The 173233-nt window shown below is 62.4% G+C and carries 156 protein-coding genes and 1 riboswitch (1 of these 157 cut by a window edge); of the genes, 76 read left to right on the top strand and 80 right to left on the bottom strand.

The genetic code is table 11. From position 1 onward, the window contains the following. Positions 1-36: 36 nt before the first annotated feature. Positions 37-873 (bottom strand): IS3 family transposase, encoded by an 837-nt coding sequence (locus BT179_RS06785; protein ID WP_072430581.1) that lies wholly within the window; start codon positions 871-873, stop codon positions 37-39. Continuing rightward, on the bottom strand, positions 870-1172 hold the full coding sequence (locus BT179_RS26955) for an IS3 family transposase (RefSeq protein ID WP_072430580.1): 303 nt from the start codon (positions 1170-1172) through the stop codon (positions 870-872). The genes BT179_RS06785 and BT179_RS26955 overlap by 4 nt, the downstream gene beginning before the upstream one ends. Positions 1173-1418: 246 nt before the next feature. Here BT179_RS26955 and rarD point away from each other — a divergent pair, with 246 nt between their 5' ends. Further along, the gene (gene rarD, locus BT179_RS06775) at positions 1419-2306 is read left to right on the top strand and encodes an EamA family transporter RarD (protein ID WP_072430856.1); all 888 of its coding nucleotides are present in this window, start codon (positions 1419-1421) and stop codon (positions 2304-2306) included. Positions 2307-2523: 217 nt separating this feature from the next. Here rarD and BT179_RS06770 read toward each other — a convergent pair whose 3' ends face one another. After that, a complete protein-coding gene (locus BT179_RS06770) occupies positions 2524-3042 on the bottom strand; it encodes a glycine cleavage system transcriptional repressor (RefSeq protein WP_072389836.1) in 519 nt (172 codons plus the stop codon). A 435-nt stretch (positions 3043-3477) separates the two neighbouring features. On the opposite strand from BT179_RS06770, the gene BT179_RS06765 reads away from it, so the two are divergent. Continuing rightward, the gene (locus tag BT179_RS06765) at positions 3478-5655 is read left to right on the top strand and encodes a malate synthase G (RefSeq protein ID WP_072430857.1); all 2178 of its coding nucleotides are present in this window, start codon (positions 3478-3480) and stop codon (positions 5653-5655) included. 250 nt (positions 5656-5905) lie between these two features. On the opposite strand, the gene BT179_RS06760 is transcribed toward BT179_RS06765, so the two are convergent. Continuing rightward, positions 5906-6352 (bottom strand): response regulator, encoded by a 447-nt coding sequence (locus tag BT179_RS06760; RefSeq protein WP_072389842.1) that lies wholly within the window; start codon positions 6350-6352, stop codon positions 5906-5908. Positions 6353-6609: 257 nt separating this feature from the next. Between BT179_RS06760 and BT179_RS06755 the strand changes: the two genes are divergently transcribed. The 8 genes from BT179_RS06755 to BT179_RS06720 all read left to right on the top strand — a co-directional run bounded on the left by BT179_RS06755 (position 6610) and on the right by BT179_RS06720 (position 15710). Next, positions 6610-8544 carry a putative nucleotidyltransferase substrate binding domain-containing protein gene (locus BT179_RS06755; protein WP_305367269.1) on the top strand — a complete coding sequence of 645 codons (1935 nt, stop codon included), beginning with the start codon at positions 6610-6612 and terminating at the stop codon, positions 8542-8544. Continuing rightward, positions 8541-9248, top strand: coding sequence for a 3'-5' exonuclease (locus BT179_RS06750; protein WP_072389848.1), 708 nt, complete (start codon positions 8541-8543; stop codon positions 9246-9248). The genes BT179_RS06755 and BT179_RS06750 overlap by 4 nt, the downstream gene beginning before the upstream one ends. 147 nt (positions 9249-9395) lie before the next feature. After that, positions 9396-9914 carry an RNA polymerase sigma factor gene (locus tag BT179_RS06745; RefSeq protein WP_072389851.1) on the top strand — a complete coding sequence of 173 codons (519 nt, stop codon included), beginning with the start codon at positions 9396-9398 and terminating at the stop codon, positions 9912-9914. Further along, entirely contained in the window at positions 9911-10891 is a 981-nt protein-coding gene (locus BT179_RS06740; protein WP_072430858.1) for a FecR domain-containing protein, read from the top strand. Before BT179_RS06745 ends, BT179_RS06740 begins: the two co-directional genes overlap by 4 nt. A gap of 255 nt (positions 10892-11146) precedes the next feature. Beyond that, positions 11147-13585: a TonB-dependent siderophore receptor gene (locus BT179_RS06735; protein WP_072430859.1), complete on the top strand. Its 2439-nt coding sequence runs from the start codon at positions 11147-11149 to the stop codon at positions 13583-13585. 93 nt (positions 13586-13678) lie between these two features. Beyond that, the gene (locus BT179_RS06730; RefSeq protein ID WP_072389860.1) at positions 13679-14809 is read left to right on the top strand and encodes a PepSY-associated TM helix domain-containing protein; all 1131 of its coding nucleotides are present in this window, start codon (positions 13679-13681) and stop codon (positions 14807-14809) included. Beyond that, entirely contained in the window at positions 14806-14988 is a 183-nt protein-coding gene (locus BT179_RS06725; protein ID WP_072430860.1) for a hypothetical protein, read from the top strand. The genes BT179_RS06730 and BT179_RS06725 overlap by 4 nt, the downstream gene beginning before the upstream one ends. Positions 14989-15080: 92 nt before the next feature. Further along, the gene (locus tag BT179_RS06720; RefSeq protein ID WP_072430861.1) at positions 15081-15710 is read left to right on the top strand and encodes a glutathione S-transferase family protein; all 630 of its coding nucleotides are present in this window, start codon (positions 15081-15083) and stop codon (positions 15708-15710) included. A gap of 22 nt (positions 15711-15732) precedes the next feature. Here BT179_RS06720 and BT179_RS26715 read toward each other — a convergent pair whose 3' ends face one another. From BT179_RS26715 to BT179_RS06700, 5 genes are all read right to left on the bottom strand, one after another. Continuing rightward, positions 15733-15897: a hypothetical protein gene (locus tag BT179_RS26715; protein WP_156682190.1), complete on the bottom strand. Its 165-nt coding sequence runs from the start codon at positions 15895-15897 to the stop codon at positions 15733-15735. Further along, complete coding sequence (creD, locus tag BT179_RS06715) at positions 15894-17267, bottom strand: cell envelope integrity protein CreD (protein ID WP_072389869.1); 1374 nt, start codon at positions 17265-17267, stop codon at positions 15894-15896. The genes BT179_RS26715 and creD overlap by 4 nt, the downstream gene beginning before the upstream one ends. 161 nt (positions 17268-17428) lie before the next feature. Further along, positions 17429-18847: a two-component system sensor histidine kinase CreC gene (gene creC / locus BT179_RS06710; RefSeq protein WP_072389872.1), complete on the bottom strand. Its 1419-nt coding sequence runs from the start codon at positions 18845-18847 to the stop codon at positions 17429-17431. Further along, on the bottom strand, positions 18847-19527 hold the full coding sequence (gene creB / locus BT179_RS06705) for a two-component system response regulator CreB (RefSeq protein ID WP_072389877.1): 681 nt from the start codon (positions 19525-19527) through the stop codon (positions 18847-18849). Before creB ends, creC begins: the two co-directional genes overlap by 1 nt. 69 nt (positions 19528-19596) lie before the next feature. Then, complete coding sequence (locus tag BT179_RS06700; RefSeq protein ID WP_072390859.1) at positions 19597-20103, bottom strand: retropepsin-like aspartic peptidase RloA2; 507 nt, start codon at positions 20101-20103, stop codon at positions 19597-19599. 174 nt (positions 20104-20277) lie between these two features. Between BT179_RS06700 and BT179_RS06695 the strand changes: the two genes are divergently transcribed. Then, positions 20278-21165, top strand: a complete 888-nt coding sequence (locus tag BT179_RS06695) for an acyltransferase (RefSeq protein ID WP_072389880.1) — start codon at positions 20278-20280, stop codon at positions 21163-21165. On the opposite strand, the gene BT179_RS06690 is transcribed toward BT179_RS06695, so the two are convergent. Beyond that, entirely contained in the window at positions 21166-21744 is a 579-nt protein-coding gene (locus tag BT179_RS06690) for a DUF2780 domain-containing protein (protein ID WP_072430862.1), read from the bottom strand. A gap of 302 nt (positions 21745-22046) precedes the next feature. On the opposite strand from BT179_RS06690, the gene BT179_RS06685 reads away from it, so the two are divergent. Next, the gene (locus BT179_RS06685; protein ID WP_072389886.1) at positions 22047-22469 is read left to right on the top strand and encodes an aldose epimerase family protein; all 423 of its coding nucleotides are present in this window, start codon (positions 22047-22049) and stop codon (positions 22467-22469) included. 467 nt (positions 22470-22936) lie between these two features. Further along, positions 22937-23149 (top strand): cold-shock protein, encoded by a 213-nt coding sequence (locus BT179_RS06680; RefSeq protein WP_072389889.1) that lies wholly within the window; start codon positions 22937-22939, stop codon positions 23147-23149. A gap of 96 nt (positions 23150-23245) precedes the next feature. Here BT179_RS06680 and fdhA read toward each other — a convergent pair whose 3' ends face one another. From fdhA to BT179_RS06640, 8 genes are all read right to left on the bottom strand, one after another. After that, the gene (gene fdhA, locus BT179_RS06675; protein ID WP_072389892.1) at positions 23246-24445 is read right to left on the bottom strand and encodes a formaldehyde dehydrogenase, glutathione-independent; all 1200 of its coding nucleotides are present in this window, start codon (positions 24443-24445) and stop codon (positions 23246-23248) included. A 175-nt stretch (positions 24446-24620) separates the two neighbouring features. Continuing rightward, positions 24621-25478: a formyltetrahydrofolate deformylase gene (gene purU / locus BT179_RS06670; RefSeq protein ID WP_072389895.1), complete on the bottom strand. Its 858-nt coding sequence runs from the start codon at positions 25476-25478 to the stop codon at positions 24621-24623. 78 nt (positions 25479-25556) lie between these two features. Beyond that, on the bottom strand, positions 25557-26189 hold the full coding sequence (locus BT179_RS06665; RefSeq protein WP_072389898.1) for a sarcosine oxidase subunit gamma: 633 nt from the start codon (positions 26187-26189) through the stop codon (positions 25557-25559). A 173-nt stretch (positions 26190-26362) separates the two neighbouring features. Then, on the bottom strand, positions 26363-29380 hold the full coding sequence (locus tag BT179_RS06660) for a sarcosine oxidase subunit alpha (protein ID WP_072389901.1): 3018 nt from the start codon (positions 29378-29380) through the stop codon (positions 26363-26365). Next, a complete protein-coding gene (locus BT179_RS06655; protein ID WP_024779445.1) occupies positions 29377-29706 on the bottom strand; it encodes a sarcosine oxidase subunit delta in 330 nt (109 codons plus the stop codon). The genes BT179_RS06660 and BT179_RS06655 overlap by 4 nt, the downstream gene beginning before the upstream one ends. 15 nt (positions 29707-29721) lie before the next feature. Then, a complete protein-coding gene (locus BT179_RS06650; RefSeq protein WP_072389904.1) occupies positions 29722-30972 on the bottom strand; it encodes a sarcosine oxidase subunit beta family protein in 1251 nt (416 codons plus the stop codon). Between the two features lie 21 nt (positions 30973-30993). Next, a complete protein-coding gene (glyA, locus tag BT179_RS06645; RefSeq protein ID WP_072389907.1) occupies positions 30994-32247 on the bottom strand; it encodes a serine hydroxymethyltransferase in 1254 nt (417 codons plus the stop codon). A 241-nt stretch (positions 32248-32488) separates the two neighbouring features. Next, the gene (locus BT179_RS06640) at positions 32489-33193 is read right to left on the bottom strand and encodes a TraX family protein (RefSeq protein WP_072430863.1); all 705 of its coding nucleotides are present in this window, start codon (positions 33191-33193) and stop codon (positions 32489-32491) included. A gap of 196 nt (positions 33194-33389) precedes the next feature. Here BT179_RS06640 and BT179_RS06635 point away from each other — a divergent pair, with 196 nt between their 5' ends. Further along, a complete protein-coding gene (locus tag BT179_RS06635) occupies positions 33390-34430 on the top strand; it encodes a threonine aldolase family protein (protein WP_072430864.1) in 1041 nt (346 codons plus the stop codon). A 101-nt stretch (positions 34431-34531) separates the two neighbouring features. Here the strand turns inward: BT179_RS06635 and gbcB are convergent, their stop codons facing one another. Further along, on the bottom strand, positions 34532-35632 hold the full coding sequence (gbcB, locus tag BT179_RS06630) for a glycine-betaine demethylase subunit GbcB (protein WP_072430865.1): 1101 nt from the start codon (positions 35630-35632) through the stop codon (positions 34532-34534). Positions 35633-35915: 283 nt separating this feature from the next. On the opposite strand from gbcB, the gene gbcA reads away from it, so the two are divergent. Beyond that, the gene (gene gbcA / locus BT179_RS06620; protein ID WP_072389928.1) at positions 35916-37211 is read left to right on the top strand and encodes a glycine-betaine demethylase subunit GbcA; all 1296 of its coding nucleotides are present in this window, start codon (positions 35916-35918) and stop codon (positions 37209-37211) included. 103 nt (positions 37212-37314) lie between these two features. On the opposite strand, the gene BT179_RS06615 is transcribed toward gbcA, so the two are convergent. The 9 genes from BT179_RS06615 to BT179_RS06575 all read right to left on the bottom strand — a co-directional run bounded on the left by BT179_RS06615 (position 37315) and on the right by BT179_RS06575 (position 52964). After that, on the bottom strand, positions 37315-38559 hold the full coding sequence (locus tag BT179_RS06615; RefSeq protein ID WP_072430866.1) for a metallophosphoesterase: 1245 nt from the start codon (positions 38557-38559) through the stop codon (positions 37315-37317). Positions 38560-38586: 27 nt separating this feature from the next. Further along, positions 38587-40455: a c-type cytochrome gene (locus tag BT179_RS06610; protein ID WP_072430980.1), complete on the bottom strand. Its 1869-nt coding sequence runs from the start codon at positions 40453-40455 to the stop codon at positions 38587-38589. Between the two features lie 163 nt (positions 40456-40618). Continuing rightward, on the bottom strand, positions 40619-44071 hold the full coding sequence (locus BT179_RS06605; RefSeq protein ID WP_072430867.1) for a GMC oxidoreductase: 3453 nt from the start codon (positions 44069-44071) through the stop codon (positions 40619-40621). A 1102-nt stretch (positions 44072-45173) separates the two neighbouring features. Next, a complete protein-coding gene (locus tag BT179_RS06600) occupies positions 45174-45944 on the bottom strand; it encodes an electron transfer flavoprotein subunit beta (RefSeq protein WP_072430868.1) in 771 nt (256 codons plus the stop codon). 15 nt (positions 45945-45959) lie between these two features. Then, entirely contained in the window at positions 45960-47180 is a 1221-nt protein-coding gene (locus BT179_RS06595) for an electron transfer flavoprotein subunit alpha (protein ID WP_072389941.1), read from the bottom strand. Next, the gene (gene dgcB / locus BT179_RS06590; RefSeq protein WP_072389945.1) at positions 47180-49129 is read right to left on the bottom strand and encodes a dimethylglycine demethylation protein DgcB; all 1950 of its coding nucleotides are present in this window, start codon (positions 49127-49129) and stop codon (positions 47180-47182) included. Before dgcB ends, BT179_RS06595 begins: the two co-directional genes overlap by 1 nt. A 170-nt stretch (positions 49130-49299) precedes the next feature. Then, entirely contained in the window at positions 49300-51360 is a 2061-nt protein-coding gene (gene dgcA, locus BT179_RS06585; RefSeq protein WP_053156152.1) for a dimethylglycine demethylation protein DgcA, read from the bottom strand. Positions 51361-51375: 15 nt separating this feature from the next. Beyond that, entirely contained in the window at positions 51376-51906 is a 531-nt protein-coding gene (locus BT179_RS06580) for a DUF5943 domain-containing protein (RefSeq protein WP_030139308.1), read from the bottom strand. A gap of 80 nt (positions 51907-51986) precedes the next feature. Continuing rightward, positions 51987-52964: a dipeptidase gene (locus BT179_RS06575; protein WP_072389948.1), complete on the bottom strand. Its 978-nt coding sequence runs from the start codon at positions 52962-52964 to the stop codon at positions 51987-51989. Between the two features lie 234 nt (positions 52965-53198). Here BT179_RS06575 and BT179_RS06570 point away from each other — a divergent pair, with 234 nt between their 5' ends. From BT179_RS06570 to BT179_RS06560, 3 genes are all read left to right on the top strand, one after another. Then, positions 53199-53600 carry a lysozyme inhibitor LprI family protein gene (locus BT179_RS06570; protein WP_072389951.1) on the top strand — a complete coding sequence of 134 codons (402 nt, stop codon included), beginning with the start codon at positions 53199-53201 and terminating at the stop codon, positions 53598-53600. 164 nt (positions 53601-53764) lie between these two features. Then, a complete protein-coding gene (locus BT179_RS06565; protein ID WP_072389953.1) occupies positions 53765-54541 on the top strand; it encodes a bestrophin-like domain in 777 nt (258 codons plus the stop codon). A 76-nt stretch (positions 54542-54617) separates the two neighbouring features. Further along, a complete protein-coding gene (locus tag BT179_RS06560; RefSeq protein WP_072389956.1) occupies positions 54618-55034 on the top strand; it encodes a DUF3010 family protein in 417 nt (138 codons plus the stop codon). 66 nt (positions 55035-55100) lie between these two features. On the opposite strand, the gene BT179_RS06555 is transcribed toward BT179_RS06560, so the two are convergent. Beyond that, entirely contained in the window at positions 55101-56042 is a 942-nt protein-coding gene (locus BT179_RS06555; RefSeq protein ID WP_072389959.1) for a GlxA family transcriptional regulator, read from the bottom strand. A 186-nt stretch (positions 56043-56228) separates the two neighbouring features. Between BT179_RS06555 and BT179_RS06550 the strand changes: the two genes are divergently transcribed. The 6 genes from BT179_RS06550 to BT179_RS06525 all read left to right on the top strand — a co-directional run bounded on the left by BT179_RS06550 (position 56229) and on the right by BT179_RS06525 (position 61742). Next, on the top strand, positions 56229-57173 hold the full coding sequence (locus tag BT179_RS06550; RefSeq protein WP_072389963.1) for a choline ABC transporter substrate-binding protein: 945 nt from the start codon (positions 56229-56231) through the stop codon (positions 57171-57173). Between the two features lie 71 nt (positions 57174-57244). Further along, complete coding sequence (locus BT179_RS06545) at positions 57245-58132, top strand: 3-dehydrocarnitine:acetyl-CoA trimethylamine transferase CdhC (protein ID WP_072430869.1); 888 nt, start codon at positions 57245-57247, stop codon at positions 58130-58132. A gap of 183 nt (positions 58133-58315) precedes the next feature. Then, on the top strand, positions 58316-59281 hold the full coding sequence (locus BT179_RS06540; RefSeq protein ID WP_072389969.1) for an L-carnitine dehydrogenase: 966 nt from the start codon (positions 58316-58318) through the stop codon (positions 59279-59281). Positions 59282-59449: 168 nt separating this feature from the next. Then, entirely contained in the window at positions 59450-59926 is a 477-nt protein-coding gene (locus tag BT179_RS06535) for a thioesterase family protein (RefSeq protein WP_072389971.1), read from the top strand. Positions 59927-59946: 20 nt separating this feature from the next. Then, positions 59947-61110: a gamma-butyrobetaine dioxygenase gene (locus tag BT179_RS06530; RefSeq protein WP_072430870.1), complete on the top strand. Its 1164-nt coding sequence runs from the start codon at positions 59947-59949 to the stop codon at positions 61108-61110. Between the two features lie 368 nt (positions 61111-61478). Next, entirely contained in the window at positions 61479-61742 is a 264-nt protein-coding gene (locus BT179_RS06525; RefSeq protein WP_072389975.1) for a hypothetical protein, read from the top strand. A gap of 80 nt (positions 61743-61822) precedes the next feature. On the opposite strand, the gene BT179_RS06520 is transcribed toward BT179_RS06525, so the two are convergent. Then, positions 61823-62926: a choline metabolism transcriptional regulator GbdR gene (locus BT179_RS06520; protein ID WP_072389977.1), complete on the bottom strand. Its 1104-nt coding sequence runs from the start codon at positions 62924-62926 to the stop codon at positions 61823-61825. A 576-nt stretch (positions 62927-63502) separates the two neighbouring features. Next, positions 63503-64879 carry an L-serine ammonia-lyase gene (locus tag BT179_RS06515; protein ID WP_072389980.1) on the bottom strand — a complete coding sequence of 459 codons (1377 nt, stop codon included), beginning with the start codon at positions 64877-64879 and terminating at the stop codon, positions 63503-63505. A gap of 428 nt (positions 64880-65307) precedes the next feature. On the opposite strand from BT179_RS06515, the gene BT179_RS06510 reads away from it, so the two are divergent. From BT179_RS06510 to yccS, 12 genes are all read left to right on the top strand, one after another. Further along, positions 65308-66255, top strand: a complete 948-nt coding sequence (locus tag BT179_RS06510; protein WP_072389983.1) for a choline ABC transporter substrate-binding protein — start codon at positions 65308-65310, stop codon at positions 66253-66255. Between the two features lie 63 nt (positions 66256-66318). Beyond that, positions 66319-67164 (top strand): choline ABC transporter permease subunit, encoded by an 846-nt coding sequence (gene choW, locus BT179_RS06505; RefSeq protein ID WP_072389986.1) that lies wholly within the window; start codon positions 66319-66321, stop codon positions 67162-67164. Continuing rightward, complete coding sequence (gene choV / locus BT179_RS06500; RefSeq protein ID WP_072389989.1) at positions 67161-68339, top strand: choline ABC transporter ATP-binding protein; 1179 nt, start codon at positions 67161-67163, stop codon at positions 68337-68339. The genes choW and choV overlap by 4 nt, the downstream gene beginning before the upstream one ends. A 348-nt stretch (positions 68340-68687) precedes the next feature. Further along, positions 68688-69308: a transcriptional regulator BetI gene (gene betI / locus BT179_RS06495; RefSeq protein WP_072389992.1), complete on the top strand. Its 621-nt coding sequence runs from the start codon at positions 68688-68690 to the stop codon at positions 69306-69308. An 80-nt stretch (positions 69309-69388) separates the two neighbouring features. Beyond that, positions 69389-70861 carry a betaine-aldehyde dehydrogenase gene (betB, locus tag BT179_RS06490; RefSeq protein ID WP_072389995.1) on the top strand — a complete coding sequence of 491 codons (1473 nt, stop codon included), beginning with the start codon at positions 69389-69391 and terminating at the stop codon, positions 70859-70861. Positions 70862-70942: 81 nt separating this feature from the next. Continuing rightward, positions 70943-72646: a choline dehydrogenase gene (gene betA, locus BT179_RS06485; protein WP_072389998.1), complete on the top strand. Its 1704-nt coding sequence runs from the start codon at positions 70943-70945 to the stop codon at positions 72644-72646. A gap of 234 nt (positions 72647-72880) precedes the next feature. Continuing rightward, a complete protein-coding gene (locus BT179_RS06480; RefSeq protein ID WP_072430871.1) occupies positions 72881-74323 on the top strand; it encodes a TldD/PmbA family protein in 1443 nt (480 codons plus the stop codon). Next, positions 74323-75660 (top strand): TldD/PmbA family protein, encoded by a 1338-nt coding sequence (locus BT179_RS06475; RefSeq protein WP_072390006.1) that lies wholly within the window; start codon positions 74323-74325, stop codon positions 75658-75660. The genes BT179_RS06480 and BT179_RS06475 overlap by 1 nt, the downstream gene beginning before the upstream one ends. Before the next feature lie 114 nt (positions 75661-75774). Continuing rightward, the gene (gene mdtD, locus BT179_RS06470) at positions 75775-77202 is read left to right on the top strand and encodes a multidrug transporter subunit MdtD (RefSeq protein WP_072390010.1); all 1428 of its coding nucleotides are present in this window, start codon (positions 75775-75777) and stop codon (positions 77200-77202) included. A 243-nt stretch (positions 77203-77445) separates the two neighbouring features. After that, positions 77446-78783 carry an ATP-dependent RNA helicase DbpA gene (gene dbpA, locus BT179_RS06465; RefSeq protein WP_231991124.1) on the top strand — a complete coding sequence of 446 codons (1338 nt, stop codon included), beginning with the start codon at positions 77446-77448 and terminating at the stop codon, positions 78781-78783. 151 nt (positions 78784-78934) lie between these two features. After that, positions 78935-80113: a BaiN/RdsA family NAD(P)/FAD-dependent oxidoreductase gene (locus BT179_RS06460; RefSeq protein ID WP_072390013.1), complete on the top strand. Its 1179-nt coding sequence runs from the start codon at positions 78935-78937 to the stop codon at positions 80111-80113. Positions 80114-80342: 229 nt separating this feature from the next. Continuing rightward, positions 80343-82526: a YccS family putative transporter gene (yccS, locus tag BT179_RS06455; RefSeq protein ID WP_072390016.1), complete on the top strand. Its 2184-nt coding sequence runs from the start codon at positions 80343-80345 to the stop codon at positions 82524-82526. A gap of 110 nt (positions 82527-82636) precedes the next feature. Here the strand turns inward: yccS and BT179_RS06450 are convergent, their stop codons facing one another. Continuing rightward, the gene (locus BT179_RS06450; protein WP_072390021.1) at positions 82637-83374 is read right to left on the bottom strand and encodes a substrate-binding periplasmic protein; all 738 of its coding nucleotides are present in this window, start codon (positions 83372-83374) and stop codon (positions 82637-82639) included. 256 nt (positions 83375-83630) lie between these two features. Between BT179_RS06450 and BT179_RS06445 the strand changes: the two genes are divergently transcribed. Continuing rightward, on the top strand, positions 83631-84086 hold the full coding sequence (locus BT179_RS06445) for a GNAT family N-acetyltransferase (protein WP_072390024.1): 456 nt from the start codon (positions 83631-83633) through the stop codon (positions 84084-84086). 112 nt (positions 84087-84198) lie between these two features. Here the strand turns inward: BT179_RS06445 and BT179_RS06440 are convergent, their stop codons facing one another. From BT179_RS06440 to BT179_RS06430, 3 genes are read right to left on the bottom strand one after another with little or no spacing between them, the layout of a single operon-like run. Continuing rightward, complete coding sequence (locus tag BT179_RS06440) at positions 84199-84495, bottom strand: winged helix-turn-helix domain-containing protein (RefSeq protein WP_072390027.1); 297 nt, start codon at positions 84493-84495, stop codon at positions 84199-84201. A gap of 4 nt (positions 84496-84499) precedes the next feature. Further along, entirely contained in the window at positions 84500-85003 is a 504-nt protein-coding gene (locus tag BT179_RS06435; RefSeq protein WP_072430872.1) for a M48 metallopeptidase family protein, read from the bottom strand. 41 nt (positions 85004-85044) lie between these two features. Then, positions 85045-87168 carry a putative bifunctional diguanylate cyclase/phosphodiesterase gene (locus BT179_RS06430; RefSeq protein ID WP_072390033.1) on the bottom strand — a complete coding sequence of 708 codons (2124 nt, stop codon included), beginning with the start codon at positions 87166-87168 and terminating at the stop codon, positions 85045-85047. Positions 87169-87486: 318 nt separating this feature from the next. Here BT179_RS06430 and BT179_RS06425 point away from each other — a divergent pair, with 318 nt between their 5' ends. From BT179_RS06425 to BT179_RS06410, 3 genes are all read left to right on the top strand, one after another. Continuing rightward, positions 87487-88155, top strand: coding sequence for a polysaccharide lyase family 7 protein (locus BT179_RS06425; protein WP_072390036.1), 669 nt, complete (start codon positions 87487-87489; stop codon positions 88153-88155). A 250-nt stretch (positions 88156-88405) separates the two neighbouring features. Then, positions 88406-89074, top strand: a complete 669-nt coding sequence (locus BT179_RS06420; protein WP_072430873.1) for a polysaccharide lyase family 7 protein — start codon at positions 88406-88408, stop codon at positions 89072-89074. A gap of 650 nt (positions 89075-89724) precedes the next feature. After that, positions 89725-89994 carry an I78 family peptidase inhibitor gene (locus BT179_RS06410; protein ID WP_072390042.1) on the top strand — a complete coding sequence of 90 codons (270 nt, stop codon included), beginning with the start codon at positions 89725-89727 and terminating at the stop codon, positions 89992-89994. Positions 89995-90048: 54 nt separating this feature from the next. Here BT179_RS06410 and fba read toward each other — a convergent pair whose 3' ends face one another. From fba to tkt, 6 genes are all read right to left on the bottom strand, one after another. Further along, positions 90049-91113, bottom strand: a complete 1065-nt coding sequence (gene fba / locus BT179_RS06405; RefSeq protein ID WP_053156043.1) for a class II fructose-bisphosphate aldolase — start codon at positions 91111-91113, stop codon at positions 90049-90051. A gap of 272 nt (positions 91114-91385) precedes the next feature. Further along, entirely contained in the window at positions 91386-91718 is a 333-nt protein-coding gene (locus BT179_RS06400; protein ID WP_072390045.1) for an MliC family protein, read from the bottom strand. A gap of 57 nt (positions 91719-91775) precedes the next feature. Then, positions 91776-91997 carry a hypothetical protein gene (locus BT179_RS06395; protein WP_072390048.1) on the bottom strand — a complete coding sequence of 74 codons (222 nt, stop codon included), beginning with the start codon at positions 91995-91997 and terminating at the stop codon, positions 91776-91778. A 31-nt stretch (positions 91998-92028) separates the two neighbouring features. Then, positions 92029-93192, bottom strand: a complete 1164-nt coding sequence (locus BT179_RS06390) for a phosphoglycerate kinase (RefSeq protein ID WP_072390051.1) — start codon at positions 93190-93192, stop codon at positions 92029-92031. 24 nt (positions 93193-93216) lie between these two features. Continuing rightward, positions 93217-94302, bottom strand: coding sequence for an erythrose-4-phosphate dehydrogenase (gene epd, locus BT179_RS06385; protein ID WP_072390054.1), 1086 nt, complete (start codon positions 94300-94302; stop codon positions 93217-93219). 148 nt (positions 94303-94450) lie between these two features. Continuing rightward, positions 94451-96448, bottom strand: a complete 1998-nt coding sequence (tkt, locus tag BT179_RS06380) for a transketolase (protein ID WP_072430875.1) — start codon at positions 96446-96448, stop codon at positions 94451-94453. Between the two features lie 258 nt (positions 96449-96706). Here tkt and BT179_RS06375 point away from each other — a divergent pair, with 258 nt between their 5' ends. Continuing rightward, a complete protein-coding gene (locus BT179_RS06375; protein WP_072390060.1) occupies positions 96707-97702 on the top strand; it encodes an ArsR/SmtB family transcription factor in 996 nt (331 codons plus the stop codon). A 19-nt stretch (positions 97703-97721) separates the two neighbouring features. Next, positions 97722-98912, top strand: a complete 1191-nt coding sequence (metK, locus tag BT179_RS06370) for a methionine adenosyltransferase (protein WP_072390063.1) — start codon at positions 97722-97724, stop codon at positions 98910-98912. 128 nt (positions 98913-99040) lie between these two features. Here metK and BT179_RS06365 read toward each other — a convergent pair whose 3' ends face one another. Next, positions 99041-99661, bottom strand: coding sequence for a LysE family translocator (locus BT179_RS06365; protein ID WP_072430876.1), 621 nt, complete (start codon positions 99659-99661; stop codon positions 99041-99043). Positions 99662-99850: 189 nt separating this feature from the next. Between BT179_RS06365 and ligB the strand changes: the two genes are divergently transcribed. Both ligB and BT179_RS06355 read left to right on the top strand, forming a co-directional pair. After that, positions 99851-101524 (top strand): NAD-dependent DNA ligase LigB, encoded by a 1674-nt coding sequence (gene ligB, locus BT179_RS06360; RefSeq protein ID WP_072430877.1) that lies wholly within the window; start codon positions 99851-99853, stop codon positions 101522-101524. A gap of 103 nt (positions 101525-101627) precedes the next feature. Continuing rightward, the gene (locus BT179_RS06355; RefSeq protein ID WP_072390072.1) at positions 101628-102020 is read left to right on the top strand and encodes a DUF1090 domain-containing protein; all 393 of its coding nucleotides are present in this window, start codon (positions 101628-101630) and stop codon (positions 102018-102020) included. Between the two features lie 10 nt (positions 102021-102030). Here the strand turns inward: BT179_RS06355 and BT179_RS06350 are convergent, their stop codons facing one another. Then, positions 102031-102480, bottom strand: a complete 450-nt coding sequence (locus tag BT179_RS06350) for a c-type cytochrome (protein WP_072390075.1) — start codon at positions 102478-102480, stop codon at positions 102031-102033. 123 nt (positions 102481-102603) lie between these two features. Here BT179_RS06350 and BT179_RS06345 point away from each other — a divergent pair, with 123 nt between their 5' ends. Next, positions 102604-103788, top strand: coding sequence for a murein transglycosylase A (locus tag BT179_RS06345; RefSeq protein WP_072390078.1), 1185 nt, complete (start codon positions 102604-102606; stop codon positions 103786-103788). Between the two features lie 123 nt (positions 103789-103911). On the opposite strand, the gene BT179_RS06340 is transcribed toward BT179_RS06345, so the two are convergent. Continuing rightward, positions 103912-104295, bottom strand: a complete 384-nt coding sequence (locus BT179_RS06340) for an MAPEG family protein (RefSeq protein ID WP_072390081.1) — start codon at positions 104293-104295, stop codon at positions 103912-103914. Between the two features lie 51 nt (positions 104296-104346). Next, positions 104347-105180 carry an EamA family transporter gene (locus BT179_RS06335; RefSeq protein ID WP_072430878.1) on the bottom strand — a complete coding sequence of 278 codons (834 nt, stop codon included), beginning with the start codon at positions 105178-105180 and terminating at the stop codon, positions 104347-104349. A gap of 237 nt (positions 105181-105417) precedes the next feature. Here BT179_RS06335 and BT179_RS06330 point away from each other — a divergent pair, with 237 nt between their 5' ends. Continuing rightward, on the top strand, positions 105418-106587 hold the full coding sequence (locus BT179_RS06330; protein WP_072390087.1) for an MFS transporter: 1170 nt from the start codon (positions 105418-105420) through the stop codon (positions 106585-106587). Here BT179_RS06330 and BT179_RS06325 read toward each other — a convergent pair. Together BT179_RS06325 and BT179_RS06320 are read right to left on the bottom strand one after the other, a co-directional pair. Further along, on the bottom strand, positions 106538-107419 hold the full coding sequence (locus BT179_RS06325; RefSeq protein WP_072390090.1) for a formate/nitrite transporter family protein: 882 nt from the start codon (positions 107417-107419) through the stop codon (positions 106538-106540). The two genes, BT179_RS06330 and BT179_RS06325, sit on opposite strands and share 50 nt — an antisense overlap. Positions 107420-107518: 99 nt before the next feature. Beyond that, the gene (locus BT179_RS06320) at positions 107519-107920 is read right to left on the bottom strand and encodes an acyl-CoA thioesterase (RefSeq protein ID WP_003206420.1); all 402 of its coding nucleotides are present in this window, start codon (positions 107918-107920) and stop codon (positions 107519-107521) included. 191 nt (positions 107921-108111) lie between these two features. Next, positions 108112-108219: riboswitch (S-adenosyl-L-homocysteine riboswitch) on the top strand. 23 nt (positions 108220-108242) lie between these two features. Between BT179_RS06320 and ahcY the strand changes: the two genes are divergently transcribed. From ahcY to BT179_RS06300, 4 genes are all read left to right on the top strand, one after another. Continuing rightward, positions 108243-109652 carry an adenosylhomocysteinase gene (gene ahcY / locus BT179_RS06315; protein ID WP_072390093.1) on the top strand — a complete coding sequence of 470 codons (1410 nt, stop codon included), beginning with the start codon at positions 108243-108245 and terminating at the stop codon, positions 109650-109652. A 185-nt stretch (positions 109653-109837) separates the two neighbouring features. Beyond that, a complete protein-coding gene (metF, locus tag BT179_RS06310; protein WP_072390096.1) occupies positions 109838-110683 on the top strand; it encodes a methylenetetrahydrofolate reductase [NAD(P)H] in 846 nt (281 codons plus the stop codon). A gap of 153 nt (positions 110684-110836) precedes the next feature. Beyond that, positions 110837-111613, top strand: coding sequence for a substrate-binding periplasmic protein (locus BT179_RS06305; RefSeq protein ID WP_072390099.1), 777 nt, complete (start codon positions 110837-110839; stop codon positions 111611-111613). Between the two features lie 264 nt (positions 111614-111877). Continuing rightward, on the top strand, positions 111878-113731 hold the full coding sequence (locus BT179_RS06300; protein ID WP_072390102.1) for an RNA helicase RhlE2: 1854 nt from the start codon (positions 111878-111880) through the stop codon (positions 113729-113731). Positions 113732-113796: 65 nt separating this feature from the next. Here the strand turns inward: BT179_RS06300 and BT179_RS06295 are convergent, their stop codons facing one another. The 3 genes from BT179_RS06295 to BT179_RS06280 all read right to left on the bottom strand — a co-directional run bounded on the left by BT179_RS06295 (position 113797) and on the right by BT179_RS06280 (position 117994). Continuing rightward, a complete protein-coding gene (locus BT179_RS06295; protein ID WP_072390105.1) occupies positions 113797-114393 on the bottom strand; it encodes a YceI family protein in 597 nt (198 codons plus the stop codon). A gap of 32 nt (positions 114394-114425) precedes the next feature. Continuing rightward, on the bottom strand, positions 114426-114977 hold the full coding sequence (locus BT179_RS06290) for a cytochrome b (protein ID WP_072390108.1): 552 nt from the start codon (positions 114975-114977) through the stop codon (positions 114426-114428). 1241 nt (positions 114978-116218) lie between these two features. Continuing rightward, positions 116219-117994 (bottom strand): flavin monoamine oxidase family protein, encoded by a 1776-nt coding sequence (locus BT179_RS06280; RefSeq protein ID WP_072430879.1) that lies wholly within the window; start codon positions 117992-117994, stop codon positions 116219-116221. Positions 117995-118219: 225 nt separating this feature from the next. Here BT179_RS06280 and BT179_RS06275 point away from each other — a divergent pair, with 225 nt between their 5' ends. After that, the gene (locus BT179_RS06275) at positions 118220-119626 is read left to right on the top strand and encodes an adenosylmethionine--8-amino-7-oxononanoate transaminase (RefSeq protein ID WP_072390117.1); all 1407 of its coding nucleotides are present in this window, start codon (positions 118220-118222) and stop codon (positions 119624-119626) included. Between the two features lie 102 nt (positions 119627-119728). Next, a complete protein-coding gene (locus tag BT179_RS06270; protein WP_072390120.1) occupies positions 119729-120448 on the top strand; it encodes a 16S rRNA (uracil(1498)-N(3))-methyltransferase in 720 nt (239 codons plus the stop codon). A 156-nt stretch (positions 120449-120604) separates the two neighbouring features. Here BT179_RS06270 and BT179_RS06265 read toward each other — a convergent pair whose 3' ends face one another. Together BT179_RS06265 and BT179_RS06260 are read right to left on the bottom strand one after the other, a co-directional pair. Continuing rightward, a complete protein-coding gene (locus BT179_RS06265) occupies positions 120605-121504 on the bottom strand; it encodes a transporter substrate-binding domain-containing protein (protein ID WP_072430880.1) in 900 nt (299 codons plus the stop codon). Between the two features lie 23 nt (positions 121505-121527). Then, the gene (locus tag BT179_RS06260) at positions 121528-122769 is read right to left on the bottom strand and encodes a D-amino acid dehydrogenase (protein WP_072390126.1); all 1242 of its coding nucleotides are present in this window, start codon (positions 122767-122769) and stop codon (positions 121528-121530) included. A 105-nt stretch (positions 122770-122874) separates the two neighbouring features. On the opposite strand from BT179_RS06260, the gene BT179_RS06255 reads away from it, so the two are divergent. After that, entirely contained in the window at positions 122875-123780 is a 906-nt protein-coding gene (locus BT179_RS06255; RefSeq protein ID WP_072430881.1) for a LysR substrate-binding domain-containing protein, read from the top strand. Positions 123781-123836: 56 nt separating this feature from the next. On the opposite strand, the gene BT179_RS06250 is transcribed toward BT179_RS06255, so the two are convergent. Further along, positions 123837-124454 carry a PAQR family membrane homeostasis protein TrhA gene (locus BT179_RS06250; protein ID WP_072390132.1) on the bottom strand — a complete coding sequence of 206 codons (618 nt, stop codon included), beginning with the start codon at positions 124452-124454 and terminating at the stop codon, positions 123837-123839. 207 nt (positions 124455-124661) lie between these two features. Here BT179_RS06250 and BT179_RS06245 point away from each other — a divergent pair, with 207 nt between their 5' ends. Further along, the gene (locus BT179_RS06245; RefSeq protein WP_072430882.1) at positions 124662-125576 is read left to right on the top strand and encodes a LysR family transcriptional regulator; all 915 of its coding nucleotides are present in this window, start codon (positions 124662-124664) and stop codon (positions 125574-125576) included. A gap of 120 nt (positions 125577-125696) precedes the next feature. On the opposite strand, the gene madM is transcribed toward BT179_RS06245, so the two are convergent. From madM to BT179_RS06165, 15 genes are all read right to left on the bottom strand, one after another. Beyond that, positions 125697-126461 carry a malonate transporter subunit MadM gene (gene madM, locus BT179_RS06240; protein WP_072430981.1) on the bottom strand — a complete coding sequence of 255 codons (765 nt, stop codon included), beginning with the start codon at positions 126459-126461 and terminating at the stop codon, positions 125697-125699. Positions 126462-126466: 5 nt separating this feature from the next. Further along, positions 126467-126859 (bottom strand): malonate transporter subunit MadL, encoded by a 393-nt coding sequence (gene madL / locus BT179_RS06235; protein ID WP_072430883.1) that lies wholly within the window; start codon positions 126857-126859, stop codon positions 126467-126469. Positions 126860-126925: 66 nt separating this feature from the next. Then, positions 126926-127846, bottom strand: coding sequence for a malonate decarboxylase subunit epsilon (gene mdcH, locus BT179_RS06230; protein ID WP_072430884.1), 921 nt, complete (start codon positions 127844-127846; stop codon positions 126926-126928). Further along, the gene (locus BT179_RS06225) at positions 127843-128466 is read right to left on the bottom strand and encodes a malonate decarboxylase holo-ACP synthase (RefSeq protein WP_072390145.1); all 624 of its coding nucleotides are present in this window, start codon (positions 128464-128466) and stop codon (positions 127843-127845) included. The genes mdcH and BT179_RS06225 overlap by 4 nt, the downstream gene beginning before the upstream one ends. After that, complete coding sequence (mdcE, locus tag BT179_RS06220) at positions 128460-129263, bottom strand: biotin-independent malonate decarboxylase subunit gamma (protein WP_072430885.1); 804 nt, start codon at positions 129261-129263, stop codon at positions 128460-128462. Before mdcE ends, BT179_RS06225 begins: the two co-directional genes overlap by 7 nt. Next, a complete protein-coding gene (locus BT179_RS06215) occupies positions 129260-130111 on the bottom strand; it encodes a biotin-independent malonate decarboxylase subunit beta (protein ID WP_072430886.1) in 852 nt (283 codons plus the stop codon). Before BT179_RS06215 ends, mdcE begins: the two co-directional genes overlap by 4 nt. Then, positions 130104-130403 carry a malonate decarboxylase subunit delta gene (locus BT179_RS06210; RefSeq protein ID WP_072390154.1) on the bottom strand — a complete coding sequence of 100 codons (300 nt, stop codon included), beginning with the start codon at positions 130401-130403 and terminating at the stop codon, positions 130104-130106. The genes BT179_RS06215 and BT179_RS06210 overlap by 8 nt, the downstream gene beginning before the upstream one ends. Then, on the bottom strand, positions 130403-131278 hold the full coding sequence (locus BT179_RS06205) for a triphosphoribosyl-dephospho-CoA synthase (protein ID WP_072430887.1): 876 nt from the start codon (positions 131276-131278) through the stop codon (positions 130403-130405). Before BT179_RS06205 ends, BT179_RS06210 begins: the two co-directional genes overlap by 1 nt. Further along, positions 131279-132949: a malonate decarboxylase subunit alpha gene (mdcA, locus tag BT179_RS06200; protein ID WP_072390160.1), complete on the bottom strand. Its 1671-nt coding sequence runs from the start codon at positions 132947-132949 to the stop codon at positions 131279-131281. Positions 132950-134083: 1134 nt separating this feature from the next. Continuing rightward, positions 134084-134545 (bottom strand): chemotaxis protein CheW, encoded by a 462-nt coding sequence (locus BT179_RS06190; protein WP_072390167.1) that lies wholly within the window; start codon positions 134543-134545, stop codon positions 134084-134086. Further along, positions 134538-140441, bottom strand: coding sequence for an Hpt domain-containing protein (locus tag BT179_RS06185; RefSeq protein ID WP_072430889.1), 5904 nt, complete (start codon positions 140439-140441; stop codon positions 134538-134540). Before BT179_RS06185 ends, BT179_RS06190 begins: the two co-directional genes overlap by 8 nt. A gap of 208 nt (positions 140442-140649) precedes the next feature. After that, positions 140650-142710, bottom strand: coding sequence for a methyl-accepting chemotaxis protein (locus BT179_RS06180; protein WP_072390173.1), 2061 nt, complete (start codon positions 142708-142710; stop codon positions 140650-140652). Positions 142711-142861: 151 nt separating this feature from the next. Continuing rightward, positions 142862-143401: a chemotaxis protein CheW gene (locus BT179_RS06175; RefSeq protein WP_072390176.1), complete on the bottom strand. Its 540-nt coding sequence runs from the start codon at positions 143399-143401 to the stop codon at positions 142862-142864. A gap of 10 nt (positions 143402-143411) precedes the next feature. Further along, complete coding sequence (gene pilH / locus BT179_RS06170) at positions 143412-143777, bottom strand: twitching motility response regulator PilH (RefSeq protein WP_072390179.1); 366 nt, start codon at positions 143775-143777, stop codon at positions 143412-143414. A 48-nt stretch (positions 143778-143825) separates the two neighbouring features. Further along, entirely contained in the window at positions 143826-144254 is a 429-nt protein-coding gene (locus tag BT179_RS06165; RefSeq protein WP_003206467.1) for a response regulator, read from the bottom strand. A 225-nt stretch (positions 144255-144479) separates the two neighbouring features. Between BT179_RS06165 and gshB the strand changes: the two genes are divergently transcribed. The 7 genes from gshB to BT179_RS06130 all read left to right on the top strand — a co-directional run bounded on the left by gshB (position 144480) and on the right by BT179_RS06130 (position 150412). Then, complete coding sequence (gene gshB, locus BT179_RS06160; RefSeq protein WP_072430890.1) at positions 144480-145433, top strand: glutathione synthase; 954 nt, start codon at positions 144480-144482, stop codon at positions 145431-145433. Between the two features lie 76 nt (positions 145434-145509). Next, positions 145510-146406 (top strand): energy transducer TonB, encoded by an 897-nt coding sequence (locus BT179_RS06155; RefSeq protein WP_072430891.1) that lies wholly within the window; start codon positions 145510-145512, stop codon positions 146404-146406. 111 nt (positions 146407-146517) lie between these two features. Beyond that, on the top strand, positions 146518-147087 hold the full coding sequence (locus tag BT179_RS06150; RefSeq protein ID WP_072390189.1) for a YqgE/AlgH family protein: 570 nt from the start codon (positions 146518-146520) through the stop codon (positions 147085-147087). Then, positions 147087-147524, top strand: coding sequence for a Holliday junction resolvase RuvX (gene ruvX, locus BT179_RS06145; RefSeq protein ID WP_072390193.1), 438 nt, complete (start codon positions 147087-147089; stop codon positions 147522-147524). The genes BT179_RS06150 and ruvX overlap by 1 nt, the downstream gene beginning before the upstream one ends. Positions 147525-147607: 83 nt before the next feature. Continuing rightward, positions 147608-148114, top strand: a complete 507-nt coding sequence (gene pyrR, locus BT179_RS06140) for a bifunctional pyr operon transcriptional regulator/uracil phosphoribosyltransferase PyrR (protein WP_072390196.1) — start codon at positions 147608-147610, stop codon at positions 148112-148114. 25 nt (positions 148115-148139) lie between these two features. Beyond that, entirely contained in the window at positions 148140-149144 is a 1005-nt protein-coding gene (locus BT179_RS06135; protein WP_072390200.1) for an aspartate carbamoyltransferase catalytic subunit, read from the top strand. Further along, entirely contained in the window at positions 149141-150412 is a 1272-nt protein-coding gene (locus tag BT179_RS06130) for a dihydroorotase (protein WP_072430892.1), read from the top strand. Before BT179_RS06135 ends, BT179_RS06130 begins: the two co-directional genes overlap by 4 nt. 124 nt (positions 150413-150536) lie before the next feature. Here the strand turns inward: BT179_RS06130 and BT179_RS06125 are convergent, their stop codons facing one another. Continuing rightward, positions 150537-150965 (bottom strand): NINE protein, encoded by a 429-nt coding sequence (locus BT179_RS06125; protein WP_072430893.1) that lies wholly within the window; start codon positions 150963-150965, stop codon positions 150537-150539. Positions 150966-151213: 248 nt separating this feature from the next. On the opposite strand from BT179_RS06125, the gene BT179_RS06120 reads away from it, so the two are divergent. Beyond that, positions 151214-151825: a C40 family peptidase gene (locus tag BT179_RS06120; RefSeq protein ID WP_072430894.1), complete on the top strand. Its 612-nt coding sequence runs from the start codon at positions 151214-151216 to the stop codon at positions 151823-151825. Between the two features lie 142 nt (positions 151826-151967). Here the strand turns inward: BT179_RS06120 and BT179_RS06115 are convergent, their stop codons facing one another. Then, the gene (locus BT179_RS06115) at positions 151968-153002 is read right to left on the bottom strand and encodes a type IV pilus twitching motility protein PilT (protein WP_072390212.1); all 1035 of its coding nucleotides are present in this window, start codon (positions 153000-153002) and stop codon (positions 151968-151970) included. 56 nt (positions 153003-153058) lie between these two features. Between BT179_RS06115 and BT179_RS06110 the strand changes: the two genes are divergently transcribed. From BT179_RS06110 to BT179_RS06070, 9 genes are all read left to right on the top strand, one after another. After that, complete coding sequence (locus tag BT179_RS06110) at positions 153059-153745, top strand: YggS family pyridoxal phosphate-dependent enzyme (protein ID WP_072430895.1); 687 nt, start codon at positions 153059-153061, stop codon at positions 153743-153745. Between the two features lie 43 nt (positions 153746-153788). Continuing rightward, positions 153789-154607, top strand: a complete 819-nt coding sequence (gene proC, locus BT179_RS06105) for a pyrroline-5-carboxylate reductase (RefSeq protein WP_072430896.1) — start codon at positions 153789-153791, stop codon at positions 154605-154607. Positions 154608-154617: 10 nt separating this feature from the next. Continuing rightward, positions 154618-155208, top strand: coding sequence for a YggT family protein (locus BT179_RS06100; protein WP_072390222.1), 591 nt, complete (start codon positions 154618-154620; stop codon positions 155206-155208). Positions 155209-155351: 143 nt separating this feature from the next. After that, positions 155352-156491: a homoserine O-succinyltransferase MetX gene (locus BT179_RS06095; RefSeq protein ID WP_072430897.1), complete on the top strand. Its 1140-nt coding sequence runs from the start codon at positions 155352-155354 to the stop codon at positions 156489-156491. A gap of 7 nt (positions 156492-156498) precedes the next feature. After that, positions 156499-157119, top strand: a complete 621-nt coding sequence (gene metW, locus BT179_RS06090; RefSeq protein WP_072390228.1) for a methionine biosynthesis protein MetW — start codon at positions 156499-156501, stop codon at positions 157117-157119. A gap of 25 nt (positions 157120-157144) precedes the next feature. Continuing rightward, the gene (locus tag BT179_RS06085; protein ID WP_072390231.1) at positions 157145-157579 is read left to right on the top strand and encodes a DUF4426 domain-containing protein; all 435 of its coding nucleotides are present in this window, start codon (positions 157145-157147) and stop codon (positions 157577-157579) included. Then, complete coding sequence (gene rdgB, locus BT179_RS06080; RefSeq protein ID WP_072390234.1) at positions 157576-158172, top strand: RdgB/HAM1 family non-canonical purine NTP pyrophosphatase; 597 nt, start codon at positions 157576-157578, stop codon at positions 158170-158172. Before BT179_RS06085 ends, rdgB begins: the two co-directional genes overlap by 4 nt. Next, positions 158169-159368 carry a radical SAM family heme chaperone HemW gene (hemW, locus tag BT179_RS06075; RefSeq protein WP_072430898.1) on the top strand — a complete coding sequence of 400 codons (1200 nt, stop codon included), beginning with the start codon at positions 158169-158171 and terminating at the stop codon, positions 159366-159368. Before rdgB ends, hemW begins: the two co-directional genes overlap by 4 nt. Before the next feature lie 18 nt (positions 159369-159386). Continuing rightward, the gene (locus BT179_RS06070; protein WP_072390240.1) at positions 159387-159710 is read left to right on the top strand and encodes a DUF3392 domain-containing protein; all 324 of its coding nucleotides are present in this window, start codon (positions 159387-159389) and stop codon (positions 159708-159710) included. A 139-nt stretch (positions 159711-159849) separates the two neighbouring features. Here the strand turns inward: BT179_RS06070 and trmB are convergent, their stop codons facing one another. The 4 genes from trmB to BT179_RS06050 all read right to left on the bottom strand — a co-directional run bounded on the left by trmB (position 159850) and on the right by BT179_RS06050 (position 162132). Next, the gene (gene trmB, locus BT179_RS06065; protein ID WP_072390243.1) at positions 159850-160575 is read right to left on the bottom strand and encodes a tRNA (guanosine(46)-N7)-methyltransferase TrmB; all 726 of its coding nucleotides are present in this window, start codon (positions 160573-160575) and stop codon (positions 159850-159852) included. Positions 160576-160584: 9 nt separating this feature from the next. Then, positions 160585-161379: a thiazole synthase gene (locus tag BT179_RS06060; protein WP_053148263.1), complete on the bottom strand. Its 795-nt coding sequence runs from the start codon at positions 161377-161379 to the stop codon at positions 160585-160587. A gap of 90 nt (positions 161380-161469) precedes the next feature. Continuing rightward, positions 161470-161670, bottom strand: coding sequence for a sulfur carrier protein ThiS (gene thiS, locus BT179_RS06055; RefSeq protein ID WP_072390871.1), 201 nt, complete (start codon positions 161668-161670; stop codon positions 161470-161472). A gap of 90 nt (positions 161671-161760) precedes the next feature. Then, positions 161761-162132: a DUF423 domain-containing protein gene (locus BT179_RS06050; RefSeq protein ID WP_072390248.1), complete on the bottom strand. Its 372-nt coding sequence runs from the start codon at positions 162130-162132 to the stop codon at positions 161761-161763. Positions 162133-162205: 73 nt separating this feature from the next. Here BT179_RS06050 and mtgA point away from each other — a divergent pair, with 73 nt between their 5' ends. Then, on the top strand, positions 162206-162928 hold the full coding sequence (gene mtgA / locus BT179_RS06045) for a monofunctional biosynthetic peptidoglycan transglycosylase (RefSeq protein ID WP_072390251.1): 723 nt from the start codon (positions 162206-162208) through the stop codon (positions 162926-162928). A 194-nt stretch (positions 162929-163122) separates the two neighbouring features. On the opposite strand, the gene rpoH is transcribed toward mtgA, so the two are convergent. The 4 genes from rpoH to ftsY all read right to left on the bottom strand — a co-directional run bounded on the left by rpoH (position 163123) and on the right by ftsY (position 167207). Further along, on the bottom strand, positions 163123-163977 hold the full coding sequence (gene rpoH, locus BT179_RS06040; protein ID WP_072390254.1) for an RNA polymerase sigma factor RpoH: 855 nt from the start codon (positions 163975-163977) through the stop codon (positions 163123-163125). A 112-nt stretch (positions 163978-164089) separates the two neighbouring features. Continuing rightward, complete coding sequence (gene ftsX / locus BT179_RS06035) at positions 164090-165109, bottom strand: permease-like cell division protein FtsX (RefSeq protein WP_072390257.1); 1020 nt, start codon at positions 165107-165109, stop codon at positions 164090-164092. Next, a complete protein-coding gene (gene ftsE / locus BT179_RS06030) occupies positions 165106-165777 on the bottom strand; it encodes a cell division ATP-binding protein FtsE (RefSeq protein ID WP_053148274.1) in 672 nt (223 codons plus the stop codon). Before ftsE ends, ftsX begins: the two co-directional genes overlap by 4 nt. Continuing rightward, the gene (ftsY, locus tag BT179_RS06025) at positions 165774-167207 is read right to left on the bottom strand and encodes a signal recognition particle-docking protein FtsY (RefSeq protein WP_072430899.1); all 1434 of its coding nucleotides are present in this window, start codon (positions 167205-167207) and stop codon (positions 165774-165776) included. The genes ftsE and ftsY overlap by 4 nt, the downstream gene beginning before the upstream one ends. A gap of 333 nt (positions 167208-167540) precedes the next feature. On the opposite strand from ftsY, the gene BT179_RS06020 reads away from it, so the two are divergent. From BT179_RS06020 to BT179_RS06005, 4 genes are read left to right on the top strand one after another with little or no spacing between them, the layout of a single operon-like run. Beyond that, on the top strand, positions 167541-168896 hold the full coding sequence (locus BT179_RS06020) for a M16 family metallopeptidase (protein WP_072430900.1): 1356 nt from the start codon (positions 167541-167543) through the stop codon (positions 168894-168896). Beyond that, positions 168889-170379 carry a M16 family metallopeptidase gene (locus BT179_RS06015; protein ID WP_072430901.1) on the top strand — a complete coding sequence of 497 codons (1491 nt, stop codon included), beginning with the start codon at positions 168889-168891 and terminating at the stop codon, positions 170377-170379. Before BT179_RS06020 ends, BT179_RS06015 begins: the two co-directional genes overlap by 8 nt. Further along, positions 170379-170990 carry a 16S rRNA (guanine(966)-N(2))-methyltransferase RsmD gene (rsmD, locus tag BT179_RS06010; RefSeq protein ID WP_072390280.1) on the top strand — a complete coding sequence of 204 codons (612 nt, stop codon included), beginning with the start codon at positions 170379-170381 and terminating at the stop codon, positions 170988-170990. The genes BT179_RS06015 and rsmD overlap by 1 nt, the downstream gene beginning before the upstream one ends. Before the next feature lie 22 nt (positions 170991-171012). Then, entirely contained in the window at positions 171013-172017 is a 1005-nt protein-coding gene (locus BT179_RS06005; protein ID WP_371128580.1) for a hydrolase, read from the top strand. A gap of 54 nt (positions 172018-172071) precedes the next feature. Here the strand turns inward: BT179_RS06005 and BT179_RS06000 are convergent, their stop codons facing one another. Together BT179_RS06000 and BT179_RS05995 are read right to left on the bottom strand one after the other, a co-directional pair. Next, positions 172072-172926, bottom strand: a complete 855-nt coding sequence (locus tag BT179_RS06000; protein ID WP_072430902.1) for a sulfurtransferase — start codon at positions 172924-172926, stop codon at positions 172072-172074. 35 nt (positions 172927-172961) lie between these two features. Next, positions 172962-173233: the end of a TetR/AcrR family transcriptional regulator gene (locus BT179_RS05995; RefSeq protein ID WP_072390284.1), read on the bottom strand. Its footprint extends 400 nt past the window's final position; only the last 272 of its 672 coding nucleotides appear in the window; its start codon lies off the right edge, out of view; its stop codon occupies positions 172962-172964.

The following is a 173233-nucleotide window of genomic DNA, read 5'->3' as shown; positions in this document are numbered from 1 at the left end:
TGAACTGGTCAAGTAATCTTGGACACCAGTTAAGGCTTACGCCGCCAGCCGTTCTTTGGCGACTGGTGACCGATAGTCGTTGTAGCTATGAGGCCTGACGGTGTTGTAGCGCGATACATAGCGCTGCACATCCGCTCGGGCTTCATGCTCGGATTCGTAGCCTGTTTCGGGTACCCACTCTGATTTCAGACTTCCAAAGAAACGCTCCATTGGGGCGTTGTCCCAGCATTCGCCTTTACGACTCATGCTCTGCTGTAGCCCGTGTTCCATCAGTACATTCCTGAATTTATGGCTGGTGTACTGGCAACCCTGGTCGGAGTGAAACAGCACGTTTGCAGGGCGACGGCGCACTTCAACCGCCATTCGTAGAGCTTCGCAGGTCAACGTGGCATCGGAGATCATCGAAAACGCCCAACCCACCACCCGGCGAGCATACAAATCCAGAACCGCCGCGAAGTACAGCCATCGCTTGCCCACCTTGATGTACGTCACGTCTCCACACCACACCTGATTAACCGCCGTCACATCAAACTTGCGCTTGAGTATGTGTGGCGCCACCAGCGCTTCCACCCCTGGTGACTTGTACTTATGACGCCTGCGCTGACGACTGACAATGCCTGCCTCTCGCATCAAACTGCGAGCCATAAACCGCCCGACACTGTGTCCGCTGGCTTGCAACTGCTTGGCCAAGGTGCGGGCCCCCGCCGACTCTCTCGACGCCTTGTGATGCTTGACCAGCACGGCCTTGAGCTTTTCTCGCCGAGGATTCACTTTGTCTTGGCGCTGACGCCAGGCGTAAAAGCTGCTGCGGTTGATGCCAAGCACCCGACAGCACTCATTGACGCCGTATTGCTCGCCCAGCTCACAGATCAACGAGAGTGATCTTTGGCGTCCAAAAGCAGGAGAGCACTGGCCTTTTTTAGGATTTCGATATCCCGATCCTTTTGCCGCAGCAACGCTTTGAGCTCCTGGATCTCACGTTGATCGGCGGTAATCGCTTTGGCCCCTGCCGGCGTTGAACCTTGGCGTTCCTGACGAACCTGATCGACCCAACGGCGCAAGGCTGTAGGGCCAATATCCAAACCGACACAGACCTCAGGTACCGATTGCCCCTCGTCCAGCACCATGCTGGCGGCCTTGAGTTTGAACTCTCTCGAATAGGATTTACGCATAGCCAAACACCTCAGATTTGGGCGCTATCATAGCGCCCGATTGAGGTATCCAAAATCATTAGGCCAGTTCAGCTTGCTCGCGATTACGCTCGAACATTCGACGCCCTTGTCGAATGACCCACCGCTATCGCAAGCAAGCTCGCTCCCACAGGGGATTGCAGTGAAACGCTCACAAAGGTTCACAGCACAACCCGAAAAATCTCCTTACAATCACGCCTTTGTTAGCTGCCTAAGCAAGGATTCTGCATGCAAGCCGCCAACCCGCGCCGCGGGTATATCCTGGGCCTGAGTGCCTACATCATCTGGGGTCTGTTCCCGATCTACTTCAAGGCCATCGCCAGCGTGCCGTCGGTGGAGATCATCATCCATCGGGTGCTGTGGTCGGCCCTGTTCGGCGCGGCGTTGCTGCTGGTCTGGAAACACCCGGGCTGGTGGCGCGAACTGCGGGACAACCCACAGCGCCTGGCGATCCTCGCCCTGAGCGGGACACTGATCGCGGCCAACTGGCTGACCTACGTCTGGGCGGTGAACAACGAGCGCATGCTCGAAGCCAGCCTGGGTTACTACATCAACCCGCTGGTGAACGTATTGCTGGGCATGTTGATCCTCGGCGAGCGCCTGCGCCGCATGCAATGGCTGGCGGTGGGTTTGGCGGCGGTCGGCGTGGCGCAGCAGGTCTGGCAAGTGGGCAGCCTGCCCTGGGTGTCACTGGTGCTGGCGCTAACCTTCGGCTTCTACGGATTGATCCGCAAGCAGGCACCGGTCAAGGCCCTGCCAGGGCTGGTGGTGGAAACCTGGATGCTGGTGCCGATCGCCATCGCCTGGTTGTTGTTCAATCCCACGGCCACCAGTGCCCAGGCGGCGTTCTGGACCACCTCCGAAGCCTGGTGGCTGGTGGCGGCAGGCCCCGTGACGCTGGTGCCGTTGGTGTGCTTCAACGCCGCAACACGGCATTTGCCCTACACTACCATCGGTTTTCTCCAGTACATCGCGCCGACGCTGGTGCTGCTGCTCGCCGTAATGCTGTTTGGTGAGCACCTGTCGCCCAGCACACTGGTGGCGTTCCTGTTTATCTGGGCCGGGCTGGCGGTGTACAGCGTCGATGCGGTGATCAGCATGCGTCGACGCAGCTGATCAAAAAACGCACAACCATCTACAGGCCACGTCTGGCGTGGCCTGCGCTCATCCTTCCCAAGGTTATCCACAGCGTGATCCCCGCCGTTTGTGCACAAGCCCTTGAAAACTGATGATTTTTTGAGCATTCCTCGCTGAGGCCCGGCGGGCTTGGGCTGGAGCCGGGTCTCTACAGGTTATCCACAGGCAGGCGCAGTTTTTCCTTGGATAACCTTCGTCACGCTTCGTCGCTGAGCTTGAGCTCCACCATCAACTCATCGGCCAGGGTTTCCAGGCGTTCCTGCAAGGTGTCCAGCGACAGGGTCAACGGCACGCCCAGGATCGCTTCGGCGTGAAACAACAACTCGCTGCTCATCGGCGCCGGCCCGACATGGGTCACCAGGCGCTCGACGTTGACACCCTGCTCGCTCAGCAATCGAGTGATGTCCCGCACGATACCGGGACGGTCGTTACCCACCAGTTCCATGGCAATGGGTTTCCAGTCGCAGGATTGCTCCACCGTGCTTTCTGCGATCAGGACGCGAATGCCATTCACCGACAGCCCCTGCAAGGCTTCGATCAACGCTTCCTGGGATTCGGCCGGGGCGCTGATGCGCAAGATCCCGGCGAACTGCCCGGCCAGGCGCGACATGCGGCTTTCCAGCCAGTTACCCCCATGCGCGGCGATGCAGTCGGCAATGCGCTCGACCTGCCCGGGCCGGTCCGGGGCAAAAACTGTGATGACCAAGTGGTCCATGGCGCAGCCCTCTTGTTGTGAGAAGCGAAAGTATAGGCAGAGCACACACTCCTGCGACACATGCGTCCAGATGGACATCTGGCAAATCGTGTACAGTTTTTTATTTTTATCTGGAACAATTCATCTGTTTTTTGAGAACATCTCATGCCTCGCCGTGACTGTACTGCTTTAGTCGGTCGCGGAACGACGCAATTAGTCTAATTTTCACAACCGCAACTGATCATGTAGTATTCCGCAGCGCGCACTACATAATGTTGGACCGATGTCGGCTCAAGGCGCAGTCGCATCCCTGAAAAGCCCTATCCGCAAGGCTTGATACCCAGCCGCCAGTGATGGCATGTACTGGTTCCGGGGTTTGTGCTTTAAATGTCCCGAGGCTTCATTGTCAAATTCGAGAGCTGAAAAGCGAAATAGCTGAGCAGAGTGAGGCAAGCAATGACTGAACACGTTCAAGTCGGTGGCCTTAAGGTCGCCAAAGTCCTGTTCGACTTCGTGAATAACGAAGCCATTCCCGGAACCGGCCTCACCGCCGACGCGTTCTGGGCCGGTGCCGACAAGGTCATCCACGACCTGGCGCCGAAGAACAAAGCCCTACTCGCCAAACGCGACGATTTCCAGGCACGTATCGATGCCTGGCACCAGGCACGTGCCGACCAGGTCCTTGATGCCGTGGCTTACAAAGCCTTCCTGCAAGACATCGGTTATCTGCTGCCAGAAGCAGCGGATTTCCAGGCCACGACGCAAAACGTCGATGACGAGATTGCCCGCATGGCCGGCCCGCAACTGGTGGTGCCGGTCATGAACGCCCGCTTCGCCCTGAACGCCTCGAACGCCCGCTGGGGCTCTCTGTACGACGCCCTGTACGGCACCGACGCCATCAGCGAAGCCGATGGCGCGGAGAAAGGCAAAGGCTACAACAAGGTACGCGGCGACAAGGTCATCGCCTTCGCACGCGCCTTCCTCGACGAAGCCGCTCCCCTGGCGGCAGGCTCTCATGTCGATTCCACCGCTTATAAAATCGTCGACGGCAAGCTAGTCGTCACCCTCAAGGGTGGCAGCAACAGCGGCCTGCGTGACGATGCCCAACTGATCGGTTTCCAGGGCGACGCCTCGGCTCCGGCGGCCGTGCTGCTCAAGCACAACGGTCTGCATTTCGAAATCCAGATCGACGCCAGCACCCCGGTTGGCCAGACCGACGCCGCCGGCGTCAAGGACATCCTGATGGAGGCCGCACTGACCACCATCATGGACTGCGAAGACTCCGTCGCGGCGGTGGACGCCGACGACAAGGTGGTGATCTACCGCAACTGGCTCGGCCTGATGAAGGGCGACCTGTCGGAGCAGGTGTCCAAGGGTGGCCAGACCTTCACCCGCACCATGAACGCCGATCGGGCGTACACCGCCGTCGACGGTTCGAGCCTGACGCTGCACGGCCGTTCGTTGCTGTTCGTGCGCAACGTCGGCCACCTGATGACCATCGACGCAATCCTCGACAAGCACGGCAACGAAGTGCCGGAAGGCATCCTCGATGGCCTGGTTACCAGCCTGGCGGCGATCCACAACCTCAACGGCAATACCTCGCGGCGCAACAGCCGTACCGGCTCTATCTACATCGTCAAGCCGAAGATGCACGGCCCGGAGGAAGCGGCTTTCACCAACGAGCTGTTCGGTCGCATCGAAGATGTGCTGAACCTGCCGCGCAATACCCTCAAGGTCGGCATCATGGATGAGGAGCGCCGTACCACGGTCAACCTCAAGGCCTGCATCAAGGCCGCCAGCGAGCGTGTAGTGTTCATCAACACCGGCTTCCTGGACCGCACTGGCGATGAAATCCACACCTCCATGGAAGCCGGGCCGATGGTGCGCAAGGCGGATATGAAGGCCGAGAAGTGGATTGCCGCCTACGAGAACTGGAACGTCGACATTGGCCTGAGCACCGGCCTGCAAGGTCGCGCCCAGATCGGCAAGGGCATGTGGGCCATGCCGGACCTGATGGCCGCGATGCTCGAACAGAAGATCGCCCATCCGATGGCCGGGGCCAACACCGCCTGGGTACCGTCGCCGACTGCCGCGGCCTTGCACGCATTGCACTACCACAAGGTCGACGTGTTCGCCCGCCAGGCCGAACTGGCCAAGCGCGCCCGCGCCTCGGTGGATGACATCCTGACCATCCCGCTGGCCGCGAACCCGAACTGGACGCCGGAGCAGATCAAGAACGAACTGGACAACAATGCCCAGGGCATTCTTGGTTATGTCGTGCGGTGGATCGACCAGGGCGTGGGGTGCTCGAAGGTGCCGGACATCAACGATGTCGGCCTGATGGAAGACCGCGCGACCCTGCGTATTTCCAGCCAGCACATCGCCAACTGGCTACGCCATGGCATCGTTACGCAAGACCAGGTGATGGAAAGCCTCAAGCGCATGGCCCCGGTGGTGGATCGCCAGAACGCCAGCGACCCGCTGTACCGCCCGCTGGCGCCGGACTTCGACAGCAACATCGCCTTCCAGGCGGCGGTCGAGCTGGTGATCGAAGGCACGAAGCAGCCCAACGGCTACACCGAGCCGGTGCTGCACCGCCGTCGTCGCGAGTTCAAGGCAGCCAATGGGTTGTGATTGAGCGGTAGAGACGCAACGCAAAAAGCCCTGATCGAAAGATCAGGGCTTTTTCATTGGAAGTAACAACAATGCCAACACCGGTAATAACGCCAAGCGCTGCTTTTGTGGCGAGGGATACCGCTGGGTTGCCAGGCAACCCTGAAGCCTGTCGGCTCGGCGTGTCAGGTTAATTGAATCAGCTTGCTGGGCTGCTGCGCAGCCAGCGGGGATGAATTTTCTCACCACCGTTCAGGTTCCACTGGCGACCTCAAAGATCCATCCCCAACTCATGCTTGACCAGCCCCAGCAACTTCTCGGTGTCGATGGGCTTGAGCAGGAAGTCCACCACGCTCAGGTGCATGGCCTCAATGGCATCTTTCACGTCGGCATCGCCGGACACGATGATGATCGGCAACGCGGCCCGCTCGGACTCGCGCACCAGGCGCACCAGCTCCAGTCCATCGACATTACCCATGCGAAGATCCGTGATCAGCAGGCCGATCGACGGCTTGGTCTCCAACATCTTGAGCGCGGTTTCCCCGCTGGCCGCGGTCATGCAGCGGATGCCGTCCAATGCCAGGATTTCCGACAGCAATTCGCGGGCATCCTTGTCGTCGTCGACGATCAGGACGCGCTGCGGTGGCAGGTCAGGTTCCAGCATGACGGCATTCAGCGCCTCGCGCTCGGCGTCACTCAAAATATCGTGGTCGGACATGATGCTCTCTACGTTCTTGAAATCGATCCCCTGGCTCAGTGGTCAGACATCGTTCGGCAGCGCTTCAATGTGCACTTCGTCGGATTTTTTTCCAAGAAGATTCAATGAAGTTTTTTTCAGGGCGCCGCGCGGGCTTCTCCCGTCATGGCAGTCCTTTGCCGAGACCTAGACTTACGTCCAATGGGCACCCCACCCGCAGAGGTTGACCATGGGGAACAGATCCGACCACAACAATTCAAAAAAGACTCGCAATGGTTATGAAAAAAGCGGACGCCTTCATCCAGGCAGGGAAAACCGCGGTGTTGCAGAACATCCAGGGCACATTGCAGTTTCTCCAGCGCTTCCCCCCGTTCAACCAGATGGAGAACGCTCACCTGGCTTATCTGGTGGAGCAATGCCTGCTGCGGTTCTACGCTCCGGGCGAAACCATCATCAAGCCGGCCGATGGACCGGTGGAGCATTTCTACATCGTCAAGCAGGGCCGGGTAGTGGGAGAGCGTCCACATTCGGCCAAGGGTGGCACCGAGACCACGTTCGAAATCACCACGGGCGAGTGCTTTCCCCTCGCCGCGCTGCTGGGCGAGCGCGCGACACGCACCGAGCACCGGGCTGGCGAGGACACCTTCTGCCTGCAATTGAACAAGCAGGCTTTCATCAAGCTGTTCGCCCTTTCCAGCCCCTTTCGCGATTTCGCCCTGCGTGGGGTCAGCAGCCTGCTCGACCAGGTCAACCAGCAAGTCCAGCAGAAGTCCGCGCAGGCCCTCGGCACCCAGTACTCGCTCAATACGCGCTTGGGTGAGCTGGCGATGCGTCATCCGGTCAGTTGCAGCCCTGACACGCCGCTGCGGGAAGCCGTGAAGCTGATGCACGAGCAGCAGGTCGGCAGCATCGTGGTGGTGGATGAACAGAAAGCGCCGGTGGGGATCTTCACCCTGCGCGACCTGCGCCATGTGGTGGCCGACGGTTCCGGGGATTTTTCCCAGGCCATCGCGGTGCACATGACCCAGACCCCGTTCTACCTGACGCCGGACCACAGTGCCTTCGATGCGGCCATCGCCATGACCGAACGCCACATCGCCCATGTCTGCCTGGTCAAGGAGCATCGGCTGTGCGGGGTGGTCTCGGAGCGGGACCTGTTTTCGCTGCAACGAGTCGACCTGGTGCATCTGGCACGGACCATTCGCAACGCTCCGCGCGTGGAGAACCTGGTAGGCCTGCGCGGCGAGATCGGCCAACTGGTGGAGCGCATGCTGGCCCACGGCGCATCGTCGACCCAGATCACCCATATCATCACTTTGCTCAACGACCATACAGTGTGCCGGGTCATCGAGCTGACCCTGGCCGACAAGGGCGACCCAGGCGTACCGTTCAGCTGGTTATGCTTCGGCAGTGAAGGTCGACGGGAGCAGACCCTGCACACCGACCAGGACAACGGCATACTCTTCGAGGCCCGGGACGCGGCCCATGCGGCGCAGATTCGCGGCCTCCTGTTGCCCATCGCCCAACAGATCAACCAGAGCCTGGCGCTCTGCGGCTTCGCCCTGTGCAAGGGCAACATCATGGCCGGCAACCCCGAGCTATGCCTGTCCCGCGCCGAATGGGCCCGGCGCTTCGCGGCGTTCATTCGCGAGGCGACGCCGGAAAACCTGCTGGGATCGAGCATCTATTTCGACCTGCGAGTGGTCTGGGGCGATGAACAGGGCTGTGAACAGTTACGCCGGCAGATTCTCGACCAGGTGGCCGATAACCGCCTGTTCCAACGCATGATGGCCGATAACGCCCTGCGCCATCGGCCACCGGTGGGGCGTTTCAGGGATTTCGTGCTGAGCCGCAAAAACGGCGAAAAAGCCACCCTCGACCTGAAAGTCCAGGGCCTCACCCCCTTCGTCGATGGGGCCCGCCTGCTGGCGCTGGCCAATGGCATCGAGGCCAACAACACCCTGGAGCGCCTGCGGCAGCTGGTGGCCAAGGGTGTGATCGAAGCGCTGGATGGCGCGGCCTATGAAGAGGCGTACCACTTCATCCAACAGACCCGCATGCAACAACACCAATTGCAGACCCGCGAAAACCTGCCTTATTCCAACCGGGTCGATCCCGACAGCCTCAATCACCTGGACCGTCGCATCCTGCGCGAATCCCTGCGCCAGGCCCAACGCCTGCAAAGCAGCCTGACGCTGAGGTACCAGCTGTGAACCTGTTTTCCTGGCTGCGTCCGGCCCCGCCAATGCTTGCGGACTCGTTGCAGCGACGCCTGGCAGAACTGCCGACGCCCACGCCCCTGGGCGAGTGCAGCTTGCGGGAGCAGCGCTGGGTGGTGGTGGACCTGGAAACCACCGGCCTGAACCTGAACAAGGACCAGGTGTTGTCCATTGGCGCGGTAGTGATCGAAGACGGCGCCATCGACTTCAGCCAGCAGTTCGAACGCACCCTGCAATGCGAAAAGGAAAAACTGGGCCCCAGTGTGCTGATCCATGGCCTGGCGCCCAGTGCCATCGCCGCCGGGAGCGACCCGGCCGAGGCGCTGCTGGCCTTCATGGAGTTCGTCGGCGACAGTCCGCTGCTGGCTTTTCACGCACCGTTCGATGCTCACATGCTCGGACGCGCACTGAAGGACTACCTGGGCTACCGCTTGCAGCACCCGTTCCTGGACGTGGCGGACCTGGCGCCGATGCTCACCCCCCAAGCCCACCTGCGCAAGGCCGGCCTGGATGAATGGGTCGACTGGTTCAAGCTGCAGGTTTTCGATCGCCACAACGCCAGTGCCGACGCGCTCGCCACCGCCGAGCTGGCGCTGATCCTGTTCAGCCGCGCTCGCCAGCAACAGATCCAGAGTCCGCTGGACCTGCAGCAGCGCCTGGGCCAATGGAAACGGCGACAACAGGCCCCTTCGCTTTGACCTGAGCTGGCGAACACGCTGCGCTTGTGGGAGCCAGCCCTCATGCAGGATGTGCAACACCACCCGACCGGCGCCAATTGCTTTCCCGCCCCCGCCTCTGCCACAATCGCGAACAATTCTCGTTACTTAAAACATCGGTGATACTCCGTGTCGTCAATTCCTGGCCCTCACAGTGATCTGGTTGGTGCGCTGTACCGTGACCATCGTGGCTGGCTATTGGCCTGGTTGCGGCGCAACGTCGCCTGCCCGCAACGGGCCGAGGACTTGAGCCAGGATACGTTCGTGCGCCTGTTGGGCCGCGAGCAATTGAAGGCACCCCGCGAACCCCGGGCCTTCCTGGTGGCGATCGCCAAGGGGTTGCTGTTCGACTATTTCCGTCGGGCGGCACTGGAGCAGGCCTATCTCACCGAACTGATGCTGATTCCAGAAGGCGAGCAGCCATCGCCGGAAGAACAGCACTTGATCCTCGAGGACCTCAAGAATATCGATAGGCTGCTCGGCAAACTGTCGAGCAAGGCTCGCGCCGCGTTCCTCTACAACCGCCTCGACGGCCTCGGCCACGCCGAGATCGCCGAGCGCCTGGGCGTTTCGGTTCCCAGGGTGCGCCAGTACCTGGCCCAAGGCATGCGTCAGTGCTACATCGCACTTTACGGAGAACCGACATGAACCCGGTCCATTCCAAACCGGTTTCGTCCAGCGTCCTGGACATGGCCATCGCCTGGCAACTATCCCTGGACTCGGGCAGCGGCACTCCCCAGGACCGCGAGGCCTTCGCCCAATGGCATGCCGCCGACGAAGAACACGCCCGGGCCTGGCGGCAACTGGGCATGCTCGACCAGCGTTTCAGCGTGGCCAGCGGGCCGGCGCGGGCCGCGTTGCTGCAGTCGCGGGTCAGCATCCGGCGTCGGTTGCGCAAGGTAGGCAGCGGCCTGGCCAGTATTGTCGCGGTGATCGGCCTGGCGCTGTTTGCCGGGGAGCGTTACCTGCCGCTGGACTACTGGCTGGCCGACCAGCGCACCGCCACGGGCGAACAACGCACCCTGCGCCTGGCTGACGGAACGCTGATCAACCTCAACACCCACAGCGCCCTCGATGTGCGTTTCGACGATAAGCAACGGCGCATCATCCTCCAGGAAGGCGAGATCCTGGTGGAAACCGGCCACAACGATCCGCGTCCGTTTATCGTGCAGACTCGCGAAGGCAGCCTGCGCGCCCTGGGTACGCGGTTCCTGGTCAAGCGCGAGGAGGACGCCACGCGCCTGAGCGTCCTGCAGTCCGCCGTGGCGGCCCATCCCGAGGCAACACAGCAGGAACAGATTCTTCGCGAAGGCCAGCAGGTGCTGATGCGCCGCAACGGCTTCGGGCCGACGGTGGCCTTGAGTCCCGGTGCCGATGCATGGACCCGTGGCATGCTGGTGGTGGACAACGCCCGTCTGGAAGAGCTGGTCCATGAACTGGGGCGCTACCGTCGCGGCTACCTGGGCGTCGAACCACAAGTGGCGGATTTGCGCATCACCGGCAGCTTCCCGTTGCACGACACCGACCTGGCCTTGACCGCGCTGCTGCCAACCTTGCCGGTACAGATAGAGCATCACACCCGCTGGTGGGTCATGGTGCAACCGAAGACCGAAGCCAAGCCGTGAGAGGACGGGTTTTCGGCGGATAGCTCAATATGAGCAGGCTCGCTCCACAGTGACCCGGGTGACCCCACCATTGCGGGCCACGCAGCCTCTTGTGGGAATGAGCCTGCTCGCAATGAGACCACCTGAGCGCCGCCTGATCCGACAGGTGGCATCCATCCAATCTGAATCTAAATTATTTTCATCCAGCCCTATCACTTTTCGACTTTCATCCGGCATCCAGGCAATTGAGAAATATTTCCATTCAGGAGCCGCCGTATGTCCCGTCCGCTAGACACCCTGTTGCGCCCCAGCCTGTTGGCCGTCGCCATTGCCTTTGCCGTCCCGTTGGCCAGCGGCCCGTTGCTGGCAGCCGAACAGGCTTCCAGCGTGCGCGCCTACAACCTGCCTTCCGCGCCATTGGCCAGCACCCTTAACCAGATTGCCAGCCAGGCCGGCCTCGCCTTGAGCCTGAGCCCTTCCCTGGTCTCAGGTAAGCAGTCGGCTCCGGTCCAGGGCCAGTTCGATGCCATCGGCGCATTGCGTGAAGCCTTGCGCGGCACCGGCCTGCAACTGGAACAAAGCAGCGCCGGCACCTACAGCCTGGCCGCCGTGCCCGAGGGCGTCATGGCCCTGCCGGAAACCAGCGTGATCGGCGCGGGCATCAGCGAAACCGCGTGGGGCCCGACCGAAGGTTATGCGGTCACCCACACCGCCGCCGGCACCAAGACCGATACTCCGATTGTCGAACTGCCACGCTCGGTTTCCGTGGTCACGCGCCAGCAAATGGAAGACCGCTCCGTCCTCAACCTCAACGATGCCCTGCGCTACACCGCCGGCGTACAGAGCAGCGGCTACGGTTCGGACTCGCGTAACGACTGGCTGCTGGTGCGCGGTTTCGTACCGACCCAGTTCCTCGATGGCCTGCCGCTGCCCAAGGGCAACTACGTCACGCCGAAAATCGAGACTTGGAACCTGGAGCGCATCGCCGTGTTGCGCGGCCCCGCATCTTCGGTCTACGGCCAGACGCCGCCGGGCGGCCTGCTGGACATGGTCAGCCGTCGCCCACAGGCCGAGAGCAGTCATGAAGTGGAAGTACAGGCCGGCAGCTACGAGCACAAGCAGATCAATTTCGACAGCACCGGCAAGGTCGATGACGAAGGCCAGTTCCTTTATCGGGTCAGCGGCACCGTGCGCGACAGCAATTCCCAGGTCGATCACATTCCGGACAAGCGCTACAACCTCGCGCCGAGCCTGACCTGGAATATCAACGATGACACTCGCCTGACCTTCCTGACCCAGTTCACCCGCGACGACACCGGTATTACCGGGCAATTCCTGCCATTACAGGGCACCAAGCTGTCTTCGCCGGCGGGCAAGATTTCCCATCACAAGAACCTGGGGGATCCAGAGTGGGAATTCTATGACCGCACCTATTACGCACTCGGCTACGCGTTCGAACATCGCCTGAACGATACCTGGCAGTTCCGCCAGAACCTGCGCTATACCAAGAGCGACCTGGAGACCCAGGGCATCTCCGCTGGCGGACAATTCTGGCCAGCGGGGCCTGACGAGGCGGTAAGCGCCGATGGCACCATCAAGCGCAGCGCCAGTGTCATCGATGAAGACATCAGCCAGTTCGCTGTGGATAACAACTTCCAGGCCGACTTCCAAACCGGCGTTCTCAGCCACACCCTGCTGCTGGGCCTGGATCACCAGCGCTCGAACAGCAATGCGCGCTGGGACTGGGGTTCGAACGGTGTGCCGACCAGCAATATCCACAACCCGATCTACGGACAGGATTTCTCCAACGTCCAGTACTTCACCATGTATGACTACAACCAGAAGACCAACCAGACCGGCCTCTACATCCAGGACCAGATGGCCCTGGACAACTGGCGCCTGACCCTTGGCGGACGCGAGGACTGGGTCCACACCGGCACTGAGTTCCACAACCTCAACAACGTCACCAACACTCAGCGGGACAAGAAATTCAGCGGCAACGCCGCCCTGAGCTACGTCTTCGATAACGGCGTGACACCTTACATTTCCTTCGCCCAGTCGTTCCAGGCCGCGGCAGGCTCAACGGTCAACAGCACCGATGCGTTCAAACCGACCGAGGGCGAACAGTACGAGGCCGGGATCAAGTACCAGCCCCCCGGCACCAGGACCTTGCTGACCGCCGCGGTGTTCGACCTGACCCAGAAGAACAACTCCGTGACCGAAAACAACGTCACTCGCCAGGTGGGCGAAGTCCAGGTCCGGGGCCTGGAGCTGGAGGCTTCGGGCAACGTGACCGACAACCTGAAACTCGTCGGCTCCTATACCTACAACGACAGCGAAATCACCAAGGGCACCGCGGCCGAAAAAGGCAAGCGCATGGCCCAGGTCCCGCGTAACCAGGCCACGGCGTGGGCCGACTACACCTGGCACAACGGCCTGCTGGACGGCTTCGGCGTGGGCGCAGGCGTGCGTTATGTCGGCGACACCTACGGCAACACCACCAACACCGACTGGGGCCATGTCGGCTCCTACACCGTGTACGACGCATCGGCCCATTACGACCTGGGCCGCCTGAACAAGACCCTCAAGGGGGTTACGGTGGCGGTGGACGCGAAGAACATCTTCAACAAGGACTACCTGTCCACTTGCGATGGTTTCTATTGCTACTACGGCGACCAACGCAACGTCGTTGCCAGCGTGAATTACAAATGGTAATCGGTTAGCCTTTGCGGCAAACCTTTCGAGGGTCAGCCGTGGCGAGTAATTTTCCTCTCGCCACGGCCGGTCTCTTTTGCATCCGGATCCTTCATGAAAAGCAAAACCATCCGCCGCTGGTCGTTCATCCACACCTGGACCAGCCTGATCTGCACGGTGTTCCTGCTGATGCTGGCGATCACCGGGCTGCCGTTGATTTTCCATCATGAAATCGAGCACCTGCTGGGCGACGCCCCCGAGTTCCGGGAAATGCCCGCCGACACGCCACACCTGGACCTGCAACAGTTGGTGGAGAAGGCCAAGGCCCATCGTCCGGGTGAAGTGGTCCAGTATTTCGGCTGGGACGAAGACGACCCCAACGGTGTCATCACCATCATGGCGCCGACACCGGACACCGAGCCCAATTCCTCACACACCTTCATGCTCGATGCACGCACCGGCGAGGCCCTGGAAATGCCCTCGGCCAACGGTGGTTTCATGATGGTCATGCTGCGCCTGCACGTGGACATGTTCGCCGGGTTGCCCGGCAAGCTGCTGCTGGCGTTCATGGGGCTGTTGTTCGTGATCGCCATTGTCTCCGGCGTGGTCCTGTATTTGCCGTTCATGCGGCGTCTGAAGTTCGCCACGGTGCGCCAGGACAAATCCACGCGCCTGCGCTGGCTCGACCTGCATAACCTGATCGGCGTGGTCACGCTGGTCTGGGCGCTGACCGTCGGCGTCACAGGTGTCATCGCCGCGTGCGCCGACCTGATCATCGCCGCCTGGCGCAACGACAGCCTCGGCGCCATGGTCGAACCCTACCGCAACGCCCCGCCCCTGACCCAGCTGGCGCCGGCCACCCGCCTGCTCGACATTGCCAGGCAAGCCACGCCAGGCATGGAGCCCAGTTTCATTGCATTCCCCGGCACGCTGTTTTCCAGCCAGCACCACTACGGTGTGTTCATGAAGGGCAATACCCACCTGACCTCTCACCTGCTGACCCCGGTGTTGATCGACGCCAGCACCCTGGACGTCACCGCCGTGGCCGAGCGACCCTGGTACATGGATGTCATGAGCCTGTCCTTGCCGCTGCACTTCGGTGACTACGGCGGCAGGCCGATGCAGATCTTCTGGGCGACCCTCGATGTGTTGACCATCATCGTCCTCGGCAGCGGGGTCTACCTGTGGCTGGTGCGGCGCAAGGCAGCCAAACGTGCGAGCGTCGGCGCGCAGGTGGTGTCGTGAGGCCCCGGCAGTCGAACTTCTGGAAAGTCTTTGGCGCTCCCGTGCTGATCGGTGTCCTTTGCGCCGGCGGACTGTTCTCGGCACTGCTGGGTGACGGTGCGTGGGACGCGGTGAGTTGGGTGGGCCTGGGACTGCCGACCCTGCTGGGCACCTGGGGGTTGTTCAAGCGCCATGGATAAGCTGCGCAGGGGGGCTCGCCAGTCGCGTCTGAACTGTCTAGGCTGTGCGAATCCCGGGTCTGAACCCTGTCACCCCCCTCGAGACCGACTCCATGGCCACCCCCAGCATGACGCTGTTTCAAAATCCCGCTTCGCCCTTCGTCCGCAAGGTGCTGGTGCTGCTGCACGAAACCGGCCAGCAGGACCGCGTGGCGTTGCAGCTCAGCCAGCTCACCCCGGTCAGGCCGGACCAGAAGCTCATCGATGAAAACCCGTTGAGCAAGATCCCTGCCCTGCGCCTGTCCAACGGAACGGTGATCCATGACAGCCGCGTCATCCTCGATTACCTGGACCACCAGCACGTCGGTAATCCGCTGATTCCCCGTGAAGGCGCAGCCCGCTGGCGACGCCTGACCCTCGCGTCCCTGGCCGACGGGATCATGGACGCGGCAGTACTGATCCGCTACGAAACCGCCTTGCGTCCCGTGGAAAAACACTGGGACGAGTGGCTCGACGCGCAACGGGACAAGATTCGCCGCGCCCTGACCGTGCTCGACACCGAGGCGGTCGCCGAACTGGCCAGCCACTTCGACGTGGCGTCCATCAGCGTGGCCTGCGCCCTGGGTTACCTGGACCTGCGCCACCCGGACCTGGAATGGCGCGAGACCAACCCGCAGCTGGCGCAGTGGTTCGCCGAGGTGAGCCTGCGGCCTTCAATGATTGAAACAGTGCCCCGGGTCTGACGCTGCGCCAGCTGTCCCGGCCTCATCGCGAGCAGGCTCGCTCCCACATCGAATCGTGTCGCACCTTGGGGGAGCGAGCCTGCTCGCGATGGCAGCGCACCGGATCCAGCGGGAACAACCCGGCAATGCGCATTACCAACAGTTCGCGTACCCGCTGATCCTCGCGCAACCCCAACGAGCGACTCATTTCACTTCCCCCAGATCGAACGTCATGGTCGCCGCCGGTTTCGATCCGACCCCGTACCAGTCCAGCTTGCGGGTCAACACCATGAACACGCCCAGTAGACCGAACAGCAACAGCGAGCCCATCAACAACGCATAGTCCTCGGCGCTCAGCAAGCCGTAGAGCAATGCATACAGCGCCGCCAGCCCTGCCGAAAAACCCAGGCCATGGCTTACGCTGCGCAACACATGACAGACGTAGAACCCCACCAGCGACACACAGGCACTGGCCGACAACAGGTACGCCAGGGCAAAGCCGATGTGTTCCGACAGCGATAGCAAAAGCAGGTAAAAGAATGCCAGCGCCACGCCCACCAGGGCGTACTGGACGGGGTGCACGGCCAGGCTCTTGAGCACCTCGAAAAGGAAGAAACCGGCGAATGTCAGGGCAATGAACAGCAAGGCATATTTGATCGCCCGATCGCTCTTGAGGTACTGGTCCACCGGATCGATGAAGCTCACGCCGAAGGCACGGCTGCGGAACGTTTCACAGCTGTCGCTCGCCACGCAGTTCTGCAACGCTTCTTCAAGGTTGGTGGAGAAGAACGAGGTCTGCCAGTCGGCACTGAAACCCTGTTCATTGATGTCGCGATTGACGGGCAGGTAGTTGCCGATGAAGCTCGGGTGCGGCCAGTCGGCGGCCAGGTGCACCTTGCTGGTCTTGCCCACCGGCAGGATCTGCAGTTCACCGGTGCCCTGCAGGCGCAGATCGAAACCGAAGGTCAGCTCGGCGCCATTCTGGCCGTTGACCATGGGCAATGGCACATGCACCCCCTGCCCCAGCCAACCGACCCGCGAACCGGGCAGGAAGTCGACGGTCTGCTCATTGAGTTTCAGCACCAGCGCACTCTCGATGCCACGGATGTCGCTGATGCCTACGCTCAGGTAAGGCTCGTCGAAGCGATAATCGGCCGCCTCCTTGACGGTCAAGCCATAGCGCTCGGGCAACTTGAAGCGACCATCGATCCGGCTGTCGGCGTGGAACAACCGAGCCTCGTAGATGCCCCGGGCACGGGTTTCGGTGCGGACCTGGCCATCGAGTTCGAACTGATCCGGCAGAAAATACAATTCACCGCTTTGCTCGACGGTTTCCAGGAAACGGACACCGGTCTTCTCATTGGTATTCCAGACACGCACATCCTTGCGAAACGGCACCACGATCATCGGCCCGATGAGCTGCTGGCTGTGGCTGGAACTGCTGGCGATCTCCTGCAAGACGCCGTCGCGCAGCGCCTGGCGTTCATCGATAAGGCCGTTGATCATCAGCAACGGAATCATCAGCAAGAGGATCAGTAAGGCAATCATGCCCAGTTTCACGGCGAGGCTGCGGTTCATGTGGAAGCTCCCTGTTTGAATGAGGGAGATTCTGGAGCGGCTGTGTGGGCTGTTTATGAGGCGAATGTGGAGTTTGTGTGGAAAACGGGCGAGCCCTTGTTGAGCAGCCCGCCTTCATGTGGACCGTGGCGAACCCGTGCGAGTGGGCCGTGCCATGGATCTCAGGGCAAGCGCAACACCACTTCCACGCCGCCCTCGACATTGCCGATCGCGAATTCCCCGGCATGCAGCTGCACCACTTCTTCCACAAAGTTGAGTCCCAACCCGGTGCTCTTACGTCCGCTGTCCGGGCGCGGCAGTGAATAGAAACGCTCGCTCAGGCGCGGCAGGGCGTAGTCGGGAATCGGCTCGGCCTGATTGAACAACCGGATCTCGACAAGGTTGCCGATGCGCTCGGCGCTGATTCGCAGCAATCCGTGGGCAGGGGTGAAGTCCAGGGCGTTTTCCAGCAGGTTGCCCAATGCCTGGCGCAACAGAAATGCCTCCCCGGTGAGGATCAGGTCGGCGCCAACCTGCCGTTCGATCCGCAACTGTCGCTGTTCAATCCAGCCACCTCGGGCCTCAAGCAATTCGTCCAGCAAGGGCGCCAGGGGAACCGCCACCTGCTCCTCCAGCCCCTGGCGCTGTTCGACCTGGGCCAGGTTGAGCAAACGCTCGATCAGTTGCTGCATGCGTACGCTTTCATTGTCGATGTTGCTGACGAACCGCTGGTGCTGGGCCGCGGGCATATCGCTCTGCAGCAACTCGGCGGCACCGCGAATCGCCGCCAGCGGGCTCTTGAGCTCGTGGGTCAGGGTGTGCACATAGCGCTCGACATATGCCTTGCCTTCGAGCTGGGTGCGCATGTGCTCCAGGGCATGCGCCAGTTGCTCGAACTCGCCGCCGCGATAATGCGGCACCTCCACCCGTTGTCCCTGGCTGACGGCCTGGGCATACCGGGTCAGGCGTCGCAGCGCCGAGCTGAGCCACCACGACAGCAAGGCCCCGAGCAGCAGGCCCAGGCCAATCAGCCCGGCGCCGTAAAGCAGCAGGCGCCGCTCCGTGCGGTCGATGTAAGGCTGCAGCGAGCTGTTGGGCTTGGCCACGGTCACCACGCCGATGATCCGGCCGTTATCGCGGATCGGTGCCCCGACATGCATCACCGAGGAGGTCGGGTCATCGGCGACGCTGCGGGTCGAGCGTGCCCCGTACTGGCCACGCAGGGTCAGGTAGACGTCGTTCCAGCGCGAGTAATCCTGCCCCACCGCCACACCGCTGGAATCGAGCACCACGATGCCGTCGGCATCCGTGACGTAGATGCGATGGCTGACCTGGTTCTTCGGCAAACCCCAGATCGTGGCCCCCGGCTGGCGTTCGCCATAAGCCTTGAGCAACTGCGGCCAGCGATTCTGGCTGAGGGTGCCGGCCTTGAAGTCGTCGCGCAGGATCTCGGCCATCAGGTTCGCCGTGTCCACCAGGGTTTCCTCAGTGGACTGGCGAACACCGGGCCGGATCTGTTCGATCACCGTGCCGAGCACAAAATACCCGGTCAGGCCGATGAACAGCACATAGACCAGGAAAATGCGCAGCCCCAGCGGCATCAGCTGTTCCCCGGGCTGTAGCTGTAGCCGAGGCCGCGATGGGTCTGGATCGGCTCCGCCTCGGCCCTGACCAGCCTCAGCTTGGCGCGCACGCTCTTGATATGGCTGTCGATGCTGCGTTCGTAACCGGCATCGCTGGCCACGCCCAAGGCATCGAGCAATTGTTCGCGGCTGAACACTCGCTCGGGCTGTTCCAGCAGACAGTTCAGCAGGCGAAACTCGTGACGTGTCAGGTTCAGTGGCTTGCCGCGATAGCTGATCTGCACGCGGTCGCCGTCCACCTGGAACAGCGCCGTACCCAGCTCCGTGGCGGGTCGCGGCGCCACCCGCTTGAGGATCGCCCGGACCCTGGCGGCGACCTCCCGCGGGCTGAAAGGCTTGACCACGTAGTCGTCGGCGCCGATTTCCAACCCCACCACCCGATCAATCTCGCCATCCCGAGCCGTCAGAAAGATGACCGGCACCTCGCTGAAACGTCTGAGATTCTTGCAGGTCTCAAAACCGCTGATATCCGGCAGGCCTACATCGAGGATGATCAGGTCCGCCGGTGTGTTTTTCTGGTGTTCGAGCGCCGCGGCGCCAAGGCTCAGCCAAGTGGTGTCGAAACCTTCGCCTTGCAGGGCAAATACCAGCGTATCGGCAATGGCGGCTTCGTCTTCGACAATCAGAATATGAGGCATGGCTTGAGAGCCCGACAATAAAGTTGCCGGAACGGTGCCCCAACCCTGGAGGCGCGTCAATCGGGTAAATCAGCAGTCCGGCTTGTCCGCCGTGAAACGTCGGGCCGGGTTCACCGCGGCATCGAATTCGCGCAGAGCCTTGGCGCCAATCAACAGCGGATAATTGAAACCGCTGCGGTCGGTCAGGTTGACCTCCACGGTGCGCTTGACGTTGCCCAGGCACATCTCCAGTTCCACCACCGGACGCTTGCTGGGTGCGGCCGACTCGCCTTCGTCTTCATCTTCTTCGGAGCGGGTCTTGATCTTGCTGATGCGCGCCACCTTGTGTTCATAGATCTTGTTGCTCGCATCCTTGGTGGCCAGGCGGAACCGCACCCAGTCGTCTCCGTCGCGGGTGAAGGTTTCGATGTCCTTGGCCGACAACGAGGCCGTGAGGGCGCCGGTGTCCATCTTGGCCTTGAGGACTTCACCGCCGATTTCCGGCAGCGCGATGTATTCGTACCGTCCGTACAGGGTCGGCTCGGCGGCCAGCGCCGGAAGGGCCAGCAGGGAAAGCAGGGCAAGGGTTGATTTCATGGTCATGAGGCTTCCTGTGTGAAGTGGTTTTTTAGACCGTGGCCTGGCCATTGGTTTCATTGCGCAGCGATGGCAGCCTACCCGAAGCGATGTGAAACAATCGTCCACGGCGGATTTGGCCTACCGCCCGAAGCTGCTTATCATGGCCCGCCTAACTGCTTGCAAGAGTCTTCTATGCGCCGACTGCTCACCGGCTGTTTCGTCACCCTGCTGCTGTTGCTCAACACCCTGGTGCTGTTCGGGCCGCTGATGGTGTTCGCACTGCTCAAACTGGTCCTGCCCGGGCGCTTTCGCGACTATGCCTCCTGGGCGGTGATGTGGATCGCCGAAACCTGGGCCGAAATCGACAAACTGATCTTCGCCCTGTGCATCCCCACCCGCTGGGACATTCGCGGCGGCGAGGACTTGCGTGGCGATACCTCCTACCTGGTCATCAGCAACCACCAATCCTGGGTAGACATTCCCGCCCTGGTCCAGGCACTCAATCGGCGGACACCTTTCTTCAAGTTCTTTCTCAAGAAAGAGCTGATCTGGGTGCCGTTCCTGGGCCTGGCCTGGTGGGCGCTGGATTATCCGTTCATGAAGCGCTACACCAAGGCCTTCCTGGCGAAGAACCCGGAGCTGGCGGGCAAGGACCTGGAAATCACCCGGGCGGCCTGCGAGCTGTTCAAGCGCCAGCCGGTCACCGTGGTGAACTACCTCGAAGGCACCCGGTATACCGCCGCCAAGAGCCAGCAGCAGCAATCGCCCTTCACCCATCTGCTCAAGCCCAAGGCCGGTGGCGTGGCGTTCGTCCTGGCAGCCATGGGCGAACAGCTGGATGCGGTACTGGACGTAACGGTGGTGTACCCCCAGGAACGGATTCCCGGTTTCTGGGACCTGATCAGCGGCGCGGTGCCCAGGGTCATCGTCGACATCCAGACCCGAGCGCTGGATCCGGCGCTATGGCAAGGCGACTACGAAAACGACCCGGTTTTCCGGCAGCACGTCCAGGAGTGGGTCAACCAGCTCTGGACCGAAAAGGACCGGCGCATCGCCGCCTTGCGCAACGAACGCGACTGATCAGATCCCCGCGCCCGGGCTCCAGATGCCGCTCAGGCTCTGGAGCAATGAACCGGCCACGCCCTGTTGGCCGAGGTACTCAAGGATCACCGGGGCAAACTGACCGATCATGCCGCTGTCCATGCCCAGTGCGCTGAAGGTGTTGTTCAGGTCCTGGGTGTCCTTGACATTACCCAGCAGGCCGTCGAGCAATGCGTTCCTTTCCGATCCGCCCCCCAGCAGGCCGCCCAGGCCATTGAGTCCGCCAATGGCGCTGTTGCCAGCAATCTGGTCCAGGCCCGGCACACTTGCGCTCAATTCGGAAAACTGCGGTTCGCTGAGCCGGTTCTTCGCCAGCCCCAGCATCGCACCGGCACCGCCGATGGCCTGCTCCGGCGTGATGTTCAACTGCGATCCCAACGTATTGAGCAACCCGGCGGCTTTAGGCGCAGCCGCGATGGCGCCCTCTTGCTGCCCAGGCTGATTGCCTTGCATTGCCGCCACTGCATCGACTGCATCACTGAGGCTGAACTGCGCGAAGGCTGGACTGGCGGCCAGTGACAGCAGGCAAGACAGTGCAAAACCGCGTGGAACCTTCATCCCAACATCCTCTGAAACCCTGACAAGCCACCCGGTAAGGAAGTAGCGCAAACCGTGGGTTGGACGAAGGTTGACGGCGATTGTTCCGGGCCGGATTAAAAATCAGATAACACTAATGGAAAATTCCTTCAGAACAATCAGAAACAACTGGCTTTTAAAAAACCAGAACTGAATTAGCCCAAAAACTCTAAAACACCTGCTCATAATTCAGAATTGACATAATCAACTGTCAACCTTGACAGTAGCCCGCCCCGCCGTAGTTGCGACCATAGGCTTGATCGAGTTATTTGGAGCCCTGAAAGATGCAAAGGATACTGGCTGGGTGCGCGGGGTTATTCCTGTCATTGAACGGATACCTGCATGCAGGTGAAATAATCTGCCCTGCTGTTACCGATATTCATAGAAACATGGAGACCGCAGACGACACCTACTCGGTGGAAGTACGGGATGATCGCGAATGGGCGAGCCAGCAATTGGTAGAGGAAGTCAATCCGGCGTTGCTGGAATTCAGCGGCGCCGAATATGTACTTCATGAACCCGATGGTGACGAACAGACTCCGACGAGGGCCACCATTATCTGCCGGTATGGCCAGCTGAATCTGACATTGGAGTATCTGCAAGTACAGGAGCCCTTCTTTTCAGAGTGGGCGGACAATCGTTGTGAAAGTTTGGATCCGTCGGTGTGCAGACTGATAAACGCGGACTATTTCAATGTGACCTTCTAATATGACGATTTGTAACTTGACCGACACTTAGTCAGGACTCCAGCCGCTCACTCCAGATATCCCGAAACTCCGTCGGCAACTTCCCGCCCCTCTCTGCAGCCGTGGGTGACCTGGCTTCCTCTGTGCCAGAGCCTTGCAGCGCCGCATTGAACAGCGACGCCCCGGCATGGACCCCACAGCGAATGTCGAAGCATGAATGCCCAGGCGTTCTACCGCGGTTTCTGCGAGCGGCTTCACAGTCACGGTGATCCGGCACTGAATACAGCCTCACCTTTGATAGCAATCCTGCTGAAGAGGCGATCTCTCTGGAACCTTACCCAGGCGCATTCTTATTCCCTCTCGGTATTATCCGCTGTCAACTCTGACAGTAGGCAACGACCGGCCCCGATCCTAAGCTCCCAATGCGTCAACAAAACAAGACTATGGGCCCCCAGTCTTTATCCACTCGGGCAGGCAGGACGAAAGACATGAGCGATCGACTCAAAGGAACCGTCAAATGGTTTAACGATGCAAAGGGCTACGGCTTCATTACCTGTGGCGACAGCGGCAAGGAACTGTTCGTGCACTTTTCAGCCATCGATGGGGAGGGCTACAAGACCTTGAAGGAACGACAGACCGTCTCTTTTGAAGTTGAACAGGGAAGCAAGGGCGTCCAGGCCGCGAGAGTGACACTGGAATAAACTTCGCGACGCAGCAACAGCCCATCCACTCAATGGGTATCAGTGACCGCAGAGTCCAAAGAAAAGGGCGACATCTCTGTCGCCCTTTTTTTCGCCTTATGCGGCGCTGAACAGCTTGTGCGGATCGATCACGAATTTCTTCGGCACACCGGCATCGAACTCGCCGTAGCCTTTTGGCGCGTCGTCCAGGCTGATGACCTGTACGCCGACGATTTCCGCGATGTTGATGCGATCCCACATGATGGCTTGCATCAGTTGACGGTTGTACTTCATGACCGGGGTCTGGCCGGTGTGGAAGCTGTGGGACTTGGCCCAACCCAGGCCGAAGCGGATGCTCAGGGCACCGATCTTGGCGGCGGCATCGACCGCGCCCGGATCTTCGGTCACGTACAGGCCTGGAATACCGATCTTGCCGGCAACGCGGGTCACCTGCATCAGGGAGTTGAGCACGGTGGCCGGGGCCTCGTGCTTGACGCCTTCATGGCCATGACCACGGGCTTCGAAGCCCACGGCATCGACGGCACAGTCGACTTCCGGCTCGCCCAGCAGGTCGGCGATCTGCTCGTGCAGTGGCGTGTCCTTGGACAGGTCGGCGATTTCGAAGCCCTGCGCCTTGGCATGCGCCAGGCGAACCGGGTTGACGTCACCGACGATGACGACCGCCGCACCCAGCAGGCGCGCAGAAGCCGCTGCCGCCAGGCCCACCGGACCGGCGCCCGCGATGTACACAGTGCTCCCTGGGCCGACACCGGCGGTGACAGCGCCGTGGTAGCCGGTCGGCAGGATGTCGGACAGGCAGGTCAGGTCACGGATCTTCTCCATGGCCTTGTCGCGGTTCGGCAGCTTCAACAGGTTGAAGTCGGCGTAGGGCACCAACACGTACTCAGCCTGGCCACCGGTCCAGTCGCCCATGTCGACGTAACCGTAGGCACCGCCGGCACGGGCCGGGTTGACGGTCAGGCAGACGCCGGTGTGTTGCTCCTTGCAGGAACGGCAGCGCCCGCAAGCCACGTTGAATGGCACCGAAACCAGATCGCCGATCTTCAGGTTCTCGACGTCGCTGCCCTTCTCGATCACTTCACCGGTGATTTCATGCCCCAGGACCAGGCCGGTCTGGGCAGTGGTGCGGCCGCGAACCATGTGCTGGTCGGAGCCGCAGATGTTGGTGGATACCACGCGCAGGATGACGCCGTGCTCGATCTTCCTGCCACGCGGGTCCTGCATTTTTGGATAGTCGATTTTCTGTACTTCGACCTTGCCTTGGCCGAGATACACGACACCACGATTACCGGACATGCTTTCACCTCGCTGTTGTTTTTATGAAACTGCGTCGCCCAGGCAGGCAGCGCGTTGATTGCTCGGGTTAATGCTTGTGTCTTGTTTCTGTCTTCTTTGGGAGGGCCTCATCGTGATCAGGCTCGCTCCCCTATTGGATCTCTTTGTTGTCGTCGAGCCTGCTCGACCAGAGGCGCTACAGGACGACCGTACGATTGGCGTTCAGAAATACTCGCCTTTCAATGTGATACCCCACTGCCCGGGCCAGGGTGAGCCCTTCGATGTCCCGGCCCTTGGCGATCAGGTCCTCGGGATAGTGGCTGTGGTCCACCACTTCCACGCCCTGGGCGATGATCGGGCCTTCGTCCAGGTCGTTGTTGATGTAGTGCGCCGTGGCGCCCACCAGTTTCACGCCTTTGTTGTAGGCCTGGTGGTACGGCTTGGCACCCTTGAAGCCCGGCAGCAGGGAGTGGTGGATGTTGATCGCCTTGCCATCGAGCTTGCGGCACAACTCCGGAGACAGCACCTGCATGTAGCGGGCGAGAATCACCAGCTCGGCACCGGTGTCTTCGATCACCTGCCATACCTGGCGCTCCTGGGCCGGCTTGTCGTTCGGGTCCAGGGGGAAATGGTAGTAGGGAATCTGGTGCCAGTCGGCCAGCGGCTTGAGGTCCGGATGATTGGACACCACGGCTACCACATCCATGGATAACTGGCCGATGCGCTGGCGATAGAGCAAGTCGTTGAGGCAGTGATCGGCCTTGGAGACCATGATCACCACTTTGGGTCGGTAATTGGGTGGCGTCAGCTCGAAGACCATGCCGAAGGCTTGCGCCCGCTCGGCCAGTCCGGCACGGAAGCTCTGTTCGTCGAACCCGTCAGGCTGGCGGAACTCCACGCGAATGAAGAAACGCGCCGAGAGCCGGTCGTCGAAGGAGTGGTGCTCGGTGACGTAGCAGCCCTGCTCGAACAGAAAGCGGGTCACCGCGTCCACCGTGCCGAGCACGCTGGGGCAGTCGGCGGTGAGAATCCATGTATCCGGGGCACGGCTCATTGCGGTGACTCCTGTTGTTGTGGGTAGGCCCCCGCCCAGTGCAGAACCCTGCGGCGAGGGGCTTTAGCCTGTGATGTCTCAGGCCTGCACACTCAACCCATATTCGGCCGATGCATCCTGCAGCCACAGCCACCAGTAATCGGAGAAGCTGCGACGAATCACCAGTTCCCAGGTGTCTTCGGCGGTGTGGCGGATCACCAGTTGCGACTTGGCGAACACGGTGCCTACGGCCTTGCCCACCGGGAAGTTGCTCGGATGCACGTCATAGCTGGTGGATTTCATCAGCACGTCGCGCACGTTCGGGCCGGACAGCTCGAGGATCTGCTGGCCGCCGCTGACATTGACGATCTGGATGTGCAGGTCGCCCAGGGCTTCACGCAGTTTCTGCTCGGCGGCGAACTCTTCGCCAGTGGGCACGACCAGTAGCCATTCGTCAGGGCCGAGCCATTGCAGGCTGGTTTCACCCTTGACGATGACGGTCAGCGCCCCGGGCAGTTCCAGGCCCAGGGCCTTGTGCACGCCCGCGGCGAACGCCGGATCGTGGCCATCGCCACGGATGGTCAGGTGACCCAGGAGTTTTTTCTCGCGCACGGTCACACCGGCGTTCTTGCGACCCTTGCCCACCAGGCTGGCGAGGTCGGCATGGTGCAGCGACGACTCGGCCTTGGCCCCGGTGGTGGGGCGTTGTTGGTACACGTTGACTGCGGTCATATGGAGCACCTGTCTGAATGCTGTTGGGTCAGACCCTTATGGTTATGGTGGCTGTCAGGCCGTCATCGCGAGCAAGCTCGCTCCCAAAAGGGTTACGCGATCAACTGTGGGAGCGAGCTTGCTCACGATGATGCCGATGCGGCATCGCCGGTCTCCCACAGGACCTCAAGCCACTAGATATTCTGCCGATCCCCCTTCGGATCGAAGAACACCGAAGAAACGATCTCTGCCTCGATCACGCGGCCATCGGCCAGCGGTGCGAACACCCGCTCGCCCATGCGCTTGAGACCGCCCTTGACCACACCCATGGCAAACGAATAACCCAGGGAGTTATGCGCATAGCTGGAGGTCACGTGGCCGACCATCGACATCGGGATCGCCTGCTTGGGGTTGAACACCAGCTGCGCGCCTTCCGGCAGCCAGACATTCGGATCGATCGGCTTGAGGCCCACCAGTTGCTTGCGGTCCTCGCGCACGCAGTCCTCCCGGTTCATGCCCCGCCAGCCGATCCACGAGAACGGTTTGGTGCGGCCCACGCACCAGCCCATGTTCAGGTCGTCCGGAGTCATCGAGCCATCGGTGTCCTGGCCAACGATAATGAAGCCCTTCTCGGCCCGCAGCACGTGCATCGTCTCGGTGCCGTACGGGGTCAGGTTGTACTTCTTGCCCGCTTCGACGATCTGCTCGAGCACGCCCATGGCGTAGTCGGCCTGCACGTTGATCTCATAGGACAGTTCACCGGTGAACGAGATACGGAACACCCGCGCCGGCACGCCACCCACCAGGCCTTCTTTCCAGGTCATGAACGGGAAGCCGTCCTTGTCCAGGTCGATGTCGGTGACTTCGCTCAGCAGCTTGCGGCTGTTGGGTCCCGACAGGGTCATGGTCGCCCAGTGGTCGGTGACGGAAGTGAAATACACCTTGAGGTCCGGCCATTCGGTCTGCTGATAGATCTCCAGCCATTGCAGCACGCGCGCAGCGCCGCCAGTGGTGGTGGTCATCAGGAAGTGGTTGTCCGCCAGACAGGCTGTCACGCCGTCGTCGAACACCATGCCGTCTTCCTTGCACATCAGGCCATAACGAGCCTTGCCCACGTCCAGCTTGGTCCAGGCGTTGGTATAGATGCGGTTGAGAAACTCGCGTGCATCCGGGCCCTGGATGTCGATCTTGCCCAGGGTCGAGGCGTCCAGCAGGCCCACGCTGTCACGCACGGCCTTGCATTCGCGCTTGACCGCGGCATGCATGTCCTCGCCGTTCTTCGGGAAATACCAAGGGCGTTTCCACTGGCCGACGTCTTCGAACTCGGCGCCGTTCTTCACGTGCCAGGCATGCAGCGCAGTGAAACGCACCGGCTCGAAGATGTGCCCGCAATGCCGGCCGGCCACTGCGCCGAATGTCACCGGCGTGTAGTTCGGACGGAACATCGTAGTGCCCATCTGCGGGATGCTCACGTTCAGCGAACGGGCCGCGATGGCCAGGCCGTTGACGTTGCCCAGCTTGCCCTGGTCGGTGCCGAAGCCCAGTGCGGTGTAGCGCTTGACGTGTTCCACCGACTCGAAGCCTTCGCGGGTGGCGAGCTCGATGGCGGCGGCGGTGACGTCGTTCTGCAGGTCGACGAACTGCTTCGGCGCCCGTGCGGTGGATTTTTCATGAGGCACCTGGAACAACGCCAGGGTCGGCTCTTCATGGCGGCTCAGGGCTTTGGGCAGAACGCCCTCCACCGCTTGGAAGCCGGCCTCGCTGGCCGCGCGCACGCCACCTTCGAAGCCATCGGCCAGGGCATCGCCAAGGCTGTAGACACCATTCACGCCGCCCACGCAGACGCGCTTCTGTGGTGCTTCGCCCGGTACGAAACCGAGGATGTCTTCACGCCAGATCGGCTTGCCGCCCAGGTGCGATGCCAGGTGGACCACCGGGCTGTAGCCGCCGGAGCTGGCCACCAGGTCGCAGTCCAGCCATTCGCCGGGGCTGGTGACCTTGTGGGCGCGGACATCGATCGCGGCGATACGCGCCGCGGTCACGCGCTTGCTGCCGCGGACCTCGATCACGGCACTGCCGGTGAGAATGCGAATGCCTTTGGCGCGCGCCTCTTCCACCAGCGCACCACGAGGATTGCTGCGGGCATCGGCGATGGCCACCACTTGCAGGCTGGCGTCGAACCAGTCCAGGGCGACTCGATAGGCATGGTCGTTGTTGGTGGTCAGCACCAGCTTCTTGCCTGGCGCCACGCCATAGCGACGTACATAGGTGGAGACCGCACCGGCCAGCATGTTGCCCGGCACGTCGTTGTTGCCGTAGACCAACGGACGCTCGCAGGTACCGGTCGCCAGCACGACGCGCTTGGCGCGGACCCGGTTGATGCGTTGGCGCACCTGGCCGATCGGTGCGCGGTCACCGAGGTGATCGGTGAGGCGCTCATGGATGGTCAGGAAGTTGTGGTCGTGATAGCCGTTGACGGTGGCACGAGGCAGCAGCACCACCTCCGGCATCGAGCGCAGTTCAGCCACGGCTGCTGCGACCCACTCGGCCGCCGGCTTGCCGTCCAGACTTTCACGGGAGTCGAGCAGGCTGCCGCCGAACTCTTCCTGCTCATCGGCCAGGATCACCCGCGCGCCGCTGCGGCCGGCGGCCAATGCGGCAGCCAGGCCAGCGGGGCCGGCACCGACCACCAGCACGTCACAATGACGGTTCATGTAGTCGTATGTGTCCGGGTCGTTCTCGGTCGGCGAGCGACCCAGGCCCGCGGCCTTGCGGATGTACTTCTCGTAGGTCATCCAGAACGACTGTGGATACATGAAGGTCTTGTAGTAGAAGCCCGGCGGCATCAGCTTGCCGCCGACCTTGCCGAGAATCCCCATCATGTCGTTGTTCACGCTCGGCCAGCCATTGGTGCTGGTGGCGACCAGGCCCTGGTACAGCGCCTGTTGCGTGGCGCGCACGTTGGGGATCTGCGTGGCTTCGGTGGCACCGATCTGCAGCACCGCGTTCGGCTCTTCGGCACCGGCGGCGAAGATGCCGCGCGGGCGGGAGTACTTGAAGCTGCGGCCGATGATGTCGACGCCATTGGCCAGCAGCGCGGCCGCCAGGGTGTCGCCTTCGAAGCCCTTGTAGGTCTGGCCGTTGAAGGTGAAGCTCAGCACTTTGTTGCGGTCGATCCGTCCGCCGTTGGACAGGCGATTGATCTGGCTCATACCTTCTCTCCCAGAGCCTGTGCGGCCGCTTTCGGACTGTCAGCCTTATCGGTGAATTGCGGCTTTTGGCCGATCTTGTAGGTTTCGAGAATCTCGTAGGTCACGGTGTCGCGGGTCGCGTTGAAGTACTGGCGGCAACCGGCGGCATGGATCCACAACTCGTGATGCAGGCCGCGAGGGTTGTCGCGGAAGAACATGTAGTCGCCCCACTCCTCGTCGGTGCAGCTGTTCGGGTCCAGGGGACGCGGGATGTGCGCCTGGCCGGACGAGTGGAATTCCTCTTCGGAGCGCAGTTCGCCGCAGTGAGGACAGAAGATGTGCAACATGTGGGATTTCTCCTGTTAGTGGGCGACGGCAGCAGCGCCGTGTTCGTCGATCAATGCACCGTTGTGGAAACGGTCGATGGAAAACGGCGCGGCCAGCGGGTGCATCTCACCCTTGGCCAGGCTGGCAGCGAATACGTTGCCCGAGCCCGGGGTGGCCTTGAAGCCGCCGGTGCCCCAACCGCAGTTGAAGAACATGTTCGGCACTGGCGTCTTGGAGATGATCGGGCACGCGTCCGGCGTGGTATCGACGATGCCGCCCCACTGACGGTTCATGCGCACCCGCGAGAGCACCGGGAACATCTCGACGATGGCCTGGATGGTGTGCTCGATCACCGGGTACGAGCCGCGCTGGCCGTAGCCGACCCAGCCGTCGATACCGGCACCGATCACCAGGTCGCCCTTGTCGGACTGGCTGATGTAGCCGTGTACGGCGTTGGACATGATCACGCTGTCGATGATCGGCTTGATCGGTTCTGACACCAGTGCTTGCAGCGGATGGGACTCGACCGGCAGGCGGAAGCCGGCCAGCTTGGCCATGTGCCCCGAGTTACCTGCGGTCACCACGCCGACGCGCTTGGCGCCGATGAAGCCCTTGTTGGTTTCCACACCGATGCACACACCGTTTTCCTTGCGGAAGCCGATCACTTCGGTCTGCTGGATCAGGTCCACGCCCAAGGCATCGGCGGCCCGGGCAAAGCCCCAGGCCACGGCATCGTGACGGGCCACGCCGCCGCGACGCTGGACAGTCGCGCCCATAACCGGGTAGCGGGTGTTCTTCGAGCAGTCCAGGTACGGGATCTCCTCGGCCACCTGCTTGGCATTGAGCAATTCGCCGTCCACGCCGTTAAGGCGGTTGGCGCTGACACGGCGCTCGGAATCGCGGATGTCCTGCAAGGTGTGGCACAGGTTGTACACGCCACGCTGGGAGAACATCACGTTGTAGTTCAGGTCCTGGGACAGGCCTTCCCAGAGCTTCATGGCATGCTCGTACAGGTGGGCCGACTCGTCCCACAGGTAATTGGAACGCACGATGGTGGTGTTGCGCGCGGTGTTACCGCCGCCCAGCCAGCCCTTCTCGACCACGGCCACGTTGGTGATGCCGTGCTCCTTGGCCAGGTAGTAAGCCGTCGCCAGACCATGCCCGCCACCGCCGACGATGACCACGTCGTAGACCTTTTTCGGCGTCGGCGTGCGCCACATCCGCTGCCAGTTCTCGTGATGGCTGAGAGAGTGTTTGAAGAGGCCGAAGCCCGAATAGCGTTGCATAGTCATTACTCCAAAACCGACTCAGCGATAAACCGGGAAGTCCGCGCACAGCGCCGCCACTTGCTGGGCCACGTTGGCCTCGACATCGGCATCGCCGAGGTTATCGAGGATGTCGCAGATCCAGCCGGCCAGCGTCACGCATTGGGAGACCTTGAAGCCGCGCGTGGTCACCGCCGGGGTGCCGATGCGCAGGCCCGAGGTCACGAAGGGCGACTGCGGGTCGTTCGGCACGGCATTCTTGTTGACGGTGATATGGGCACGGCCCAGGGCGGCATCGGCGTCCTTGCCGGTCAGGCCCTGGCGGATCAGGCTGACCAGGAACAGGTGGTTATCGGTACCACCGGACACTACATCGTAGCCGCGCTTGATGAACACGCCAGCCATGGCCTGGGCGTTCTCGATCACTTGCTGCTGGTAAGCCTTGAAGCCTGGCTCCAGCGCTTCCTTGAAGCACACCGCCTTGCCGGCGATCACATGCATCAGCGGGCCGCCCTGGGCGCCCGGGAACACCGCGGCGTTGAGCTTCTTCTCGATCTCTTCGTTGGCCTTGGCCAGGATCAGGCCGCCACGCGGACCACGCAGGGTCTTGTGGGTGGTGGTCGTGACCACGTCGGCATAAGGCAGCGGATTGGGGTACAGACCGGCGGCCACCAGGCCGGCGACGTGGGCCATGTCGACGAACAACAGGGCACCGACCTTGTCGGCGATCTGACGGAAACGCGGGAAGTCCAGGGTCTTGGAGTAGGCCGAGAAACCGGCGACGATCATTTTCGGCTTGTGCTCGACCGCCAGGCGCTCGACTTCGTCGTAGTCGATCAGGCCGGTGGTGGTGTCGATGCCGTACTGCACTGCGTTGTAGAGCTTGCCCGAGGACGACACCTTGGCGCCGTGGGTCAGGTGACCGCCATGGGCCAGGCTCATGCCCAGGATAGTGTCGCCGGCCTGCAGCAGGGCCAGGTAGACGGCGCTGTTGGCCGACGAGCCGGAGTGCGGCTGGACGTTGGCGTAATCGGCGCCGAACAGTTGCTTGGCGCGTTCGATGGCCAGGGCCTCGACCTTGTCGACGTGCTCGCAGCCACCGTAGTAGCGCTTGCCCGGATAGCCTTCGGCGTACTTGTTGGTCAGGCCACTGCCCTGGGCCTGCATCACACGCTTGCTGGTGTAGTTCTCCGACGCGATCAGTTCGATGTGATCTTCCTGGCGTTGCTCCTCGGCGTTCATCGCCGCCAGCAGTGCATCGTCGTAACCCTGGATCTGGTCTTGCTTGCTGAACATCGCGTCTCTCCCAGCGGCGGTGGTGCGCCTTGTTGTCTTGGTGAGGCACCGTCCGTTCGACAGTGCCCTTTGGATGCGATGGTATGGCTGGCGCAGGCAGGTCAAATGCCTATGGACGCCACGCAAAGGTGCGTTTACGACATAGGAACAGACACGGTCCTGTTTGGACTGGAGACAGGATCCTTGTGGCGAGGGGATATATCCCCTCGCCACAGATAAATCCCTGGCCGCAGGGTTCTGTTCAGGCCGACAGGTGGCGAACCGCGAGCAAAACCAGGAAATGCGCGGGATACAGACCATAGGCCCAACGCCGCGTCGCCGGCGGATGAAAACGACCGGCATGTCGCAAAAGTACCTGTCCAAGCCATGGCGCGATCAGGCAAGCCACCAGCCCCCAGATGGCCACCGCATCCCCCAGCCACGCCGCGCCATACAGCACCCGCCATTGGTTGGCCGCCAGACATACCAGCCCCGGCAACAACGCCATGTACAAGGGACGCTTGAATACCAGCAACATTGCCAGCGGCAGCAGCACACCAAAGAAACCGAACATCAACTGCGACGAAAACAGCGCCGCCAACAGCAGCGCCATCACTGCCAGGCCTCGCGCCTCCAGGCTCGGCGTTTGCCAACAGCGCGCCACCAACAATCCCAGCACCAGGGTTGGCATCACATTCAGGGTGGCGGGATCAGGAATGAACAAGCGGTAGGGGATTTCGCTGACGGCACTGAATAGCAGCAGCCAGCCCAGGTACCGCCATGGAGCAGCGCTGGCACCCCTGCGCGCCAGGTTCGCCGCCATCGCCAGGCAGAACCAGGGAAAAGCCAGGCGCCCGGGCACGTAGAGCCAATCGGCGGAGTAACCGACATATCGCAGATGATCGAGCACCATCGCCAACAGTGCCAGCCACTTGAGCAGATCCAGCGCCGTATCACGCCGACTCATCCGTGCCACGCCACGGCCGCATTGTGATTTCCAGACCGAAACATCCGGTGTGTTCCCCCATCATTCTTGGGTAAAGTGCGCACCATGATCGACCACGGCGCTGCGCACCAAAGCACGCCGAACCACCGGACCCCCTCACCCGGGAGTCCTGCCAGGGATCTCTTTATCCAGGACTCTCTATTTCAGGAGCAAGGCCATGACCGACAAGAGTCAACAGTTCGCCAGCGACAACTATTCCGGCATTTGCCCCGAAGCCTGGGCCGCCATGGAAGAAGCCAACCAGGGTCACCAGCGCGCCTACGGCGACGATGAGTGGACCCATCGCGCGGCGGATGATTTCCGCTCTCTGTTCGAAACCGACTGCGAAGTGTTCTTCGCATTCAACGGTACCGCGGCCAATTCCCTGGCACTGTCCTCGCTGTGCCAGAGTTACCACAGCGTGATCTGTTCGGAAACCGCCCACGTCGAAACCGACGAATGCGGTGCGCCGGAGTTCTTTTCCAACGGATCCAAGCTGCTGCTGGCGCGCACCGAAAACGGCAAGCTGACCCCCGACTCGATTCGCGAGATCGCCCTCAAGCGCCAGGACATCCACTACCCCAAGCCGCGGGTCGTGACCCTGACCCAGGCTACGGAAGTCGGCAGCGTCTATACACCGGAGGAAATCCGCGCCATCAGCATCACCTGCAAGGAGCTGGGGCTGAACCTGCACATGGACGGCGCTCGCTTTTCCAATGCCTGCGCCTTCCTCGGCTGCTCGCCAGCGGACCTGACCTGGAAAGCGGGCGTGGACGTGTTGTGCTTCGGCGGCACGAAAAACGGTATGGCGGTGGGCGAAGCGATCCTGTTTTTCAATCACGACCTGGCCGAAGACTTCGATTACCGCTGCAAACAGGCCGGGCAACTGGCCTCGAAGATGCGCTTCCTGTCCGCCCCCTGGGTCGGCCTGCTGCAGGACGACGCCTGGCTCAAGCACGCTCGCCACGCCAACCGCTGCGCGCAATTGCTGGCACAGCTGGTGAGCGACATTCCCGGCGTGGAACTGATGTTCCCGGTCCAGGCCAACGGCGTCTTCCTGCAACTCTCGGAACCTGCCATCGCCGCCCTCACCGCCCGCGGCTGGCGCTTCTACACCTTCATCGGCAAGGGCGGCGCACGCTTCATGTGCTCCTGGGATACCGAAGAGGCGCGAGTGCGGGAATTGGCGGCGGATATTCGGGAAGTGATGGCCGGCTAAGGAAAGACACACTCAAGGCCGTTCCCGACCACTGCTCGGCCGGGGACATGGTGAACTGTGGCGAGGGGATTTATCCCTTCGCCACGGGATCTTCGTGCCCGTCAGAACTCGATCCGCACATCCCCCTTCGGCACGCTGCAGCACGACAGGATGTAACCTTCGGCCTCGTCGTCCTCGGTGATGCCGCCGTTGTGGTCCATCTCCACTTCGCCGCCCAGCTTCAACACCTTACAGGTGCCGCAGATACCCATGCCACAGGCCTTGGGAATCATCATGCCAAGTTTCGCGGCGGCGGCATGGACAGTTTCGCCCGGTGCCACGCGAATGCTCTTGCCCGAGGAAGTGAACTCCACCAGGTGCAGGTCCGCCGCATCGACCTCCGGCGCCTCAGCAGCCTGCTCGGCCTGCTCCACTGCGTCGGCACGGGCTTCCGGTGGCGTGGCGCCGAAGGACTCCTCGTGGTAGCGCTTCATATCGAAACCAGCGGCTTCCAGCAGACGCTTGACCGCGTTCATGTACGGCGTCGGGCCGCAGCAGAACACTTCGCGCTCAAGGAAGTCAGGCGCCATCAGTTCCAGCATCTTGTGGTTCAGGTAACCGCGATAACCCGCCCACGGCTCGCCCAGACCGTGTTTCTCGCAGATCAGGTGCAGGCTGAAGTTGTCGATCCGCGACGCCATGTGCTCCAGCTCGCGGTGATAGATGATGTCCTTGGGCGAACGGGCGCTGTGGATGAACACCATGTCGACGTTGCCGTTGGTGTCGTAGTACCAGCGCGCCATGGACATCACTGGCGTAATGCCGACGCCGCCGCTGAGGTAGAGCACCTTCGGGGCAGAGAAATCGATGGCATTGAACAGTCCCACCGGCCCGTGTACCGCCAGCTCCTGGCCTTCGTGCAAGGTGTCGTGCAGCCAGTTGGAAACCTTGCCTCCCGGCACACGCTTGATGGTCACCGAAAAGCTGTAGGGCACCGACGGCGAGCTGGAGATGGTGTAGGAACGCATGACCTGCTGGCCTTCGATCTCCAGCTCCAGGGTCACGAACTGTCCCGGCTTGAAGAAGAACATGATCGGCTGGTCGGCCATGAAGCAGAAGGTGCGTACATCCCAGGTTTCCTGGATGACTTTGACGCAACGCACGATATGTCGGCCATTGGCCCAGGTCTGGGTGGTGACCGGGTTCAGGAAATTATTGGACATACTGATCTCCACGGCCGACTGCCGGCCTTCATGGTGGCGATTGTGCGCAGGCGCCGAAAGCGTCGTTTACCTATTCGCGACATCCACGTACTTATCGCGACCAGCCCCCAACCACCGGGGCTTGCGCGTCGGGAACAGATTGGGCCATGTCGCCCATGGATAAGGTTCCGGCCCTGCGCGGCCCCACACTCGCCCCAACAGACAAACAACGTTTTCTGCCTTGCGTAGCACAACCGATTAGCCATATTTCGCCGGCCACACAGATGGCCATGAGGATAAAACGATGGACGTGACCACAACCCTGAGCCTGGGCGATCCGCTGGAACCCGCACGCAAGGCTACCGCGAAGATGCTGCAGGAACGCGAGCGCACGTTCTCGCTGCCGCAGCCGTTCTATTGCGACGAGCGCCTGTTCGACATCGACATGCAGGAGATCTTCCAGAAGGAATGGTTGATCGCCGGCATGACCTGCGAGATCCCGACCAAGGGCAACTACCTGACCCTGCAGGTAGGCAAGAACCCGATCATCGTGATTCGTGGCGCCGACGGTGTAGTCCACGCCTTCCATAACGTCTGCCGCCACCGTGGCTCACGCCTGTGCACCAGCGACAAGGGCAAGGTCGCCAAACTGGTCTGCCATTACCACCAGTGGACCTATGAGCTCGACGGCCGCCTGCTGTTCGCCGGCACCGAAATGGGCGCCGACTTCGACATGAAGCAGTACGGCCTCAAGCCAGTGAACGTGAAGACCGCCGGCGGCTATATCTTTATCAGCCTGGCGGAGAACCCACCGGCCATCGATGACTTCCTGTCGACCCTGAACCACTACATGGAACCCTACGACATGGAAAACACCAAGGTGGCGGTGCAAACCACCTTGATGGAAAAAGCCAACTGGAAACTGGTACTGGAAAACAACCGCGAGTGCTACCACTGCGGCGGTTCGCATCCTGAACTACTCAAGACCCTGCTGGAATGGGACGACGTCACCGACCCACGGGCCGACCAGGCGTTCAAGGACCATGTGGCCGATTCCGCCGCGGCCTGGGAAGCCGAGAAGATTCCTTACGCTCACAAGAGCTTCGGCCTGCGCAACCGTATCGTGCGCATGCCGCTGCTCAAGGGCACCGTGTCGATGACCATGGACGGCAAGCAAGGCTGCGCCAAGCTGATGGGTCGCATCAAGAACCCGGACCTGGGCTCGATGCGCATCCTGCACCTGCCGCACTCCTGGAACCACTGCATGGGCGACCACATGATCGTGTTCACCGTGTGGCCCATCAGCGCCCAGGAAACCATGGTCACCACCAAGTGGCTGGTGCACAAGGACGCGGTCGAAGGCGTGGATTACGACGTGGAGCGCATGCGCCAGGTCTGGGACGCCACCAACGACCAGGACCGTCGCCTGGCCGAAGAGAACCAGCGCGGCATCAACTCCACCGCCTACCAGCCAGGCCCGTACTCCAAGACCTATGAGTTCGGCGTGGTGAACTTCGTGGACTGGTACAGCGAGCGTATGCTCAACAATCTGGGGGCCGAGCCTGCGCCGTACCTCAAGGGCGTTCCGGTCCAGGGTTGAGCCAGGAGCATCGCGAGCAAGTTCGCTCCCACAGGGGTTCTGTGTTGTTCACACAACCTGTGGGAGCGAGCTTGCTCGCGATAGCGGCCCGACATTCACCTGATTACTTCGAAGACCACCGCACCGACCCATCCTCCCCATAAAACGTCTCTTCGATCTCCTCCCCCACCAGCCGCACCTTCACGTACCCGTTCAACACCCGCTCCGGATACGCCGGATCGCCCGCAAGCTCCGTCTCCGACCACAGCACCCGGGCATGCCCGTTCAGTTCGCTGGTAGTGCCGTAGGGAATCGCTCCGTGCCCGGCACAGCGCGCATGCAATCCGCCCTGGGGCGCGTAGCAGATGCCGTTGTGCAGATGCCCCCAATACCAATAGTCGGGCTCGCGCCCAAGGGCGTCGCAGACCGGTTGGTAAAGCGCGGTCTGATGATGCCCGCTGATATCGAAACCCTGATGATGGCTGAGCACCATCAGTTTCTTGCGCTTGGGCAGGCTTTTCATCCAGTCGATCTGCTGGGTGTTGAGGGTGCCATTCATGTACAGGTTCATGGCGTCGGAAGCGTAGGCGGTGTCCAGGCCGACCACCAGCCAGTCGTCGTTGTACAAGGCAAAGTAGCTGGTGCCCTGTTGCACCGGGAACCGCTTGGCCAGTTCCTTGAAATAACCGTGGGCGCCGCTGTACATCTCGTGGTTGGAATTGAGGGTGAAGGCGCCATGCTTGCCCTGGGGCCAGCCGGCCATGTCGACGTCTTCCTGGGAATGGGTGCCGGCGTAATAGACATCCCCAAGATGGATGGTGAAATCGGCCTGGGCCAGCTGCATCTGGTTGGCGACGGCCACCGCCGGCGCATGGCTGTCGAAGGGACCGGTCCCCCAGTCGCCGGCGATGGCCAGCACCACGTCGCGGTCCATTTTCACCAGCGCCGGGTTGGTGGCGAAGGTCGCATGGTGGCGCAGGTTTTCGATCCACTTGAGCAACGCCTCGCTCCACAGCAGATCCAGCAGCTCCCATTTACGGCAGCCCAGCAACGTGCCGTCCTTGAGGACCCGGGTCGGCAATTCATCCTCGCTTTGCGGCAACGGCGTGGCATTGCCAAGCTTCAGGATCGACAGGCCGTGGGCCAGCTCCCACGGCACGGCAGGCTCGTCATCCGGCAGATCACCATGCTCGATGACATGCCGTGCCTGGTCGTGGCCGCGTTGCAAGAGCTTGACGATGGCCTGGAACTCCTCGGGCTCCAGGTCGTTGACGAGTTTTTTCCAGGACATTTCCAGTCGCGTGACCAACCCGTGCAGGCGGACCTTGACCTTGTCGAACTCATGTTCCCAATGATGCAGTAATGACATGTGAACGCTCCTTCGCAGTGCCCTGGATCACAGGGTTTTCATGAATTCGATCAAGGCCCGCTTGTCGGCGTCCGACAGTTGCGTGCCATACAAGTGGCCTCCGTTGTGGTTGCCCTCCAGGCGGGTGTCGTACTTGAAGTCCGCCGTTGCCTTCATCTGCTCGCCGCTGGTGATGAAGCCCACTTTCTCCTGGTCGTAGAGGTCGGAGCCGGTGTAGAACACTTGCGGACGCTGTTCCGGCGGCTGCAGCAAGTCCCATAGGGTCGGCACCGAACCGTTGTGCAGGTATGGCGCACGCAGCCAGACGCCATCGGTGGGTGTGTTGCTGTAGCTCTGGGTCTTGCGGTAGGCGCCGAAGTCGAACGGCGGCTTCTTGAAGCCGTGGAACGCCGCCACCAGGCCGGTGGTGAAGGAGTTCAGGCGATGAGGATCGGTGCCCAACTGGTCGATGTTGGTGGTGACCTGGCCCGTGTCGGTGCGGCCGAAGTCGTGGCAACCGGCGCAGTTCTGCTCCCATATCGGCTTGCCTTGGGCGACTTTCGCCTGGTCCAGGGCGAACGGCCAGGCGGGCGCCTTGTGCCCCAGCAGCCAATTGGTCACCCGGTTGAAGCTCGGCGGCAGTACCGATTGCGGCGTCGCGCCCACGGCCATGGCCGCGGCGTAATTGCGCTCATGGATATTGTTGTTATTGCCGTCCCAGTGCAGGTAAAGCGACTCGCGAGGCTTCTGGTTCCAGACCTGCGGCAGGTCCACGGTGCCAATGGTTGAGTCATCCGGGAAGCCGAACACCACCATTTTGGTCGGGTTGAAAGTGTCGGTCCGGCCCGGCCCCTGGGCCGGGCGCAGTTTCTGCCAGGCGTAGGCCTGCTTCTGTTTGAGCAGCGCACTCTTGGCCATCGGAATGATCAGGTAGCGGTTGTACAGCTTTTCGAAAAAACCCAGTTGGAACTTGCCATTGATCGCCGCCATCACCGCATCCGCGGTGAATTTCGGATCGCTGGCGCAATCGTAGGCGAACCATTGGAAGGCTTGCAGTTGCAGGGTATTGGCCGGCGCAGTGGCGACCGGAACCGCGACATCCGTGGCATTGGCCCGGTAAGAGCCGGTGTGGCACAGGGCGCAGTTCGGTTCCACGGTGGGATACCCCAACTGCCGCTTGGCCATGCCGATGGGCAGGTCGTTGCCGTTTTCATAGAGAAAGCCGAACACCTCGTAGCCACCGGGCCTGGGCATTTTCTCCGGACACATCTGAGGCAGCACGGCAAACAGATAGTAGGGAATCCGCGCCTCGATCCCCAGGCCGATGGCGGCATATTTGTAGTGGTCTTCGTCGGAGGCGAAGTCCGGCTGCGGCACCTCCCGGATCATCTGGTACCAGGTCTGGTAACCGACGAAACCCAGCACCAGCACCACCACCAGCGCACCGACCTTGAAGCCATGGCTTTGCCAGCGCCGCGCCCAGCCCGCGCGCCAGTCTCGCCAGCCGGCGCAGAGCAGGGCCATGGGCCGATTGGCGACCGGGCTGCCCAGGTACAGCAGGATGCCCAGCACGAGGAACATGCTCAGGTCGCCCATCAGCATGGGGACGAACAATGGCCCCTGGTCATTGGTGTTGATCAGGTAGATCCAGAACACCACCGCCACCAACCGCGACAGCACGCACAGCCACGAATGAACCACGAAACGCGGCGCATTGAGCCCCGAGGGCATATAGAACAGGCTGATCCCCACCAGCAGCATGCCGGTGTTCTCCAGCCATGGATCGGACAGCACGGGCGGCAAGCCAAGCATGGACGTCAGCAACGCCGGCGCGAACAGCGCCGGAATCGCGAACACCATGTTCATGACGATCCCCACCCAGATGATGCGTTGGAACCAGCGGATGTAACTGTTCATGGCATCCATTTCCTTATTCTTGACTCACGATATGCAGCGCTCTAGCGATCGCTATCGCGAGCAAGCTCGCTCCCACACTGAATGTGTGGCGCGCACAAAATCAGCGGCACATGGCCCCCTGTGGGAGCGAGCTTGCTGGCGATGCAGACGACTGGGCCTTGCGTCAGCCGAGGGCGGTCTTCTCCAGGTGCTCAAGAATGATCGGATACACATCCACCACCGCGTCCTTGCCGAAGATGCAGTCGATATGACCGTAGCCCGGCACCTCATGACGGCTGAACAGCTGCGGATCGTGCATCTCGCACAACCGCTGGTAGGTCTTGAGGGTGCTCTGTGGCAGGTAGCACTGGTTGTCGGCACCGCTGATGAAGCAGATCGGCAGCTTCAGCCGGTCTAAATGCGGCATGTAGACGTCGTTGCCCTTGAAGTCCACCAGGTGCCCCTTGCGCACGATCAGGGCAAGGTGCTCGAAGGTGTGCATGTTCGACTCGCCGAACAATTCATGCAGGTTGTCGTGCAGGGTTTCGTTGAGGGTGTCGTGGCGATACAGCGACGCATACATGAACGTGATGCGGTGGCAGACCGGGTTGGTGCAGTAGCCCTGGGCCTCGATCCGGGCATAGCCGTTGAGCGCCTTGTCGTAGAGCCTGTTGAACCAGTTCTCCTTGGTATCGGCGTAGGCGGTGAGAGACTTGATGCCGATGGCGTCGAGCATGCCCGGCAGATGCAGGCCAGCCTTCAGGCCGGTGGCCGTGGCGACCACCGTATCGGCGGCGATCTGTGAACAGACCACCGAGCGCACCCCCTGCAAGCCGGCCAGCATCGACATGAAGAAGGTCGTCGCGCCGTAGCAATGCACCACGCATTGCACGTCCCGAGCCAGGGTCGCTTGCTGGATCTGCTCGATGGCGGCCTTGAAGTCGTACCGGGCCACCTGGTCGCCGTTCCACTCACGCTTGCTGGCGGGCAGCAGGATGCTTACCCGCAGGTCCAGCAGCCAGACGTCGTACCCGTGCTTGCACAGGTACTCCAGCAAATTGGTGTGGATGGTGTCGGTGGAGAAGATATTCGAGCCCACGCCCAGGCCATGAACCAGCATCACCGGGCCCTTGCTGCCGGCCTGGTAGCGGGTCAGGCGCAGCTCGACGCTGTCTTCGGTCTGGAAGAAATGCACCGTCGGCGCCGGCGCGTCCAGCGGGCGCTTGGTGCGCGGCGGCGCGTCCGGGTTGAAGTAGATGTCGCCGGCGAACACCCCGCCATAGCTTTCCCACAGGATACCGGCGAAGAACTTGCCGAACCGCGCAAGAGCCTCGACACGTTCGCGCTCGTTGCGGGCATTGAGCACCTTCATGGTGGTCATCTGCTTGGCGAAATCGGCCGGCTGGATGTGCATCACTCCCGAGCCGATCACCGCGCCGGTCTTGTCCGGCCCGCGGTAGAGCGTGACGTAGAGCGTGCTGGTGTCATGCCAGATGTTCAACACCCCGTTGTCCTCGGGTACGGTCTTGAAGGCGCTGAAGTAATAATCGCTGCCGTCCTCGGCGGTCAGCTTCATGTCGTAGTTCATGTGGCGCACGCCCACCTGTTCCTGGTATTGCTCGAACAGGTTGAACACCCCGTTGCTGGCTACCAGCGGCTGGGGCGAAAGCAGCGGCGCGTCCAGGGTGCCCACCAATGTCGCGGCGTGCTCCGGCTCCTTGATCAGACGGTTTAAATCGTCGGCGGTGATGGTCAGGGTGAACTCGATGGGCGAGTTGTCCGCCTTGCCGCGCTTGGCCGCCGCTTCGTAGAGCGTCAGGTCCGTGCCCTGGGGCTGGGTGAACGCCGTGGAAAAGTAGCCCTTCATGGTTTCGGTGAACTGTACCCCGAGGGTCGGTGCCGCCACCGGTTTGCGCGGAGCCGAAGGCAGGGTGTAATCGATCTGCCAGCCATGATCGGCCGCCAGCAACCCCATGTTGCGCTCGCTCACCGCCGAGATGGTCAGCAACGGGTTGACCGCCAGGGACGTCGGGATCACCGCGCCATCGGCCACATACAGGCCCGGGTGGACATCCGTGCCGCTGGTGCCACTGAACACCTGGCCCTTGTGGTTGACCACGCCCTGGGTGGCATCTTCGCCCATGACGCAACCGCCCAAGGGGTGGACCGAGACAATGCTGTGCTTGAGCAGCTTGGTCCAGATCGGGTTTTCGACCCAGATCCCGCCCAGTGCCTTGGTGCACTGGTGCAGGCGCTCGTTGCCCAGGGTGACGTTTTCCTGCTCGCCGACACCGGGCCAGTCGATGCGCAACTGATCCTTGCTGTCGAGCAGCATGCGGCCCTTGCCATTGTCGTGACTCATGATCAGGTAGGTCTGCATGTTATGCAGCGCGCCGTAATAGGGACCGCGCAGGAAGCTCTCGGCTTCACGCCCCTTGTATTTGAGATCGGCCCCCAAGCCGGTGTCGGTAGGCACGCCGATCATCCCGGCAAACGCTGCCATGCTCGGCACCATGGGCCGGCCGAGGGCGCCAGGGATCGAGCCTTCCTCGATGACCATGCGGCTGCGCCAGTCGCCCTCGGTGCGCATGTCGATGATCGAGGTGATGCACGGCCCCACCGGATCCAACTCCTTGGCCGAGTGGGCGCCGAAGCCGATGCCGTTGATGACCTGGTCACAGTTGTGGCCGAACCCGAGGATGTCGCCGTTGCCGCTCATGTTCTCGCCCAACTGATTGGACATCGACAAGCCCTTGTCCCGGGAACGCAGCATGATCTCGGTGGTGCCCAGGGTGCCGGCGGACACCACCACGATGTCGGCGCGCACGAACAGAGTCGGTGCGCTAAACAATTCGCGGCCACTGTCCAGGTACTGGAAATGCACGATCCAGCCGTTGCCGTCGCGCTCCAGGTGTCGCACCTCGGCCTGGCAGAAAATCTCCGCGCCATGGTTCCAGGCGTCCGGCAGGTAATTCATCAGGGTGGTGTTCTTGGCCTTGTTGTTACAACCGGAAACGCAATCGCCACAGCCGTTGCATGGAAGCTGTTCGACGCCCACGTGGTTGAGGTTGTTGGGCAGCTTGTCGAATGTCACGTTGATCGGAGGCTTGTAGAAATGGGCCCCTTGCTTGAGGTAATCGGCAGATTTGCCGTGAGCGTCGAGCTTGGGCAGGTTCGGCTCCGATGCCGGGTAGGCGTTGGGCTTGAGCATTTCGCGAGCCCTTGCATAGCCATCCTTGAGCAGTGTGTCGCGGTGTTCACGCACCGCCTGGGGCCAGCGCGGATCCTCGAAGACGCCAGGCTCCGGTTCCAGCGAGACGTTGGCATTGATCAGCGACGTGCCGCCCAGGCCGCAACCGACCACGACGTTCTGCTGTGCATTGACGTGCAGGTCGAACAGCCCGGTACGCGAGCCGATGTGACCGTCCGGGTCATGGACCTGCAGCTCCTGCGTGGCCGCGAGCATGGTGTTGGGATATTCGCCGGGCTGTATTTCCCGGCCCCGCTCCAGCAGGCACACCTTGCGCCCGGCCCGGGACAGGCGCGACGCGGCAATGCCGCCGCCGTAGCCGGAACCGATGACGATAACGTCGTAATGCTCCTTGATTTCGCTGATGGGGGTCGAGATCCGTGTCATGTCAAAGTCCTCTCAGGCAGAAGGGCAACTCTGCGGTTGCCTGTCATTTCATTCGGGCGCACGAGCGCCTGGCCACTCTCCTCGGGGGAGTCGAGCGACAGTCAGCGGTGTGGAACGGGGAAGAAACCGGGCGCTATAGGCGGGCACGCTGGTTGACGACGCGGCGACGGCTGCGCCTTGGCGACACAGCGCAAGGCATCTGAACGCGGATCAAGGGTGCAATTGAATAGAAGCGCGAGGGCGGGCTATCCATCATGTGTTCTCCCTGAACCAGATGTGGATAAGACGAGGCGATGTCCTTGTGCCATTGGAGTGAAGACAGACCACGGTCCCACGTCAAGGCACGCCCTTAGAACTGTATGAAATTTGATCTATCGCGTTTCGCACTATATAAGCCGCGGGATCTAGCCTTTCGCGAACAAGTTATCCACATGACCGCCCACAGCTAATGGGGACAACTCTCGCGCATGGCGGAAATTGCTTGAGTGAAAAGTGAATAAAATCCGCTGGTTATGAACGATGAGCGATTTCAGGCCAGTTGATCGTTTTTTAAGCAATAACCTGAACGCCTTGCCGCGCAAGGCCTCCAGGGCGAAACGAACACCTTATCCACAGAAGCGCCAACAGCGTTTGGGGGTAATTTTGACGTAACTGTGGAAAAGCGCATCGACCGGGGATAAAACGCGGTTTTCCGGAGAGTTTTTCACGGTCGAACAGGAATTGATCATTTATTGATCAAATCCGCGCAAGCACCGCTGCGCCTGGCTTGCAGAGGATAACGAACATCTTATCCACAAATGCGCCAACAGAGATTGGGGGCAACTCATGGACGATAAGGGTCGCCTGTTCACAAGCAAACCCAATAAAAACCATAGGTTAGACTGGTCATTTTTTGAGCATAGGTGCGCAAGGCCTGTTTGACGTGGGGTTCAGCGAGGGGCGAACAGGTTATCCACAGGCGCACGCACAGGGATTGTGAGTAAACGTATGACTCAGGTGAGCGAACCTGCTCGCGATATTGCTCCGTCGGTGGACACCCTCGCTCACTGACAGACCGTTATCGCGAGCAGGCTCGCTCCCACAGGTCGGGGTGAACGCTGATTCAGCGAACAACCCCTTCCTCTATCAGCAACTTGAGAATAGCCTCGGCGCCGGCCTCCGGGCTCACGCCCTTGAGTACCTGCCCGCCTCCGCCACTGGCCTTGGCCGTGGCGGCTTTCATACGGTCGGCGCCGCTCTTGGCCTTGATCACCTTAAGACGCTTGGGACGGGGCTTGGCCGGTTGCAGCGTTGCCACCGCGAGCAGGCTGTCGTCGATCACCTCGACTTCTTCGGCATGCAGGGCGCCACGTCGGGCCGGGCCGTAGGCACTCTGGCGGGGCTTGGGCGCCGCGTTATCCACAGTGGCCAGGAATGGCAGGCGTACTTTCAGGCGCCGTCGCTGGCCACGGGGCAATGCCTGCAGCACCAGGGCCACGCCATTGTCGATGGATTCCACCTGGGCCAGCCCTACCACCAGCGGCCAGCCAAGGTTCTCAGCCAGCAGGAATGGCAGCATCCCCGAACCTTCGCCGGTTTCCGCCTGGCTGCCGGTGAGCACCACCTGAGGCGCCGCGTCACGCAGATAATCGGTCAGGGCCGGCAGTGCGTCGGCCCCCGCCGGGTTTTCCAGCACGTGAAGCTCGTCCAGGCCCATGCCCAGGTAAGCGCGTAGCGCCGGCTCGGCCACATCGCCGGCATGCAGCACTTGCAAGTCGTTGCCGGCCAGTTGCAGGCCCAGTTCCACGGCCCGGGCGTCCTGCTCGGCTCGCCTCGGCCGGCCGGAGGTAGGGTGGGCGCCGATGGACACGAGGCTGATCACTTGAGTCGTCATGGTTGAATCCTTAGCTTAAGCCGCATCGCGTCTGGCTTCGTTGCGGTAAGCCTCTACCGCCGCGATCAGGGCCTGGAGAATCGCCGCGCTGTCGCCTATCACCGACAGGTCCGCCCGCTTGATCATGTCGCAGCCCGGGTCGAGGTTGACCGCCACCACCTTGTCGCAGGCACCGATGCCCTGCAGGTGCTGGATCGCCCCGGAAATCCCTACCGCCACGTAGACCCGCGCCGTGACCCAGGTGCCGCTGGCGCCGACCTGACGGTCCCGAGACATGAACCCATCGTCCACCGCCACCCGCGAGGCGCCCTCGGTGGCCCCCAGCGCGGCCGCCGTGCGGTGGAACAGGTCCCAGTCCTTGACCCCGTTGCCCCCGGAAAAGATGAATTCGGCTTCGGCCATCGGAATCGCACCGGGGTCCACCGCCACCGCCCCCATGTCCTCGATGCGCGAAAGGCTGCGGGCCACGCTTGTGGATAACTCCACCGGCAAGGCTTCGTGACGGGTTTCGCTGACCGGTTCGGCGCACTCGGCGGCCGCCAGGATCAACCGCGCCAAAGGGCGGGCCAGGTCTTGCAGGCCGGCGCCGGCACGGCCGATGCACTCCTCGCCCTTGACCTGCCAGACCCGTGTGGCCGGGCGTTCACCCAGGGCCGCGGCGAAACGCCGGCCCAATTCACCGCCACCGCTGCGGCTGTCGGGCAATAGCCAATGACGTGGGTTGAACTGGTTATCCACAGCCCGCAGGCCCTGGACTCGCTGTTCTGGTGCATAACCGCTGAACGCTTCGCCTTCGAGCACCAGCAAGCGGTCGACACCGGCCGTGGCGAAGGCGTTTTCCTTGTGTTCGCCAAACACCACCGCCAATACCGCGCCTTGCGCCCCCGCCAACTGATGGGCCAGCCCCAGCAGATCGCGGTCGTGGCTGCTGAGGCGGCCACCCACCATGTCTGGAACCACACTGATGTAGAACGCCGGTTGCGGCACCTGATGCAGCGGCAGTTGCACTTCGGTGCTGGCGGTGCGACGGGTCGTGCCGCCCTGCTGGGCACCGCTGCGGTCGATGCGCTTGATGCCGTTGGGGCCGATGAAACCCACACCGTGGACGTTCTTGCGAATGATGCCGTTGGGCCCCATCCAGCTGTGTTGCACCGGTTGCATGGCCGCGTGCAGCGGATGCAGGCGGTTACGGGCGATCCGCTCGGCGCGAGGGTCGCGACGGATGATGTCGCTCATTAATGCACCTCCGCAGGTTCACGTTTGGCCGAGGCCACGGGCTTGCCGGGCGCTGCGTCTTCCAGCAGGGCGTCAGCCACCAGTTCGGCGATGTCCTTGATCATCGGGCGGGGTTCGACCACGCCTTCGAGCATCGCGGTGCACTGTGGGCAACCCACGGCCACCAGCTCGGCGCCGGTTTCTCGGATGTCTTCCATGCGCATGTCGGGGATACGTTGCTTGCCCGGGATGTCAGTGATCGGCGCACCGCCGCCACCGCCGCAGCAGCGGGAGCGGAACCCGGAACGCTGCATCTCCTTGACCTCGATCCCCAGCGCACGCAGCACCTGGCGCGGCGCTTCGTACTCACCGTTGTAGCGGCCCAGGTAGCAAGGGTCGTGATAGGTCACGCTGTCGCCCTTGTGCTGGCCGAGATTCAGGGCACCGGCGTCGATGATTTCCGCCAGGTAGGTGCTGTGGTGCTGCACCAGGTAGTTGCCATCGAAGGCGCCGTATTCGTTTTTCAGCACATGGAAGCTATGGGGGTCGCAGGTGACGATGCGATTGAAGCGATACTTGGCCAGGGTCTGGATGTTGCGCTTGGCCAGCAACTGGAACGTCGCTTCATCCCCCAGGCGCCGGGCCACATCGCCGCTGTCGCGTTCTTCGAGGCCAAGCACGGCGAAGTCGATCTTCGCCGCCTTGAGCACCTTGACGAAGGCCCGCAGGGTGCGCTGGTTGCGCATGTCGAAGGCTCCGTCGCCGACCCAGAACAACACGTCGGTGGATTTTTTCTCGCTGAGCAGATTGAGGTTCAGGTCCGCAGCCCAGTTCATCCGTCCGCCCGGGGCGAAGCCGCCAGGGTTGTCGGTGGCGATGAGGTTTTCCAGCACCTCGGCGCCCTTGTTCGGGGTGGCGCCTTTTTCCAGGGTCAGGTGACGGCGCATGTCGACGATGGCATCGACGTGCTCGATCATCATCGGGCACTCCTCGACACAGGCCCGGCAGGTGGTGCAGGACCACAGCGTTTCGGCGTCCACCAGGCCATTGACGATCGGCTGATGCGGATTGCCGCCATGTTCGCCCACCGGCTTGCCCGGGTAAGGGCTGCCGGCGAACTTCGCGTCGGTACCACCGGCGAGGCCGACCACCATGTCCTGGATGAGCTTTTTCGGGTTCAGCGGCTGGCCGGCGGCAAAGGCCGGGCACGCGGCTTCGCATTTGCCGCACTGGACGCAAGCGTCGAAGCCGAGCAACTGGTTCCAGGTGAAATCCTTGGGTTTTTCCACGCCCAGGGGCGCCGCCGGGTCATTGAGGTCCAACGGTTTCAGGCCGGTGGAACGACCACCGCCAAAGCGTTCGGCGCGACGGTGCCAGGCCAGGTGCAGGGCACCGGCAAAGGCATGCTTCATCGGCCCGCCCCAGGTCATGCCGAAGAACAGCTCCGAAACGCCCCACAGCACGCCAACGCCCAGGATCGCCGCCAGCAGCCAGCCGCCGAAGCCTTCCGGAAGAATGCCCGCCACCGGCAGGGTCACCAAGAAGAACGACGCCGAGAAGGCCAGCAGGCTTTTCGGCAGGCGCATCCACGGCCCCTTGGACAGGCGGGCTGGCGGGTTGCGCCGACGCAGGTAGACAAAGATCGCGCCGACGAACATCACCGCCGACATCAACAGCAAGGCATAGCCGAGGAAGCGGTTATGCAGGCCGAAACCGTGCACCAGGATAGCCAGCACGATGGACGCTACCGCACCACCGGCCGTGGCGACGTGGGTGTTGGCGATGTACTTGTCCCGCGCCACCACATGGTGCAAGTCCACCATGTAGCGCTTGGGCATGGCGAAAAGGCCGCCGACCAGATCGACCTTGGACGGTCGTCCCCGGCGCCACATGTTCACCCGCCGCAAGGCGCCGAGGACCGCAAGGCCCAGGGCAGCGAACAGCAGGATGGGAAGAAGGGTGTTCAGCATGGTGAAGCTCCCAAAGACCTCAGGTCTTGCAGGCACAGAAACCTGGATGTCTTGCTCGACCCCTGTGGGAGCGAGCTTGCTCGCGATGACGGACTCGAATTCGACAGGAGTGTCGATTGATCCACCGCTATCGCGAGCAAGCTCGCTCCCACCGGGTTATCCACAAGCCGTTAGAAATCCTTGCACAACCGCAGGGCGTCGTAGATGGCGGCGTGGGTGTTACGCTGCGCCACGCAGTCGCCGATGCGGAACAGCAGGTAGCCATCGCCGCTCTGTTCCAGGCACGGTTGGGGCTTGATCGCGAACAGGGCCTCGACATCGATCTGGCCTTTGTTGCGCGAACCTTCCTTGAGCGCGTAGTAGATTTCTTCGTCCGGCCGCACGCCGTTCTCCACCACCACCTGGTCCACGACGCGTTCTTCCTTGGCGCCGGTGTACTCGTTCTCCAGCACCGCCACCAGCTTGTCGCCTTCGCGGTAGACCTTCTCCAGCATCATGTCCCCGGTCATGATCACTTCCTTGGGGTACATGCTGCGGTAGTAAGTGGGGAACGAGGTCCCGCCGATGGCAACGCCCGGCTTGATATCGTCGGTGACGATCTCCACCTGGCTGCCCTTGTCGGCGAGGAAGTCGGCCACCGACATACCGGTGAATTCACAAATGGTGTCGTAGACCAGCACATTCTTGCCCGGGGCGACCTTGCCATCGAGCACGTCCCAACTGCTGACCACCAGCCCTTCGGCGGCGCCCCAGTGCTCGTTCTGCTCCAGGTTCGGATGCCCGCCCACGGCCAGTACCACCACGTCTGGACGCAGGTCCATGATGGTCGCCGCGTCGGCCGCCACGCCCAGGCGCAGGTCGACTTTCAAGCGAGCCAGCTCCAGCTGGAACCAGCGGGTGATGCCCGCGATCTGGTCCCGTTGCGGGGCTTTGGCGGCCGTGGTGATCTGCCCGCCAATGAACTCCTTCTTCTCGAACAGGGTCACGTCGTGGCCGCGTTCGGCTGCCACGCGAGCCGCTTCCATACCCGCCGGGCCGGCGCCAACCACCACCACCTTGCGCTTGGGCCCGGTGGATTTCTCGATGATGTGCGGCACGCCCATGTACTCGCGGGACGTCGCGGCGTTCTGGATGCACAGCACATCCAGGCCCTGGTACTGGCGGTCGATGCAGTAGTTGGCCCCGACGCACTGCTTGATCTGGTCGACCTGGCCCATCTTGATCTTGGCGATCAGGTGCGGGTCGGCGATGTGGGCGCGGGTCATGCCGACCATGTCGACGTAACCGCCCTCCAGGATCCGCGTGGCCTGGTTCGGGTCCTTGATGTTCTGCGCGTGCAGCACCGGGACCTTGACCACTTCCTTGATACCGGCGGCCAGGTGCAGGAACGGCTCCGGTGGATAACTCATGTTCGGAATGACGTTGGCCAGGGTGTTGTGGGTATCGCAACCCGACCCCACCACGCCGATGAAGTCCAGCATGCCCGTGTCGTCGTAGTACTTGGCGATCTGCTTCATGTCCTCGTGGGACAGGCCGTCCGGGTGGAACTCGTCACCACAGATGCGCATGCCCACGCAGAAATCGTCGCCCACTTCGGCGCGCACGGCCTTGAGCACTTCCAGGCCGAACTTCATGCGGCCTTCGAAGCTGCCGCCCCATTCGTCGGTACGCTTGTTGACCCGCGGGCTCCAGAACTGGTCGATCATGTGCTGGTGCACGGCGGACAGCTCCACGCCATCCAGGCCGCCGGCCTTGGCACGGCGCGCCGCCTGGGCGTAGTTGCCGATCACCCGCCAGATTTCTTCCGGCTCGATGGTCTTGCAGGTGGCACGGTGCACCGGCTCACGCACGCCGGACGGCGACATCAGGGTCGGCCAGTTGAAGCCGTCCCAACGCGAGCGACGCCCCATGTGGGTAATCTGGATCATGATCTTGGCGCCATGCTTGTGCATGGCGTCGGCCAGGTTCTGGAAATGCGGGATGATGCGGTCGGTGGACAGGTTCACCGAACTCCACCATTCCTGGGGGCTGTCGATGGCGACCACGGACGATCCACCGCAGATCGCCAGGCCGATGCCACCCTTGGCCTTCTCTTCGTAGTACTTCACGTACCGATCGGTGGTCATGCCGCCGTCCGTGGCATAGACCTCGGCGTGGGCGGTGCTGAGCACGCGGTTGCGGATGGTCAGCTTGCCGATCTGGATCGGCTGGAACATTGCTTCAAAAGCCATGGCGCAATCCTCGACTTACAACGGCTTGACGATGAACAGGCCGTCGTCGTGGCCTTCTTCGGAACCGCCATAGACCTGCTCGGCCACGGTGCGGATCGAACTGCCGCGGGCGGCGAGGATCTGGTCCATGGCACCGGCGAACCAGCCGGTGAACATGTAGTCGACCTTGCGCCCCACCTTGCCGTACACATAGACGAATGCCGAGTGTTCGAGCTTGACGCTGGCGGTGCCTTTATCCAGGTCGATGTCCTGGATCTTGAACAGGCCCCAGCCACGCTGCGACAGACGCTTCATGTAGTGCTCGAACACCGCGACGCCTTCCAGGCCGTGGCATTCGGCTTCTTTCTCGCACCAGTGCCAGGCGGACTTGTAGCCGGCCTTGTAGAGGATTTCGGCGTAGGCGTCGGCGCCCAGCACTTCCTCGATGCCCATGTGGTTGTTGACGAAGAAGTGACGCGGCACATAGAGCATCGGCAGGGCGTCGGAGGTCCAGACACCGGTTTCGCTGTCGACTTCGATAGGCAGTTGAGGGGCGATTTTGGCCATTGAAACTTGACTCCGGAAATTCGTGATGTTGCCCGCGGCGCGGATGGCCGCAGGTAAAGGATTCGGTGCAGCAGCGGCGTTTATTCGCCCCAGACGTCTTTCAAAACGTTCACCCAGTTCTCACCCATGATCTTGCGCACTACTCGCTCGGAGTGACCGCGCTTGAGCAGTGTCTCGGTAAGGTTCGGGAACTCGCCCACGGTGCGGATGCCCAGCGGGTTGATGATCTTGCCGAAGTTGGTCAGGCGACGGGCGTAGCCCTTGTCGTGGGTCAGCATTTCGAAGAAATCCTGGCCATGGCCCTGAGTGAAATCGGTGCCGATGCCGATGGCGTCTTCGCCGACGATGTTCATGGTGTATTCGATGGCCTCGGCGTAGTCATCGATGGTCGAATCGATGCCCTTGGCCAGGAACGGTGCGAACATGGTCACGCCGACGAAGCCGCCGTGGTCGGCGATGAACTTCAGCTCTTCATCGGACTTGTTGCGCGGGTGTTCTTTCAGGCCGGACGGCAGGCAGTGGGAATAGCAGACCGGTTTCTTCGACTCGAGGATGACTTCTTCGGAGGTCTTGGACCCCACGTGGGACAGGTCGCACATGATGCCGGCCCGATTCATCTCGGCAACCACTTCACGACCGAACCCCGACAGGCCGCCGTCGCGCTCGTAGCAGCCGGTCCCCACCAGGTTCTGGGTGTTGTAGCACATCTGCACCACGCCGACGCCCAGTTGCTTGAAGATCTCGATGTAGCCGAGCTGGTCTTCGAAGGCATGGGCGTTCTGGAAACCGAAGATGATGCCGGTCTTGCCCTGCTCCTTGGCACGCTTGATATCGGCGGTGGTCTTCACCGGGATCACCAGGTCGCTGTTCTCGCGGATCAGCTTCTGGCTCGCGACGATATTGTTGATGGTGGCCTGGAAACCTTCCCACACCGACACGGTGCAGTTGGCCGCGGTCAGGCCGCCCTTGCGCATGTCTTCGAACAGTTCGCGGTTCCATTTGGCAATGATCAGCCCGTCGATAACGATGCTGTCGGCGTGCAATTCGGCTGGGCTCATCAGGCAGTCCCCTTTTGTCGGATTTCATGCGCCGAAACGTGTGCCGGCGCTTTGGGGCCAGCATATGCCTGAGGGCCGTGGCGACCCGGTGCAAAAACGACAGGGGAATTGCCGAAAGCGTCAATCCACGACAAAGGGCTGCGACGGGCCTGCCCTGCCCGTCTGTTCTTTGCCCGGCGCTTGCGCCAGAATCCGCCGCATCACTGGCTTCCACTGGACTCGAGCGGCAACGCAATGAAATCACTCTTCCTGGCTTTGGCATTGATCAGCACCGTGGCACACGCCACCGAAGACACCGAACAGAACCCCTGCGACGCCGTCGAAAACGACGTCCAGACCCTGGCCTGCTCGGCCTACGGCAAGGCCGCCGCCGAGCAACTGCTCAACGACAACCTGCAAAGCCTCCTTGAGCGCCTGCAGACCCGCTACGCCAGCGACAAGGCCCAGCTCAACGACATCACCGGCAAGATCAAGGCAGCCCAACAGTTGTGGCAGAAACAGCGGGACGCCGACTGCGCCATCGCCGCCTTCCCGGCCAAACCCGGCAGCGAAGCCTACAAGATCGCCGAAAACGACTGCATGGCTCAGGTGAGCGACGACCGATCGGAATTCCTGGAGTCGATTGGGCAGGATTGAAGGCCAGGGAACGCCTGTTCCCGTTGCCTGGCCCCTGACCAGCTGGAACTGGGACCTCCTCTGCGTCGCAGGCTCTATCCGTCAACGCCGTCTACACTGGCTGAACAACCCGTCCGATCCAGGCTGTACAGACGAGTCCAACACGATAATCAAGGGATTTTCGTATGCACTCTCTTACTGCCTTGCCCGTCTACGGGTTCGCCATTTTCATCGCCATCGTATTGAGCATCGAGGCCGGTCGCCGGATCGGCAACCGTCACCTGGCCCTGGATCCCGAAGGGGCACGACAGGGCGTCGGGGCCATCGAAGGCGCGGTGTTCGGCCTGTTGGCATTGTTGATCGCCTTCACCTTCTCCGGCGCCGCCACGCGCCTGGATCAGCGTCGCGCGCTGATCGTCGCCGAAACCAACGCCATGGGTACCGCCTGGCTGCGCCTGGACCTGTTGCCGGCCAGCGAGCAACCGGGCCTGCGCCAGGCATTCAGGGACTATGTCGACGCCCGGATCGAGTACTACCAGGACTTGCGCGAGGACCAGATCGACGAGTCCGCCCATGCCCGGGCCAGTGCCTTGCAACAGGCCATCTGGAAAAGCACCGTTGCCGCCCTGCAAAAGATGCCCACCCCGACGCTGGGAACCAGCGCGCTGCAAGCGCAGAACGAAATGATCGACATCACCACGACCCGCGCCGTGGCCCACGAAACCCACCCGCCGCTGGTCATCTATCTCATGTTGCTGACCATGGCCCTGATCAGTGCCTTGCTGATCGGCTACGGCATGGCCGGTACGGCCCATCGCAAATGGCTGCACAGCCTGGGTTATGCGGCGGTCATGGTGTGCGTGCTGTATGTGATCCTGGACTTCGAATACCCCCGCTTCGGCATTATCCGGGTCGATTACTTCGACAAGATCATGCTGGACCTGCGAAAAAGCATGGACTGACCGGCAAAAATCGTAGCGGCGTCCGGCCCCGGGATCGATACACTGGAACACCCGACCTCCAGACCCAAGGGCTTACATGATTATCTGCGGCATAGAAATCAAAGGCAGCGAAGCGATTGTCGCCGTTGCCTCGCTGGACCAGAACGGGTTGAGCCATGTCGAGCTCAAGACCCGGAAAATCAGCCTGGACGACGATGACGAAGCCGCCAACGTCAAGGCTTTCGCCGCCCAGGTACGGGCCTTCGTGACCGAGAACGGCATAGAACGCATCGCCATCAAGAAACGCAGCAAGAAAGGCGAATTCGCCGGCGGCCCCACCACATTCAAGATCGAAGGGGTGTTCCAGTTGCTGGAAGGCTGTGAAACGACGCTGCTGTCCCCGCAGACCATCAATGCGCAGAACAAGAAGCACGACTTTGCCCTGCCTGCCACGCTGAACAAATACCAGCATGAAGCCTACAAGGCGGCCTGTGCGGCGTTGATGAAACAATAGTGCCTCAGGCAGCAGATCGCCTGTGAGAGCGAGCCGGCTCGCTCCTGCAAGGGCATGTCTGCGCCATCAGACCACCTTGCGCCGATCTTCCCGCGGACAGCGCTCGAACCGAGCTCGATAACTGCGAGTGAAATAAGACGGCGATTCGAACCCGCAGGCGATGCTCACCTCCAGCACGCTCAGGTCGGTCTGGCGCAATAGCTGGCGGGCCTTTTCCAGGCGCAGGCGCAGGTAGAAATTGCTCGGCGTATCGTTCAGGTGCAGGCGGAAAAGGCGCTCGAGCTGGCGGCGCGTGACGTTGATGGACTCGGCCAGCGCCAGGGTGCTCAGGGGCGGTTCGCTGTGGGCCTCCATCTCTCCGATGACGTGCACCAGCTTCTTGTTGCGGATGCCGTAGCGACTGGCGATCTCCATGCGCTGGTGATCCTTGCGCGGACGGATGCGCCCGAGCACGAATTGCTCGCTGACCTGGATGGCCAGGTCAGCACCATGGGCCTGGCCGATCAGGTCGAGCATGAGGTCGATGGAGGCAGTGCCACCGGCACAGGTGATGCGCCGACGGTCGATTTCGAACAGCTCCTGGGTCACGTCCAACTGCGGATAGGACTCCTTGAATGCCTCGATCGCCTCCCAATGCAGGGTTGCCCGGTACCCTTGCAGCAACCCCGCTTCGGCCAGCACCACGCTGCCGGTGTCGATTCCGCCCAGGGTCACGCCCTCCTTGTCCAGCCGGTGCAGCCAGCGCTCCAGGGCCTTGGTGGCAAACTTCAGCGGCTCGAACCCCGCCACTACCCACAGGGTCGCGCCCTTTTTCAGCGGCTCCAATGCCGCATCGGCGTTGACCGACATGCCGTTGCTCGCCAGCACCGCACCGCCGTCGGCACTCAGGACGTGCCAGCGGTACAGCTCGCCGCGAAAACGGTTGGCGACCCGCAACGGCTCGATGGCCGAAATGAAACCGATGGCCGAAAAACCCGGCATCAGCAAGAAGTAGAAATCCTGGGACATGACGCGCACTCGGTTGGCGGGTAGCGTGCGAACCTTGATACGCCAGTTGCAAGGGGCATTCAAGAGTCGCTGTAGTGCAAGAGCGCGTCGCCGCAGTGCGTTTTGCCGAAGGCGCGGCTACGTACCTTGGCATCACCGGTACGCAGATGCCGGGCCCCATAACAATAAGCTGCCGAGGAACCCACCATGAAACGACTGATCAGCACCTGCGTCCTTGCACTGAGCGCTACCACTTTCCTGAGCACCGCGACCCTGGCGGCCGAACCCGCCGCGTGCCAGAACGTGCGCCTGGGCGTGGTCAACTGGACCGACGTCATCGCCACCAGCGCCCTGACCCAGGTGATGCTCGACGGCCTCGGCTACAACACCAAGCAGACCAGCGCCTCCCAGCAGATCATCTTCGCCGGCATCCGTGACCAGCGCCTGGACATGTTCCTGGGCTACTGGAACCCCCTCATGACCCAGACCATTACCCCCTTCGTCGAGGCCAGGCAGGTCAAGGTGCTGGAGCAGCCCAGCCTCAAGGACGCCCGCGCCACCCTGGCCGTGCCGACCTACCTGGCCGACAAGGGCCTGAAGACCTTCGCCGACATCGCTAGATTCGAAAAAGAGTTGGGCGGCAAGATCTACGGCATCGAGCCCGGCTCCGGCGCCAATACCCAGATCAAGGCGATGATCGCCAAGAACCAGTTCGGGCTGGGCAAGTTCCAGCTGGTGGAGTCCAGCGAGGCCGGTATGCTCGCCGCCGTGGACCGCGCCGTGCGGCGCAAGGAGGCCGTGGTGTTCTTCGGCTGGGCGCCGCACCCGATGAACGTCAACGTGCAGATGACCTACCTCACCGGCAGCGAGGACGCCCTCGGCCCGAATGAAGGCATGGCCACCGTGTGGACCGTGACCGCGCCGAACTATGCCCAGCAATGTCCGAACGTCAGCCGCCTGCTGAGCAACCTGACGTTCAGCGCCGAAGACGAGAGCCGGATGATGCAGCCGCTGCTCGATCACAAGGATCCGCTGGAGTCGGCCCGGCAATGGCTCAAGGACCATCCACAGGACAAGCAACGCTGGCTGGAAGGTGTGACCACCTTCGACGGAAAGCCGGCCGCCGAAAACCTGAAACTCACCAGCAACTGACCGATCGCTTCCCATCTGCGCGGCTGCCAATGGCTGCGCAGTGACTCAACACGCCTGAAGGAAACCGCACCATGAACCATGACGTCATCATCACCTGCGCACTCACCGGTGCTGGCGACACGACCGCCAAGAGTCCCCACGTACCGGTCACCCCGAAACAGATCGCCGAGGCGGCTATCGAGGCTGCCAAAGCCGGGGCCACGGTGGTGCACTGCCACGTCCGCGATCCACAGACCGGCAAGTTCAGCCGTGACGTGGCGCTGTATCGCGAGGTGATGGAGCGCATCCGCGAGGCGGACGTGGACATCATCGTCAACCTCACCGCCGGCATGGGCGGTGACCTGGAGATCGGTGCCGGCGAACGGCCGATGGAGTTCGGCCCCAATACCGACCTGGTGGGCCCGTTGACTCGCCTGGCCCACGTCGAGGAACTGCTGCCGGAAATCTGCACCCTGGATTGCGGCACCCTGAACTTCGGCGACGGCGACACCATTTACGTCTCCACCCCGGCGCAACTGCGGGCCGGGGCCAAGCGCATCACCGAACTGGGGGTCAAGGCCGAGCTGGAGATCTTCGACACCGGTCACCTGTGGTTCGCCAAGCAACTGATCAAGGAAGGCCTGCTGGACAACCCGCTGTTCCAGCTCTGCCTCGGTATCCCATGGGGTGCGCCGGCCGACACCACCACCATGAAAGCCATGGTCGACAACCTGCCGGCGGACGCGGTGTGGGCCGGCTTCGGCATCGGTCGCATGCAGATGCCGATGGCCGCCCAGGCGGTGCTGCTGGGGGGCAACGTACGGGTCGGGCTGGAAGACAATCTGTGGCTGGACAAAGGCGTGCTCGCCACCAATGGCCAACTGGTGGAACGCGCCAGCGAGATCCTCAGCCGCCTCGGCGCCCGGGTGCTCACGCCGGCGGAGGGCCGCAAGAAAATGGGTCTGGTCCAGCGCGGCTAAACCGAACATGCACAGTGGATCTGCAGTGACTGCAGACCTCAAGACCACCCAAGATCAAGTGTGGGAGCGAGCCTGCTCGCGATAGCGTCGGCGCATCCAGTGCATTTGCTGCGCCTGGAATACCGTCATCGCGAGCAAGCTCGCTCCCACAGGGAATCGGCGAATCACTTCAGGAAAACCACCATGAGCTTTATCACCAACATCAAGACCTTCGCCGCCCTGGGCAGCGGCGTGATCGGCAGCGGCTGGGTCAGCCGCGCCCTGGCCCATGGCCTGGACGTCGTGGCCTGGGATCCGGCGCCGGGCGCCGAGGCGGCCCTGCGCAAGCGCGTCGCGAATGCCTGGGGAGCGCTGGAAAAACAGGGCCTGGCACCCGGAGCCTCGCAGGATCGGCTGCGCTTTGTCGCGACCATCGAGGAATGCGTGCGCGACGCCGATTTCATCCAGGAAAGCGCCCCCGAGCGCCTGGAACTGAAGCTCGAACTGCACGGCCAGATCAGCGCCGCCGCCAAGCCGAATGCATTGATCGGTTCCAGCACTTCGGGGCTGTTGCCCAGCGAGTTCTACGAAGGTGCGACCCACCCGGAACGCTGCGTGGTCGGACACCCGTTCAACCCGGTCTACCTGTTGCCCCTGGTGGAGGTGGTGGGTGGCAAGGATACCGCTCCCGAGGCCGTCCAGGCCGCGATGCGCGTGTACGAATCCCTTGGCATGCGGCCGCTGCATGTCCGCAAGGAAGTGCCTGGGTTCATCGCCGACCGCCTGCTCGAAGCGCTGTGGCGCGAGGCGCTGCACCTGGTCAACGACGGCGTGGCGACCACGGGCGAGATCGATGACGCGATCCGCTTTGGCGCCGGTTTGCGCTGGTCGTTCATGGGTACGTTCCTGACGTATACCCTGGCCGGCGGCGATGCCGGGATGCGCCACTTCATGGCCCAGTTCGGCCCGGCGCTGCAACTGCCCTGGACCTACCTGCCGGCCCCGGAACTCACCGACAAGCTGATCGACGACGTGGTGGACGGGACGAGCGAGCAACTGGGCAACCACAGCATCCCGGCCCTGGAGCGCTATCGTGACGATTGCCTCCTGGCCGTACTGGAGGCGGTGAAGACCACCAAGGCCAAGCACGGCATGGCTTTCGAAGAGTAAACCCTGGTTTCAGGGCCAGCAGGTCTAGGTCTGGCCCCATCGCGAGCAAGCTCGCTCCCACAGGTCTGGCGGCGTGAACACGATTGCTTTCACCCAGCAGATCCCCTGAGGGAGCGAGCCTGCTCGCCATAGCGCCAGCCCAGTCACCCCAATTGTCGGACCTGAACCATGCCCACCCTCACCACTTACCAAACCCATATCCGTCCCGAGTGGGTCGATTACAACGGCCATCTGCGCGATGCCTATTACCTGTTGATTTTCAGCTACGCCACCGACGCGCTGATGGACCTGCTAGGCATGGACAGCCAGAACCGCGATACCAGCGGCCATTCGCTGTTCACCCTCGAACTGCACCTCAATTACCTGCACGAAGTGAAGGTGGATGTCGACGTGGAGGTGCGTACGCAGATCATCGGCCACGACGCCAAGCGTTTGCACCTCTATCACAGCCTGCATCTGGCCGGTGGGGACAAAGCGTTGGCGGGCAATGAGCAAATGCTGCTGCACGTCGACCTGGCCGGCCCGCATTCGGCCCCGTTCACAGAACCGACCCTGGCCAGGCTCAAGGCCTTGCTGGACGAGCAGTCCGAGCTGCCGCTCCCGGCCTACATCGGCCGAGTCATCGCCTTGCCACCCGCCCGCTAAGCCCCGATCCGGAGAACGTCATGAACACCGCCGCCACTGTTGCCGACTTCCGTCGTTACCCTCTGGTGTGTGCGCCGGTCACGGCGAGAGCCCTGGACGACCAGGTGCAGGTCACCTGGGCCGACGGTCGCATCAGCCCGTTCCATCATCAATGGCTGCGGGACAACTGTCCCTGCCCACGGTGCGTCTATACCGTCACCCGTGAACAGGTACTGGAAATCGTCGATGTGCCTGAAGACCTGGAGCCCGCCACCCTGCGCCTCGATGACCAGGGCTGCCTGTGCGTGGATTGGCAGGACGGCCACCAGAGCCGTTTCGACCCGGGCTGGCTGCGCGCCCACGCCTATGATGAGCAGTCGCGCAGCGAAAGGCGGGCGAACAGGCCGAAAAGCCGACTGTGGCGGCACGACCTGCAACTGCCGGTATTCGATTACCACGCGGTGATGAACGAGGCCGATGCCCTGTTGCAGTGGTTGCTGGCAGTGCGTGACGTCGGCCTGACCCAGGTCCGTGGCGTGCCCACCGAACCCGGTTCGCTGAAGGCGGTCGCCCAGCGCATCGCCTTCATTCGCGAAAGCAACTTCGGCGTGCTGTTCAACGTGCAGTCCAAGGCCGATGCCGACAGCAACGCCTACACCGCTTTCAACCTGCCGCTGCACAGCGACTTGCCGACCCGGGAATTGCAGCCCGGCCTGCAGTTCCTGCATTGCCTGGTCAATGACGCCAGCGGCGGCGAGAGCATCTTCGTCGACGGCTTCGCCATTGCCGAGGCCCTGCGCCAGGAAGACCCCGAGGCCTTCAATGCCCTGTGCCGGATTCCGGTGGAGTTTCGCAACAAGGACCGTCACAGCGACTACCGCTGCCTGGCCCCCATCATCGCGCTCGATAGCCAGGGGCAGGTTGCCGAGATCCGTATGGCGAACTTCCTGCGAGGGCCCTTCGACACCTCGGTCGAACAGATGCCCAGGCTCTACCGCGCCTACCGACGCTTCATCGCCCTGACCCGCGAACCCGCGTTTCGTCTCGTGCAGCGCCTGGAGCCCGGTCAGTTGTGGTGCTTCGACAACCGCCGCACCCTTCACGCCCGCAACGCCTTCGACCCGGCCACCGGGGCACGGCACTTCCAGGGCTGCTATGTGGATCGGGATGAATTGCTGTCGCGGATCCTGGTGCTGCAACGCTAGACCGTGTCTTCGTCCATCGCGAGCAGGCTCGCTCCCACGACGAGCCTGCGACCCGGTGCGGGGAAGCCTGCTGGTGATAACCGTCCATCAAGCTCGACACCCACGCCTGATTCACCGGGCAAAAAAATCCCCGATCAAGCCGTGACAGGATCGGGGCAGGTTGCGTTACTGGAGGAGCTTTCCCGCGAGGGTGACCAAACCATCGTGATCCAGCTTGAGGCCAGTGTGCCCAGTCGCGGATGACGTCAGTTAGCCGAAAACGACACGCTCATAGTCATTCGGGTCATCGCGACGATTTGCCCTTGCCGCCGCTTCGGGTGGCTACCAGAATCGAGGCAGACCCCAATCCCGGAACAAGGAAAAGCGTCATGATGCACGCCGATTTGATCGACCAGGAAGACTTGCTGGGCCATCTCAAGGCCCTGGGCCTGCAGATACCCAGCGGAGCCACCGCCGAACAGGCCTGCTTGTGCGCCGTGCGTGGCCTGGACAGGGCTCGCGCCAATGATCTGCGCCGGATGGTCAAGGACATGTACACCAGCAGCGCCACCATCCTGCCGGCGGTTCGCCAGGCCATCGACAAGCAACTTCTGCCAGCATTGATGGAATACCAGCAGAACCACAGCGCCTGAAAAAAACCAATCGCGAGCAGGCTCGCTTCCACAGGGTTCTGCTGTGGGAGCGAGCCTGCTCGCGATGAAGGCGCTGCGGTCTACAGCCTTACACTGGCAAACGTCGACTCATTGCGCGCCTGGCTGAGCGCCGACAGCGGGCCGGACAATGGCGACAGCACCATGGCCTGCGGCAGCGGTACCATGGCGACCTGTTGCGTGGTGTTGGAGCCTACGCGCTCGTCCCGTGGCGGAATACCGAAATATTCGCGGTAGCACTTGGAGAAGTGCGGCGTGGAGACGAAACCGCACACCGACGCCACTTCGATGATCGACATCGGCGTCTGCTTGAGCAGTTGCCGTGCACGAATCAGCCGCAGCTTGAGGTAATAGCGCGACGGCGAGCAGTGCAGGTATTTCTGGAACAACCGCTCCAGCTGACGCCGGGACACGGAGACATAGACCGCCAGCTCGTCCAGGTCGATCGGCTCTTCGAGATTGGCCTCCATCAGCGCGACGATTTCCTGCAACTTCGGCTGGTTGGTGCCGAGCATGTGCTTGAGCGGCACGCGTTGGTGATCCTGCTCGTTGCGAATGCGCTCGTAGACGAACATCTCGGAAATCGCCGCCGACAGTTCGCGACCATGATCGCGACTGATCAGGTGCAGCATCATGTCCAGCGGCGCGGTGCCGCCGGAACTGGTGAAGCGGTTGCGGTCGAGGGTGAACAGGCGGGTGCTCATCGACACCCGTGGAAAGGCTTCCTGCATCGCTGCCAGGCATTCCCAGTGCACGCTGCAATCGAAACCGTCCAGCAGGCCGGCGCAGGCCAAGGCCCAACTGCCGGTGCAGACCGCGCCGAGGCGGCGGGACTGACGGGCCTGGCCTTGCAACCAGGACACATGCTCGCGGGTCACGGTGCGCTGGATTCCGATGCCGCCGCAGACAATCACGGTGTCCAGCGGCGGGGCTTTGTGCATGGAGGCGTCCGGGGTGATCTGCAGACCGTCACTGGCCCAGACCTGCCCGCCGTCGACGGTGAGAGTGGTCCAGCGATACAGCTCGCGGCCGGATAACTGGTTGGCCATGCGTAGCGGTTCCACCGCGGACGCCAGGGAAATCAGCGTGAAATTGTCCAGCAGCAAAAAGCCGATGGATTGAGGCGCACGGTTCTGGGGTTGGGCCCCGGAGTTGGACGACGTCATCGCGGTATCTCCTCACACAAAGCGGGTAATGGCCTCAGGCGCAGGCTCTTTTTATTGGTTGTGTTGCCGAGGTTTTCATAGCGAAAACCGGCTTTACAGCGATACAGCAATTGCCGTGCCTAAAACTGAACGTATGTTTAATAAAATCCTGAAAACGACATCGCAACCCGTCTACACAAGGCACGCGTCAAGGATGGTTTATCGGTGCCATCAGGGGCCGCTGACACCGCTCCCTGCGGGCTGTGAGCAGTTCGGTAGCACTTGTGGGAACTGGGCTGCACCGTTTGCACAAGCGGTGTCACCCCAAGCGCGGATGACGAACGGTCGGCACCGCCACGGCAGGGGTCGGCGCAACAGCCACTTATCTGTTTGCGACGCGCCAAAAGGTGGCGTGTTTCTGAGCGGGTGTGCACTTTATGAGCGGTTTCGGTTCTTTGTGGCGAAGGGATTTATCCCCGTAGGGCTGCGAAGCGGCCCTCGATTCATACACCTTGGTGTATCTGTAGAAACATAGAGGGCCGCTTCGCGGCCCAGCGGGGATAAATCCCCTCACCACAGGATTGTGAATACTGCGGGTCAGCACTCCACCGCACTGACCGCCAATCCGCCACGCGATGTCTCTTTATATTTGTCATGCATGTCGGCACCGGTATCGCGCATGGTACGAATCACCCGGTCGAGGGAGATGAAGTGCTGGCCGTCGCCGCGCAGGGCCATCTGCGCGGCATTGATGGCTTTCACCGCGGCAATTGCGTTGCGCTCGATGCACGGCACTTGCACCAGGCCGCCCACCGGGTCGCAGGTCAGGCCAAGGTTGTGCTCCAGGCCGATTTCCGCCGCGTTGCACAATTGCTCCGGTGTCGCCCCCAGGATCTCCGCCAGGCCCGCCGCCGCCATGGCGCAGGCGGAGCCCACTTCGCCCTGGCAACCGACTTCGGCACCGGAGATCGACGCATTCTTCTTGCACAGGATGCCCACCGCCGCCGCCCCGAGGAAATAATCCACCACGTTGGCGTCGGTGACGTCTTCGCTGAATCTCATGAAGTAATGCAGCACTGCCGGAATGATCCCCGCCGCGCCGTTGGTCGGCGCCGTGACCATGCGCCCGCCGGCGGCATTTTCCTCGTTGACCGCCAGGGCATACAGGTTGACCCACTCCATGGCGCTCAAGGTCGAGCCGATGACATTCGGCTTGTTCAGTTCCTGCAGGCTACGGTGCAACTTGGCCGCCCGCCGGCGCACATTCAAGCCGCCCGGCAGGATGCCTTCGTGCTTGAGCCCGTGCTCGACGCAATCCTGCATGGCTCGCCAGAGTTTCATCAGACCACTGCGAATGTCTTCTTCCGAGCGCCAGACCTTTTCGTTGGCCATCATCAATTCGGCCACCCGCAGGTTGTGGCGCCGGCACAGGTCCAGCAGCTCCTGGGCGCTGGAAAAATCGTAAGGCAGCTCGGTGGTGTCCAGGTCCACCACGCCGCTGGAGGCCTGGGCCTGGTCGACGACGAAGCCACCGCCTACCGAATAGTAGGTGTCGCGGTGCAGCTCACCGTTGTCACCCTCGGCCACCAGGGTCATGGCATTGGGGTGGAATGGCAGGTTTTCGTCCAGCAGGCGCATGTCCCGGGACCAGATAAAAGGCACGGGCAAACGACTGTCCAGCAACAGCGTCTCGGTTTCCCGCAGTTGTTCGATGCGCGGGCCGATCCGGGACGGATCGATTGCATCCGGCCACTCCCCCATCAGGCCCATGATCACCGCGTTGTCGCTGCCATGGCCAATGCCGGTGGCCGACAGTGAGCCAAACAACTGCACCTCGATTCGACGCACCTGTTCCAGCAGCGACCCGGCCCGCAGCGCCTCGACAAAGAGCGCCGCTGCGCGCATGGGTCCCACGGTGTGGGAACTGGACGGGCCGATACCGATTTTGAACAGGTCGAATACGCTGATTGCCATTGCCTAGAACCTCCAGAACGGGCACATCCGGGCGCAGGAGCGCCCGGTGACGGAGCTGCTACGCTCAACGCCGGGATGGTCGCATCATCCGATTTTTGCCTTGGAGTTCGACGTCTGACACCGACGCAATCATGCCCACCAACGTCGCCCTGTTCCCGACAGCGTTCTACGCCGTTTTTTTGCGTGTCAGAGACCCGCCGAGGGTGGAAAAAATCTGTAAACGACGTCACCGACACTGGATGCGACCATCCCTGTACTGGATACGACCCACCCTGTAGGCGACAGATTTGCACTGGTACATGATCGGTTACGGCTCGTTTTCAAGGCCGCGTGTCGAGACAGTGTTCACGCGCCACCAACCGCAACATCCAAACAAAGCGCGGTTGTCCCCGACCGGATACCGCCGATAAAACACCAGGAGTCCACTCATGAAAGGTTCCAAGCCGTTGTTGTTGGCCGCCATGCTGAGTCTTCCATTGCTGGCCAACGCTGCTGAGCCACCACAGTGCAGCACCGTCAACTTCTCCGACGTCGGCTGGACCGACATCACCGTGACCACCGCCACCACCAGCGTGATTCTCCAGGCCCTGGGCTACAAGACCAAGACCACCATGATTTCCGTACCGGTGACCTACAAGTCCCTGGCCGACGGCAAGAACATGGACGTATTCCTCGGCAACTGGATGCCGACCATGGAGAACGACATCAAGGCCTACCGCGAAGCCGGCACCGTGGAAACCGTGCGGACCAACCTCACAGGCGCCAAGTACACCCTGGCGGTTCCCGAAGCCTTATATGAAAGAGGGCTCAAGGATTTCAAAGACATCGCCAAATTCAAGAAAGAGCTGGATGGCAAGATCTACGGCATCGAGCCGGGCAACGATGGCAACCGTCTGATCCAGAGCATGATCGACAAGAACGCCTTCGGCCTGAAGGACGCCGGCTTCAAGGTCGTCGAATCCAGCGAAGCCGGCATGCTGTCGCAGGTCGATCGTGCCTCCAAGCGCGGCACCGACGTGGTCTTCCTCGGCTGGGCACCGCACCCGATGAACACACGCTTCAAGATCCAGTACCTGACCGGTGGCGATGATTTCTTCGGTCCGGACTTCGGGGCCGCCACCGTGGCGACCAACACCCGCAAGGGCTACACCGAGGAATGCAGCAATGTCGGCCAACTGTTGAAGAACCTCGAGTTCACCGTCGACATGGAAAGCAAGCTGATGGGCAACGTGCTGGACGACAAGATGAAACCGGAAGCCGCCGCCAAGGCCTGGCTGCAGAAAAACCCTCAAGTACTCGATACCTGGCTCGCTGGCGTGACCACCATTGACGGTAAACCTGGCCTGGAAGCCGTGAAAGCCAAGCTGGCGCAGTAATCGTTATGCCGGGCGGGTTCGCCCGCCCGGGCTGTTTATCCCTTGCATGCGGACGTTCATACCATGCTGATTGATCAGAAAATTCCCCTGGGCCAGTACATCGCCGGCTTTGTCGAATGGTTGACGCAACACGGCGCCAATACCTTCGATGCCATCGCGATGTCACTCGAAGCAATGATCCACGGCGTGACGTTTGCGCTGACCTGGTTCAACCCCCTGGCGCTGATTGGCCTCATCGCCCTGCTGGCGCATTTCATCCAGCGCAAATGGGGCCTGACGGTATTCGTCATTGCGTCCTTCCTGCTGATCCTGAACCTGGGGTACTGGCAGGAAACCATGGAGACCTTGGCGCAAGTGATGTTCGCGACCCTGGTCTGCGTACTGATCGGCGTGCCGCTGGGCATTGTTGCCGCGCACAGGCCGATGTTCTACACCATGATGCGTCCGGTACTGGATCTGATGCAGACCGTACCGACCTTCGTCTACCTCATTCCTACTCTGACCCTGTTCGGTCTGGGTGTGGTCCCGGGTCTGATCTCCACGGTGGTGTTCGCGATTGCCGCGCCCATCCGTCTGACCTACCTGGGCATCTGCGACGTTCCGGAAGAACTGATGGACGCTGGCAAGGCCTTCGGCTGCTCCCGTCGCCAGCTCCTGTCGCGCATCGAACTGCCCCATGCGATGCCAAGCATCGCGGCCGGCGTCACCCAGTGCATCATGCTGTCGCTGTCGATGGTGGTGATCGCCGCGCTGGTAGGCGCCGATGGCCTGGGCAAACCCGTGGTCAACGCACTGAACACCGCCGATATCGCACTGGGCTTCGAAGCAGGCCTGGCAATCGTACTGCTGGCAATCATGCTTGACCGAATCTGCAAACAACCCGACGCCAAAGTAGGGGGTGACGCATGAGCATCATTCGTTTCGAAGACGTCGATGTTATTTTCTCCAACCGCCCCAAGGCCGCGCTGGACCTGCTGGACAAGGGGCTTTCGCGCCCGGAGATCCTGCAGCAGACCGGCCTGATCGTGGGCGTGGAAAAAGCCAGCCTGTCCATCGAGAAGGGTGAAATCTGCGTCCTGATGGGCCTTTCCGGCTCAGGCAAATCCAGCCTGCTGCGCTGCATCAACGGCTTGAACACCGTCAGTCGTGGCAAGTTGTTCGTCGAGCACGAAGGGCGCCAGATCGACATCGCCTCCTGCTCCCCGGCCGAACTGAAGATGATGCGCACCAAGCGCATCGCCATGGTGTTCCAGAAATTCGCCCTGATGCCTTGGCTGACAGTGCGCGAGAACATCAGCTTCGGCCTGGAAATGCAGGGCCGTCCCGAGAAGGAACGGCGCAAGCTGGTGGATGAGAAGCTTGAGCTGGTGGGCCTGACCCAGTGGCGCAACAAGAAACCCGACGAGCTGTCCGGCGGCATGCAACAACGGGTCGGCCTGGCCCGCGCCCTGGCGATGGACGCCGACATCCTGCTGATGGACGAACCGTTCTCCGCCCTCGACCCGCTGATCCGCCAGGGACTGCAGGACGAACTGCTGGAACTGCAACGCAAACTGCAAAAGACCATCGTATTCGTCAGCCATGACCTGGACGAAGCCCTGAAACTGGGCACCCGGATCGCGATCATGAAGGACGGCAAGATCATCCAGTACAGCAAGCCGGAAGAGATCGTGCTGAACCCGGCGGACGACTATGTGCGCACCTTCGTCGCCCATACCAACCCGCTCAACGTCCTGTGCGGCCGCAGCCTGATGCGCACCCTGGACAACTGCAAGCGCATCAACGGTTCGGTGTGCCTGGACCCAGGCGGCGATTCCTGGCTCGACCTGGCCGAAGGCAACACCATCAAGGGCGCTCGCCAGAACGGAGCCGTCCTGGACCTGCAGAACTGGGCACCGGGGCAATCGGTCGAGGGCCTGGGCCGTCGTCCGACCCTGGTGGACTCCAACATCGGCATGCGCGATGCGTTGCAGATCCGCTACCAGACCGGCAACAAGCTGGTGCTCCACGATAACCAGAAAGTGGTCGGCATCCTTGGCGACAGCGAGCTGTACCACGCCCTGCTCGGTAAGAACCTGGGCTGAGCCTCAACCCTGCAAAAACGCCTCGAGAGCATCGAGGCGTTTTCGTTTGTGCACTGCTGACTGCCTGACAAGCTTGACCTGGAATGCAAACAAACTGTGGCGAGGGGATTTATCCCCTCGCCACAACAGTATTCCAGCCATCAATCGGCGGCTGGCCTTCACACCAACCGATGAGTGTCATGAAGACATCCCAAAAAGTCCTCGCACGCCATATTGCGGGGTTTTCATACGGGGTAATCCCGACAAAAAGCGGCGACTTGTCATGGAACCTGTTTTTTGTTGATTGAACGTTCAATCAAAACAAAATAGACTCTTCCTCACCATCAAGCCCCAGGAGAAGTCACCCAAATGCCCAAGGTCGGTATGCAGCCCATCCGCCGCCAGCAGTTGATCGACGCCACGTTGCAGGCAATCGATCAGGTCGGCATGGGGGACGCCAGCATCGCGCTGATTGCCCGCCTGGCCGGTGTCTCCAACGGCATCATCAGTCATTACTTCCAGGACAAGAACGGCCTGATCGCGGCCACGGCGCTGCACCTGATGAAGGTGCTGAGCGAGAACATCACCGCACGTCGCCAGGCGCTGGAGGACAACAGTCCACGGGCGCACCTGCAGGTGATCATCGAAGGCAACTTCGACGCCAGCCAGGTCAACGGCCCGGCGATGAAAACCTGGCTGGCCTTCTGGGCCACCAGCATGCACCACCCGTCTTTGCACAGGTTGCAGCGGATCAACGATCACCGCCTGTATTCCAACCTGTGCAGCCAGTTCCGCCGCGTGCTGCCCATCGATGAGGCACGCAGCGCGGCACGGGGCCTGGCCGCCCTGATCGACGGGCTGTGGCTGCGCGGCGCGCTGTCGGGAGACGCGTTCGACACCGCCCAGGCCCACCGGATCGCTTACGAATACATGGATCTCCAACTGGCCAAGGCAGGAACACCAGAGCACACAGAATCGCTCGGTTCCTGAACCGTCACCGCCCGGCGTAGTCAGCCATAGACGACACACCCGGTGGCCAAGCCAACCACACATGCACTTGCGAGGTATTTATGGCCCGTTTCGAACTGCAAAAACTCTACATCGATGGCGCATACAGCGACGCCAGCGGCGACGCCACCTTCGAAGCCATCAACCCGGCCAACGGTGAAGTGCTCGCCCAGGTCCAGCGCGCGACGAAAGAAGACGTCGAGCGTGCCGTCGTCAGCGCCGAAAAAGGCCAGAAGGTCTGGGCGGCGATGACCGCCATGCAGCGCTCGCGCATTCTGCGCCGCGCCGTGGATATCTTGCGCGAGCGCAACGATGAGCTGGCCGCCCTGGAAACCCTGGACACTGGCAAGGCCTATTCCGAGACCCGCTACGTCGACATCGTCACCGGTGCCGATGTGCTGGAGTACTACGCCGGGCTGGTCCCCGCCATCGAGGGCGAGCAGATCCCGCTGCGCGACACTTCCTTCGTCTACACCCGTCGCGAGCCTCTGGGGGTCGTAGCCGGCATCGGTGCGTGGAACTACCCGATCCAGATCGCCCTGTGGAAATCCGCACCGGCCCTGGCGGCGGGTAACGCGATGATCTTCAAGCCCAGCGAAGTCACCTCGCTGACCACCCTGAAACTGGCTGAAATCTATACCGAAGCCGGCGTTCCGCCTGGAGTCTTCAACGTCCTGACCGGCAGCGGCCGTGAAGTCGGCACCTGGCTGACCGAGCACCCGCGCATCGAGAAGGTCTCCTTCACCGGCGGCACCGACACCGGCAAGAAGGTCATGGCCAGCGCCTCGAGCTCTTCGCTCAAGGACGTGACCATGGAACTGGGCGGCAAATCGCCCCTGATCATCTGTGACGATGCCGACCTGGATCGCGCCGCCGACACGGCGATGATGGCCAACTTCTACAGCTCCGGCCAGGTCTGCACCAACGGCACCCGGGTGTTCGTACCGAGCCACCTCAAGGCAGCGTTCGAGGCCAAGATCGTCGAACGCGTGGCGCGCATCCGCATCGGCAACCCCGAAGACGAAAACACCAACTTCGGCCCGCTGGTGAGCTTCGCCCACATGGAAAGCGTGCTGGGCTACATCGAGAAGGGCAAGGCCGAAGGCGCACGCCTGCTGTGTGGCGGTGGCCGCCTGACCGACGGCGAATTCGCCAAGGGTGCCTTCGTGGCCCCGACGGTGTTCACCGACTGTACCGACGACATGACCATCGTGCGCGAGGAAATCTTCGGCCCGGTGATGAGTATCCTCACCTACGAGACCGAAGAAGAAGCGATCCGCCGTGCCAACGACACCGACTTCGGCCTGGCCGCTGGCGTCGTGACCCGCGACCTGAACCGCGCCCACCGCATCATCCATCAGCTGGAAGCCGGTATCTGCTGGATCAACGCCTGGGGCGAATCCGACGCCAAGATGCCGGTGGGCGGCTACAAGCAATCGGGCGTGGGCCGCGAGAACGGCATCAGTTCGCTGAACAACTTCACGCGCATCAAATCGGTACAGGTCGAGCTGGGCGATTACGCGTCGGTGTTCTGATCGGACGAGGCCTTGAGTGAACGCTGTTGTGGCGTCAAGGCAACCACGACCTGAACCCAATTCAAAAAGAGGGTGCATTTCATGTCCCAAGAATTCGACTACATCATCATTGGCGCGGGCTCGGCCGGCAACACCTTGGCCACCCGCCTGACCGAAGACGAAGGCGTCACCGTCCTGCTGCTCGAGGCCGGCGGCCCGGACTATCGCCTGGACTTTCGCACGCAGATGCCCGCCGCCCTGGCGTTCCCGCTGCAGGGCCGGCGCTACAACTGGGCCTACGAGACCGACCCGGAGCCCCACATGAACGGTCGCCGCATGGAGTGCGGTCGGGGCAAGGGCCTGGGCGGCTCTTCGCTGATCAACGGCATGTGCTACATCCGTGGCAACGCCCTGGACTACGACAACTGGGCCAAGCTGCCCGGCCTGGAAGACTGGACCTACCTTGACTGCCTGCCCTATTTCCGCAAGGCGGAAACCCGGGACATCGGCCCCAACGACTACCACGGTGGCGACGGTCCGGTCAGCGTGACCACGCCCAAGCCCGGCAACAATCCGCTGTTCCACGCCATGGTGGAAGCCGGCGTACAGGCCGGCTATCCCCGTACCGAAGACCTCAACGGCTACCAGCAGGAAGGCTTCGGCCCGATGGACCGCACCGTCACGCCCAACGGCCGCCGCGCCAGTACCGCACGCGGTTACCTGGACATCGCCAAGAAGCGCTCGACCCTGACCATCGTCACCCACGCCCTGACCGACAAGATCCTGTTCGAAGGCAAACGTGCCGTGGGTGTCCGTTATCTGGTGGGCGCCGCGGAAGAACGCGTCGAAGCCCGGGCGCGCAAGGAAGTGTTACTGTGCTCCGGCGCCATCGCCTCGCCACAGATCCTGCAACGCTCCGGCGTGGGTCCGGCCAAATTGCTGGAGAGCCTCGACATCCCGGTGGTCCACGACCTGCCGGGCGTCGGTGAAAACCTCCAGGATCACCTGGAGTTGTACCTGCAATATGCCTGCACCCAACCGGTTTCGCTGTACCCGTCGCTGCTCTGGTACAACCAGCCGGCCATCGGCGCCGAGTGGCTGTTCAACGGCACCGGCATCGGCGCCAGCAACCAGTTCGAAGCCGGCGGCTTCATCCGCACCCGCCCGGAATTCGAGTGGCCTAACATCCAGTACCACTTCCTGCCGGTGGCGATCAATTACAACGGCAGCAACGGTGTGAAGGAGCACGGTTTCCAGGCACACATGGGCTCCATGCGTTCGCCAAGCCGCGGCCGGATCCAGGCCAAGTCCAAGGACCCACGCCAGCACCCGAGCATCCTGTTCAACTACATGGCCACCGAGCAGGACTGGCAGGAGTTTCGCGACGGCATTCGCCTGACCCGCGAGATCATGCAGCAGCCGGCGCTCGATCCGTTCCGGGGTCGCGAAATCAGCCCGGGCATCGAGGTGCAGACCGACGAGCAACTGGACCAGTTCATCCGCGAACACGCCGAAACCGCGTTCCACCCGTCCTGCTCGTGCAAGATGGGCACCGACGAGATGGCGGTGGTGGACGGCGAAGGCCGGGTGCATGGCATGCAAGGGTTGCGCGTGGTGGATGCGTCGATCATGCCGATCATCACCACCGGCAACCTGAACGCGCCGACGATCATGATCGCCGAGAAAATCGCCGACAAGATCCGTGGCCGCAAGCCATTGCCACGCAGCACCGCCCCGTACTACGTGGCCGGCGACGCGCCAGTTCGCGGCAAGCCGCTGCGGGAAGTGGGGCCGATGGCTCAGTAAGACCCAGGACCGCCATCGCGAGCAAGCTCGCTCTCACAAGGATCCGCAGCGGACGCACATTTTTGTGACCATTGAAGATCCCCCTGTGGGAGCGAGCTTGCTCGCGATGGCGTCCGCCTGGACTCCCCGGTATGCCCTTCTACCTTGATCCCACCCCCACCCCAGGCCTAATCTAGGGCCGCCGCGTCAAAGCACCGCACTTGGCTGCACCCTCGCTCCAGACAAGGAGGTTCCATGTTCGATTTCCACCCCCAGCTCAAGCAGCGCTTCGCTGCCTTGCGCACGGGCGCTGATTTCTTTTCCCTGCGTTACGTGCGCGAGTCCGGCCAGCATCTGTCGGTGCGCAAGAACATCGCCGAACCACCCAGCCTGGACCGTGACGAAGGCGCGATGCTCACCGCCCGGGTCAACGGCGTCGAGGCCTACGCGGCCACCAACGACCTGTCCCAGGCCGGCCTGCAAGCTGCCCTGGAGCGGGCCGAGCAGCAGGCCCGGCGGCTCAAGCCCCATGCCCTGCTCGACTTGCGCGAGCAAGCGGTCTCCAGCGACCGCGCCGATTACTTCTCGCCCCACTTCGACCAGGCGTTTCCCTCGCTGAGCGATTGCTACCAGTTGCTGGGCGACGAGTCGGCCGCAGTGCCCCGGGACGAGCGCCTGGTGAATTGGCAAGTCGGCATCGGCCTGAGCCAGGTCGAGCAGATCTACCTCAACAGCGCCGGAGCCGAACTGCGCCAGGCCCAGCGCTTCATCTACCCGTCCCTGGAAGTCACGGCCTTCGATGGCCACGACAGCCAGACCCGCACCCTGGGCCGCGAGAACTTCGGCCAGCAGGGTGGCTTCGATGTGATCGGCCGCTGCGGCCTGATCGGTGCCGCCCCGCATATCGCCGATCAGGCCCTGCAGTTGCTGATGGCGCCGAATACTCCCCAAGGACCCCGGGACCTGCTGCTGATGCCCGACCAGATGATTCTGCAGATCCATGAATCCATCGGTCATCCGCTGGAGCTGGATCGCATCCTGGGGGACGAACGCAATTACGCCGGCACCAGTTTCGTCAAGGCCAGCGACTTTGGACACTTGCAATACGGCTCCAGCCTGTTGAACGTGACCTTCGATCCCGACATTCCCGAAGAGCTGGCCAGCTACAGCCATGACGACGACGGCACGGCGGCCAGCAAACAGTTCCTGATTCGCGAAGGCCGGTTGCTGCGTCCGCTGGGCGGCGCCCTGTCGCAGTTCCGCGCCGGCCTGGACGGCGTCGCCAACAGCCGCGCCTGCGGCTGGAACCGTCCTCCTATCGACCGCATGGCGAACCTGAACATCGAACCGGGTAACCAGTCCCTGGAACAACTGGTCCAGGGCATCGAGCGGGGCGTACTGATGCGCACCAACCGCTCATGGTCCATCGACGATGCGCGCAACAAGTTCCAGTTCGGTTGCGAATGGGGTCAGTTGATCGAGAACGGTGAGCTCAAGGGTGTAGTGAAGAACCCCAACTACCGGGGGATTTCCGCGCAATTCTGGAAAAGCCTGCGGGCCGTGGGCGATGCCTCGACCCTCCAGGTGCTGGGCACGCCGAACTGTGGCAAGGGCGAGCCGAACCAGGTCATTCGCGTCGGCCATGCGTCGCCGGCGTGTGTATTCAGCCATGTCGATGTGTTCGGAGGGGACGCCTGATGAGTACCGTCAACAATCAGGCCGCAGCCTTCAAGACACTGGTGGACTGGCTGCGCGGTGCATTGCGCGAATCAGAGCGGTTCACCGTGGGCTATGCCGCCGAGTCCTCGGCCTTCGTGCGCTTCAATCATGGCAAGGTTCGCCAGGCCGGGCAGGTGCAGCAGGCCAATGTCAGCCTCAAGCTGATCGACGACGGGCGGCATGCCGACCTGCAGATCACCTTGTCCGGCCACATCGAGACAGACCTGCAACGGCTGGCCGAAGGCTTGCAACAGCTGCGCGAGACCTTGCCGCTACTGCCCCCTGATCCCTATCTGCTGCTCAACCATGACCACTGGCAGAGCCATAAGGTCCAGGACCTGCCGCTGCCGGAAACCGAGCAGGCCGTGGCTGAAATCGCCCGCGCCGGCGAAGGCCTCGACCTGGTGGGCATCTACGCCGCCGGGCCCATCAGCCGAGGCTTCGCCAGTTCCTCGGGGGCATTTGGCTGGCACCAGGCCAACAGTTTCAACTTCGACTTCAGCCTGTTCCACGAAAACGGCCAGGCCGTCAAAGCCAGCTACGCCGGCCACGAATGGAGCAGCGAAGGGTTTGCCCGGCGCTTCGAGCAGGCCCGCCAGCAACTGGTGTTTCTTGGCCAGCCGCTGCGCACCCTCGCCCCCGGCGAATACCGCGCCTACCTGGCGCCGGCCGCGCTGGAAGAAATCATGGGCATGCTCAGCTGGGGCGGTTTCTCGGCACGGGCTATCGCCAGCAAGCAAAGCCCGCTGCAGAAGTTCTACGCCAACGAAGCGCATTTCAGCCCCGACGTATGGCTGACGGAGCAGGTCAGCGGCTCCCTGAGCCCGGCATTCTCCGACGAAGGTTATCCACGGGATGACCTGGCGCTGATTGCCAAGGGCATGGCGAACGCTCGCCTGGTCAACTCCCGCAGCGCCGCCGAATACGGCCTCACCGCCAACGGCGCCAGCCGCTATGAATACCCCACGGCGCTGGACATGAAGGAAGGCCTGCTGGAACAACGCGACATCCTCGAGCAACTCGGCACCGGGCTGTACATCAGCAACCTCTGGTACCTGAACTACTCGGACCAGCCGGCCGCGCGTCTGACCGGCATGACCCGCTTCGCCACGTTCTGGGTCGAGAACGGCCAGATCGTGGCGCCGGTCAGCACCATGCGATTCGACGACAGCGTCTACAGCCTGCTGGGCTCGCAGCTCGAAGGCCTGACCCGGGAGCGGGAACTGCTGCTCTCGGCCAGCACCTACAGCCAGCGGGCCACGGCCTCGATGCTGCTGCCGGGGGCGCTGGTCAAGCGCTTGACCTTGACGTTATAGGCACTCGACCAGACGCCAGGTCATTGCTGAGGAGAATTATTCTGTGGCCAGGGATTCATCCCCTCGCCACAGGCGCTGTGTTCGCCCGTTTCAATACTTCATACAAGAGGTCCCATGCCCAACCGCGCCCCGCTCGATGCCGTCACCGCCCGCTGGCTTCCATGGGTGGTGGCCATCGCCTTCTTCATGCAGTCCCTGGACGGGACCATCCTCAATACCGCCCTGCCCGCCATGGCCAGCGACCTGGCGGAAAACCCGTTGCGCATGCAAGGCGTGATCATCGCCTACATGCTCACCGTGGCGCTGTTGATTCCGGCCTCCGGCTGGATCGCCGACCGCTTCGGCACCAAGAAAATCTTCTTTGGTGCCATCCTGCTGTTCAGCTTCGGCTCATTGCTGTGTGCCCTGTCCAACTCGTTGAACATGCTGATCGGTGCGCGGGTCATCCAGGGCCTGGGCGGCGCCTTGATGCTCCCGGTAGGCAGGCTGGTAGTGTTGCGGGCCTACCCGCGCTCGGAACTGGTGCGGATCATGGGCTTCATCACCATTCCCGGCCTGCTTGGCCCGCTGATCGGCCCGACCATGGGCGGCTGGATGGTGGAATACCTGTCCTGGCACTGGATCTTCATCATCAACCTGCCGGTGGGGGTGATGGGTTGTTATGCGGTATGGAAATTCATCCCGGACCTGCGGGGCAGCGAGCGCACCCGGTTCGACAGCCTGGGGTTCCTGCTGTTCGGCGCGGCGATGGTGCTGATCACCATCGCCATGGAAGGCCTGGGTGAACTGCACCTGCCGCACCTGCGGGTGATGCTGTTGCTGTTCGGCGGCATGGCCTGCCTGGCGGCCTATTGGCTGCGGGCCGGGCATGTGGAGAACGCGCTGTTCCCGCCATCGCTGTTCAAGACCCGGACGTTTGCCGTGGGTATTCTCGGCAACCTGTTCGCGCGCCTGGGCAGCGGTGCCCTGCCGTTCCTGGTGCCGTTGCTGCTGCAAGTGGCCCTGGGTTACTCACCGTCCCAGGCCGGGATGAGCATGCTGCCCCTGGCGGCGGCGGCCATGGTCGCCAAATCCGTGGCCCGGCCACTGATCGAGCGCCTGGGCTACCGCATCGTCCTGACTGGCAACACCGTGGCCCTGGGCGTGATGCTGGCGAGCATGGGGCTGGTCAGCGAGCAGACCCCGTACTGGTTGCTGCTGGCGCAACTGGCGGTGCTGGGAGCGATCAACTCGCTGCAGTTCACAGCCATGAACACCGTGACCCTGATCGACCTGGACGACGCCAGCGCCAGCAGCGGCAACAGCCTGTTGTCGGTGGTGGCGCAACTCTCCCTGAGCCTGGGCGTGGCCTGCGCCGGCGCCCTGCTTGGCGGCTTCACGGCCCAGATCGGTAACGACGGGGTAGACACGGTATTGGGCGCGTTCCAGCTGACGTTCCTGACGGTGGGCATCATGGCGATGCTGGCGGCGACGATTTTTTCCCAACTGTCCAAGCAGGACGGGCGGCGGCAGAAACGTCATGATGAGCATATCGAGCACTGAAGCCGTGCCCCTTCCTGTGGCGAGGGGATGAATCCCCTCGCCACAGATCAATCCCCTCGCCATACATGAATCCCTTGCCACGAACAATCAGCACCGTTGTGATCGCCCTGAGAAATCCACGCTCGTCCAGAACTTTCGAAGAAAGTGGCACGAGGCTGCTACACTGCGCGACATTTTGTTTTGCAGGCCTGTCCCGTGACCACCATCGCCACCGCTTTTGATACTTTGCCGCTGTCCGCCGCCATGCTGGCTAACCTCGAATCACTCGGTTATGCCCAGATGACGCCGATCCAGGCGCAAAGCTTGCCGGTGATCCTCAAGGGCATGGACCTGATCGCCCAGGCCAAGACCGGCAGTGGCAAGACCGCCGCCTTCGGCATCGGCCTGCTGAACCCGATCAACCCGCGCTTCTTCGGTTGCCAGGCGCTGGTGATGTGCCCGACCCGCGAGCTGGCCGACCAGGTGGCCAAGGAAATCCGCCGCCTGGCCCGCGCCGAAGACAACATCAAGGTCCTGACCCTGTGTGGCGGCGTGTCCTTCGGCCCGCAGATCGCCTCCCTCGAACACGGCGCCCACATCATCGTCGGCACGCCCGGGCGCATCCAGCAGCACCTGCGCAAGGGCTCGCTGGTACTCGATGGCCTCAACACCCTGATCCTCGACGAAGCCGACCGCATGCTGGACATGGGTTTCTACGATGCCATCGAAGACATCATCCAGCAGACCCCGGAACGCCGCCAGACGCTGCTGTTCTCCGCCACCTATCCGGCAGGTATCAAGCAGCTGTCGTCCAAGTTCATGCGCAACCCGCAGCAGGTGAAAGCCGAGGCGCTGCATTCCGATGCGCAGATCGAGCAACGTTTCTACGAAATCGCTCCCGAAGAGCGCATGGAAGCGGTGGTCAAGGTGCTGGCGCATTTCCGCCCGGCCTCCTGCGTGGCGTTCTGTTTCACCAAGCAGCAGGTCCAGGAAACCGTCGATCACCTCGCCGCCAAGGGTATCTCGGCCGTCGGCCTGCACGGCGACCTGGAACAGCGCGACCGCGACCAGGTGCTCGCGATGTTCGCCAACCGCAGCACCTCGGTGCTGGTGGCCACCGACGTGGCGGCCCGTGGCCTGGACATCGACGCCCTGGACATGGTGATCAACGTCGAGCTGGCCCGGGACTCGGAAATCCACATCCACCGCGTCGGTCGCACAGGTCGCGCCGGTGAGAAAGGCATCGCCATCAGCCTGGTGGCGCCGTCCGAAGCGCACCGCGCCCAGGCCATCGAGCAACTGCAGAAGTCACCGTTGAACTGGGATCAACTGGATAACCTCAAGCCCCAGGGTGGCGGTCCGCTGCTGCCGGCCATGAGCACCCTGTGCATCGCTGCCGGGCGCAAGGACAAGGTCCGTCCCGGTGACATCCTAGGCGCGCTGACCGGCGAAGCCGGCATTCCCGGCACCCAGGTCGGCAAGATCGCGATCTTCGATTTCCAGGCCTACGTGGCCGTGGAGCGCGGTATCGCCAAACAGGCGCTGCAGCGCTTGAACAGCGGCAAGATCAAGGGGCGCTCGTTGCGGGTGCGGATCCTGTAAAGCGATCTGCAACCCGACACAGATCAAACTGTGGGAGCGAGCTTGCTCGCGATAGCGGTGGATCAGCGGCATTGATGCTGCCTGACACGCCGCCATCGCGAGCAAGCTCGCTCCCACATTCAGTATGCGAGAAAGTTGAGAGGACACCGTTTTGCGCTCTACCGAAGTCGTGATCATTGGCGCTGGCGCCGCGGGCTTGATGTGCGCGCTGACCGCCGCTGGACGCGGGCGGCAGGTCACGTTGCTGGACCATGCCAACAAGGCCGGGAAGAAAATCCTCATGTCCGGCGGCGGGCGCTGCAATTTCACCAACATGTACACCGAGCCGGGCAATTTTCTCTCACAGAACCCGCATTTCTGCAAATCAGCCCTGGCGCGCTACACCCAGTGGGATTTCATCGCCCTGGTGGCCAAGCACGGTGTGCCCTATCACGAGAAAAAACTCGGCCAGCTGTTCTGCGATAACAAGTCCAGCGACATCCTCGGCATGCTCCTGGACGAATGCGACCAGGCCGGCGTCAGCCTTCACCTGGATACGTCCATCACCCAGATCGAAAAAACCGACGGCGGCTACCTGCTGCAAACCACGCTCGGCGCCATCGCCTGTCAATCCCTGGTGATCGCCACCGGCGGATTGTCGATCCCGACCCTGGGAGCCACAGGTTTCGGTTACCAGGTGGCCAAGCAGTTCGGCCACCAACTGCTGCCGACCCGCGCCGGACTGGTGCCGTTCACCATCACCGATCAGCTCAAGGCGCTATGCACCGAGCTGTCGGGGACGTCGGTGGACTGCCTGGTGAGCTGCAACGACCAGAGCTTTCGCGAGAACATCCTGTTCACCCATCGCGGCCTCAGCGGTCCGGCGATCCTGCAGATCTCGTCGTTCTGGGAACCGGGGGACACGGTGCAGATCAACCTGCTGCCCGACCATGACGTGCCGCAATGGCTGCAACAGCAACAGGCCGAACGCCCCAACAGTGAGTTGAAAACCCTGCTGGGTGAGTTGTTCACCAAGAAAATGGCCAACCTGCTGGCCGACACCTGGTTCGTCTCCAAACCCATGAAGCAATACACCCATGCGGAGCTGGCGGACATTGCCGAGAAACTGGCGAGCTGGAATGTCGTCCCGGCCGGCACCGAGGGCTATCGCACCGCCGAAGTCACCCTGGGCGGCGTCGACACCCGGGAGGTTTCGTCCAAGACCATGGAGTCGCTGAAAAGCCCGGGGCTGTATTTCATTGGCGAAGTACTGGACGTCACCGGTCATCTGGGCGGATTCAACTTCCAGTGGGCCTGGGCTTCGGGGTACGCCGCCGCGCAGTACGTCTGATCCGACACGATTTGAACGCGCTAACCCTGTGGAGCGAGCTTGCTCGCCATCGTGGCGGTTCAGTCGACATCGATGTGACAGGACTGCCGCCATCGCGAGCAAGCTCGCTCCCACAGCGGCTGGTGATGGCTCCCGGAACACTTTTTGCTGTCAGATGTGATCGCCGCCATTGCGTCGGCGTCATTACTGCCTCAATTTAGTGTCATTGCCCGTCAGGCCCGTGCATTTCATGTCATCGACCTCGTTCCGTCAGTCTCTGCGTCGCCTTTGGGCGTTGGATAAATTCAGTTATAGCGTGCGGGTATTCATCGCCCTGACCGGCAGCATGGCGCTGTGCTGGTACCTGGACGAAATGGCCCTGCTGATTCCCTTGTTCCTGGGCATCATCGCCAGTGCCCTGGCCGAGACCGACGACAACTGGCAGGGCCGCCTCAACGCACTGGCCGTTACCCTGGTCTGCTTCAGCGTCGCCGCATTATCGGTGGAGCTGCTGTTTCCCTATCCCGTGCTGTTCGTTATCGCCCTGGCCCTGGCGAGCTTCGGCCTGACCATGCTCGGCGCCCTGGGCGAGCGCTATGGCGCGATCGCCTCGGCCACCCTGATTCTTTCGGTCTACACCATGATCGGCGTGGACCAGCGCGGCGGCGCGGTCAACGACTTCTGGCATGAGCCCTTGCTGCTGGTGGCGGGTGCGGCGTGGTACGGCATGCTCTCGGTGCTGTGGCACATGCTCTTTTCCAACCAGCCGGTGCAGCAGAGCCTGGCGCGGCTGTTTCGCGAACTGGGGCGTTACCTGAAGCTCAAGTCGTCGCTGCTCGAACCGATCCGGCAACTGGACGTGGAAGCCCGGCGCCTGGAACTGGCGCAGCAGAACGGCCGTGTGGTGGCCGCGCTCAACTCGGCCAAGGAAATCATCCTGCACCGCGTGGGCAATGGTCGACCGGGTTCGAAGGTCAGCCGCTACCTGAAGCTGTACTTCCTCGCCCAGGACATCCACGAACGCGCCAGTTCGTCCCACTACCCCTACAACGCGTTGGCCGAAGCCTTCTTCCACAGTGACGTGCTGTTCCGCTGCCAGCGCCTGTTGCGCCAGCAAGGCAAGGCTTGCCAGGCCCTTGCCGAATCGATCCAGATGCGCCAGCCGTTCATCTACGACGATACCTTTGCCGAAGCCCTCGACGATCTGCACGCCTCCCTGGAACACCTGCGAATCCAGAGCAACCCGGCCTGGCGTGGCCTGCTGCGTTCGTTGCGGGCACTGGCAGCGAACCTGGGCACCATGGATCGCCTGCTCAGCGATGCCAGCAACCCCGACGCCCTGGCCGACGCCACCGACAGCAGCCTGCTGGATCGCTCGCCACGCAGCCTCAAGGACGTCTGGCTGCGCCTGCGCACCCAGCTCACGCCCACTTCGCTGCTGTTCCGGCACGCCCTGCGCCTGCCCCTGGCGTTGAGCGTCGGCTACGCCATGGTGCATCTGATCCACCCGTCACAAGGCTATTGGATCATCCTCACCACGTTGTTCGTCTGCCAACCCAACTATGGCGCCACCCGACGCAAGCTCGGCCAGCGGATCATCGGCACCGCCATTGGCCTGATCGTGGCCTGGGCACTGTTCGATCTGTTCCCCAACCCGCTGGTGCAATCGTGCTTCGCCATTGCCGCCGGGGTGGTGTTCTTCACCAACCGCACCACCCGCTACACCCTGGCGACAGCCGCGATCACGATCATGGTGCTGTTCTGCTTCAACCAGGTGGGCGACGGCTATGGCCTGCTGCTGCCGCGGCTGTTCGATACCCTGCTCGGCAGCCTGATCGCCGGACTTGCGGTGTTCCTGTTCCTGCCGGACTGGCAGGGCCGCCGGCTGAACAAGGTGCTGGCCAACACGCTGACCTGCAACAGCATCTACCTGCGCCAGATCATGCAGCAATACGCCGCCGGCAAACGGGACGACCTGGCCTATCGCCTGGCCCGCCGCAATGCCCATAACGCCGATGCCGCGCTGTCCACCACACTGGCCAACATGCTGATGGAGCCGGGGCACTTTCGTAAGGAAGCCGATGTCGGGTTCCGCTTCCTGGTGCTCTCGCACACCTTGCTCAGCTATCTGTCCGGCCTGGGCGCCCATCGGGGAACCGAACTGCCGGCGCAGGTACGCGAACAGTTGATCGACGGAGCGGGAGCGAAGCTGGCGACCAGCATCGATGAAATCGCCCAAGGCCTGGCGAGCAAAACCCCGATCGTGGTCCAGAGCGACGAGGAAGAAGCCCTGGCCAATGAGCTGGAGCAGATGCCCGATGAAATCGATGAAGGCCAGCGGCTGGTACAAACCCAACTGGGCCTGATCTGTCGTCAGTTGGGCCCTCTGCGGACCCTGGCGGCGCATCTGATCAAGGAAACTGACGAGGCTTGAGGCATACGGTGTCTGAGCGGGCCTCATCGCGAGCAAGCTCGCTCCTACAACGGTATGCATTCCAGATGCGGGAGCGAGCCTGCTTGGGACAAGCCATCAGTAGCCCGTCACTACATGCCATGTTGCTTCAATAGCCGCGCGTAACTGCCATCCGCCTTCATCGCCGCGATCTCCCGATCGAACCCCGCCACGATCTGCTCATGGTTCGGGTTCTTCAGGCTGACCAGGATATGCAGGCTGTTCTCGCTCAGTGGCTTGGGCAGGAACTCGACAGCGTTACGCACCTTGGCGGATTCGTGGGCCAGGTAATAACGGGCGACATATTCGTCTTCCAGGGTCAGCTTCACACGGTCGGCCGCCAGCATGCGCACCGCCATCGCGAAGTTGTGCACGGGGACTTTCTGCATCTGCGAGTCCTCGTCGAACGCCTTCGAGTAGGCATAACCACGAACCACGGCGATGGGATAGGCGTAGAGCTGTTGCAGCGTGTCGAACTGGACCGCAGCGTCCTTGCGCTTGAGAAAGCGCACCCGGTTAACCAGGTATTCGGCCGAGAACCGGCCGATATGGGTGCGTTCCTCGCTGTACCAGGCGTTGACCAGCACGTCATAACGACCCTCGCTGATGCCCAGCATCGCCCGGGCCCAGGGCACCTGCTCGAACTCACTGGCATAGCCGGCACGCGCCAGCGCGGTGCTGACAATGTCGGTCGCCAGTCCTCCATTGACCAGCGTGGAATCGGTAAAGGGGGGCCAGCCATCGCCGACCAGGCGCAGTTTCTGCCCAAAGGCGTCCTGGCCCACCCACAGCAACCCGATCAAAACAAGAGCTTGATGCAATCGCGGCATGCCAGACATCCTTGAAGGGTGCAAAGCCCGTGTTTTTAGCCGAAACTCAGGAACAGTCAGAAACCTGCGTCCTAACATTAGCTCATTGAAGCCGCTGCGCAGGCCTTGCCAAAAGATTACATAAAGGCGACAACGCCGTGATAAATGAATGATGGCATTTTGGCCTTTGTCACAGTTTTTTCGGTCGCGCCGATAAGCGACTTCCGAAGAAAGGGCGCTTAATATCGGCATCGGCTTCTTCAGGAAATTCAAAAAAATGGATATCGATTGGGTCTGCAAACACCACAGTGACCTGAGCAAGGAACAGCTGTACGCCATCTTGAAACTGCGCGCCGACGTGTTCGTGGTCGAGCAGAATTGCGCCTATCCGGACGTTGACGGCCTGGACCTGGCAGGCGACACCTGTCATTTGATGGCTTGGCAGGAAAACCACCTGGTGGCCTACCTGCGCTTGCTCGACCCCCACTCGCAGAACAGCGACGTGGTGATCGGACGCGTAGTGATCGCGCCAGAATCACGGGGCAGGGGGTTGGGCCATCAACTGATGGAACAGGGCCTCAGACACGCCGAGAAACACTGGCCCGGCATCCCGATCTCATTATCGGCCCAGGCGCATTTGCAGGGGTATTACGGACGGTACGGGTTTGAAGTGGTGGGCGTGGAGTATCTGGAGGATGGTATTCCACACATCGGGATGCATCGTCCCTGCTGACCTCTTCGCGAGCAAGCCCACGGGGGGGCTACGTTGTACCTCGATCGTGCGTCTGAAGATCAATGTGAAGGGCTTGCTCGCGATAGGGCCAGCCCAAGACATCACACCACCATCAGGGATACTCGAGCACCGCCTTGATCCGCTGCAGGTTCGCCTCGATCCAGCGCCGATCAATCGCCCCCCAATCACGGATCCGATAATGCCCGGCATGGTTGCGGGCGCCCTTCTCCTGTTCGAACTCACACACGATGTCCAGGTCCGCCAGCGCTGCGACGGTGTCCTGGGCCGTGCGTCGCGGCATGCCGGTGGCGTCGGTGAGCGCCGGAATGTTGCTGGCCACCCCACTATCGATCAGGTAGGCCACATACAGGCGGCGATAGAAACTGCTTTTGGTCTTGCTGACGTCCATCCGGTCATTCCTTGGCTGATTGCAGGTCGCGCCAGGTCAGGTATACCCGCAAGTCGAACTCCAACTGATGGTAACCCGGCAACATGTATTCACAGAGCTGGTAGAACGCCTTGTTGTGGTCGGACTCCTTGAAATGAGCCAGTTCGTGCACCACGATCATTTTCAGGAATTCGGGCGCCGCCTCCTTGAACAGCGAAGCGATGCGGATTTCCTTCCTGGCCTTGAGCTTGCTGCCTTGCACGCGGGACACCGTAGTGTGCAGCCCGAGGGCACGGTGGGTGAGATCCAGGCGATTGTCGAACAGCACCTTGTCGATGGCCGGCGCATTACGCAGATATTGCTGCTTGAGGTCCAGCGCGTAGCCGTAAAGGGCCTTGTCGCTCTGGATCTGATGCCGGCCGGGATAGCGCTGGTGCAGGTAATCCCCCAGGCGATCCTGGGCAATCAATTGCTGCACCTGGGCTTGCAGGGCCGCGGGGTAGGCCTGGAGGTATTTGAGCGAAATCATCGGTGGCAAGACAGTCGAAAAAGGCCGTCAGTGTAGCGAATTCAAGCCTGCACCGCGCTCCAGTCGAACGGTTTGGCGAAGACGTCGGTGTCTTCGGCCATCAAGGGCCGCGCTACGAGGAAGCCCTGCACATATTCACAGCCGTGGGCTTGCAGCCAGCGATATTGTTCCACGGTTTCCACGCCTTCGGCGATCACCCGCAAGCCCAACTGCGAGCACAGGTCGATCACCGAGGCAGCCAGGGCCGCATCCCGGGGTGAGTCCGGTAATCGGGCGATCAGGTGCCGATCCAGCTTGAGCGTATCGAGTTCGAGGTCGCGCAGGTGGGTCAACGAGCAGGGGCCCGAACCGAAGTCATCCAGCGCCACCCGCACGCCGAGATGACGCAGCAGGCGCAATTGCTTGTTGGTTTCGTCAGGGTTGCGCATCAGCGCGTCTTCGGTCACCTCGACTTCCAGTTGTCGGGGTTTCAAGGCATGGCGCTCCAGCACCTGGCGCAACTCGGTCACCAGGTTCGGCATGCCGAACTGGGTGCTGCTCAGGCTCACTCCCAGCACCAGGTCGTCGGCGAACAGCCGCTCCCAGACTTTGCGCTGGGCCGCGCTGCGATGGTAGATCCAGCTGCCCAGCCGGCTGATCAGTCGCGCCTCCTCCAGCAACGGCAGGAACAGGCCCGGCGGAACATCGCCGACGCTCGGGTGCTGCCAGCGCAACAGCGCCTCGAAGCCGCGGATACGTCCATCGCCGATGCTGACCTGGGGCTGGTAGACCATATTGAAGTCACGGTTCTCGATGGCCGAACGCACGCTTTCCTCGAGCATCAGCCGGGACCGGGCGCGCCCGTTCATTTCATGATCATAGAAACGGTATTGCTGGCGACCGGCACGCTTGGCCTCGTACATGGCGATGTCGGAAGCCCGCAACAGGCCATCCAGGTTGGCACCGCAGTCCGGGTACGTCGCGATACCGATGCTGGCTCCCAGGGTCACATCCATGCCTTCGATCTGCTGGCAGATCGAGACACGCTCGATGAGCTTCTCGGCAATCTTGGCGGCCTGCTCCGGGTGCTCCAGGTCCAGCAAGGCCGTGAACTCATCGCCACCGAGCCGCGCCAGGATGTCGAACGGCCGCAGGCACGCCTTCAACTGTTCCGACACCCAGCGCAGCACCCGGTCACCGGCATCGTGGCCCAGGGAATCGTTGACGCGCTTGAAGCCATCGAGATCCAGGTATAACAGCACCCAGTTGCTCTCCAGGCGCTCGCTGCGCATCAGCAGGTTCTCGGCGGTCTGATAGAACCCTCTGCGGTTGAGCAGACCGGTCAACGGGTCCGTGACGGCCTGGAATTCGAGTTGCTGGTGCAAGTGGCGGACCACCGACATGTCCTGGAGAGTCACCACCATGGCTTTCTGCTCCGAAGGCAACGGTGCGCAGGACAACGCCACCGACACCTGCTGGCCGGGAGCCGTACGCAATACCGCATCGTGCAGGCGCCAGGTCTGGCCTCGGCAATAAGCGACGTGGATGTCGGAATCGGCCCACTGGGGAATGTGCGGCTTCTGCAGATAGTCCAGGAACGGCGTGCCCTGCAATTGCTCGGCGGTGGCATTGAGCAGGCGACAGGCCGACGGATTGACGAAGCGAATGCAGCCGTCTTCATCCACCACCAGGATACCTTCCGCGGCGTTATCCAGCACCGAGGCGTTGAATGCCCGGGCCGCCTCCAGGTCCTGGCTCAGGCGCTGCAAGGCCCGTCGATTGCGCTGGTGCTCCAGCAAGGCGTGAACCTTGGGCTTGAGGATCTGCGGGTCGAAGGGTTTGAACAGGTAGTCCACGGCGCCACTGGCGTAACCCTTGATCACCGCATCCTGGGACTGCTCGTTGGCGGTCAGGAAGATAATCGGCGTAAGCCGCGTACGCTGGCTGCCACGCATCAGGCGCGCCACCTCGAACCCGTCCATGTCCGGCATCTGCACATCCAGCAGCACCAGATCGATGTCGTGTTCAAGCAGCAGATTAAGGGCCTCGACACCCGAGGACGCGGTCATGACCTGCCAATCCTGACGCTGCAACAATGCACGCATGCTGATCAGGTTTTCAGGGTAATCATCAACAACCAGAAGGACAGAGTTCTCTTCACCAAGCGTAGGTTGCACGCATTCCATGCTGCTTCTCTTATCGGGGCGCCATGTCCGTTTTCAGTAGCAAAACGGACAAATTACTGTGATCTCACTCTAGACCGGGTTTATGAAAAGCAGTAGCTGTCATCACGCCATCATCCTGACAAAGCCCGAAATAGCCGACTAACGGTCACCCGCCTCAGGCACAGAAACTGCAATAGACCTCAGCGACGCACTATTGACGTCAAACATCCGCCGAACAAACCACAAAAAGCTCATTCCGGTGTTATCAGGGCGCCCCGAACGCGCGGGTTAGAGCCTTCGCGGTGGCGTGCACATTTTTTTTAACGACAGGATCTGAACATGATTGACCTTAACACCTGGAACCTGAGCATCCCCGAAGGTAGCCCAGCAATCACCATCGAAACCCCACGCCTGGCGCAAGGATTCAAGGACCAGTACTTCAACGCCGAAACCGGTGTTGCGTTCTTCTGGGCTCCGGTCACCGGCAGCACGACCGCCAACGCGATCTACCCGCGCAGCGAACTGCGGGAAACCTACAGCGATGGCACCTTGCGCAACTGGCTGTACTCGGCGGCGGATAACAAGCTGCGCGCGACCCTGGCCGTCAACCAGGTGCCCAGCACCGGCAAGATCGTGATCGGCCAGATCCATACCAAGGACAGCAACAGCCCCATGGTCAAGCTGGAATACCAGTACAAGACCTACAGCTCCACGGGCAACATCGTCGCCAAGGTACGCATGCGTCCCGACGACGAAACAGGCCAGGTCATCACCATTGCCACGGGCGTGAAGCTCGACCGCAACTTTTCCTATCAGATTCACCTCAGCCCGAAGGGTGCACTGGGGATCAGCGCAGCGGGCTATAGCTGGCGAACCACCATCGACCCGAGCTGGAAAGTCAAACCGCTGTATTTCAAGGCCGGCGCCTATGTCCAGGACAACACCGGCTACACCACCGAAGGCGGAAAAGTGACGTTCAGCCTGCTGGAAATCCAACACAACATCTGACTTTCACGGGGCACAGCAGCAGGGAACGCTGCCTGTGCGAGGCGATCAAGCGACAGATGCCATAGGGCCATCGTTCAAAAAATTTTCAGTCTGACCGACCAACGGTCATGCTTCTCGGGCACAAAATCGGCCAGGGCCACTCTGACGGACAGGAAAAAGTCACCCCGCGCATCATCCAGTCATCTGAAAAGCTCGAATTAGAGGCTTCGGCTAGGTCTTGCAACTTTTTACTCTGTAGAGGGATCCGCACATGGTCGATCTTGCAACCTGGAACTTGAGCATTCCCGAAGGCAGCCCGCCGAAAACCATCGAAACACCACGGCTGGTGGATGGGTTCCAGAATAAGTACTTCAACTCCGAAGGCAGCAAGGTGTATTTCTGGTCGCCCGTCACCGGCACCAAGACTGAAAATGCCGTCTATCCGCGCAGCGAATTGCGAGAGACCTATAGAGACGGCACCTTGCGCAACTGGCTGTTCCCCGAGGCCGACAATAAATTGAGCGCGACGCTGGTCGTCAACCAGGTCCCCAGCAGCGGCAAGGTCGTGATTGGCCAGATCCACGCCAAGGACAGCAACAAGCCCATGGTGAAGCTGGAATACCAATACAAGGACGACAGCAAAACCGGGAATATTGTCGCCAAGGTGCGCATGCGCCCCGATGACGACGAGGGCCGGGTCATCACCATTGCCACGGGCATAGCCCTCGATCGGTCCTTTTCCTACCGATTGCACCTCGACCGCACCGGCGACCTTGGCATCACCGCCGCCGGGTATAGCTGGTACACCACCGTCGGCGGCGCCTGGCGCGTCAAACCGTTGTATTTCAAGGCCGGTGTCTACGTGCAGGACAACACGGGCTATACCAGCGAAGGCGGAAAAGTGACGTTCAGCAAGCTGGATATCGATCACAACACTTGATCGGGTGCTTTCGATAGACAGGTACCGTGTGTACGTCCATTGCCGCGATAACGGGGCTGCTGACGGTTCCGTTCTTACAGCGGGTCACTTTCGAAAAGCGCGAAAGCAACCAAAGCGCTTTTGTCCCACCACTCGGCACCTCGCCCAGGCTCGGTGCGCCCTCACTCCGGCCTTGCTCCGAGGACCCGCTGCGAAGGGCCATCCATGGCCCAGCGCAGCTATCCCATCATCCATGGCAGGATGCCCACTGCACAAAGCCTGCGTTCGGCCAACGTGGTTAACGGGCACCAAGATTAACGCCCAAAGTAAAGCTGGAGCGGCGATACGCTGCAAATGGGGAACAAGAAGAATCAATCCATCTTAAAATTTATAAAAACTGTCATTTCCTACAGTAGCCAGAGGGCACGCCCCTCCTAATGCTGTAATCACCCGGGCGGGTACCACAGACGCAAAGCCCAAATCCCCATAAAAAACTGTCATCTATGACAGTAGTTTCAAACAACTGGGCGCAGTAGCTTAGATTTGTACGGAAAGTCATCGAAAACCGAGGTCATGTTGTTCAACGCAGCATGACTATCGCGTCGTACAGACCATATAACGCCTGGGGCATTCCTTCGATGGAGGCCCCCATAAAAAGGAGTTTAGCTACCATGAGCCACAGATTATTCAACCTGGTATCGGCCTTGCTGCTCAGCACCGCCGCTCATGCCCAAGCCGCTTGCGATGAAACGCTGGTCAAGGATCTTGTCGGCAAGACATTCGATTCCAGCACAGAGAATGACGCCAAAGCCAAAGCCGGGGCAGATGCTGTAAGAAGCACCACTCCAGGTGGCATCTTTTTTACCAAGGATTTAAACAAGAATCGTCTCAGCATCACGGTGGATCAGGAAGGCAAGATCAAAGGCTTTACCTGCAGCTAAGCCAGCAATCATAAAAAAACCCGCATCACTGCGGGTTTTCTCACCACTGAAGCCTCAATTGACCTTGGCGTTCAACTCACCCTTCAGGTAACGCTGGTACATGCCTTCCAGGGAGATCGGCTTGATCTTCGAAGCATTGCCGGCGGTGCCGAACGCTTCGTAACGGGCGATGCACACGTCACGCATGGCGGTGACGGTGGCGCCGAGGAATTTGCGTGGGTCGAATTCGCTCGGATTGGTTGCCATCAGGCGGCGCATGGCACCGGTGGAGGCCAGGCGCAGGTCGGTGTCGATGTTGACCTTGCGCACGCCGTGCTTGATGCCTTCGACGATCTCTTCAACCGGCACGCCGTAGGTTTCCTTGATGTCGCCGCCGTACTGGTTGATGATCGCCAGCCATTCCTGCGGCACCGAGGACGAACCGTGCATCACCAGGTGGGTGTTGGGGATGCGCTTGTGGATTTCCTTGATGCGGTCGATCGCCAGCACGTCACCGGTAGGCGGCTTGGTGAACTTGTAGGCGCCGTGGCTGGTGCCGATGGCGATGGCCAGGGCATCGACCTGGGTTTTCTTGACGAAATCGGCGGCTTCTTCGGGGTCGGTCAGCATCTGGCTGTGGTCCAGCACGCCTTCGGCGCCGATGCCGTCTTCTTCGCCGGCCATGCCGGTTTCCAGCGAGCCCAGGCAACCCAGTTCGCCTTCCACGGAAACGCCGCAAGCGTGGGCCATGGCCACGGTCTGCTGGGTGACGCGCACGTTGTATTCGTAGTCGGTCGGGGTCTTGCCGTCTTCGCCCAGGGAACCGTCCATCATGACCGAGCTGAAGCCCAGCTGGATAGAGCGCTGGCAGACGTCAGGACTGGTGCCGTGGTCCTGGTGCATGCACACCGGGATATGGGGGAATTCTTCGATCGCCGCCAGGATCAGGTGGCGCAGGAACGGGGCGCCGGCGTATTTACGAGCACCGGCCGAAGCCTGGACGATCACCGGAGAGTCGGTCTTGTCAGCGGCTTCCATGATGGCGCGCATCTGCTCAAGGTTGTTGACGTTAAAGGCTGGAACGCCATAGCCGAACTCGGCTGCGTGGTCCAGCATCTGACGCATGCTGATAAGTGCCATTTGTGTGTCTCTCCCGGTCGAGGGTCGTTAATCGTGCCAGCCTGCCGGAGCGGCGGCGGCTATTCAAGTCATTGCGGGTCGGGGTTTGTCCCCGGCCTGCGTGTTCGGTATCGCTAAACCCAAATACTGACGCGATCCCTGTGGGAGCGAGCTTGCTCGCGATGAGGGTACATTCAACATTACTGTTACCTGGTACATCGCTATCGCGAGCAAGCTCGCTCCCACACTGGATCCGCTCCCACATTTGGATTTTCGTGGTCGGTTCAATCGTATTACTGGGCCTTGCAACCGCGTCCGATCAGATCATTGGTGGCGACCCAATACGCCAGGCCTTCCTCACCCTTGATATGGAACGCCAGCATGTCGTCACTGTACAGCGCACCCGACGCACCCGGTTCCTGCTTCAGGCGATACACCTGCTCGGCGCCGCCGAGGCGCACCTCGACAGCATTGCGGGTATCGTCGGTATAGCGCCAGATGACCTTGGCCTCGCTGTCGCAAGTCCAGGTCGTCCAACCCGCCACCGGTTCGGACGAATGCAACAGGTTCAACTGCGCGCAACCGGCCAGCAATGCCAACGCCATGATGGCGATAAAGCCTTTCATCCGTGTTCCTCGACTGACGGCACAGGCCGCCAGCCATGAGTTAAAGGGTCAGACCCGTCAAGGACAGCCATGTTCCTTGGCCGGGGTTTGCGTTTCGTATTTGTCCAGACCGTCCGGCCCGGAGCGCTTGTTCAGCACCGGGTTGGTTTCCGCCTGCCATTCCGCCTGGTAGCAGCCTGGCTCCGGCTCACGGGGAGCCGGCTCCGACGTAGCCTGCGGTTGACTCCCGCAAGCGGCCAGGGCCACGGTCGAAAACAAAAGCGCCCACGTCTTGACCATCAGAACACTCCTTTGCCCGGTCAACCTAACCTCAGGCCTTGGCCCGGCTTTCGAGGATTTCCACCGCCGGCAGCACCTTGCCCTCGACGAATTCGAGGAACGCACCGCCACCGGTCGAAATGTAGGAAATCCGGTCAGCCACGCGGTACTTGTCGATGGCCGCCAGGGTATCGCCGCCACCTGCGATGGAGAACGCCGGGCTTTCGGCGATAGCCTGGGCCAGGACCTTGGTGCCGTTGCCAAACTGATCGAATTCGAACACGCCCACCGGGCCGTTCCACAGGATAGTCTGGGAAGCCTTCAACAGCTCGGCGAAATTGGCCGCGGTCTGCGGACCGATGTCCAGGATCATGTCGTCTTCAGCCACGTCGGCGATCGCCTTGACGGTGGCCTTGGCGCTTTCGGCGAATTCCTTGGCGACCACGACGTCCACCGGCAGCGGCACGCTGACCTTGGCGGCGATTTCACGGGCGGTATCCAGCAGGTCCGGCTCGTAAAGGGATTTGCCGACCGGATGACCGGCGGCCGCCAGGAAGGTATTGGCGATACCACCGCCGACGATCAACTGATCGCAGATCTGGCTCAGGCTGTTCAGCACGTCGAGCTTGGTGGAGACCTTGGAACCGGCCACGATGGCGGCCATCGGCTTGGCGGGAGCGCCCAGGGCCTTGCCCAGCGCATCCAGTTCGGCGGCCAGCAATGGGCCCGCCGCCGCGATCTTGGCGAACTTCGCCACGCCATGGGTCGAACCCTCGGCACGGTGCGCGGTACCGAAGGCGTCCATCACGAACACGTCGCACAGGGCGGCATATTGCTGCGCCAGCTCGTCGGCGTTCTTCTTCTCGCCCTTGTTGAAGCGCACGTTCTCGAACAGCACGACGTCGCCGGCCTTCACGTCCACGCCACCCAGGTAGTCGGCCACCAGCGGCACTTCACGGCCCAGGGCGCGGCTCAGGTAGTCGGCCACTGGCTTGAGGCTGTTCTCGGCCGAGAACTCGCCCTCGGTTGGACGGCCCAAATGCGAGCAGACCATCACGGCCGCGCCTTTTTCCAGGGCCAGCTTGATGGTCGGCAGCGAAGCCAGGATGCGCGCGTCGCTGGTGACGACACCGTCCTTGACGGGGACGTTGAGGTCTTCGCGGATCAGTACGCGCTTACCTTGCAGATCGAGGTCGGACATCTTCAACACGGTCATGGGTCGCAATTCCTGGATAACTGTTTAGAGAGCAGGTTTTTTTGAAACAGAACGCTGGGAATCAGAAAGCGAAGTCGCCGCCTGCAGGTAGTGCCCGGCAACGTCCAGCATTCGGTTGGCAAATCCCCATTCGTTGTCGAACCAGGCCAGGATGTTCACAAGCCGAGGCCCGGAAACGCGGGTCTGGCTGGCGTCGACGATGGCCGAATGAGGATCATGGTTAAAGTCACAACTGGCATGAGGCAACTCGGTATAGGCCAGCAAGCCTTTGAGCGGGCCGCTGGTGGCGGCTTCGCGCAGGATCCGGTTGACCTCGGTGGCGTCGGTATCGCTCACGGTCTGCATCGTCATATCGAGGCAGGACACGTTGACCGTCGGCACCCGCACGGCTTTGGCCTGAATTCGTCCCGCAAGTTCCGGCAGCAGCCGTTCGATGCCTCTCGCCAGACCAGTGGACACCGGAATCACCGACTGGAACGCCGAACGGGTGCGGCGCAAGTCTTCATGGTGATAGGCGTCGATCACCGGCTGATCGTTCATCGCCGAGTGGATGGTGGTGATCGACACATATTCCAGGCCGACGGCCTGGTCCAGCAAGCGCAACAGCGGCACGCCGCAGTTGGTGGTGCAGGACGCGTTGGACACCAGCAGCTCTTCGCCGGTCAGGCAATCCTGGTTCACGCCGTAGACGATGGTGGCGTCCACGTCCGCTTCACTGGCCATCGGCTGGGAGAACAACACCCGTGGCGCGCCGGCAGCGAGAAAACGCTGGCCGTCTTCGCGGGTGTGGTAGGCGCCAGAGCACTCGAGCACCAGATCGACATCCAGGGACGCCCAATCGATGCCTTCGGGGGTGGCACTGCGCAAGACCTTCACGCAGTCGCCGTTAATATGCAGACAATCGCCCTCGACCCGCACTTCGCCGGGAAACCGGCCGTGGGTGGAGTCAAAGCGTGTCAGGTATTCGATACTGGCCATGTCGGCCAGATCGTTGATGGCCACAATCTCGAACCCGGCCTTGGCCCCTCGCTCGAACAACGCACGCAAGACGCAACGACCAATCCGGCCGTAGCCGTTGAGTGCAACTCTGTAGGGACGCGGTTGGGGCATGGGGTTCTCTGACCTGGTTGAATCCATTGAGGCAGTGTCGTCTGGGCCACCGCTATCGCGAGCAAGCTCGCTCCCACAGGGTCGGTGAAAACCCTTGTGGGAGCGAGCTTGCTCGCGATGGCGTCAGAACAGACAACCTGTTTGCGGATCAGTCTTCCAGCAGCTCTTCAGCCTGACCCAGGATGTTCTCCAGGGTAAAACCGAACTCTTCGAACAAGGCTGCGGCAGGTGCCGATTCACCGTAGGTGGTCATGCCGATCACGCGGCCTTCCAGGCCAACGTACTTGTACCAGTAATCGGCGTGAGCGGCCTCGATGGCGATCCGGGCGCTGACCTGCAGTGGCAATACCGACTGCTTGTAGCCGGCGTCCTGGGCATCGAACACGCTGGTGCATGGCATGGACACCACACGCACGTTGCGGCCTTGGGCGGTCAGCTTGTCGTAGGCCTGGACGGCCAGGCCGACTTCGGAACCGGTGGCAATCAGAATCAGCTCGGGCTCACCGATGCAGTCCTTGAGCACATAGCCGCCACGGGAAATGTCGTCGATCTGGCCAGCTTCACGGGCCTGGTGCTGCAGGTTCTGACGGGAGAAGATCAAGGCCGATGGGCCATCGTTGCGCTCGATGGCGTATTTCCAGGCCACCGCCGACTCCACGGCATCGCATGGGCGCCAGGTATCGAGGTTCGGAGTGCAGCGCAGGCTGGCCAGTTGCTCGATCGGCTGGTGAGTCGGGCCGTCTTCGCCCAGGCCGATGGAGTCGTGGGTGAACACATAGAGCACGCGCTTTTTCATCAGCGCCGACATGCGCACGGCGTTGCGGGCGTACTCCATGAACATCAGGAAGGTCGCGCCATAAGGCACCAGGCCGCCATGCAGGGCTACGCCGTTCATGATGGCGCTCATGCCGAACTCACGCACGCCGTAGTACATGTAGTTGCCACTGGCATCTTCGGCACTGACGCCCTTGCAGCCTTTCCACAGGGTCAGGTTGGAACCGGCCAGGTCGGCCGAACCGCCCAGCAGCTCGGGCAACAACGGGCCGAAGGCATTGAGGGTGTTCTGGCTGGCCTTGCGGCTGGCGATGGTTTCGCCCTTGGCTGCGACTTCGGCGATATAGGCCGAGGCCTTTTCGGCGAAGTCGGCTGGCAGCTCGCCACTGAGGCGACGGACCAGTTCATTGGCCAGCGCAGGGAACTCGGCGGAATAGGCAGCGAAACGCTGATCCCAATCGGCTTCGAGCGCACGACCTTTTTCCTTGGCGTCCCATTCGGCATAGATGTCGGCAGGGATTTCGAACGGACCGTGCTCCCACTTCAACGCGGCGCGGGTCAGGGCGATTTCCTCGGCGCCCAGCGGGGCCCCGTGGCAGTCTTCCTTGCCTTGCTTGTTGGGGGAGCCGAAACCGATGGTGGTCTTGCAGCAGATCAGGGTCGGCTGGGCGCTCTTGCGAGCGGTCTCGATGGCGGTCTTGATTTCTTCCGGGTCATGGCCGTCGACGTTGCGGATCACCAGCCAGTTATAGGCTTCGAAGCGCTTGGGGGTGTCGTCGGTAAACCAGCCCTCGACTTCGCCGTCGATGGAAATGCCATTGTCATCGTAGAAAGCGATCAGCTTGTCCAGGCCCAGGGTGCCGGCCAGGGAGGCGACTTCATGGGAAATACCTTCCATCATGCAGCCATCGCCCAGGAATACGTAGGTATGGTGATCGACCACGTTATGGCCAGGACGGTTGAACTGGGCCGCCAGAACTTTTTCGGCGAGGGCAAAACCCACCGCGTTGGCGAGGCCCTGACCCAACGGGCCGGTGGTCGTTTCGACGCCCGGGGTGTAGCCGTATTCCGGATGGCCCGGGGTGCGGCTGTGTAACTGGCGGAAGTTCTTCAGGTCATCGATCGACAGGTCGTAACCGGTCAGGTGCAGCAGCGAGTAGATCAACATCGAACCGTGACCGTTGGACAGCACGAAGCGGTCGCGGTCGGCGAAGCACGGATTGCTCGGATTGTGCTTGAGGTAGTCGCGCCACAGCACCTCGGCGATATCCGCCATGCCCATCGGGGCACCTGGATGGCCGCTGTTGGCTTTTTGCACGGCATCCATGCTGAGGGCACGAATGGCATTGGCACGCTCACGACGGCTGGGCATCGCTGATCTCCTGGGTTTTGAATAGACGAAACTGAAAAAAGGCGAGCATTTTCCCTCACCCACCCGCCCGGGGGCAATGACAGATAGTCATCCAGAGCGGTTTTTCCGGTGGATAAAGTCGCTTTCGCCAGGTGAAACCTTTCCGCTGATGAGCTGTAGAGTCGAGCGCGCTCCGGGAAGTGCCATTTATCGCTCAATATCAAAACTTTTTGATATTGAACTTGCGATGACATAACCCCCTGTCTAGACTGCCGCCCTATGAACTTACGTGCGCCTTCCCTTCAGCATAACGATAGCGATGAACTGGCGGCCCTTTGCAAGGCCGGTGGCGACCCGTTGCGCCTCAATGTGTTGCGCGCCCTGGCCAACGATTCGTTCGGCGTGCTGGAGCTGGCACAGATCTTCGGCATCGGCCAGTCCGGCATGAGCCATCACCTCAAGGTCCTCGCCCAGGCCGACCTGGTGGCGACCCGCCGTGAAGGCAATGCAATTTTCTACCGTCGCGCCCTGCCCCACACCGACCTTCTGGGTGGCAAGCTGCACGCGGCATTGCTGGAAGAAGTGGACGAGCTGAGCCTGCCGACGGACGTGCAGGCCCGCATTGCCCAGGTCCATGGGCAACGGGCCGCCGCCAGCCAGGATTTTTTTGCCCGGGTCGCGGAGAAATTTCGCGCCCAGCAGGACCTGATCGCAGGATTGCCGCAATACCGTGAAAGTGTCTTGGCGCTGCTGGACAAACTTAGCTTTGCGCCCGACGCCACCGCCATCGAGGTGGGTCCTGGCGATGGCGCCTTCCTGCCGGAACTGGCAAGACGCTTCAGCCAGGTCACGGCGCTGGACAACAGCCCGGCCATGCTCGAGCTGGCTCGCCAGGTATGCGAGCGCGAAACCCTGACTAATGTCAGCCTGCAATTGGCCGATGCCTTGAATGGTGTGAACCTGCAGGCCGATTGCGTCGTATTGAACATGGTACTTCATCATTTCGCCGCGCCGGCCGATGCCCTCAAGCACATGGCCGGCCTGCTGCAACCAGGCGGCAGCCTGCTGGTGACAGAGTTATGCAGCCACAACCAGAGCTGGGCCAGGGAGGCCTGCGGTGATCTCTGGCTGGGGTTCGAACAGGACGACCTGGCCCGTTGGGCCACCACTGCGGGCCTCGTGCCCGGGGAAAGCCTCTATGTAGGCTTACGAAATGGTTTCCAGATCCAGGTCCGCCATTTTCAGCGGCCGGCTGGTGACACTCACCATCGGTAACTTGTAGGAAAACATCGAGATGAGCGAATACTCCCTTTTCACCTCCGAGTCCGTGTCTGAAGGGCATCCGGACAAAATCGCCGACCAGATTTCTGATGCGGTGCTGGACGCCATCATTGCTGAAGACAAGTTCGCCCGCGTGGCGTGCGAGACTCTGGTGAAAACGGGCGTGGCGATCATCGCTGGCGAAGTCACCACCTCGGCCTGGGTCGACCTGGAACAGATCGTTCGCGACGTCATCCTGGGCATCGGCTACAACAGCTCCGAGGTCGGCTTCGACGGCGCGACCTGCGGCGTGATGAACATCATCGGCAAGCAGTCGGTGGACATCGCCCAGGGCGTGGACCGCAGCAAGCCGGAAGACCAGGGTGCCGGCGACCAGGGCCTGATGTTCGGCTACGCCAGCAACGAAACCGACGTGCTGATGCCCGCCCCGATCACGTTCTCGCACCAATTGGTGCAACGCCAGGCCGAGGCACGCAAGTCCGGCCTGCTGCCATGGCTGCGTCCGGATGCCAAGTCTCAGGTCACGTGCCGCTACGAAAATGGCAAGGTGGTCGGCATCGACGCCATCGTGCTGTCGACCCAGCACAACCCGGAAGTCTCCTACAAAGACCTGCGCGAAGGCGTGATGGAACTGATCGTCAAGCACGTAGTGCCTGCCGAGCTGCTGAACAAGGACACCCAGTTCCACATCAACCCGACCGGCAACTTCATCATCGGTGGCCCGGTGGGCGACTGCGGCCTGACTGGTCGCAAGATCATCGTCGACAGCTACGGCGGCATGGCCCGTCACGGTGGCGGCGCGTTCTCCGGCAAGGATCCTTCGAAGGTTGACCGCTCTGCCGCCTATGCCGGTCGCTACGTGGCCAAGAACATCGTGGCCGCCGGCCTGGCCGAGCGCTGCGAGATCCAGGTGTCGTACGCCATCGGCGTCGCTCAGCCGACTTCGATCTCGTTGAACACCTTCGGCACCGGCAAGATCGGCGACGACAAGATCATCAAGCTGGTACGCGAAGTGTTCGACCTGCGTCCATACGCCATCACCACAATGCTCGACCTGCTGCATCCGATGTACCAGGAGACTGCGGCCTACGGTCACTTCGGCCGCACACCGCAGACCAAGACAGTCGATGGCGATACCTTCACCACCTTCACCTGGGAAAAGACCGACCGCGCCGACGCTCTGCGCGCCGCTGCCGGCCTGTAATACCCCGCAGCCATGAAAAAGCCCCTGGCGATCCGGTCGCCAGGGGCTTTTTCATCAAAAAATCAAAGTCAGGCGCCGTTCCTGTGGCGAGGGACAAGTCCCCGGCCCAAATAGGGCCCTCAGGTGATCTAAGTCCTGCGTGCCACCAGCAAAAACGACGCCGCACCGGCCAGCAGCCCCGCACACATCCGATTGAACAGACGCTTGCCACTGGGCTGGGCGAACAGCCGCCGCGCATGGATGCCCATGTAGCAATACAACCCGATGGCAATGCACTCCAGCGCCAGGAACAAACCGCCCAGCACCGCGAACTGTTGGGTAACGGTGCCCGCCCTGTCGACGAACTGCGGCAGGAACGCGGTAAACAACAGGATCGCCTTCGGATTACCGATCGCCACCAGGAATTCCTGGCGTGCCAGGCTGGTCATGCTGATCGTCGTGATCGCCGCTTCGCTACCGGCCTCAGGCTGAGCGCGCCACAACTGCACGGCGAGGTAGAACAGATAACCGGCACCGACAAGCTTGATTCCCAGGAACAGCACTTCCGAGGTATGCAGCACGGCGGTGAGCCCCACCGCTGCCAGGGCGATCATGATTGCAAATGCCACCAGTCGACCGATGCCTCCGCTGCACGCCCGGACAAAGCCATAACGCGAGGCGTTGCTGATGGATAACAGGTTATTGGGCCCGGGCGCCATGTTCAGCGCGAAGCAGGCCGGAATGAAAACGGCGAGTGTCGTCAGGTCCATCGAGGGGCACTCCTGGCTGGGCGGATCGAAGCACCATTGTGCCCCGCCCCAGGCTGGGTTCAAGGGACAGTTGCACAGCTAGATCGCACCACACTGTACCGCCGCCGCAACGCCCGGTAACGCTCCAGGCCTCGCAGCTTGCGCGAGCGTGGCTAGCCTTGAAAGACCCAACCAAGCAAGGATGCTTCGATGCCAGCGTTATTTCATGTACTCGTTTATTCCCTGTTCGTAGCCGCCTCCGTTAATGCAGCGACCTGTCCCGACTGGCCGGCCGAACGAACCCAGGCGGAAATCGCCGCCCGGCAACGCCAGATCGACGCCTGGGACGACAGCTACCACCGCCTCGGCCGGTCGCCGGTGGCCGATGAGCTTTACGACCAGTCCCGCGCGCAACTGGAGCGATGGCGCAACTGTCTCGACCTTCCTGCGCCAGCCAATCCGTTGCGCACGGCTCGCGGGAAAGTACCGCATCCAGTCATTCATACAGGCCTGGAGAAGCTCAAGGACGCCTCGGCCGTACAGGCCTGGCTCAATGGCCGCCAGGACGTCTGGGTGCAACCGAAAGTCGATGGCGTGGCGGTGACCCTGGTCTACCGCGAGGGGCGCCTGCATCGGGCAATCAGTCGTGGGGATGGCATTAAGGGGCAGGACTGGACTGCGAACGCGCGCAAGATCGGCGCCATTCCACGACAGCTGCGCCAACCTGTGGACCTGCTGGTGCAGGGCGAGTTGTACTGGCGCCTGGGCGAGCATGTCCAGGCCAGCAGCGGTAGCCTCAACGCCCGCGCCACCGTGTCGGGCCTGGTGGCCCGCAGCAACCTGACCGCACAGGAAGCCGCAGACATCGGCCTGTTTGTCTGGGAATGGCCGGCAGGGCCGCAGACCCTGCCCGAGCGGACGGCCATGCTGAAGGAACTGGGCTTCGCTGACACCGTCGACTACAATCAGCCGGTCCAGGCGCTGGCCGATGTCGAACATTGGCGCGACCACTGGTATCGCACACCATTGCCGTTCGTCAGCGATGGCATCGTCCTGCGCCAGAGCCGCCGCCCACCGGCCAACCGCTGGCAAGCCAGGGCGCCTTTCTGGAGCGTGGCCTGGAAATACCCCTACGCCCAGGCCCTGGCCGGGGTGCGCAAGGTCCGCTTCAACGTCGGTCGGACCGGACGTATCACCCCGGTTCTTGAGCTCGAGCCCGTCATGCTTGACGATCGACGAATCCGTCGGGTGAGTGTCAGCTCCCTCAAGCAATGGGAAGAAATGGATATCCGCCCCGGCGACCAGGTCGCCATCAGCCTGGCCGGGCTGACCATTCCTCGCCTCGACAGCGTCGTGCTGCGCAGCGTCGTGCGGCAGGACATCGATGCTCCGGTGGCAGCCGACTATCACTTCCTCAGTTGCTGGGAGCCGACACCCGGCTGCGAAAGCCAGTTTCTCGCGCGCCTGAATTGGCTGAGCGGCAAACATGGGCTCGCCCTGCCCCATGTTGGTCCTGGCACTTGGGAAAAACTCCTGGCCGCGGGCCGACTCGACGGATTGCTGGATTGGATGACCCTCGATGCCGCCGAGCTTGCTAACATGTCCGGCTTCGGCGAACGCAGCCGCGACCGCCTGCTCGCCGGCCTGCACAGTGCCAGACAACGTCCTTTCGAGCAGTGGCTCAAGGCCCTGGGCCTGCCACCTGCTGGCGGGGCCCGGCTGGAGGGCCCGTGGCAGGTGCTGGCCGAACGAGACACCGGACAATGGCAAGCCGAGGCCGGTATCGGGCCGGGGCGCGCCGCGCAACTGAGCGCTTTTTTCCGCGACCCGCACGTGCTGGCGTTGAGCGAGATATTGCGTGCTGCCGGGATCGACGGTTTCTGATCAGGCCGCGCGGTTGAACCCAAGGGGCTGGCATGCGTTCCAACAGCGCAGCTGCACCGCTGGCTTGCGAGTTTTTTACGGATTTGCCTTTTTTGGAGTTGCTATGAATTTCCTGCCCCCCGTCCTGCTGGCCTTATGCAGCCTCATGACCGCCCCTCTTTGGGCGGACGAACAGGCACCGGAACTCACCGGCTGCGCGGCCAAGCGTCAAGGCATCATCAATCAGATCGAACTGGCCAAGTCCCGGGGCAACCAGGAGCAGCAGGCCGGCCTCGAAACGGCGCTGAACGAAGTCACCACCCATTGCACCGACGCTTCCTTGCGCAAGGAACGTGAGAACAAAGTGCTTGAAGCCAAGCACGAAGTCAGCCAGCGTCAGGCCGACCTGGAAAAGGCCATGAAAAAAGGCGACCCGGAGCGGATCAACAAGCGCAAGGACAAGTTGGCGGCCTCCCGCAAGGAATTGCAGGAAGCCGTGGAGGAGCTGGATAAATAAGCAACCGTTCTCAGTAGTCCCGAAACTCTTTATGACAGGCACTGCAGGCGTCTTCGACCTTCTGCACCGCCGGCCCGAGGTAGCTGGCCCTGTAAGGCTGGACCTTGCTGGCAGTCACCAACTCAGCGGTGGCCGCCTCGAGGCTGCGCGCCAGTTCCTGGAAGCGCGCCTGTTTTTGCCAGACCTCATCCCGGGCGCTGGTGTGGTCCTCCTCCCGCACCTGCGGGAAATGTTTCCACGGCTCGCGGGACAGTTGGTCCAGTTGCACCGCGCCTTCGGCGAAACGCGCCCCATCGAACGGGATGCGACCGCGCAACATGCCGCCCAGCTCTTCATTGGTCTTGAGCATCTGCTTGAAGATCGCCTTGCGCTGGCCCAAGGGAGAATTGGGGTCGACACCGCCGCAGGCGGACAACGTCAGGCAAGCCAGCACTGCCATGAAAAAACGTTTTGCAAACATCTTGGCCTCGGGTCAGGAAACGGCAGCCAGTATCCTCGTGTCGCCGGCAAAGACCAATAGCCCTATTCACAATAAGGGTTGTGCGCACGCCCTGGCACGCATACGACCCGCGAAGGAAATCTCATGAACCGCTTCAAGACCTGGCACAAAAGCCTGGCGTTGCCCCTCTCTCTGATTGCCCTGCTGAGTGGTTGCAACCCCGGCGAAAAGACCGAGGAGCCCAAGACCCACGCGCTCGCCACCTATGTCAGCGCACCTTGGGAAGCCTTGCCGGCGGTCTCCGATGAAGACCTGCTGGCCGGTTTTGGCGCCTGGCGCAGCGCGTGCACCCGGCTCAAGGCCGATGCGACCTGGGGTTCGACCTGCGCGGCGGCGGCCAACGTGCCGCAGGCCGCCTCCGATGTGCGCAACTTCCTGAAGCAGAATTTGGAGGTCTACGGCTTGCGCTCCGGGGACAACAGCCCCAACGGCCTGATCACCGGTTACTACGAGCCGGTCTACCCGGGCAGCCTGACCCGGACCGCCGTCGCCAACGTGCCGGTGTACGGCGTGCCTGAAGACATGATCATCGTGTCGCTGGACAGTATCTATCCCGAACTCAAGGGCAAACGCCTGCGCGGTCGCCTCGAAGGCCGGGTGCTCAAGCCCTATGACGACGCGGCCACCATCGAAACCAATGGGGTGAAGGCACCCGTGATCGCCTGGCTGACGGACCCGATGAACCTCCAGTTCCTGCAAATCCAGGGCTCGGGCCGCATCCGGCTCGATGACGGTCGCCTGCTGCGCATCGGCTATGCCGACCAGAACGGTCATCCTTACCGCCCCATCGGACGCTGGCTGGTGGAACAGGGCGAGTTGAAGAAAGAAGACGTGACCATGGGCAGCATCAGCGCCTGGGCCAAGGCACACCCGACCCGGATACCCGAGTTGCTGGCCAGCAACCCGAGCTACGTATTCTTCAACCGCAACCCAGACAGCAACGAAGGCCCGCGCGGTTCGCTGAATGTGCCCCTGACTGCGGGCTACAGCGTGGCGGTGGATCGCAAGGTAATTCCGTTGGGCAGTCTGTTATGGCTGTCCACCACACGCCCTGATGGCAGCCCGCTGCATCGACCCGTCGCCGCCCAGGACACCGGCGGCGCCATCGCCGGCGAAGTCCGTGCGGACTTGTTCTGGGGCACGGGCGAGGCCGCAGGGCAACTGGCCGGAGACATGAAGCAACAAGGCCAGATCTGGATGCTCTGGCCCAAGGGCATGGCATTGCCGCAAGTGCCACAGGTGGCGAATGCGGTGACCACCAACCCCTAAGGGGGGTGATTGCCCCACCCCATCGCAAACAGGCTAGCTCCCGCAACTGATCGCTTGCAGAGCCAGACCCGATGCAGGACGAGCCAGCCCGCGATGGGGTCGGCAATGACCCAACCGCCAGGCTCAGATGGAAACGAAGAAGAAGCTCGCCACCAGCCCCACCCCCACGAACCACACCAGCGAACGCAGGATCGCCCAGTCCGCCAGGTAGCAGATGATGTAGAGCAGGCGACTGGTGATGAACAGCACGGCCAGGACGTTGATGGTGACCAGCTCGGCATTGCCGGCCAGGTGCGCAACAATCACCGCGGCGGCAAAGAACGGGGAGATTTCAAAGCTGTTCAGTTGTGCGGCGTAGGCGCGCCGCGGTGCGCCTTCGAGCGAGTCGAGAAAGTCCCGCGGATCGTGATTATCCCGCAACCGGTATTTCCCGCCGGCCTTGGCGATGCCGACACATAGGTAAGGCAGGAGAAAAGCAATCAAAATACACCACAGGGCAACCGTCATGAGGCAGTTCCTTCTTTGAGTTTTATCGAGAATCGTGAATTCGGGGGCTGGTCAGAATTTCATCACCAGCATGCCGATCAGCACCAGCCCGCAGGCTAAGAGCCGTGGCCGGCCGAAAGGTTCTTTCAGGTAGCGCATGCCGAACAGCACCACCAGGATCACGCTGATCTCCCGCAGCGCCGCCGCTTCGGCGATCGACCCCAGTTGCATGGCCCATAGCACCAGAGCGTAGCTGAACAATACGCAGAATCCGACTGCCAGGCCCAGCCGCCATTGTTGGCGCCAGAACAGCATGAACGCTGGGCGCTTGCTCACCCAGGCCAGCAACGGAAACGGCCAGGCACAGAACAACGTGATCCAGACCAGGTAATCCAACGGGTGGGACCAGCGCCGCAGGGCCTGGCCGTCGATGTAGGTGTAGCAACCGATGCACAGCCCGATCAGCGCCACCACTGGCAACATCGACCAGGGCAATCGTTCGCCGCCCCCGCCTTGCCATAACAGGCACAGCATGCCAAACGGAATCAACAGGATGCCGAGGACCTGCCGGGTCGTCAGTACCTCCCCGGCAAAGATCAGCGTCAGGGCCAGCACCACCAAGGGCGACAGGCCGCGCATCAAGGGGTAGACCAACCCGAGGTCACCGACCCGGTAAGCCTGGATCAGCAAATAGCGATACAACAGCTCGAACGCCGCCGATGCCAGGATCCATGGCCAGATTTCCATCGGTGGCAGCGCCACGAAACCCAGGGCCAGCGCCGCGAACAGCAAGGCCACGCTGTCCATGCAAGCCACCACCAGCAGACGTTCGCCACTGAATTTGATCAATGTATTCCACGCCGCATGCAGCAGCGCAGCCACCAGCACCAAGGCCGTTGCAAGCACGGCATACTCCTTTTCCTGCCCCGCTCCAGCGGGCGCTGCCCAGGCAACGCCTGCACCCCTTGAGGCTGATGAATTTTTCGCGATCCGCCGGCTGACGTTTATACTGCAAGCGACCACGCCGCACTCAGTTGCGCATAAATCAATTCCAATAAATTTCGCTGTTGCCCGCTTCCTTGAAAGGCATCGGCGTGCGTATGCCTGATCACAGCGTCAAGACTACAGACAGAGACCTTGCGCATGCCACTCGCCTTGCTTGCCCTGGCCGTTGCCGCTTTCGGCATCGGCACCACCGAATTCGTCATCATGGGGCTGCTTCCCGATGTCGCCCGCGACCTGGCCGTGAGCATTCCCCAGGCCGGACTGCTGATTACAGGCTATGCCCTGGGCGTCGTGTTCGGCGCGCCCGTGCTCGCGGTGGGCACCGCCAACATGCCGCGCAAGGCCACGCTGCTGGGCATGACGCTGATGTTCATCCTGGGCAACGTGCTCTGCGCCCTGGCCCCGAACTACCTGACGCTGATGGCCGCGCGGGTCATCACTGCGTTATGCCACGGCGCCTTTTTCGGCATCGGCTCCGTGGTGGCGGCCGGGTTGGTGGCGCCGAACAAGCGGGCCCAGGCCATTGCGATGATGTTCACCGGCCTGACCCTGGCCAATGTACTCGGCGTCCCGCTGGGCACGGCGTTGGGACAATACGCCGGCTGGCGTTCGACGTTCTGGGCGGTATCGGTGATCGGAGTGATCGCCGCCATTGCCCAATGGGCCTGGTTGCCCAAGGAAATTCCCATGGAGAAAGCCGACCTGGCCAGTGAGTTCAAGGTCCTGGGCAAGGCCAATGTGTTGCTCGCCCTGGGCATGAGCGTGCTGGCGTCCACCAGTCTCTTCAGCGTCTTCACCTACATCGCGCCCATCCTGCAGGACATCACCGGCGTCAGCCCTCACGGCATCACGATCATGTTGCTGTTGTTCGGCGTCGGCCTGACCGCCGGCAGTTTTCTTGGCGGGCGCCTGGCCGACCGACGCCTGCTGCCGTCACTGGTGGGCATGGCCCTGGCCGTGGTGCTGGTACTGGCGGCATTCAGCCAGACCAGTCAATCGGTGATTCCAGCGGCGATCACGCTGGTGCTGTGGGGAATCTTCGCCTTCGCCCTGTGCCCGATCCTGCAGTTGCTGATCATCGATCAGGCCCACGAAGCGCCGAACCTCGGCTCGACCCTGAACCAGAGCGCGTTCAACCTCGGCAATGCCACCGGTGCGTGGATCGGCGGCCTGGTGGTGGCCAGCGGGGTCAACCTGGCCGACCTGCCGTGGACCGGCGCCCTGGTCGGCGGATTGACCGTGCTGACCGCGGTGTATTTCATTTATCGCCAGCGTCGCCAGGAGGTCCCGCTGGGCGCGGCCGACTAGGCGTGCCGCTCTCGCTGCGCACCTGTGCGTGGCTGATCAGCGCGAAGATGCAACTGCCGCCGATGATGTTCCCCGCCAGGGTCGGCGCGGCGAACACCAGCCAGAAGTCCTCCCATGACAACTGGCCGGCGAAGACCAGGTAGGACACTTCGGCCGAGCCGACGACGATGTGGGTGAAGTCCCCGAGCGCCATGAGGTAGGTGATGAGGATGATGATCCACATCTTGGCGCTCTCCATGGAGGGGATCATCCAGACCATGGTGGCGATCATCCACCCGGAAATGATGCCCTTGGCGAACATCTGGCCCGTGTCGTTTTCCATGACCTTGCGGCCGATTTCCAGGAAAGCCAGGTCGGTGCGGCGGTCGAAGATCGGCAGGTGCAACATCACGTAGGCCACCAGCAGGGTGCCGCACAGGTTGCCCACCAGCACCACTCCCCACAGCCGCAACAAACGGCCGAAATTGCCCAGGGTGGGCTTGCTCATGATCGGCAGCACGGCAGTCAGGGTGTTTTCCGTGAAAAGCTGCTGGCGCGCAAGAATGACCGCGAGAAAACCGGCGCAGTAGCCGAGACTGGCGATCACCTTGAAACCTTCGTGGTCCGGCAGCCGGGAGTTGAGCAACCCCATCGCCATCAACGACAGTCCCATGGTCAACCCCGCCGCCAGGGCCGACCACCAGAGCGCGGCAATACTGCGCTCCAATTCCTGGTTGCCCTGGGTACGGATGATTTCGTGCAGCACCGCCGCCCGCGGGGGCTGGTTGCGGTCCACATCGTGTTGCTCTTGAGCCGACAGGTCAGGGGTCTTGCCTTCTTCGTGGGTGTCCATACAGCTCCTGAACCGGTGGCGTGATGTAGCTACGACACGCGGCGTCCGGAGCTGTTCAGTGGTGCACTGAAGTTCCCGGAACTTGAAACCGCCACCCTCTCACTCGACAACGGCATCCTTGAACTGATCCTTGACGTACTTGATCTCGGTCCGGCCATGGGGCGCCGGCAAGCCATCTTCGCCGAGATTGACGAAGACCATCTTCTCGACGGTCAGGATGCTCTTGCGGGTGATCTTGTTGCGCACTTCGCAGGTCAGGGTGATGGAGGTGCGGCCGAACTCGGTGGCGGTAATGCCCAGCTCGATGATGTCGCCCTGGCGAGAGGCGCTGACGAAATTGATCTCGGAGATGTATTTGGTCACCACACGCTGGTTGCCGAGCTGGACGATGGCATAGATCGCCGCTTCTTCGTCGATCCAGCGCAACAGGCTGCCGCCGAACAGCGTGCCATTGGGATTGAGGTCTTCGGGCTTGACCCATTTGCGGGTGTGGAAATTCATGATCACTCCTTGAGTGTCTGGCCGATGGATGCCCGCATCATGGCAGATTGGCCGGGCAGCGCTCTATGCCGCTGGTTCAATGACGCTCATCGGCAATTTCGATTTGCCGACAGAAACCCTTTGGAAGATCCGATTAGCCCGTTATAATCGCCCCGTTTTATCCGGCCCACCCACTGGGCCGTTCCCGCCACCTGTCCGAGGGGCGCTGCAGCAGGCTCGACCTGTCAGGCTCGGATGGGGCGTTGTTTGTACGGGGCACCCCGCGCAGACACTAAAACGCACAACGGCGCCCATTCGCATACATTACGAATGGAGGCTCTTCATGAGCGCTGTCATCACGCCTGCAGCTTTTACCGATTACAAAGTCGCCGATATGTCCCTGGCCGCCTGGGGTCGTCGCGAAATCATCATCGCCGAATCCGAAATGCCAGCCCTGATGGGCCTGCGTCGCAAGTATGCCGGCGAACAGCCGCTCAAGGGCGCGAAGATCCTGGGCTGCATCCACATGACCATCCAGACCGCCGTGCTGATCGAAACCCTGGTAGCCCTGGGTGCCGAAGTGCGCTGGTCGTCCTGCAACATCTTCTCGACCCAGGACCAGGCCGCTGCCGCCATCGCCGCAGCCGGTATCCCGGTGTTCGCCTGGAAAGGCGAGACCGAGCAGGAATATGAATGGTGCCTGGAGCAGACCATCCTCAAGGATGGCCAGCCATGGGACACCAACATGGTTCTCGACGACGGCGGCGACCTGACCGAGCTGCTGCACAAGAAATACCCAGCCGTACTGGACAAGGTCCATGGCGTGACCGAGGAAACCACCACCGGCGTGCACCGCCTGCTGGACATGCTGGCCAAGGGCGAGCTGAAGATCCCGGCCATCAACGTCAACGACTCGGTGACCAAGAGCAAGAACGACAACAAGTACGGCTGCCGTCACAGCCTGAACGACGCCATCAAGCGCGGCACCGACCACTTGCTGTCGGGCAAGCAGGCCCTGGTGATCGGCTACGGTGACGTGGGCAAGGGTTCGGCCCAGTCCCTGCGCCAGGAAGGCATGATCGTCAAGGTGTCCGAAGTGGACCCGATCTGCGCCATGCAAGCCTGCATGGACGGTTTCGAAGTGGTCTCGCCATTCATCGACGGCAACAACGATGGCACCGAGGCCAGCATCGACAAGGCACTGCTGGGCAAGATCGACCTGATCGTGACCACCACCGGCAACGTCAACGTCTGCGACGCCAACATGCTCAAGGCCCTGAAGAAGCGCGCCGTGGTCTGCAACATCGGCCACTTCGACAATGAAATCGACACCGCCTTCATGCGCAAGAACTGGGCATGGGAAGAAGTGAAGCCACAGGTGCACAAGGTTCATCGCACCGGCGCCGGTAGCTTCGATCCGCAGAACGACGACTACCTGATCCTGCTGGCCGAAGGCCGCCTGGTCAACCTGGGCAACGCCACCGGCCACCCAAGCCGCATCATGGACGGCTCGTTCGCCAACCAGGTCCTGGCCCAGATCTTCCTGTTCGGCCAGAAGTACGCCGACCTGCCGCCGGCCCAGAAAGCCGAACGCCTAACCGTGGAAGTGCTGCCCAAGAAACTCGACGAAGAAGTGGCCCTGGAAATGGTCCGCGGTTTCGGCGGCGTGGTCACCAAGCTGACCAAGCAACAGGCTGACTACATCGGCGTCACCGTCGAAGGCCCGTTCAAGCCGCACGCTTACAGGTACTGACAGCAGCTGCAAGCTTCAAGTCCCAAACGGCAAGTAAGAGCGGTGTGTTTACTTGCGACTGGGGGCTTGGAGCTTACTTCTTCATCGCTATTACGCAGCCATGAGCTGCAAGTCTAAAGCACAAGAATACGGCGCCCCGCCCTCTTGCAGCTTGTCGCTTGCAGCTTGTCGCTGGGAGCCCGACCATGTCCCAAGAACGTCGCTACAGCTTCGAGTTCTTCCCGACGAAGACCGATGCTGGGCATGAAAAACTGATCGCCACTGCGCGCCAGCTGGCCAGCTACAACCCCGACTTCTTCTCCTGCACCTATGGCGCCGGCGGCTCGACCCGCGACCGCACCCTGAACACCGTGTTGCAGCTCGAAAGCGAAGTCAAAATCCCCGCCGCCCCCCACCTGTCCTGCGTTGGTGACAGCAAGGATGACCTGCGCAGCCTGTTGACCCAGTACAAGGCTGCCGGCATCGAGCGTATCGTCGCCCTGCGCGGTGACCTGCCCTCGGGCATGGGCATGGCCAGCGGCGAACTGCGCCATGCCAACGACCTGGTGAGCTTCATCCGCGAAGAAACCGGCGATCACTTCCACATCGAAGTGGCCGCCTATCCGGAGATGCATCCACAGGCACGCAATTTCGAAGACGATCTGCTCAACTTCGTGCGCAAGGCCAACGCCGGCGCCAACAGTGCGATCACCCAGTATTTCTTCAACGCCGACAGCTACTTCTACTTCGTCGAGCGCGTGCGCAGACTGGGCGTGGATATTCCTGTCGTACCGGGAATCATGCCTATCACCAACTACAGCAAGCTGGCGCGTTTCTCCGACGCATGCGGTGCGGAAATCCCACGCTGGATTCGCAAGCAACTGGAAGCCTACGGCGACGACTCTTCGAGCATCCAAAGCTTCGGCGAGGAAGTCATCACGCAAATGTGCGAGCGTCTGCTGCAAGGCGGGGCGCCGGGGCTGCACTTCTACACCCTGAACCAGGCCGAGCCCAGCCTCGCCATCTGGAACAACCTCAAGCTGCCGCGTTGATACGACGAAGTGGCGCTGTGACAGGCCCTGGTGAACACCAGGGCCTTTTTCATCCGATGACTTCCAACGCCCACGACCTGTCCTGAACGAAAGCCCAACCCTCGTGCCAGAGCGCTCTAGCTATTTGATAGGCACTCGTCGTAACCTCAGGCCATGCCCGTCATTGCCCAGCTGCTGACCGTCCTCTTTCTCTCCTGCCTGAGCCTGGCTGTCCGGGCCGAGAAGTTGCGCATTGTCACCGAGCCCTGGGCGCCTTATGTCTATGAGGAAGGTGGCAAGCTCATGGGCCTGGACTACGAAACCACCGCCATCGTGTTCAAGCGGCTGGGGATCGATGTCGAATGGCAGCTCCTTCCCTGGAAACGCTGCCTGGCGATGCTGGAGCAGGGGCTGGCCGATGGTGCGCTGGACATCTTTCGCAGCGACGAACGCGATGCCCTTCTGCTATACCCCAGTGAACCGTTGTCGGAAGTCGAATTCGTGATATTCCATGCCAACGCCCGGCCCCATCCGTTTCGCACGCTCGATGACCTGAACGGCCTCACTGTCGGCACCTCTCCCGGCTATCTCTACAGCCAGGCCTTCCGGGAGTCGACCCAGTTCAGGCGTGAAACGGCGCCCACCCACGAAGCCAATTTCGGCAAGTTGCAGCTGGGCCGGATCGACCTGCTCATTACTGACCGTCGAGTGGGCCGCCACCTGCTCAAGCAGATGCAACTGGGTGACCAGATCAGCGAAAACCCGACCGTGGTGAGCCGCCAGAGCCAATACCTGGCGGTGCGCCGCAAGGCCGGGATGGATTTACTGGTGCAACGCTTCAGTGCCGAGCTCAAGCGCTTCAAGCGCGAACCGGGCTACGCCGAGCTGAGCGCCCGTTATGACACCGCCCTTGCGCCCCAGGCCGCACCGCCACAACCGGTGCGACGCTGAAATCAGCCGTTGAGCAGCAGGAAAGCAACGCACGGCGATTGCTCTGTTATACTCGCCCCTTCCCGCCAGGCTCACGCCCGGACGCCCGGTCTTGCGAAAGGCATCCCGACACCGCTACAGCGCAGCTTCCAGCCCGCGCGAGCCTTGTCCGGAGCTGTCTTCCAGACCCGGCAGGACCGGACGGGATGACGTCTTCTTGTTGAACGTCATTCGCGCCAGGCAAGACATCCCTTGGGCCAGGCCCTCACTAATACAGGATTGCTCATGTCCTTTGCTTCCCTCGGTCTCTCCGAGGCTTTAGTCCGCGCCATCGAGGCCGCCGGCTACACCCAGCCTACCCCGGTGCAACAGCGGGCCATCCCCGCCGTGTTGCAAGGTCGCGACCTGATGGTCGCAGCACAGACAGGTACTGGTAAGACTGGCGGTTTCGCCCTTCCGATCCTGGAGCGGCTATTTCCCAACGGTCACCCAGACAAATCCCAGCGTCACGGTCCGCGCCAACCGCGTGTACTGGTCCTGACCCCAACCCGCGAACTGGCCGCCCAGGTGCACGAGAGCTTCAAGATCTACGCTCGCGACCTGAAATTCGTCAGCGCCTGCATTTTCGGCGGCGTCGGCATGAACCCTCAGGTCCAGGCCATGGCCCGTGGCGTCGACGTACTGGTGGCCTGCCCCGGCCGCCTCCTGGACCTGGCTGGCCAGGGCAGCGTCGACCTGTCCCACGTCGAGATCCTGGTACTGGACGAAGCCGACCGCATGCTCGACATGGGCTTTGTCCATGACGTGAAGAAAGTCCTGGCCCGCCTGCCCGCCAAGCGCCAGAACCTGCTGTTTTCGGCGACGTTCTCCAAGGACATCACCGACCTGGCCGGCAAACTGCTGCACAACCCGGAGCGCATCGAAGTCACGCCGCCGAACACTACGGTCGAGCGTATCGAGCAACGGGTGTTCCGCCTGCCCGCCAGCCACAAGCGTGCGCTGCTGGCACACCTGATCACCACGGGGGCGTGGGAACAGGTCCTGGTGTTCACCCGCACCAAGCACGGCGCCAACCGCCTGGCCGAGTACCTGGACAAGCACGGCCTGCCCGCCGTGGCGATCCACGGCAACAAGAGCCAGAACGCCCGCACCAAGGCCCTGGCCGACTTCAAGGCCGGCGAAGTACGCATCCTCGTTGCCACCGACATCGCCGCCCGCGGCCTGGACATCGACCAGTTGCCCCACGTGGTCAACTTCGAGCTGCCGAACGTCGATGAAGACTATGTGCACCGTATCGGTCGTACCGGCCGGGCCGGTCGTTCGGGCGAAGCGATTTCGCTGGTCGCCCCGGACGAAGAGAAGCTGCTCAAGAGCATCGAGCGCATGACCAAGCAGAAGATCCCTGATGGTGATCTGATGGGCTTCGATGCCAGCACCATCGAGGCCGAGAAGCCTGAAGTGCGCGAGCGTCCTGACGTACGCAATCCACGCAATCCACGCGGCCCGCGGGGCGACGGCCCGAATGGCGGCGGTGGCGGTCGCAAGGATAAAGGCAAGGACAAGGGCAAGGAAAAACCGGCCAGCAATGGTCGTGGCGAACGTCCGGCCCGCGAGCAGAAGCCTCGCGAAGGCACCCCGGCCCGTGAGCCGCAGCGCCAGGTTCCTCGCGCCGCTGCCGATCGTGCCCCGGACGAGTTCCTGGACGACGAAATCGATAACTTCGGCAACCGCGTCGACTACGTGCCTCAGCAGAAACCGGCCCAGGGTCGCGGTCGCCGTCCGGGCGCACCGGCCCAAGGCGCTGGCGCAGGCGCCCCACGCGGCCAGTCCCAGGGCCGCCAGAACGGTCCGCGCAATGGCAGCGGCCCTTCCAGCGGCAACCCGTCGGGCAAGCGCAGCGGCCCACGTAGCGGCGGTTCCCGTGATGGTCAGGCCCGTCGCGAAGACTCCCGCCCGCGCCGCCCGGCCCGCGATGACCAGGCCCGCCAGGAACCTGCCGTGCAGAACCCTCGCAGCAACCAGCCGAAAATCATGCACAAGGAATCGAAGCTCGATCGCTTCCCGACGCCTGAACAGCTGGACCAGTTGCCAAGCCGCCCACGAGGCGAAAAACCTGCGTTGCTGACCCGCAATCGCTGAGTTTTCCCAGGCCGAAAAAAAGCCCCTGATCGCGAGATCAGGGGCTTTTTTATCGCATGCGAATCTTACTTCGCCTTGACACCTTCGAACGTCACGTACAGCTCGACCACATCGGAAGATGGACCCAGGTCCTTCTGCTTGCCGAAGTCGGAACGCTTGATGCTGGTGGTGCCTTCGAAGCCGGCACGGTAGCCGCCCCAAGGATCCTTGCCTTCACCCAGGAACGTGGCCTTGACCACGATCGGCTTGGTCACGCCCAGCAGGGTCAGGTCGCCGGCAACGTCAGCGGTTTGCTTGCCATCGGCGTTCTTGCCGGTGGGCTTGACGCTGGTGGAGACGAACTTGGCATCGCCGAACTTGCTCACATTGAGGAAATCGCCACTGGCGATATGCTTGTCACGCTCGGCGTGATTGGTGAACACGCTGGCGGTGCGGACGTTGAACTCGATCTTGCTGTCTTCAGGCTTGGCGGCGTCGAAGCTGAACTTGCCGTCGATATCCTTGAAGGTACCGGTGATGTAGCTATAGCCCAGGTGGCTGATCTTGAAGTCGACGAAGGCGTGCTGGCCTTCCTTGTCGACCACGTAGTCGGCAGCCATGGCCTGACCGGCGGTCAGCAGAGCGGAACCGATTGCCAGGGCGGCGAGCGTCTTTTTCAACATGCTTTCTATTCCTTTGGAGTCGAGGTTGAACATCAGGCTTGGCGTCCCAGCATGCGCTTGAGGGTCGCGTCACGGTCGATAAAGTGGTGCTTCAATGCTGCCAACGCATGGAGGCCGGAAAAAATTACCAGCGCCCATGCCAGGTACAGGTGGATCTGGCCGGCGACGTCTGCCTGATCGGGCAGTCCGGACACCAGCGCGGGAACTTCAAACAAACCAAACACCGGAATCCCGACACCGTCTGCGGTGGAAATCAGGTAACCGGCAAACATCACGGCAAACAACCCGAGATACAGGGCACTATGACCGAGCTTTGCACCAATACGGGTCATGCGCCCATAGGTGTCCAGGGTCGGTGGCGGTGGGCTGACAAAACGCCAGACCACCCGCAGCAGCATCACCGCCAGCAGCACCAGCCCAATGCTCTTGTGCAGGTCCGGTGCGTCTTTACGCCAGCTGCTGTAATAGTCCAGTCCAACCATCCACAGCCCCAGGGCGAACAATCCGTACACCACCAGCGCTACACCCCAGTGCATGACGATGCTGACCCAGCCATAGCGAGAAGAAGAGTTGCGTAGCTGCATTGCTCATATCCTGTAAGAACTGTCACCAAGACTAACGAGTTATCTATCGATTTAAAGCGGAAATTTTTGCTTTGAAATATCGAGAAATACGATCATGAGTCTGGGTAAGGTGGGTTAAGGAAAGATTAACGCCAAATACGGTGCACGATGTCGAGAGGGGCCAGCAACCATCAGGCTGTGAAACGGACCGCATCGCTTGCAAGCTTCCCGTAAGGAACCGCACTGAGCCGTAACCACCATCCCGGTTATTGGCCCTGTAATATATATGTACTCCCTTTCAATTTTCTATCTTTGATTAAATGAGTGCTCGACATTCATTTAACAAGGTGAATCACATGGCAGTTCCTTATACTCCATTTAGAGGGGACGGTTCTCCCATACTGCCTCCCAATCAAACCATGTCAGCGGGACAATACCTTCAATCACCTAACGGACGATTTCGACTGGTATTGCAAACTGATGGAAACTTAGTCCTCAAGGATGGCGAGGCTGTAGTCTGGACCGCAGATGGCAACCAGCGTTATAGCGTAACTCTGCACCTCAAAAGAATGCGTGAGCCTCTACAGTTCGTAATCAGCAACAGTGGCTTTCTCTATGATCCATCCAGAAGACGCTTATGGATCGCGGAAAGTACTCATAGCAGAGACAAATCGCTTTGGTATAACACCTGTCTGGGCATTCAGGATGACGGCAACCTGGTCATCCATGACAGGCGAACGGGAAAGATATGCTGGGCTCGCTTTGGCTTTGCACCGGGCGCCTATCCAAGCCAAGGCGAGTCACGGTCCTATTCGAAGATGTACCGATTCATACATGGAAATTCTCATTAGGACCGTTCTAATAGGTTTTTACACTACTAGTTGACCGAGCACTCTGGCTTGTATGGATCCATTTGACATTTATAAGCCAAATGAGGATCTTTTTTTGGAATCATCGGAATCATAAGAGGATCTCTACATTCACCATACACACAACCAGAAAGTACGCTCACCGCTATAACCGCAATTAATAATCTCATAAATACTCCAACCTTTTTGGTTGCACAGATTAGAGCGCAACACTTGGCGCAATCTATCGCTCCCTTCCGACTCTCTTGTGGGAAGCAGCTGATATATCGCATAGCGTGTAGGACCGGGGTTATGAATTGTGCGATTCCAAGGCACGGTACATACACACCGAAGGGCTACATGAATGGGCAAAAAAAAGCGCGACCCTCGGGTCGCGCTTTTTTTGTCTGGGCGTTACTGAGCCTGGGGCTCAGTGGTCGTCGCCGGCTTGACCGCCGGCTTTTTCACCGCTTCAGCCTTTTTCACCGGCGCCTTGGCTGGGACTTTTTTCGCCGGAGCCTTGGCTGCCGGCTTCTTCGGCGTGGCTTTGGCTGCGGCCTTTTTGGTCGGCTCGGCTTTTACCGGGGTCGCGACCTTCGGCGCTTCTACCGGCGCAGGTGCCGGAGTTGGCGCGGGCGTCGGTACTGGCGGCGCTACCGGCTCAGGCGCCTTGACCGGCTCTGGTTTCTTCTCGTCATCCGAGCCACCGAACAGGTTGGTGAAGAAGTTGCCTTTCTTCGCTGCCACCGCACCTGCCGCTGCTGCCGCCGTCGCAGCCGGTGCGACCTTGGCCGGTTCAAACGACTTGCCCGCCGCAAGGTCCTGCACCTGGCTGGCCGCCCGCTGGCCGCTGCGCAACGCGCCTTCCAGGGTGCCCGGATACAGGGCATCGGTGTGTTCGCCGGCAAAGGCTACGCGTTGCAATGGCTTTTCCCACAAGCGCCAGAACTTGCTGATCTGTCCCGGGCCATAGGCCAGGTACGAGCCGCCTGTAGAAGGGTCGGTGCTGTAGCGGCGGATCTCGTAGCCGGTGAACGCCCCGCGGGCCTGCGGGTAGAACGCATGCAGGCGGATCAGCACCTGGTCGACCATCTGTTTGTCACCAAAGGCCTGCATCACCCGGGCATTGTCACCGGACAGGTTGATCACCACGTTGGCGCCGCCCTTGAGGGCCGGCTCGATCCACATCATGCCCAGGCCGGTGTTGCTGTAGATCTCGCCCGACATACGTGCCTTGCTGTCCCAGACCGGAGTCTTGAACTTGAGCATGATCTGGTCGCGCCAGCCGTAGTTGGTGCCCTTGATCGCAGCCAGGTGCTGGGCGTCCAGGGCCGGGGTCAGCTGGATCTTGTTCAGGGCCCGCAGCGGCACCGCCAGCACCACATAGTCAGCCTGGTAGCCGACGCTGCCGACCTTGACGGTCACGCCATCCTTGTCCTGGGAAATCGCCGATACGGGCGAGTTGGTCTTGATGGTTTTCAGCTGCTTGACGAAGGCCTGGGCCAGTACCGGGCTACCGCCCAACAGGCGCGATGCGCGCAGGTCACGGTCGGAGACACCGCGATAGACCCGGGTCTGCTGGGCGAAATACAGCAGGGACAGGCGCGACGGTTCGTCATAGCGAGTACGGATCTGCTGGTTCACCAACTGCCGCGCGGTGGCCGGCAACTGCAGTCGGTCGAGCCAGTTGGACACGGTGATCTGGTCCAGGGAATGCAACGTACTGGTGGCCGTCGGGTTTTGTGGATCTTCGATGGAGCGCGCCAGGTCGTCCAGGGTGCTCTCGTAGCGCTTGAGGGCTTCGGCGGTGGCCGGCTGCTTGGTCGCAAGGTCCGCAGCGGTGAAATAAGTGCCGTCGATCAGGTAGCTGGGAGTGCGCACGAATTCGGGTGCCGGCGTGGTGCCCAGCTTGAAGGTCGACACGTAGTTGTTCAGCACCGGTTGGGTCTTGTCGTTGCCGATCCACTCGCTGGTGGCCATGCCCGAACGACCGCCCAGGCTCGGCCGGGCCTCCAGCAGCGTTACGCCCCAGCCTTTGTTCTGCAGTTCATAAGCTGCGGTCAACCCCGCCAGGCCGCCGCCGATGACGATGGCCGTCGGTTGTTTATCCTTGGCCGACGCCGAAACGCTGCCCAGCCCCACCATCACCAGCATCATCAACGCACACGCGCGCAGCCAACCAGCAGACATTCTGCAAACTCCGGAATAAAAACCAGGGAAAACTTCTGTTTACGAGCCAGCCGGCTCAGAGAACGGCGAAGAATACGTCAGCCATCAAAGCGCCGCCAGCGGCGTCTATCGCCTCGCACAAAGTAGCGGCAACGACACAATGGGTTGTCCGCAGGGCCGCCATTGCATAGGCTTGCCCGATTGTTTTGCCCGCGCCCGCCGCGAGCCGCCTCGAGGAGACTGTACATGGGCCTGAATAACCAGTGGATGCAACGCGATCTCGCGGTGCTGTGGCATCCCTGCACCCAGATGAAAGACCACGAACGACTGCCGCTGATCCCCATCAAGCGTGGTGAGGGCGTGTGGCTGGAAGACTTCGAAGGCAAGCGATATCTCGACGCCGTCAGCTCCTGGTGGGTCAATGTATTCGGCCATGCCAATCCACGGATCAATCAGCGGATCAAGGATCAGGTCGATCAGCTGGAGCATGTGATTCTCGCCGGTTTCAGCCATCAGCCGGTGATCGAGCTGTCCGAACGCCTGGTGGGCATGACACCTGAAGGCCTGACGCGGTGCTTCTACGCCGATAACGGCTCGTCCTGCATCGAAGTGGCGATGAAGATGAGCTTTCACTACTGGGTCAATCGTGGCCAGCCCGGCAAGAAGCGCTTCGTGACCCTGAGCAACAGCTACCACGGCGAAACCATCGCGGCGATGTCGGTGGGCGATGTGCCGCTGTTCACCGAAACCTACAAGGCATTGCTGCTGGACACCCTCAAGGTGCCGAGCCCCGACTGCTATCACAGGCCCGAGGGCATGAGCTGGGAAGCACATTCACGGGCAATGTTCGCCGCCATGGAACAGACCCTCGCCGAGCACCACGACAGCGTGGCCGCGGTGATTGTCGAGCCGCTGATCCAGGGCGCCGGCGGCATGCGCATGTATCACCCGGTGTACCTGAAGCTGCTGCGCGAAGCGTGCGATCGCTATGGCGTCCACTTGATCCACGACGAGATCGCCGTCGGCTTCGGCCGTACCGGGACGATGTTCGCCTGTGAACAGGCCGGTATCACCCCGGACTTCCTCTGCCTGTCCAAGGCCCTGACCGGCGGCTACCTGCCATTGGCGGCGTGTCTCACCACCGACGACGTCTACGGCGCCTTCTACGACGACTACCCGACCCTGCGTGCCTTCCTGCATTCCCACAGCTATACGGGCAACCCCCTGGCCTGCGCGGCTGCCCTGGCGACGCTGGACATCTTCGAAGAAGACAACGTCATCGAAAACAACAAGGTGCTGGCCCAGCGCATGGCGAGTGCCACCGCGCACCTGGCCGACCACCCGAACGTGGCCGAAGTACGCCAGACCGGCATGGTGCTGGCCATCGAGATGGTCAAGGACAAGGCCAGCAAGACCGCCTACCCATGGCAGGAGCGGCGCGGCCTGACAGTGTTCCAGCATGCCCTGGAGCGCGGTGCGTTGCTGCGTCCGCTGGGCAGCGTGGTGTATTTCCTGCCGCCATATGTCATCACTCCGGAGCAGATCGATTTCCTGGCGCAGGTCGCCAGCGAAGGCATCGACATCGCCACCCGGGACACGGTCAGCGTGGCGGTGCCCAAGGACTTCCACCCTGGGTTCCGTGACCCGGGCTGAGCCCTCGATTCCATTGACAAGAACACCGTGGTGGCGAGGGGATGAATCCCCTCGCCACAGGTGCCGCCCCCATGGCACCGTTAACTTTTGCAGAGATTCGAAATGAGACTGTCCCGCTTCTTCATCGACTCCCCCTTGAGCCTCGGTGACCACGAACTGCCCGAAGCCCAGGCCCACTACATCGGCAGGGTGCTGCGCATGGCCGAAGGCGATGCGCTGCAGGTGTTCGACGGCTCCGGTCAGGAATTTCGCGGCACCCTGGTGGAAGTCGGCAAGAAACGCGTGCGGGTGCAATTGGACGAACAATTCGCCGGCCAGGTGGAGTCACCGTTGCATATTCACCTTGGCCAGGGCTTGTCCCGGGGCGAGCGCATGGATTGGGCCATTCAGAAAGCCACGGAACTGGGGGTCAGCGAGATCACGCCGATTTTCAGCGAGCGCTGCGAAGTGCGCCTCAAGGACGAACGCGCCGACAAGCGCCTGCTGCACTGGCGCCAGGTGGCGATCAGCGCTTGCGAGCAGTGCGGGCGCTCCACCGTGCCGGTGATCCATCCACCGCTGCTGCTGGCCGATTGGCTGAAGCAGACCGCGGCCGAACTGAAGCTGGTCCTGCACCCGGTGGCCGAGCCGCTGGTCAGCCACGCCAGACCGCAGGCACTGGCATTCCTGATCGGCCCCGAGGGCGGCCTGTCGGATGCCGAAGTCGAACAAGCCAAGACCGCCGGCTACCACGCCGCCCGCCTCGGCCCCCGCGTGCTGCGCACCGAAACCGCGCCGGTGGTGGCCCTTGCGGTGGCACAGCAGTTGTGGGGGGACTTCTGACAGACCTCTGTCGATCGCCCACGCTCTACGTGGGAATGCATCCCGCAAGGCTCTGGGCCACGTTCCAGAAGCGGAACGCGGGGCCTCCCTGGCGGCGTTCCCGGGCGCCAGCGTGGGAACGATCAGTCACAGTCGGGCCGTGGGGATCCGGACGACCTACTGCACCGGATCACTGGTCGGCCTGGCAATAATCGCCTTCAACTCATTGGTCATCGGGAATTCCAGGTTCAGGCCCTTGGGCGGAATCGGTTGCTGGAACCAGCGGTCGTAGATGGCGTTGATCTCGCCTGACTTGTACAAGTCCCCCAGGGTCGCGTTGACCAGGGCCAGGAATTGCGGATCGTCCTTGCGCACCATGCAGCTGTAGATTTCCCGCGATTGCTCTTCTCCCACCACCACCCACTTGTGCGGATCGCGGGCCTTGGCCCGTTCACCGTACAGCAGCGCGTCGTCCATATAGAACGCCGCCGCCCGGCCCGTCTCCAGCATCTGGAACGCTTCGCCATGGTCCTTGGCGCTGATGACGAACATCTCGGCCTTGTTATCCTGGTTGTAGCTTTTCAGGAAACGTTCGTTGGTGGTGCCGGCGGTGGTGACCACGTTCTTGCCGCGCAGGTCGGCGAAACGCTGGATGCCACTGTCCCTGGCCGTCAGCAACTGGCCCTTGACGTAGATGAAGCCGTAGGAGAAGGCCACCTGCTTCTGCCGCTCGGCGGTGACCCCGGTGGAGCCGCATTCCAGATCCACAGTGCCGTTCTGCACCAGCGGGATACGGGTCTGGGACGTGACCAGGTTGTACTTCACGTCCAGTCGCGACAACCCCAGCTGTGTCTTGATGCGCACAACGATCCTGTTCGCCAGTTCCACCGAATACCCCATGGGTTTACCGCTGCTGTCGCCTATGTAGGAAAACGGCACCGACGCATCGCGATAGCCCAGGGTGATGCCTTGGCTGCTGGCGATCTTTTCCAGGGTGCCCGAAGGCGCTTGCGTGGCCTGGGCCTGGACGCCCAACAGCAGGCTCAGGGTGCAGCCGATCAACGTGATTTTTCGCATTGTTATTCTCCGTTGCGGGTGGGTCAGGCGGCGCGGGGCGTGAGGCCCTGCAAATCGATGGACGGTGTGCGCTGGCGAATCAGTTCGCTGAGCAGGCGAGCACTGCCGCACGCCAGGGTGAAACCCAGCGCGCCATGGCCGAGGTTGAGCCACAGGTTGCGGTAGCGGGTGGCCCCGATCAGCGGCACGCCACTGGGCGTGGCCGGGCGCATGCCGGCCCACTCGATGGCGTGCTCGTAGTCGCCGGCCCGGGGGAAGGTTTCCCGGGCCTGGCGCCTGATCAGGGCCAGGCGCCGGGGATCCGGCGCCGGGTCGAAGCCGACGATGTCCACCATGGCCGCCACCCGCAATCGCTCACCGATGCGAGCGTAGACCACCTTGCGGTCGTAATCGGTGATGCTCAATTCTGGCGCCCGATGCTGCGCGCCGATCGGCACGGTCAGGCTATAGCCCTTGAGCGGATACAGGGGCATCGGCACTCCCGGCAACCCCAGCGCCCCACTGCGGTGGCCGGCGGCGATCACCAGGTTGTCCACCGGCAACCATTGCCCACCGCGCTCGAGGGCCTGCACCCGGTCGCCGGCATGGCGAATGCCGGTCACCGGTCGGCCCAGCAGGAACTCGCAGCGCCCCGATGAGCGCAAACGCTCCGCCAGTCTCAGGCAGAAGGCATGGCAGTCTGCGACTTCCTCATCCGGTGTGTAAATGCCGCCCACGTAGGGCACGCCGCTCAGTGCCGGCTCCAGGCGCGCGCATTCGGCAGCGTCCAGCACCTGCTGACAGGCCGTCTGCGTTATCCGTTGGCGAGCGCGCTGGAAATGTCCGCCATTGCGAAATGTCACCAGCTTGCCGTTGCGCCGCCAGTGGAAACCGTCGAGGTGATCCTCCTCGCGCCAGCCCTGCAACGTGGCCTGGCTCAACAGCGCCAGGCGCAACAGGTGGCCACCGTTGCGACGGTTGATCGACGTCCGGCAGGCGGCCAGGAACGAGGCCATCCAGCGCCACTGCGCCGGGTCCAGGCGCGGTCGCAGCCTGAGCGGCGAATCACCGCGCAGCATCCAGCCCAGTGCCTGCCAGGGCACGCCGGCATCCGCCAGGGGCGCGACGTAGCGGTAGGACAACTGGCCGCCATTGGCGAAACTGGTTTCACGACCCAGCGTCTCCCGCGCCTCCACCAGCGTCACGTCGATGCCGTCGCGCACCAGTGCGTAGGCTGTCGCCAACCCGATCACTCCGCCCCCGATGATACAAACCCGCTGAACCATATCTGTCTCGCCCCGGTTTCCAATGGCCCGAGAATAGGAGCAGGTGACAGGGTCGGGACAATGAATAAAGATGGACCACCTATAGACAAAGGTTATGGGCTCGCCATGCGCCTTCGCCACATCGAGATTTTCCAGGCCATCCGCCAGGCCGGCACCATCAGCGGCGCTGCGCAATTGCTGCACGTATCCCAGCCGGCGGTGACCAAGGTCTTGCAGCACGCCGAGCAGCAACTGGGGTTTGCCCTGTTCCTGCGAGTGCGCGGCAAACTGCAGCCCACGCCCGAAGCGCTGGAACTGGAACGTGAAGTCGACAAGGTCAGCGAGAGCCTACAGGGCGTCCGTCGGCTGGCCCAGAGCCTGCGTCGCGCGCCCGGCCAGCGCTTGCGCATCGGTGCGACGCCGGCCCTGGCCCTGTCGTTGTTACCCACCGCGATCCACCAGTGGACCGGCCGCTACCCGGACATCGCCTGTGAATTGTCCAGCGCCCACAGCCGCGAACTGGTGCAGAACCTGCTGATGCGCGAAATCGATGTCGCCCTGACCCTGCAACCGCCCGATCATCCCGGACTCAAGGCCCAGGTCCTGGCCAGCGGCGTGCTGGTGGCCCTGGCACCGAAAGGACATTGGGCCGAGGCGGCGCTGGGCAGGCCAATGCCGCTGCAGGAGCTGGCAGGCGCGCCGCTGATCGGCCTGTCCAGCGCCGACCCGTTGTCAGCCCGGTTGGACAGCTACCTCGAAGCCGTCCAGCCGCCACCACGTGTCAGCATCGCCGTGCAGACCTATTCCCTGGCCCGGGCCATGGTGGAGGCCGGCACCGGCTTGGCGGTGATCGATCCGTTCACGGCCCTGGGCGCTTCGGCCAGTCGCACGGCCATCCGGCCGCTGTCGCCAGCGCTGTCCATTTCGCTGTATGCCGTGACCCGGGCCAACGAGGCGCCGGCACATGCCCTGGGCGCGCTGCTGGAGATTTTCGCCACTCGGGCGCAGGAGCAGTTGGATCGTTTGTCCTAGGCCCTGTGCGAAAAGCCTTGCCCCTCGGGCTCGTCTCAAGACACTTCGTACAGGACCTAGAGCACGTAGAACAGGATCGCCACGAAATGCAGCAGGCTTCCGGCAATCACGAACAGGTGCCAGATGCCATGGGCATGCCGCAGCCGGCTGTCGAGGGCGAAAAAGATAATGCCCACGGTGTACAACACTCCACCCGAGGCCAGCCAGGCGAATCCGGCACCGCCCAGGGCCGCCAACAACGGTTTGACCGCCACCAGCACGATCCAGCCCATCACGGCATAGATCACGATGGACAGGATCCGTGCCTCGGAGCGCGGCTTGATCTCCTGCAGGATCCCGATCAGCGCCAGCCCCCAGACAATCCCGAACAAGGTCCAGCCCCATGGCCCGCGCAGGGTCACCAGGCAAAAGGGTGTGTAACTGCCAGCGATCAGCAGGTAGATCGAAAAATGATCGACCTTCTGCATGATCGCTTTCTTGCGCCCGCGCACGCTGTGGTAGACGGTCGAGGCGCTGTACAGCACCAGCAAGGTAAAGCCATAGATCGCCACGCTGACGATCTTCCAGGGATCGCCGGCCATTCCGGCGATCACCAGCAACCACACCGCACCGATGAACGCTGCCACCGCCCCCACCAGGTGCGTCCAGGCGTTGAGTCGTTCCCCGTGATACATCCAATCCCCCCTCACATTCCAAAACAGACGCCAAGGCTCAGGCCTGGCGCTGCAAAGTGCAATGGTTTGCTGCTTGCCCCTGGGCCCGAGCTGTCTGGACCGGTTGGAACCCCTGTGGCGAGGGGATAAATCCCCGCGCCACACAGACACCCTCTAAAAAGAAGCCAATTGGGGCACAATCAGGCGATACGAATAAGAGTCCGCCCCATGCTGATCGACGAAGAATTGACCCTGAAGAAACTCGAGGTGTTCCTGGCCTTCATGCGCACCGGCAACCTGGCCCGGGCGGCGGCCGAGCTGCAGACCAGCAATGTCAGCGTGCACCGGGCCATTCATTCCCTGGAAAGCGCCCTGCGTTGTCCGCTGTTCAAGCATGAGGGGCGCAACCTCACGCCGCTGGAGAGTGCCTATGTACTGGAGGAGCGGGCACAGAAACTGATCCAGGATGTGGTCGACAGCGTGCGCCTGACCCGCGAGGCCGCCGGGTTCTCCGCCGAGCGCTTCAAGCTTGGTTCGCTGTATTCGTTGACGGTCAAGACCGTCCCGCAGTTGATCATGGGCCTGAAGATCCGCCGCAGTGAACTCAATATCGACCTGATCCTGGGCTCGAACATCGACCTGTTGTACAAGCTCAAGAACATGGAGGTGGACGCGATCCTGATCTCCTTGGACGACAGCGTGAACGATCCCGACTGCGAACATATCGAGCTGTTTTGCGACGACATCTTTCTTGCTACGCCAGCGGATTCTCCCTTTGCCCAACGCAGCGAAGTCGATCTGGCCGAGGTGCGCGACGAGACGTTCATCACCTTGACCCAGGGTTTCGCCACTCATCAGGACGGGGTGCGGGTGTTCAGGCAGGCGGGCTTCGAGCCGAAGGTGGCGATGCAGGTCAACGATATCTTCACCCTGTTGAGCATGGTCAGTTCGGGCGTGGGCTACGCCTTGCTGCCGGGGCGGATCGCAGCGGTATACGAAAACCGGGTGAAGCTGATCCCTTTGCAGGAAAAGTACCGGTTGCAGCAACACATCGGCCTGGTGTTCCTCAAGGCCAAGGAGCGCGATCCGAACCTGTTGGCGCTATTGGCCGAGTGCCGGATGTATGCCAATCGCCAGGCCTGAAATCACGCCGTCCCCCATCGCGAGCAAGCTCGTTCCCACAAGGAATATGTGAACGCCGATCCAATGTGGGAACGAGCTTGCTCGCAACAAGGGCTGCCCGCTCAGCGAAAATCCAAAGCCCTACCCCATCAATCCCCGCATGACCAGAAACAGCAACGAAGGCCCCAGCAGGCATCCAAGGGCCGTATAGAACGCCGCCGTCAGGCAGCCATAGGGCACCAGCTTCGGATCCGTGGCGGCCAGGCCGCCGGCCACGCCACTGGAAGTGCCCATCAGGCCGCCGAAGATCACCGCGCTGCGGGGATTGTTCAGACCGATCAGGGGCGCCACGAAAGGCGTCGCCACCATGACCAGGATCGCCTTGATCAGGCCTGCGGCGATGGACAAGGCCATCACTTCGGAACTGGCACCAATGGCGGCGCCGGTAACGGGGCCGACGATGTAGGTCACCGCGCCGGCACCGATGGTGGTCAGGCTTACCGCATCGGTGTACCCGAAAGCCATCGCCACGCCGACGCCGGCGATGAATGAGGTGGCCACCCCGACGAACAGCGCAAGGACGCCGACGAAACCGGCGCGCTTGAGTTCCTCGACACTCACGCCGAACGCCGTGGCGACAATGGCGAAGTCCCGCAGCATCGCTCCACCCAGCAACCCGATCCCCGATAACAGCGGGACGTCCACCACGCCCTTCTGTCCACCGGTCATTGCACCGCCTATGTACGACAGCACCAGGCCGAGCAGGATCGCAATGGCCGAGCCGTGCAGGCGGCCCCTGGTGAACGTGTCGCTGATCCAGTACGACACCCACATCGTGATGCCGACAATCGCAAAACCGCTGATCAGACCGTACCCGGTAATCACCTTCATCATGGATTCGTACATGGCGATCACCCGAGCGTCTTGACGGAAACGTTGGCTTCAGGCCCCTTGTTGCCAATGCGCACCAGCACCGGCACCATCGCGAAGCCGATCACCACGGCCAGGGTGCCCGCCAGTACCGCCATCGGCCCCCCCTTGAGCGCTCCGTAGACATTCTGCTGGGCCGCCATGGCCACCACGATGGGAATGTAGACCGCACTCCAGAACTCGACGCCGGCTTCGGTCTTGCCTTTGAAAAAGCCGTGTTTGCTCAGGTAACTGCCCAGGCCGATCAACAGCAGCATCGCAATGCCGACGCCACCGACGTTGGCCGGCACACCAATCAATTTACCCAGTAGCTCACCAATGAAGATGCCCGCCAGGGTACAAAAAGCCAGAAATGCCACACCGTAGATAATCATTGTTGTAATCCTCAAAGTGCATCGTCGAAGTTGTTGTTTTTGTGCTTCGCCAGCTTGAGTCGGTGTCTAGGGTCGGCGGCGGCCCTCCTCACGCAGTAGCGCCTGCAAGGTATCGAGCCGAGCCCCGTCGAAAGCAATGACAGTGCCCTGCTCGAACACCCGGCGCGCCAGGCCGGTGAGCACCGCGCCGGGTGGCAGTTCGATCTGTAGCCGCACGCCTCGCTCGTAGGCGCTTTGCACCGTGCCGCGCCAATCGACGACGCGGCACATGTTGAACGCCAGGTCGTCGCGCAAGGCCTCGATATTGGCCATCGGCCGGGCGCGACTGCCGCTGAGATAACCCAGGCTGGGCGCTTTCAAGGGTACGTCGGCGAAGGCCTGGGCCAGGGCGCGGGCCGGCGCCTCCAACAGCGGGCAGTGGGACGGCACGCTTACCGCCAGACGACATGCCTTGGCGGCTCCCTGGCTTCGCGCCTCCCGGGCAACGATACTCATGGCCTCGTCGCTGCCGGCGATGACCACCTGGTTGTCGGCATTGATATTGCCCAGGTAAACCGGTGTCCGCTCGCTGTGTACCCTTGCCAGTAATGCCTCCACCGCGGCGAGGTCCAGGCCGATGATGGCGGTCATGCCATAGCCTTGGGCAAACGCCTGTTGCATCAGCTCGCCGCGCAGGCTGACCAGCCGCAACGCATCCTCGAACCCCAGCGCACCGGCCACCACCGCCGCCGGATAGGCACCGATGGAAAGCCCCGCCACGTAGTCCGGCGCAGGCGCCTGCTCCAGCAAGCGCCGGGAAGCCGCCACGCCGACGATCAACAGGCACAGTTGCACGGCGCGGGTCGATTTCAACGCCTCGGCATTGTCCAGTTGCAACACGTCTTCGCCGAGGGCATCACTCGCCTCATCCAAGACTTGCGGCGACAGCCCGTGGAGCATGCCGGCTCGTTGCGCACCTTGGCCGGGAAACACCAACAGGCTGCTCATGCGACCTGCTCCCGCGTCGACTGCCAGGGATCGCTCACCAGCCGTGCCTGAACGTCATCCTTGAGCAAGACCCGGCGCGACACGCCCGCCCACTCGCGCAAGGCGACGGCACCGCAGGGGGTCTGCAATTGCATGTCCACGGTGCATGCCGAGCCGTCCAGTTGCGCCAGTAGTTCCCTGGCCCGAAGGCGATCCAAGGGGCTTGGTGTGCGCAGGATCAAATCCAGGTCGCTGCCCTCATGCAATGCCTCGACGCCGCTGGCGAGCTCGAACCCGGCGCTACCACCGACGCCCCAGGTCCAACCGCTGGCGTCGAGCAACGGACGCAGTCGGGACAGTGCCTGCAAGGCAGGCAGGTCGCGACGGCTTTCGATGTGACACAGGTCCTCGGGGCGCACCCGGCGTTGGATCGCCGCCACCGGCATAGTCGTGGCATAACGTTGCTCCCGGGATTGCCCGCGCACGCCTACCGCGACGTATCCCGCAGCGCTCGTCGCCCTGCGCACCACCACCGGCTGCCCGAGGCCCAGGATCTCGACAACCCAGGCTGGTGCATCCGCAGGCAACCGCTGCGGGGTCATCCCCCAGAGCAGGTCGTGGGCCATGAGGTGGCTCACCACTGCGCTCTCAACAACTGGCGAACCATACTGGAGGCCGCCCGATGAGGCGCCCCCAGACGGCTGCTCAACTCTCGAGGCGCACCGGCAAGATCATTGATCGCCTGCTGCAGGCAATCGCTCACCCGCGCCAGATCGGCCGCCGATGGCTGTTCGATACGCTCGACTTCCAGGGTTTCCCACAACAGCCCCAGGCTGGCGTAGCTGTCGATGTCATAGGCCATAGGCGGCACGCTGGCGGCCAGGGCTTCCAGCTCTTCGACGCTGCGCAGCGTCACCCGCGCCGCGGATGCCTTGCCCATGGCATGGACCATCACCCCCGGATCGCGCAGGGCGATCAGCCGGTTGGCCTGATAACCGTGGGCCAGGAAGGCTCCGGACATTGCCTTGCCCACCAGCAGGCCGATCACCGGATGCCCGGCCAACCGGGCACGGGCATAGCTGTCCGCCGCCCCCGCCAGGGCCTGATGAATGCCAAGGGCTTCTTCGCGCCGGCCATAGGCCTGGCTGGGCACGTCGACAATGGCGACCAAGGCACGCTTGCCGGACGCATCGCGGTCCGCGGCGATGGCGTCATCCACTGCCTTGGCCAGCCCCCAGCCCTCCAGCAAACCGACTTCACCGCTGCGAGCACGGGGAAAGCGACTGTCGGGATCGGCCACCACCGCCAGCAGGCGAACGTCATGCCCAGCCAGCCTGACATCGGCCACTTTCAATGAAGCAGGCAGGCCTTGTAGCGGCTCGGCACCGCCACTCAGGGCCTCGAACCAGCGCAAGCCTCTCAATGAATACGAACTCATGGGCGTTCTCCCTGATACAGCTGACGAACCGCCGCCGGCTCGATTTGCACTTCAGTGTCCAGCCGCGCCAGGCGTTGCAGGAACAGCTCGGCCTGGCCGCTGCGGTATTCGGCGGGCACTCCCAGGTGCAGCAGCTGACCGACCTGCTGGCGAATCTGCGCCACATCATCGGCCACGTAACGGTCTACCAGGCCCGTGGCGAAACGCTGTTCGCCGCCGGTCAGGCTCCAGATGAACGGCCGGTCGCGAGAGTCGTATTCATCGATCCCCGCTTCCTGCTCGATCACTTGCGGGCCATTGAGGCCCAGCCGCGCTTCCTGGGTTACCAGCAGGTAGCTGCACAACCCGGCGGCGATGGACATGCCGCCAAAACAACCGACGCTGCCGGCCACCACACCCACCACCGGCTGGTACTGGCGCAGGTCGACAATCGCCGAATGGATCTCGGCAATGGCAGCCAGCCCGAGGTTGGCCTCCTGCAAACGCACGCCACCGGTTTCCAGCAGCAGCACCGCGCGAGTCGGGATGCCCTTGCGGTTGTCTTCGGCCGCCAGCTCCAGCGCACCGGCGATTTTCGCCCCGCCGACCTCGCCGAGGCTGCCGCCCTGGAATGCGCCTTCGATGGCGGCGATCACCACCGGCAGGCCATCGAGGCAACCCTTGGCGATCACCACGCCATCGTCGCTTTGCGGCACCACACCCTGGCGCAGCAGCCACGGCGACATGATTCGCTGGAACGGGTCGAGCAGTTCACGGAACGTACCGTCATCGAGCAGGGCCTTGGCTCGTTGCCGCGCACCGAGCTCGACGAAACTGTGTTTATTCAGCAACGCTGCGCTGTCACTCATGGCCGATCTCCTCGAAGCCCTGTTCCAGGCGCAGGCGTACCACACCAGGCGTCGCGCCGAAGTCATGGATGTCGATTGTCATCGCCGGCGGCATCTGGCCGTCGAACATGCGAGCGAACAGGTGCTGCCAGCGTTGCCCGCTACCGTTGACCGAGGTCTGCACCTGGATGGTCAGCTTGCCCGCCATCCCGGGCTCGATCAGCACCTCCAGGTCGCCGGAACCGACACAGCCCACCAGCGCGCGGCCCCGTGGCGGCTGCCCGGCGGGGAATTCAAAGGATAAGGTTTCCATCAGCACACTCCCCGGTAGAAGCCATCGCCGCGCTCGATGCGGTCAAGGAACAGGCAGGCGGCCAGCAGGTCCGCTGCGCCCCCCGGCGAGGCATTCAACGCAATCAATTGTTGATCCAGCCGATGCAACTGGCGACGGCCACCCAGGCTCGCGCTGCCCCCGGCATCGAGCACCGCCCGGGCACCCTGCTGCATGGCCCGCAGGCCCGACTCGCCAGCGCGATAGAGCACGCAGGTGTCGGCCAGGGTGGTCATGATCGCCAGCAAGGCATCGAGCCGGGCGTTCTGCTCGCCGGTTCCTGCTGCGCGACTGCGCTTGAGTTGCGGCAGGCCCAGGCCAGTGACGGCTGGGAAAGCCAGTTGCGCCTCCTCCCGAGCCCCGCGCACGCCGTAGCGCTGGGCTACTTGAGCACCATGGCTCAACGGCCTGGGCGCGTAGCGATCGTCGAGCAAGGCCAGGCGGGCGGCCCTGAGCGTGACTGCGCCCGGCCCATTGGAACCGGGCTCCAGCGCCGTCGCAGCGACCAACAGGCCCAAGGCCCAGATCGCGCCACGATGGGTGTTCACGCCGCCCGTGGTGGCGAGCATCGCCGTTTCACCGTCCCGCCCGATCTGCCCGAGGGCTTCGCGCAGGTTAAGGCCGACCTCGCCGCAATCGATGGCGGCTTCGGCCATTTCCTTGAAGAACGGCCACAGCGACAGCGCCGAAGCATGCATCAACCCCAGGTGCAGGTCGGTATGGGCGCCATTGCCGCGCCGATCCACCAGGGCCGGCTTGGGTGACAGGTCGGCCTCGTCGATCAGCGCGTCCACCGCCAGATCGGCAAGACGCTCAGGTAGCGAAAGTGTCTTGGGTTGCCAGTCGAGTGCGTGCATTTACCAGCTCCTGAACTTGGCGGGCGGGTTGTAGAGGCCACCGGACCATTGCACCAGGTCGGCCACGCTCTTGGCTGCGAGCAACTCGCGGGTGGCGTCGGTGCGACGGATGCCGAGGTCTTCGGGCAAGGCGACCAACCCTTCGCGACGCAGGCGCGCGGTGTCTTTCGGGTCGTGGCGCAGGCCGATGGCGGTGACCCCGGCCACGGCTGCGATCATCGCCTGACGCTCTTGCAGGGAGCGAGCCTTGTACAGGTAGGCGATGCCTTCTTCGGTGAGCAGATGGGTCACGTCATCGCCATAGATCATGATCGGCGCCAGAGGCATGCCGGCTTTCTTCGCCACGTCCACCGCGTCCAGGGTCTCGACGAAGGTCGGCTTGCCGCCCTCCTGGAACGTCTCGACCATCTGCACCACCAGTTTCTTGCCGCGTTCGAGCAACGGTGCCTCGCCATCGCCGTGGCGCATATCGAGCCAGGCCGGCGTGCCGTGGCGGCGACCACGCGGATCATGGCCCATGTTCGGCGCACCACCGAACCCGGCCAACCGGCCGCGGGTCACCGTTGAGGAATGGCCGTCGCCGTCCACTTGCAGCGTCGCGCCGATGAACAGGTCCACCGCGTATTGCCCGGCCAGTTGGCAGACCATGCGGTTGGAACGCAGCGAGCCGTCGTGGCCGGTGAAGAACACATCCGGTCGCGCAGCGATATAGTTTTCCATGCCCAGCTCGGTGCCGAAGCAATGCACGCTTTCGACCCAACCGCTTTCGATGGCCGGAATCAGGGTGGGGTGAGGATTGAGGGTCCAGTTACGGCAGATCTTGCCCTTCAGGCCGAGGGACTCGCCGTAGGTCGGCAGGATCAGTTCGATGGCGGCGGTGTTGAAACCGATGCCGTGGTTGAGGGACTGGACGTTGTGTTTTTCATAGATGCCACGGATCGCCATCATCGCCATCAACACATGAACAGGCTTGATGTGCCGTGGGTCGCGGGTGAACAGCGGCTCGATGTAGAACGGCTTGTCGGCCACCACCACAAAATCGACCCAGGACGCCGGGATATCGACTCGCGGCAGGTCGCTGACGTCGTCCACCAACTGGTTGACCTGGACAATGACAATGCCGTCGCTGAAGGCCGCCGGCTCGATCAATGCCGGGGTGTCTTCGGTGCTGGGGCCGGTGTAGATATTGCCGGCGCGGTCAGCCATGAAACCGGCCGAGAGCACCACGTTGGGGATCAGGTCCACCACCAGTCGCGCATACAGCTCGATGTAGGTGTGGATGGCGCCGATTTCCAGCAGGCCGTCTTCCAGCAACTGGCTGATGCGCAGGCTCTGGGTGCCGGCGAAGGAGAAATCCAGCTTTCGGGCGATACCTCGTTCGAACAGATCGAGGTGCTCGGAACGGCCGACGCTGGGCATGATCATGTGCAGGTCGTGCAGCTTCGCCGGATCGACTCTGGCCAGAGAGCGCGACAGAAAGTCCGCCTGCTTCTGGTTATTGCCCTCCAGTACCACGCGATCGCCCGGCAGGATCAACGCCTCCAGCGCCGCGACGATTTTGTCGGTGGGCAACACCACACCGTCGGCAAGCCCCTTCACCAGCTCGAGACGCCGCTGCTTTTCGCCGCGCCGCCGCGTCCAGCGCGAGTCGGGGGATATTGTTGTTGTCATGACCACTCCACGGGTTCGCTGTCGTGGGGGTCACATTAGGAGCGTCGTGGCAGATGCATCAATCAAGCTCAGCGCTGGATCGTTACGGTTGGAGTAACGGTAAGAAAAACGAACCCAGTTCCATGCGGGAGCGAGCAGGCTCGCGATGGCGGTGGATCAGTCAACAGTGATCTGGCTGACACTGCGCTATCGCGAGCAAGCTCGCTCCCACATTGGCATGCGCCAGATCCAATTTTGTGGCGAGGGGATTTATCCCCGTTGGGACGCGAAGCGGCCCTGAAGGCGGATCAACGCAAGACCGCTGATCGGTTAGCTGCTTCGACCTGTCAATGTTGACAGTAGCCAATCCACCCGTTACAGCGCTGAATAAGTTGCACCGCGATCTTCAATGACCGGTTTCTGAACAAGGTCAAAAGCGCTGTAACTGGAGAGAAAACATGAACGACGATTGGACCGATTTTGAGGATGGAGAAAGGAACGGGTGGGAAAACGATGTAGGTTCTTTGGATGGAATACTTAAAACGGAAGAAGGGCCGAATACGTTCTGGTCTGGCAAGCTGGAATGGAGACCCCCATACATATTTCAGCCATCTCTCGCCAAGATGTTTACCCTTTTGGAGAGCAAGAGAGAGGGTTCCTTTTCACATCCTTCAAATACCGCGTCCACCCACCGGAACCGGGGGAAGCAAGAGAAACCGCAATCGTTGTTACAGCGAATGTATCGCTGGGCTATGCCGCTTTTCCTATAGACGGAAGAACTCAAACCGGTAAGTGGCTGGACAGTAGTCCCATCGGAGTTCGCTACTCCGGTAGCAGAGCCCATGTCTTGATCGGTACGGATTTCGGAGACGGTTTGTCCCGCAAGGTAGACATCGACGAGATTAAAGTAGAGAGAGTTCCCGATAAGTAAATAGAAACGCTTGGACCACAGTCACTTCCTGGGACAACTATGCGGCCCATCGGGAGCGAGCCTGCTCGCGATGGCGGCGTGTCAGGCAACATCAATGCTGACTGTTCTGCCGCCATCGCGAGCAAGCTCGCTCCTACAATTGGATAACGGGAGCAAGCTCCCTTTGCCACAGGATGCCGGTGGTCCGATCTAACAGCGGATGACTACTTCATGGTTTAGCGGATTCAGGCTTTCACCAATCCCGCAGCCACCACCAACTCCTCCAACGCCAACAAATCCGGCACCTTCGCCACATGTTCGCCCACTTGCACCGCCGCCTGCTCCAAACCGCACAGCGGCACGTCGACATAGCTCAGCTGGCTGTCGAGCTTGTAGGAGCGCGGGATGCCCTGCACCAACAGCGCAATGAACCTCAACTCCGGCCGTCCGCCCAGGGCGTTGAGGACGACGATGCGCGCGCGCTCGCCGATCACGGTTTTCTGGCCGCAGGCCGATTCGAAGCTCAGTAGCGGGATCTGCCGTTCGCGCCAGCTCACCCAGCCCAGGAACCACGGCGGGGTATCCATATCGAAGGCGCTGCTCTGGTAGTCGATCAGCTCGGCCACGGCCACGTTGGGCAGGATCAGGTGACGGTCGGCCAGGGGCAGCAGCAACCCGGTGAGGTAGCGGGTCAGGTGCTCATGCATGGGTTTTGCTCCAATGCGCGATGCTGTCCAGCAGGACCGACTCCTGGTACGGCTTGCCCAGGTAATCGTTGACGCCGAGGGCCATGGCGCGATCGCGGTGTTTCTGGCCGGTGCGGGAAGTGATCATGATGATGGGCAGGTGTGCCAGGCGAGGGTCGTTGCGCACCTGGGCAGCGACTTCAAAGCCGTCCATGCGTGGCATCTCGATGTCCAGCAGCATCAGGTCCGGCGAATGCTCGGCCAACAGCGCCATGGCATCCACCCCGTCCTTGGCGGTCAGGACGTGCATGCCATGGCGCTCCAGCAGGCGGCTGGTGACCTTGCGGACCGTCACCGAGTCGTCCACCACCAGCACCAGTAACGGCCGCTGATGCTCGCCCTCGGCTTCAGATACCGGGCGACGCGCCACCTGATGGGACAAGGCGCGGATCGGCGCCAGCAGGTCCAGGATCAGCACAACGCGGCCGTCCCCCAGGATCGTCGCCCCGGACAATCCCTGCACCGCCGAGAACTGCGGGCCGAGGCTCTTGACCACGATTTCCCGGGTGCCGAGGGTGGCGTCCACCTGCACCGCCACATGCCGCTCGTTGCATTGCATCAACAGCAGGGGCAAGGGTTGGCTCTGCCCCAGTAATTTCGGCCTGGGACCGGTCTTCAACAGTTCGCCCAGGTAACACAGTTCATGTCGCTGGCCGGCGTAGGTGTACACCGGCGGGTCGAGTTGATAATAGGCATCCAGCTCGGCCGGCAGCACCCGAACGATGCTTTCGATGGTGTTCAACGGGATCGCGTACTGGTCTTCGTGACACTGCACCATCAGCGCCCGGTTGACCGCCACGGTAAAGGGCAGGCGGATGCGGAAATGCACGCCCTGCCCCGGCGTGGAGTCGATGACCATGCTGCCACCCAGTTGCCGGACTTCTTCGTGGACCACGTCCATGCCGACGCCGCGCCCGGAGATCTGGGTGATTTTTTCCGCCGTGGAGAACCCCGGCTGGAGAATGAACTGTAAGACATCCCGGTCGCTGATGTCGCTGTCCGGCGCCAGCAGTCCACGCTTGATCGCCTTGCGCCGCACCGCTTCCAGGGGCACGCCGGCACCGTCGTCGCGGATGTCGAATATGATGTCGCCACCCTCGCGGGACAGGTCGAGGCTGATGCGTCCCCGCGCCGGCTTGCCCGCGGCGATGCGCACATCGGCGGGTTCCAGCCCGTGGTCGACGGCGTTGCGCAGCATATGCTCCAGCGGCGCAGCCATGCGTTCCAGCACATTGCGATCCATCTCGCCTTCGGCGTTATCGACCACGAACTCCACGTCCTTGCCCAGCTCCTGGGCCACTTGCCGGACGATGCGCTTGAGGCGCGGCAGCATGCGCTCGAACGGCACCATGCGCGTGCGCATCAGACCTTCCTGGAGCCGGGTGTTGATCCGTCCCTGCTGCTGCAGCAGGTTCTCGGCGTCGTGATTGCTGCGGTCGAGGGTTTCCTTGAGGTCGAGCAAGTCCGAGGTGGATTCGAACAGCGCCCGGGACAGCTGCTGCAGCTGGGAGTGACGGTCCATTTCCAACGGATCGAACTCCTCGTAGCCCAGCCGCTCGGCTTCCACCTGCTGGCGGCTGAGAATTCGCCCCTGGGTTTCGGTGTCGAGTCGCCGCAGTTGGTCGCGCATGCGCTCCAGGGTGGTTTCCATCTCGCCCAGGGCCACGCGGGCGTCATTGACTTGCTGTTCGATACGGCCACGGAAGATCGACGCCTCCCCCGCCAGGTTCACCAGGTCATCCAGCAGCTCGGCGGAGACCTTGACCATGTCCGCACCTTCGCCCGATGCAGCCGGCTCAGGCTTGGCTGGCACCGGGACCGGGGCAGGAACCGGCGCGACGGTGGCTTCGGGCGCGGGGCTTTCCTGGGGCTGGTTGACCGCCTGGATCTGTGCGATCAGCCGGTCCGCCGGCGGGCAGGGCTGGCCGGCACGCACCGCGTCGAGCATGTGCGCCAGCCGGTCATGGCTGCTTTGCAGCAGTGTGAACAGCGTCGGGGTCGGTTGCAGCAGGCCCGCCGAGAGGCCTTCATAGAGATTTTCCAGCTCGTGCGCCAGATCGCCAATAGGACCGATTTCCACCATCCGCGCCCCACCCTTGAGGGTATGCAGGTCGCGCAGCAGGGTTTCCACGGCCTGGCGGTTCGACGGCTCGGCCTGCCAGCGCAGCAACGCCGCGCCGGAGCTGTCGAGGATATCGAAGCCCTCCTCGAGGAAGATCTCCAGCAATTCGGGATCATGAGGGGCGCCGTCGCCCTGGATCGCTGCGCCCGACTCGATGGCGTTCGGCTTGTCCTGGCGGAACCTGCGGATGGCATCGATCAACGAAACGGGGTCGCCCAGCGCCTGGCCCTGCTGCAATTGCCCGAGCAGCAACTCGAGGCGCTCATGGCTGCTGTTGAGCAGTTGCGCCAGCTCTTCACTGTAGCTGTAGCGGCGGTCCACCAACCCTTCGTAAAGGTTTTCCAGCTCCTGGGCCAGGTCGCTCACCGGCCGGACATCGGCCATCCGGGCGCCGCCCTTGAGGGTGTGCAGGTCCCGTTGCAGCGAGGACAGTGGCGCGCCGTTGTCCGGGTCGGACAGCCAGCGTTGCAGGGCCTGGGCGGCACTTTCCAGGATGTCCTGGGCCTCTTCGAGGAAGATCGAGGTGATGTCGTCGTCCATGGCCGCGTCATCGCGCTCCAGGGCGGCCGTCGCATCGCCCAGTTCGCGGATGCTCAGGGTCCGGCTGCCATCGCTGCGGATCAGGCCCGTGGCCGACGGGTCGAGGCCGGCTTCGAGCAAGCGACGCAGGGCCTGCACCCGCTCGGGTTGCGGGTGGACGTGCTGCCCGGCGGCCAACTCGTCGAGCATGTCGATCAATGCCTCATGAGCCCGTTGAGCTTCCTGGAAAAACTCATCGCTGACCGCCAGGCTGCTTTCCTCCACTGCCCCGTAGAGGTCGAGCAAGGCTTCGCACAGCTCATCCATCGAATGCAGCTCAGCCAGGTGCGCACCTTCACCAAGGGTGGTCAACTCATCCAGCAGCGCGCTCAGTTCCTGGCCTTGGCCGGGGTGTTCCTGCCAACGCTGCAACAGGCTCTCGGCATCCAGCAGGATGTCCATGCCCTGGGCGAGGAAATCGTTGATCAGTTGCGGATCCCGCTTGGGCCGCAGGCCTTTGTCCGGTGCGTCGAGGGCCGCTTGCAGGCGCTCGGCCAACAGGGCCTGGGTGCGCTGGATCAGGTCCTCGGCGCCGGGTATCGGCGCCAGCGGGTCGCTCTGCAACTGGCGCAGCCCCACGCGCAGCAGCCCCTCGGCCTCCAGCAGGCATTCCACCTCATCCAGGTCGAGGGCAATCAGGTGCGCCCGATATTCCCGGGCGAGCTGGTCCATCGCCCCGGCCAGTTCGGCGATGGGCAACACGCCAGCCATGAACGCACTGCCCTTGAGGGTGTGCAGGGCCCGCTGCAATTCGTCGCCGGCCTGCAACGGCAAATGCTCGGCGGCCTGGTCGAGGAAACGCTGCAGGCTGGCGAGATGGCCTTGGGCTTCGTTGTCGAAGATTTTCAGCAGCAAAGGGTCGAGGGCGGTCACGTCCCGCTCGTCTTCATCCTCTTCGTCGCTGCCCCTGGCAAGGGCATGGGCGCGGGCAGCCAGACGGTCGACATCGTCGCGCTGGCGCTGGCGATGGGCGGCGAATTCGGCCACCAGGGCGGGAAGCAGTCGCACCGTGTCGTCGATCAACTGCTGCACCGATGCTCCCGGTTCGACGCTGCGCTCCAGAACGCGATTGAGCAGGTTTTCCACCGCCCAGGCCAACTCCCCCAGCACCAGCGCCCGCACCATGCGACCACTGCCCTTGAGGGTATGGAAGGCCCGGCGCAGTTCGCCCAGGGCGCCATGATCGTCGGGACGGGCCGTCCAGCGGGGCAGATATTCGCGCAGCACATCCAGCACTTCCTCGGCTTCTTCAAGGAAGACTTCGCGCAATTCGTCGTCCACCGGATGTTCGTCCATCGGCGGTGGCAGCAGGCTGCCCGGCGTACTGCGTGCCGGGGGATTGACCGCCGAGACCGGGCTGGCCAGCACTTCGGCCAGGGACTGCACGGTCTGCGGGTCATCCAGCTCCTGCAAGTCCTGCATGAGCTGCGCCTCGTTGGGGCTCAGCACATCGTCAAGCAATGGCACCCGCGCTTCGTCGGGGAAATAACCGAGGGCCGCCAGGCTTCGCTCCACCTCATCGAGCAGCGACTCACCGGGGTTCTGCGGGTCCTCGCTCAAGCGCTCCAGATAATATTCGAGGCCACTGATCACATCCGCCAGATGGTCGAGTTCCTCCCAGCCCGGCTGGGCCCGTTCCAGCAGCAGATGGTCGCGGATAAAGCCATTGCAGGCCTCCACCAGGCCGGCGGCGCGCCCCAGGGGGATCATGGCCAGCGCGCCGCGCACCTGGGTCAGCAAGGCGGGCAAGGCCTGCAGTTGCTCGCTGTTCCAGTCGGCCTCGATGTAGTCGACGATCATGTCCTTGGCCTGTTGCAGGCAGGTGTGGGCTTCCTTGATGACGATCTGGTGGATCTGGGTCAGGTCGGTGGTGGGCAGGTGGTTGTCTTCCGGACTCTCGGGCTCGACGGTGCCGACCATGCCGGCCAGGGTGGCTTCGACATAGAGCAAGGCACCGGCCACATCCATGAGGGTCGCGTCGTCCGGCTCGCGCTGCCCCTGGGCGAGGCTCAGCACCACCGCCAGTTGATCGATGATGACCTTGCGCGGCTGACCGAAACCCAGCACCGCCAGGGTGTCGGCGATCTGTCGCAGGGGGGCCAGCAGGCTGTCCAGCTCCGAGGCGTGCTGGCGATCGCTGCGTACGAACAGGTCGAGCCGCTCCTTGACCCGCACCAGCTCTTCGCAAAGCGCGGTGAGCACCGAGCGCATGGCATCGCGGTCGGGCCCGGCCAGGCGCGCGCGTTCTTCGTCGACCATGGCGCTGTCAGGTAGCGCGTCGTCCAGTGAGTAGCGTTCTTTCATGATCTGCATCTGCCCGCTGGGATGTTCGGCCTTGGCAATATAGAACAACAAGCTCTTGAGCAAATGAGGCGGTGCCGGTTGATTGATCCCCGGCATGCCCTGTTCCAGCAGACGCTTGAGCTCCTTGTCGGCTTCCTTGAACAGGCTGCGCAGGGCCGGGCTGTTGGCGATGCGTCCATCGCGCATGCCTTCGACCAGCGCCGACGCCACCTGCCACAACGCATTGAGCGGCGCCCCGGCGCACAGCCCTTCGAGGCGGTGGAAGACTTTGGTCAGGTAACCCAGGTACGTGGCGTCGTCCTGTTCGCGCAACAGCCCCACCAGGGCCATTTGCAGGGTCTGGCGCAACTTGCGCAGGGTGTTGGGCAACTCCGGCGGTTCGAGCCGCTTCAGGGCCGCTTCGCTGAGCGGGGCGATCTCTGGCAGTTCCGGGCTGAACAGGCTGGTTTCCGACAGCAGGCCCTCGCCCCGGGCGCTGCGCAGATCGTTGATCAGCGGCAGCACCACCAGCGGCAAGTCCCGGCGCGCGCCCTGGACACGGTCCAGGTACATCGGCAGTTGTCCCAGGGCCTGGCTCAGCAGGCTGATGGCCTCGTCACGATGGGCGATGAGGTTGTCCCGCAAGGCGGCGCACAGCTGCTCCATTTCTTCGGCCAGCAACGCCGCGCCGTAGAACTCGACCATCTGCAGGCCGCCGTGGACCTGATGAATACAAGCCAGGCATTGGCCGAGGGCATCCGACGCCTGCGGATCCTCCACCAGGCGGTTGAGGGCCAGGTGGGCCTGCTTCAGCGTTTCGGCAATCTCGCCCTTGACCCACTCCAGGGCCACATAGTCGTGCCGATCACCCATAACCACTCCAAATCAACCCGTGACAGGCCAAGGGTACAAATCAACCCTGTGGCGAGGGGACTCATCCCCGTTGGGGCGCCAAGCGGCCCCTGACGATACCGATATCAACCTGTGTTTCAGGATGACCTTTTTTGGGGCTGCTGCGCAGCCCAACGGGGATAAATCCCCTCGCCACAGAAGATCTCTGCGGCCAGGAAAGTGCGCTCAGTCACCCCTTGTCCTCCTCAACCACAGGTGCCGCCGGCAAGGTAAACCCCGACACCGAACGGCGCAGCTGGCTGGCCATTTTCGCCAGGTTGCCAATGCTCTCAGCCGTGGCGGTTGAGCCGGATGAAGTCTGCGTGGTGATCTGCTGGATCACGTTCATGGTCAGGGAAATCTGCCCCGCCGAGGTGGTCTGTTGCCGCGCGGCGTTGGAAATGCTCTGGATCAGCGCCGCGAGGGTCTTGGACACCCCTTCGATTTCCTCCAGGGCCACCCCGGCATCCTGGGCCAGGCGGGCACCGCGCACCACTTCGCTGGTGGTCTGCTCCATGGAAATCACCGCCTCGTTGGTGTCGGCCTGGATCGCCCGCACCAGCGTTTCGATCTGTCGGGTCGCCGCCGAGGAACGCTCCGCCAACCGCTGCACCTCATCGGCCACCACCGCGAAACCACGCCCGGCATCACCGGCCATGGACGCCTGGATCGCAGCATTGAGGGCCAGGATGTTGGTCTGGTCGGCGATGTCGTCGATCAGGCTGACAATGTCGCCGATTTCCTGGGAAGACTCGCCCAGGCGCTTGATGCGCTTGGCGGTGTCCTGGATCTGCTCGCGAATGTTGTCCATGCCATGAATGGTGTTGTGCACCACCTCGTTGCCCTTGTTGGCGATTTCCACCGAGCGTTCGGCCACCGCCGACGACTCGGCGGCGTTGGCCGATACCTGGTCGATGGACTGGGCCATTTCATTGATTGAAGTCGAAGCTTCGCTGATTTGCTGGGCCTGGTGCTCGGAAGCCTGGGCCAGGTGCATGGCGGTGGCCTGGGTTTCCTGCACCGCCGCGGCGACCTGGCCGGCGGTGAGGTTGATGGTGGCGACCAGATCGCGCAACTGGTCCACCGAATAATTGATGGAGTCGGCGATGGTGCCGGTGAAATCCTCGGTCACCGAGGCCGTGACGGTCAGGTCGCCATCAGCCAGGTCGGCGATTTCATCCAGCAGACGCATGATCGCGTTCTGGTTGCGCTCGTTCTTTTCCGCGGTTTCGCGCAACTGCCGATTGGTTTCCCGGACCATGACCAGGCCGATCAGGATAATCGAGGCCAACGCCAGCAGGCCCAGCACATAACCGCCGATGGCATGGACCGAGCGGCCTCCGGCCAGGTTCTCGAGAGCCGTGGTCAGGTGCGAGGCTTCGTCGAGCAGAGTCTGCGACAGGTTGAAGATGTTGCCCGCCGACTCCCGAACCTTGAACAGCTCCGGCGAGGTTTCGAGGATTTCGTCCACCGAGCCCGAGACGAATTCGAAAAGCTCGCTGATTTCACTGAGGCGGGCCCGGGCGTCGCGATCCTGGACCTGGGAAATCTTCAAGGCCGCGTCGCCTTGCAGCATGCCGTTGAGCACCTGGCCGAAACGCGCGGCATCGCGGCCGAACGTGTCGGCGGCCTGGCTGGCGTTTTCGTCGCCCGCCAGCACCGTGTTCACCGCACCGAGAATGCGCTCGGCCAACAACGACTGACGCTGGGCCATGGCCACCTGGGACGCTGGCGCGCCGCGCTGCAACAGGATCTCGACGACCTTTTCGTATTCGACCTGCAGTTGCGGCACGGTTTCAGCCAGGGTCGCCGCCACCTGGTGCAGCGACAGCACCGTCTGTTCACTGGACAGGATGGCGTCGGTGTTCTTGAGCAGGCGCTCCCAATCCAGCTGCACGGCGCGCATCTGGGGGCGCAGGGTGGTAGGTGCCGGAGGCAGGCCCGTCACCGGGTCACCTTGCTTGAGATAGCCCCAGCGCTGGGCGAAATCATTGCGTGCATCGCTCAGCAACTTGAACGCCGCAGCCTTGCCGGCGGCGGCCTCGGTGGCGTTCTTGGCGATGCGCTGGGACAGCACCCGCAACTCTCCCGCATGACCGATGTACTGCTTGTCGTAGGTGGACTGGGTGTTGAGGTAGGCGAAATTGGCGAACAGCAGCATGATGAAGACGATCAGCGCGACGAACAGCACGATGATCTGCGAACGACTGCGCGATGCTTCCAGTGGCTTGCCTGTGTTTGCTTTGATCATCGATTTTCGCCTGTGCTACCCAGTCCAACTCACTCACCGTGGTCCCATGTGCAAGCGAGCTTGCTCGCAATAGCCTTGGATCAGTCAGTTCTGGCTGACCCACCGCTATCGCGAGCAAGCTCGCTCCTACAAGGGCCTGCGCTGCATCTCGTCAAATCGCCACATCCATGAAACCCGCCGACCGCGTCAGGGCGAAAGGGCTGAACACCTGCCACTGCCGCTCGCCGCGAAACCGGCCCTTGACGAAGGCCGCCTCCGGGCCGTCGCAGTCGTCCGCCAGCGTCGGCTCCAGGCTGTCCTGGGCGAAATGCTGCAACCCCAGGACTTCATCTACCAGCAACCCGGCGAATATCTCGTCGTGGTCCACCACCAGCACCCTCCGTTGTTTGCGCACCGCCGACAGTTCATGACCGAAAAAGCCGCAGAGGTCCATCAGGGGCAACAACCGCCCGCGCAGGTTGGCCACGCCGCGCACCCAGGGCTTGACCCCGGGCAGGTGCGTGTGGCGCGGCTCATGCAGCACTTCGCTGACCTCTCCCATGGGCGCCACGTACCAGTTCTCTCCCAGGCGAAAACCGATGCCGCTCCAGCTGTGGTGCAGGGTCGGCTGGGACGGCAAGTCCGCCGCCAGGGACCGGCAGCGCCGATCGATCTGCAACAGCAGTTCGAACGCGGTCAGGGATGGGCTCATGGCCGCGTCATCAACCCGCCAGCACGTTATTGAGGGTCTTGATCAGGGTTTCTTCGTCCACCGGCTTGGTCAGGTAATCCTTGGCGCCCTGGCGCGTGCCCCAGACCTTGTCGGTTTCCTGGTCCTTGGTGGTGATGATGATCACCGGGATATGGCCGGTGTCCGGGTCCTTGGTGAGCTGGCGGGTCGCCTGGAAACCATTGAGGCCGGGCATGACGATGTCCATCAGTACCGCGTCGGGTTTTTCCTGGCGGGCCAGGGCCACGCCGTCGGCGCCGTTCTCGGCCTTCAGGACCTGATGACCGTGCTTTTCCAGCATGCCGGTCAGCTTGTACATTTCGGTCGGCGAATCATCGACGATCAGAATTCGTGCCATGGTGTTCCCCATTCTTGTCGACCCCCAGGCCCCGTGGCCGAGCGTCATTTAATGTGCCTGGTGCGGCTGGACAGCGGCAAAGCCCGGGACATGGGCCTGTATCGCGCCCAGCAGTTCTTCCTTGCTGAAAGGCTTGGTCAAAAATTGATCGGAGCCGACAATACGTCCCTTGGCCTTGTCGAACAGGCCGTCGCGGGAAGACAGCATGATCACCGGCGTGGCCTTGAAGGCGCTGTTGTTCTTGATCAAGGCGCAGGTCTGGTAGCCATCCAGGCGCGGCATCATGATGTCGACGAAGATGATGCCTGGATGATGGTCGGCAATCTTGGCCAGGGCATCGAAACCGTCGACAGCCGTGATCACTTCGCAACCCACGTTGCGCAGCAAGGTTTCGGCGGTGCGGCGAATGGTCTTCGAGTCATCGATGACCATGACCTTCAAGGCGCTGGGTTGCTGTTGCGTAAGATGCTCTGCCATTGCCACTGCGAACCGGTTTTTAACGCGTAAATGCGACCGACGGCGCAAGCCCTTGATGTTCAAGGCCCGCGCGCCACATGGCAGCCTTTTTAGCACAGTCTCCAGCGCCGGGCTATCGGCCGCTCGGCGCGATGGTTTTTCCTTGACCGACAATTCGCCGGGCGCCACTCTGACGCCACTTTTTCACGGCATTCATGCCCATCAGTTTTTTCGAGGAACCAAGCCATGAGCGTACGCGTCGGCATTGTCATGGACCCTATCGCCAGCATTTCCTATAAAAAGGATAGCTCGCTGGCCATGTTGCTGGCCGCCCAGAAGCGCGGCTGGGAGCTGTTCTACATGGAACAGCGCGACCTCTACCAGGCCGAAGGCCAGGCGCGGGCGCGGATGAAGCCGCTGAAAGTCTTCGCCGACCCGCAAAAGTGGTTTGAACTGGGCGAGGAAAGCGATGCACTGCTCAGCGACCTGGACGTGATCCTGATGCGCAAGGATCCACCCTTCGACATGGAGTTCGTGTATTCCACCTACCTGCTCGAGCAGGCCGAAAACGCCGGCGTGCTGGTGGTCAACAAGCCCCAGAGCCTGCGCGACTGCAACGAAAAGCTGTTCGCCACGCTGTTCCCGCACTGCACGCCACCGACCATCGTCAGCCGACGCCCGGATGTATTGCGCGAGTTCGCCGATCATCACGGCGACGTGATCCTCAAGCCGCTGGACGGCATGGGCGGCTCCTCGATCTTCCGCCACACCGCCGGCCATCCCAACCTGTCGGTGATCCTGGAAACCCTGACCCTGCACGGCAAGCAGCAGATCATGATCCAGGCTTACCTGCCGGCCATCGTCGATGGCGACAAGCGCATCCTGATGATCGACGGCGAACCGGTGGATTATTGCCTGGCCCGTATTCCCGCAGCCGGCGAAACCCGCGGCAACCTGGCAGCCGGCGGCCGTGGCGAGGCGCGCCCGCTGACCGAGAAGGACCGCTGGATCGCCGCCCAGGTCGGCCCGACGTTGCGCGAAAAAGGCCTGCTGTTCGTAGGACTGGACGTGATCGGCGAGCACCTGACGGAAATCAACGTCACCAGCCCGACCTGCATCCGCGAGATCGACAATGCGTTTGGCACCGACATCGGCGGGATGCTGATGGATGCCATCGATCAGAAGCTCAAGACTCGTTGATCGGGATCTGATGAAGGAAACCGACATTGCGTTATCATGCCCGGCCTGAAAAAAACGCGATGTTGGTTTCCTTGTCATGACCCTCCCGTCCGATCTGCCCCAAGAGCTCGCCCATCGTGGCGTGCGCCCGGCCGATCGCCTCGGTTTTACCCTGTTCCTGGCGGCCCTGATCCACCTGGCCCTGCTGCTGGGTGTCGGCTTTGCCACGGTCGAACCCAAGCAGATCAGCCAGACCCTGGAAATTACCCTGGCCACTTTCAAGAGCGAGACCAAGCCGGCGAAAGCGGACTTCCTCGCCCAGGAAAACCAGCAGGGCAGCGGTACCCTGGAAAAGAAGGCGATTCCCAAGACCACCGAGATCGCCCCCTTCCAGGACAACCAGGTACAGAAAACCACCCCGCCGCCGGCGGCCAAGCCAGAGGTGCAGGAAACAGCGCCCAAGGCGGCCGTGACCACCGTGGCGCCGAAACCGAAGAAGGCCCCGGTCAAGGAAGAGGTCAAGCCCGACCCCAAGCCCAAGACCCCGGTGCCGACCTTCGACAGCGCCCAGTTGTCCAGCGACATCGCCAGCCTGGAAGCCGAACTGGCCCAGGAGCAGCAACTCTATGCCAAGCGCCCGCGTATCCACCGCCTGAGCGCCGCCTCCACCATGCGCGACAAGGGCGCCTGGTACAAAGACGAATGGCGCAAGAAGGTCGAGCGCATCGGCAATCTCAACTACCCTGACGAAGCGCGGCGCAAGCAGATCTACGGCAACCTGCGACTGATGGTCTCGATCAACCGCGACGGTTCCCTGTATGAAGTGCTGGTGCTCGAATCCTCCGGCCAGCCGCTGCTGGACCAGGCCGCCCAGCGGATCGTGCGTCTGGCGGCGCCGTTCGCGCCGTTTACCGGGGACCTGTCGGACATCGACCGGTTGGAAATCATCCGCACCTGGAAATTTGCCCGCGGCGACCGGCTGTCCAGTAACTGATAACCACCCCAATCCCCTTGTGCGAGCAAGCTCGCACCCACAGGGGATTGGTGACAGTCTCAGGCATTTCCCAGCTTGTCAGTTCGGCCCTGCGCCGCCACACTAGCGCCTATGAAAAATGTCAGCCCCACCTACCTCAAGCATCACTTCCTGATCGCCATGCCGCACATGGCCGATCCGAACTTCGCCCATACCTTGACCTACATCGTCGAGCACACGGCCAATGGGGCCATGGGGCTGGTGATCAATCGACCGCAGGAACTGAACCTCGCGGACATTCTCGAACAGCTGCGCCCCGAGGTGGAGCCGCCATTACTGTGCCAGCACGTACCGATTTTCATCGGTGGCCCGGTGCAGACCGATCGTGGTTTCGTGCTCCATCCGTCGGGTCCCAGCTACCAGGCGACCGTGGACCTCAATGGCGTATCGCTGTCGACGTCCCAGGACATCCTGTTCGCCATCGCCGACGGTGTCGGCCCGGAAAAGAGCCTGATTGCCCTCGGCTATGCCGGCTGGGAAGCCGGGCAGCTGGAAGCCGAACTGGCCGACAACGCCTGGCTGACCTGCCCGTTCGATGCCGACATCCTGTTCAATACCAGCAGCGAACTGCGCCTGGAAGCGGCGGCCAGCCGCCTGGGAATCAACCTCAGCCTGCTCACCAGCCAGGCGGGACACGCCTGATGGCCCTGCGCTTGCTGCTGGGCTTCGATTACGGCACCAAACAGATCGGCGTTGCGGTCGGCCAGGTCGTCACCGGCCAGGCCCGCGAACTGTGTACCCTCAAGGCCCAGAACGGCGTTCCGGACTGGAACCAGGTCGAAGCGCTGATCAAGGAGTGGAAACCCGACGCCGTGGTGGTCGGCCTGCCGCTGAACATGGACGGCACTCCCAGCGACATGTGCCTGCGCGCGGAAAAGTTTGCCCGCCGGCTCAATGGCCGCTTCAATCTGCCCTTCTATACCCACGACGAACGCCTGACCACGTTCGAAGCCAAGGGTGAGCGCCTCGGGCGCGGCGGGCAGAAAGGCAGTTACCGTGACAACCCGGTGGACGCCATCGCCGCGGCCCTGCTGCTGCAGGGCTGGCTCGATGCCAACGCCGCCCTGTTCGATACCTGATTTTCCGAAAGCGCCGCCAAGGCGCTTTCTTTTAGCGATGAACCGCGCCACGCACACCGGCCCGGAAACCTGAAGGAGCCAGCATGAGCCTGCCCAATCCTGCCGAACTGATCAGCCAGATGGCGATCCGTCTCACGGCACACCTGGAACAACGCGGCATCAGCGAACCACGCTACATCGGCATTCGCACAGGTGGCGTCTGGGTCGCCCAGGCCTTGCTCGAAGAACTCGGCAGCCAGTCGCCCCTGGGCACCCTGGACGTGTCCTTCTACCGCGATGACTTCAGCCAGAACGGCCTGCATCCGCAAGTGCGCCCTTCGGCCCTGCCCTTCGAGATCGAAGGCCAGCACCTGGTGCTGATCGACGACGTGCTGATGAGTGGCCGGACCATCCGCGCCGCCATGAACGAGCTGTTCGACTATGGTCGCCCGGCCAGCGTGACCCTGGTGTGCCTGCTGGACCTGGACGCCGCCGAGCTGCCGATCCGCCCGAACGTGGTCGGCGCGACACTGGCCCTTGCCGCTCACGAGCGGGTCAAGCTCTCCGGCCCGACCCCGCTGCAGCTCGAACTGCAAGACCTCGCCCTTTAACTGCCCTTGTAAAGAGTCCATTGCGATGACGCCTCTCGAAACCAAGCGCCCGCTGCAGCTCAACGATCAGGGCCAGCTGCGGCACTTCCTGTCCCTCGATGGCCTGCGCCGCGAGCTGTTGACGGAAATCCTCGACACCGCCGACTCATTCCTCGAGGTCGGCGCCCGGGCGGTGAAGAAAGTCCCGTTGCTGCGCGGCAAGACCGTATGCAACGTGTTCTTCGAAAACTCCACCCGCACCCGCACCACCTTCGAACTGGCGGCCCAGCGGCTGTCGGCGGACGTGATCACCCTCAACGTATCTACGTCCTCGGCGAGCAAGGGCGAAACCCTGCTCGATACCCTGCGCAACCTCGAAGCCATGGCCGCGGACATGTTCGTCGTGCGCCATGGCGATTCCGGGGCGGCACATTTCATCGCCGAGCACGTCTGCCCGCAGGTGGCGATCATCAATGGCGGTGATGGCCGCCACGCCCACCCGACCCAGGGCATGCTGGACATGCTGACCATCCGCCGGCACAAGGGCGGCTTCGAGAACCTTTCGGTAGCCATCGTCGGCGACATCCTGCACTCGCGGGTAGCCCGCTCGAACATGCTGGCCCTCAAGACCCTCGGCTGCCCGGACATCCGGGTGATCGCGCCGAAGACCCTGCTGCCCATCGGCATCGAGCAATACGGCGTGAAGGTCTTCACCGACATGGCCGCGGGCCTCAAGGACGTGGACGTGGTGATCATGCTGCGCCTGCAACGCGAGCGCATGACCGGCGGCCTGCTGCCCAGCGAAGGCGAGTTCTACCGCCTGTTCGGCCTGACCACCGCGCGCCTGGCCGGCGCCAGGCCGGACGCCATCGTCATGCACCCGGGGCCGATCAACCGGGGCGTGGAGATCGAATCGGCCGTGGCCGACGGTCCGCATTCGGTAATCCTCAACCAGGTGACCTACGGCATCGCCATCCGCATGGCCGTGCTGTCCATGGCCATGAGCGGGCAAACGGCCCAGCGCCAATTCGACCAGGAGAACGCCCAGTGAAGCTCAGCATTCTCGGCGCACGCGTGATCGATCCGGCCACCGGCCTGGATCAAGTGACCGATATCCATATCGATGCCTGCAAGATCGTCGCCCTGGGCGCCGCTCCGGCCGGCTTCATTCCCGTCCAGACCCTCGAAGCCCAGGGCCTGGTGGCCGCCCCCGGCCTGGTGGACTTGAACGTCGCCCTGCGCGAGCCTGGCTACAGCCGCAAAGGCAACATCGTCAGCGAAACCCAGGCCGCCGCGGCCGGTGGCGTAACCAGCCTGTGCTGCCCACCGCAGACCAGGCCGGTGCTGGACACCTCGGCCGTGGCCGAACTGATCCTCGACCGCGCCCGGGAAGCCGGTAACACCAAGGTCTTTCCCATCGGTGCGTTGAGCAAGGGCCTGGAAGGCGAGCAACTGGCCGAACTCATCGCCCTGCGCGATGCCGGTTGCGTGGCATTCGGCAACGGCCTGAACAATTTCCGTAACACCCGCACCCTGTGCCGGGCCCTGGAATACGCAGCGACGTTCGGCCTGACGGTGATCTTCAATTCCCAGGACCACGACCTCGCCGAAGGCGGCCTGGCCCACGAAGGCCCCACCGCCAGCTTCCTCGGTTTGCCGGGCATCCCGGAAACCGCCGAGACCGTGGCGCTGGCCCGGGACCTGCTGCTGGTGGAACAGAGCGGCGTGCGCGCGCACTTCAGCCAGTTGACCAGCGCCCGTGGCGCGGCGCTGATCGCCCAGGCCCAGGCCCGCGGCCTGCCTGTCACCGCCGACGTGGCGCTGTACCAGTTGATCCTGACCGACGAAGCCCTGATCGACTTCAACAGCGTCTATCACGTCCAGCCGCCGCTGCGCACCCGCGCCGACCGCGATGGGCTGCGCGAAGCAGTGAGGTCCGGCGTCATCTCGGCCATTGCCAGCCATCACCAGCCTCACGAGCGGGATGCCAAGCTGGCGCCATTCGGCGCCACCGAGCCGGGTATCAGCAGCGTCGAATTGCTGTTGCCACTGGCCCTGACACTGGTGGAAGACGGCTTGCTCGACCTGCCGACCCTGCTGGCCCGCCTGAGCACCGGCCCGGCCCAGGCGCTGGAGTTGCCGGCGGGCAAGCTGGCGGTCGGCGCGGCGGCAGACCTGGTGCTGTTCGACCCTGCGGCCTCCACCGTGGCCGGCGAAGCCTGGCGCTCCAAGGGTGACAATTGCCCGTTCCTGGGCCACAGCCTGCCGGGGGTGGTGCGCTATACCCTGATGGACGGGCGGATTACCCACCAGGCCTGAAACCGCGGCGCCCTTATCGCGAGCAGGCTCGCTCCCCACAGGGGGATTTCCGGTGCACACATGATATGTGAACACTTCGATCCATGTGGGAGCGAGCCTGCTCGCGAATGCAGGCGACTCGGTCCTACTGAAAAGCCCCACGCTTCTGCGCGTTACGAATCGACACCTGATCGTTCAATGTCCAGAAGTCATACAGCACGCCCAGGAAAAACCCCCCCCCGGTCAACAGATAGACGATCGCGCTGATCCATTTGCCCTGGTACATCCGGTGCACGCCGAATACGCCGAGGAACGTCAGCAGGATCCACGCCACGCTGTATTCGATCGGTCCCGGGGTGAAACGCAGGTCGGCCTCGCGGTCCATGGATGGAATCAGGAACAGGTCGATCAACCAGCCGATGCCCAGCAGCCCCAGGGTGAAGAACCAGATCGTGCCGGTGACCGGCTTGCCATAGTAGAAACGGTGGGCACCGGTGAATCCGAAGATCCAGAGCAGATACCCGATGAGTTTGCTGTGGGTATCGTGAGTCGCACCCTGCTGATAGCTGTTCATGAATGGCCTCTTTTGCCTCGATAGATAAATTTGTTCGAACCTTTTGTGACTTTTTCGTGTCGAGCCGACAAGCGGTTCCGGACGAATCGTGTCCGGGAAAGCCCCGTAATACGGGGCTTGTGTAGGACAATCCGGACAAAGTGTCGCAATTAGCGGTTTTTTCGCACCCTTTTCAATCGACAAACGGCCTCGGGATCATCAGAAAAGCTGTTATAAAGTTGCGCGCTAACCTTTAAGAGCCCTGCCTAATGCGTCCATTTATCAAGACATGGCTGACCTTTTGCCTATTATTGCCCCTGGCCGCCCACGCCACCAACCGTGAGCAACGTCTTCCCAATATCAATGGCTTCACACCCAAGGCCCATGTTTCTGCTCCATCGAGCAAGAACCGGCAAAAGTCCCAGCGTGTGAGCACCGCCAACAGCAAGCTGGTACCGCCCATGGCGCCCAAGACCAGCAGCAACGTGCTGAGCCGTGCGGTGAACGTGCTCGGCACGCCTTATCGCTGGGGCGGCAGCAGCCCAAGCAAGGGATTCGATTGCAGCGGCCTGGTGAAATACGCCTTCAACGATGCCACGTTCAACCTGCCGCGCACATCCAATGCAATGGCCAGCGGCCACGGCGAGAAAGTCGACCGCAAGGACCTCAAGCCCGGCGACCTGATCTTCTTCAAGCTCAAGAGCCGCCGGGTCAATCACGTGGCGATCTACCTGGGCAACGACCGTTTCATCCATGCTCCGCGGCGTGGCAAGTCAGTGACCATCGACACCCTGAACAAACCTTATTGGAACACCCACTACGTGGTTGCCAAGCGGGTCTTGCCGAAAGAACAGGCTGGGTTGCGAGTGGCTCAGCGCTGATTCAAGCCCCCTCGTGGCGAGGGGGATTCAGCGAAACGTCGTACCGCCCCGCCGGGCTGCGAAGCAGCCCCCGGATGGCGAGCCAGAAATAAGGATGCAAGCCTTTGTTGGGGGCCGCGCCGAACGTCCCTGGCCGATTCCCCTAGAAGTTATCCGGCGTACGCGCCCTCTCCCGCGCATGCTCGCGGCTGATCAGCCCCTTGTTCACCAGATCCTTCAGGCACATGTCCAGCGTCTGCATCCCCAGGGATCCACCGGTCTGGATGGCAGAATACATCTGCGCCACCTTGTCCTCGCGGATCAGGTTACGGATCGCCGACGTGCCCAGCATGATCTCGTGGGCGGCGACGCGGCCCCCACCGATCTTCTTGACCAGCGTCTGGGAGATCACCGCCTGCAGCGACTCCGACAGCATCGAGCGAACCATTGATTTCTCATCCCCGGGAAACACGTCCACCACGCGGTCGATGGTCTTGGCCGCCGAGGTGGTGTGCAGGGTGCCGAACACCAGGTGCCCTGTTTCAGCGGCGGTCAGCGCCAGGCGAATGGTCTCCAGGTCGCGCATCTCCCCCACCAGGATCACGTCCGGGTCTTCCCGCAGGGCCGAGCGCAGGGCCGTGGAAAAACCCTGGGTATCGCGGTGCACCTCACGCTGGTTGATCAGGCACTTGCGCGGCTCGTGGACAAACTCGATGGGGTCTTCGATGGTCAGGATGTGGTGATGCTTGTGGGTATTGAGGTAGTCGATCATGGCCGCCAGGGTGGTGGACTTGCCCGAGCCGGTCGGCCCGGTCACCAGTACCAGCCCTCGGGGCGCCTCGGTCACCTTGCGAAACACATCGCCCATCCCGAGGTCTTCCATGGTCAGGACTTTCGACGGAATGGTCCGGAACACCGCCCCCGCCCCGCGATTCTGGTTGAAAGCGTTGACCCGGAACCGCGCCACACCCGGCACATCGAAGGAAAAATCGGTTTCCAGAAACTTTTCGTAATCTACTCGTTGCCGGTCGTTCATGATGTCGTAGATCAACTCATGAACCTGCTTGTGGTCCAGGGCCGGCAGGTTGATCCTGCGCACGTCGCCGTCGACGCGGATCATCGGCGGCAGCCCGGCGGACAGATGCAGGTCCGACGCCCCCTGTTTGGCGCTGAACGCCAGCAGTTCGGTGATATCCATAGCGCTCCTCAATTCCAGTAGAATGCCGCGAACCTCAGACCCGCTGGCGCTTCTTTATGTCCACGATAGCAGACAACATCGCCCTGGTAGTTTCACGGATCCGCGCTGCGGAGCAGGCCGCCCGACGCCCCGAGCACAGCGTCCAACTGTTGGCGGTGAGCAAGACCAAACCCGCCCAGGCCCTGCGGGAAGCCTATGCCGCGGGCCTGCGGGACTTCGGCGAGAACTATCTCCAGGAAGCGCTGGGCAAACAGGCTGAACTGACCGACCTGTCCTTGATCTGGCACTTCATAGGCCCCATTCAGTCGAACAAGACGCGCGCTATCGCCGAACATTTCGCCTGGGTGCATTCCGTGGATCGCTTGAAAATTGCACAACGCCTGTCCGAGCAACGCCCGTCCGGGTTGCCACCCCTGAACATCTGCATCCAGGTCAACGTCAGCGGCGAAGCCAGCAAGTCCGGCTGCACCCCGGCCGACCTGCCGGCCCTGGCCCACGCCATCGACGCCCTGCCACGCCTCAAGCTGCGCGGGCTGATGGCCATCCCCGAGCCAACCGAGGATCGCGCCGCCCAGGACGCGGCCTTCGCCGCGGTCCAACGCCTTCAAGCGAGCCTGGACCTGCCTCTGGACACCCTGTCCATGGGCATGAGCCATGATCTCGAATCCGCCATTGCCCAGGGCGCAACCTGGGTACGTATCGGCACTGCCCTGTTCGGCGCCCGCGATTATGGCGGTCACTGACCCTAGCCATGCCAACTCCACTCTCTCTAATCAAGGACCTGTCATGAGCAACACGCGTATTGCCTTCATCGGCGCCGGCAACATGGCCGCCAGCCTGATCGGTGGCCTGCGGGCCAAGGGCCTGGATGCCGCGCAGATCCGCGCCAGTGATCCGGGCGAAGAGACACGTGCCCGGGTGAGCGCCGAGCACGGCATTGAAACCTTCGCCGATAACGCCCAGGCCATCGACGGCGCCGACGTCGTCGTGCTGGCGGTCAAGCCCCAAGCGATGAAAGCCGTGTGCCAGGCCATCCGCCCGAGCCTCAAGCCTCATCAGCTGGTGGTATCGATTGCCGCGGGCATCACCTGCGACAGCATGAGCAACTGGCTCGGCGCCCAGCCGATCGTGCGCTGCATGCCCAACACCCCGGCGCTGTTGCGCCAGGGCGTCAGCGGTCTGTTCGCCACTGCCCAGGTCTCCACCGAGCAACGCCAGCAGGCCGAAACGCTGCTGTCGGCCGTGGGCCTGGCGTTATGGCTGGAGACCGAGCAACAGCTGGACGCGGTCACCGCTGTCTCCGGCTCGGGCCCGGCGTATTTCTTCCTGTTGATCGAGGCCATGACCGCCGCCGGCGAGAAGCTTGGCCTGCCGAGGGAAACCGCCGCCCGGTTGACCCTGCAAACGGCACTGGGCGCCGCCCACATGGCAGTGTCCAGCGATGTCGATGCCGCCGAACTGCGGCGTCGCGTAACCTCTCCCGCCGGCACCACCGAAGCGGCGATCAAATCGTTCCAGGCCGGAGGCTTCGAAGCCCTGGTGGAAAAAGCACTCGGCGCCGCCGCGCATCGCTCGGCCGAGATGGCCGAACAACTGGGCCAATAAGGAGCCATTCATGATCGGATTGAACACCGCAGCGGTCTACGTGCTGCAAACCCTCGGCAGCCTGTACCTGCTGATCGTACTGATGCGTTTCGTGCTGCAACTGGTACGCGCCAACTTCTACAACCCGCTGTGCCAGTTCGTCGTCAAGGCCACCCAGCCACTGCTCAAGCCGCTGCGTCGCATCATTCCGAGCCTGTTCGGCCTGGACATGTCGTCGCTGGTACTGGCGATCCTCCTGCAGATGGCCCTGATGGCCCTGACGCTGCTGCTGACCTACGGCACCACCGGCAATCCACTGCAATTGCTGATCTGGTCGATCATTGGCGTGACCGCGCTGTTCCTGAAGATTTTCTTCTTCGCGCTGATCATCAGCGTGATCCTGTCGTGGGTCGCTCCGGGCAGCCATAACCCGGGCGCCGAGCTGGTGAACCAGATCTGCGAACCGGCCCTGGCACCGTTCCGCCGTATCGTGCCGAACCTGGGCGGCCTGGATATTTCGCCGATCCTGGCATTCATGGTGCTCAAGCTGATCGACATGCTGGTGATCAACAACCTGGCGGCGGTGACCATGATGCCGGAAATCCTGCGCCTGCTGATCTGATGGGGCGCACCTCCTCTGTGGCGAGGGGATTTATCCCCTCGCCACAGATAAATACCCGTGCCATAAGACACACCCCCGCCTTTGCTTGCCGCTAACCCCAGCGGTCTTTAGACTTACGCCTCATTTCAACGAGAGCAGGGTCGATGCCAGCTGTCTTTCCCCCCGATTCCGTTGGTCTGGTGACGCCGCAAATGGCGCATTTCAGCGAGCCCCTGGCCCTGGCCTGCGGCCGTTCGTTGCCAGCCTATGACCTGATCTATGAAACCTACGGCACCCTCAACGCCACGGCCAGCAATGCCGTGCTGATCTGCCACGCCTTGTCCGGGCATCACCATGCCGCCGGCTACCACAGCGTCGACGATCGCAAGCCAGGCTGGTGGGACAGTTGCATCGGCCCCGGCAAGCCCATCGACACCGACAGGTTCTTCGTCGTCAGCCTGAACAACCTCGGCGGTTGCAATGGCTCCACGGGCCCCAGCAGCCTCAACCCTGAAACCGGCAAGCCCTTCGGCGCCGACTTTCCGGTCTTGACCGTGGAAGACTGGGTCCACAGCCAGGCCCGCCTGGCAGATCGCCTCGGCATCGACCAGTGGGCAGCGGTCATCGGCGGCAGCCTGGGGGGCATGCAGGCCCTACAGTGGACCATCACCTACCCGGACCGTGTGCGTCATTGCCTGGCAATCGCCTCGGCTCCCAAGCTGTCGGCACAGAACATCGCCTTCAACGAAGTGGCGCGCCAGGCGATCCTCACCGATCCGGAGTTCCACGGCGGCTCGTTCCAGGAGCACGGCGTGATTCCCAAGCGCGGGCTCATGCTGGCGCGGATGGTCGGGCATATCACCTACCTATCCGATGACTCCATGGGCGAAAAATTCGGCCGGGGCCTCAAGAGCGAAAAGCTCAACTACGACTTCCACAGCGTCGAGTTCCAGGTGGAAAGCTACCTGCGCTACCAGGGCGAGGAGTTCTCCGGGCGCTTCGATGCCAACACCTACCTGTTGATGACCAAGGCCCTGGACTACTTCGATCCAGCGGCGAACTTCGACAATGACCTGGCGAAGACCTTCGCCGGCGCCACCGCCAAGTTCTGCGTGATGTCGTTCACCACCGACTGGCGCTTTTCCCCGGCCCGCTCCCGGGAGCTGGTGGATGCGCTGATGACGGCGCGCAAGGACGTCTGCTACCTGGAAATCGACGCCCCCCAGGGCCACGACGCCTTTCTGATCCCGATCCCGCGCTACCTGCAGGCGTTCGGCAACTATATGAACCGTATTACGCTGTGAGGACGCCATGAGAGCCGATCTGGAAATCATCCAGGAATGGATCCCCGCCGGCAGCCGCGTGCTCGACCTGGGCTGCGGCAACGGCGAACTGCTGACCTGGCTGCGGGACAACAAGCAAGTCACCGGCTACGGCCTGGAAAACGACCCGGACAACATCGCCGAGTGCGTGGCCAAGGGCATCAACGTCATTGAACAGGACCTGGACAAGGGCCTGGGCAACTTCGCCAGCAACAGCTTCGATATCGTGGTCATGACCCAGGCCCTGCAAGCGGTGCATTACCCGGACAGGATTCTCGACGAAATGCTCCGGGTCGGACGCCAGTGCATCATCACCTTCCCCAACTTCGGCCATTGGCGCTGCCGCTGGTACCTGGCGAGCAAGGGGCGCATGCCGGTGTCGGAATTCCTGCCCTACACCTGGTACAACACGCCGAACATCCACTTTTGTACCTTCGAGGATTTCGAGGAGCTGTGCCGCGAACGCCAGGCCAAGGTCATCGATCGCCTGGCGGTGGACCAGCAACACCGCCACGGGTGGGCCAGCAAGCTATGGCCTAATCTGTTAGGTGAAATAGGCATCTATCGGGTCAGCAGCCCAGGCCTTGCCGACCACCAGATCGCGGTATGAACCCCGGCCCTACCAGGAGCACGACATGAAACGTCTAGCGTTGTTTCTCATCACCGCCTGCCTGAGCATTGGCGCCATGGCCGCCGACGCCATCAAGGCCGAACGCAAGGAAGTGTTCGGTGACATCACCGTGCACTACAACACGTTCAACTCCACCTTCCTGGCACCAGATATCGCCAAGGGCGCCGAGCTGATCCGCAGCAAGCAACAGGGTGTGATCAACGTCTCGGTACTCAAGGATGGCAAGCCCTTGATGGCCCAGGTCAGCGGCACGGTGAAAGACCTCACCAGCCAGAGCATCCCGCTGAAATTCAAGCAGGTGACCGAGCAAGGCGCGATCTACTACATCGCCCAGTATCCAGTACCCCAGCAGGAAACCCGCACCTTTGAAATCAAGGTGCGAACCGGCGACAAGATCAACACCATCAACTTCAACCAGGAACTGTTTCCGGGCCAATGATGAACCTCACCCAACTCGTACTGGCCAGCCACAACGCCGGCAAGCTCAAGGAGCTCCAGGCCATGCTCGGCGACTCGGTGCACCTGCGCTCCATCGGCGAGTTCAGCCAGGTGGAACCTGAAGAAACCGGCCTGTCGTTCGTCGAGAACGCCATCCTCAAGGCCCGCAACGCCGCACGCCTCTCGGGCCTGCCGGCGCTGGCCGACGACTCCGGGCTGGCGGTGGACTTTCTCGGCGGCGCGCCGGGCATCTATTCGGCACGTTATGCCGACGGCAAGGGCGACGCGGCGAACAACGCCAAGCTGCTCGAAGCCCTCAGGGATGTACCTGAAGCCGAGCGGGGGGCGCAATTCGTCTGTGTCCTGGCGCTGGTCCGGCATGCCGATGATCCGCTGCCGATCCTGTGCGAAGGCTTGTGGCACGGGCGCATTCTCACCGAGGCCCGGGGCGAACACGGTTTCGGCTACGACCCGCTGTTCTGGGTACCGGAACGAAACTGCTCCAGCGCCGAACTGGGCCCTGCGGAAAAGAACCAGCTGAGCCACCGCGCCCGCGCCATGGTCCTTCTGCGTCAACGCCTGGGCCTGCAATGACCGATGAATCCCCCGCACCGCTGATACACGGCGGTGCACAAGCGCCCAGGGCGCCGCTGCCGGTGCTGCCGCCCCTGGCGCTGTACGTCCACATCCCGTGGTGCGTGCGCAAATGCCCGTATTGTGATTTCAACTCCCACGCCGCCAGTGCGCAGTTGCCCGAAGAAGAATATGTCGACGCCCTGCTGGCCGACCTCGACCAGGACCTGCACGCGGTATACGGGCGGCCACTGAGCTCGATCTTCTTTGGCGGCGGCACCCCGAGCCTGTTCAGCGCCAGGGCCCTGGGCCGGCTGCTCGAAGGCGTGGCGGCGCGGATTGCCTTCGCCCCCGACATCGAAATCACCCTGGAAGCCAACCCCGGCACCTTCGAACAAGAGAAATTCGTCGCATACCGTGCCCTGGGCATCAATCGCCTGTCCATCGGCGTCCAGAGCTTCCAGCAGGCCAAGCTCGAGGCGCTGGGGCGGATCCACAACGGTGACGAAGCGGTGCGCGCCGCCGGCATGGCCCGCCAGGCCGGGTTCGACAACTTCAACCTGGACCTCATGCATGGCCTGCCCGACCAGTCCCTCGACGACGCCTTGGGCGACTTGCGCCAGGCCATCGCTCTGAAGCCCACCCACCTGTCCTGGTACCAGCTGACGCTGGAGCCGAACACGGTGTTCTGGAACCAGCCGCCAACCCTGCCGGAAGACGATACCCTGTGGGACATCCAGGAGGCAGGGCAGGCATTGCTGGCCGAGCATGGCTATGCCCAATACGAAGTCTCGGCCTACGCCCAGCCTGGCCGGGCAGCGCGACACAACCTCAATTACTGGAGCTTCGGCGATTTCATCGGCATCGGCGCCGGCGCCCATGGCAAGCTCAGCCATCCGGACGGGCGTATCGTGCGCACCTGGAAGACCCGCCTGCCCAAGGACTATCTCAACCCGGCCAAGCGCTTCCTGGCCGGCGAAAAAGCCTTGCCCAACGAAGAGCTGCCTTTCGAATTCCTGATGAACGCCCTGCGCCTGACCGAAGGCGTGGACGCGCGGCTGTACCCGGAGCGGACAGGGCTGGCTCTGCAAAGCCTGGCCGAAGGCCGGCGCGAGGCCGAACAAAGCGGGTTGTTGCAGGTCGAACCGTCACGTCTGGCGGCCACCGAGCGCGGACAGCTGTTTCTCAATGACTTGCTGCAGAAATTTCTGAGCTGATCAACACAAGGAAATCGAATGGATCTGGTACTCGACCTGCTTGCCACCGTGTCCCGCTGGAGCCGCAGCAATCTCTCGGAGATCTCCCTGGCGCTGGTAGGCTGCCTGCTGGTGCTGTTTGGCGCGGACATCAAGGGTTGGGTCGAACAGCGCCTGGGCAGCATCGCCGGCGCCTTGCGCGTCCCGCTGATCGCCCTGCTGTGCATGATCGGCAGCGGTGCGGCCCTGATCTATGCCACTCCATGGATCGTCAAGGGATTGAGCCAGTTCAACAACTACAGCCTGGCGCCGGTTCTACTGGTGGTACTGGTGTTGATAGGCGTAGTCGCGGATCGGCGCTGATTTCGGCCTGCACAAAACAAATGTGGGAGCGAGCTTGCTGGCGATGGCGGTATGACAGTCAACATTGACGTTGGATGTCATGCCCTCATCGCGAGCAAGCTCGCTCCCACAGGGGATCCCATTTCAGCAGGACTTCGTCTTACGCCACCTTCTCGAACTTCAAGTCCCAGACCCCATGCCCCAGCCGTTCGCCACGGCGTTCGAACTTGGTGATCGGTCGTTCGGCCGGGCGCGGCACATAGCGACCGTCTTCGGCCAGGTTACGGTAACCCGGGGCGACGTTCATCACCTCCAGCATGTACTCGGCGTAGGGTTCCCAGTCGGTGGCCATGTGCAGCACACCGCCAACCTTCAACTTGCTGCGCACCAGCTCGGCGAACGACGCCTGGACGATGCGGCGCTTGTGATGGCGGCTTTTGTGCCAGGGGTCGGGGAAGAACAGCATCAGCCGGTCGAGGCTGTTGTCGGCCACGCAGCGGTTCAGCACCTCGATGGCGTCGCAATCATAGACCCGCAGGTTGGTCAGCCCTTGGGTCAGCACGCCATTGAGCAGCGCACCGACACCGGGACGGTGCACTTCCACGCCGATGAAATCCTGTTCCGGCGCGGCAGCGGCCATTTCCAGCAGCGAATGGCCCATGCCGAAACCGATCTCCAGCGAGCGCGGGGCCGAGCGGCCGAACACCTGGTCAAAATCCACCGGCGCATCGGCCAGGGGCAGGACGAACAGAGGGGCGCCCTGTTCCAGGCCGCGTTGCTGGCCTTCGGTCATGCGCCCGGCGCGCATCACGAAACTCTTGATACGGCGGTGTTGGCGTTCTTCGCCTTCTTCCGGCAGGACAGGCGTGTCGTTCGATTCAGTCATCAATGGCTCTTACTTGATCAGACCATCCAGCGGCGAGGAGGCGCTGGCGTAAAGTTTCTTCGGCATGCGGCCGGCCAGGTAAGCCAGGCGACCGGCAACGATGGCGTGCTTCATGGCTTCGGCCATCAGGACCGGCTGCTGGGCATGGGCGATGGCGGAGTTCATCAGCACCGCTTCGCAACCCAGTTCCATGGCGATAGTGGCATCCGAAGCGGTACCGACACCGGCATCCACCAGCACCGGGATCCTGGCTTCTTCGAGGATGATCTGCAGGTTGTATGGGTTGCAGATGCCCAGCCCCGTACCGATCAGGCCAGCCAGCGGCATGACCGCGATGCAGCCGATTTCCGCCAGTTGACGAGCAATGATCGGGTCATCGCTGGTGTACACCATCACGTCGAAACCTTCCTTGACCAGGGTTTCGGCGGCCTTGAGGGTCTCGATCACGTTGGGGAACAGGGTTTTCTGGTCGGCCAGCACTTCCAGCTTGACCAGGTTGTGCCCGTCGAGCAGCTCACGGGCCAGGCGGCAGGTGCGCACGGCCTCGACGGCGTCGAAGCAGCCGGCGGTGTTGGGCAGGATGGTGTAGCGGTCCGGCGGCAGGATATCCAGCAGGTTCGGTTCGCCCGGGTTCTGGCCGATGTTGGTCCGGCGCACGGCGACGGTGACGATTTCGGCGCCCGATGCTTCGATGGCCAGGCGGGTCTCTTCCATGTCGCGGTATTTGCCGGTGCCTACCAGCAAGCGCGACTGGTAGGTACGACCGGCCAGGACGAAGGGCTTGTCGCTACGAACGATGCTCATGGGAAATCCTCTGTTGGGGTGAGGTTCTTGCGAAATTTGACTGACCAGACGCCGTGAAACGCCGCGAACGGATTTGCACGCTGCCTGGTGCTAGCCGCCGCCGATGGCGTGGACGACTTCGACCTGGTCACCCTCGTTGAGGGTCGTGTCGGCATGCTGGCTGCGCGGGACGATATCCAGGTTGAGTTCCACCGCGACGCGACGCCCGGCAAGATCCAGGCGGGTCAGCAGGGCCGCAACGGTTTCACCGTCGGGCAATTCAAAGGGTTCGCCGTTCAACTGAATGCGCATGCCGGATGCCGTCATCATTTTTAGGGGCTGGCATTCTAGCCCGATCAGTCTGGGCGACCCAAGCCATTCGTCATGAAATGGACCGGGCGGTCAGCCCAGCCGCCAGGCGGCCAGCCCCAGACACAGCCAGCCGATCAGGAACGCCACGCCGCCGAACGGCGTGATGATGCCCAGCTTGCTGATGCCGGTGAGGGTCAGCAGATACAGACTGCCGGAGAACAGCAGGATACCGACCACGAATGACACGCCAGCCCAGGTCACGACGCGACCGGGAATATGCGTGGCCAGCAACGCAACGCCCAGCAATGCAAGGGTGTGCACCAATTGGTAGGTGACACCGGTGTGGAAAATCGCCAGGTAATCGGCGCTCAGGCGATTCTTCAGGCCGTGGGCGGCAAACGCCCCCAGCGCCACGCCGGTGAAGCCGAAAAAGGCGGCCAGCATCAGAAAGCTACGCAGCATGAGAACTCCAGTCAGACTCGGTGGGCAGGGTCTGTATAATGGCCCGCTCGACCGGTTCGGCCAAGCCATCCCTATGCTGCGTTCATTCTTTCGACGATTCCTTAAAGCCCTGCTCTGGTTCGCCATCGGCAGCGTCGTTCTGGTGCTGCTGTTTCGGGTAGTGCCTCCACCGTTCACGGCGCTGATGATCGAGCGCAAGATCGAATCCTGGTTTGGCGGCGAACCGATCGACCTGCAACGCACCTGGCAGCCTTGGGACCGGATCTCCGACAGCCTCAAGCTGGCGGTCATCGCCGGCGAAGACCAGAAATTCCCGGAGCATTGGGGTTTCGACATCAGCGCGATCCAGGCAGCGTTTGCTCATAATGGACGCGGCGGCTCGATTCGCGGCGCCAGCACCCTCTCCCAGCAAGTATCCAAGAACCTGTTCCTGTGGTCGGGCCGCAGTTGGCTGCGCAAAGGGCTCGAAGCCTGGTTCACGGCATTGATCGAGGTGTTCTGGCCCAAACAGCGGATCCTCGAGGTGTACCTCAACAGTGTCGAGTGGGATGACGGTGTGTTCGGGGCCGAAGCGGCGGCGCGGCATCACTTCCGCACTGGCGCGCAATCCTTGTCCCGGCAACAGGCCAGCCTGCTGGCGGCGGTACTGCCCAATCCGAGGGCATGGAGCGCCAGCCGACCGAGCCCCTATGTGTTGCGGCGAGCGAGCTGGATTCGCCAGCAGATGAACCAGTTGGGAGGTGACAGTTATTTGTTGGGGCTCAATGATTCGCGGCGAGCGCCTTGGGCGCAGTAACCCACGCACTGTCCCTGTGGGGGGGCGAGCTTGCTCGCGATGACGGTTCGACAGCCTACACCGATGTTGAATGCAATGGCCTCATCGCGAGCAAGCTCGCTCCCACAGGATCAGCAGTGAATTCAAATTATCGCCCCGAACAAAAACGCCCCGATCATCACTGATCGGGGCGTTTTTTTGGCCGCAGCTGCAGATCAAGCCGCGATCGACACCTTGAGCTTGTTCATCGCGCTCTTCTCGAGCTGGCGGATCCGCTCGGCCGACACGTTGTACTTCTGCGCCAGGTCGTGCAGCGTGGCTTTTTCCTCGGCCAGCCAACGCTGGTAGAGGATGTCACGGCTGCGCTCGTCCAGCACTTCCAGGGCTTCGTGCAGGTTGGTGTTGGAGTTGTCGCTCCAGTCGGCGTCTTCCAGTTGACGCGCCGGGTCATACCGGTGGTCTTCCAGATAGTTGGCCGGCGACTGGAAGGCACTGTCGTCGTCCGCTTCGGCAGCCGGGTCGAAGGCCATGTCCTGTCCGGTCAGCCGGCTTTCCATCTCGCGCACTTCCCTGGGCTCGACACCCAGGCTCTCGGCGACGCGATGGACCTCCTCGTTGTTCAGCCAGGCCAGGCGTTTCTTCTGGCTGCGCAAGTTGAAGAACAGCTTGCGCTGGGCCTTGGTGGTCGCCACTTTCACGATGCGCCAGTTGCGCAGGATGAACTCGTGGATTTCCGCCTTGATCCAGTGAACCGCGAACGACACCAGGCGCACGCCCATCTCAGGGTTGAAGCGCTTGACCGCTTTCATCAGGCCGACGTTGCCTTCCTGGATCAGATCCGCCTGGGCCAGCCCGTAGCCGGAATAGCTGCGGGCGATATGTACGACAAAACGCAGGTGGGCGAGCACCATTTGCCGAGCCGCCTCAAGATCCTGCTCATAGTAGAGACTCTCGGCCAGTTCACGCTCCTGCTCGGGCGTCAGCAACGGAATGCTGTTCACCGTGTGCACATAGGCCTCCAGGTTCGCACCCGGGACCAGAGCATAAGCAGGTTGCAAAGAAGTGGTCATACGAAAAAACCTCCGACTCACATAACTCGTGCAGTTCAGCACTGCGAAAATTGACCGGGAACCGTAGGACAAGTTCCCACAAAAACTGAAAGGTCAATACGCGCAAAAAACACTATTTTGGCGCAAGCTCACGCAAGTGGCGTGCGACCGCAATCCATGCACCGATATAACCCAACAGCACCGCGCCAAGCAAGAGCGACAGACCGTCGGCGACTGGCACTCCGGCCAGCGCGAAATCACTGCCGTACAAACCGGCCAGTCCCACTACCGCATCGTTCAGCCAGTCCAGGCCGAACGCCAATACTCCCCAGGACAGAATCCCGGCACCGAAGCCATATAGCGCGCCCATGTACAGGAAGGGCCTGCGTACATAACTGTCCGTACCGCCGACGAGTTTAATCACTTCTATCTCGGTGCGGCGGTTTTCAATATGAAGACGAATGGTATTGCCTATCACCAAAAGTAATGCAGAAACCAGAAGCACCGTCAGGCCGAAGACAAACCGGTCGCCGAGCTTGAGTATCGCCGCAAGACGCTCGACCCAGACTAGATCAAGTTGCGCCTGTTGTACCTTCGGCAATTCGGAAAGTCTTTGTCTTAATGCTTCAAGGGTCGGTTTATCGACCTCTTTCGGCGTCACCAGCACCACACCCGGTAACGGGTTTTCCGGCAGTTCCCTGAGGGCTTCGCCCAGGCCGGACTGCTGCTGGAACTCTTCCAGTGCCTGTTCGCGACCGATGTACTCGGCATCGGCGACCCCCGGCATGACCTTGATCTGTTCGCGCAATGCCTCGCCCTCGGCCGGCGTCGCCTCCAGTTGAAGGTAGAGGGAAATCTGCGCCGCGCGCTGCCAGGAGCCTCCGAGACGCTCCACGTTGCTCAGCAATAACGACAGGCCCATGGGCAAGCTCAGGGCGACGGCCATGACCATGCAGGTAAAGAAACTACCGATTGGCTGCTTGCCCAGGCGCCGCAGGCTGTCGAGCAGGCTGGCGCGGTGACTCTCGATCCAGGCATGCAGCAGCGTGGCGAAATCCGGACCGTCGTCATCGTGTTTTTTCTTTTGCGGCGCAGGCTCGGAGGCTTTTGGTGCCACGCGCTCGGCCACTTTGGGGCTGCGGGTCGCACTCATACGCCAGCCTCCCCGTCACCGATCAGGCGGCCACGCTGCAAGGTGAGCATGCGGTGACGCATGCGCGCAATCAGAGCCAGGTCGTGACTGGCAATCAGCACACTGGTGCCCAAACGGTTGATATCTTCGAATACGCCCATGATTTCCGCCGCCAGTCGCGGGTCGAGGTTACCGGTGGGTTCGTCCGCCAGCAGCAACGCCGGACGGTGAACGATGGCGCGGGCAATGCCGACGCGCTGTTGCTGGCCGGTGGACAGGTCGCCGGGATACAACTCGGCCTTGTCCGACAGGGCCACGCGCTCCAGGGCCGAATCCACGCGCTTGCTGATTTCGGCCTTGGACAGGCCCAGGATCTGCAACGGCAACGCAACGTTGTTGAATACAGTGCGATCGAACAGCAACTGGTGGTTCTGGAATACCACGCCGATCTGCCGCCGCAGGAACGGAATCTGGGCATTGCTGATGGTGCTCAGGTCCTGGCCGGCCAGCAACAGCTTGCCGCTGGTGGGCCGCTCCATCGCCAGCAACAGGCGCAGCAGGGTACTTTTACCGGCGCCGGAATGGCCGGTGACAAACAGAAACTCGCCTCGACGTACCCGAAAGCTCAGCTCATGCAGGCCGACGTGACCGTTCGGATAGCGTTTACCGACCTGTTCGAAACGAATCATGAATGCTCCCGCTCGGCAAACAGCGCCTGGACAAAGGGCTCGGCTTCAAAGGTGCGCAAGTCATCGATGCCTTCACCCACACCGATGTAGCGGATGGGCAAGCCGAACTGCTTGGCCAGGGCAAAGATCACCCCGCCCTTGGCGGTGCCGTCCAGCTTGGTCAGCGCCAGCCCGGTCAGCTCGACGGTCTGGTTGAACTGCCTGGCCTGGCTGATTGCGTTCTGGCCAGTACCGGCGTCCAGTACCAGCAGCACTTCATGGGGCGCGTCGGCATCGAGCTTGCCGATCACCCGACGAACCTTCTTCAATTCTTCCATCAGATTGTCTTTGGTGTGCAGGCGACCGGCGGTGTCGGCGATCAGTACATCGATGCCACGGGCCTTGGCGGCCTGCACGGCATCGAAGATCACCGAAGCGGAATCGGCACCGGTGTGCTGGGCAATCACCGGGATCCTGTTGCGTTCGCCCCAGACCTGCAGCTGTTCGACCGCAGCGGCGCGGAAGGTATCGCCGGCGGCGAGCATCACCTTCTTGCCCTCCAGCTGCAGCTTCTTGGCCAGCTTGCCGATGGTGGTGGTCTTGCCGGCGCCGTTGACGCCCACCACCAGGATCACGAACGGCTTGTTCTGCGAAGCGATCACCAGCGGCTGTTCCACCGGTTTGAGCAGGTTGGCCAGCTCGCCTTGCAAGGACTTGTACAACGCGTCGGCATCGGTCAACTGCTTGCGGGCGACCTTCTGGGTCAGGCTCTGGATGATCACCGACGTCGCCTCGACGCCCACGTCGGCGGTCAACAGGCGGGTCTCGATATCGTCCAGCAAATCGTCATCGATGACCTTCTTGCCCAGGAACAGGCTGGCCATGCCTTCGCCGATACTGGCGCTGGTCTTGGACAGGCCTTGCTTGAGGCGGGCGAAAAAGCCGACCTTGCTCTGCTCGGTGACGGGTGCCGGCTCGACGAGAACCGGCGCTTCAGCCGGAGCGGGTACCGGCTCAGGAACAGGCTGGGCGACAGCGGGCGCTGGGGCGACTACCGCAACCTCGGCAACTTCGGGAACCGGTGCCACGACCGGGGTCGCGGCGACTGGCGCGGGGATCGGCGGCGTGACGTGCGGAGCCTGTACATCCTCCACCAGCCCTACCGGCTCTTCGGCCACCGGCAAGGTCAACCAGGGTGTTTGTCCGGCAGGTGGCGCCAGTGGCTGCTCGGCCACCGGCTCGGCGACGAGCTCAGGCTCGACCGGTTGCAGTACCGGCTCGGCCAATGGCAGAACAATGGGCGCGGCTTCCTCGGCCACGGCTTCGGCGGCAGGCTCGGGTTGTGGCTGTTCGACGACGGTTTCCTGCGGCTTCTTGCGCAGCCATCCGAACAGGCCTTTTTTCTCGCCAGCCGCAGCTGGGGTCTTCTTGTCGTCGTTGGAACCAAACATGGAGGACGGCTATCTCACGGTAGCGACGCGCCACGAGGGCGCCTCGGTGATAAATATTCGATGCTGAACAGACTGTGTTTCATCCAGCTTGTTCACGCGCAACATTTTGTCCAAGTGTTCCCGGAACACCTCGACCTTGATTTTTTCGAAGGACTGGCAAGGCATCGTCGGCGAAAACGCCGCGATCAACGATCAAACCCGACACTTCGCCGGTACGTCCACCCGACAAAAGGCCCGATAGGCGTGGCCGCCAGTAAAACGGACCAGTATCCTAGCACCCTCTCGCCCGCCGACGCTAAGACATGGCGGGCAACCCAACAGGTTTAAACACGAATGAATGCTCTCGCCCGCCGCGCCGCAGGCCTGCTGCTCAGCGCAGTCTGCCTGCCCTTTTCAGCCTTGGCTGCCGATCCACAACCCACTCATGAATTCATGCTCGACAACGGCCTCAAGGTCGTGGTGCGCGAAGATCACCGGGCTCCGGTGGTGGTGTCCCAGGTCTGGTACAAGGTCGGCTCCAGTTACGAGACACCGGGCCAGACCGGCCTGTCCCATGCCCTGGAACACATGATGTTCAAAGGCAGCGAAAAAGTCGGCCCGGGCGAAGCCTCCCTGATCCTGCGGGACCTGGGCGCCGAAGAGAACGCCTTCACCAGCGACGACTTCACCGCGTACTACCAGGTGTTGGCCCGGGACCGCCTGGGCGTGGCCTTCGAGCTGGAAGCCGACCGCATGGCCAGCCTGCGCCTGCCACCGGAGGAGTTCAGCCGCGAGATCGAGGTCATCAAGGAAGAACGTCGCATGCGCACCGACGACAAGCCGATGTCCAAGGCTTATGAGCGCTTCAAGGCCATGGCTTACCCGGCCAGCGGCTACCACACGCCGACCATCGGCTGGATGGCCGATCTGGACCGGATGAAGGTCGAGGAACTGCGACACTGGTACCAATCCTGGTACGCCCCGAACAACGCGACCCTGGTGGTGGTCGGCGACGTGACACCGGATGAGGTCAAGTCACTGGCCCAGCGTTATTTCGGCCCGATTGCACGACGCGACGTCCCTGTGGCGAAAATCCCCCTGGAGCTGGGCGAACCCGGCGAGCGCCAGATCACCCTGCATGTGCAGACCCAACTGCCCAGCGTGATGATGGCCTTCAATGTGCCCAGCATCGCCACCGCGACGGACAAACGTTCGGTCAATGCGTTGCGTCTGATCTCGGCCCTGTTGGACGGCGGCTACAGCGGTCGGATCCCGACCCAACTGGAGCGCGGCGAGGAGCTGGTGTCCGGAGGCTCGTCGAGCTACGACGCCTACACCCGGGGCGACACGCTGTTCACCCTGTCGGCCACACCCAATACCCAGAAGAACAAGACCCTGGCCCAGGCCGAAGCGGGTCTGTGGCGCTTGCTTGAACAACTGAAAACCACCGCGCCGACCGCCGACGAACTGGAGCGCGTCCGTGCCCAGGTCATCGCCGGCCTGGTGTATGAGCGCGACTCGATCACCAGCCAGGCGACCGCCATCGGCCAGCTGGAAACCGTCGGCCTATCCTGGAAGCTGATGGACACCGAACTTGCCGAACTGCAAAGCGTGACCCCGCAAGATATCCAGAAGGCAGCCCAGCTGTATTTCACCCGCTCGCGCCTGAGCGTCGCGCACGTCCTGCCCGAGGAGAAAGCTCATGAGTGAGCGCAAACCATCCCGCCTGCTGCTGATCGGCCTGGTGTCGATCGCCCTGGTCGGCGCCCTGGCCTTTTATCTGTCACCATCGAGCAGTACGGACGCCAGCCAGGCATTGGACAAGGCCAGGTCCGGTAACAAACTGCAATCGCTGTCCGAACTCGATGACAAGGCACCCAGCCGCCGTCAGCTTGACGTACAGACCTGGAAAACCGCCGACGGCGCCAAGGTATTGTTCGTCGAAGCCCGGGAATTGCCGATGTTCGACCTGCGCGTGACGTTCGCTGCCGGCAGCAGCCAGGATGGCGATGCGCCTGGCCTGGCGACGCTGACCAACGCCATGCTCAACGAAGGCGTGGCCGGCAAGGATGTCAGTGCCATTGCCCAAGGCTTCGAAAGCCTGGGCGCGGACTTCGGCAATGGCGCCCACCGGGACATGGCCCTGGTGTCGCTGCGCAGTCTCAGTGCGCTGGACAAGCGAGAGCCGGCGCTGAAGCTGTTCGCCGAAGTCGTCGGCAAACCGACCTTCCCCGCCGACTCTTTCGAACGCATCAAGAACCAACTGCTGGCTGGCTTCGAGTATCAGAAACAGAATCCGGGCAAACTGGCGGGCCTGGAACTGATGAAACGACTCTATGGCGATCATCCATATGCCCATTCCAGCGATGGCACCGCCCAAAGCATTCCGTCTATCACCCTGGCCCAGGCCCGCGCCTTTCACGCCAGGGCCTATGCAGCCGGCAACGCGGTGATCGCCCTGGTGGGGGACCTGTCCCGCGCCGAGGCCGAGGCGATTGCCAACCAGGTGTCCGCCGCATTGCCCAAGGGCCCGGCCCTGGCGAAAACGCCGCCACCAGTGGAGCCGAAAGCGAGCCTCGGGCACATCGAATTTCCGTCCAAGCAAACCAACCTGATGCTGGCGCAACTGGGCATCGACCGGGACGATCCGGACTTCGCGGCCGTGTCCCTGGGCAACCAGATCCTTGGTGGCGGCGGTTTCGGTACCCGGTTGATGACTGAGGTCCGGGAAAAGCGCGGCCTGACCTATGGCGTGTATTCCGGTTTTACTCCCATGCAGGCTCGCGGTCCGTTCATGATCAACCTGCAGACCCGTGCCGAGATGAGCGAAGGTACGCTGAAACTGGTGCAGGACGTGTTCGCCGACTACCTCAGGAACGGCCCGACGCAGAAAGAACTCGACGATGCCAAGCGCGAGCTGGCCGGCAGTTTTCCGCTGTCTACCGCCAGCAACGAGGATATCGTCGGTCAGCTCGGCGCCATGGGCTTCTATGACTTGCCATTGAGTTACCTCGAGGACTTCATGCGCCAGACCCAGGCGTTGACGGTCGAAGAGGTCAAGGCCGCGTTGAACAGACACCTGAGCATCGACAAAATGGTCATCGTCACCGCCGGCCCGACCGTGCCGCAAAAGCCGCTGCCAGCCCCCACTGACAAACCCGCCGAGCAGCCGCTCGGGGTTCCGGAGCACTAATGGCCCGCCCATCGAATTCCAGCAAGAAACCCGTTCATAACGGGATCAACCAGCTACGCATCATCGGCGGCGAGTGGCGCAGCCGCCGCTTGAGCTTTCCCGACGCGCCAGGCTTGCGCCCGACGCCGGACCGGGTACGCGAAACCCTGTTCAACTGGCTGGCACCCTATGTGCCGGGAGCCCGGGTGCTCGATCCGTTCGCCGGCAGCGGCGCCTTGTTCCTCGAAGCGCTGTCCCGTGGCGCGGCCATGGGCCAGGCGCTGGACGCCAGCAGCCTGGCCGTCTCCAGCCTCAAGGAACACCTGGGCACCCTGCGCTGCACCGTCGGCCAGGTGCAGACGGCCGATGCATTGCGTTACCTGGAGAGCCAACCGGCCACGCCATTCGACCTGGTATTCCTCGATCCGCCGTTCAACCAGAACCTGCTGCCGAGCGTGTGTGCCCTGCTCGAAGAACGCCAATGGCTGGCCGAGGATGCCTGGGTCTACACTGAAAGCGAGACCGCCCCTTCAACCCTGGGCTTACCAGCCAACTGGCGCTTGCATCGCGAACAGAAGTCCGGACGGGTGTTTTACGCATTGTGGCAACGTATGGCAGCCGCCGTTGGCTGAACGGCTGGCCCGTGTATCGAGAATGATCGTGTCCGCCGCATCCGAACGTTTCATGCCCGCCCGGGGCCTGGGCAATCCGCACTTGCAGACCTTGTGGGGACCACTATGGCGCAAGAGCGTCCCCATCCAGCGCGAGCGCGAACGCCTTTGGCTCGAGGACGGCGATTTTCTCGACCTGGACTGGCATGGCCCCCACAGTGCCGAGGCACCCTTGGTGCTGGTGCTTCACGGGCTGACCGGCTCCTCCAATTCGCCTTACGTAGCCGGCTTGCAACACGCTCTCGGCCAACAGGGATGGGCCAGTGTCGCGCTGAACTGGCGCGGCTGCTCGGGGGAACCGAACCTGCTGCCTCGCAGTTATCATTCCGGTGTCAGCGAAGACCTGGCCGCCGCCATCACCCACTTGCGAACCCGACGTCCCCTGGCGCCCCTCTTCGCGGTAGGCTACTCCCTGGGCGGCAACGTACTGCTCAAGCATCTGGGGGAAACCGGCAACGACAGCCAGTTGCTGGGAGCGGTGGCGGTTTCGGTGCCGTTTCGCCTTGACCAGTGCGCAGACCGCATCGGCCAGGGGTTCTCCAGGTTTTACCAGGCGCATTTCATGCGTGAAATGGTGGCCTATGTGCGCAACAAGGAACGCCGCTTCAAGCACGACGGACATCATGAGGGGCTGGCGGCCCTGTCGGCGCTGGGCCCGTTGGAAAACATGCGCACCTTCTGGGATTTCGACGGACGGGTGACGGCACCACTGCATGGTTTTTCCGACGCCTCCGATTATTACCGTCGTGCTTCCAGTCGCTATTTCCTGGGCGGGATTCGTACGCGAACCCTGGTGATCCAGGCCGCCGACGATCCCTTCGTATTTCCCCACAGCCTGCCCGAGCCCGGCGAGCTGTCAGCTTCCACCCGCCTTGAACTGCACGCCCAGGGCGGACACGTAGGGTTCGTCGACGGAACCTTGCGGCGTCCCGGATACTATCTGGAACGACGCATTCCTCATTGGCTGGCGAGTCTGGGCCAGACATGATCCGTCGCGGCCCGGGCCCTCTGCCGATTCCCTTTCAATCTTGCGGCAGGCGAGTCACTCGCCCTTGGCCACGCCTCGCTGCGGATCATTGATCCATTCGCTCCAGGAGCCGGCGTACAACCTGCCCAACGGATAACCCGCCAGGCACAAGGCGAACAGGTTGTGGCACGCCGTTACGCCGGAGCCACAGTAGGCCACCAGCCCGGCGGGCGATCGCTCGCCCAGTTGATCGGCGAAACGCTGCTTGAGCCGACCGGCGGGCAGGAAACGTCCCTGCGCGTCCAGGTTGTCGGTGAACGCAGCACACTGAGCCCCCGGGATATGGCCGGCCACCGGGTCGATCGGCTCGACTTCGCCCTTGAATCGCGGCAAGGCCCGGGCATCCAGCAAGGTCATCTCCGGCTGGCCCAGGCGTTTTTCCAGCTCTTGGGCGCCAAGCAGCAAGGTCATATCCGGCGAACCGCTGAAGGATCCGCGTCCCGCTGCCGGTGGATCGAGGCTCAAGGGCAGACCGGCGGCATGCCAGGCCTTGAGCCCGCCGTCGAGGATGTAGAGACCATCGCGCTTGCCCAGCCAGACCAGCAGCCACCAGGCCCGGGCGGCATAGGCTCCGGGGCCATCGTCATACAGCACGATGTCGCTGTCATGATCGATGCCCCAGGCCCGGAAGCGCTCGATCAAGGCTTCAGGCTCCGGCAATGGATGGCGCCCGGTCATACCCTTGATCACCGGCCCGCTCAGGTCCCGTTCGAGGTCCGCGAACGAAGCCCCGGCGATATGCCCCTCCGCGTAACTACGTTGGCCGTAATCGGGGTCTTCCAGGGCAAAGCGGCAATCGAGGATCACCAGCCCGGGCTGCGACCTCCTCTGCTCCAGGGCTTGAGGGCTGATGACTTGCGCGATGGGCATGCTGAAGCTCCTATGGCTGAATCGAGGTCCGAATCCTACTGCCCTTCCTCCAGGGTCTGGGCCAGCGGGACGTAATACTCTTTGAACAGTGCATCCACCGCCTCACGCGCCTCGTCGGTCACGAAGCCGGCCTCCAGCACCAGCACCTGGTATACCCCGCGCTTGATGGCCTGCTCGCTCAAATGACTGGAATTTTCCCTCGTGGTGCACAGAAATCGCACCCAGGACGTCAGGATGATCCAGGCGTTGAGGGTCAGGGATTCGATCTGCACACGGTCCATCTTCAGGATGCCGGCCGCGACGAAGC

Source organism: Pseudomonas sp. NFACC43 (genome assembly GCF_900119645.1).
Lineage (GTDB): Bacteria > Pseudomonadota > Gammaproteobacteria > Pseudomonadales > Pseudomonadaceae > Aquipseudomonas.
Note: the sequence above shows the minus strand (reverse complement) of the source record. Positions and strands in the feature narration are given on the sequence as shown.

Excerpts from the sequence above, each read along its gene's own strand:
- BT179_RS06095 (WP_072430897.1), top strand. The coding sequence starts at position 155,352 with ATGCCAGCTGTCTTTCCCCCCGATTCCGTTGGTCTGGTGACGCCGCAA.
- rarD (WP_072430856.1), top strand. The coding sequence starts at position 1,419 with ATGCAAGCCGCCAACCCGCGCCGCGGGTATATCCTGGGCCTGAGTGCC.
- BT179_RS06000 (WP_072430902.1), bottom strand. The coding sequence starts at position 172,926 with ATGCCCATCGCGCAAGTCATCAGCCCTCAAGCCCTGGAGCAGAGGAGG.
- creC (WP_072389872.1), bottom strand. The coding sequence starts at position 18,847 with ATGCCGCTGGGGCTGCGCATTTTCCTGGTCTATGTGCTGTTCATCGGC.
- rdgB (WP_072390234.1), top strand. The coding sequence starts at position 157,576 with ATGATGAACCTCACCCAACTCGTACTGGCCAGCCACAACGCCGGCAAG.
- BT179_RS06260 (WP_072390126.1), bottom strand. The coding sequence starts at position 122,769 with ATGGTTCAGCGGGTTTGTATCATCGGGGGCGGAGTGATCGGGTTGGCG.
- BT179_RS06180 (WP_072390173.1), bottom strand. The coding sequence starts at position 142,710 with ATGATCAAAGCAAACACAGGCAAGCCACTGGAAGCATCGCGCAGTCGT.
- choW (WP_072389986.1), top strand. The coding sequence starts at position 66,319 with ATGCTGATTGATCAGAAAATTCCCCTGGGCCAGTACATCGCCGGCTTT.
- metK (WP_072390063.1), top strand. The coding sequence starts at position 97,722 with ATGAGCGAATACTCCCTTTTCACCTCCGAGTCCGTGTCTGAAGGGCAT.
- BT179_RS06280 (WP_072430879.1), bottom strand. The coding sequence starts at position 117,994 with ATGTCTGCTGGTTGGCTGCGCGCGTGTGCGTTGATGATGCTGGTGATG.
- metW (WP_072390228.1), top strand. The coding sequence starts at position 156,499 with ATGAGAGCCGATCTGGAAATCATCCAGGAATGGATCCCCGCCGGCAGC.
- BT179_RS06650 (WP_072389904.1), bottom strand. The coding sequence starts at position 30,972 with ATGCAACGCTATTCGGGCTTCGGCCTCTTCAAACACTCTCTCAGCCAT.
- madM (WP_072430981.1), bottom strand. The coding sequence starts at position 126,461 with ATGTACGAATCCATGATGAAGGTGATTACCGGGTACGGTCTGATCAGC.
- BT179_RS06660 (WP_072389901.1), bottom strand. The coding sequence starts at position 29,380 with ATGAGCCAGATCAATCGCCTGTCCAACGGCGGACGGATCGACCGCAAC.
- BT179_RS06175 (WP_072390176.1), bottom strand. The coding sequence starts at position 143,401 with ATGAGCCCATCCCTGACCGCGTTCGAACTGCTGTTGCAGATCGATCGG.
- BT179_RS06510 (WP_072389983.1), top strand. The coding sequence starts at position 65,308 with ATGAAAGGTTCCAAGCCGTTGTTGTTGGCCGCCATGCTGAGTCTTCCA.
- tkt (WP_072430875.1), bottom strand. The coding sequence starts at position 96,448 with ATGCCCAGCCGTCGTGAGCGTGCCAATGCCATTCGTGCCCTCAGCATG.
- BT179_RS06305 (WP_072390099.1), top strand. The coding sequence starts at position 110,837 with ATGCCCGTCATTGCCCAGCTGCTGACCGTCCTCTTTCTCTCCTGCCTG.
- BT179_RS06270 (WP_072390120.1), top strand. The coding sequence starts at position 119,729 with ATGAGACTGTCCCGCTTCTTCATCGACTCCCCCTTGAGCCTCGGTGAC.
- ahcY (WP_072390093.1), top strand. The coding sequence starts at position 108,243 with ATGAGCGCTGTCATCACGCCTGCAGCTTTTACCGATTACAAAGTCGCC.
- BT179_RS06540 (WP_072389969.1), top strand. The coding sequence starts at position 58,316 with ATGAGCTTTATCACCAACATCAAGACCTTCGCCGCCCTGGGCAGCGGC.
- BT179_RS06185 (WP_072430889.1), bottom strand. The coding sequence starts at position 140,441 with ATGGGTGATCGGCACGACTATGTGGCCCTGGAGTGGGTCAAGGGCGAG.
- BT179_RS06445 (WP_072390024.1), top strand. The coding sequence starts at position 83,631 with ATGGATATCGATTGGGTCTGCAAACACCACAGTGACCTGAGCAAGGAA.
- BT179_RS06695 (WP_072389880.1), top strand. The coding sequence starts at position 20,278 with ATGCGCCGACTGCTCACCGGCTGTTTCGTCACCCTGCTGCTGTTGCTC.
- BT179_RS06480 (WP_072430871.1), top strand. The coding sequence starts at position 72,881 with ATGTTCGATTTCCACCCCCAGCTCAAGCAGCGCTTCGCTGCCTTGCGC.
- BT179_RS06755 (WP_305367269.1), top strand. The coding sequence starts at position 6,610 with ATGAAAAAAGCGGACGCCTTCATCCAGGCAGGGAAAACCGCGGTGTTG.
- BT179_RS06050 (WP_072390248.1), bottom strand. The coding sequence starts at position 162,132 with ATGCTGCGTAGCTTTCTGATGCTGGCCGCCTTTTTCGGCTTCACCGGC.
- BT179_RS06550 (WP_072389963.1), top strand. The coding sequence starts at position 56,229 with ATGAAACGACTGATCAGCACCTGCGTCCTTGCACTGAGCGCTACCACT.
- BT179_RS06595 (WP_072389941.1), bottom strand. The coding sequence starts at position 47,180 with ATGAGCGACATCATCCGTCGCGACCCTCGCGCCGAGCGGATCGCCCGT.
- BT179_RS06685 (WP_072389886.1), top strand. The coding sequence starts at position 22,047 with ATGCAAAGGATACTGGCTGGGTGCGCGGGGTTATTCCTGTCATTGAAC.
- BT179_RS06245 (WP_072430882.1), top strand. The coding sequence starts at position 124,662 with ATGCTGATCGACGAAGAATTGACCCTGAAGAAACTCGAGGTGTTCCTG.
- BT179_RS06005 (WP_371128580.1), top strand. The coding sequence starts at position 171,013 with ATGATCGTGTCCGCCGCATCCGAACGTTTCATGCCCGCCCGGGGCCTG.
- mdcA (WP_072390160.1), bottom strand. The coding sequence starts at position 132,949 with ATGACAACAACAATATCCCCCGACTCGCGCTGGACGCGGCGGCGCGGC.
- gbcA (WP_072389928.1), top strand. The coding sequence starts at position 35,916 with ATGGACGTGACCACAACCCTGAGCCTGGGCGATCCGCTGGAACCCGCA.
- BT179_RS06435 (WP_072430872.1), bottom strand. The coding sequence starts at position 85,003 with ATGATTTCGCTCAAATACCTCCAGGCCTACCCCGCGGCCCTGCAAGCC.
- BT179_RS06390 (WP_072390051.1), bottom strand. The coding sequence starts at position 93,192 with ATGACCGTGTTGAAGATGTCCGACCTCGATCTGCAAGGTAAGCGCGTA.
- BT179_RS06765 (WP_072430857.1), top strand. The coding sequence starts at position 3,478 with ATGACTGAACACGTTCAAGTCGGTGGCCTTAAGGTCGCCAAAGTCCTG.
- madL (WP_072430883.1), bottom strand. The coding sequence starts at position 126,859 with ATGATTATCTACGGTGTGGCATTTCTGGCTTTTTGTACCCTGGCGGGC.
- BT179_RS06060 (WP_053148263.1), bottom strand. The coding sequence starts at position 161,379 with ATGAGCATCGTTCGTAGCGACAAGCCCTTCGTCCTGGCCGGTCGTACC.
- BT179_RS06275 (WP_072390117.1), top strand. The coding sequence starts at position 118,220 with ATGGGCCTGAATAACCAGTGGATGCAACGCGATCTCGCGGTGCTGTGG.
- gbcB (WP_072430865.1), bottom strand. The coding sequence starts at position 35,632 with ATGTCCAATAATTTCCTGAACCCGGTCACCACCCAGACCTGGGCCAAT.
- BT179_RS06600 (WP_072430868.1), bottom strand. The coding sequence starts at position 45,944 with ATGACGACTCAAGTGATCAGCCTCGTGTCCATCGGCGCCCACCCTACC.
- dbpA (WP_231991124.1), top strand. The coding sequence starts at position 77,446 with ATGCTGGCTAACCTCGAATCACTCGGTTATGCCCAGATGACGCCGATC.
- BT179_RS06530 (WP_072430870.1), top strand. The coding sequence starts at position 59,947 with ATGAACACCGCCGCCACTGTTGCCGACTTCCGTCGTTACCCTCTGGTG.
- proC (WP_072430896.1), top strand. The coding sequence starts at position 153,789 with ATGAGCAACACGCGTATTGCCTTCATCGGCGCCGGCAACATGGCCGCC.
- BT179_RS06760 (WP_072389842.1), bottom strand. The coding sequence starts at position 6,352 with ATGTCCGACCACGATATTTTGAGTGACGCCGAGCGCGAGGCGCTGAAT.
- pilH (WP_072390179.1), bottom strand. The coding sequence starts at position 143,777 with ATGGCACGAATTCTGATCGTCGATGATTCGCCGACCGAAATGTACAAG.
- BT179_RS06605 (WP_072430867.1), bottom strand. The coding sequence starts at position 44,071 with ATGACACGGATCTCGACCCCCATCAGCGAAATCAAGGAGCATTACGAC.
- yccS (WP_072390016.1), top strand. The coding sequence starts at position 80,343 with ATGTCATCGACCTCGTTCCGTCAGTCTCTGCGTCGCCTTTGGGCGTTG.
- epd (WP_072390054.1), bottom strand. The coding sequence starts at position 94,302 with ATGCCCCAACCGCGTCCCTACAGAGTTGCACTCAACGGCTACGGCCGG.
- BT179_RS06680 (WP_072389889.1), top strand. The coding sequence starts at position 22,937 with ATGAGCGATCGACTCAAAGGAACCGTCAAATGGTTTAACGATGCAAAG.
- BT179_RS06355 (WP_072390072.1), top strand. The coding sequence starts at position 101,628 with ATGAATTTCCTGCCCCCCGTCCTGCTGGCCTTATGCAGCCTCATGACC.
- creD (WP_072389869.1), bottom strand. The coding sequence starts at position 17,267 with ATGAACCGCAGCCTCGCCGTGAAACTGGGCATGATTGCCTTACTGATC.
- BT179_RS06125 (WP_072430893.1), bottom strand. The coding sequence starts at position 150,965 with ATGAACAGCTATCAGCAGGGTGCGACTCACGATACCCACAGCAAACTC.
- BT179_RS06410 (WP_072390042.1), top strand. The coding sequence starts at position 89,725 with ATGAGCCACAGATTATTCAACCTGGTATCGGCCTTGCTGCTCAGCACC.
- BT179_RS26955 (WP_072430580.1), bottom strand. The coding sequence starts at position 1,172 with ATGCGTAAATCCTATTCGAGAGAGTTCAAACTCAAGGCCGCCAGCATG.
- BT179_RS06420 (WP_072430873.1), top strand. The coding sequence starts at position 88,406 with ATGGTCGATCTTGCAACCTGGAACTTGAGCATTCCCGAAGGCAGCCCG.
- ftsE (WP_053148274.1), bottom strand. The coding sequence starts at position 165,777 with ATGATTCGTTTCGAACAGGTCGGTAAACGCTATCCGAACGGTCACGTC.
- ftsX (WP_072390257.1), bottom strand. The coding sequence starts at position 165,109 with ATGAGTGCGACCCGCAGCCCCAAAGTGGCCGAGCGCGTGGCACCAAAA.
- mdtD (WP_072390010.1), top strand. The coding sequence starts at position 75,775 with ATGCCCAACCGCGCCCCGCTCGATGCCGTCACCGCCCGCTGGCTTCCA.
- BT179_RS06740 (WP_072430858.1), top strand. The coding sequence starts at position 9,911 with ATGAACCCGGTCCATTCCAAACCGGTTTCGTCCAGCGTCCTGGACATG.
- dgcB (WP_072389945.1), bottom strand. The coding sequence starts at position 49,129 with ATGCTGAACACCCTTCTTCCCATCCTGCTGTTCGCTGCCCTGGGCCTT.
- BT179_RS06135 (WP_072390200.1), top strand. The coding sequence starts at position 148,140 with ATGACGCCTCTCGAAACCAAGCGCCCGCTGCAGCTCAACGATCAGGGC.
- BT179_RS06020 (WP_072430900.1), top strand. The coding sequence starts at position 167,541 with ATGAATGCTCTCGCCCGCCGCGCCGCAGGCCTGCTGCTCAGCGCAGTC.
- BT179_RS06115 (WP_072390212.1), bottom strand. The coding sequence starts at position 153,002 with ATGGATATCACCGAACTGCTGGCGTTCAGCGCCAAACAGGGGGCGTCG.
- BT179_RS06525 (WP_072389975.1), top strand. The coding sequence starts at position 61,479 with ATGATGCACGCCGATTTGATCGACCAGGAAGACTTGCTGGGCCATCTC.
- BT179_RS06295 (WP_072390105.1), bottom strand. The coding sequence starts at position 114,393 with ATGTTGAAAAAGACGCTCGCCGCCCTGGCAATCGGTTCCGCTCTGCTG.
- BT179_RS06635 (WP_072430864.1), top strand. The coding sequence starts at position 33,390 with ATGACCGACAAGAGTCAACAGTTCGCCAGCGACAACTATTCCGGCATT.
- BT179_RS06560 (WP_072389956.1), top strand. The coding sequence starts at position 54,618 with ATGATTATCTGCGGCATAGAAATCAAAGGCAGCGAAGCGATTGTCGCC.
- BT179_RS06120 (WP_072430894.1), top strand. The coding sequence starts at position 151,214 with ATGCGTCCATTTATCAAGACATGGCTGACCTTTTGCCTATTATTGCCC.
- BT179_RS06570 (WP_072389951.1), top strand. The coding sequence starts at position 53,199 with ATGAAATCACTCTTCCTGGCTTTGGCATTGATCAGCACCGTGGCACAC.
- dgcA (WP_053156152.1), bottom strand. The coding sequence starts at position 51,360 with ATGGCTTTTGAAGCAATGTTCCAGCCGATCCAGATCGGCAAGCTGACC.
- BT179_RS06515 (WP_072389980.1), bottom strand. The coding sequence starts at position 64,879 with ATGGCAATCAGCGTATTCGACCTGTTCAAAATCGGTATCGGCCCGTCC.
- BT179_RS06100 (WP_072390222.1), top strand. The coding sequence starts at position 154,618 with ATGATCGGATTGAACACCGCAGCGGTCTACGTGCTGCAAACCCTCGGC.
- BT179_RS06325 (WP_072390090.1), bottom strand. The coding sequence starts at position 107,419 with ATGGACACCCACGAAGAAGGCAAGACCCCTGACCTGTCGGCTCAAGAG.
- BT179_RS06330 (WP_072390087.1), top strand. The coding sequence starts at position 105,418 with ATGCCACTCGCCTTGCTTGCCCTGGCCGTTGCCGCTTTCGGCATCGGC.
- BT179_RS06535 (WP_072389971.1), top strand. The coding sequence starts at position 59,450 with ATGCCCACCCTCACCACTTACCAAACCCATATCCGTCCCGAGTGGGTC.
- BT179_RS06640 (WP_072430863.1), bottom strand. The coding sequence starts at position 33,193 with ATGAGTCGGCGTGATACGGCGCTGGATCTGCTCAAGTGGCTGGCACTG.
- BT179_RS06365 (WP_072430876.1), bottom strand. The coding sequence starts at position 99,661 with ATGGACCTGACGACACTCGCCGTTTTCATTCCGGCCTGCTTCGCGCTG.
- BT179_RS06375 (WP_072390060.1), top strand. The coding sequence starts at position 96,707 with ATGAACTTACGTGCGCCTTCCCTTCAGCATAACGATAGCGATGAACTG.
- metF (WP_072390096.1), top strand. The coding sequence starts at position 109,838 with ATGTCCCAAGAACGTCGCTACAGCTTCGAGTTCTTCCCGACGAAGACC.
- pyrR (WP_072390196.1), top strand. The coding sequence starts at position 147,608 with ATGAGCCTGCCCAATCCTGCCGAACTGATCAGCCAGATGGCGATCCGT.
- BT179_RS06165 (WP_003206467.1), bottom strand. The coding sequence starts at position 144,254 with ATGGCAGAGCATCTTACGCAACAGCAACCCAGCGCCTTGAAGGTCATG.
- BT179_RS06150 (WP_072390189.1), top strand. The coding sequence starts at position 146,518 with ATGAAAAATGTCAGCCCCACCTACCTCAAGCATCACTTCCTGATCGCC.
- BT179_RS06320 (WP_003206420.1), bottom strand. The coding sequence starts at position 107,920 with ATGAATTTCCACACCCGCAAATGGGTCAAGCCCGAAGACCTCAATCCC.
- BT179_RS06440 (WP_072390027.1), bottom strand. The coding sequence starts at position 84,495 with ATGGACGTCAGCAAGACCAAAAGCAGTTTCTATCGCCGCCTGTATGTG.
- ligB (WP_072430877.1), top strand. The coding sequence starts at position 99,851 with ATGCCAGCGTTATTTCATGTACTCGTTTATTCCCTGTTCGTAGCCGCC.
- BT179_RS06690 (WP_072430862.1), bottom strand. The coding sequence starts at position 21,744 with ATGAAGGTTCCACGCGGTTTTGCACTGTCTTGCCTGCTGTCACTGGCC.
- mtgA (WP_072390251.1), top strand. The coding sequence starts at position 162,206 with ATGCTGCGTTCATTCTTTCGACGATTCCTTAAAGCCCTGCTCTGGTTC.
- fba (WP_053156043.1), bottom strand. The coding sequence starts at position 91,113 with ATGGCACTTATCAGCATGCGTCAGATGCTGGACCACGCAGCCGAGTTC.
- BT179_RS26715 (WP_156682190.1), bottom strand. The coding sequence starts at position 15,897 with ATGAGTCGCTCGTTGGGGTTGCGCGAGGATCAGCGGGTACGCGAACTG.
- BT179_RS06210 (WP_072390154.1), bottom strand. The coding sequence starts at position 130,403 with ATGGAAACCTTATCCTTTGAATTCCCCGCCGGGCAGCCGCCACGGGGC.
- BT179_RS06430 (WP_072390033.1), bottom strand. The coding sequence starts at position 87,168 with ATGGAATGCGTGCAACCTACGCTTGGTGAAGAGAACTCTGTCCTTCTG.
- BT179_RS06395 (WP_072390048.1), bottom strand. The coding sequence starts at position 91,997 with ATGGTCAAGACGTGGGCGCTTTTGTTTTCGACCGTGGCCCTGGCCGCT.
- BT179_RS06400 (WP_072390045.1), bottom strand. The coding sequence starts at position 91,718 with ATGAAAGGCTTTATCGCCATCATGGCGTTGGCATTGCTGGCCGGTTGC.
- ftsY (WP_072430899.1), bottom strand. The coding sequence starts at position 167,207 with ATGTTTGGTTCCAACGACGACAAGAAGACCCCAGCTGCGGCTGGCGAG.
- BT179_RS06720 (WP_072430861.1), top strand. The coding sequence starts at position 15,081 with ATGGCCACCCCCAGCATGACGCTGTTTCAAAATCCCGCTTCGCCCTTC.
- BT179_RS06735 (WP_072430859.1), top strand. The coding sequence starts at position 11,147 with ATGTCCCGTCCGCTAGACACCCTGTTGCGCCCCAGCCTGTTGGCCGTC.
- BT179_RS06475 (WP_072390006.1), top strand. The coding sequence starts at position 74,323 with ATGAGTACCGTCAACAATCAGGCCGCAGCCTTCAAGACACTGGTGGAC.
- betI (WP_072389992.1), top strand. The coding sequence starts at position 68,688 with ATGCCCAAGGTCGGTATGCAGCCCATCCGCCGCCAGCAGTTGATCGAC.
- BT179_RS06450 (WP_072390021.1), bottom strand. The coding sequence starts at position 83,374 with ATGCCGCGATTGCATCAAGCTCTTGTTTTGATCGGGTTGCTGTGGGTG.
- purU (WP_072389895.1), bottom strand. The coding sequence starts at position 25,478 with ATGAGCCGTGCCCCGGATACATGGATTCTCACCGCCGACTGCCCCAGC.
- rpoH (WP_072390254.1), bottom strand. The coding sequence starts at position 163,977 with ATGACCACTTCTTTGCAACCTGCTTATGCTCTGGTCCCGGGTGCGAAC.
- BT179_RS06655 (WP_024779445.1), bottom strand. The coding sequence starts at position 29,706 with ATGTTGCACATCTTCTGTCCTCACTGCGGCGAACTGCGCTCCGAAGAG.
- rsmD (WP_072390280.1), top strand. The coding sequence starts at position 170,379 with ATGGCCCGCCCATCGAATTCCAGCAAGAAACCCGTTCATAACGGGATC.
- creB (WP_072389877.1), bottom strand. The coding sequence starts at position 19,527 with ATGCCTCATATTCTGATTGTCGAAGACGAAGCCGCCATTGCCGATACG.
- thiS (WP_072390871.1), bottom strand. The coding sequence starts at position 161,670 with ATGCGCATTCAGTTGAACGGCGAACCCTTTGAATTGCCCGACGGTGAA.
- choV (WP_072389989.1), top strand. The coding sequence starts at position 67,161 with ATGAGCATCATTCGTTTCGAAGACGTCGATGTTATTTTCTCCAACCGC.
- BT179_RS06700 (WP_072390859.1), bottom strand. The coding sequence starts at position 20,103 with ATGAAATCAACCCTTGCCCTGCTTTCCCTGCTGGCCCTTCCGGCGCTG.
- BT179_RS06215 (WP_072430886.1), bottom strand. The coding sequence starts at position 130,111 with ATGAGTGACAGCGCAGCGTTGCTGAATAAACACAGTTTCGTCGAGCTC.
- BT179_RS06205 (WP_072430887.1), bottom strand. The coding sequence starts at position 131,278 with ATGCACGCACTCGACTGGCAACCCAAGACACTTTCGCTACCTGAGCGT.
- BT179_RS06345 (WP_072390078.1), top strand. The coding sequence starts at position 102,604 with ATGAACCGCTTCAAGACCTGGCACAAAAGCCTGGCGTTGCCCCTCTCT.
- BT179_RS06610 (WP_072430980.1), bottom strand. The coding sequence starts at position 40,455 with ATGAACAGTTACATCCGCTGGTTCCAACGCATCATCTGGGTGGGGATC.
- BT179_RS06350 (WP_072390075.1), bottom strand. The coding sequence starts at position 102,480 with ATGTTTGCAAAACGTTTTTTCATGGCAGTGCTGGCTTGCCTGACGTTG.
- BT179_RS06615 (WP_072430866.1), bottom strand. The coding sequence starts at position 38,559 with ATGTCATTACTGCATCATTGGGAACATGAGTTCGACAAGGTCAAGGTC.
- BT179_RS06255 (WP_072430881.1), top strand. The coding sequence starts at position 122,875 with ATGCGCCTTCGCCACATCGAGATTTTCCAGGCCATCCGCCAGGCCGGC.
- BT179_RS06575 (WP_072389948.1), bottom strand. The coding sequence starts at position 52,964 with ATGAGCCCAGCCGAATTGCACGCCGACAGCATCGTTATCGACGGGCTG.
- BT179_RS06580 (WP_030139308.1), bottom strand. The coding sequence starts at position 51,906 with ATGGCCAAAATCGCCCCTCAACTGCCTATCGAAGTCGACAGCGAAACC.
- BT179_RS06340 (WP_072390081.1), bottom strand. The coding sequence starts at position 104,295 with ATGACGGTTGCCCTGTGGTGTATTTTGATTGCTTTTCTCCTGCCTTAC.
- betB (WP_072389995.1), top strand. The coding sequence starts at position 69,389 with ATGGCCCGTTTCGAACTGCAAAAACTCTACATCGATGGCGCATACAGC.
- trmB (WP_072390243.1), bottom strand. The coding sequence starts at position 160,575 with ATGACTGAATCGAACGACACGCCTGTCCTGCCGGAAGAAGGCGAAGAA.
- BT179_RS06520 (WP_072389977.1), bottom strand. The coding sequence starts at position 62,926 with ATGACGTCGTCCAACTCCGGGGCCCAACCCCAGAACCGTGCGCCTCAA.
- fdhA (WP_072389892.1), bottom strand. The coding sequence starts at position 24,445 with ATGTCCGGTAATCGTGGTGTCGTGTATCTCGGCCAAGGCAAGGTCGAA.
- betA (WP_072389998.1), top strand. The coding sequence starts at position 70,943 with ATGTCCCAAGAATTCGACTACATCATCATTGGCGCGGGCTCGGCCGGC.
- BT179_RS06300 (WP_072390102.1), top strand. The coding sequence starts at position 111,878 with ATGTCCTTTGCTTCCCTCGGTCTCTCCGAGGCTTTAGTCCGCGCCATC.
- BT179_RS06290 (WP_072390108.1), bottom strand. The coding sequence starts at position 114,977 with ATGCAGCTACGCAACTCTTCTTCTCGCTATGGCTGGGTCAGCATCGTC.
- gshB (WP_072430890.1), top strand. The coding sequence starts at position 144,480 with ATGAGCGTACGCGTCGGCATTGTCATGGACCCTATCGCCAGCATTTCC.
- BT179_RS06730 (WP_072389860.1), top strand. The coding sequence starts at position 13,679 with ATGAAAAGCAAAACCATCCGCCGCTGGTCGTTCATCCACACCTGGACC.
- BT179_RS06555 (WP_072389959.1), bottom strand. The coding sequence starts at position 56,042 with ATGTCCCAGGATTTCTACTTCTTGCTGATGCCGGGTTTTTCGGCCATC.
- mdcE (WP_072430885.1), bottom strand. The coding sequence starts at position 129,263 with ATGAGTTCGTATTCATTGAGAGGCTTGCGCTGGTTCGAGGCCCTGAGT.
- hemW (WP_072430898.1), top strand. The coding sequence starts at position 158,169 with ATGACCGATGAATCCCCCGCACCGCTGATACACGGCGGTGCACAAGCG.
- BT179_RS06565 (WP_072389953.1), top strand. The coding sequence starts at position 53,765 with ATGCACTCTCTTACTGCCTTGCCCGTCTACGGGTTCGCCATTTTCATC.
- BT179_RS06190 (WP_072390167.1), bottom strand. The coding sequence starts at position 134,545 with ATGCATGAGCACCTGACCCGCTACCTCACCGGGTTGCTGCTGCCCCTG.
- ruvX (WP_072390193.1), top strand. The coding sequence starts at position 147,087 with ATGGCCCTGCGCTTGCTGCTGGGCTTCGATTACGGCACCAAACAGATC.
- BT179_RS06070 (WP_072390240.1), top strand. The coding sequence starts at position 159,387 with ATGGATCTGGTACTCGACCTGCTTGCCACCGTGTCCCGCTGGAGCCGC.
- BT179_RS06545 (WP_072430869.1), top strand. The coding sequence starts at position 57,245 with ATGAACCATGACGTCATCATCACCTGCGCACTCACCGGTGCTGGCGAC.
- BT179_RS06665 (WP_072389898.1), bottom strand. The coding sequence starts at position 26,189 with ATGACCGCAGTCAACGTGTACCAACAACGCCCCACCACCGGGGCCAAG.
- mdcH (WP_072430884.1), bottom strand. The coding sequence starts at position 127,846 with ATGAGCAGCCTGTTGGTGTTTCCCGGCCAAGGTGCGCAACGAGCCGGC.
- BT179_RS06110 (WP_072430895.1), top strand. The coding sequence starts at position 153,059 with ATGTCCACGATAGCAGACAACATCGCCCTGGTAGTTTCACGGATCCGC.
- BT179_RS06425 (WP_072390036.1), top strand. The coding sequence starts at position 87,487 with ATGATTGACCTTAACACCTGGAACCTGAGCATCCCCGAAGGTAGCCCA.
- BT179_RS06250 (WP_072390132.1), bottom strand. The coding sequence starts at position 124,454 with ATGTATCACGGGGAACGACTCAACGCCTGGACGCACCTGGTGGGGGCG.
- BT179_RS06770 (WP_072389836.1), bottom strand. The coding sequence starts at position 3,042 with ATGGACCACTTGGTCATCACAGTTTTTGCCCCGGACCGGCCCGGGCAG.
- BT179_RS06265 (WP_072430880.1), bottom strand. The coding sequence starts at position 121,504 with ATGCGAAAAATCACGTTGATCGGCTGCACCCTGAGCCTGCTGTTGGGC.
- BT179_RS06155 (WP_072430891.1), top strand. The coding sequence starts at position 145,510 with ATGACCCTCCCGTCCGATCTGCCCCAAGAGCTCGCCCATCGTGGCGTG.
- glyA (WP_072389907.1), bottom strand. The coding sequence starts at position 32,247 with ATGTTCAGCAAGCAAGACCAGATCCAGGGTTACGACGATGCACTGCTG.
- BT179_RS06015 (WP_072430901.1), top strand. The coding sequence starts at position 168,889 with ATGAGTGAGCGCAAACCATCCCGCCTGCTGCTGATCGGCCTGGTGTCG.
- BT179_RS06085 (WP_072390231.1), top strand. The coding sequence starts at position 157,145 with ATGAAACGTCTAGCGTTGTTTCTCATCACCGCCTGCCTGAGCATTGGC.